General features: G+C 70.9%; 215 protein-coding genes, 5 tRNA genes and 7 pseudogenes. 84 read left to right on the top strand and 143 right to left on the bottom strand.

Annotated elements, in window-relative coordinates:
• Positions 1–135 precede the first annotated feature (135 nt).
• The 23 genes from ACIRR8_RS16510 to rpsJ all read right to left on the bottom strand — a co-directional run bounded on the left by ACIRR8_RS16510 (position 136) and on the right by rpsJ (position 12,186).
• On the bottom strand, positions 136–798 hold the full coding sequence (locus ACIRR8_RS16510) for an adenylate kinase (RefSeq protein WP_404064693.1): 663 nt from the start codon (positions 796–798) through the stop codon (positions 136–138).
• Complete coding sequence (gene secY / locus ACIRR8_RS16515) at positions 798–2,111, bottom strand: preprotein translocase subunit SecY (RefSeq protein WP_404064695.1); 1,314 nt, start codon at positions 2,109–2,111, stop codon at positions 798–800. Before secY ends, ACIRR8_RS16510 begins: the two co-directional genes overlap by 1 nt.
• 371 nt (positions 2,112–2,482) lie before the next feature.
• Complete coding sequence (rplO, locus tag ACIRR8_RS16520; RefSeq protein WP_003966942.1) at positions 2,483–2,938, bottom strand: 50S ribosomal protein L15; 456 nt, start codon at positions 2,936–2,938, stop codon at positions 2,483–2,485.
• Position 2,939: 1 nt separating this feature from the next.
• Positions 2,940–3,122, bottom strand: coding sequence for a 50S ribosomal protein L30 (rpmD, locus tag ACIRR8_RS16525; RefSeq protein ID WP_015610734.1), 183 nt, complete (start codon positions 3,120–3,122; stop codon positions 2,940–2,942).
• Positions 3,122–3,727 (bottom strand): 30S ribosomal protein S5, encoded by a 606-nt coding sequence (gene rpsE / locus ACIRR8_RS16530; protein ID WP_010058791.1) that lies wholly within the window; start codon positions 3,725–3,727, stop codon positions 3,122–3,124. Before rpsE ends, rpmD begins: the two co-directional genes overlap by 1 nt.
• Positions 3,728–3,774: 47 nt before the next feature.
• A complete protein-coding gene (gene rplR, locus ACIRR8_RS16535) occupies positions 3,775–4,158 on the bottom strand; it encodes a 50S ribosomal protein L18 (RefSeq protein WP_018510591.1) in 384 nt (127 codons plus the stop codon).
• Between the two features lie 2 nt (positions 4,159–4,160).
• Positions 4,161–4,700 (bottom strand): 50S ribosomal protein L6, encoded by a 540-nt coding sequence (gene rplF, locus ACIRR8_RS16540; protein WP_003966946.1) that lies wholly within the window; start codon positions 4,698–4,700, stop codon positions 4,161–4,163.
• 21 nt (positions 4,701–4,721) lie between these two features.
• A complete protein-coding gene (rpsH, locus tag ACIRR8_RS16545; RefSeq protein ID WP_007446728.1) occupies positions 4,722–5,120 on the bottom strand; it encodes a 30S ribosomal protein S8 in 399 nt (132 codons plus the stop codon).
• A 224-nt stretch (positions 5,121–5,344) separates the two neighbouring features.
• Entirely contained in the window at positions 5,345–5,530 is a 186-nt protein-coding gene (locus ACIRR8_RS16550; protein WP_003948630.1) for a type Z 30S ribosomal protein S14, read from the bottom strand.
• Positions 5,531–5,532: 2 nt separating this feature from the next.
• A complete protein-coding gene (rplE, locus tag ACIRR8_RS16555; RefSeq protein WP_073718383.1) occupies positions 5,533–6,090 on the bottom strand; it encodes a 50S ribosomal protein L5 in 558 nt (185 codons plus the stop codon).
• A complete protein-coding gene (rplX, locus tag ACIRR8_RS16560) occupies positions 6,090–6,413 on the bottom strand; it encodes a 50S ribosomal protein L24 (protein ID WP_003966949.1) in 324 nt (107 codons plus the stop codon). Before rplX ends, rplE begins: the two co-directional genes overlap by 1 nt.
• Positions 6,414–6,415: 2 nt before the next feature.
• Positions 6,416–6,784 carry a 50S ribosomal protein L14 gene (rplN, locus tag ACIRR8_RS16565; protein ID WP_003966950.1) on the bottom strand — a complete coding sequence of 123 codons (369 nt, stop codon included), beginning with the start codon at positions 6,782–6,784 and terminating at the stop codon, positions 6,416–6,418.
• A gap of 109 nt (positions 6,785–6,893) precedes the next feature.
• The gene (gene rpsQ / locus ACIRR8_RS16570; protein ID WP_093693505.1) at positions 6,894–7,181 is read right to left on the bottom strand and encodes a 30S ribosomal protein S17; all 288 of its coding nucleotides are present in this window, start codon (positions 7,179–7,181) and stop codon (positions 6,894–6,896) included.
• Positions 7,181–7,405, bottom strand: coding sequence for a 50S ribosomal protein L29 (gene rpmC / locus ACIRR8_RS16575; RefSeq protein ID WP_015610729.1), 225 nt, complete (start codon positions 7,403–7,405; stop codon positions 7,181–7,183). The genes rpsQ and rpmC overlap by 1 nt, the downstream gene beginning before the upstream one ends.
• Entirely contained in the window at positions 7,405–7,824 is a 420-nt protein-coding gene (gene rplP / locus ACIRR8_RS16580; protein WP_003966953.1) for a 50S ribosomal protein L16, read from the bottom strand. The genes rpmC and rplP overlap by 1 nt, the downstream gene beginning before the upstream one ends.
• Before the next feature lie 5 nt (positions 7,825–7,829).
• Complete coding sequence (rpsC, locus tag ACIRR8_RS16585; protein WP_018510593.1) at positions 7,830–8,669, bottom strand: 30S ribosomal protein S3; 840 nt, start codon at positions 8,667–8,669, stop codon at positions 7,830–7,832.
• Complete coding sequence (gene rplV / locus ACIRR8_RS16590) at positions 8,669–9,016, bottom strand: 50S ribosomal protein L22 (RefSeq protein WP_004571827.1); 348 nt, start codon at positions 9,014–9,016, stop codon at positions 8,669–8,671. The genes rpsC and rplV overlap by 1 nt, the downstream gene beginning before the upstream one ends.
• 43 nt (positions 9,017–9,059) lie before the next feature.
• Positions 9,060–9,341 carry a 30S ribosomal protein S19 gene (gene rpsS, locus ACIRR8_RS16595; protein ID WP_003966956.1) on the bottom strand — a complete coding sequence of 94 codons (282 nt, stop codon included), beginning with the start codon at positions 9,339–9,341 and terminating at the stop codon, positions 9,060–9,062.
• Between the two features lie 12 nt (positions 9,342–9,353).
• Positions 9,354–10,190: a 50S ribosomal protein L2 gene (gene rplB / locus ACIRR8_RS16600; RefSeq protein ID WP_003966957.1), complete on the bottom strand. Its 837-nt coding sequence runs from the start codon at positions 10,188–10,190 to the stop codon at positions 9,354–9,356.
• 50 nt (positions 10,191–10,240) lie between these two features.
• Positions 10,241–10,564 carry a 50S ribosomal protein L23 gene (gene rplW, locus ACIRR8_RS16605; protein WP_404064699.1) on the bottom strand — a complete coding sequence of 108 codons (324 nt, stop codon included), beginning with the start codon at positions 10,562–10,564 and terminating at the stop codon, positions 10,241–10,243.
• Positions 10,564–11,214, bottom strand: a complete 651-nt coding sequence (gene rplD, locus ACIRR8_RS16610; RefSeq protein ID WP_010058800.1) for a 50S ribosomal protein L4 — start codon at positions 11,212–11,214, stop codon at positions 10,564–10,566. Before rplD ends, rplW begins: the two co-directional genes overlap by 1 nt.
• A gap of 4 nt (positions 11,215–11,218) precedes the next feature.
• A complete protein-coding gene (gene rplC / locus ACIRR8_RS16615) occupies positions 11,219–11,863 on the bottom strand; it encodes a 50S ribosomal protein L3 (RefSeq protein WP_003966960.1) in 645 nt (214 codons plus the stop codon).
• A 14-nt stretch (positions 11,864–11,877) separates the two neighbouring features.
• Positions 11,878–12,186, bottom strand: a complete 309-nt coding sequence (rpsJ, locus tag ACIRR8_RS16620; RefSeq protein ID WP_003948644.1) for a 30S ribosomal protein S10 — start codon at positions 12,184–12,186, stop codon at positions 11,878–11,880.
• Positions 12,187–12,623: 437 nt separating this feature from the next.
• Between rpsJ and ACIRR8_RS16625 the strand changes: the two genes are divergently transcribed.
• From ACIRR8_RS16625 to ACIRR8_RS16635, 3 genes are all read left to right on the top strand, one after another.
• Positions 12,624–13,085, top strand: coding sequence for a GNAT family N-acetyltransferase (locus ACIRR8_RS16625; RefSeq protein WP_404064703.1), 462 nt, complete (start codon positions 12,624–12,626; stop codon positions 13,083–13,085).
• Between the two features lie 181 nt (positions 13,086–13,266).
• Positions 13,267–15,279 carry a PIG-L family deacetylase gene (locus ACIRR8_RS16630; RefSeq protein WP_404065500.1) on the top strand — a complete coding sequence of 671 codons (2,013 nt, stop codon included), beginning with the start codon at positions 13,267–13,269 and terminating at the stop codon, positions 15,277–15,279.
• Positions 15,280–15,438: 159 nt separating this feature from the next.
• The gene (locus tag ACIRR8_RS16635) at positions 15,439–16,164 is read left to right on the top strand and encodes a S1 family peptidase (RefSeq protein ID WP_404064705.1); all 726 of its coding nucleotides are present in this window, start codon (positions 15,439–15,441) and stop codon (positions 16,162–16,164) included.
• A 120-nt stretch (positions 16,165–16,284) separates the two neighbouring features.
• Here the strand turns inward: ACIRR8_RS16635 and ACIRR8_RS16640 are convergent, their stop codons facing one another.
• From ACIRR8_RS16640 to ACIRR8_RS16650, 3 genes are all read right to left on the bottom strand, one after another.
• Complete coding sequence (locus ACIRR8_RS16640; RefSeq protein WP_404064708.1) at positions 16,285–16,887, bottom strand: response regulator; 603 nt, start codon at positions 16,885–16,887, stop codon at positions 16,285–16,287.
• Positions 16,888–16,917: 30 nt separating this feature from the next.
• The gene (locus tag ACIRR8_RS16645) at positions 16,918–17,412 is read right to left on the bottom strand and encodes a hypothetical protein (protein WP_404064711.1); all 495 of its coding nucleotides are present in this window, start codon (positions 17,410–17,412) and stop codon (positions 16,918–16,920) included.
• A gap of 137 nt (positions 17,413–17,549) precedes the next feature.
• The gene (locus ACIRR8_RS16650; RefSeq protein WP_404065503.1) at positions 17,550–23,738 is read right to left on the bottom strand and encodes a DNRLRE domain-containing protein; all 6,189 of its coding nucleotides are present in this window, start codon (positions 23,736–23,738) and stop codon (positions 17,550–17,552) included.
• A 219-nt stretch (positions 23,739–23,957) separates the two neighbouring features.
• On the opposite strand from ACIRR8_RS16650, the gene ACIRR8_RS16655 reads away from it, so the two are divergent.
• On the top strand, positions 23,958–25,112 hold the full coding sequence (locus ACIRR8_RS16655; protein WP_404064714.1) for a histidine kinase: 1,155 nt from the start codon (positions 23,958–23,960) through the stop codon (positions 25,110–25,112).
• Positions 25,113–25,258: 146 nt separating this feature from the next.
• Here ACIRR8_RS16655 and tuf read toward each other — a convergent pair whose 3' ends face one another.
• The 5 genes from tuf to ACIRR8_RS16680 all read right to left on the bottom strand — a co-directional run bounded on the left by tuf (position 25,259) and on the right by ACIRR8_RS16680 (position 30,333).
• Positions 25,259–26,452 carry an elongation factor Tu gene (gene tuf / locus ACIRR8_RS16660; RefSeq protein WP_018490814.1) on the bottom strand — a complete coding sequence of 398 codons (1,194 nt, stop codon included), beginning with the start codon at positions 26,450–26,452 and terminating at the stop codon, positions 25,259–25,261.
• A gap of 157 nt (positions 26,453–26,609) precedes the next feature.
• Complete coding sequence (gene fusA, locus ACIRR8_RS16665; protein WP_404064717.1) at positions 26,610–28,739, bottom strand: elongation factor G; 2,130 nt, start codon at positions 28,737–28,739, stop codon at positions 26,610–26,612.
• 38 nt (positions 28,740–28,777) lie between these two features.
• On the bottom strand, positions 28,778–29,248 hold the full coding sequence (rpsG, locus tag ACIRR8_RS16670; protein WP_003966970.1) for a 30S ribosomal protein S7: 471 nt from the start codon (positions 29,246–29,248) through the stop codon (positions 28,778–28,780).
• Between the two features lie 2 nt (positions 29,249–29,250).
• Positions 29,251–29,622: a 30S ribosomal protein S12 gene (gene rpsL / locus ACIRR8_RS16675; protein ID WP_003948652.1), complete on the bottom strand. Its 372-nt coding sequence runs from the start codon at positions 29,620–29,622 to the stop codon at positions 29,251–29,253.
• A 264-nt stretch (positions 29,623–29,886) separates the two neighbouring features.
• Positions 29,887–30,333, bottom strand: coding sequence for a helix-turn-helix domain-containing protein (locus tag ACIRR8_RS16680; protein ID WP_404064720.1), 447 nt, complete (start codon positions 30,331–30,333; stop codon positions 29,887–29,889).
• A gap of 279 nt (positions 30,334–30,612) precedes the next feature.
• Between ACIRR8_RS16680 and ACIRR8_RS16685 the strand changes: the two genes are divergently transcribed.
• Both ACIRR8_RS16685 and ACIRR8_RS16690 read left to right on the top strand, forming a co-directional pair.
• Positions 30,613–31,398, top strand: a complete 786-nt coding sequence (locus ACIRR8_RS16685) for a hypothetical protein (protein ID WP_404065505.1) — start codon at positions 30,613–30,615, stop codon at positions 31,396–31,398.
• Complete coding sequence (locus ACIRR8_RS16690; protein ID WP_404064722.1) at positions 31,395–31,601, top strand: hypothetical protein; 207 nt, start codon at positions 31,395–31,397, stop codon at positions 31,599–31,601. The genes ACIRR8_RS16685 and ACIRR8_RS16690 overlap by 4 nt, the downstream gene beginning before the upstream one ends.
• A gap of 71 nt (positions 31,602–31,672) precedes the next feature.
• Here the strand turns inward: ACIRR8_RS16690 and ACIRR8_RS16695 are convergent, their stop codons facing one another.
• Positions 31,673–31,984 carry a hypothetical protein gene (locus tag ACIRR8_RS16695; RefSeq protein WP_404064725.1) on the bottom strand — a complete coding sequence of 104 codons (312 nt, stop codon included), beginning with the start codon at positions 31,982–31,984 and terminating at the stop codon, positions 31,673–31,675.
• 343 nt (positions 31,985–32,327) lie between these two features.
• On the opposite strand from ACIRR8_RS16695, the gene ACIRR8_RS16700 reads away from it, so the two are divergent.
• The 4 genes from ACIRR8_RS16700 (at position 32,328) to ACIRR8_RS16715 (ending at position 34,347) form a co-directional block, all read left to right on the top strand.
• Positions 32,328–32,738 (top strand): hypothetical protein, encoded by a 411-nt coding sequence (locus ACIRR8_RS16700; RefSeq protein WP_019765138.1) that lies wholly within the window; start codon positions 32,328–32,330, stop codon positions 32,736–32,738.
• Positions 32,739–32,946: 208 nt separating this feature from the next.
• A complete protein-coding gene (locus tag ACIRR8_RS16705; RefSeq protein WP_404064728.1) occupies positions 32,947–33,555 on the top strand; it encodes a phage tail protein in 609 nt (202 codons plus the stop codon).
• 97 nt (positions 33,556–33,652) lie between these two features.
• Positions 33,653–33,943 (top strand): hypothetical protein, encoded by a 291-nt coding sequence (locus tag ACIRR8_RS16710; RefSeq protein ID WP_019765136.1) that lies wholly within the window; start codon positions 33,653–33,655, stop codon positions 33,941–33,943.
• 65 nt (positions 33,944–34,008) lie between these two features.
• On the top strand, positions 34,009–34,347 hold the full coding sequence (locus ACIRR8_RS16715) for a hypothetical protein (protein WP_404064731.1): 339 nt from the start codon (positions 34,009–34,011) through the stop codon (positions 34,345–34,347).
• 17 nt (positions 34,348–34,364) lie between these two features.
• Here ACIRR8_RS16715 and ACIRR8_RS16720 read toward each other — a convergent pair whose 3' ends face one another.
• Complete coding sequence (locus tag ACIRR8_RS16720) at positions 34,365–34,763, bottom strand: hypothetical protein (RefSeq protein ID WP_404064734.1); 399 nt, start codon at positions 34,761–34,763, stop codon at positions 34,365–34,367.
• 44 nt (positions 34,764–34,807) lie between these two features.
• Between ACIRR8_RS16720 and ACIRR8_RS16725 the strand changes: the two genes are divergently transcribed.
• The 11 genes from ACIRR8_RS16725 to ACIRR8_RS16775 all read left to right on the top strand — a co-directional run bounded on the left by ACIRR8_RS16725 (position 34,808) and on the right by ACIRR8_RS16775 (position 45,846).
• Entirely contained in the window at positions 34,808–35,641 is an 834-nt protein-coding gene (locus tag ACIRR8_RS16725; RefSeq protein ID WP_404064737.1) for a hypothetical protein, read from the top strand.
• Positions 35,642–35,746: 105 nt separating this feature from the next.
• Positions 35,747–36,946, top strand: a complete 1,200-nt coding sequence (locus tag ACIRR8_RS16730; protein ID WP_404064740.1) for a phage tail protein — start codon at positions 35,747–35,749, stop codon at positions 36,944–36,946.
• Entirely contained in the window at positions 36,943–38,229 is a 1,287-nt protein-coding gene (locus ACIRR8_RS16735; protein ID WP_404064743.1) for a tape-measure protein, read from the top strand. Before ACIRR8_RS16730 ends, ACIRR8_RS16735 begins: the two co-directional genes overlap by 4 nt.
• A gap of 42 nt (positions 38,230–38,271) precedes the next feature.
• On the top strand, positions 38,272–39,237 hold the full coding sequence (locus ACIRR8_RS16740; protein ID WP_404064747.1) for a phage distal tail protein: 966 nt from the start codon (positions 38,272–38,274) through the stop codon (positions 39,235–39,237).
• A 55-nt stretch (positions 39,238–39,292) separates the two neighbouring features.
• Positions 39,293–40,495, top strand: a complete 1,203-nt coding sequence (locus ACIRR8_RS16745) for a hypothetical protein (protein WP_404064750.1) — start codon at positions 39,293–39,295, stop codon at positions 40,493–40,495.
• Between the two features lie 8 nt (positions 40,496–40,503).
• Positions 40,504–41,616, top strand: coding sequence for a hypothetical protein (locus ACIRR8_RS16750; protein WP_404064752.1), 1,113 nt, complete (start codon positions 40,504–40,506; stop codon positions 41,614–41,616).
• 3 nt (positions 41,617–41,619) lie between these two features.
• Complete coding sequence (locus ACIRR8_RS16755) at positions 41,620–42,333, top strand: hypothetical protein (RefSeq protein WP_404064754.1); 714 nt, start codon at positions 41,620–41,622, stop codon at positions 42,331–42,333.
• Positions 42,334–42,821: 488 nt separating this feature from the next.
• Entirely contained in the window at positions 42,822–44,282 is a 1,461-nt protein-coding gene (locus tag ACIRR8_RS16760; RefSeq protein ID WP_404064756.1) for a phage tail protein, read from the top strand.
• Positions 44,283–44,412: 130 nt separating this feature from the next.
• Positions 44,413–45,342, top strand: a complete 930-nt coding sequence (locus tag ACIRR8_RS16765) for a peptidoglycan-binding protein (RefSeq protein ID WP_404064759.1) — start codon at positions 44,413–44,415, stop codon at positions 45,340–45,342.
• 19 nt (positions 45,343–45,361) lie between these two features.
• A complete protein-coding gene (locus ACIRR8_RS16770) occupies positions 45,362–45,589 on the top strand; it encodes a hypothetical protein (protein WP_019765124.1) in 228 nt (75 codons plus the stop codon).
• Positions 45,586–45,846, top strand: a complete 261-nt coding sequence (locus tag ACIRR8_RS16775; protein WP_404064762.1) for a hypothetical protein — start codon at positions 45,586–45,588, stop codon at positions 45,844–45,846. The genes ACIRR8_RS16770 and ACIRR8_RS16775 overlap by 4 nt, the downstream gene beginning before the upstream one ends.
• Before the next feature lie 80 nt (positions 45,847–45,926).
• On the opposite strand, the gene ACIRR8_RS16780 is transcribed toward ACIRR8_RS16775, so the two are convergent.
• From ACIRR8_RS16780 to ACIRR8_RS16820, 9 genes are all read right to left on the bottom strand, one after another.
• Positions 45,927–49,826: a DNA-directed RNA polymerase subunit beta' gene (locus ACIRR8_RS16780; RefSeq protein ID WP_326704073.1), complete on the bottom strand. Its 3,900-nt coding sequence runs from the start codon at positions 49,824–49,826 to the stop codon at positions 45,927–45,929.
• A gap of 130 nt (positions 49,827–49,956) precedes the next feature.
• On the bottom strand, positions 49,957–53,442 hold the full coding sequence (gene rpoB, locus ACIRR8_RS16785; RefSeq protein ID WP_317818103.1) for a DNA-directed RNA polymerase subunit beta: 3,486 nt from the start codon (positions 53,440–53,442) through the stop codon (positions 49,957–49,959).
• Between the two features lie 622 nt (positions 53,443–54,064).
• Positions 54,065–54,448, bottom strand: a complete 384-nt coding sequence (gene rplL / locus ACIRR8_RS16790; protein WP_010058811.1) for a 50S ribosomal protein L7/L12 — start codon at positions 54,446–54,448, stop codon at positions 54,065–54,067.
• Between the two features lie 84 nt (positions 54,449–54,532).
• Positions 54,533–55,090 carry a 50S ribosomal protein L10 gene (gene rplJ, locus ACIRR8_RS16795; protein WP_018510603.1) on the bottom strand — a complete coding sequence of 186 codons (558 nt, stop codon included), beginning with the start codon at positions 55,088–55,090 and terminating at the stop codon, positions 54,533–54,535.
• Between the two features lie 401 nt (positions 55,091–55,491).
• Positions 55,492–56,214: a 50S ribosomal protein L1 gene (gene rplA, locus ACIRR8_RS16800; protein ID WP_355880213.1), complete on the bottom strand. Its 723-nt coding sequence runs from the start codon at positions 56,212–56,214 to the stop codon at positions 55,492–55,494.
• Between the two features lie 80 nt (positions 56,215–56,294).
• The gene (rplK, locus tag ACIRR8_RS16805; protein WP_003967000.1) at positions 56,295–56,729 is read right to left on the bottom strand and encodes a 50S ribosomal protein L11; all 435 of its coding nucleotides are present in this window, start codon (positions 56,727–56,729) and stop codon (positions 56,295–56,297) included.
• 175 nt (positions 56,730–56,904) lie between these two features.
• Complete coding sequence (nusG, locus tag ACIRR8_RS16810) at positions 56,905–57,777, bottom strand: transcription termination/antitermination protein NusG (protein ID WP_404064766.1); 873 nt, start codon at positions 57,775–57,777, stop codon at positions 56,905–56,907.
• A gap of 73 nt (positions 57,778–57,850) precedes the next feature.
• Positions 57,851–58,138 carry a preprotein translocase subunit SecE gene (gene secE, locus ACIRR8_RS16815; protein ID WP_030561924.1) on the bottom strand — a complete coding sequence of 96 codons (288 nt, stop codon included), beginning with the start codon at positions 58,136–58,138 and terminating at the stop codon, positions 57,851–57,853.
• 106 nt (positions 58,139–58,244) lie between these two features.
• Positions 58,245–58,317 (bottom strand) — tRNA-Trp (locus ACIRR8_RS16820).
• 212 nt (positions 58,318–58,529) lie between these two features.
• On the opposite strand from ACIRR8_RS16820, the gene ACIRR8_RS16825 reads away from it, so the two are divergent.
• On the top strand, positions 58,530–59,756 hold the full coding sequence (locus ACIRR8_RS16825) for a pyridoxal phosphate-dependent aminotransferase (protein WP_366422863.1): 1,227 nt from the start codon (positions 58,530–58,532) through the stop codon (positions 59,754–59,756).
• Positions 59,757–59,871: 115 nt separating this feature from the next.
• A complete protein-coding gene (locus ACIRR8_RS16830) occupies positions 59,872–60,885 on the top strand; it encodes an adenosine deaminase (protein ID WP_404064769.1) in 1,014 nt (337 codons plus the stop codon).
• Here the strand turns inward: ACIRR8_RS16830 and ACIRR8_RS16835 are convergent.
• A complete protein-coding gene (locus tag ACIRR8_RS16835; protein WP_404064772.1) occupies positions 60,878–61,468 on the bottom strand; it encodes a TetR/AcrR family transcriptional regulator in 591 nt (196 codons plus the stop codon). The two genes, ACIRR8_RS16830 and ACIRR8_RS16835, sit on opposite strands and share 8 nt — an antisense overlap.
• Before the next feature lie 86 nt (positions 61,469–61,554).
• Here ACIRR8_RS16835 and ACIRR8_RS16840 point away from each other — a divergent pair.
• Positions 61,555–62,191, top strand: a pseudogene (locus tag ACIRR8_RS16840) (NAD(P)-dependent oxidoreductase).
• Positions 62,192–62,206: 15 nt separating this feature from the next.
• Here ACIRR8_RS16840 and ACIRR8_RS16845 read toward each other — a convergent pair.
• From ACIRR8_RS16845 to ACIRR8_RS16870, 6 genes are all read right to left on the bottom strand, one after another.
• Entirely contained in the window at positions 62,207–63,262 is a 1,056-nt protein-coding gene (locus ACIRR8_RS16845) for a UDP-N-acetylmuramate dehydrogenase (protein ID WP_404064774.1), read from the bottom strand.
• A 150-nt stretch (positions 63,263–63,412) separates the two neighbouring features.
• Positions 63,413–63,841, bottom strand: coding sequence for a MaoC family dehydratase (locus ACIRR8_RS16850; protein WP_404064777.1), 429 nt, complete (start codon positions 63,839–63,841; stop codon positions 63,413–63,415).
• Positions 63,841–64,293 carry a MaoC family dehydratase N-terminal domain-containing protein gene (locus ACIRR8_RS16855; RefSeq protein WP_404064780.1) on the bottom strand — a complete coding sequence of 151 codons (453 nt, stop codon included), beginning with the start codon at positions 64,291–64,293 and terminating at the stop codon, positions 63,841–63,843. The genes ACIRR8_RS16850 and ACIRR8_RS16855 overlap by 1 nt, the downstream gene beginning before the upstream one ends.
• A gap of 117 nt (positions 64,294–64,410) precedes the next feature.
• Entirely contained in the window at positions 64,411–64,575 is a 165-nt protein-coding gene (rpmG, locus tag ACIRR8_RS16860) for a 50S ribosomal protein L33 (protein ID WP_003956487.1), read from the bottom strand.
• A gap of 88 nt (positions 64,576–64,663) precedes the next feature.
• Positions 64,664–64,736 (bottom strand) — tRNA-Met (locus ACIRR8_RS16865).
• 45 nt (positions 64,737–64,781) lie between these two features.
• A tRNA-Thr gene (locus tag ACIRR8_RS16870) sits at positions 64,782–64,854 on the bottom strand.
• A gap of 288 nt (positions 64,855–65,142) precedes the next feature.
• On the opposite strand from ACIRR8_RS16870, the gene ACIRR8_RS16875 reads away from it, so the two are divergent.
• From ACIRR8_RS16875 to ACIRR8_RS16885, 3 genes are all read left to right on the top strand, one after another.
• Positions 65,143–66,420, top strand: coding sequence for an amidohydrolase family protein (locus ACIRR8_RS16875; RefSeq protein ID WP_404064782.1), 1,278 nt, complete (start codon positions 65,143–65,145; stop codon positions 66,418–66,420).
• A 34-nt stretch (positions 66,421–66,454) separates the two neighbouring features.
• Positions 66,455–67,111 (top strand): SDR family oxidoreductase, encoded by a 657-nt coding sequence (locus tag ACIRR8_RS16880; RefSeq protein ID WP_404064785.1) that lies wholly within the window; start codon positions 66,455–66,457, stop codon positions 67,109–67,111.
• A 401-nt stretch (positions 67,112–67,512) separates the two neighbouring features.
• Positions 67,513–67,824 carry a hypothetical protein gene (locus tag ACIRR8_RS16885; RefSeq protein WP_404064788.1) on the top strand — a complete coding sequence of 104 codons (312 nt, stop codon included), beginning with the start codon at positions 67,513–67,515 and terminating at the stop codon, positions 67,822–67,824.
• A 113-nt stretch (positions 67,825–67,937) separates the two neighbouring features.
• On the opposite strand, the pseudogene ACIRR8_RS16890 reads toward ACIRR8_RS16885, so the two are convergent.
• Positions 67,938–68,483: pseudogene (locus ACIRR8_RS16890) on the bottom strand (GNAT family N-acetyltransferase); the annotation flags it as partial.
• A gap of 272 nt (positions 68,484–68,755) precedes the next feature.
• On the opposite strand from ACIRR8_RS16890, the gene ACIRR8_RS16895 reads away from it, so the two are divergent.
• Both ACIRR8_RS16895 and ACIRR8_RS16900 read left to right on the top strand, forming a co-directional pair.
• On the top strand, positions 68,756–68,941 hold the full coding sequence (locus tag ACIRR8_RS16895) for a helix-turn-helix transcriptional regulator (RefSeq protein ID WP_404064791.1): 186 nt from the start codon (positions 68,756–68,758) through the stop codon (positions 68,939–68,941).
• A gap of 135 nt (positions 68,942–69,076) precedes the next feature.
• Positions 69,077–69,496: pseudogene (locus ACIRR8_RS16900) on the top strand (site-specific integrase); the annotation flags it as partial.
• Positions 69,497–69,659: 163 nt separating this feature from the next.
• Here ACIRR8_RS16900 and ACIRR8_RS16905 read toward each other — a convergent pair.
• Positions 69,660–69,741 (bottom strand) — tRNA-Tyr (locus ACIRR8_RS16905).
• A 167-nt stretch (positions 69,742–69,908) separates the two neighbouring features.
• On the opposite strand from ACIRR8_RS16905, the gene ACIRR8_RS16910 reads away from it, so the two are divergent.
• The 3 genes from ACIRR8_RS16910 to ACIRR8_RS16920 all read left to right on the top strand — a co-directional run bounded on the left by ACIRR8_RS16910 (position 69,909) and on the right by ACIRR8_RS16920 (position 71,805).
• On the top strand, positions 69,909–70,397 hold the full coding sequence (locus ACIRR8_RS16910) for a YajQ family cyclic di-GMP-binding protein (protein ID WP_018510616.1): 489 nt from the start codon (positions 69,909–69,911) through the stop codon (positions 70,395–70,397).
• Positions 70,398–70,576: 179 nt separating this feature from the next.
• Positions 70,577–71,107, top strand: coding sequence for a methylated-DNA--[protein]-cysteine S-methyltransferase (locus ACIRR8_RS16915; protein WP_404064793.1), 531 nt, complete (start codon positions 70,577–70,579; stop codon positions 71,105–71,107).
• Positions 71,108–71,157: 50 nt separating this feature from the next.
• Complete coding sequence (locus ACIRR8_RS16920; protein ID WP_404065507.1) at positions 71,158–71,805, top strand: alpha-ketoglutarate-dependent dioxygenase AlkB family protein; 648 nt, start codon at positions 71,158–71,160, stop codon at positions 71,803–71,805.
• Positions 71,806–71,818: 13 nt separating this feature from the next.
• On the opposite strand, the gene ACIRR8_RS16925 is transcribed toward ACIRR8_RS16920, so the two are convergent.
• From ACIRR8_RS16925 to ACIRR8_RS16995, 15 genes are all read right to left on the bottom strand, one after another.
• Positions 71,819–72,091: a GlsB/YeaQ/YmgE family stress response membrane protein gene (locus tag ACIRR8_RS16925; RefSeq protein WP_404064796.1), complete on the bottom strand. Its 273-nt coding sequence runs from the start codon at positions 72,089–72,091 to the stop codon at positions 71,819–71,821.
• A 125-nt stretch (positions 72,092–72,216) separates the two neighbouring features.
• Positions 72,217–72,402: a hypothetical protein gene (locus ACIRR8_RS16930; protein ID WP_404064798.1), complete on the bottom strand. Its 186-nt coding sequence runs from the start codon at positions 72,400–72,402 to the stop codon at positions 72,217–72,219.
• A 52-nt stretch (positions 72,403–72,454) separates the two neighbouring features.
• Positions 72,455–72,847, bottom strand: coding sequence for a YccF domain-containing protein (locus ACIRR8_RS16935; RefSeq protein WP_404064800.1), 393 nt, complete (start codon positions 72,845–72,847; stop codon positions 72,455–72,457).
• Entirely contained in the window at positions 72,844–73,707 is an 864-nt protein-coding gene (gene htpX, locus ACIRR8_RS16940; RefSeq protein WP_404064803.1) for a zinc metalloprotease HtpX, read from the bottom strand. Before htpX (ACIRR8_RS16940) ends, ACIRR8_RS16935 begins: the two co-directional genes overlap by 4 nt.
• A gap of 241 nt (positions 73,708–73,948) precedes the next feature.
• Positions 73,949–74,404 carry a large conductance mechanosensitive channel protein MscL gene (gene mscL / locus ACIRR8_RS16945; protein ID WP_404064806.1) on the bottom strand — a complete coding sequence of 152 codons (456 nt, stop codon included), beginning with the start codon at positions 74,402–74,404 and terminating at the stop codon, positions 73,949–73,951.
• A 116-nt stretch (positions 74,405–74,520) separates the two neighbouring features.
• A complete protein-coding gene (locus tag ACIRR8_RS16950) occupies positions 74,521–76,089 on the bottom strand; it encodes an NADH-quinone oxidoreductase subunit N (protein WP_404064809.1) in 1,569 nt (522 codons plus the stop codon).
• Positions 76,086–77,771, bottom strand: coding sequence for a NuoM family protein (locus ACIRR8_RS16955; RefSeq protein WP_404064811.1), 1,686 nt, complete (start codon positions 77,769–77,771; stop codon positions 76,086–76,088). Before ACIRR8_RS16955 ends, ACIRR8_RS16950 begins: the two co-directional genes overlap by 4 nt.
• A complete protein-coding gene (locus ACIRR8_RS16960) occupies positions 77,768–79,768 on the bottom strand; it encodes an NADH-quinone oxidoreductase subunit L (protein WP_404064814.1) in 2,001 nt (666 codons plus the stop codon). The genes ACIRR8_RS16955 and ACIRR8_RS16960 overlap by 4 nt, the downstream gene beginning before the upstream one ends.
• On the bottom strand, positions 79,765–80,166 hold the full coding sequence (gene nuoK, locus ACIRR8_RS16965) for an NADH-quinone oxidoreductase subunit NuoK (RefSeq protein WP_404064817.1): 402 nt from the start codon (positions 80,164–80,166) through the stop codon (positions 79,765–79,767). Before nuoK (ACIRR8_RS16965) ends, ACIRR8_RS16960 begins: the two co-directional genes overlap by 4 nt.
• Positions 80,166–80,777 (bottom strand): NADH-quinone oxidoreductase subunit J, encoded by a 612-nt coding sequence (locus ACIRR8_RS16970; protein WP_404064819.1) that lies wholly within the window; start codon positions 80,775–80,777, stop codon positions 80,166–80,168. The genes nuoK (ACIRR8_RS16965) and ACIRR8_RS16970 overlap by 1 nt, the downstream gene beginning before the upstream one ends.
• Positions 80,778–80,809: 32 nt before the next feature.
• The gene (locus ACIRR8_RS16975; RefSeq protein WP_404064821.1) at positions 80,810–81,385 is read right to left on the bottom strand and encodes a NuoI/complex I 23 kDa subunit family protein; all 576 of its coding nucleotides are present in this window, start codon (positions 81,383–81,385) and stop codon (positions 80,810–80,812) included.
• On the bottom strand, positions 81,385–82,353 hold the full coding sequence (locus ACIRR8_RS16980; protein WP_404064824.1) for an NADH-quinone oxidoreductase subunit H: 969 nt from the start codon (positions 82,351–82,353) through the stop codon (positions 81,385–81,387). Before ACIRR8_RS16980 ends, ACIRR8_RS16975 begins: the two co-directional genes overlap by 1 nt.
• Entirely contained in the window at positions 82,350–83,759 is a 1,410-nt protein-coding gene (locus tag ACIRR8_RS16985; RefSeq protein WP_404064827.1) for an NADH-quinone oxidoreductase subunit C, read from the bottom strand. Before ACIRR8_RS16985 ends, ACIRR8_RS16980 begins: the two co-directional genes overlap by 4 nt.
• Positions 83,756–84,430, bottom strand: coding sequence for an NADH-quinone oxidoreductase subunit B (locus ACIRR8_RS16990; RefSeq protein WP_404064830.1), 675 nt, complete (start codon positions 84,428–84,430; stop codon positions 83,756–83,758). The genes ACIRR8_RS16985 and ACIRR8_RS16990 overlap by 4 nt, the downstream gene beginning before the upstream one ends.
• Positions 84,421–84,837 (bottom strand): NADH-quinone oxidoreductase subunit A, encoded by a 417-nt coding sequence (locus ACIRR8_RS16995; protein ID WP_404065509.1) that lies wholly within the window; start codon positions 84,835–84,837, stop codon positions 84,421–84,423. Before ACIRR8_RS16995 ends, ACIRR8_RS16990 begins: the two co-directional genes overlap by 10 nt.
• Before the next feature lie 294 nt (positions 84,838–85,131).
• Between ACIRR8_RS16995 and ACIRR8_RS17000 the strand changes: the two genes are divergently transcribed.
• From ACIRR8_RS17000 to ACIRR8_RS17020, 5 genes are all read left to right on the top strand, one after another.
• Entirely contained in the window at positions 85,132–86,322 is a 1,191-nt protein-coding gene (locus tag ACIRR8_RS17000) for a sensor histidine kinase (RefSeq protein ID WP_404064832.1), read from the top strand.
• Positions 86,323–86,499: 177 nt separating this feature from the next.
• Positions 86,500–87,891, top strand: a complete 1,392-nt coding sequence (locus tag ACIRR8_RS17005) for a sensor histidine kinase (protein WP_404064835.1) — start codon at positions 86,500–86,502, stop codon at positions 87,889–87,891.
• A 301-nt stretch (positions 87,892–88,192) separates the two neighbouring features.
• The gene (locus tag ACIRR8_RS17010) at positions 88,193–88,852 is read left to right on the top strand and encodes a LuxR C-terminal-related transcriptional regulator (protein ID WP_404065511.1); all 660 of its coding nucleotides are present in this window, start codon (positions 88,193–88,195) and stop codon (positions 88,850–88,852) included.
• A 350-nt stretch (positions 88,853–89,202) separates the two neighbouring features.
• The gene (locus tag ACIRR8_RS17015; protein WP_404064838.1) at positions 89,203–91,164 is read left to right on the top strand and encodes a 2-oxoacid:acceptor oxidoreductase subunit alpha; all 1,962 of its coding nucleotides are present in this window, start codon (positions 89,203–89,205) and stop codon (positions 91,162–91,164) included.
• Positions 91,157–92,230: a 2-oxoacid:ferredoxin oxidoreductase subunit beta gene (locus ACIRR8_RS17020; protein ID WP_404064841.1), complete on the top strand. Its 1,074-nt coding sequence runs from the start codon at positions 91,157–91,159 to the stop codon at positions 92,228–92,230. The genes ACIRR8_RS17015 and ACIRR8_RS17020 overlap by 8 nt, the downstream gene beginning before the upstream one ends.
• A 175-nt stretch (positions 92,231–92,405) precedes the next feature.
• Here ACIRR8_RS17020 and ACIRR8_RS17025 read toward each other — a convergent pair whose 3' ends face one another.
• On the bottom strand, positions 92,406–92,741 hold the full coding sequence (locus ACIRR8_RS17025; RefSeq protein ID WP_240678885.1) for a helix-turn-helix domain-containing protein: 336 nt from the start codon (positions 92,739–92,741) through the stop codon (positions 92,406–92,408).
• Between the two features lie 198 nt (positions 92,742–92,939).
• Here ACIRR8_RS17025 and ACIRR8_RS17030 point away from each other — a divergent pair, with 198 nt between their 5' ends.
• From ACIRR8_RS17030 to ACIRR8_RS17040, 3 genes are all read left to right on the top strand, one after another.
• On the top strand, positions 92,940–93,800 hold the full coding sequence (locus tag ACIRR8_RS17030; RefSeq protein ID WP_404064844.1) for an SDR family oxidoreductase: 861 nt from the start codon (positions 92,940–92,942) through the stop codon (positions 93,798–93,800).
• A 139-nt stretch (positions 93,801–93,939) separates the two neighbouring features.
• On the top strand, positions 93,940–94,914 hold the full coding sequence (rarD, locus tag ACIRR8_RS17035) for an EamA family transporter RarD (protein WP_404064847.1): 975 nt from the start codon (positions 93,940–93,942) through the stop codon (positions 94,912–94,914).
• Positions 94,915–94,980: 66 nt separating this feature from the next.
• Complete coding sequence (locus tag ACIRR8_RS17040; RefSeq protein WP_404064850.1) at positions 94,981–95,451, top strand: hypothetical protein; 471 nt, start codon at positions 94,981–94,983, stop codon at positions 95,449–95,451.
• A gap of 13 nt (positions 95,452–95,464) precedes the next feature.
• Here the strand turns inward: ACIRR8_RS17040 and ACIRR8_RS17045 are convergent, their stop codons facing one another.
• A complete protein-coding gene (locus tag ACIRR8_RS17045; protein WP_404064852.1) occupies positions 95,465–95,854 on the bottom strand; it encodes an SRPBCC domain-containing protein in 390 nt (129 codons plus the stop codon).
• A gap of 28 nt (positions 95,855–95,882) precedes the next feature.
• Entirely contained in the window at positions 95,883–96,506 is a 624-nt protein-coding gene (locus tag ACIRR8_RS17050) for a CGNR zinc finger domain-containing protein (protein WP_404065514.1), read from the bottom strand.
• 37 nt (positions 96,507–96,543) lie between these two features.
• On the opposite strand from ACIRR8_RS17050, the gene ACIRR8_RS17055 reads away from it, so the two are divergent.
• The 3 genes and pseudogenes from ACIRR8_RS17055 to ACIRR8_RS17065 form a co-directional block, all read left to right on the top strand.
• Positions 96,544–96,999: a VOC family protein gene (locus ACIRR8_RS17055; RefSeq protein WP_404064854.1), complete on the top strand. Its 456-nt coding sequence runs from the start codon at positions 96,544–96,546 to the stop codon at positions 96,997–96,999.
• A gap of 61 nt (positions 97,000–97,060) precedes the next feature.
• Positions 97,061–97,450: a VOC family protein gene (locus tag ACIRR8_RS17060; RefSeq protein ID WP_404064857.1), complete on the top strand. Its 390-nt coding sequence runs from the start codon at positions 97,061–97,063 to the stop codon at positions 97,448–97,450.
• A 551-nt stretch (positions 97,451–98,001) separates the two neighbouring features.
• Positions 98,002–98,148, top strand: a pseudogene (locus tag ACIRR8_RS17065) (DUF397 domain-containing protein); the annotation flags it as partial.
• A gap of 55 nt (positions 98,149–98,203) precedes the next feature.
• On the opposite strand, the gene ACIRR8_RS17070 reads toward ACIRR8_RS17065, so the two are convergent.
• Positions 98,204–99,166: a DUF4157 domain-containing protein gene (locus ACIRR8_RS17070; protein WP_404064860.1), complete on the bottom strand. Its 963-nt coding sequence runs from the start codon at positions 99,164–99,166 to the stop codon at positions 98,204–98,206.
• 536 nt (positions 99,167–99,702) lie between these two features.
• Between ACIRR8_RS17070 and ACIRR8_RS17075 the strand changes: the two are divergent.
• The 3 genes and pseudogenes from ACIRR8_RS17075 to ACIRR8_RS17085 form a co-directional block, all read left to right on the top strand.
• Positions 99,703–99,831, top strand: a pseudogene (locus ACIRR8_RS17075) (DUF397 domain-containing protein); the annotation flags it as partial.
• Between the two features lie 53 nt (positions 99,832–99,884).
• On the top strand, positions 99,885–100,358 hold the full coding sequence (locus ACIRR8_RS17080) for a hypothetical protein (protein WP_404064862.1): 474 nt from the start codon (positions 99,885–99,887) through the stop codon (positions 100,356–100,358).
• 69 nt (positions 100,359–100,427) lie between these two features.
• Positions 100,428–101,234: an HAD family hydrolase gene (locus ACIRR8_RS17085; protein ID WP_404064865.1), complete on the top strand. Its 807-nt coding sequence runs from the start codon at positions 100,428–100,430 to the stop codon at positions 101,232–101,234.
• A gap of 105 nt (positions 101,235–101,339) precedes the next feature.
• On the opposite strand, the gene ACIRR8_RS17090 is transcribed toward ACIRR8_RS17085, so the two are convergent.
• A complete protein-coding gene (locus ACIRR8_RS17090; protein WP_404064868.1) occupies positions 101,340–103,442 on the bottom strand; it encodes a SpoIIE family protein phosphatase in 2,103 nt (700 codons plus the stop codon).
• A gap of 117 nt (positions 103,443–103,559) precedes the next feature.
• Entirely contained in the window at positions 103,560–104,108 is a 549-nt protein-coding gene (locus tag ACIRR8_RS17095; protein WP_404064870.1) for a hypothetical protein, read from the bottom strand.
• Between the two features lie 281 nt (positions 104,109–104,389).
• Between ACIRR8_RS17095 and ACIRR8_RS17100 the strand changes: the two genes are divergently transcribed.
• Positions 104,390–104,710 carry a cold-shock protein gene (locus ACIRR8_RS17100; RefSeq protein WP_404064872.1) on the top strand — a complete coding sequence of 107 codons (321 nt, stop codon included), beginning with the start codon at positions 104,390–104,392 and terminating at the stop codon, positions 104,708–104,710.
• A 44-nt stretch (positions 104,711–104,754) separates the two neighbouring features.
• Here the strand turns inward: ACIRR8_RS17100 and ACIRR8_RS17105 are convergent, their stop codons facing one another.
• The 5 genes from ACIRR8_RS17105 to ACIRR8_RS17125 all read right to left on the bottom strand — a co-directional run bounded on the left by ACIRR8_RS17105 (position 104,755) and on the right by ACIRR8_RS17125 (position 110,181).
• A complete protein-coding gene (locus ACIRR8_RS17105; protein WP_404064874.1) occupies positions 104,755–105,345 on the bottom strand; it encodes a TetR/AcrR family transcriptional regulator in 591 nt (196 codons plus the stop codon).
• Positions 105,346–105,572: 227 nt separating this feature from the next.
• Positions 105,573–106,532: an ABC transporter permease gene (locus tag ACIRR8_RS17110; RefSeq protein WP_404064876.1), complete on the bottom strand. Its 960-nt coding sequence runs from the start codon at positions 106,530–106,532 to the stop codon at positions 105,573–105,575.
• On the bottom strand, positions 106,519–107,517 hold the full coding sequence (locus tag ACIRR8_RS17115) for an ABC transporter ATP-binding protein (RefSeq protein ID WP_404064878.1): 999 nt from the start codon (positions 107,515–107,517) through the stop codon (positions 106,519–106,521). Before ACIRR8_RS17115 ends, ACIRR8_RS17110 begins: the two co-directional genes overlap by 14 nt.
• An 89-nt stretch (positions 107,518–107,606) precedes the next feature.
• A complete protein-coding gene (locus tag ACIRR8_RS17120) occupies positions 107,607–108,869 on the bottom strand; it encodes an outer membrane lipoprotein carrier protein LolA (protein WP_404064881.1) in 1,263 nt (420 codons plus the stop codon).
• A gap of 301 nt (positions 108,870–109,170) precedes the next feature.
• The gene (locus ACIRR8_RS17125; RefSeq protein ID WP_404064884.1) at positions 109,171–110,181 is read right to left on the bottom strand and encodes a polyprenyl synthetase family protein; all 1,011 of its coding nucleotides are present in this window, start codon (positions 110,179–110,181) and stop codon (positions 109,171–109,173) included.
• A 158-nt stretch (positions 110,182–110,339) separates the two neighbouring features.
• Between ACIRR8_RS17125 and ACIRR8_RS17130 the strand changes: the two genes are divergently transcribed.
• The 4 genes from ACIRR8_RS17130 to ACIRR8_RS17145 all read left to right on the top strand — a co-directional run bounded on the left by ACIRR8_RS17130 (position 110,340) and on the right by ACIRR8_RS17145 (position 116,020).
• Positions 110,340–111,839 carry a peptide MFS transporter gene (locus ACIRR8_RS17130; RefSeq protein ID WP_404065517.1) on the top strand — a complete coding sequence of 500 codons (1,500 nt, stop codon included), beginning with the start codon at positions 110,340–110,342 and terminating at the stop codon, positions 111,837–111,839.
• A 48-nt stretch (positions 111,840–111,887) separates the two neighbouring features.
• The gene (locus ACIRR8_RS17135) at positions 111,888–113,882 is read left to right on the top strand and encodes a CocE/NonD family hydrolase (protein ID WP_404064887.1); all 1,995 of its coding nucleotides are present in this window, start codon (positions 111,888–111,890) and stop codon (positions 113,880–113,882) included.
• 186 nt (positions 113,883–114,068) lie between these two features.
• Positions 114,069–115,298: a fumarylacetoacetase gene (gene fahA, locus ACIRR8_RS17140; protein WP_404064889.1), complete on the top strand. Its 1,230-nt coding sequence runs from the start codon at positions 114,069–114,071 to the stop codon at positions 115,296–115,298.
• Positions 115,295–116,020: a GPP34 family phosphoprotein gene (locus ACIRR8_RS17145; protein ID WP_404064892.1), complete on the top strand. Its 726-nt coding sequence runs from the start codon at positions 115,295–115,297 to the stop codon at positions 116,018–116,020. Before fahA ends, ACIRR8_RS17145 begins: the two co-directional genes overlap by 4 nt.
• A gap of 65 nt (positions 116,021–116,085) precedes the next feature.
• Here ACIRR8_RS17145 and ACIRR8_RS17150 read toward each other — a convergent pair whose 3' ends face one another.
• Both ACIRR8_RS17150 and ACIRR8_RS17155 read right to left on the bottom strand, forming a co-directional pair.
• Positions 116,086–116,778 (bottom strand): response regulator, encoded by a 693-nt coding sequence (locus tag ACIRR8_RS17150; RefSeq protein ID WP_404064895.1) that lies wholly within the window; start codon positions 116,776–116,778, stop codon positions 116,086–116,088.
• Positions 116,779–116,780: 2 nt separating this feature from the next.
• Entirely contained in the window at positions 116,781–118,043 is a 1,263-nt protein-coding gene (locus ACIRR8_RS17155) for a sensor histidine kinase (RefSeq protein WP_404064898.1), read from the bottom strand.
• A gap of 296 nt (positions 118,044–118,339) precedes the next feature.
• On the opposite strand from ACIRR8_RS17155, the gene ACIRR8_RS17160 reads away from it, so the two are divergent.
• Both ACIRR8_RS17160 and ACIRR8_RS17165 read left to right on the top strand, forming a co-directional pair.
• Positions 118,340–119,803 carry an alpha/beta hydrolase gene (locus ACIRR8_RS17160; RefSeq protein ID WP_404064901.1) on the top strand — a complete coding sequence of 488 codons (1,464 nt, stop codon included), beginning with the start codon at positions 118,340–118,342 and terminating at the stop codon, positions 119,801–119,803.
• 107 nt (positions 119,804–119,910) lie between these two features.
• Positions 119,911–120,522 (top strand): Uma2 family endonuclease, encoded by a 612-nt coding sequence (locus ACIRR8_RS17165; RefSeq protein WP_404064904.1) that lies wholly within the window; start codon positions 119,911–119,913, stop codon positions 120,520–120,522.
• A 30-nt stretch (positions 120,523–120,552) separates the two neighbouring features.
• On the opposite strand, the gene recQ is transcribed toward ACIRR8_RS17165, so the two are convergent.
• The 15 genes from recQ to ACIRR8_RS17240 all read right to left on the bottom strand — a co-directional run bounded on the left by recQ (position 120,553) and on the right by ACIRR8_RS17240 (position 138,913).
• Positions 120,553–122,598 carry a DNA helicase RecQ gene (gene recQ / locus ACIRR8_RS17170; protein WP_404065519.1) on the bottom strand — a complete coding sequence of 682 codons (2,046 nt, stop codon included), beginning with the start codon at positions 122,596–122,598 and terminating at the stop codon, positions 120,553–120,555.
• A gap of 134 nt (positions 122,599–122,732) precedes the next feature.
• Positions 122,733–124,397 (bottom strand): NADH-quinone oxidoreductase subunit NuoN, encoded by a 1,665-nt coding sequence (gene nuoN, locus ACIRR8_RS17175; RefSeq protein WP_404064906.1) that lies wholly within the window; start codon positions 124,395–124,397, stop codon positions 122,733–122,735.
• Positions 124,394–125,965, bottom strand: coding sequence for an NADH-quinone oxidoreductase subunit M (locus ACIRR8_RS17180; RefSeq protein ID WP_404064909.1), 1,572 nt, complete (start codon positions 125,963–125,965; stop codon positions 124,394–124,396). Before ACIRR8_RS17180 ends, nuoN begins: the two co-directional genes overlap by 4 nt.
• A gap of 4 nt (positions 125,966–125,969) precedes the next feature.
• A complete protein-coding gene (gene nuoL, locus ACIRR8_RS17185) occupies positions 125,970–127,865 on the bottom strand; it encodes an NADH-quinone oxidoreductase subunit L (protein ID WP_404064912.1) in 1,896 nt (631 codons plus the stop codon).
• Between the two features lie 13 nt (positions 127,866–127,878).
• Complete coding sequence (gene nuoK, locus ACIRR8_RS17190; RefSeq protein WP_031127582.1) at positions 127,879–128,178, bottom strand: NADH-quinone oxidoreductase subunit NuoK; 300 nt, start codon at positions 128,176–128,178, stop codon at positions 127,879–127,881.
• Positions 128,175–129,044 (bottom strand): NADH-quinone oxidoreductase subunit J, encoded by an 870-nt coding sequence (locus ACIRR8_RS17195; RefSeq protein ID WP_404064915.1) that lies wholly within the window; start codon positions 129,042–129,044, stop codon positions 128,175–128,177. Before ACIRR8_RS17195 ends, nuoK (ACIRR8_RS17190) begins: the two co-directional genes overlap by 4 nt.
• Positions 129,041–129,709, bottom strand: coding sequence for an NADH-quinone oxidoreductase subunit NuoI (gene nuoI / locus ACIRR8_RS17200; protein WP_404064917.1), 669 nt, complete (start codon positions 129,707–129,709; stop codon positions 129,041–129,043). The genes ACIRR8_RS17195 and nuoI overlap by 4 nt, the downstream gene beginning before the upstream one ends.
• Positions 129,702–131,102: an NADH-quinone oxidoreductase subunit NuoH gene (gene nuoH, locus ACIRR8_RS17205; protein WP_404064919.1), complete on the bottom strand. Its 1,401-nt coding sequence runs from the start codon at positions 131,100–131,102 to the stop codon at positions 129,702–129,704. The genes nuoI and nuoH overlap by 8 nt, the downstream gene beginning before the upstream one ends.
• Positions 131,102–133,612 (bottom strand): NADH-quinone oxidoreductase subunit G, encoded by a 2,511-nt coding sequence (locus tag ACIRR8_RS17210; RefSeq protein WP_404064921.1) that lies wholly within the window; start codon positions 133,610–133,612, stop codon positions 131,102–131,104. Before ACIRR8_RS17210 ends, nuoH begins: the two co-directional genes overlap by 1 nt.
• A complete protein-coding gene (gene nuoF / locus ACIRR8_RS17215) occupies positions 133,609–134,991 on the bottom strand; it encodes an NADH-quinone oxidoreductase subunit NuoF (RefSeq protein WP_404064924.1) in 1,383 nt (460 codons plus the stop codon). Before nuoF ends, ACIRR8_RS17210 begins: the two co-directional genes overlap by 4 nt.
• The gene (gene nuoE, locus ACIRR8_RS17220) at positions 134,988–135,857 is read right to left on the bottom strand and encodes an NADH-quinone oxidoreductase subunit NuoE (RefSeq protein WP_404065521.1); all 870 of its coding nucleotides are present in this window, start codon (positions 135,855–135,857) and stop codon (positions 134,988–134,990) included. Before nuoE ends, nuoF begins: the two co-directional genes overlap by 4 nt.
• 26 nt (positions 135,858–135,883) lie before the next feature.
• Entirely contained in the window at positions 135,884–137,260 is a 1,377-nt protein-coding gene (locus tag ACIRR8_RS17225; RefSeq protein WP_404064926.1) for an NADH-quinone oxidoreductase subunit D, read from the bottom strand.
• The gene (locus ACIRR8_RS17230) at positions 137,260–137,985 is read right to left on the bottom strand and encodes an NADH-quinone oxidoreductase subunit C (protein ID WP_404064928.1); all 726 of its coding nucleotides are present in this window, start codon (positions 137,983–137,985) and stop codon (positions 137,260–137,262) included. The genes ACIRR8_RS17225 and ACIRR8_RS17230 overlap by 1 nt, the downstream gene beginning before the upstream one ends.
• Positions 137,982–138,536, bottom strand: a complete 555-nt coding sequence (locus ACIRR8_RS17235) for an NADH-quinone oxidoreductase subunit B family protein (RefSeq protein ID WP_018490715.1) — start codon at positions 138,534–138,536, stop codon at positions 137,982–137,984. The genes ACIRR8_RS17230 and ACIRR8_RS17235 overlap by 4 nt, the downstream gene beginning before the upstream one ends.
• 17 nt (positions 138,537–138,553) lie before the next feature.
• On the bottom strand, positions 138,554–138,913 hold the full coding sequence (locus ACIRR8_RS17240; RefSeq protein ID WP_404064931.1) for an NADH-quinone oxidoreductase subunit A: 360 nt from the start codon (positions 138,911–138,913) through the stop codon (positions 138,554–138,556).
• Positions 138,914–139,673: 760 nt separating this feature from the next.
• On the opposite strand from ACIRR8_RS17240, the gene ACIRR8_RS17245 reads away from it, so the two are divergent.
• Positions 139,674–140,534, top strand: a complete 861-nt coding sequence (locus ACIRR8_RS17245) for a C40 family peptidase (RefSeq protein ID WP_404064934.1) — start codon at positions 139,674–139,676, stop codon at positions 140,532–140,534.
• A gap of 100 nt (positions 140,535–140,634) precedes the next feature.
• Here ACIRR8_RS17245 and ACIRR8_RS17250 read toward each other — a convergent pair whose 3' ends face one another.
• The 3 genes from ACIRR8_RS17250 to ACIRR8_RS17260 all read right to left on the bottom strand — a co-directional run bounded on the left by ACIRR8_RS17250 (position 140,635) and on the right by ACIRR8_RS17260 (position 143,370).
• The gene (locus ACIRR8_RS17250; RefSeq protein ID WP_404064937.1) at positions 140,635–141,816 is read right to left on the bottom strand and encodes a Cmx/CmrA family chloramphenicol efflux MFS transporter; all 1,182 of its coding nucleotides are present in this window, start codon (positions 141,814–141,816) and stop codon (positions 140,635–140,637) included.
• A 349-nt stretch (positions 141,817–142,165) separates the two neighbouring features.
• The gene (locus ACIRR8_RS17255; RefSeq protein WP_404064940.1) at positions 142,166–142,393 is read right to left on the bottom strand and encodes a hypothetical protein; all 228 of its coding nucleotides are present in this window, start codon (positions 142,391–142,393) and stop codon (positions 142,166–142,168) included.
• Between the two features lie 239 nt (positions 142,394–142,632).
• On the bottom strand, positions 142,633–143,370 hold the full coding sequence (locus ACIRR8_RS17260; RefSeq protein ID WP_404064943.1) for a metallophosphoesterase: 738 nt from the start codon (positions 143,368–143,370) through the stop codon (positions 142,633–142,635).
• 140 nt (positions 143,371–143,510) lie between these two features.
• Here ACIRR8_RS17260 and ACIRR8_RS17265 point away from each other — a divergent pair, with 140 nt between their 5' ends.
• Entirely contained in the window at positions 143,511–144,110 is a 600-nt protein-coding gene (locus ACIRR8_RS17265) for a CGNR zinc finger domain-containing protein (RefSeq protein WP_404065524.1), read from the top strand.
• 17 nt (positions 144,111–144,127) lie between these two features.
• On the opposite strand, the gene ACIRR8_RS17270 is transcribed toward ACIRR8_RS17265, so the two are convergent.
• Entirely contained in the window at positions 144,128–145,411 is a 1,284-nt protein-coding gene (locus ACIRR8_RS17270; RefSeq protein ID WP_404064946.1) for a geranylgeranyl reductase family protein, read from the bottom strand.
• 97 nt (positions 145,412–145,508) lie between these two features.
• Between ACIRR8_RS17270 and ACIRR8_RS17275 the strand changes: the two genes are divergently transcribed.
• Positions 145,509–146,060, top strand: coding sequence for a GNAT family N-acetyltransferase (locus ACIRR8_RS17275; protein ID WP_404064949.1), 552 nt, complete (start codon positions 145,509–145,511; stop codon positions 146,058–146,060).
• Between the two features lie 15 nt (positions 146,061–146,075).
• On the opposite strand, the gene ACIRR8_RS17280 is transcribed toward ACIRR8_RS17275, so the two are convergent.
• The 9 genes from ACIRR8_RS17280 to ACIRR8_RS17320 form a co-directional block, all read right to left on the bottom strand.
• Complete coding sequence (locus tag ACIRR8_RS17280; RefSeq protein WP_404064951.1) at positions 146,076–146,768, bottom strand: demethylmenaquinone methyltransferase; 693 nt, start codon at positions 146,766–146,768, stop codon at positions 146,076–146,078.
• Between the two features lie 30 nt (positions 146,769–146,798).
• Positions 146,799–147,725, bottom strand: a complete 927-nt coding sequence (locus tag ACIRR8_RS17285; RefSeq protein ID WP_404064954.1) for a TauD/TfdA dioxygenase family protein — start codon at positions 147,723–147,725, stop codon at positions 146,799–146,801.
• A 53-nt stretch (positions 147,726–147,778) separates the two neighbouring features.
• Positions 147,779–148,615 (bottom strand): ABC transporter ATP-binding protein, encoded by an 837-nt coding sequence (locus ACIRR8_RS17290; RefSeq protein WP_404064957.1) that lies wholly within the window; start codon positions 148,613–148,615, stop codon positions 147,779–147,781.
• Positions 148,599–149,651 carry an ABC transporter substrate-binding protein gene (locus tag ACIRR8_RS17295; protein ID WP_404064959.1) on the bottom strand — a complete coding sequence of 351 codons (1,053 nt, stop codon included), beginning with the start codon at positions 149,649–149,651 and terminating at the stop codon, positions 148,599–148,601. The genes ACIRR8_RS17290 and ACIRR8_RS17295 overlap by 17 nt, the downstream gene beginning before the upstream one ends.
• A 52-nt stretch (positions 149,652–149,703) precedes the next feature.
• The gene (locus ACIRR8_RS17300) at positions 149,704–150,576 is read right to left on the bottom strand and encodes an ABC transporter permease (protein ID WP_404064961.1); all 873 of its coding nucleotides are present in this window, start codon (positions 150,574–150,576) and stop codon (positions 149,704–149,706) included.
• A gap of 550 nt (positions 150,577–151,126) precedes the next feature.
• A complete protein-coding gene (locus ACIRR8_RS17305) occupies positions 151,127–151,837 on the bottom strand; it encodes an imidazolonepropionase-like domain-containing protein (RefSeq protein WP_404064964.1) in 711 nt (236 codons plus the stop codon).
• A 7-nt stretch (positions 151,838–151,844) separates the two neighbouring features.
• Complete coding sequence (mqnC, locus tag ACIRR8_RS17310) at positions 151,845–153,044, bottom strand: cyclic dehypoxanthinyl futalosine synthase (RefSeq protein WP_387923231.1); 1,200 nt, start codon at positions 153,042–153,044, stop codon at positions 151,845–151,847.
• A 71-nt stretch (positions 153,045–153,115) separates the two neighbouring features.
• Positions 153,116–154,993 (bottom strand): serine/threonine-protein kinase, encoded by a 1,878-nt coding sequence (locus tag ACIRR8_RS17315; protein ID WP_404064967.1) that lies wholly within the window; start codon positions 154,991–154,993, stop codon positions 153,116–153,118.
• A 226-nt stretch (positions 154,994–155,219) separates the two neighbouring features.
• A complete protein-coding gene (locus tag ACIRR8_RS17320) occupies positions 155,220–156,113 on the bottom strand; it encodes a menaquinone biosynthetic enzyme MqnA/MqnD family protein (RefSeq protein ID WP_404064970.1) in 894 nt (297 codons plus the stop codon).
• Positions 156,114–156,512: 399 nt separating this feature from the next.
• Between ACIRR8_RS17320 and ACIRR8_RS17325 the strand changes: the two genes are divergently transcribed.
• Positions 156,513–156,716, top strand: a complete 204-nt coding sequence (locus tag ACIRR8_RS17325) for a cold-shock protein (RefSeq protein WP_003967102.1) — start codon at positions 156,513–156,515, stop codon at positions 156,714–156,716.
• A gap of 199 nt (positions 156,717–156,915) precedes the next feature.
• On the opposite strand, the gene ACIRR8_RS17330 is transcribed toward ACIRR8_RS17325, so the two are convergent.
• Positions 156,916–158,136 carry an amidohydrolase family protein gene (locus ACIRR8_RS17330; RefSeq protein ID WP_404064972.1) on the bottom strand — a complete coding sequence of 407 codons (1,221 nt, stop codon included), beginning with the start codon at positions 158,134–158,136 and terminating at the stop codon, positions 156,916–156,918.
• 359 nt (positions 158,137–158,495) lie between these two features.
• Here ACIRR8_RS17330 and ACIRR8_RS17335 point away from each other — a divergent pair, with 359 nt between their 5' ends.
• Both ACIRR8_RS17335 and ACIRR8_RS17340 read left to right on the top strand, forming a co-directional pair.
• Complete coding sequence (locus tag ACIRR8_RS17335; RefSeq protein ID WP_404064975.1) at positions 158,496–161,450, top strand: AfsR/SARP family transcriptional regulator; 2,955 nt, start codon at positions 158,496–158,498, stop codon at positions 161,448–161,450.
• A 205-nt stretch (positions 161,451–161,655) separates the two neighbouring features.
• Positions 161,656–161,829 (top strand): hypothetical protein, encoded by a 174-nt coding sequence (locus ACIRR8_RS17340; protein WP_404064978.1) that lies wholly within the window; start codon positions 161,656–161,658, stop codon positions 161,827–161,829.
• A 177-nt stretch (positions 161,830–162,006) separates the two neighbouring features.
• On the opposite strand, the gene ACIRR8_RS17345 is transcribed toward ACIRR8_RS17340, so the two are convergent.
• Positions 162,007–163,578: a FadD3 family acyl-CoA ligase gene (locus tag ACIRR8_RS17345; protein ID WP_404064980.1), complete on the bottom strand. Its 1,572-nt coding sequence runs from the start codon at positions 163,576–163,578 to the stop codon at positions 162,007–162,009.
• Between the two features lie 106 nt (positions 163,579–163,684).
• Between ACIRR8_RS17345 and ACIRR8_RS17350 the strand changes: the two genes are divergently transcribed.
• From ACIRR8_RS17350 to ACIRR8_RS17360, 3 genes are read left to right on the top strand one after another with little or no spacing between them, the layout of a single operon-like run.
• Positions 163,685–164,833 carry a lipid-transfer protein gene (locus ACIRR8_RS17350; protein ID WP_404064983.1) on the top strand — a complete coding sequence of 383 codons (1,149 nt, stop codon included), beginning with the start codon at positions 163,685–163,687 and terminating at the stop codon, positions 164,831–164,833.
• A gap of 4 nt (positions 164,834–164,837) precedes the next feature.
• Entirely contained in the window at positions 164,838–165,293 is a 456-nt protein-coding gene (locus ACIRR8_RS17355; protein WP_404064985.1) for a Zn-ribbon domain-containing OB-fold protein, read from the top strand.
• A gap of 3 nt (positions 165,294–165,296) precedes the next feature.
• A complete protein-coding gene (locus tag ACIRR8_RS17360; RefSeq protein ID WP_404064988.1) occupies positions 165,297–166,079 on the top strand; it encodes an enoyl-CoA hydratase/isomerase family protein in 783 nt (260 codons plus the stop codon).
• Between the two features lie 33 nt (positions 166,080–166,112).
• On the opposite strand, the gene ACIRR8_RS17365 is transcribed toward ACIRR8_RS17360, so the two are convergent.
• On the bottom strand, positions 166,113–166,643 hold the full coding sequence (locus ACIRR8_RS17365) for an FxLYD domain-containing protein (protein ID WP_404064991.1): 531 nt from the start codon (positions 166,641–166,643) through the stop codon (positions 166,113–166,115).
• Positions 166,644–166,886: 243 nt separating this feature from the next.
• Here ACIRR8_RS17365 and ACIRR8_RS17370 point away from each other — a divergent pair, with 243 nt between their 5' ends.
• Positions 166,887–167,534: a hypothetical protein gene (locus ACIRR8_RS17370; RefSeq protein WP_404064994.1), complete on the top strand. Its 648-nt coding sequence runs from the start codon at positions 166,887–166,889 to the stop codon at positions 167,532–167,534.
• Positions 167,535–167,646: 112 nt separating this feature from the next.
• On the opposite strand, the gene ACIRR8_RS17375 is transcribed toward ACIRR8_RS17370, so the two are convergent.
• Both ACIRR8_RS17375 and ACIRR8_RS17380 read right to left on the bottom strand, forming a co-directional pair.
• Positions 167,647–170,058: a serine/threonine-protein kinase gene (locus ACIRR8_RS17375; protein ID WP_404064997.1), complete on the bottom strand. Its 2,412-nt coding sequence runs from the start codon at positions 170,056–170,058 to the stop codon at positions 167,647–167,649.
• A gap of 230 nt (positions 170,059–170,288) precedes the next feature.
• The gene (locus ACIRR8_RS17380) at positions 170,289–171,098 is read right to left on the bottom strand and encodes a VOC family protein (RefSeq protein ID WP_404065000.1); all 810 of its coding nucleotides are present in this window, start codon (positions 171,096–171,098) and stop codon (positions 170,289–170,291) included.
• Between the two features lie 365 nt (positions 171,099–171,463).
• Between ACIRR8_RS17380 and ACIRR8_RS17385 the strand changes: the two genes are divergently transcribed.
• A complete protein-coding gene (locus tag ACIRR8_RS17385; protein WP_356070481.1) occupies positions 171,464–172,111 on the top strand; it encodes a TetR family transcriptional regulator in 648 nt (215 codons plus the stop codon).
• 160 nt (positions 172,112–172,271) lie between these two features.
• Here ACIRR8_RS17385 and ACIRR8_RS17390 read toward each other — a convergent pair whose 3' ends face one another.
• Positions 172,272–172,757: a nitroreductase family deazaflavin-dependent oxidoreductase gene (locus tag ACIRR8_RS17390; RefSeq protein ID WP_404065004.1), complete on the bottom strand. Its 486-nt coding sequence runs from the start codon at positions 172,755–172,757 to the stop codon at positions 172,272–172,274.
• The gene (locus ACIRR8_RS17395; RefSeq protein WP_404065008.1) at positions 172,754–173,983 is read right to left on the bottom strand and encodes an acyl-CoA dehydrogenase family protein; all 1,230 of its coding nucleotides are present in this window, start codon (positions 173,981–173,983) and stop codon (positions 172,754–172,756) included. Before ACIRR8_RS17395 ends, ACIRR8_RS17390 begins: the two co-directional genes overlap by 4 nt.
• 164 nt (positions 173,984–174,147) lie before the next feature.
• On the opposite strand from ACIRR8_RS17395, the gene ACIRR8_RS17400 reads away from it, so the two are divergent.
• Both ACIRR8_RS17400 and ACIRR8_RS17405 read left to right on the top strand, forming a co-directional pair.
• Entirely contained in the window at positions 174,148–175,371 is a 1,224-nt protein-coding gene (locus tag ACIRR8_RS17400; protein ID WP_404065010.1) for a thiolase C-terminal domain-containing protein, read from the top strand.
• 90 nt (positions 175,372–175,461) lie between these two features.
• The gene (locus ACIRR8_RS17405) at positions 175,462–176,148 is read left to right on the top strand and encodes a pyridoxal 5'-phosphate synthase (protein WP_404065013.1); all 687 of its coding nucleotides are present in this window, start codon (positions 175,462–175,464) and stop codon (positions 176,146–176,148) included.
• Positions 176,149–176,220: 72 nt separating this feature from the next.
• On the opposite strand, the gene ACIRR8_RS17410 is transcribed toward ACIRR8_RS17405, so the two are convergent.
• The gene (locus tag ACIRR8_RS17410; protein ID WP_404065544.1) at positions 176,221–176,430 is read right to left on the bottom strand and encodes a hypothetical protein; all 210 of its coding nucleotides are present in this window, start codon (positions 176,428–176,430) and stop codon (positions 176,221–176,223) included.
• Between the two features lie 79 nt (positions 176,431–176,509).
• A pseudogene (locus tag ACIRR8_RS17415) lies at positions 176,510–176,659 on the bottom strand (DNA mismatch repair protein MutT); the annotation flags it as partial.
• A 233-nt stretch (positions 176,660–176,892) separates the two neighbouring features.
• Here ACIRR8_RS17415 and htpX (ACIRR8_RS17420) point away from each other — a divergent pair.
• Both htpX (ACIRR8_RS17420) and ACIRR8_RS17425 read left to right on the top strand, forming a co-directional pair.
• The gene (htpX, locus tag ACIRR8_RS17420; RefSeq protein WP_018510731.1) at positions 176,893–177,801 is read left to right on the top strand and encodes a zinc metalloprotease HtpX; all 909 of its coding nucleotides are present in this window, start codon (positions 176,893–176,895) and stop codon (positions 177,799–177,801) included.
• Between the two features lie 11 nt (positions 177,802–177,812).
• A complete protein-coding gene (locus tag ACIRR8_RS17425; RefSeq protein WP_404065016.1) occupies positions 177,813–178,397 on the top strand; it encodes a hypothetical protein in 585 nt (194 codons plus the stop codon).
• 64 nt (positions 178,398–178,461) lie between these two features.
• Here the strand turns inward: ACIRR8_RS17425 and ACIRR8_RS17430 are convergent, their stop codons facing one another.
• The 5 genes from ACIRR8_RS17430 to fepB form a co-directional block, all read right to left on the bottom strand.
• Positions 178,462–178,884, bottom strand: coding sequence for a Zn-ribbon domain-containing OB-fold protein (locus ACIRR8_RS17430; RefSeq protein ID WP_404065019.1), 423 nt, complete (start codon positions 178,882–178,884; stop codon positions 178,462–178,464).
• Positions 178,881–179,333 carry a DoxX family protein gene (locus ACIRR8_RS17435; protein WP_404065021.1) on the bottom strand — a complete coding sequence of 151 codons (453 nt, stop codon included), beginning with the start codon at positions 179,331–179,333 and terminating at the stop codon, positions 178,881–178,883. Before ACIRR8_RS17435 ends, ACIRR8_RS17430 begins: the two co-directional genes overlap by 4 nt.
• Positions 179,334–179,412: 79 nt before the next feature.
• Complete coding sequence (locus ACIRR8_RS17440; RefSeq protein ID WP_404065023.1) at positions 179,413–180,441, bottom strand: FecCD family ABC transporter permease; 1,029 nt, start codon at positions 180,439–180,441, stop codon at positions 179,413–179,415.
• On the bottom strand, positions 180,438–181,445 hold the full coding sequence (locus ACIRR8_RS17445; RefSeq protein ID WP_404065025.1) for a FecCD family ABC transporter permease: 1,008 nt from the start codon (positions 181,443–181,445) through the stop codon (positions 180,438–180,440). The genes ACIRR8_RS17440 and ACIRR8_RS17445 overlap by 4 nt, the downstream gene beginning before the upstream one ends.
• A 23-nt stretch (positions 181,446–181,468) precedes the next feature.
• Positions 181,469–182,467: a Fe2+-enterobactin ABC transporter substrate-binding protein gene (gene fepB, locus ACIRR8_RS17450; RefSeq protein WP_404065028.1), complete on the bottom strand. Its 999-nt coding sequence runs from the start codon at positions 182,465–182,467 to the stop codon at positions 181,469–181,471.
• 225 nt (positions 182,468–182,692) lie between these two features.
• Between fepB and ACIRR8_RS17455 the strand changes: the two genes are divergently transcribed.
• Both ACIRR8_RS17455 and ACIRR8_RS17460 read left to right on the top strand, forming a co-directional pair.
• Positions 182,693–183,886 (top strand): flavin-containing monooxygenase, encoded by a 1,194-nt coding sequence (locus tag ACIRR8_RS17455; protein WP_404065031.1) that lies wholly within the window; start codon positions 182,693–182,695, stop codon positions 183,884–183,886.
• 246 nt (positions 183,887–184,132) lie between these two features.
• Positions 184,133–185,002, top strand: a complete 870-nt coding sequence (locus ACIRR8_RS17460) for a DUF5707 domain-containing protein (protein ID WP_404065034.1) — start codon at positions 184,133–184,135, stop codon at positions 185,000–185,002.
• 545 nt (positions 185,003–185,547) lie between these two features.
• On the opposite strand, the gene ACIRR8_RS17465 is transcribed toward ACIRR8_RS17460, so the two are convergent.
• Positions 185,548–186,006 (bottom strand): hypothetical protein, encoded by a 459-nt coding sequence (locus tag ACIRR8_RS17465; protein ID WP_404065037.1) that lies wholly within the window; start codon positions 186,004–186,006, stop codon positions 185,548–185,550.
• Positions 186,007–186,082: 76 nt separating this feature from the next.
• The gene (locus tag ACIRR8_RS17470) at positions 186,083–188,320 is read right to left on the bottom strand and encodes a hypothetical protein (protein ID WP_404065040.1); all 2,238 of its coding nucleotides are present in this window, start codon (positions 188,318–188,320) and stop codon (positions 186,083–186,085) included.
• A 907-nt stretch (positions 188,321–189,227) separates the two neighbouring features.
• Between ACIRR8_RS17470 and ACIRR8_RS17475 the strand changes: the two are divergent.
• Positions 189,228–189,867 (top strand): annotated as a pseudogene (locus ACIRR8_RS17475) (transposase family protein); the annotation flags it as partial.
• A gap of 274 nt (positions 189,868–190,141) precedes the next feature.
• Entirely contained in the window at positions 190,142–190,984 is an 843-nt protein-coding gene (locus ACIRR8_RS17480; protein WP_404065042.1) for a DUF5707 domain-containing protein, read from the top strand.
• A gap of 313 nt (positions 190,985–191,297) precedes the next feature.
• Here the strand turns inward: ACIRR8_RS17480 and ACIRR8_RS17485 are convergent, their stop codons facing one another.
• Positions 191,298–192,155, bottom strand: a complete 858-nt coding sequence (locus ACIRR8_RS17485) for an NAD(P)H-binding protein (protein WP_404065045.1) — start codon at positions 192,153–192,155, stop codon at positions 191,298–191,300.
• 123 nt (positions 192,156–192,278) lie between these two features.
• Here ACIRR8_RS17485 and ACIRR8_RS17490 point away from each other — a divergent pair, with 123 nt between their 5' ends.
• Positions 192,279–193,211, top strand: a complete 933-nt coding sequence (locus ACIRR8_RS17490; protein ID WP_404065047.1) for an AraC family transcriptional regulator — start codon at positions 192,279–192,281, stop codon at positions 193,209–193,211.
• Between the two features lie 76 nt (positions 193,212–193,287).
• Here ACIRR8_RS17490 and ACIRR8_RS17495 read toward each other — a convergent pair whose 3' ends face one another.
• On the bottom strand, positions 193,288–193,731 hold the full coding sequence (locus tag ACIRR8_RS17495; protein WP_404065050.1) for an NAD(P)-dependent oxidoreductase: 444 nt from the start codon (positions 193,729–193,731) through the stop codon (positions 193,288–193,290).
• 109 nt (positions 193,732–193,840) lie between these two features.
• Between ACIRR8_RS17495 and ACIRR8_RS17500 the strand changes: the two genes are divergently transcribed.
• Positions 193,841–194,008 carry a hypothetical protein gene (locus ACIRR8_RS17500; RefSeq protein ID WP_404065053.1) on the top strand — a complete coding sequence of 56 codons (168 nt, stop codon included), beginning with the start codon at positions 193,841–193,843 and terminating at the stop codon, positions 194,006–194,008.
• A gap of 12 nt (positions 194,009–194,020) precedes the next feature.
• Here ACIRR8_RS17500 and ACIRR8_RS17505 read toward each other — a convergent pair whose 3' ends face one another.
• Both ACIRR8_RS17505 and ACIRR8_RS17510 read right to left on the bottom strand, forming a co-directional pair.
• Positions 194,021–194,923 carry an NAD(P)H-binding protein gene (locus ACIRR8_RS17505; RefSeq protein WP_404065056.1) on the bottom strand — a complete coding sequence of 301 codons (903 nt, stop codon included), beginning with the start codon at positions 194,921–194,923 and terminating at the stop codon, positions 194,021–194,023.
• 232 nt (positions 194,924–195,155) lie between these two features.
• Positions 195,156–195,229 (bottom strand) — tRNA-Met (locus tag ACIRR8_RS17510).
• Between the two features lie 199 nt (positions 195,230–195,428).
• Here ACIRR8_RS17510 and ACIRR8_RS17515 point away from each other — a divergent pair.
• The 3 genes from ACIRR8_RS17515 (at position 195,429) to ACIRR8_RS17525 (ending at position 199,250) form a co-directional block, all read left to right on the top strand.
• A complete protein-coding gene (locus tag ACIRR8_RS17515) occupies positions 195,429–197,657 on the top strand; it encodes an acetate--CoA ligase family protein (protein WP_404065058.1) in 2,229 nt (742 codons plus the stop codon).
• Complete coding sequence (locus ACIRR8_RS17520; RefSeq protein ID WP_404065061.1) at positions 197,648–198,478, top strand: enoyl-CoA hydratase/isomerase family protein; 831 nt, start codon at positions 197,648–197,650, stop codon at positions 198,476–198,478. Before ACIRR8_RS17515 ends, ACIRR8_RS17520 begins: the two co-directional genes overlap by 10 nt.
• A gap of 175 nt (positions 198,479–198,653) precedes the next feature.
• A complete protein-coding gene (locus ACIRR8_RS17525; protein ID WP_404065527.1) occupies positions 198,654–199,250 on the top strand; it encodes a flavin reductase family protein in 597 nt (198 codons plus the stop codon).
• A 28-nt stretch (positions 199,251–199,278) separates the two neighbouring features.
• On the opposite strand, the gene ACIRR8_RS17530 is transcribed toward ACIRR8_RS17525, so the two are convergent.
• Entirely contained in the window at positions 199,279–200,598 is a 1,320-nt protein-coding gene (locus tag ACIRR8_RS17530) for an MFS transporter (protein ID WP_404065064.1), read from the bottom strand.
• A 292-nt stretch (positions 200,599–200,890) separates the two neighbouring features.
• Complete coding sequence (locus ACIRR8_RS17535; RefSeq protein ID WP_404065067.1) at positions 200,891–202,183, bottom strand: MFS transporter; 1,293 nt, start codon at positions 202,181–202,183, stop codon at positions 200,891–200,893.
• Between the two features lie 87 nt (positions 202,184–202,270).
• Here ACIRR8_RS17535 and ACIRR8_RS17540 point away from each other — a divergent pair, with 87 nt between their 5' ends.
• Positions 202,271–203,263, top strand: coding sequence for a GlxA family transcriptional regulator (locus ACIRR8_RS17540; protein ID WP_404065070.1), 993 nt, complete (start codon positions 202,271–202,273; stop codon positions 203,261–203,263).
• A 9-nt stretch (positions 203,264–203,272) separates the two neighbouring features.
• On the opposite strand, the gene ACIRR8_RS17545 is transcribed toward ACIRR8_RS17540, so the two are convergent.
• The 4 genes from ACIRR8_RS17545 to ACIRR8_RS17560 form a co-directional block, all read right to left on the bottom strand.
• A complete protein-coding gene (locus ACIRR8_RS17545; protein WP_404065073.1) occupies positions 203,273–203,962 on the bottom strand; it encodes a TetR/AcrR family transcriptional regulator in 690 nt (229 codons plus the stop codon).
• A gap of 99 nt (positions 203,963–204,061) precedes the next feature.
• Positions 204,062–205,111 (bottom strand): Zn-dependent alcohol dehydrogenase, encoded by a 1,050-nt coding sequence (locus tag ACIRR8_RS17550; protein WP_404065075.1) that lies wholly within the window; start codon positions 205,109–205,111, stop codon positions 204,062–204,064.
• Complete coding sequence (locus ACIRR8_RS17555; protein WP_404065078.1) at positions 205,108–206,253, bottom strand: acyl-CoA dehydrogenase family protein; 1,146 nt, start codon at positions 206,251–206,253, stop codon at positions 205,108–205,110. The genes ACIRR8_RS17550 and ACIRR8_RS17555 overlap by 4 nt, the downstream gene beginning before the upstream one ends.
• Before the next feature lie 48 nt (positions 206,254–206,301).
• Positions 206,302–207,240: an SDR family oxidoreductase gene (locus tag ACIRR8_RS17560; protein WP_404065081.1), complete on the bottom strand. Its 939-nt coding sequence runs from the start codon at positions 207,238–207,240 to the stop codon at positions 206,302–206,304.
• A gap of 83 nt (positions 207,241–207,323) precedes the next feature.
• On the opposite strand from ACIRR8_RS17560, the gene ACIRR8_RS17565 reads away from it, so the two are divergent.
• On the top strand, positions 207,324–208,250 hold the full coding sequence (locus tag ACIRR8_RS17565) for a cyclase family protein (RefSeq protein ID WP_404065084.1): 927 nt from the start codon (positions 207,324–207,326) through the stop codon (positions 208,248–208,250).
• A gap of 73 nt (positions 208,251–208,323) precedes the next feature.
• Here ACIRR8_RS17565 and ACIRR8_RS17570 read toward each other — a convergent pair whose 3' ends face one another.
• From ACIRR8_RS17570 to ACIRR8_RS17585, 4 genes are all read right to left on the bottom strand, one after another.
• On the bottom strand, positions 208,324–208,830 hold the full coding sequence (locus tag ACIRR8_RS17570; protein WP_404065086.1) for an ATP-binding protein: 507 nt from the start codon (positions 208,828–208,830) through the stop codon (positions 208,324–208,326).
• Between the two features lie 407 nt (positions 208,831–209,237).
• On the bottom strand, positions 209,238–210,242 hold the full coding sequence (locus ACIRR8_RS17575; RefSeq protein ID WP_404065088.1) for an acyl-CoA dehydrogenase family protein: 1,005 nt from the start codon (positions 210,240–210,242) through the stop codon (positions 209,238–209,240).
• A gap of 6 nt (positions 210,243–210,248) precedes the next feature.
• Positions 210,249–211,403: an acyl-CoA dehydrogenase family protein gene (locus ACIRR8_RS17580; RefSeq protein ID WP_404065091.1), complete on the bottom strand. Its 1,155-nt coding sequence runs from the start codon at positions 211,401–211,403 to the stop codon at positions 210,249–210,251.
• A 14-nt stretch (positions 211,404–211,417) separates the two neighbouring features.
• Entirely contained in the window at positions 211,418–212,623 is a 1,206-nt protein-coding gene (locus ACIRR8_RS17585; RefSeq protein WP_404065094.1) for an amidohydrolase family protein, read from the bottom strand.
• 168 nt (positions 212,624–212,791) lie between these two features.
• Here ACIRR8_RS17585 and ACIRR8_RS17590 point away from each other — a divergent pair, with 168 nt between their 5' ends.
• Positions 212,792–214,369 (top strand): class I adenylate-forming enzyme family protein, encoded by a 1,578-nt coding sequence (locus tag ACIRR8_RS17590; RefSeq protein ID WP_404065096.1) that lies wholly within the window; start codon positions 212,792–212,794, stop codon positions 214,367–214,369.
• A gap of 43 nt (positions 214,370–214,412) precedes the next feature.
• Here the strand turns inward: ACIRR8_RS17590 and ACIRR8_RS17595 are convergent, their stop codons facing one another.
• Both ACIRR8_RS17595 and ACIRR8_RS17600 read right to left on the bottom strand, forming a co-directional pair.
• Complete coding sequence (locus ACIRR8_RS17595) at positions 214,413–214,940, bottom strand: EF-hand domain-containing protein (RefSeq protein WP_404065098.1); 528 nt, start codon at positions 214,938–214,940, stop codon at positions 214,413–214,415.
• Positions 214,941–215,066: 126 nt separating this feature from the next.
• Positions 215,067–215,441, bottom strand: a complete 375-nt coding sequence (locus ACIRR8_RS17600; RefSeq protein ID WP_404065101.1) for an STAS domain-containing protein — start codon at positions 215,439–215,441, stop codon at positions 215,067–215,069.
• Between the two features lie 337 nt (positions 215,442–215,778).
• Between ACIRR8_RS17600 and ACIRR8_RS17605 the strand changes: the two genes are divergently transcribed.
• Positions 215,779–216,372 (top strand): RNA polymerase sigma factor, encoded by a 594-nt coding sequence (locus tag ACIRR8_RS17605; protein ID WP_404065104.1) that lies wholly within the window; start codon positions 215,779–215,781, stop codon positions 216,370–216,372.
• Entirely contained in the window at positions 216,369–217,811 is a 1,443-nt protein-coding gene (locus ACIRR8_RS17610) for a zf-HC2 domain-containing protein (protein WP_404065107.1), read from the top strand. Before ACIRR8_RS17605 ends, ACIRR8_RS17610 begins: the two co-directional genes overlap by 4 nt.
• A gap of 9 nt (positions 217,812–217,820) precedes the next feature.
• Here the strand turns inward: ACIRR8_RS17610 and purU are convergent, their stop codons facing one another.
• Together purU and ACIRR8_RS17620 are read right to left on the bottom strand one after the other, a co-directional pair.
• A complete protein-coding gene (gene purU, locus ACIRR8_RS17615) occupies positions 217,821–218,720 on the bottom strand; it encodes a formyltetrahydrofolate deformylase (protein WP_404065110.1) in 900 nt (299 codons plus the stop codon).
• 86 nt (positions 218,721–218,806) lie between these two features.
• Positions 218,807–219,253 carry a hypothetical protein gene (locus ACIRR8_RS17620; protein ID WP_018510773.1) on the bottom strand — a complete coding sequence of 149 codons (447 nt, stop codon included), beginning with the start codon at positions 219,251–219,253 and terminating at the stop codon, positions 218,807–218,809.
• A gap of 174 nt (positions 219,254–219,427) precedes the next feature.
• On the opposite strand from ACIRR8_RS17620, the gene ACIRR8_RS17625 reads away from it, so the two are divergent.
• Positions 219,428–220,708 (top strand): ABC transporter substrate-binding protein, encoded by a 1,281-nt coding sequence (locus ACIRR8_RS17625; RefSeq protein WP_404065113.1) that lies wholly within the window; start codon positions 219,428–219,430, stop codon positions 220,706–220,708.
• A 37-nt stretch (positions 220,709–220,745) separates the two neighbouring features.
• Here the strand turns inward: ACIRR8_RS17625 and ACIRR8_RS17630 are convergent, their stop codons facing one another.
• Both ACIRR8_RS17630 and ACIRR8_RS17635 read right to left on the bottom strand, forming a co-directional pair.
• Entirely contained in the window at positions 220,746–222,368 is a 1,623-nt protein-coding gene (locus ACIRR8_RS17630; protein WP_404065116.1) for a hypothetical protein, read from the bottom strand.
• Positions 222,369–222,576: 208 nt separating this feature from the next.
• The gene (locus ACIRR8_RS17635) at positions 222,577–223,959 is read right to left on the bottom strand and encodes a transcriptional regulator (protein ID WP_404065119.1); all 1,383 of its coding nucleotides are present in this window, start codon (positions 223,957–223,959) and stop codon (positions 222,577–222,579) included.
• Between the two features lie 290 nt (positions 223,960–224,249).
• Between ACIRR8_RS17635 and ACIRR8_RS17640 the strand changes: the two genes are divergently transcribed.
• The gene (locus tag ACIRR8_RS17640) at positions 224,250–224,927 is read left to right on the top strand and encodes a bifunctional DNA primase/polymerase (RefSeq protein WP_404065121.1); all 678 of its coding nucleotides are present in this window, start codon (positions 224,250–224,252) and stop codon (positions 224,925–224,927) included.
• The last annotated feature ends 271 nt before the right edge of the window (positions 224,928–225,198 follow it).

The following is a 225,198-nucleotide window of genomic DNA, read 5'->3' on the forward strand; positions in this document are numbered from 1 at the left end:
CTTTCCTGTTTTGGGTTGGGGGGGGGGGGGCGGGGCGCCCCCCCCCCCCCGCCCCCCCGTCCGGGGCCCCCCCCGCGGGCGCGGCCGCCGGGGGGCCCCCCCCCCCCGACTGCACAGCGGTGGTACGGGTGGGGCTCAGTCCTGGTCGCCGGACTTCTGGAGAGCCGCCATGGCGCGCTCGGTCACCTCGGTGACCTTGCCGAGCGCGGAGATGGTCACCACCAGGCCCTGGGCCCGGTAGTAGTCGATGATCGGCTCGGTCTGCGTGTGGTAGACCTCCAGCCGCGTCCGGACCGTCTCCTCGGTGTCGTCGTCCCGCTGGTACAGCTCGCCGCCGCAGGCGTCGCAGACGCCGTCGGCCTTCGGCGGGTTGTACGTCACGTGGAAGACGTGCGCGCTGTCGTTACGGCAGATGCGGCGGCCCGCGATCCGCTTCACGACCTCTTCCTCGGGGACCTCGAGATCGAGGACCGCGTCCAGCTTCACGCCCTCGTCCTTGAGCATCACGTCAAGGGCTTCGGCCTGGCCGACGTTCCGCGGGAAGCCGTCCAGCAGGAAGCCGTTCACGGCGTCCGGCTGGCCCATGCGGTCCTTGGCCATCCCGATGGTGACTTCGTCCGGCACCAGCCGGCCTGCGTCCATGTAGGCGCGGGCCTGCTTGCCAAGGTCGGTGCCCTGGCTGATGTTGGCGCGGAAGAGGTCGCCCGTGGAGATGTGCGGAATCGACAGGTTTTGGGCAAGGTACGCAGCCTGCGTTCCCTTGCCGGCACCCGGAGGCCCGACGAGGACGATTCGCATCAGCGGAGGAACCCTTCGTAATTGCGCTGCTGGAGCTGACTCTCGATCTGCTTCACGGTTTCCAGACCCACACCCACGATGATGAGGATGCTCGTCCCGCCGAACGGGAAGTTCTGGTTCGCACCGCCGAAGCCTGCCAACGCCATCGTCGGCACCAGAGCGATCAGGCCCAGGTACAGCGAGCCCGGCCAAGTGATCCTGTTGAGCACGTAGCTCAGGTACTCGGCAGTAGGTCGACCTGCCCGGATACCCGGGATGAAGCCACCATACTTCTTCATGTTGTCGGCGACTTCGTCGGGGTTGAACGAAATGGCGACGTAGAAGAAGGCGAAGAACACGATGAGTACGAAGTACACCGAGATGTAGTACGGGTGGTTACCCGTCACGAAGTGGTCCTGGATCCAGGTGGCCCACCCTGCGGTGGATCCGGAGAACTGGACGATCAGCGACGGGATGAAGAGCAGCGAGGAGGCGAAGATGACGGGAATCACACCCGCCTGGTTCACCTTGAGCGGGATGTACGTGGACGTACCGCCGTAGGAACGGCGCCCGATCATGCGCTTCGCGTACTGCACCGGGATGCGGCGCTGGGCCTGCTCGACGAAGACGACGAGGGCGACCATCACGAAGCCGATGAGGATGACCGTGCCGAACTCGATCCAGCCGTCGGCCAGCTTGCCGCTCTCCTTGATGGCCCACAGGGCGCCGGGGAAGGTGGCGGCGATCGAGATGAACATGAGGATCGACATGCCGTTGCCGATGCCCTTGTCGGTGATGAGCTCACCGAGCCACATGACCGCGGCGGTGCCGGCCGTCATGGTGATGACCATCACCAGGGTCGTGAAGATCGACTTGTCTGCGACGATCTGGCTGCCGACGGTGCAGTTCTGGAACAGCGCCCCGCTCCGGGCGGTGGCGACGAGGCCGGTGCCCTGGAGGACGGCCAGCGCGACGGTCAGATAACGCGTGTACTGCGTGATCTTCGCCGTGCCGGACTGGCCCTCCTTCTTGAGGGCTTCCAGCCGGGGGATCACGACGGTCAGCAGCTGGAGAATGATGCTGGCCGTGATGTACGGCATGATGCCGAGCGCGAAGATGGTGATCTGCAACAGGGCGCCACCGCTGAACATCTGCATCAGACCGAGCAGGCCACCCGAATCGGCCTGGTCGATGCACTGCTGCACCTTCGCGTAGTCGACCCCGGGGGCCGGGACGTGGGCCCCGAGCCGGTAGATCACGATGATGCCGAGCGTGAAGAGCAGCTTCTTGCGCAGGTCGGGCGTCTTGAACGCTCGGGCGAACGCGGTGAACACGGTGCCTCCTGCGACCCCCGCGCTATGCGTCAGAGGCGACGGGTCTGGATGGGATCGGATACAAGGCAGCCCTACATCGTAAGGAGGCCACAAAAGATTAACGGCGCCACCCTACCCGGCCCGGGACTGAGCAGGAAACACGCACTGCACACCGGTGCAACGCCTGCTCCCCGCCCCGGGCCGTGAAAGACCGGCCAAGCCACACCAATTGGGACGTGAACGACCTCGGACTCCCCCACCGCCGGTGCGGTGGACACCCGTTCAACCTTTCCTGAGCCTTTACGGTTCCCGTACAGCGGCACAAACGAGAAAAAGCCCGGCCGGCCACCCTCCGAAGAGGGGGCCGGCCGGGCTCAGTTCTGTCCCGCGGCTCAGACGAGCTCGGTGACCGTACCGCCGGCGGCGGTGATCTTCTCCTTGGCGGAGCCGGAGACGGCGTCAACCGAAACCTGCAGCGCCACGGAGATCTCGCCCTGTCCGAGGACCTTGACGAGGTGGTTGTTGCGCACGGCACCCTTGGCGACCAGGTCGGCCACCGTGACCTCTCCACCCTCGGGGTAGAGCGTCGCGAGCTTGTCCAGGTTCACGACCTGGTACTCCGTGCGGAACGGGTTCTTGAAGCCCTTGAGCTTCGGGAGACGCATGTGGAGGGGCATCTGGCCACCCTCGAAGCGCTCCGGAACCTGGTAACGAGCCTTCGTACCCTTGGTACCACGGCCTGCGGTCTTACCCTTGGACGCCTCACCACGACCCACACGGGTCTTGGCGGTCTTGGCGCCCGGGGCAGGCCGGAGGTTGTGGGCCTTCAGCGGGCTGTTCTCCGCCATGTCAGTCAACCTCCTCAACCGTCACGAGGTGGCGGACGGTGTTGGCCATTCCGCGGAACTCGGGGCGGTCCTCCTTGACAACCGAGTCGTTCAGGCGCTTGAGCCCGAGCGAACGCAGGGTGTCGCGGTGGTTCTGCTTGCTGCCGATGTACGACTTCGTCTGCGTGATCTTGAGGCGAGCCATTACGCACCCGCTCCCGCACGCGCACGGAGCAGAGCCGCGGGGGCGACGTCCTCGAGGGGCAGACCACGGCGGGCCGCGATCTCCTCGGGACGCTGCAGGCCCTTCAGGGCCTCCACGGTCGCGTGCACGATGTTGATCGCGTTGGACGAGCCAAGCGACTTCGACAGGATGTCGTGAACGCCGGCGCACTCGAGCACGGCGCGCACCGGGCCACCGGCGATGACACCGGTACCGGGGGAAGCCGGCTTGAGCAGGACGACGCCCGCAGCCTTCTCGCCCGTGATCGGGTGAGGGATGGTGCCCTGGATGCGCGGGACCTTGAAGAAGTTCTTCTTGGCCTCTTCGACACCCTTGGCGATGGCCGCGGGAACTTCCTTGGCCTTGCCGTATCCGACACCGACGGTGCCGTCACCATCGCCCACCACGACCAGCGCGGTGAAGCTGAAGCGACGACCACCCTTCACAACCTTGGCGACGCGGTTGATCGCGACGACACGCTCGACGTACGCGGTCTTCTCGGCGGCGCTGGCGCCACCGTCACGGCCCTTCCGGTCCCGCCGCTCGCCGCCACCGGCACCGCTTCCGCGGCGCTGGGGTCCAGCCATTGGATTTACCTCTCTCTGTTACGTCCGCTGTGCGTAGGAACCGGGGCTTAGAACTTCAGCCCGGCTTCACGGGCGGCGTCAGCCAGAGCGGCAATCCGCCCGGCGTACTGGTTACCACCGCGGTCAAACACGACGGCCTCGACGCCTGCGGCCTTGGCGCGCTCGGCGACCAGGGCGCCGACCTGCTGGGCCTGGGCGCTCTTGTCACCCTCGCCACCACGGATCGACGTGTCCAGGGTCGACGCCGACGCGAGCGTGTGGCCCGCAATGTCGTCGATGACCTGGGCCACGATGTGGCGGTTGGAACGCGTCACGACCAGACGGGGACGCTCCGGCGAACCCGACATGTGCTTGCGGACGCGGATGTGGCGGCGCTTGCGAGCAGCGCGCTTGTAAGCGTCGCCCTTGGCGATCTTCACACCGTATGCCATGGCTACTTACCAGCCTTTCCGACCTTGCGGCGGATGACCTCGCCGGCGTACTTGACGCCCTTGGCCTTGTACGGGTCGGGCTTCCGCAGCTTGCGGATGTTGGCGGCCACTTCGCCGACCTTCTGCTTGTCGATGCCCTCGACGCTGAGCTTCGTGGGCGACTCGACCTTGAAGGTGATGCCTTCCGGAGCCTCGATGAGGATCGGGTGGCTGTAGCCCAGGGCGAACTCCAGGTTGGAGCCCTTCGCCTGGACGCGGTAACCGACACCGCTGATCTCGAGCGCCTTGGAGTAACCCGCGGTCACGCCGGTGATCATGTTCGCCACCAGCGTGCGGGACAGGCCGTGGAGGGCCTTGTTCTGACGCTCGTCGTTCGGGCGGGTGACGTTGAGAACGCCGTCCTCACCCTTGGAGACCTCGATCGGCGCGGCGACGGTGTGCGTGAGCGAGCCCTTGGGGCCCTTCACGGCGACCGTACGGCCATCGATGGTGACGTCCACACCGGCGGGAACCTGGATGGGGAGCTTGCCGATTCGCGACATGAGCTTTCCTTCCTTTCCCGACTACCAGACGTAGGCGAGGACTTCCCCACCTACGCCCTTCTTGCCTGCCTGCTGGCCGGTCAGGAGGCCGTGGGACGTGGAGATGATCGCCACGCCCAGGCCGCCGAGAACCTTCGGCAGGTTGGTGGACTTTGCGTATACACGCAGACCCGGCTTCGAAATCCGCTTGATGCCGGCGATCGAGCGCTCGCGGTTCGGGCCGAACTTCAGCTCGAGGACGAGGTTCTTGCCGACCTCGGCGTCCTCGACCTTCCAGCCGGTGATGAAGCCCTCCTGCTGGAGGATCTCCGCGATGTGCGACTTGATCTTGCTGTGCGGCATCGAGACATCGTCGTGATATGCCGAGTTCGCGTTACGCAGACGCGTGAGCATGTCTGCGATGGGATCAGTCATGGTCATGAGTTGGCCTTCGGCCTCTCTCGCCGGGGTTTCCTGTATGCGCCATCCCTCTCCCCACTCAGTGGTGGGACGGGTGCGGTGCGGGGACCTACGGCGTAGTAAGTCGGTCGTGGGCGGCAGGCGCCCAACCCTTCAAGCCTACGGCATGAAAGGACGGGCTCCTGCCGACCCAGATGCTTACCGAGAGTCTCCAGAACTTCCCTTCGCCCTAGGGCGGAGGAGAGTTACCAGGAGCTCTTGGTCACGCCCGGCAGCTCGCCACGGTGAGCCATCTCACGAAGGCACACGCGGCACAGGCCGAACTTGCGGTAGACGGAGTGGGGCCGGCCGCAGCGCTGGCAGCGGGTGTACCCGCGAACGCCGAACTTCGGCTTACGGGCGGCCTTAGCGATCAGAGCCTTCTTCGCCACGGTCAGTTCTCCTTGAACGGGAAGCCGAGGTGACGAAGGAGGGCACGACCCTCGTCGTCGTTGGTCGCCGTGGTGACCACGGTGATGTCCATGCCCCGGACCCGGTCGATCTTGTCCTGGTCGATCTCGTGGAACATGACCTGCTCCGTGAGACCGAAGGTGTAGTTGCCACGGCCGTCGAACTGCTTCGGCGACAGGCCACGGAAGTCACGGATACGCGGCAGCGCGAGCGACAGCGTACGGTCCAGGAACTCCCACATCCGGTCACCGCGAAGGGTGACGTGGCAGCCGATCGGCTGGCCCTCACGCAGCTTGAACTGCGCGATGGACTTGCGGGCCTTGGTGACGGCCGGCTTCTGACCGGTGATCGTGGTGAGGTCCTTGACGGCACCGTCGATCAGCTTGGAGTCGCGGGCGGCGTCGCCCACACCCATGTTGACCACGATCTTGACCAGACCGGGAACCTGCATGACGTTCTCGTACGAGAACTCCTCACGCAGCTTGCCGGCGATTTCCTCGCGGTAGCGCGTCTTGAGACGCGGCGCAGTGGTGGTCGTCATCAGATGTCCTCACCGGTCCGCTTGGCAACGCGGATCTTGTTGCCCTCGTCGTCGAAGCGGTAGCCGACGCGGGTGACGACCTTGTTGCCGTCCTTCTCCACGACCAGCTGAACGTTGCTGACGTGGATCGGAGCCTCGGTGGTCACGATGCCACCGGTCTGCGAACCGCGAGCCGTCTGACCGGCCTTGGTGTGCTTCTTGACCCGGTTGACACCCTCGACGAGGACGCGGTCCTGAGCGGGGTAGGCCACGATGACCTTGCCCTGCTTGCCCTTGTCCTTACCGGTGATGACCTGAACCAGGTCGCCCTTCTTGATCTTCATGCTTACAGCACCTCCGGCGCGAGCGAGATGATCTTCATGAACTTCTTCTCGCGCAGCTCTCGGCCCACGGGGCCGAAGATGCGGGTGCCGCGGGGGTCGCCGTCGTTCTTCAGAATGACGGCGGCGTTCTCGTCGAAGCGGATGTACGAGCCATCCTGACGACGACGCTCCTTGACGGTGCGAACGATGACGGCCTTGACGACGTCACCCTTCTTCACGTTGCCACCGGGGATCGCGTCCTTGACGGTGGCGACGATGACGTCACCGATACCCGCGTAGCGGCGACCCGAGCCACCGAGAACACGAATGGTGAGAATTTCCTTCGCACCCGTGTTGTCGGCGACGCGCAGTCGCGACTCCTGCTGGATCACGTCTATCTCCTGATCGTCTGCCGGTTCCCGGCGGGTGCCTCTCCGTGTTACCGGAGAGGCACCTCACCGAGCCTGGCGGAACTGACCTGAGGGGAGAATCCCTCAGGAATTACTTGGCCTTCTCGAGGATCTCGACGATGCGCCAGCGCTTCGAGGCCGACAGCGGACGCGTCTCCATGATGATGACGCGGTCGCCGACGCCCGCAGAGTTCTGCTCGTCGTGGGCCTTGAGCTTGTTCGTACGGCGGATGACCTTGCCGTACAGCGCGTGCTTGACGCGGTCCTCGACAGCGACGACGACGGTCTTGTCCATCTTGTCGCTGACGACCAGACCCTCACGGGTCTTGCGGAAGCCGCGGTCGGTCTTGCTGGTCTCAGTCACAGTCTTCTCGCTCATCAGACGCTCTCCACCGTCTCGATGCCCAGCTCGCGCTCGCGCATCAGGGTGTAGATCCGGGCGATGTCCTTACGGACGGACTTGAGCCGGCCGTGGTTCTCGAGCTGGCCCGTCGCCGCCTGGAAGCGGAGGTTGAACAGCTCTTCCTTGGCTTCGCGGAGCTTGTTGAGGAGCTCCTCGTCGCCCAGCTCGCGCAGCTCGGACGCCTTGGTACCGGCCGACATCACGACTCACCTGCCTCGCGCCGAACGATCCGGCACTTCATCGGAAGCTTGTGAGCAGCGCGGGTGAGCGCCTCACGAGCAATCTTCTCGTTCGGGTAGGACAGCTCGAACATCACCCGACCCGGCTTGACGTTCGCGATCCACCACTCGGGAGAACCCTTACCGGAACCCATGCGGGTCTCGGCCGGCTTCTTCGTCAGGGGACGGTCCGGGTAGATGTTGATCCAGACCTTGCCGCCACGCTTGATGTGACGGGTCATCGCGATACGAGCGGACTCGATCTGACGGTTCGTCACGTACGCCGGGGTCAGCGCCTGGATGCCGTACTCGCCGAACGCAACCTGCGTGCCACCCTTGGACATACCGCTGCGCTTCGGGTGGTGCTGCTTGCGGTGCTTGACCCTACGGGGGATCAGCATTTCGGTCAGGCCTCCGTTCCGGTGCTCTCAGCAGCCGGAGCAGCGGCGGCGGGGGCGTCGGCCTTGGGGGCCTCGGCTGCCGGCGACTGCTGCGGCTTACGGCCGCGACCGCCACGCTCGCCACCACGGCCGCCACCACGGCCGGCCGGGCGGTCGGTGCCGCCACGAGCCGGACGGTTGCCGGCGCGGGCCGCGGCGTTCTCGGCGCGAACCTCGGCGATGTTCTTGACGTCGCCCTTGTAGATCCAGACCTTCACGCCGATGCGGCCGAAGGTCGTCTTGGCCTCGAAGAAGCCGTAGTCGACGTTCGCGCGGAGCGTGTGCAGGGGCACGCGGCCCTCGCGGTAGAACTCCGAGCGGGACATCTCGGCGCCGCCGAGGCGACCGCCGCACTGGATCTTGATGCCCTTGGCGCCGGCCTTCATCGAGGACTGCATGCTCTTGCGCATGGCCCGACGGAAGGAGACGCGGGAGGAGAGCTGCTCGGCGACGGCCTGGGCCACCAGCTGAGCGTCCACCTCGGGGTTCTTGACCTCGAGGATGTTCAGCTGGACCTGCTTGCCGGTCAGCTTCTCCAGCTCGCCGCGGATGCGATCGGCCTCGGCGCCACGGCGACCGATGACGATGCCCGGGCGGGCGGTGTGGATGTCAACGCGGACGCGGTCGCGGGTGCGCTCGATCTCGACCTTCGAGATGCCGGCCCGCTCCATGCCCTTCGTCATCATGCGACGAATGGCGACGTCTTCCTTGACGTAGTCCTTGTACAGCTTGTCGGCGTACCAGCGGGACTTGAAGTCCGTGGTGATGCCGAGCCGGAACCCGTGCGGGTTTACCTTCTGGCCCATTACCGGGTTCCTTCCTTGCTGCTGACGACCACGGTGATGTGGCTGGTCCGCTTACGGATCCGGTAGGCACGGCCCTGAGCACGCGGACGGAACCGCTTCAGGGTCGGGCCCTCGTCCACGTACGCCTCGCTGATGACCAGCGAAGAGGCGTCGGTGTGGTCGTAGTTGTGTGCGGCGTTGGCGATGGCGCTGTCCAGCACCTTGCCAACCGGCACGCTCGCGGCCTGCGGGGCGAAACGCAGGACCGCCTGAGCCTCCGTGGCATCCATGCCACGGATGAGGTCCACCACGCGGCGGGCCTTCATGGGCGTGACGCGGATGTACCGCGCCTGGGCCCTGGCTTCCATGGTTGTCCCTTCGGTGTAAGTCATAGTCGTTTCCACCCCGCGCTTAGCGGCGCTTCGACTTCCGGTCGTCCTTGACGTGGCCGCGGAAGGTGCGAGTCGGCGAGAACTCGCCGAGCTTGTGGCCGACCATCGACTCGGTGACGAACACCGGGACGTGGATCTTGCCGTTGTGCACCGCGATGGTGTGACCCAGCATGGCCGGGACGATCATCGAGCGACGGGACCAGGTCTTGATGACGTTCTTGGTGCCTGCCTCGTTCTGTACGTCCACCTTCTTGATGAGGTGTCCGTCGACGAAGGGCCCCTTCTTGAGACTGCGCGGCATCTAAACCCGCTCCTAGCGCTTCTTGTTCGTCTTGCGGCGGCGGACGATGTACTTGTTGCTCGCCTTCTTGGGAGAACGAGTACGACCCTCCTTCTGACCCCACGGCGAGACCGGGTGACGTCCACCGGAGGTCTTGCCTTCACCACCACCGTGCGGGTGGTCAACCGGGTTCATCGCGACACCGCGGACGGTCGGGCGGACGCCCTTCCAGCGCATGCGGCCGGCCTTGCCCCAGTTGATGTTCGACTGCTCGGCGTTGCCGACCTCACCGATCGTCGCGCGGCAGCGCGCGTCGACCAGGCGGATCTCACCCGACGGCATACGAAGGTGGGCCATGGTGCCCTCCTTCGCCAGCAGCTGCACGGAGGCACCCGCGGAACGGGCGAACTTCGCGCCGCCGCCGGGCCGCAGCTCGATGGCGTGGATGGTCGTACCGACCGGGATGTTGCGCAGCGCCAGGTTGTTACCGGGCTTGATGTCGGCGGTCGGACCGTTCTCGACACGGTCACCCTGCGACAGGCCACGGGGAGCGACGATGTAACGCTTCTCGCCGTCCGCGTAGTGCAGCAGCGCGATGCGCGCGGTGCGGTTCGGGTCGTACTCGATGTGCGCGACCTTGGCCGGCACGCCGTCCTTGTCGTGACGACGGAAGTCGATCACGCGGTAGGCGCGCTTGTGGCCACCACCCTGGTGGCGAACGGTCACACGACCGGCGTTGTTACGGCCGCCCTTGCTGTGCAGGGGGCGGACCAGCGACTTCTCCGGCGTGGACCGCGTGATCTCGACAAAGTCGGCGACGCTGGAGCCACGACGGCCCGGGGTCGTCGGCTTGTACTTGCGGATACCCATTATCTCTCAGTCCTCGGAAGAATTCCGGATCCTGGACGTCTCGACCTCCGTCAGGAGGTCGGGCCGCCGAAGATGTCGATACGGTCGCCCTCGGCGAGGGTCACGATGGCGCGCTTCGTGTCGGAGCGCTTGCCGAAACCGGTGCGGGTGCGCTTGCGCTTGCCCTGCCGGTTGATCGTGTTGACCCCGGTGACCTTGACCGAGAAGACCGCTTCCACGGCCTGCTTGATCTGGGTCTTGTTGGAGCCCGGCGCGACGATGAACGTGTACTTGTTCTCGTCGAGCAGCGCGTAGCTCTTCTCGGAGACCACGGGCTTGACGAGAACGTCACGCGGGTCCGAGTACGTCTTGCTGGTAACGGTCGCCTCACTCATCAGGCGGCGCTCCCTTCGGTCTCAGCGGTCTGGGGGCCAGACACGAAGGACTCGAAAGCGGCCTGGGTGAAGACCACGTCGTCAGAGACGATCACGTCGTACGTGTTGAGCTGGCCCGGCTCCAGGATGTGCACCTGGGGCAGGTTGCGCGCGGACAGCCACGCGGCCTCGTCGGCGCGGTCGACGACCAGGAGCAGGTTCTGGCGCTCCGAGATCTTGCCGAGCAGCGTCTTGGCGGCCTTCGTGGAGGCGGCACCCTCGACCACGCCGGTGACGACGTGGATACGGGAGTGACGGGCCCGGTCCGAGAGGGCACCGCGCAGGGCGGCGGCCTTCATCTTCTTCGGGGTCCGCTGCGAGTAGTCACGCGGCTGCGGGCCGTGGACGACGCCACCACCGGCGAACTGCGGGGCGCGGGTCGAACCCTGACGGGCGCGGCCGGTGCCCTTCTGGCGGTAAGGCTTCTTGCCACCACCGCGGACTTCGCCGCGGCGCTTGGTCTTGTGCGTGCCCTGACGGGCAGCCGCCAGCTGGGCGACAACGACCTGGTGGATCAGCGGAACGCTGGTCTTCGCGTCGAAGATCTCCGCGGGGAGCTCGACGGTACCGGCCTTGTCGCCTGCCGGCGAAAGGATGTCAATGGTGCTCATTACCTCAAGCCCCCTTGGCCGCGGTACGGACCAGGACGAGGCCGCCGTTCGGACCGGGGACCGCGCCCTTGATGAGGAGCAGACCCTTCTCCGCGTCAACCGCGTGGATGGTCAGGTTCTGGGTGGTGACGCGCTCGTTACCCATGCGGCCCGCCATGCGCATGCCCTTGAAGACACGCCCAGGGGTGGCGCAGCCACCGATGGAACCGGGGGAACGGTGCTTGCGCTGGGTGCCGTGCCCGGCGCCGAGGCCCTTGAAGTTGTGACGCTTCATGACACCGGCGAAGCCCTTGCCCTTGCTCTTGCCCGTGACGTCGACCTTGACGCCGGACTCGAACACCTCGGCAGTGACCTCCTGGCCCAGCGTGTACTCGCTGGCGTCAGGGGTGCGGAGCTCCACCAGGTGGCGGCGCGGGGTGACGTCGGCCTTGGCGAAGTGACCCTTGAGGGGCTTGTTCACCTTGCGCGGGTCGATCTCGCCGAAGGCGATCTGGACCGCTTCGTAGCCGTCGCTGTCGTTGGTGCGAACCTGCGTCACGACGCACGGCCCGGCCTTGACGACGGTCACCGGGACGACCCGGTTGTTCTCGTCCCAGACCTGGGTCATGCCGAGCTTCTCGCCCAGGACGCCCTTGATGTTCTTGCTCATCTCGGCCCGTCCCCTCAGAGCTTGATCTCGATGTCGACGCCCGCCGGGAGGTCGAGGCGCATCAGCGAGTCAACCGTCTTCGGCGTGGGGTCGAGGATGTCGATGAGGCGCTTGTGCGTGCGCATCTCGAAGTGCTCGCGAGAGTCCTTGTACTTGTGCGGCGACTTGATGACGCAGTACACGTTCTTCTCAGTGGGCAGCGGCACCGGGCCCGCGACCGACGCACCAGTGCGGGTCACCGTCTCGACGATCTTCTTCGCCGAGGAGTCGATGACCTCGTGGTCGTAGGCCTTGAGCCGGATGCGGATCTTCTGTCCCGCCATGGCTACTAGTAGTCCTGTCTCTCGTAACGCTCTGGAACCCGGGGGTTCTCTGGACTCCTCCTCCGACCCACGCGGTCGGGCGTGTCGCATCCCCTCTACGAAAATCTCCCGGAGGAGATCCCAACCAAGGGGGTGCGGGCCCTGGGACCGCGGAACCGGGGGCGGAACACCCACCGGGTGCCTGGCCGGCGCCCTGCGTTGCTTCCCGGAAGATTCCCGTACGTCCGGCCCATACAGGGCCGACGAGTACTGTGGGACTCGCTTCCGGTCCTCCCGGCGGGAGGCGCGCAGCATTGACACTCAACCGAGCAACCTGGTCAGTGTGCCATACGGGGCGCGGGCCTGGCCAATCGAGCCCAGGATCCTACCCCGGCCGAGGGATCGGTCAAACGCAGGCGCGCATCCGGCGGTGTCATGCCTCCTGGAAGAATCCGGCCATGCCGCCGACGAGCACCCTGCCCCCCTGGGTCCTGCGCCCCGCCCTCCCCGAGGACGTCGAGGCCATCGCCGAGCTCCGGGCACTCGTCATGCGCCCCGACCTGGAGCGGTTGGGGCGGTTCGACGAGCACCGGGTACGGCAGCGGCTGCGGGACGCGTACGTGCCCGCGTGCACCTCGGTCCTGGAGATCCCCGACGGCTTCGCGGGGTGCGTCACGCTGCGGCCGGCCGCGGACTGCTGGTGGCTGGAGAACTTCCTCCTCTCCCCCGGGCTCCAGGGCCGCGGCGTCGGCTCCGCCGTGCTGCGCGGCCTGCTGGCCCGTGCGGACGCCGAGCGGACGCCCGTACGGCTGAACGTGCTCCAGGGGAGCGCCGCCCGGCGGCTGTACGAGCGGCACGGGTTCGCGCTGGAGCGGGAGGACCCGGTCGACGTGTTCCTGGTGCGCAAGCCCACACCCTGACCGGGCAACCTCTCCGCCGCGCTCCCCGTCCAACACCACGCAGGTACGGCTCGACCAGCCGCTGACCTGCGCGAAGAGCCAGGAGTACGCAGGACAGGGCGACCGTTCGCCCGCTGCGGGGGACGCGGGAGCGGACGGAGTGCGCGGCGTGGTGGATCGACCTGTCCTGTCCCGCACAGGGGTGCCCCGGCGCACGCTCCTCCTCACGGCCACCGCGACCGCCGCGCTCGCCGGATGTGCCGTTCCGGCTCCGAGGCGCCGGGGCCCCGTGCCGGACCCGGCGCCCGGGCTGGCCATAGCGACCACGCGCCGGGCGCGGATCCTGCAGTTCCTCGCCCACCCGGACGACGACCTCTACTTCATGAACCCGGACACCCGGCAGTCGCTGGACGCCGGGACCCCGCTGGTCTGCGTGTACCTGACCGCGGGCGAGGCGGACGGCGTCAACAGGATCCCCGGTGCGCCCCGCCCGGCCGCCGACCGCGCCGCGTACTCCTCCTCCCGCCACCAGGGCCTGCGCCAGGCGTACGCCGTCCTGCTCGGCCTCGACCGCTTCACGCCCTGGGAGCGGTCGGTGCTCCCGCTGCACGGCGGCCACCGGGCCGAGGTGAACGTCCTGGTGAACGGGGTGCGCCGGGTCGAGCTGGTCTTCCTCAACACCGCGATGCACACCGGCCGGGGGCGGCCCGGGCTGCCGAGCCTCTGGCGGGACCGGCGCCTGGTGCTGCGTACCGTCGTGGCCGACGACTCCCCGGTGGACAGGCCGGGTTCCTATACGTACGACGGTCTCGTCGACGTCCTCGCCGGGCTGCTGGAGCGGTACCGGCCCACCCTCGTGCACACCCTGGACCCCGACCCGGACCTCCAGTTCAGCAGCGAGTCCGAGCGGCGCCGGGACAGTGAGCAGCGCGGGTACTCCGACCACGCCGACCACACCGCGGCCGGCTGCTTCGCCTGGGCGGCGCTGATCCACTGGGTGGCGCGGGCGACGGCGGCCGGGGAGCACGTGCCCGGGTTCACGGTCTCCTCGTTCCGGGGCTACTACAACCGGCACTGGCCGAAGAACCTGCCGCCCGAGGTGCTGGAGCGCAAGGCCGCCCACCTCGTCCCGTACGGCGGCTCGCCCGACTGGGAGTGCGGCAACCCGTCCGGCTGCGGCGACTACAACGTCGGCGGCGACCGCCCGCTGACCAACCGGAAAGGCTGGGTCCGCTCCACCCACCACCGCTACCCGGGTCCGCGTACCGCCGTCGCCTCCGGAGCGGACGGCCGGCTCACCGCGTACGGGGTGCTGGGGCTGCGCGCGGTGCGGTGGCGCGAGAGCGCGCCCGGCAGCGGGGTCTGGGACGTGCCGGACGACCTCGGCGGCGGCCCGCTCGCCCCGGTGCTGGGCTCGGCGGCCACGGCGGACGGGCGCCACCTGCTGTTCGGGCTGCGGTTCGCGGCGCTCGGCGGGCACGGCGCGGACAACGAGCGCGAGATCGTGGTGCTGGAGCAGCGCTCGCCGGGCGGCCCCTTCCGCGCCTGGCAGGGGCTCGGCAACCCGGCGGCGGGCGGCGACCACGGCCGCCGCATCGGCATACCGGTCGCGGTCGCCGCGCCGGACGGCCGCGTCCACCTCTTCGTACGGAACGCGGAGAAGGGGCTGAGCACCCGCATACGCGAGGCGGGCAGCGGTCGTTGGGGTGCGTGGCGCGATCTGGGCGGCGGCGAGGTGCAGGACGGGCTGAGTGCGGTGGTGGACGCGGCGGGGTGCGTGCACGTGTACGCGGCCGGGCACCACTGCGTGCACCACTGGACCCAGGACGCGCCGGGCACGGAGGTCACCGCCCGTACGCAGCTGACCGAGGCCCCTGTCCCCTCCCACGCACCGGCCGCCGTCGCCGCGCCGGACGGGTCGGTGGAGCTGTACTACCGGGCCGCCGAGGCGGCCGGGCTCACCGTCGTGGGCGGCGAGCCGGTCCCGCGCTTCGAGGGATACGGTCCGGTGGCCGCCGCTTCCTCCGCCGGGGGCCTGACGCTGCTCGGCCGTGGCGCGGAGGGCGCGCTCCACCTCCGTACCGCAGGAGCCACCGCCGTACGCTCACGGGGGCCGGTCGCGCTGGACGGGCCGGCGCTCCACCTGGCGGCGGACGGAGCGCGCACGGTCGTGGGGTTCGGGCCGGACGCGGCGCCGTGGATCTGGCGTCCTTAGGACGATCGGGAACGGCCCCGTGGCGCTACCTACCGTTCGCCGGGGCATAACGCGGCGTTATGGGAAAGCGTTAGTACCCGGCCGATGGGTTCTTCGACACTCTGGGGCCGTCAACCCCCACAAACACGCCCCTCAGCGTGCTCCCCGAAATGAGGAACCATGCGAATAGCAAGGCTAGTTCCCGCTGCCCTCGCCGCCGCGGCCACCGTCCTCGCTCTTCTCAGCCCGGCCGCCACCGCCGCCCCGCAGCCCCCGCTCCAGGACGCCCCGCCCCCGACCACGCAGATCATCGGCGGCGGCCAGGCGTCCAACGCCCCGTGGGCCGCGCGGCTCTTCTCCAACGGCAGAGAGACCTGTTCGGCGACGATCATCGCGCCGACCTGGATCCTCACCGCCCGGCACTGTGTCAGCGGCGGCGGCCTGTCGTTCCGCATCGGCAGCCTCGACCAGCACAGCGGCGGAGTGGTGGCCAACGGCGTCCAGACGTACAACCACAGCGCGGACATCTCCCTGGTCCGCCTGGACCGCTCCGTGCAGACGACCTACTCCCGCCTCGGCAACCCCGGTTCGGTGAGCGTCGGGCAGAGCGTCCAGGTCTGGGGCTGGGGCGCCACCTCGCAGTGCGGCTCTGAGGCCAACTGCCAGTCCCGCTACCTGAAGGTCGCCAACGTGACGGTGACCGGCGGCTGCGGTGACGCGTACGGCGGCTCGGCGATCTGCGCCCGCCGCGGCAACGGCATCACCGCCGGCGGCGACTCCGGCGGCCCGATGACGGCCAACGGCATCCAGGTCGGCGTGGCCTCCACCAGCGACCGGCAGACCACGACGGCGTACACGAACGTCACCGCGTACCGCTCCTGGATCCAGTCCATCGCGGGCGTCTGACCGGCCGTCACCCCTCGGGGCGGCCGGCACCTGACCGACCCGCCGCCCCGCAAGACCGTAGGGCCCCCTTACCTCTCCGCCCTGAGGTACCGGGGCCCTACATCCATGAGGGGCCGGGCCCTACAGCCATCCGTGGTGCGTGGCGATCCGGACGGCGTCGACCAGCGTCCGGGCGTGGAGCTTGCCGACCGCCGACGAGAGGCGGTTGCGTACGGTGCCCACGCTGAGGAACAGGTCGGCGGCGATCTCGCGGGAGTGCGCGCCCTCGGCGGCGAGCCGGAGGGCCTCGGCCTCCTTGTCGGTGAGCGGGCTCGGCCCCGAGCGCTCCTCCTCCCGCATCCGGGGGTCGATGGCCCGGCCGCCCGCGGCGATCCGCCGGACGGCGTCGGCGACGCCCGCCGGCGGGGTGCTCTTGAGCAGGTATCCGGCGGCCCCGGCGGCCAGCGCGCGGCGCAGATGGCCCGGGCGGTCGAGCGCGGTGAGCATCAACGTACGGCAGCAGGGCAGCCGTTCCGCGAGCGCGGCGGCGACGGTGATCCCGTCGAGGCCCGGCAGGTCGATGTCGAGCAGCGCCACGTCCGGCCGCAGCCGCTCCGCCTCGGCGAGCGCGGCGGGCCCGTCCGCCGCCTGGCCGGCCACCTCGATGCCGAGTTCGGCGGACAGGAGCACCACCAGGCCGGACCGCACCACGTCATGGTCGTCGACCACCAGCACCTTGATCACGGGTTCGATTATCGCCCACGGCGCGGGCGTTCAGGGCGACTCGTCCGCCTTCCGGTGGCGGCCGGGGGCCCCGAAGAAGCGGCCGGGCAGGAGGAGGCACCCTGACACGAGGGCTGCCAGCAGCACCGCCGTCTCCACGCTGGTCAGTACGTCGCCGAGGGACGCGAACACCGCCGGCCACTCCCGTCCCCTGGCCGCTGCTCCGCCGACGACACCGATGAGTGCGGCGCAGGTCACGTAGGTCGCGACACCGGCGGCGAGATACCGGGCACGCTGCTTCAGAAGCCGGTCCCCGGCCGTCGGACGGAACTCCGGAGGCGCCCCGGCGCCGGCCTGCAGCATGGGCGTGAACGGATGGAGGAGCAGTCCGGCGTAGATGATCGCGATCTCGATCCGGTAGGAGCCCATCAGCCCCAGGAGAGACTCGTCCGCGGCGACGGCCACCCCCGCGGACAGGGAGGCCAGGATCCAGAAGTTGCGGAAGGCGACGCGGAATCTGGTGGGCAGGGGTACGGAGGACTTCATGGTGCGGACTCTCCCTCGGTGCCCGCCCAGCACGGTGGGAGCGGACGAATGGGGGGTGGCGCATACGGAAAGGTCCGTATGCGCCACCCGTTCAGGGCCTCATCGGCCGGAGCGTGGACCGGGTGCGGAGCGCCCGGTCACCGTCTGCGCTTGCCGCCCCCCTTCCTGAACGGCTGGCACGTCCCGATACGGGAGTACAGGCCGAGTGAGACACCGGCGCTGAGGTAGCCCCAGCCGCGCTGGACGTTCGCCCTCTGCGACCCGGCGTGGCCGACCACTCCGGCGCCGATCCCGTATCCCGCGGCCGCGCACCCGACTCCCCGCACCAGGCTGCCACCGCGCTTCCTGTTGCCCACATGACGCGCCCGGCGCATGGACTTGCCCCATTTGTAGCCACGGTAGGCGTACTTGGCGGCCTTGTACGTCTTCTTGCAGTACCGGTAGCAGGCGATCGCCGCCCGGACCCCGAAGACGACCAGCGGCACCCACTTCCCGTCGAGGTCGAACTTGTTGACGGGGTCCGCGTAGCCGTACTCGTAGGCGTTGGCGCTTCCGCCGTACACCGGGTCGCTGGAGAGGAAGCGGCCGGTGGCCGGGTTGTAGAGGCGCACGCCCATGAGCGTGAGACCGGTCAGGGTCTCCGCGGAACGCTGCTTGGCGCCGAGCCAGCCGTAGCGGACCGGCTCCTGGCTCTGGCGGGCGTTGCCGTACTCGTCGGCGTCCAGGACCGTCGGGGCCTCCTGCGGGTTCAGCGGCAGCTGCAGCGCGATGTCGCCGTGGAGGGTGGAGAGCTGGAGGACGGTCCCGCCGGTCTTCTCCGTGGTCGCCCCCAGGTCTCCGGCGGCCGACTCGACGTTGCGGGTCAGTTCGCCGGTGGTGGTGTCCTCCACGATCCAGCGGGGGTCGTCGCCGTCGCTGTCGTAGTGGTTGACCTTGGACTCGGCCGGCGTCCAGGTGGAGCCGGAGCCGGTCTCGACCCTCCAGGAGCGCAGGCGCAGGCTCGCGTCCAGCTCCCAGGTCTGCCGCCGGCCGTCGGCGGTCTGACGGTGGACGAGGTCGTTGGCGTAGTAGCCGACCGTGGTGCCGGTCAGTGCCGTCGTCCGGCCGAAGGCGTCGTAGCCGTAGCCCGCGTCGACCAGGCGGTCGGCGCTGTCGTAGCGGTGGTTGACCGTGGTGCCGCCGCCCGCGGGGCAGGCGGCGCCGGGAGCCGCGACCGCGGTCGCCAGCGCCGTCCGGTTGGAGCGCCGGTCCAGCGTGTACGTACGCCGGGTGCACTCCCCCTCGACGTGGTCCTCGACCCCGGTCAGCCGGGCGGCCCTGTCGTAGTGGTAACGCTGCTCGGACCAGCCGGCGTGGGTGCCGACCTGCCCGTGGGCGTTGCGCGTGATCGAGTCGGTGAAGACGGTGGTGCCGTCACCGTCCCGGGTGTAGGTGCGGTTGACCTCCGTTCCGGTGGTGTCCCCGGTGATCCGGAGCGTGTAACCGCCGGGCAGCTTCTCCGTGGCCGCCGAGCCGTCCGCGTCGTAGGTGGCGCGGAAGGTGCCGGCGACGGAGTCGGCCTTCGCGGTGAGCAGACCGCGCGGCTCGGCCGTGTGGTCGTAGGTGTAGGTCACCGTGGTCGGGACGGAGTCGCTCTCCTTGACCTTCCGGTCGAGCAGGTCGTACTCGGTCCTGGTGACCCCTCCGTCGGCGTCGGTGTAGGAGATCAGCCGGCCCAGCTGGTCGTAGGCGCTGGTGATCGTTCCCCCGGTGGGCGAGGAGACCTTGACGACCGCCCCGGTGGCCGGGTCGTACTCGGTGGTGGCCGCCGGTACGGCCTGGCCGAGGCCGCCCGTCACCGCCTCGTAGATCTTGCGTCCGGCCGCGTCGTACGTGGTCGCGGTCGTCCGGGAGACCCCGCCGACCTCGTCCGTCACGACGGCCCGGTTGCCCCAGCGGTCGTACTCCGTCGTCGTGTTGGGCAGCTTGGCCGGGTGGGAGCCGCCACCGGTGATGTCACCGGCCGGGCCGGTCCAGCACGGCTGGTCCGCCCACTCGGGCCGGCCCTTGCACCAGCCGGTGCCGGTGGCCGACCAGTACTCGGTGATCCGGCTGGCCGCGTCGCCGCCCGTGCCGCCGGGCAGCACCTGGGAGGTGACCCGGCCCTGGGCGTCGTACCCGGTGCTGGTGGTGATGGTGAGGCCGCCCGGGTCCTGGATCGTCAGGGTGGGCAGGCCCTTGACCCAGTCGTACTGGGTCTCGGTGAGGCGCTTCTCTCCCATGACGCCGTAGTAGTCACGGACCCGGACGCCGGTGATGGCCAGCGTGAGCTGGTCCTTCGCCTTGGCGGTCCCGTCGGTGGGACGGCCGGTGTCGTACTCGTTGACCGTCCAGGCGCGCGCCGGCACGGAGGTGCCCGCGCTCACCAGGACCGTGGAGCCGTCCTTGAGGTCCTCGGAGAGGTCCACGCGGTGGGTCGGGCCGAACTCCTCGGTCTTGCGCACGCCCGCCTCGTCGTAGGTCGAGAGCGTGGAGAGCAGCTGCGCGCGCTCGGCCGGCGGCATCGCGCTGAGCCCGAGGTCGGTGAGGACGTCCCGGTGCTCCTCGCGCACGCCGAGCGCCAGTTCGCGGTTGCCCGCGGTCAGCTGACGGACCGTGTTGCCGAACCGGTCGAACTCGGTGGTGGTGATGTGCCCGCCGGGCGCGGCCGAGTTGACGGTGCGGCCCGACGCGTTGAGGTAGGTGACGGTGGCACGGCGGTAGCCCGTGGCCGCGAGGTCCGCGCCCGAGTGGGAGGCGGGGACCGCGTCGGCGGGGAAGACCGCGGTGGCGTCGCTGGGTGCGTCGCTCTGGCCCCAGGTGCGGACGTCGGCCGCGCCCATGGCGTGCGGGGCCTTGGCGCCGGTGAGCGGGACGCCGTACACGATGCTGGTGACCGCGTTCCCCTCGACCGTGTTGACGGTGCCCTGCTTGAGGGCCTGCCGGGAGGAGCTCAGCAGCATGCCGTCGCCGGGGGCCGTGCCGGCTCCGGCGTTGCCGTACGTGAAGGTGTACGGGAGCTGGCTCTGCTGCTGCATCCACGTGACCCTGCCGCCGTAGTAGGCGTACTGGGTCTGGGAGGCCTGGCTGAGGCGCGGGTCCCACTGCTGGCGCAGGCTCCCGTTGGCGTCGTAGCGGTAGGTCGCGACCGCGGTGGCCGTGGCGGCGGAGGCGCCGGGGCTCGTGGCCCAGACGCGGATCTCGCGGACCTGGCCGGTGAAGTCGCCGAACTGGGCGTTGGTCTCCGTGCCGGTGGCCGTGGTGGTGGTCGCGTAGACGAACTCCAGGACCTTGCAGCCCTTGGTCGCGGGCGTCGTCTCGCACGCGGCCGTGGTGGCGGCCGTGGTCGGGGCGATGATCCGCTTCGGACGGGCCAGCTTCTTGCCGGCGACCGTGACGGTCTCGGAGACCACCTTGGTCGTGGAGTTGGCCAGGCCGTCGTCCAGGACGCTGGAGAGCTGCCAGGTGGTCGCCGCGGCGTCCGCCTTGGCGAAGGTGGTGACCGTTCCCTCGGTGTCGGATAGCGTGAACGTGCCGGTCACACCGCCCGTGAGGGTCAGGTCCTCGGAGCCGGGCTCCGGGATCCACCCGTTCTTCGCCGCGTTCGCGGTGAAGTGGATGGCGTCGCCCTCCTCCAGCACCACGTCGACCGCGGTGTCGGAGATGCGCCGGACGTGGCTGTAGTCGGACTCGGTGGCCTCGGCGGCGGTGCCCGAGACCCACTCCTTGCCGAAGATCGCGGCCTGGCCCTCCTGGTCGGCGCCCCGGTTGGGGGTGCGGGAGGCGGCCGTACGCGACACCGACAGGTCGAAGAGCGACACATCGGTCTCGGAGAGCGTGTAGTTGCCGGTCAGCAGGTTGACCGAGCCAGGACCGACCTCGCTGGTGGCCGCGCCGTCCGCGTTGCGGTCCACGACCGCGGTCAGCGGCATGGTGCTGCTGGCCGCGGAGTTCGGGCCGGTGAAGTCGGCCTTGAGCTGGATCGTGCCGTCCGGGTCGACGGTGCTGGTGGCGTTCCACACCAGCGGCGCGTTGCGGCCGTTGGTCAGCGGGACCGGCCAGGCCGTCAGCGCGCTGCCGCCGGAGGTGACGTGACCGACGGGGACGCGCACCCACGGGTCGGCCTCGGAGCGGCGCCAGGAGAAGGCGACGGCGTTGTACTTGCCGGCCTCCGCCTCGGCGACCAGCGGCAGCCGGCGCGCGGTCCGCTCCCCCTCCGAGGGCTGGACGAAGCCGCCCGAGCCGGCGTGGAAGAGGTACTCCAGCGCCTCGGACTTGTTGTCCGCCTTGTCGACGGAGCGCACCTGGAGGGTGTGGCTGCCGTTCTTCGGCGGGGTGACGGAGACCGCCTTGTTCGCGGCGGCGCCACCGGTGACGACCTTGGTCCAGGTCACCCCGTCGAGGGACCACTCCAGCCAGTTGTGGTCGGAGCCGCTCGGCGGGGTCACCGTGAAGGTGCCCGGCTGCCCGGCGCCCTTGACCCACTGCCCGGAGGGATAGTCGGTGGAGGCGATCCTCGTCGGCGCGGACGGCGCCCTGGTGTCGACCGTGAAGGTCTTCCACGCCGACCAGCCGGTGTTGTAGTGCGTGCCGTCGTAGGGGTTCGTACGGAACTTGTACGTCTTGCCCTCGGCCAGCACGCCCGCCGGAACGGTCACCGAAGCGGCCTGCCCGGACGCCACGTACTTCGACACGATCGGCGAGCCGACCTGCGTGTTCGTGGCGTTGTCGAAGATCTGGAAGGTGCCGTTGACCTTGTCACCGTCGGCGTCGACGAAGGTGTCGCGCAGCGTCGGCGTCAGGGTGTTCACCATGTAGGCGCCGGAGTAGGAGAAGAACGGCGGTCCCGCCTCCTGCTTGGTGCCGGTGCGCGGGCGGAAGTTGTACGTCACCGACAGCTTCGGCGGGTTCTTCGCGGCGTTGGCGGAGTTCACCCGCTTCCACTGGGCGACCGTGGTCTCGCTCTTGGCCCGGATGCCGAGGTGACCGCGGGTGGCCTTGGCCGAGGCCCACTCCTGGGCCAGCGTGGTCACGTTCGCGTTGATCCAGCCGTCCGGCTGGCTGGTGCAGGCGGTGTTGCCGCGCGTCTCGGTGGACTCCGCCTTCATCGCGGTCATCGTCGGCCGGTTGGTCCACCGGCTGGCCGTCGTCGCGGCGGGCGAGGACCAGACCTGCCACGGCTGGGCGGCGCAGGTGGTGTTGGCCGAGTGGAAGTTCCACAGGCTCAGCTTGGCGCTGGAGACCAGGGCATCGGCGATCGGCGCGGTGTTCCAGGTGATGAACGACTGGGCGGTACGGGGAGTGCCGTTGGCGTTCGTCGTACCGGGGTTGCCGAAGTCCAGCTCGACATCGGTGGACCAGTCGCGGGTCTCGCCCTGCTGGACGTACGTGTCGAAGACGTTCGACAGCGACGAGGTCGACGGGTCGACCGTCACCGGGTACACCGTCTCCGGGTCGGCGAGGAACTCCGCGTCCGGCGTGACGACCAGGTCGACGGCGCCCTTCCTGGGCACCACCTTCATCGCCACCGGCACCCGGCGCGTGCGCTCGCCGGAGACCTTGTCGACGGTGGAGTCCCACATCACCGGCGCGGGCATCACGGCCCGCTTGCCGTTCCTCCGGTCGGTGAAGAGCACGCTGCCGTCGGGCTGCTCCTTCGCCGTCAGGCCCTTGGCCTTGAGCGGCAGGGTGTACGAGTAGCCCTCGGCCGGACGCTTCTTGATCTCGACGTACTGCTCGAAGCCCGTACGGGTCGACTCGACGACGACGTCCGCGCCCGGCAGGGCCTCGGGGTAGGTGGCGCGCGTCCCGTCCAGTTCGGGTGCGGGCAGTCCGCCCTTCCACTGGAGCGTGATCCGCTCGTCGCCCTCGCCGAGCGTGACCAGGTCACGTGCGGGGGCCCGGTCCGCCTCGCGCACCGAGCGCGGCAGCGCACCGCCCTTGCCCGCCAGGCTCAGGCCGTTCGGGTGGGCCTTGGCCTCGACGCCGCCGGCGGCCGTCTCACGGAGCTCGACGTCGACGTCGGTCCAGGTGCCGTTCTCCTCGAAGCGGACCGGACCGGCCGTCAGCTCGGTCATGAGCGAACCGTCCTTGTTCACCCAGGTCGTGGAGGTCTCGGTGCGCTCGGACAGCGCCTCGACCCGCTTCCCGTACAGTTTGGCGGCCACCTTCGCGGAGAGGATGTCCGCGGCTTCGCGGGGCCCCTCCGGCGCCGGCTTCTCCTCGACCGGTGCCTTCGGCACCTGCTGGGTGACGGCCACGGCCTGGCCGCTCTCCGTGACCAGGGCCATCTCCACCGCGAGCACCATGGCCGCGCCGAGGGCGATCCGCGGCAGGAGCCGTCTTCGCCGTTGCAGGGCCAAGGATGAGCCCTCCCAGCCAGCGGCGGGAGGTATGTGCTCCGACACGTCGGACAACTCTCTGTTGTAGTGGGCATGAAACAGAGGCGATCAAAGCAGGGGGACTCGTGGTGAAGAAGTGAAGCTTTCACGAAGTCAGGCACGGAGAGCGGAACGAAGGAGTCCCTGATGCGGCGTCCGGCAGGCCTGGGAGCAGGTGCGCCGCAGGGTTCCGGGGTCGCCTTCGGAGCGCTGGTCATCCTGGTGGTCGGGTCGCTCGCACTGGTCGCCCTGGAGGTGGCGGCCTCACCGCTCGGCAGACGGACGGTGGTCGCCGGCCTGACCGTGCTGGTGCTGATGCCCGCGCTCATGCTGGGCCAGTACGCGCCACCGCCGTACCGGCTGCCCTACCGCCGGCGCTGGGTGCTGCTGCTCGTCCAGGCGGTGCTCACCTACCTGCCGCTGCTGCTCTTCCACTACCGGTGGCTGAGCCTGCTGGGGTTCCTCGCCGGGGCGGTCCTGCTGACCCTGCCGCCGGGCACCTCCGTACCGCTCGCGCTGGCGGTCGGGGCCAGTGGTCCGCTGCTGGCCACCACCGGGTTCATCGACACCGACCGGAGCGCGCTCAACATCCTGCTCGCCACGGCGATCACCGCGAGCACCGTCTTCGCCGTGGCCCACCTGGCGCTGCTCGCGGCCCGGCTGCACAGCAGCCGGGAGCACGCCGCGCACCTGGCCGAGCAGCGGGAGCGGGCGCGGATGCAGCAGGACCTGCACGACCTGGTCGGGTCGTCGCTGGCGGCGATCACGCTCCAGGGCGAGACGGCGCTGCGCGGCGGTTCCGGGCGGGAGCGGGCCGCGCTGACCGAGATCATCGGGCTGGCCCGGCGGCTCCACGACGACGTGCGCTCCATCAGCCGGCCCGACGTCGGCGGCCTCTCGCTCTCCGAGGAGCTCGGGCACGCGCAGCGGGTCCTCACCGCGTCCGGCGTGGAGGTGCGGACCGTGCTGCCGCCGCGGACAGAGGCCGCTCCGGCGGTCGTGGGCTGCCTGCGCTTCGTCCTCCGCGAGGCCGTCGGCAACGTACTCCAGCACAGCCGGGCCACACACTGCTCGATCACCCTGCGCAAGGACGGCACGACGGTCCGGCTGACGGTCCGCAACGACGGCGCCGCGACCGCTCCGCCGGCGTCGGCCGGGTCCGCGCGGCACGGCACGGGGCTGGCCGGGCTCAGCGGGCGGGTCCTGGCGCTGGGCGGGGAGTTCACCGCCGGGGCCGAGGACGGGACCTTCACGCTGACGGCCGTCGTACCGCGGGCGGGGGCAGTCGTACCGCGCCCGTAGGACCGGGCCGTGGCGTACGGTCCGCGGCCCCCGCCTCCCTTACGCCTGAGGCTTCCGGACATGGCGAAGGGCCCCGCATCTCTCGCGAGATGCGGGGCCCTTCTTGCGACTCGATGAGCCACCAGGTCCAAGGACCAAGCAGAGAACTACTTGATGATCTTGGTGACCTGGCCGGCGCCCACGGTCCGGCCACCCTCACGGATGGCGAACTTCAGGCCCTCTTCCATGGCGACCGGCTGGATCAGCGCGACGTCCATGAGGGTGTTGTCACCCGGCATGACCATCTCGGTGCCCTCGGGAAGGGTCACCACGCCCGTCACGTCCGTGGTACGGAAGTAGAACTGGGGGCGGTAGTTGTTGAAGAACGGGGTGTGACGGCCACCCTCGTCCTTCGACAGGATGTAGGACTGCGCCTGGAACTCGGTGTGCGGCGTGACCGAACCCGGCTTGATGATGACCTGGCCGCGCTCGACGTCCTCGCGCTTGATGCCACGGAGGAGCAGACCGACGTTCTCACCGGCCTGGCCCTCGTCGAGCAGCTTGCGGAACATCTCGATGCCGGTGACCGTGGTGGTGGTCTTCTCGGTCTTGATACCGACGATGTCGACGGTCTCGTTGACCTTGAGGACACCACGCTCGATGCGGCCGGTGACGACCGTACCGCGACCGGTGATCGTGAAGACGTCCTCGATCGGCATGAGGAACGGCTTCTCGACGTCACGCTCGGGCTGCGGGATGGACTCGTCCACGGCGGCCATCAGGTTCAGGACCGACTGGCCCCACTCCTTGTCGCCCTCGAGAGCCTTGAGCGCCGAGACCTTGACGACGGGAACGTCGTCGCCCGGGAACTCGTACTCGGAGAGGAGCTCACGGACCTCGAGCTCGACGAGCTCCAGGATCTCCTCGTCGTCCACCATGTCGGCCTTGTTCAGGGCGACGACGATGTACGGAACGCCGACCTGGCGGGCCAGGAGCACGTGCTCCTTGGTCTGCGGCATCGGGCCGTCGGTGGCGGCGACGACGAGGATGGCGCCGTCCATCTGCGCCGCACCCGTGATCATGTTCTTGATGTAGTCCGCGTGACCGGGGCAGTCGACGTGCGCGTAGTGACGCGACTCCGTCTGGTACTCGACGTGCGCGATGGAGATGGTGATACCGCGCTGGCGCTCTTCGGGAGCCTTGTCGATCTGGTCGAAGGCCGAGGCCTCGTTCAGGTCCGGGTACGCGTCGTGCAGCACCTTGGTAATGGCGGCCGTGAGGGTCGTCTTACCGTGGTCGATGTGACCGATGGTGCCGATGTTGACGTGGGGCTTAGTCCGCTCGAACTTTGCCTTCGCCACTGGGGTCCTCCTGAGTGGTTCTGTACGCCTTGCTTCATCGGCGCCAGGTGATCTTTGCTGGGGTGCCGGCGCCGGGGGCATACGGCACAGTGCTCGCGCGCTGTGCCGTATGCCCGCCCGGCTCCGGTGACAAGCCTAAAGCGTGAGCTCGGGAGAGTTACTCGCCCTTGGCCTTCGCGATGATCTCCTCGGCGACGTTCCGCGGAACCTCGGCGTAGGAGTCGAACTGCATCGAGTAGCTTGCGCGACCCGAGGTCTTGCTGCGGAGGTCTCCGACGTAGCCGAACATCTCCGAGAGGGGCACGAGGCCCTTCACGACGCGAGCGCCGCTGCGCTCCTCCATGGCCTGGATCTGGCCACGGCGGGAGTTGAGGTCGCCGATGACATCGCCCATGTAGTCCTCGGGCGTGGTGACCTCGACGGCCATCATCGGCTCAAGGAGCACGGGAGAGGCCTTGCGGGCACCCTCCTTGAACGCCTGCGAACCGGCGATCTTGAAGGCGAGCTCCGAGGAGTCGACCTCGTGGTAACCACCGTCGAGAAGGGTGACGCGGACGCCGACCATCTCGTAACCGGCCAGGATGCCGAACTGCATGGCTTCCTGAGCACCCGCGTCCACCGAGGGAATGTACTCACGGGGGATGCGGCCACCGGTGACCTTGTTGACGAACTCGTAGGACGCGTCGCCACCCTCGATGGGCTCAAGGGCGATCTGGACCTTCGCGAACTGGCCGGTACCACCGGTCTGCTTCTTGTGCGTGAAGTCGATGCGCTCGACGGCCTTGCGGATCGTCTCGCGGTACGCGACCTGCGGCTTGCCGACGTTCGCCTCGACGCGGAACTCGCGCTTCATGCGGTCGACGAGCACCTCGAGGTGAAGCTCGCCCATACCACCGATGATGGTCTGGCCGGTCTCCTCGTCGGAGTGCACCTGGAAGGAGGGGTCCTCCTCCGAGAGGCGCTGGATGGCGACACCCAGCTTCTCCTGGTCACCCTTGGACTTGGGCTCGATGGCGACCTGGATGACCGGCGCCGGGAAGTCCATGGACTCCAGGATCACCGGGTTCTTGTCGTCGCACAGCGTCTCACCGGTGGTGGTCTGCTTCAGGCCCATGACGGCGATGATGTCGCCGGCGCCCACCGAAGCGATCTCCTCACGCTTGTTCGCGTGCATGCGGTAGATCTTGCCGATGCGCTCCTTCTTGCCCTTGACGGAGTTCAGCACCGCGGTGCCGGCCTCCAGGCGACCGGAGTAGATCCGGACGAAGGTGAGCTTGCCCAGGTGCGGGTCGCTCGCGATCTTGAACGCCAGGCCGGAGAACGGCTCGTCGTCCGAGGGCTTGCGGGCGATGACCTTCTCCGGGTCCTTGACGTCGTGGCCTTCGATGGCCTCGACGTCCAGGGGGGAGGGCAGGTAGCGCACGACCGCGTCGAGCAGGGGCTGGACGCCCTTGTTCTTGAACGCGGTGCCACAGAACACCGGGGTGACGGTGACGGAGTCGGCGCTGCCCTTGGAGGCCAGGGTGATGCGGCGGATCGCCTCGTGCAGCTGCTCCTGGGTGGGCTCGTTGCCCTCCAGGTACAGCTCCATCATGGCGTCGTCGTTCTCGGCGACGGCCTCAAGGAGCTTGCCGCGCCACTCGACGGCCGACTCCTGGAGGTTCTCCGGGATGTCGACGACGTTGTACATCTCGCCCTTGGCGGCCTCTTCGGGGTACACGAAGGCCTTCATCGACACGAGGTCGACAACGCCCGTGAAGTCCGCTTCGGCGCCGATGGGGAGCTGCATGACGATCGGGGTCGCGCCGAGGCGGTCCACGATCATCTCGACGCAGCGGAAGAAGTCCGCACCGGTGCGGTCGAGCTTGTTGACGAAGCAGATACGCGGCACGCCGTAGCGGTCCGCCTGACGCCAGACGGTCTCGGACTGCGGCTCGACGCCCGCGACACCGTCGAACACGGTGACGGCGCCGTCGAGGACGCGGAGCGAACGCTCCACCTCGACGGTGAAGTCGACGTGACCCGGGGTGTCGATGATGTTGATGGTGTGGTCAACATCGTTGAGCGGCCAGTGACAGGTCGTCGCGGCGGACGTGATCGTGATGCCGCGCTCCTGCTCCTGCTCCATCCAGTCCATCGTGGCAGCGCCGTCGTGGACTTCACCGATCTTGTAGCTCACACCGGTGTAGAAGAGGATCCGCTCAGTGGTGGTCGTCTTGCCCGCGTCGATGTGGGCCATGATCCCAATGTTGCGGACCTTGGCCAGGTCAAGCGAAGTGGTGGCCATAAGGCTCAATCTTCTCTCGGTCTCGATGGGGGGAGCGACTACCAGCGGTAGTGCGCGAAGGCCTTGTTGGACTCGGCCATCTTGTGGGTGTCCTCACGCTTCTTGACCGAAGCGCCGAGGCCGTTGGAGGCGTCGAGCAGTTCGTTCATGAGGCGCTCGGTCATGGTCTTCTCGCGGCGGGCGCGGGAGTAACCGACGAGCCAGCGCAGAGCGAGGGTGGAGGCGCGACCGGGCTTGACCTCGATCGGCACCTGGTAGGTGGCGCCACCGACACGGCGGGACTTGACCTCGAGCGAGGGCTTGACGTTCTCAAGCGCGCGCTTCAGCGTGATGACCGGGTCGTTGCCGGTCTTCTCGCGGAGGCCTTCCATGGCGCCGTACACGATCCGCTCGGCGGTGGAACGCTTGCCGTCGAGCAGGATCTTGTTGATCAGCGAGGTGACAAGAGGAGAGCTGTAGACCGGGTCGATGATGACCGGGCGCTTCGGGGCGGGGCCCTTACGAGGCATTCTTACTTCTCCTTCTTGGCGCCGTAGCGGCTGCGGGCCTGCTTGCGGTTCTTGACACCCTGGGTGTCAAGGGAGCCGCGGATGATCTTGTAACGAACACCCGGCAGGTCCTTCACACGGCCACCACGCACGAGCACGATGGAGTGCTCCTGCAGGTTGTGTCCCTCACCCGGGATGTAGGCCGTGACCTCGATGCCGGAGGTCAGACGCACACGCGCGACCTTACGGAGCGCCGAGTTCGGCTTCTTCGGGGTGGTCGTGAACACACGCGTGCAGACACCGCGACGCTGGGGCGAACCCTCGAGCGCGGGCGTCTTGTTCTTCTCGACCTTGTCCTGCCGGCCCTTCCGGACCAGCTGCTGGATCGTAGGCACTACTTCTCCGGTTTCTGTGTGCCGTTCGTGAAACTAACCTGGAACATCACCGACCCACGCGGTCGGGTGTGTCGAATACTGCTGACTACCGCCCAAGGGGCAGAAGGGCGCAGATTGCGGTGGCTACGGACGGGCTCGCGCTGCGGTTGAGGACACGCACCGGAGCCCAGGCACACCCCAGGCACAAGGCTTGAGCGTACCTACCTCACGGACCTGGGTCAAAACAAATGCTGTCCACCCCGACACGCCGGGGCCGCTACGGGCTCAGTCGGAGGTGAGCGGGGCCCGGTGGCCGGTGGCGGTGGCCGCCGGGTCGGGGAGGAACTGGGCCGCGACCCGGACGAACATCTCGCGCCGCTCCGCCGGTACGCCGAGGGCCACGGCGGCCTCTTCGAGGGTGAGCGGACGCCCGCCCGCCACGGGCGCGCCCGCCGGCGCGGACGGCAGCGGCAGGTCCTCCTCGGTGAGCCGGCCTGAGCGGATGAGCATGTCGCGCACCGGGACCTGGAGCACCTGGGCGAGGCGCCTGGTCGTCTCCAGGTCGGGCATGCTCTGGCGCTGGAGGAGGCGGGTGATGGCGGCCCGGTGGACCCCGGCCTCGTCGGCGAGGCGGGACTTGCCGCCGCCGCGTGGACTGTCGATGTCGAAGCCGCGCCGACGGATCAGTTCCTCGATCCAGGTCGCGAAGCTGTCGAGTTCGCCCGTGGTCATGGGGCACTCGCCTCCCTCCGAAGCAAGCATCAGACTATCGCGCTTGCGCGCAAGGAATTACCCCGCCGACCCATACCGTTTGAGCAAAATCTGTGGAGATAAAGGCGGCACAGCCCCCCAATCCCCCTTGCGTGCGAGCGCGCAACATGCCAAGGTGCGGACTCGCAACACCTTGTGCGGGGAGAAGGGATCGCCATGAACACACCGGACACATCCACATCGAACACGCGGACAGCCGAGGCCGTGACCGCGAACACGGACGCCGTGACCACGGACGCCATGCTCTGGATCGAGCTGCTGCTGCGCCAGTTCCCGGAGCTGCTCACCGAGCTGGCCCCCGCCTACCGCTCCTCCTCCGCCTCGCGCCCGACCCCCACCGGCGCCCGCCCGACCCCGGCCGGCCCGACCCGCCCCGAGCGCGAGGAGGCCCTGCGCGCCGAGCAGACGCACGGCCTCACCCCCACCGGAGCCCGCACCTCGCCGCTCCGGCTGCACATCTCCGATGCCGTACGGGACATCACCGATGGCGTGATCGAGCTGGACGAGGCCGTCCACGACCGGCTGCGACTGTCCCGCCCGCGCCGCGAGCGGGTGGCCGGCCGGCTGCTGCGCATCGCGGGGCTGCTCGACCGGGCCGCCGCCGACGACGTGCTCCTCGAACACGTCCGGGACGAGGTCCGCCGGATGTCCCGGCGCTGCACCCGCGCCCTGGGCGGCGCCGAACCGGTGGTACGGGTGAGCGGCCGCTGCCCCTGGTGCGACTCGGTCTCCCTGCGGGCCTTTCCCGCGCGCCGGGCGGTCCTCTGCGTCAACCCGGCCTGCCGCTGCACGGACGGGACCTGCGACTGCCGTACGGATCCGGCACACCGGCACGCGTGGAGCGAGGGTGCGTGGGTGCGGCTGGCGACGGAGTCGGGGGCGGACCTCGCGGAGCTGACGGCCTCGACGGCGGACACGGCACGACGGGAGACGGCCCCCACCGCAGGCACGACGGACACGGCACGACGGGAGACGGCCCCCACCGCAGGCACGGCCGGCACCACGCGGCGGGAGGGCGGCCGATGACGGGCCCGGACCCGGCCCCGGCCCTGGTGACGGGCGCCCTGGCGGCGCACGAGGCGGGTGTGACCCCGGCGACTATCCGCAAGTGGGTCCAGCTGGGCCACCTCAGCCCGGCGGGCCGGCAAGGCCGGGCGCACACGTTCCGGCTGGAGGACGTCTTCGCGGCGGAACGGGCGGCCAGGCGGAAGCCGCCCGGAGCGCGCTGAACAAAAAGAGAGGGGCGGCCCGTTCGGGCCGCCCCTCTCTCGCGTCTCCCCCTCCTCCGCCGCCTGCCCGGCTACTTCTCCGGCACGTTCCCGTTCGCCATACGGAGCACCTGGCCCCCGCCCTCCGCACCTCCGGAGACCAACGCGACCGCCTCGCCCCAGCCGCTGCGGAACCCCCGCGTCTCCGCCTCGACGGCGATCCTCGCGCCGACCTTGCCCACGACGGCGGTGAGGGTGCGGGCGACCTCCGCGGTGTACGTACCCGACTCTCCCGACTCCGCGGCCACCTCGACCGCCGCAGCCATGACATCGGCCAGCCGCTCCTGGGCACTGATCACCGGCTCACTCCCGTCCACCCACTCCCCCGCTCCCGTGCTCAGCACGCCTCGTCCCGGGCGCTTCTCGCTGCAGAACCGCCGCCTCTCGAATGCCAGTTCGATAACCGCAGACTAACGCACCTGGGGGAGGGATGCGGGAGGCGAGAACAGGCCCCGCCACACGTCGACGAGGCGCGGAGGTCCCCGGAACCGCGACCGGCGAAATTGCGCACTCGCGCCACTGGGTTGCGCGCTCGCACGATCTCAGTCACAATAAGTGCAGCGGCGGAGCTGCGCCCACCCTCCGGGCGCGGCTCCGCCGCCCGCGTTCCGGCCCTTCGAGCACGTCTCGAACGCTTCGCCGGACGCCTCCATGACCACCTCCGCGAACAGGAGTGATCGCCCTGCCATGACCTCACCTCCGAGCACCTTCCCCGACGTGGAAGCCATCGTCGTGGAGCTTCTCTCCGAGCGCGCCGATCTGGCCGACGCGGTCGTGGACGAGACTCCGCCGCCGGGCTTCGACGGCACGCAGAAGGCGGTGATCGTCTCCCGGCGCGGTGGCGCCTGGATCGACGACCTCCACCTGGACCAGCCGCTGATCGAGCTGGAGGCCTACGGGCCGGACAAGGCCACGGCACACCGCCTGGCCAACTCCGCCCGTGCCGAACTGCTCGCCGCGGTCGGCCGGCGGTACGGGACGAACATCGTGATCAGCGATGTCGTCGAGTCGGACGGCCCGCGCTGGCTGCCCGAGTACCTGTACCCGGCGGCCAACCGCTACCTCTGCGTCCTGCGCGTCTCGCTGCGCATCGGCTGACGCGGTACGCCGGTCCCGTACGCGCCGGACCGGCCCCGTACGCCTTCGAGGCCGTACGCCGGCCAGTCCCCCGTACGGACACCGGCCCGTACGCCCCACAGACCAGGCCCTGCCTCTCCGGCGGGGCCTTTGCCGTACCCGGTACGGCACGCACCACCCGGCACCACACCCGCCCCTACTCAGGGACCAACCACCCAAGGAGCCATCCATGGCAGGCAACAACGCCTCCGAGATCCGCGTGGCCGGAACCGGCCGCATCCTCGTCGCCGAGATCGACGCGCCGCTGCCGGAGGCCTTCTCCGACAACCCGGCGGCCGACTGGGGTCCGGCATGGACCGACCTGGGCTACACCTCCACCGACGGCGTGACCTTCGCCAAGAAGGACAAGCTGGACCCGGTCGAGACGTGGCAGTCCATCAGCCCGGCCCGGTTCGTCTACGCGGACCGCGACCTGACGCTGAAGTTCGCGATGCTCCAGTTCAACGAGGACACGCTGCCGTTCTTCCTCGGCGGCAAGTCCACGGACATCCGCAAGGACGGCGACGCCGCGAACGTCTTCCAGTTCGACGTGCCGGACGGCCCGACCTTCGACGAGCGGGCCCTCGGCCTGGAGTTCACCGACGGCTCCGAGGTCACGTACCGCTTCGTCATCCCGCGCGGCCAGGTCACCGCGACCGACGACATCAAGCTCGCCCGGAAGGCGGCGGCGCAGCTGGGCGTCACCTTCACCGCGCTGTCGCCGGGCGACGGCCAGGCGCTGGCGACCTTCGTCATGAAGGACGCGGCCTACACGGTGCCGACGGTCCCGGCGCCGTAACACCCGTACGCCCGCAACACCCGCCGGGGCGGGGCCGGTTCACGCCGGCCCCGCCCCGGCACCTCCCTCCCCGCACCCTCTGAAACGGAGACACCGCATGGCTTCCTTCGACGTGAACGCGGCGCGCGCCCAGCGCCTGGAGGCGCTCGGCCGCACCTGGTCCTTCGACCTGGACGGCGACACCTTCGAACTGCCCACCGAACTGACCCGCGCCACCGCCGCCGCGCTGCGTTCGCTGGACGACAACGACGTGGACGGGCTGCTGCGGCTGCTGCTCGGCGAGGAGCAGTTCGGCCGCTTCGAGCGCCACGACATCACCATGCAGGACATCGCCGCGCTCCTGGAGGCGTACGGCAAGGAGACCGGGCTCGGCCTGGGGGAAGGCTGAGCCTCGACGCGTTCGTCACCGAACACGCCGAGGCCCTCGAAGCCGACCTGCTGCGGCACTACGGCGTGGACCTGCTGGACTGGCACCGCGGCCGGCTGACCTCCCGCCGGCTCGCGGTGCTGGTCAAGCACATGCCGCGCGACAGCGCCGTCTCCCGCGAACTGGACGGGGACGGCGCGGAGTGGACCGTGTCCGACTACCTGCTGGCCGCGGCGGTGGACCATCTCGCCGCCGCCAACTGGATGTTCGCCTCGGTCAACACGGACGAGGACAGCGAACCGCCTGAGGCACCGGTGCCGGTGCCGAGGCCGGGAGACCGTACGGAGACCGAGGAGACGCCGGACGAGGAGCCCGGCCCCGCCCAGGCGCCGAGCCGGACGGAACTCCTGCGCTTCTTCGCCTGATCCGGTCCCGGCTCTCTTCAGAAAAAGGCGACGAGCCGCACACTCGCCCACACGACCGCGGTGACGAGGAACACGACGAGGACGCCGCACGCGACGAGCATGGCGGGCCGGAGGCCGTACCGCGCGTCGTTCCGACGGGGCTTCCGGGGGTCGTAGACGATCGGCCCGGCCCCGCCTTCGTTGCCGCGCCAGTCCACGGGGCCGAGGTGCGCGTTACACCGGTACCGCTTCCCGTCCACCGTGAACGTCGCGCCGGACCGTTGCTCCGGATCGTCCCCGACGACGGCCACTCCTCGCAGGGAGAGCACCGCCAGGCGGTAGGCGTTCCAGAGCAGCACCACGGCGACCGGCGAACAGAGCACCACGATCAAGAGATACGGCAAAGGGTGCGACTGGTAATAGGAGTGGCCTATCACGCTTTGCTCCTCCGGAACTCATTGACCATCAGAAAGGGAACGTCATGGCCATTCCGCCGGAACCGTCCGGAGCGTCGGAGGCCCCTCTGTCAGCCGCCCGTATGACGGCCATCATCAACCGTCATACGGAAGAGATCGCGGCGCTCAAGGCTCCGCTCACCTTCTCCAGTCTTCCGCAGTCCATCGATCCCACGGAGAACTGGAAAGACCTCACCTCGTCTCATCAGAAACTCTACTGGAGCCTCCAGGGTGTCAAGGTGGATGTGGAGGCCCTGGCCCTGAGCTTGGCCGGGATCAGCATCGCGGGCACGCAGTTGCTGAGGCTCAGCTGGTTCACCGACACCGTTCTCAGCTCACTGTGGCAACGGTTCCTGATCTCCGCCGAGCGACGACGCCTCCTGGGGCCCGTGATAAGAGCCTTCGCGCCCAACTCCGAGATCCAGCAGCGGGCCATCACCCGGCTGACGGACAAGACCGATCAGCACGAAACCCGCATCACGAGGCACACGGAGACCCTTCAAACACTCGGCCGCACGACCGATTCGCTACGGGACACGGTGGGCCGGGCCCGGCGCTTCGCCGAGAGCGCCGTGACCAAGGTCGAGCGCACGAGCACCGCCATGGGTCGCCAGGTCGGTGCCCTCCGCGGTGACCTCGGCCGGACCCGGCAGGTTGCCGACAGGGCGCTCGCCCGGGCGGACTCCGCTCACCGCCGGATCGACGGCACCGACTCCGCCCGCCGGAACCAGCGGGCGAACGTCGCGGCCGTGGGTACCTCGCGGACGGATGGACCGGACCCCCGCAGGCTCAGAGAGGCCGGGGACCAGATCCGGCAACTGGAGACGCGCGTCAACAGCCTCGTCCGCGCGCTGAGCTGAGAACACGGCCGATGAACGGCGGCCCGGCCGAACCGCTTCGCGCACCCGGGCCCGCGCTCACGTCTTCCACCAGCAGCGAGAAACGCGAGAAAGGAGAAGCCCACCGTGTCTCTTGTGCAGTCCCTGGGGCGGGCCGGCGGCTCCCTCAAGAGCTTCAAACAGAACGTCGACGGTGCCGGTAAGGCCGCAGGCGACCTTCAAGGCAGGATGAGGGCCGGCGACACCGGCCTCAAGCAGATCCGCGCCTCCGCCCAGACCTCCGCCCGCGAGCTGACCACCCTGCAACGCTCCGCCGACAAGGCCGAGCGGTCGCTCGCCAAGGCCGGGACCACCGGCCAGAAGAGCGGTACGCAGATCGGGACGTTCAAGTCCGGCGCCGACAAGGCGTCCAAGGGCATGAACGGCCTCAACAAGTCGATGCGCGGGAACATCGTCGGGCAGCTGCTCTCGCTGCTCGCCCCGCTCATCGAGCGGGTCGTCGACATGGCGGCCCGTTCCAAGACCCTGCAGAAGGTGCTCAAGGTCGCCTTCGACGCGATCAGGAAGGTCATCAGCACGGTCATGAAGGCCGTCGGGCCGATCATGACCAAGGCCGGCGCCCTGATGAAGTCGGTCTGGAACGGCATCAAGAAGGCCGTGACCGTGGTCGTCAAGGCCGTCGCCACCGTCATCACGACCTACTTCAACGCCTGGCGCAAGCTCATCACGACGGTGATGAACGCCATCCGGAGCGTCATCTCCAGCGTCTGGAACGGAATCCGGAAGGTCATCACCCCGGTCGTCAACTGGATCCGCAACACCGTCCCGCAGGCCTTCAGCCGGGTCAGGGAACGGCTCTCCGCCGTCTGGGGCGGGCTCAAGGACATCGCGGGCCGGGCCTTCGGACGGATCACGGGGGCGGTGAGGGGGCCGGTCAACGCGGTGATCCGGCTCATCAACTCCGCGATCGACCGGCTCAACCGCATCAAGGTCTCCATCCCCGGCTGGGTCCCCGGCGTCGGCGGCAAGAGCTTCGGCATCAGCCTGCCGAAGATCCCGCAGCTCGCGGCCGGCGGCATCGTGCAGCCGCGCAACGGAGGCGTGCACGCCATCGTCGCGGAGGCCGGTGAGGCCGAGGCCGTCCTGCCGCTCTCCAAGCTGGACCGGCTGCTGCGCCACACCGCTCGCCGCTCCCGGGCGGACTCCGTCAACGCCACGGCCGGCGCGGTCTCCGGCTTCCAGATCGAGCACTACTACGAGGCGTCCTCAGCCGACCTCCAGGAGACCGCCGCCGCCCTGCTGTTCCTCTCCAAGGCGCGCGGATGAGTACGGCCGCGATCAGGGCGGGTGCCGACCCGCTCGCCGGTGTGGCCGGTCCGCTCTCCGCTTTCCGCACTCAGCTCGGCGCGGCCGGCACGTCCCTCCGTAACGCCCTGCGGGACATCGGCCGGGCCAGGTCCGCCGCCGACGGCATCCGGGGCGGCGCGGCCTCCGCCGACCCGGCGCTGCGGCGGCTGAGGACCGGTGCGGACGCGGCCGGAAGGTCGGTGGCCAAGACCGGCCGCACCGCCGGGGCCACGGCGACCCGGCTCCGTACCGGCGGCGGCGGGGCCCGGTCCGCCTCCGCACCGCTCGGTCCCCTCTCCACCGGCTCCACGGCCTTCGGAGGCGTGGCCGGGATCCTCGGCAAGGGCACCGGCACGGTCTCCGGGCTGATGGGTTTCTTCGGCGGGGCGCTCACGGTCGCCGGCGGTGCGGTGATGGCCGTCAACGTGGCGATGCGGGCCAATCCGTTCGGGTTCGTCCTCGGTCTGATCGTGCCGCTCGCGGGCTTCCTGATCGAGTACGCGCTCAGCTCGCAGACCGGCCAGAAGATCATGAAGCAGGTCTTCGACCAGGTCCTGGCGGTCTTCCGGACGATCGGGAAGTTCCTCGGGCCGGTCGTGCAGGCGTACGCCAAGGTGGTCTCCGCGCAGTTCACCGCCGTACGCACCATCGTCACCGCGGTGCTCAAGGGGATCGGCTTCGCCCTGTCCGCCGGCTTCAACGGCACCCGTACGGCAGTCGGTTCGGCGACCCGGGCGGTGACCGGGCTGGTCAGCGGGGCCTGGAACGGCTTCCGGCGGATGATCCAGCCCACCCTGGACTGGATCACCCGGCGCATCCCGGCCATGTTCACCCGGGTCAGGGACGCCACCTCGCGCACCCTGCACGGCATGGGCGACTTCGTCTCCACCGGCATGCAGGGCGTCATGGCCGCCGTCACCGGGCCGGTCAAGGCGCTGATCTCCTTCGCCAACTGGGTCATCGACGGCCTCAACAAGCTGAGCTTCTCCGTCCTCGGCAAGAAGTTCGGCGTGAACCTGCCCAAGATCCCGCAGCTCGCCGAAGGCGGTGTCGTCCAGCCCGCCGGCCGCTTGGGCGCCGCCTCCGTCCAGCCGCTCTCCGCGCTGAGCCGGCTGCGCCCGGCCGAGGCCGGCCCGCGACCGGACCCTGCGGCCGCCGGATCTCCGGAGCGGGCCCGGCTGCACACGTACCACGCGTCCGGGCGCGGCGGCCCGCTCGCCATCGCCTCCGACCTGCTGTTCCTGCACGGGGCGGCGGCATGAGCCCCCAACCGCCCCACGACTGAAGCGAGGTGACGGCCCCTCATGGCCGAGACCACAACCACATACGCGTACGAGAACGCACCCGGCTCACTGATCACCCGCGACGGGCAGATCCAGTGGGCCGGACTGCTGATGGGCCCCGGTACCCCGTACGAGATCGACCGCACCGGCATCACCGGCTGGGACGACCTGCCGACGCTCGACAGCGGCGATGTCTCCCGTCCCGACCGGCACGGCGCCTGGCCGGGCGCGCAGTGGGCACAGTCCCGGCTCGTCGGGGCGACCGTCTGGCTGCTGCCCCGCACCGCCGGGGAGGCCCGGGCCGTGTCCGCCGCGTTCCGGGACGCGACCGGGGCGGACGGTGCAGAGGACTGGCTGGCGGTACGGCTGCACGGGGAGACCCTGGCCGTACGGGCCCGGATCAGCCGGAAGGTCGTACCGCAGGACCGGTCCTTCATGGTGCACGGCGCCTCGAAGACCAGCCTGCAGTGGACGGCCACCGACCCCCGCCGCTTCGGCGCCGTGCCCTTGGAGTCCCGCGCCCGTCTGCCGGTCCCCGAACCGGGGCTGCTCTGGCCCGAGGCGGCCGGGGAGGACGGGCTCGGCCTGCGGTGGCCGCTGGAGTGGGGGGTCGCGGACCCGACCGGGACCGGGGCCAACGCCTCCGGCTCCTGCACCGCCGTCAACGGGGGCTCGGCGACGGCCCACCCGCTGATCGAGTTCCGGGGGCCGGTCCGGCAGCCGACGCTGACCCGGCTCACCGACGGCCGCCAGCTCCAGTACGACATCGTGCTCGGTCCGCAGGACGTGCTGAGCGTCGACACCGAAGCCGGGACCGTCCTGCTCAACGGGACCGCGTCCCGCCTCTACACCGCCACCTCCGCCTCCGCGCCCGAGCAGCTGTTCGGGCTTGCCCCGGGCGCCACCGAGCTGGCGTTCCGCTCCAACGACACCACTCCCGACCCGGAGGCGTCCGTCACCGTCCGGTGGCGCGACGCCCACTGGTGAGCCGCGCCCCGGCCCACCACGACCACCTCATCCGTCTTGTTCCCAGGAGGACCCCATGCCCGTACGCAGCGCCTGGCTGATCAACCGCACCGAGACCGAATCCGGCCAGTCCCGCGCCGACACCCGCCTCTCCCCGCTCGGGACGATGGCCCCGACCGGCCCTCTGACCAGCGCCGGCGGGGTGATCCCCGGCGCCGAGAACGGCGCCTACCTGATGTCCGGGCTCTATGTGTACGGCGAGACCGCGGGCATGCGGGCCACCGTCGTGCCGGGCCGGGCCGTGATCCAGGGCCAGGGCCGGGCCGGCGCCTACCCGGTCGTGCTCACCGACTACACCGACGTCGGCTTCGACGACGGCGACGCCGCCAACCCGCGGATCGACCTGGTGGTCCTGCGCGTCCGCGACGCCCAGTTCGACAGCGGGAGCAGCAGTACGGAAGCCACTCTGGAGGTCGTCAAGGGCGAGGCGAAGAGCTCCCCCGAGCCGCCGCTCGTCCCGGAGGCCTCCCTCCCGCTCGCCCGGGTCCTGGTCCCGGCCGGCGCCTCCGTCGGCACCGGCGGCATCGACTGGGCCAACGCCGTGTACGACCTGCGCGTGCCCACCGTGGCCGTCGGCGGTGTCCTGCCGGAGTCCTGGAACCGCGATGTGCCCGGCGGTTACGTCGGCCAGTACCGCGACACCAGCCGGGAGCTGCAGCGCTGGGACGGCACCCGCTGGGCCGCCTACCCGCGCCAGACCGGCGGCGTCGCCCCGCAGGGCGCGCTCGCCCGGGGCGAGTACACCGGGCAGTACCGCGACGAGGGCGGGCGGCTCCAGCGCTGGGACGGCACCGTGTGGCGGGCAGCCGTCCCGGCCTCCGTCTGGGCCGAGAACACCGACGGCGGCTACTGCGCCAGCACCACCTGGGTCGAGGTGGTGACCGACACGGTCGGCCCCACCATCACCGCCGCGTTCACCGCACCGATCTCCGGCGCGGTCTTCGTGACCGTGGGCTTCCTGGGGAGCGCCGCGGTGGAGGGCCAGTGGGCCCGGATGAGCACCAACATCCGCAAGGACGGTGTGCTGGTGGTTCCCGCCGACGAGCGGCGTGCGGCCCAGGTCGGCACCAAGTCGTCGGTCTCGGTGTCGTCGACGTTCCGGGTCACCGGGCTTCAGGCCGGTGCCGCCTACACGGCGGTCTCCGCCTACTGCGTGTCCGCGACCACCAGCCGGGGCTGGTTCGACAACCGCTTCATCCGCGTCGACCCGGTCCTGTGAGGCGGCAGATGACTCCTCCCTCCTCCCCCGAACCCGTCTACCGGGCCCTCTTCTGCGATCTGCGCACCGACCGGCTGCTGGACGTCCTGCCCCTGACCGAGACCAAGTTCGACGACTTCATCGGCAAGCCGGGCTCCCTCTCCGCCACCGTCCCCCTTCCGCAGGGGGCGCTCGCGGCGCGGGCCCGGGAGGCGCTGCGGCCCGGCCGCACGGCGGTCTGGCTGGAGCGGGACGGGGACATCTGGTGGGGCGGGGTGCTCTGGACCTGCACCCCGGCCTCGGACGAACAGGGCCGGCTCACCGTGCAGTTCCAGGCCGGTACCTTCGACTCCTACCTGGACCACCGCATCCTGGGCCCTGACCTGGGTCCCGGCATCGGGCTGGACCAGTTCGACATCGCCCGGCTCCTGGTCGCCCACGCCCAGGAGCAGCCGGGCGGAGACATCGGGATCAGCCTCGGCCATGAGCGGTCGGGGATCGTACGCGACTACGCCCCCGCCTACTCGGCGCTCGCCCGTATCCGCGAACTCCTGGACAAGCTCGGCCAGTTGAACGACGGCTTCGAGTGGCGCATCCACTGCTACCGGGATGCCGAGGGCAACCGCGTCAAGCGGCTCCAGCTCGGCCACCCGCAGATCCGCACCGGCCACAACGATCTCGTACTGGACCATCCCGGTCCCGTCCTCACCTACAGCCTGCCCACCGACTCGACCGTGCAGGCGAACGTCTGGGTGGCCCGGGGCGAGTCGGCCAACACCGACCAGTCCCAGGAGTCCGAACCGCTGACGGTCTCGGAGGAGCTGCCCGAGGAGTTCGCGCAGGGCTGGCCCCGGCTGGAGCTGACCTCCGACCACGGCGGGGTGGCCGACGCGGCGACCCTGCGCTCGCTGGCCCGCGCCGAACTGGCCCGGCAGCGGCGGCCCGAGGTCATCCCGGAGCTGACCGTACGGCTGGACGGGCGGGTCACCCCGGCGCTGATCGGCGCCCGCATCCGGCTGCGCATCCACGACCTGTGGCACCACGAAGGGCTGGACGCGCACTACCGGATCGTCGGGATGGCGGTCACCCCGCCGCAGCGCGCCAAGCAGGAGACCGCCGTTCTCTACCTGGAAGGAGTGTGACCCGTGGCGATCATCCCCACCGACCTGCTCGACCGCATCCGCGCGCTGGAGCGCCAGGTCAGGGAGTTGATGGGCAGCGCCAACACCACGCCGGCGCTGAACAGCATCGCGGGCGGCGAGGTGGTCATCGGTGAGCGCGGCCGGCTGCGGGTGCGCACCGCGGGCGACGAGGACCTGCTCTACCTCGGCCGGGTCGCGCCCGACCGCGACGAGAACTCCCCGCAGCAGGGGCTGGTCGTCCGCCGCGACGACGGCTCGCTGGCGCTGACGGTCTGGACCGGGGCGCCGGACCCGCAGGCGGTGCAGCCGGTACGGATCCTGGACCGGCGGGGCAATGTGGTCCTCGCCGACGACACCGTACGGGGCGGCCTGGCCCGCCCGTACATCCCCTTCGCCCTGCCGGCCCCCGTCGGCACCGCCCGGTGGGAGTCCACCGGCGCCACCACCTGGACCACGCTCCACCGGGGCCCCGGCCTCGTCCAGCACCCGCGCCTGCACTGCGAGATCGCGGCGGAGGGCGCGCCGGGCGAGGTGCGGCTGCTGGTGGACGGCGTCCAGCTGGGCCCGGTGGGCGGACCGGGGGCGGGGCTGGTGCTGACGGAGCGGGTGGGGGCGGAGTACGGGACGACGGTGACGTTCGAGATCCAGGCCAGGGTCACCACCGCCGGCACCACACTCCGCTGCCAGCCCCTGACCCTGTACGGCCTGGAGTCGTAAGGGCCCGCCCCTCTCCCACCCTCGCCACGCTCACTCCAGCCCGCCCGGCGAGCCCAGTCCCGGCCCGTCCGGCGAGCCCAATCCCAGCCCGTCCGGCGTTTGAGGACGGAACCCTCGCGGGGGACGAGCCCGCACCTCCCGGACCGGGACACGCATATCCAGCCCGTCCGGCGCTTGAGGACGGAACCCCCGCAGGGGACGAGCCCGCACTCACATCCGCCCACCCGCGGGGACCTCCCTCCCCATCCCCAGGCTTCCGTCCTCAAACGCCGGACGGGCTAGGGGTGGCCGCCCACCCCCAAACGCCGGACGGGCTGGGGGTGGCCGCCCACCCCAAACACCGGACGGACCGGGGGCGCCGGTCCACCGGCAACCGCCGGACAGGCCAAGGCCGCCGGTCCCACCGGCACACGCAGGACAGGCCAAGGCCGCCAGTCCGACGCCACACGCCGGACGGACCGGCCCCACACACCACCCAAGGAGCCACCGTGCTGCCCCAGTCCATCCCCACCGTCACCGTCACCGCCCGCTACTTCACCCCCGACGGCCGCCCCATGAGCGGCACCGTCGAATTCCGGCCGCCCGCCCTGCTCACCCACGCAGAGGAGGACCTCTTCCTGGGCGGCCCCACCCGCGCCACCCTCGACTCCGACGGCCGCCTCCACGTCGTGCTGCCGGCCACCGACGCGCCGGGCTGGAACCCCGCCGTGTGGACGTACACCGTCACCGAACGGCTCTCCGGCCTCGGCCGCACCGCCCGCAACTACCAGATCGTGCTGAGCGCCGGCCACCCCACCGTGGACCTGGCCGACATCGCCCCGGCCGACCCGGCCAACCCGCAGTACGTCGCCGTACCGGGCCCGGCGGGACCGCCCGGCGAACTCGGCCCGCAGGGACCCGCCGGTCCCGCCGGAGCCGTGCACTCCGTCAACGGGAAGACCGACGCGGACATCGTGCTCACCGCCGCCGACGTCTCCGCCCTGGACGCCACCCGGGCCGGCACCCCCGGCGGCGTCGCCACCCTCGGCGCCGACGGCCTGGTCCCGGCCGCCCAGCTCCCGGCCGGCGGCGGTGCCGTGGCCTCGGTCAACGGCAGGACCGGCAACGTCACCCTCGCCGCCGCCGACGTCGGCGCCCTCTCCCAGGCAGCCGGAGACGCCCGCTATCTGGCCGTCGACGGCTCCCCCGTCACCTCGGTCAACGGCCGCACCGGCGCGGTCGTCCTCAACGCCGCCGACGTCTCGGCCGTGGCGAGCGGCGACGCCGTCCTGCTCACCGGCAACCAGACCGTCCAGGGCACGAAGACCTTCGCCGCCCCGCCGCTCACCACGGCCGCCCCGACCACCGCCGACCAGCTCACCCGCCGCGGCTACGTGGACGCGGTCGCCTCGGCCGGGAGCTGGTCCCCGTCCGCCGTGGGGTTCGCCGGCTGGGCCTTCGACCCGGCCTGCGGCTCCGCCACCAGCGCGCAGTACTGCATCAACGGCTGGGTCTACCTGATCGGCGTCCCGCTGCACGCGCAGACGATCGTGAAGAACATCGCCTTCTACGTCCCCGGCTACGTCGGCAACACCCTGGGCGCCGCCTCCTTCGCCGGCCTCTACACGAGCGCCGGAGCCCGCGTCGGCGTGACCGCCGCGCTGAACACCCTGTTCACAGCGACCGAGGGCCGCACCGTCGTCTGCCCGCTCACCGCCCAGTACACCGCCGCCCCGGGCAACTACTGGGTCGCCCTGCTGATCAACGGCCCGAACCCCAGCAACACCGGCCCCGCCTTCCTGCGCGGCGCCAGCGTGGGCCAGGCCCCGGGCGGCAGCGCCCGGATGCCGAACGCCTTCATCCGGCACGGCCGCCTCAGCACCACCGGCCAGACCTCGCTGCCCGGCAGCTTCACCCCGAGCACCGTCGTCGCCGACTCCAACGCGATCTGGGCCGCGCTCGCCGTCTGACCCGACCGCACCCGGGCCCCGCACCCCGAGCCCCGTACCGGACGACCCCCCTCCGGTGCGGGGCTCCGCCGTGCCCACCCTCCGAACCCGACCCCGTACCCACTCCCGTACACCGGAAGGACCGCCACCCGTGGCCACACCACTCACCGCCGACCGGCTGCTCGCCGCGCTGCGCGCCGAAGGCGTCACCGTCGTCGAGCACCCGGGCTGGCGCACCCACCACCGCAACCACAAAGGCGCCTGGGGCCCCGTGAACGGGGTGATGATCCACCACACCGTGAGCAGCGGAAGCGCCGCCTCCGTCGCCCTCTGCCGCGACGGCTACGCCGCACTGCCCGGCCCGCTCTGCCACGGCGTCATCGACAAGGCGGGCAACGTCCACCTGATCTCCGCCGGCCGCGCCAACCACGCGGGCGGCGGCGACCCGGCCGTGCTCCGGCGCGTCGTCGCGGAGGACTACGGCGACCGCCCGCCCGCCCCGCGCGCCCGCGACGGCAGCGCGGGCGCCGTCGACGGCAACGCCCGCTTCTACGGGTTCGAGTGCGTCAACCTCGGCGACGGCAAGGACCCCTGGCCCGCCGCCCAGCTGGAGGCGATCGAACGCGCCTCGGCGGCCCTCTGCCGGGCCCACGGCTGGAGCGCCCGCTCGGTCATCGGCCACGCGGAGTGGTCGGCCGCCAAGATCGACCCGCGCGGCTTCACCATGCCGTCGATGCGCACCCGCGTCACGACCCGCCTGACCACCGCACCGGGAAAGCAGCCGACGCGGCCCTCCACGCCGGACAAGCCCGCCACCCCCCGCCACCAGCCCTTCCCCGGCACCTCCTTCTTCACCGCCCGCACCAGCTCGCCGGTCATCACCGCCATGGGCCGCCGGCTGGCCGCCGAGGGCTGTGGAGCGTACGCCGTCGGGCCCGGCCCCCGCTGGACCGAGGCCGACCGGCGCTCGTACGCCGCCTGGCAGCGCAAGCTCGGCTTCCGCGGCGCGGACGCCGACGGCCGGCCCGGCCGCACGTCCTGGAACGCGCTGAAGGTCCCGTACACCACCAAGGTGCCGTAGAGAGAGTGAGGAACCTGCCATGTCCGACGCCGCCCGGCGTACCGCCCGTACCGTCCTGCAGACGGCCCTCGCCCTTGCCGTGCTCCTGCCCGCACTCGTGGACGCGTCCGGCGTCCCCGCGACCCTGCCCCGGGTCGCCGGGGCCCTGGCCGTCGCGGGAGCGGTGACCCGGGTGATGGCCGTGCCGGGCGTCCAGGCCCTGCTGCCGCGCTGGCTGCGCACCGAACCGCCGGAGGGCCGCCCATGACCGATACCGACCCGAACAACCCCGTGGCCGTCGCCCTGGAACTGGAGCGGATGCGCGGCAGCCTGGAGGCCGGCTTCGCCCGCGCCGACGGGCAGCTCGCCCTGCTGGTCCAGCGCAGCGACCAGACCGACAAACAGCTCGCCGACCACGAGGCCCGCCTCGACCTGCTGGAACGCTCCCGCTGGCCGCTGGCGAGCATCGCCGCGCTCACCGCGACGGCCGGATTCGCCATCGCCGCCTGGGAGACGCTCCGCTGAACCGGCCGGCCCCGCACACGCCGAAGGGCGGCCACCCCGTCACGTACGGGATGACCGCCCTCAGGCGTCAAGCGACTCGCTTACTGGTTGTACGGACCGTAGTCGTAGTCCTCCAGCGGGACGGCCTGGCCGGAGCCGGTGCCGAACGGCGAGTAGTCGATGTCGTCGTAGCCGACGGCCGAGTACATCGCGGCCTTGGCCTCCTCGGTCGGCTCGACCCGGATGTTGCGGTAGCGGGACAGGCCCGTACCGGCCGGGATGAGCTTACCGATGATGACGTTCTCCTTGAGGCCGATCAGGGAGTCCGACTTGGCGTTGATCGCCGCGTCGGTCAGGACCCTGGTCGTCTCCTGGAAGGACGCCGCCGACAGCCACGACTCGGTGGCGAGCGAGGCCTTGGTGATACCCATCAGCTGCGGACGGCCGGAGGCGGGGTGACCGCCCTCGGTGACCACACGACGGTTCTCGGTCTCGAACTTCGACCGCTCGACCAGCTCGCCCGGAAGCAGCTCCGCGTCGCCGGACTCGATGATCGTCACGCGGCGGAGCATCTGCCGGATGATGATCTCGATGTGCTTGTCGTGGATCGACACGCCCTGCGAGTTGTAGACCTTCTGGACTTCGCCGACCAGGTGGACCTGGACCGCACGCTGGCCGAGGATGCGCAGCACGTCGTGCGGGTTGGTCGCACCGACGGTGAGCTTCTGGCCCACCTCGACCGGGTCGCCCTCGCCCACGAGCAGACGGGCACGCTTCGAGATCGGGAACGCCGTCTCGTCGCTGCCGTCGTCCGGGGTGACGACGAGCTTCTTGGTCTTCTCGGTCTCCTCGATCCGCACGCGGCCCTTGGCCTCGGAGATCGGGGCGACACCCTTCGGCGTACGGGCTTCGAAGAGCTCGACGACTCGGGGCAGACCCTGGGTGATGTCGTCACCGGCCACACCACCGGTGTGGAAGGTACGCATCGTCAGCTGGGTGCCGGGCTCACCGATGGACTGGGCGGCGATGATGCCGACCGCCTCACCGATGTCGACCAGCTTGCCGGTGGCGAGCGAGCGTCCGTAGCAGAAGGCACAGGTGCCGACCGCGGACTCACAGGTCAGGACCGAGCGGGTCTTGACCTCCTCGACGCCGGCGCCCACCAGGGCGTCGATCAGGACGTCACCGAGGTCGACGTTGGCAGGCGCGATGACCTTGCCGTCCACCACGACGTCCTCGGCGAGCATGCGGGCGTAGACCGAGGTCTCGACGTCCTCCGTCTTGCGGAGCACGCCGTCGGCGCCCTTGACGGCGATCTTCAGCTTGAGGCCGCGCTCGGTGCCGCAGTCCTCCTCGCGGATGATCACGTCCTGCGAGACGTCCACCAGACGACGGGTCAGGTAACCCGAGTCGGCGGTACGCAGGGCGGTGTCCGCCAGACCCTTACGGGCACCGTGCGTGGAGATGAAGTACTCCAGAACGGTGAGGCCCTCACGGAAGGACGCCTTGATCGGACGCGGGATGGTCTCGTTCTTCGCGTTCGACACCAGACCACGCATACCGGCGATCTGCCGCATCTGCATCATGTTTCCTCGGGCACCCGAGTCAACCATCATGAAGATGGGGTTGGTCTTGGGGAAGTTCGCGTTCATCGCCTCGGCGACCTCGTTGGTCGCCTTGGTCCAGATCGCGATGAGCTCCTGCGTGCGCTCGTCCTTGGTGATCAGACCGCGCTCGTACTGCTTCTGGACCTTCTCGTCCTGCTCCTCGTACCCCTTGACGATGGCCTTCTTGGCCTCGGGTACGACGATGTCCGCCACGGAGACGGTCACGCCGGAACGGGTGGCCCAGTGGAAGCCCGCCGCCTTCAGGTTGTCGAGCGTCGCCGCCACGATGACCTTGGGGTAGCGCTCGGCCAGGTCGTTGACGATCTCGGAGAGCTGCTTCTTGCCCACCGAGTAGTCGACGAACGGGTAGTCCTCGGGCAGCAGCTCGTTGAAGAGCGCACGGCCCAGGCTCGTCCGCAGCCGGAAGGTGTCGCCCGGCTGGTACTCCGGCTCGCCCTCCTCCGCGACCGGCGGCACCCAGCCACGCGGCGGCATGGTGCCGACCGGGAAGCGGATGTCGACGGACGACTGGAGCGCCAGCTCGCCGGCGTCGAACGCCATGATCGCCTCGGCCGTGGAGCCGAACGCGCGGCCCTCGCCCTTGGTGTCACGGAGCTCACCGTCGGTGGTGAGGAAGAACAGCCCCAGCACCATGTCCTGGGTCGGCATGGTGACGGGACGACCGTCGGCCGGCTTCAGGATGTTGTTCGAGGACAGCATCAGGATGCGGGCCTCGGCCTGCGCCTCCGCGGAGAGCGGCAGGTGCACGGCCATCTGGTCACCGTCGAAGTCCGCGTTGAACGCGGTGCAGACGAGCGGGTGGATCTGGATGGCCTTGCCCTCGACCAGCTGCGGCTCGAAGGCCTGGATGCCGAGGCGGTGCAGGGTGGGCGCACGGTTCAGCAGCACCGGGTGCTCGGCGATGACCTCTTCGAGGACGTCGTACACGACGGTGCGACCACGCTCGACCATGCGCTTGGCCGACTTGATGTTCTGCGCGTGGTTCAGGTCCACCAGGCGCTTCATCACGAACGGCTTGAAGAGCTCCAGCGCCATGGCCTTCGGCAGACCGCACTGGTGCAGCTTGAGCTGCGGACCGACGACGATCACGGAACGCGCGGAGTAGTCCACACGCTTGCCGAGCAGGTTCTGACGGAAGCGTCCCTGCTTGCCCTTGAGCATGTCGGACAGCGACTTCAGCGGACGGTTGCCGGGGCCCGTGACCGGGCGGCCGCGACGGCCGTTGTCGAAGAGCGCGTCGACGGCCTCCTGGAGCATGCGCTTCTCGTTGTTCACGATGATCTCGGGCGCACCGAGGTCGAGAAGGCGCTTCAGGCGGTTGTTGCGGTTGATCACGCGGCGGTACAGGTCGTTCAGGTCGGAGGTCGCGAAGCGGCCACCGTCCAGCTGCACCATCGGACGCAGGTCCGGCGGGATGACCGGCACGCAGTCGAGCACCATGCCCTTGGGCTTGTTGCTGGTCTGCAGGAACGCGGAGACGACCTTGAGGCGCTTGAGCGCACGGGTCTTCTTCTGGCCCTTGCCGGTACGGATGATCTCGCGGAGGCGCTCGGCCTCCTCGTCGAGGTCGAAGGACTCCAGGCGCTTCTGCAGCGCGGCGGCGCCCATGCAGCCGTCGAAGTACGTGCCGAAGCGGTCACGCAGCTCGCGGTAGAGCAGCTCGTCGCCCTCCAGGTCCTGGACCTTGAGGTTCTTGAAGCGGCTCCACACCTCGTCGAGACGGTCGATCTCGCGCTGCGCACGATCGCGCAGCTGCTTCATCTCGCGCTCGGCACCTTCGCGCACCTTGCGGCGTACGTCGGCCTTGGCACCCTCGGCCTCCAGCTCGGCCAGGTCGGTCTCGAGCTTCTTGGCGCGGGCCTCCAGGTCGGAGTCGCGGCGGTTCTCGGTCTGCTGGCGCTCGACGGAGACGTGCGCCTCCAGGGAGGGCAGGTCGCGGGTACGACGCTCCTCGTCCACGAACGTGATCATGTACGCGGCGAAGTAGATGACCTTTTCCAGGTCCTTCGGCGCGAGGTCCAGCAGGTAGCCGAGGCGCGACGGGACGCCCTTGAAGTACCAGATGTGGGTGACGGGAGCGGCCAGCTCGATGTGGCCCATCCGCTCACGACGCACCTTGGCGCGAGTGACCTCGACGCCGCAGCGCTCACAGATGATGCCCTTGAAGCGGACACGCTTGTACTTGCCGCAGTAGCACTCCCAGTCCCGGGTCGGACCGAAGATCTTCTCGCAGAAGAGTCCGTCCTTTTCGGGCTTGAGCGTGCGGTAGTTGATGGTCTCCGGCTTCTTCACTTCGCCGTGGGACCAGGTCCGGATGTCGTCCGCGGTGGCAAGGCCGATCCGCAGCTCGTCGAAGAAGTTGACGTCGAGCACTTGTCGTCAATCCCTCTTTCGGGGGTTCGAGCCCCCTCGCTCGGAAGCGAGAAAACGGGGCACTTCAGCAATGGTCTGAACGGGTCCGGGGAGAGCCGGCCGGATCACGGGGATCCGGCCGGCGAACCCGTCAGACCTCTTCGACGCTGCTCGGCTCTCGCCGGGACAGGTCGATACCGAGCTCCTCCGCTGCGCGGAAGACGTCCTCGTCCGTGTCGCGCATCTCGATGGACATGCCGTCCGAGGACAGCACCTCCACGTTGAGGCAGAGCGACTGCATTTCCTTGATGAGCACCTTGAAGGACTCGGGGATGCCCGGCTCGGGGATGTTCTCGCCCTTGACGATGGCCTCGTAGACCTTCACGCGGCCGGTCACGTCGTCGGACTTGATCGTCAGCAGCTCCTGGAGGGCGTACGCGGCGCCGTATGCCTCCAGCGCCCACACCTCCATCTCACCGAAGCGCTGTCCACCGAACTGGGCCTTACCACCCAGCGGCTGCTGGGTGATCATGGAGTACGGACCGGTCGAACGCGCGTGCAGCTTGTCGTCGACCAGGTGGTGGAGCTTGAGGATGTACATGAACCCGACCGAGACCGGGTCCGGGAACGGCTCGCCGGAGCGGCCGTCGAACAGCTTGGCCTTGCCGGAGGGCTGGACCAGGCGGTCGCCGTCGCGGTTGGGGATCGTGGCCTCGAAGAGACCGGAGATCTCGTCCTCGCGCGCACCGTCGAAGACGGGCGTGGCGACGTTGGTGCCGGGGGCGACCTGGTCGGCGCCGATGGACTGCAGGCGCTTGGCCCACTCGTCACCGAGGCCGGAGACGTCCCAGCCGCGGCTGGCGAGCCAGCCGAGGTGGATCTCCAGGACCTGTCCCGGGTTCATTCGGGAGGGGACACCCAGCGGGTTGAGGATGATGTCGACCGGGGTGCCGTCCTCCAGGAACGGCATGTCCTCGATCGGCAGGATCTTCGAGATGACGCCCTTGTTGCCGTGACGGCCGGCGAGCTTGTCACCGTCGGTGATCTTGCGCTTCTGCGCGACGTAGACGCGGACCAGCTGGTTCACGCCCGGCGGCAGCTCGTCGCCCTCTTCGCGGTCGAAGACGCGGACGCCGATGACCTTGCCGATCTCACCGTGCGGCACCTTCAGCGAGGTGTCGCGCACCTCGCGCGCCTTCTCACCGAAGATCGCGCGGAGCAGGCGCTCCTCGGGGGTCAGCTCGGTCTCACCCTTGGGCGTGACCTTGCCGACGAGGATGTCGCCGGCGACGACCTCGGCACCGATACGGATGATGCCGCGCTCGTCGAGGTCGGCGAGGACCTCTTCGGAGACGTTCGGGATGTCCCGGGTGATCTCCTCGGGGCCGAGCTTGGTGTCACGGGCGTCGACCTCGTGCTCCTCGATGTGGATCGAGGAGAGGACGTCGTCCTGCACGAGGCGCTGCGACAGGATGATCGCGTCCTCGTAGTTGTGACCCTCCCACGGCATGAACGCCACGAGCAGGTTCTTGCCGAGGGCCATCTCACCGTTCTCGGTGGCCGGGCCGTCGGCCAGTACCTGGTCGGCGATGATCCGGTCGCCCTCGGAGACGACGACCTTCTGGTTGACCGAGGTGCCCTGGTTGGAGCGCATGAACTTGGCGATGCGGTACGTGGTGTACGTGCCGTCGTCGTTCGTGACGGTGATGTAGTCCGCGGAGACCTCCTGGACCACACCGTCCTTCTCGGCCTTGAGGACGTCACCGGCGTCGGTGGCGCAGCGGTACTCCATGCCGGTGCCCACGAGCGGGGCCTCGGACTTGATGAGCGGCACCGCCTGGCGCATCATGTTCGCGCCCATGAGGGCACGGTTGGCGTCGTCGTGCTCCAGGAACGGGATCATCGCGGTGGCGACGGACACCATCTGACGCGGCGAGACGTCCATGTAGTCGACGTCCCCACCGGGAACGTAGTCGACCTCTCCGCCACGGCGGCGGACCAGGACGCGCGGCTCGGTGAAGCGCAGCTCGTCGTTGAGGATCGCGTTCGCCTGGGCGATGACGAAGCGGTCCTCCTCGTCGGCGGTGATGTAGTCGACGTCGTCGGTGACCTGGCCGTCGACGACCTTGCGGTACGGCGTCTCGATGAAGCCGAACGCGTTGACGCGGCCGTACGAGGCGAGCGAACCGATCAGGCCGATGTTCGGGCCTTCAGGGGTCTCGATCGGACACATGCGCCCGTAGTGGGACGGGTGCACGTCACGGACCTCGAAGCCGGCCCGCTCACGGGAGAGACCACCCGGGCCGAGAGCCGACAGGCGGCGCTTGTGGGTGAGACCCGACAGCGGGTTGTTCTGGTCCATGAACTGCGACAGCTGGCTGGTGCCGAAGAACTCCTTGATGGAGGCGACGACCGGCCGGATGTTGATCAGGGTCTGCGGCGTGATCGCCTCGACGTCCTGGGTCGTCATGCGCTCACGCACGACGCGCTCCATCCGCGCCAGGCCCGTACGGACCTGGTTCTGGATGAGCTCGCCGACGTTGCGGAGGCGACGGTTGCCGAAGTGGTCGATGTCGTCGGTCTCGACGACGATCTCCCGGCCCGACTCACCGATCGTCTCGGTCTCACCGGCGTGCAGCTTGACCAGGTACTTGATGGTCGCGATGACGTCGTCGGTGGTGAGCACCCCGGCGTCCAGCGGCTCATCGGCGCCGAGCTTCTTGTTCACCTTGTAGCGGCCGACCTTCGCGAGGTCGTAGCGCTTCGGGTTGAAGTAGAGGTTCTCGAGCAGCGTCTGAGCGGCCTCGCGGGTGGGCGGCTCGCCCGGACGCAGCTTGCGGTAGATGTCGAGCAGCGCGTCGTCCTGACCCTGGGTGTGGTCCTTCTCCAGGGTGGCGCGCATCGACTCGTACTCGCCGAACTCCTCCAGGATCTGCTCGGTGCTCCAGCCGAGAGCCTTGAGGAGGACGGTGACGGACTGCTTGCGCTTGCGGTCGATGCGGACACCGACCATGTCGCGCTTGTCGATCTCCATCTCCAGCCAGGCACCCCGGGACGGGATGATCTTGGCGGAGAAGATGTCCTTGTCGGACGTCTTGTCGATGGAGGAGTCGAAGTAGACACCCGGCGAGCGGACCAGCTGCGACACGACGACACGCTCGGTGCCGTTGATGACGAAGGTGCCCTTGTTGGTCATGAGCGGGAAGTCGCCCATGAAGACCGTCTGGGACTTGATCTCGCCGGTCTCGTTGTTGGTGAACTCGGCCGTGACGAAGAGCGGCGCGGCGAACGTGAAGTCGCGCTCCTTGCACTCGTCGATCGAGTTCTTCGGGGGCTCGAAGCGGTGGTCGCGGAACGTGAGCGACATCGACCCGGAGAAGTCCTCGATCGGAGAGATCTCCTCGAAGATCTCCTCCAGGCCGGACTTGGTGGGGACGTCTTGTCCACTGTCCAGAGCAGCCTCGACGCGAGCCTTCCAGGCGGCGTTGCCGAGGAGCCAGTCAAAGCTCTCGGTCTGCAGCGCGAGGAGGTTCGGAACCTCGAGGGGCTCCTTGATCTTTGCAAAGGAGATGCGCAGCGGGGCGGTGCTGGCACCGTTGTTCGTATTCGCGGTCGAGGCGTTGCGCGAGGCGGCCAAGAGGGGGTCCTTCCGAGGGCTCGGACTCACTACGCGCGTACCGGTCCCACATTGGACACCCAGACACACCGTCCCGAACGGGCCGAAAAGGCCAGCTCAGCGAGGGTCGGTCATCGATGCTCAAGTGCGGGCATGCCCCTGGTGACGGGCAGGAGGCAGCTAACAGGCAGCGCAAAGGGTCAGTGTAGCCAAGCGGCACACTGATGTCCAGTCGGGGTTCTCAGAGACCCACGTCGCTCTCAACAGCTGTTCTCAACTACCTATGTGTTCAGGCCCTCGCGCGGGGTGCGCGCTTCTTTACTTCCCTCTTCACTCCCGATCCATGCCTCGGATCCGGATCGAAGTGATGACGCGTCCTGAGAATTGCGCGCCTCGTGCCGTTCGTCAAGGCCCACCGGTCCGAACGGGCGCCGGAGGCCCGCTCCGGCCGCCGCCCGGGAAGCCCTCAGGAGGTCCCTGGGCGCCCTGCGGGAGGCGCACGGCGAAGATCACCCTACTCGTCACCGGCGGAAGTTCAAGGCAGCCGCCACGGGTACGCCGAAGGGCGACCACCCGGTTGGGTGATCGCCCTTCGGTGCGGGCGCCTGACGCGCCCGCGGGGAGTCCGTGGACTCCCGAGGTGTTACTTGACCTCGACGGAAGCGCCGGCGGCCTTGAGGGACTCGGCAGCCTTCTCGGCGGCCTCCTTGGCGACCTTCTCGAGGACCGGCTTCGGGGTGCCGTCGACGAGGTCCTTGGCCTCCTTCAGACCCAGCGAGGTCAGCTCACGCACGACCTTGATGACCTGGATCTTCTTCTCGCCGGCGCCGGTGAGGATGACGTCGAACTCGTCCTGCTCCTCAGCGGCCTCGGCAACGGCGCCCGGGCCGGCCGGACCGGCGACGGCGACGGCCGCGGCGGCGGTGACGTCGAACTTCTCCTCGAAGGCCTTCACGAACTCGGAGAGCTCGATGAGGGTCATCTCTTCGAACTGCGCGAGCAGGTCGTCCTGGGACAGCTTCGCCATGACAGGCGTCCTTCCACTATTCGGCAGGTGCCGGATGTATATGTCGGCGGGCGTACGTGGAGCCCGCTGGACCGCTGAGCGAAATTACTCGGCGGCCTCGGCGGGAGCCGGAGTACCGGCACCGCCCTGCTCTTCCTTCTTGGCGCGAAGAGCTTCCGCGGTGCGGACGAACTTGGAGGGCAGGGCCTGGAAGACCTGCGCCGCCTGCGTCTGCTTGCCCTTGAAAGCACCGGCCAGCTTGGAGAGCAGAACCTCGCGGGACTCGAGGTCCGCGAGCTTCTTGATCTCATCGGCGGACAGCGCCTTACCGTCAAGGACACCGCCCTTGATGATGAGGTTGGGGTTGTCCTTGGCGAAGTCACGAAGACCCTTCGCCGACTCCACCGGGTCACCGGTGACGAAGGCAACCGCCGTCGGACCCGAGAACAGGTCGTCCAGCGTGTCGATCCCGGCCTCGTTGGCCGCAATCTTGGTCAGCGTGTTCTTCACCACGGCGTACTGGGCGTTCTCACCGAGCGAACGACGCAGCGTCTTGAGCTGCGCCACGGTGAGACCCCGGTACTCGGTCAGCACGGCGGCGTTCGAGCTGCGGAACTGGTCCGCGAGCTCGGCTACCGCGGCAGCCTTGTCGGGCCTTGCCATGAGCGTCGGCCTCCTTCCGGGTGATGAGGACCGCTCAGAAGGGGCCGGGAAAGACGAAACGCCCCAGCACAAGTGCCAGGGCGCGGCTCGACCGGACAGAGTCCGGGAGCAGTTCCACAGTCACCTGCGCAGGTCGTCCGATCTAGCGGAACCTTCGGTCACCGTCACCCTTACGGGAGCGCAGCGACGACCAGCGGTCTTTGGCTTCGTGATGAGAGTACGCGACCGAGGGCGCGCCGGGCAAATCCGGCGTCGGCCGCCCCGGCTCGGAAGGTTTAGCCGCAGGTCAGCGGAGCTCCCGCGGTGCGCGGATACGGGAACGGGCCCCGCACCTCGAAAGGGTGCGGGACCCGTTCACACCGTGCACGCGTACGACGCGGCTACCGGGTGAGCGCGGTGGCTCAGACGGCGGCCGGGTCCTCCTCGACGAGGAGGTTGCGGGTGCGGTTGGCGTCCAGCGGGATGCCGGGGCCCATCGTGGTGGCCAGCGCGGCCTTCTTGATGTAGCGGCCCTTGGCGGCGGACGGCTTCAGACGGAGGACCTCGTCCAGCGCCGCTGCGTAGTTCTCCACCAGCTTGGTCTCGTCGAACGAGACCTTGCCGATGATGAAGTGCAGGTTGGAGTGCTTGTCGACGCGGAACTCGATCTTTCCGCCCTTGATGTCGGTGACAGCCTTGGCGACATCGGGGGTGACGGTGCCGGTCTTCGGGTTCGGCATCAGACCACGCGGACCGAGCACGCGGCCCAGGCGGCCGACCTTGCCCATGAGGTCCGGGGTGGCGACGACGGCGTCGAAGTCCAGACGGCCCTTCGCCACCTCGTCGATGAGCTCGTCGGCGCCGACGATGTCGGCTCCGGCGGCTTCCGCGGCCGCAGCACGGTCACCGGTCGCGAAGACCAGGACCCGGGCGGTCTTGCCGGTGCCGTGCGGGAGGTTCACGGTGCCGCGGACCATCTGGTCGGCCTTGCGCGGGTCGACACCCAGGCGGAAGGCGACCTCGACGGTGCCGTCGAACTTCGTGGAGGCGGTGTCCTTGGCGATACGGACGGCCTCGAGCGGGGCGTACAGGCGCTCCCGGTCGATCTTGGCGTCCGCAGCGCGGAGGTTCTTGCTGCGCTTCACTTCTACTCCTGTGGTTTCAGAGTGTGGAGTCGTGGTGCGGACCAGCGCTTGGTCCTACCACTGAGGGCTACGGGGCTGAATCAGCCTTCGACCGTGATGCCCATGGAACGGGCGGTGCCGGCAATGATCTTCGACGCGGCGTCGAGGTCATTGGCGTTCAGGTCGGGGAGCTTCGTCGTGGCGATCTCGCGGACCTGGGCGGCCGTCAGCTTGGCGACCTTGGTCTTGTGCGGCTCGCCGGAGCCCTTGTCCACACCCGCGGCCTTGAGGATCAGCTTGGCGGCCGGCGGAGTCTTCGTGACGAAGGTGAAGGAGCGGTCCTCGTAGACCGTGATCTCCACCGGCACGACCATGCCACGCTGCGACTCGGTCGCGGCGTTGTAGGCCTTGCAGAACTCCATGATGTTGACGCCGTGCTGACCGAGCGCGGGGCCGACCGGCGGGGCCGGGTTCGCCGCACCGGCGTTGATCTGGAGCTTGATAAGCCCCGTGACCTTCTTCTTCTTGGGAGGCATTGCTCTCTCCGGGTCCTATGAGAGTGTTTCGCCGCCGATTCCGGTCATCCGGATGGAGGCATACCGCACAACGATAACGGGTATAGCTGTGCGACCAAAAACCAACAGGTCAGAGCGGCCGTGAAGCCCCTCTGACCTGCTGGGTAGGCATGTGTCCAGAAACTGGCGGGAAGCGCTAGTTCTTCTGGATCTGGTCGAAGCTCAGCTCGACCGGGGTCTCACGGCCGAAGATCTCGACGAGGCCCTTGACCTTCTTCGAGTCGGCGTTGATCTCGTTGATCGTGGCCTGCAGCGTGGCGAATGGGCCGTCGGTGACGGTGACCGAGTCGCCGACCTCGAAGTCCAGCACCTGGACCTCGACCTTGCGGGACGGAGCCGGCTTGCCCTCGGCCTCTGCGGCCTCGCGGGCGGCCTTCTCCTCGGCCTCCGGTGCGAGCATCTTGACGATCTCGTCCAGGGTCAGCGGGTACGGGTCGTAGGCGTTGCCGACGAAGCCGGTGACGCCCGGCGTGTTCCGCACGACGCCCCAGGACTCGTTCGTCAGGTCCATGCGCACCAGCACGTAGCCGGGGAGCTTGTTCTGCCGGACGTTCTTGCGCTCGCCGTTCTTGATCTGGACGATTTCCTCTTCAGGCACCTCGGCCTGATAGATGAACTCCTCCACGTTGAGCGAGACGGCGCGCTGCTCCAGGTTGGCCTTCACGCGCTTCTCGTAACCGGCGTACGTGTGGATGACGTACCACTCGCCGGGGAGGGTGCTGAGCTCGTCGCGGAGGGCCGCCACGGGGTCGACGGGGGCGGCCGGCTCGGCCTCTTCCTCGTCGGCGCTCTTGTCGTCGGCCTCGGCCTCGGCGGCTTCCGCGACCTCGGCGTCCACGTCGGCCTCGACCGTCTCGTCCGCGTCCACAGCGATGTCGGTGGCCTCGGCGGCCTCGGCCTGATCGGCCTTCTCGGAATCAGCAGCCTCAACGATGCCGAGCTCGTCCTTGGCGGACTCGAAGGCGCCAGCCTCGGGCTCGACGGCGTCGTTCAGGTTCGGGTCAGACACGATGGCTGCTTCTTCCTGGATACAAAGGGTGGAACGTGCGGTGGGGGCGCCGGTTCGGACGCCTTCCGCCGGCTCAGCCGAAGACGTACTTGATGACCCGCGCGAACCCCATGTCAAGAACGGTAACAAGACCAATCATGACAACGACGAACACAATCACCACACTGGTGTATGTCGTCAGCTGGCTGCGAGTCGGCCAGACAACCTTACGGAGTTCGGCGACGATCTGGCGGTAGAACAGCGCGAGACGGCCCAGAGGACCCTTCTTGCCGCGCTTGCCGCCCTTCCGAGTCTTCTTGCTGGACTCGGGGGATTCATCCTCAGCATCAGGCATGTCGATGGAGCCCACGGCGTCCGTCACGCTTCTCACCTGATTCCGGGTCGTGGCCGTGCCGCGCCCGGTGGAGCCGCACGGCTGTGCAATGAAGTACGTACATGCGCACACATCCTGGCGAAGGAGTGTGTAGCAGGGCCGGAGGGACTTGAACCCCCAACCGCTGGTTTTGGAGACCAGTGCTCTACCAATTGAGCTACGACCCTTTGTGGTTTCCACCAACCTACCGCATCTTCCCCGGTGCCCGGGTGCAGGAACGGTGCGGCTGGTGAAGGCCAACGACAGGTGAGTGTACGTGTTCAGGGCCGCTGCGTCGAACAGACAACTACCGACCGGTCCTGTCCGGTTCCCGTACGCGTCCTGTCCGGTCCCTGAAACCCGTGTGCCGACGGGTTTTCCGGTCTGGGAGCATGGGCCCATGAGCGCTGCAACTTCTCCGTCCGAGCGCCGGGTCTCCGCCCGCGTCGGTGCGATCTCCGAGTCCGCGACCCTCGCCGTCGACGCCAAGGCCAAGGCCCTCAAGGCCGCAGGGCGCCCGGTGATCGGCTTCGGTGCCGGCGAGCCCGACTTCCCGACCCCCGGCTACATCGTCGACGCCGCGGTCGAGGCCTGCCGCAACCCGAAGTACCACCGCTACACCCCGGCCGGCGGGCTCCCCGAGCTCAAGGCCGCCATCGCAGAGAAGACGCTGCGGGACTCCGGATACGAGGTCGACGCCAGCCAGATCCTGGTGACCAACGGCGGCAAGCAGGCCATCTACGAGGCCTTCGCCGCGATCCTCGACCCGGGCGACGAGGTCATCGTCCCCGCCCCCTACTGGACCACCTACCCCGAGTCGATCCGGCTGGCCGGCGGTGTCCCGGTCGAGGTCGTCGCCGACGAGACCACCGGCTACCGGGTCTCCGTGGAGCAGCTGGAGGCCGCGCGGACCGAGCGGACCAAGGTCGTCCTCTTCGTCTCGCCGTCCAACCCGACCGGTGCCGTCTACAGTGAGGCCGACGCCGAGGCGATCGGCCGCTGGGCCGTCGAGCACGGCCTGTGGGTCATGACCGACGAGATCTACGAGCACCTCGTCTACGGCGACGCGACGTTCACCTCGCTCCCGGCGATCGTGCCCGAGCTGCGCGACAAGTGCATCGTCGTCAACGGCGTCGCCAAGACGTACGCGATGACCGGCTGGCGCGTGGGCTGGATCATCGGCCCCAAGGACGTCGTCAAGGCCGCGACCAACCTCCAGTCGCACGCCACCTCCAACGTCTCCAACGTGGCCCAGGTCGCCGCGCTCGCGGCCGTCTCCGGCCCGCTGGACGCCGTCGCGGAGATGCGGACCGCCTTCGACCGCCGCCGCAACCTCATCGTGCGGATGCTCAACGAGATCGACGGCGTGCTCTGCCCGGAGCCCGAGGGCGCGTTCTACGCCTACCCGTCGGTCAAGGGCCTGCTCGGCAAGGAGATCCGCGGCAAGCGCCCGGCCGACTCGGTCGAGCTCGCCGCCCTGATCCTGGACGAGGCCGAGGTCGCGGTCGTCCCGGGCGAGGCCTTCGGTACCCCCGGCTACCTCCGCCTCTCCTACGCGCTCGGCGACGACGACCTCATCGAGGGCGTCTCCCGGCTCCAGAAGCTGCTCGGCGAGGCCAAGGCCTGACAGCCCGCGCGATTGTGCCCCCGGCCACCACGGCCGGGGGCACTTTCTGTTCCGGACCCACTCCAAAGAGGACAGCGACTTCCGCTCCGGCCCGCCCGTGCGGCAGGATCTTCCGATGGAGCGTGATGTACGTCTGTTGCCCAAGGCCCACCTGCACCTGCACTTCACCGGGTCGATGAGGCCCACCACCCTGCTCGAACTCGCCGACAAGTACGGGGTCCGCCTCCCCGAAGCACTGACCGGCGGAGAGCCGCCCAAGCTGCGGGCGACCGACGAGCGCGGCTGGTTCCGCTTCCAGCGGCTCTACGACATCGCCCGGTCCTGCCTCCGGTCGCCCGAGGACATCCACCGGCTGGTCCGCGAGAGCGCCCAGGAGGACGTCGCGGACGGCTCCGGCTGGCTGGAGATCCAGGTCGACCCCACCTCGTACGCTCCGCTGCTCGGCGGGCTGATCCCGGCGATCGAGATCATCCTCGACGCGGTGGACAGCGCCGCCCGGGACACCGGGCTCGGGATGCGCGTGGTGATCGCCGCGAACCGGATGAAGCACCCGCTGGACGCCCGGACGCTGGCGCGGCTGGCCGTGCGGTACGCGGACCGGGGCGTCGTCGGGTTCGGGCTCTCCAACGACGAGCGGCGCGGCATGGCCCGCGACTTCGACCGGGCCTTCGCCATCGCGCGGGAGGGCGGTCTGCTGGCGGCTCCGCACGGCGGGGAGCTGGCGGGCGCCTCCAGCGTGCGCGACTGCCTGGACGACCTGGACGCCTCGCGCATCGGCCACGGGGTCCGGGCGGCCGAGGATCCCCGGCTGCTGGAGCGGCTGGCCGAGCGCCAGGTGACCTGTGAGGTGTGCCCGTCCTCCAATGTGGCGCTCGGCGTCTACGAGAAGGCCGCCGATGTCCCCTTGCGCACTCTGTTCGACGCGGGCGTGCCGATGGCGCTGGGCGCGGACGACCCGCTGCTGTTCGGATCCCGACTGGCCGCGCAGTACGAACTGGTACGCCGCGATCACGGGTTCACCGACGCGGAGCTGGCCGAGCTGGCCCGCCAGTCGGTGCGCGGTTCGGCCGCGCCCGTCGACGTACGGGACAAGCTGCTGTCGGGGATCGACGACTGGCTGGCTAGCTGATTCCGGCGAGCAGCGTGCGGGCCAGGGAGGCGGCGAACTCCTCCAGGGGCTGCGGGGGCGTTCCGCCGGGGAGCGCGTCGTAGGCGAAGGCCCGCTGGGCGCAGGCGCCGAGCAGGAGTGAGGCGGCGGCGTAGGTGTCGGCGTCCGCGCGGACCCGGCCCGCGCGCTGTTCGGCGCGGAGGTAGGCGTCGAGCCCCTGGATCGGCTTGTGGGGGCCGGTGCCGAGTTCGCGCATGGCCTGCTCGTGGCGGCTCTTGAGCTGCGGTTCGGCGTACAGGGAGGCGGCCATGGGGAAGGTCTGCGCGTAGAAGAGTGCGGCCTGCCGGGCGACCTCGGTGAGGTTGGCCTCCACGGCGCCCTCCCCCGCGACCAGCCCGCCGAGCAGGCCGCCGAGCTTGGGAAGCCGCTCCTTGAGGACGGTCACGAAGAGCTCTTCCTTGCTGGGGAAGTACTTGTAGAGCGCCGCCTCCGAGCAGCCCGCGGCCCGCGCGATCTCTTTGGTGGTGGTCCGGGCGAGGCCGATGGAGCCCATCAGCTCGTGAGCGGCGTCGACGATACGGACGCGGGCCGGCTTCGGCTCCACGGTGGCTCCCCTGCGGCTTGACGGCTGGATGATCAACCTCTCACCCTAGAGGTAAGTGAATACTCACCCACCTGAGGAGGGGGCGCATGCGGCTCACGGTGTTCGGAGCGACCGGAGGTGTCGGCCGGGAGGTCGTGGGCCAGGCGCTCGCGGCGGGCCACGAGGTGACGGCCGTGGTCCGCGACCCGGCGATGCTCCCGGAGGCGCTCGACTCCCTGGCCCCGCACGGAGTCGTCGCGCTTGGACGACCCGGTGGCGGTGCGCGCGGCGGTGGCGGGGCGGCACGCGGTGCTCTCGGGGCTCGGCGCGCGGGGCCGGAGGGCGGACGGGGTCGCGGAGCGGCTGACCGGACGGATCATCGAGGCCATGGCGGCCGAGGAGGTGCGGCGGCTGCTGGTGGTGAGCGCGGCGCCGGTGGGGCCCGTACCGCCCGGTGAGCCGTTGGCGGACCGGCTGGCGCGCAAGGCGGTCGGAGCGGTACTGGCGGAGGTGTACGCGGACCTCACGCGGATGGAGGCGGCGCTGGAGCGCAGCGCCACGGACTGGACCTCCCTGCGGCCTCCGAAGCTGACGGACGGGCCGCTCACGGGCGTCTACCGCACGGTGGTGGGCGGAGCGCCGGTCAGCAGCCGGTCGCTCTCGCGGGCCGATGCGGCGCACGCGATGATCAGGCTGATCGACGACCCGGCTGCGGTACGGCAGGGCGTGGGCGTCGCGTACTGAGGATCGCCGCGTTCCCTACAGGACGACGCCGACCGTCACCGGCTCGTTGACCAGGGTGACGCCGAACGCCTCGTGGACGCCGGCGACGACCTCACGGGCCAGCGCGAGCAGGTCCTCGGTGGTGGCCTCGCCGCGGTTGGTGAGCGCGAGGGTGTGCTTGGTGGAGATCCGGGCCGGGCCGCTGCCGTACCCCTTGGTGAAGCCGGCCCGGTCGATCAGCCAGGCGGCGGAGGTCTTGGTGCGGCCGTCCTCGGCGGAGAACGCCGGCGGCGTCACGTCCGGGCCGAGGCGCTCGTGGACCCGGGCCAGGAACTCCTGGAACGCCGCCTCGTCGAGGATCGGGTTGGTGAAGAAGGAGCCGGCGGACCAGGTGTCGTGGTCGTCCGGATCGAGCACCATGCCCTTGCCGGCGCGCAGCTTCAGCACGGTCTCCCGGGCGGCGGAGGCGGCAACACGCTCGCCCTGCTCGACCCCCATGGCCCTGGCCGTCTCCGGATACGCGAGAGGCGCGGAGAGACCGCCCGCCTCCTCCAGTTCGAACCGGACCCGGAGCACCACGAAGCGGTCGGGCTCCGCCTTGAAGCGGCTGTGGCGGTACGAGAAGGAGCACTCCGCGTTCGGCAGGGTCACCGTCTCCCGGGTGTGCCGGTCGTAGGCGACGACCTCCGTGATGGTGGAGGACACCTCCTGTCCGTACGCCCCGACGTTCTGGATGGGCGTCGCACCGGCCGAACCGGGGATTCCGGCCAGGCACTCGATGCCCGCGAGACCCGCCTCCACGGTCCGGGCGACGGCGTCGGTCCAGACCTCACCGGCCGCCAGCTCCAGCGACGTACCGGAGAGCGTGAATCCCCGGGTGGCGATCCGCAGCGCCGTGCCGTCGAAGCCCTTGTCGCCGATGACCAGGTTGGAGCCGCCGCCGATGACCAGCAGCGGGGTGCCGCTCGCGTCGGCCTCGCGTACGGCGTCGACCACCTCGGCGTCGGTGGTGGCCGTCAGGAGCCGGGCGGCGGGGCCGCCGAGCCGGAAGGTGGTCAGGGGGGCGAGAGGGGCATCGTGGAGTTCCTGCACGGGACAAGGGTACGGTCCGTGGCCCCGCCGCTCGGGCGGGGCCACGGACCGTACGGGTTCCGCGTGACCTGTGAGGCGGGCGCGAGGACCGGGCAGCTTCCGCGTGACCTGTAGGGCGGGCGCGAAAGCCGTACAGCTGACGCGTGCCCCTCAGGCGAGCCGTACGACGGCGCGGGACATCCCCAGCACCTTCTTGCCGTCGCTCACCGCCACCAGGTCCACCCGGACCAGATTGTCGTCCAGCTTGGCCGCGACCTTGCCGCTGACCTCGATGAGCGCGCCCTTGTCGTCGTTGGGCACGACGACCGGCTTGGTGAACCGCACCCCGTATTCGACGACCGCGCCCGGATCCCCGGCCCAGTCCGTGACCACGCGGATCGCCTCAGCCATGGTGAACATGCCGTGCGCGATCACGTCCGGCAGGCCCACCTCCAGCGCGAACTTCTCGTTCCAGTGGATCGGGTTGAAGTCGCCCGACGCACCGGCGTACTGCACGAGCGTCGCCCGCGTCACCGGGAACGACTGCGCGGGCAGCTCCGTACCGACCTCGACCGACCCGTAGGAGACCTTCGCCGTCATCACGCCTCCTCGGCGGCGCGCGCCACCAGCTTCGTGAGCGCCGTGACGACCAACTCGCCGGCCTCGTCGTGCACATCGCCGCGGATGTCCACGATGTCGTTGCCCGCCATGGACTTGATGGTCTCGATCGTGGAGGTGACCGTCAGCCGGTCCCCCGCCCGCACCGGACGCACATAGGAGAACTTCTGGTCGCCGTGGACGACCCGGCTGTAGTCCAGGCCCAGCTGCGGGTCCTGCACGACCTCTCCGGCCGCCCGGTAGGTGATGGAGAAGACGAAAGTGGGCGGCGCGATCACATCGGGGTGGCCGAGCGCGCGGGCCGCCTCCACGTCGACGTACGCCGGATGGGCGTCGCCCACCGCCTCGGCGAACTCGCGGATCTTCTCCCGGCCTACCTCGTACGCCGGGGTGGGCGGATACGTCCGGCCCACGAAGGACTGGTCGAGCGCCATGAGCTCGCTACCTCCTGCTGGAAATGACGAATAAGGGCACGCCCCTGCGCGGGGAACCACCCCGTACAACGACACGAGGCCGCCCCCAGAGGGGGCGGCCTCGTGTACGAGCCTGATTCAGCGCGTTTCGCGGTGCGCGGTGTGCGAGTTGCAGCGCGGGCAGTGCTTCTTCATCTCAAGACGGTCCGGGTTGTTACGCCGGTTCTTCTTGGTGATGTAGTTCCGCTCCTTGCACTCCACGCAGGCCAGCGTGATCTTCGGGCGGACGTCGGTGGCAGCCACGTGAGTGCTCCTTGGACGGACGATGGACGGATGAACGCATAAAAGAGTAGCCGATCGAAGGACCGACCCAACAATCGGCTACCGTTAGTAGCGGTGACCGGACTTGAACCGGTGACACAGCGATTATGAGCCGCTTGCTCTACCGACTGAGCTACACCGCTTTGATGATGAGTCCCCCCGCCGAAGCGGGGTTTCCCGATCACCAGAGCCCCAATGCGGAATCGAACCGCAGACCTTCTCCTTACCATGGAGACGCTCTACCGACTGAGCTATTGGGGCGAGCGAGGAAGACATTACACGGTCTCCGGCCGATCGCCCAAATCCGTTTCTGCACCACGCCCCGGCCGTCGACCGGGGCCCGCCCACACCTCCTGATCAGGCCTTGATCCAGCTCGCGCGCCGTTTCGGAAGGACTCCTTCGGGGCGTCGTCACGGGGGCACCGGTACGACTAATGGGCTCCTCCCGGAAGCCGCCGTGCCACACGTCGCGGACCCGGCCATGATCGACGGGACCACCCCTCCAGGCTCGGCCGCTCCGCGCGGCCGTGCACCCCTCCCAGGAGCGCGATGCCCGACAGCCAGCCGCGGCGGCCCGACGACAGCGCGCCCGACGGCGCCGAAGCGGCCACCACCGACCCGGCCCCCGCCCTCGTCCTGAGCGGTGCCCGCCTGACCGACGGCCGCGCGGTCGACGTACGCCTGAGCGGCAGCCGTATCGAGGCCGTCGGCACCGCGGGCAGCCTCGCCACCCGAGGCCCCCGCATCGATCTGCGCGGCTACCTCCTGCTCCCCGCACCGGCCGAACCCCACGCCCACGGCGACACCGCCCTCACCGCCGACGACACCGGGCCGGCGTCCGACCACCCCGAGGACATCCAGCGCCGCGCCACCGAGGCCGCCCTCCTCCAGCTCGGCCACGGCGCCACCGCCCTGCGCGCCCACGTCCGCATCGGCGACGTCCAGGGGCTCGCCGCGCTGGAGGCCGTCCTCCAGGCCCGCCGGGCGCTGCGCGGCCTCGCCGACCTGACCGCGGTCGCCGTCCCCCGCCTGCTCACCGGCGCCGCCGGGGTGGAGGGCCTCGCCCTGCTCCGGGACGCAGTGAAGATGGGCGCGGCGGTCGTCGGCGGCTGCCCCGACCTGGACCCGGACCCCACCGGCTACACCGCGGCCGTCCTGGAGGTGGCCGCCGAGCACGGCTGCCCGGTCGACCTGCACACCGACGGTGACGACCCGGCGCGCCTGGCCCGCCTCGCCGCCATGGCCGGCGGGCTGCGCCCCGGGGTCGCGCTCGGCCCCTGCGCCGGCCTCGCCCGCCTCCCCCTGGAGACCGCGGGCCGGGCCGCCGACCAGCTGGCCGCCGCCGGCATCACCGTCGTCTGCCTCCCCCAGGGCGGCTGCGCGGGCTCGGAGCGCCGTACGAGCGCTCCTGTACGCCTCCTGCGCTCCGCGGGCGTACGCGTGGCGGCGGGCAGCGGCGCACTGCGCGACACGGCCAACCCGGTGGGCCGCGGAGACCCGCTGGAGGCCGCTTACCTCCTCGCCTCGCAGCACGGCCTGCGCGCCGAACACGCCTACGCCATGGTCTCCACCACCGCCCGCGCCGCCCTCGGCCTGCCCGAGGTCCGCGTGGAGGCGGGCTTCCCGGCCGAACTCCTCGCCGTACGCGGTGAACGGCTCTCCGGCGTGCTCTCCCTCGCCTACAGCCGGATCGTCGTCCACCGCGGCCGGATCGTCGCCCGCACCAGCGCCGTACGCGAGTACTGCGACTCCGATCCCGACACCGCCGCCGGCCCCGATCTCCCGCGTCAGGGACGACCCGACTCCGGTGGCGGGCCCGGGAGCTGAGCATCCGGCGGCCGCCGGGCGTACGGTCGGAGGTATGCGCATTGTCATCGCAGGTGGACACGGACAGATCGCACTGCGGCTGGAGCGGCTGCTCGCCGCACGCGGGGATGAAGCCGTAGGGATCATCCGCAACCCTCAACAGAGCCAGGACCTCACCGATATCGGCGCCGAACCCGCCGTACTGGACCTCGAATCGGCCACCGTCGACGAGACCGCGGAGGTGCTGCGCGGCGCCGACGCGGCCGTCTTCGCGGCAGGCGCGGGCCCGAACAGCGGCACCGCCCGCAAGGACACCGTCGACCGGGGCGCCGCCGTCCTGTTCGCCGACGCCGCCCAAGCCGCGGGCGTACGCCGGTACATCGTCGTCTCCTCCATGGGCGCCGACCCCGACCACCCCGGCGACGAGGTGTTCGACGTCTACCTGAGGGCGAAGGGCGCGGCGGACGCGGACGTACGCTCCCGCTCCGCGCTCGACTGGACGATCCTGCGCCCCGGGATGCTCACCAACGACGCGGGCAAGGGCCAGGTCCTGCTCGCCGCGAAGACCGGCCGCGGCCCGATCCCGCGCGACGACGTGGCGGCGACGATCCTGGAGCTCCTGGACACTCCGGCGACGGCGGGCCTGACCCTTGAGGTCATCTCCGGGAACGTGCCGGTCACGGTGGCCGTGAAGGACGTCGCGGGCAACTGAGCCGGGGCCCTGAGGGGCTGACCACTGCCGGAAACGAGGAAGCCCCCGACCAGAAGGACTGGTCGGGGGCTTCGTTGGCGTGGCGGCGCCAGGGTTCGAACCTGGGTAGGCTGAGCCGGCAGATTTACAGACTTCGCGCGGTACACCACCTGAGCTGGGGTTTCAGCCCCCGGGCTACTTGCTGCCCCACGGATCTCCCACAAGTACCCCTACGTAAAGGGGATCAGGGGCTGTATCCTCGGTTTCGCTGTCCATCACCTTGTGAAGCGGAGAGAAGCGGAGGTAGCTCACACAAACACCGCTCATGCACGCGCCGTCATACCGGACCTTGTGCGTGCAAGCCCAGCAAAAGTTATTGCTGGGTGCGTTGTTGGTGTGCGTTCTGCCTCCCGAGGTATTTAATGGACAGCACAATCATCCTGGTCGTACTCGCGGTGTTCGGCGTCCTGGCCATCTTTGTCTGGTCACTGCAGAGCTTCGTCAAACAACTGCAGAGCTTCTTCGATGACCTTCCCGCCTTCTTCGCTTCGTTCCACCGGGCCAAGAACGCAATGCGTGACCAGAGCCGGCGCAAGAGCGAACAGCCGACGGAAGCAGAACCCTCCGCAGTGGACGAGCTGCCGGAACTTCCATCCCAGGCCACAGAGCCCCTGGACTCTGAGGCAGGGGAAGTGGACTCATCCGATTCGCCTCGGCGGGATACGCCTGCCTAAGGGCTAGCTTGCGCAGGTACCGATCTCTCCGAGGCGCAGCCATTGGCTGCGCCTCGGAGAGATCGGGAACGGGCTTCAGGCATCGGCAAGGCGCGGCCAGGGAAGATCACTTCGGGGACTGGTGTCTCGTCTTCAAATCCATGCGCCGCTGGACCTGCCAGCCGCTGAGCCAACCACCCGGAGACTCGCGGACCGCCGTTCACCGCGCCGCCCTCACGAACCGTGCGCACGTGCTCAAAACCATGGTCGAGGTAGTAGTGCTGTAGACCCTCGTTAGTGGTCCACGCATCCAGTCGCAGCCACTTGGCACCAGCGCGAAAGGCACGCTCCCCCGCCCAGTCAAGCAGTCGGCCCCCGACGTTCCGACCCGCATACATACGCGCCACAGTCAGGTTGTTGACGAACAACGACGGCTCTTGCAGCTCTTGTTCCGCCCAGAGCCCCTCTTCCGCATCGGGAGTGAGAGTGATGGTCGCGGCGGTGGCGCCCCCTTCATTGACCACAAAGACAGCACCTGCCTCGATGGCGGCGAGCAAGCGGTCAGCGGGGTACGGGCGTTGCCACTGGTCGCTTCCAAGTCGCATGAGCCAAGCCGCAGCCTCTTCGCGAAAGGCCAGCAGCTTGGTCACGTCGTCGGGTTGCGCAGGAAGAATTCTCACTGAGGCTCGTTCTCATCTCGACCGGACACGTCGCCGATCTCGTAGGTCATCCGGTTCAGCCCCCAGACCGCTGACAGAACTGACACAACCCCCCGAGCAAACCTCTGACCTGTACAAACGGCCCTGATCACGGCTATGACAGAACTCAGTTAGAACCTGACAGAACTCCCGACGGCCCGCCGGGCGTCCTGTGACAGAACCTCCCCCAACGAGGTTCTGTCAGTTCTGTCAGTGGATTCCAGCTCCGCAGGATCTGAGAAGGAGTCCCACCTGTGGCCCGCCCCCAGATGCTCAAGCTCCCGGAAGTCCTTGAAGAGATCAACATGAGTCGCGCCGCCTTCTACCGCATGCGCGCACGGGGCCAGGCTCCCCAACTCGTCAAGCTCCCGAACGGTCACCTTCGCATGCGCCGAACCGACTTGGACGAGTGGCTGAGCGGGAACGCCGCCGCGTACTGACCGCCAGGGGGGTCCGGCAGGAGCCGGGTCCCCTCCTCAGGAAGGACCCCAGGGCAAGACGTACGACGTTCGGATTTGGTCCGTCCGGCAGCGACAGGACCGTGGCCAGACCTCGGCCGAACTGCGCTGGAAAACGACAAGCGTGGACTGAAGCACCGTCCTCGCAGAGCCGTCCGAACGGTCCCGATCCCGCCTGACCTGGTCGCGCTACTGCGGTGGCACGTCACGGCCTACGGTGTCGCGCCCGACGGCCGACTGTTCCGTACTCAGCGAGGTGGGCTCATTCAGGACACCGGATATGGCGAGGTATGGGCAGAGGGACGCACCCGCGCTCTCACCCCTGCTCAGCATGCCTCGAAGCTCGCCAAGCGCCCGTATGACCTTCGCCACGCCGCCGTTTCCACCTGGCTCAGTTCCGGCGTTGAACCGCAAGTGGTGGCAGCACGCGCCGGCCACAGTGTGGCCGTTCTCTTCAGGGTCTACGCCAAGTGTCTCGATGGCGCCGCCGCCAATGCCAACGCCCGTATCGAGGCAGCGCTGAAAGACGGGAGGTAGCAGCCGGGTAGCTGCCCCACGCCTGCCCCACACGGACTGGTCACCACGTGAATCAGAGTGAGACACAGCGAGACAAAAGGGCGATTTCGGTGATGCGGGATGCCGAGACGACAAAAGGGTCTGCGATCAGCATTGCTGCTGGTCACAGACCCTTTCGGTCGTGTGGCGGCGCCAGGGTTCGAACCTGGGTAGGCTGAGCCGGCAGATTTACAGTCTGCTCCCTTTGGCCACTCGGGCACACCGCCTCGAACGACGCGTCGGATCTCAGCGAGTGAGCTCCTTGGCGACGACGTAAACAATACCTGATGGCCAGGGGTGCTCCGCCACCTCGTTGATCAGCAGCCGGAGGGTGCGGCGGTGGCTAGGCTTTGCGCTGTATCCCACGCACATTCGACGCAAGGAGCCACACGTCATGGCCGACTCCAGTTTCGACATCGTCTCGAAGGTCGAGCGGCAGGAGGTCGACAACGCCCTCAACCAGGCCGCCAAGGAGATCTCCCAGCGTTACGACTTCAAGGGCACGGGCGCCTCGATCTCGTGGTCCGGGGAGAAGATCCTGATGGAGGCGAACGGCGAGGAGCGGGTCAAGGCGATCCTCGACATCTTCCAGTCCAAGCTGGTCAAGCGGGGCATCTCGCTGAAGTCGCTGGACGCCGGCGAGCCGCAGCTCTCCGGCAAGGAGTACAAGATCTTCGCCACGATCGAGGAGGGCATCTCCCAGGAGAACGCCAAGAAGGTGGCGAAGATCATCCGCGACGAGGGGCCCAAGGGCGTCAAGGCGCAGGTCCAGGGTGACGAGCTGCGCGTCAGCTCGAAGAGCCGGGACGACCTTCAGGCCGTGCAGGCGCTGCTGAAGGAGAAGGACCTCGACTTCGCCATCCAGTACGTGAACTACCGGTAGGACGATTCGTCAGTATGGAGGGGCACGCGGTCGGGCACACCCCGGCGACGTGCCCCTTCGCGTTTTTGAGGGTGTACCCGGCTGCTCCCTGTCCGAAATCCGCCAGCCGAGGGCGTGGGGCGCGGAGCAGACTGGCTGGTGTGAGTCTGTTTGTCGTCGGTTGAGGGAAGTGAGCGGTCGTGACGACGGTGTACACGCGGGTGGCGAGCCCTCTGGGTGAGCTGCTGCTGGTGGGTGAGTCGGACGGGACGGCCGACGGGCTGCGGCTGGTGTCGCTGTCCGTGCCCGGGCAGAAGGGCGGGGCGGTCGTCCAGGACGGGTGGCGCCGGGCGCCCGAGCCGTTCGCCGGGGTCATCGCGCAGATGGAGGCGTACTTCGCGGGGCGGTCGACGCGGTTCGAGGTGCCGTTCGCCGAGGGCGTGGGTACGGAGTTCCAGCGGCGCGTCTGGAAGGTCGTGGAGTCGATCCCGTACGGGCAGACCCTGTCGTACGGGGAGGTCGCCGCGCAGGTCGGGGCCTCGGGCGCCGGGGTGCGGGCGGTGGGGACGGCGATCGGGCGGAACCCGCTGCTGGTCGTGCGGCCGTGCCACCGCGTGATCGGTGCGGACGGGGCGCTTCGGGGGTACGCGGGTGGCCTGGAGCTCAAGCAGTTGCTGCTGGGGCTGGAGGGGGCGGCGTGCGTGGAACCTGTTGCGCGGGCCGGGCGTTGAGGGTGGTGTGACGGGTGGCCTCGCGTGAGGTTCCTGCGGCTTCGGGCGGGTTGTTCCCTCGGCCCCGCCAGGTGGTCGCGCCGGGTGCCGTGCACGTACCCGAATGGCTCTCCGTGGCGCGGCGGCGGGAGTTGGTGACGGCGTGCCGGGAGTGGGCGCGGGGGCCGGTTCCGCTGCGGCACACGGTGTTGCCGGGCGGCGGCGTGATGTCGGTGCGGACGGTGTGCCTGGGGTGGCACTGGCAGCCGTACCGGTACACGCGAACCGCCGACGATGTGAACGGCGCCCCGGTGGCCGCGCTGCCGCGGTGGCTGGTCGACCTGGGGCGGGCGGCGGTGGCGGAGGCGTACGGGGACGAGAGCGCGGCGGAGGCATTCGCTCCGGACACCGCGCTGATCAACTTCTACGACGACACCGCGCGGATGGGGATGCACCAGGACAAGGAGGAGCGGTCGGGCGCTCCGGTGGTCTCGTTGAGCATCGGGGCGACGTGCGTGTTCCGTTTCGGCAATCCTGAGGGGCGCGGGCAGCCCTATAAGGACGTCGAGTTGGTCTCCGGAGACCTCTTCGTCTTCGGCGGCCCGTCGCGCTTCGCGTTCCACGGGGTGCCGAAGGTGTACGCCGGTTCGGCCGACCCGGATGCGGGGATGCGGGCCGGCCGGCTGAATGTGACGTTGCGCGAGACCGGGCTGAGCTGAACCCCGGTATCAGTCAGCGGCGTTCGCGGGAGTTGCCGAAGAGCAGCCGGTAGAGGATCAGCAGGACCAGGGAGCCGGCGATGGCGGCGATCCAGGTGGCGGTGTCGTAGAAGTCGTTGCTGATGGGACGGTCGAGGAACTGGCTGGAGAGCCAGCCTCCGACGAAGGCACCGGCGATGCCGATGACGGTGGTCCCGACGATGCCGCCCGGGTCGCGGCCCGGGAGCAGGATTTTGGCTATGACTCCGGCGAGCAGCCCAAGAATGATCCAACCGACAATGCTCATGCCGCTGCTCCTACCCTTTGCTTGGTCTTGGAACACAAGACGCGGCGAGCAGGTGTTCGGTTGCTGACCGGAACAGTCGCTTTCACGGGAGAGGCGAGCCGCGCACCTATCGCGGCAGGTCGCCCCTACCGCGGCAGGTTGACCCGCGCCTCCCGGTCCGGCCCGCGTCTCTCACGCAGGGCCGTCTCCGGTACGAGGAAGAAGTCCATGGCCCAGCCGCCGCGGAGCCAGAGGTCCACGCCGAGTGCGTCGGCGATGCGGCTGGTCTCGGCGATCAGCCGGAGCCGGCGGTCCGTGCGTTGCCTGTCCACGAGCCCGGAGCGTACGCGGTCGCTCCGGGGCCGTCAGCTGCTCTCCGGGGTCCTAACGGGCTGTGAACGGCTGGTCCGTCGGGATGATCTCCTTGCCGAACGGCATCAGGGAGACGGGGATCAGCTTGAAGTTGGCGATGCCCAGGGGGATGCCGATGATCGTGATGCAGAGGGCGATGCCGGTGGTGATGTGGCCGAGGGCGAGCCACCAGCCGGCGAGGATCAGCCAGAGGACGTTGCCGACGCAGGAGGGCGATCCGGCGTCCCTGCGGTCGACGACCGTGTAGCCGAAGGGCCAGAGCGCGTACACACCGATCCTGAAGGCGGCGACGCCGAACGGGATTCCGATGATCGTGATGCAGAGCAGGACGCCTGCGAGGAGATAGCCGAGGAACATCCAGAACCCGCACAGGACGAGCCAGATGATGTTCAGAAGGGTTTTCATGGGCGGCGACCTGCCATCTGTTCCAGTCGGGCGATGCGCTCCGCCATCGGCGGATGGGTGGAGAACATCTTGGCCATTCCCTCTCCGGGACGGAAGGGGTTAGCGATCATCATGTGGCTCGCGGTCTCGATCCTGGGCTCCGGGGGCAGCGGGAGCTGTTTCGTTCCTGCTTCCAGTTTGCGCAGGGCGCTGGCGAGGGCGAGCGGGTCTCCGGTGAGCTGGGCTCCGGAGGCATCGGCCTCGTACTCGCGGGAGCGGCTGACGGCGAGCTGAATGACGGAGGCGGCCAGCGGGCCCAGGATCATGATCAGGAGCATGCCCAGGAGGCCCGGGCCTTCGTCGTCGTTGGAGCGGCCGATGGGGATGAGCCAGGCGAAGTTGACCAGGAACATGACGACGGAGGCGAGCGCTCCGGCGACGGAGGAGATGAGGATGTCCCGGTTGTAGACGTGGCTCAGCTCGTGGCCCAGGACCCCGCGCAGCTCCCGCTCGTCGAGGATCTGGAGGATGCCCTCGGTGCAGCAGACGGCCGCGTTGCGCGGATTGCGGCCGGTGGCGAAGGCGTTGGGCGCCTGGGTCGGCGAGATGTAGAGGCGCGGCATCGGCTGGCGGGCCGCGGTGGAGAGCTGGCGGACGATCCGGTAGAGCTGTGGCGCTTCGAATTCGCTGACGGGCCGTGCCCGCATGGCGCGCAGGGCCAGCTTGTCGCTGTTCCAGTAGGCGTAGGCGTTGGTGCCGACGGCCACGACGAGCGCGATGAGGAGGCCCGTACGTCCGAAGAAGCTGCCAATGACGATGATGAGTGCGGACAGGCCCCCGAGGAGTACGGCGGTTTTCAGCCCGTTGTGCCGGCGGTGCACGGTACGCCCTCCAAGTGGTGCAGCAGGGGAACCCTTTGCATGGTGGTGCTCCACTCCCCCAGTGGAGCCTCCCGTACTGGTCAACGCCAGGCGAGGGGAGCTAGTTCCCTTGTGCGTGCGGGCGGAGGGCGGAGCCGCTCCGGCGTGATCCGGCCGGTTCCGGCCCCTGGCCCGTACGACGTGGCACTGGGCCGTACGGGTGTCGGGGCGTGCGTGCGTCAGCGCCGGACGGGCGGCGGGCTCAGCGCTGGACGGGGAGCTTGGCGAGGGCGAGGGCCTCGGGGTCGGGCTCGACCTCGCTGGTGCAGTGGGCGCAGCGGGAGGCGACGGCCGGGATCGGGCTGAAGCAGCGCGGGCAGTCGCGGAGGGCCGCCTTGATGTCGACCTCCTCCTCCTTGGTGAAGCGGTTCTGCACCTTCGTCATGGGGACCACGACGCAGAAGTAGAGGACGGCCGCGGTGATCAGGAAGGCGATCGCGGCGGCGAGGAACTTTCCGTACGGGAAGATCGCGCCCTCGACGGTGAACTGAGCCGCGCTGAAGTCACCGACCGAGCCGGTGGCGAGACCGATCAGCGGCGTGATGAAGGCGGTGCTGAAGCCGGTGACCACGGCGGTGAAGGCTGCTCCTACGGCGAGGCCGATCGCCATCGAGATGACGTTTCCTCGCAGGATGAAGTCCTTGAACCCGTTCAGCACTGCTCTCTCTCCTCTATGGATTTCGTACGTCTTCGTCGTGTACGGGACGTGGGCAGCCACGACCTTGCCCTGTGGCGGGCGCCCCGGGCAAACCGATCTTTCGCCTCCGGAGAGCGTCAGAAGAGGGTGACGGCGGCGAATCTCAGGACGAGCTGCGGGGCTCCGGAGAGGAGGATGCCGGCGGCGGCGGTGAGGAAGATCGCCGTGGCGAGCGGGGCGGGGGCCCGGAATCGGCGCGGCGTCGCGGAGTCCGGCGTCCCGGTGGCGGCTTCCCCGGTTTCCGGACTCCTGAAGAGGATCGCGGTCCACTGAAGGTAGTAGTAGAGCGCGATCACGACGTTGACGGCCATGACGACGGCGAGCCAGCCGAGCCCCGCGTCGACGGCCGCCGAGAAGACGGTGACCTTCGCGAAGAGCCCGATGACGCCCGGCGGCAGTCCGGCCAGGCAGAGCAGGAAGAAGCCGAGCGCGAGGGCGGCGAGGGGCCGGTTGGCGTAAAGGCCCCGGTGGTCGGCGATGCGGTTGCCGGGCTTCGTACGGGCGACGAGGGCGGCGACGGCGAAGGCCCCGAGGTTCACGACGGCGTACATGAGGGCGTACGCGACGGTGGCGCCGATCTGTTCGTCGCTGGAGTACGCGGCGGCGGCGATCGGGACGAGCAGGTAGCCGGCCTGGGCGACGGAGGACCAGGCGAGGAGCCGGACGGTACTGCGGGCGCGGTCGGGCTGCTGGCGGAGGGCGGCGACGTTGCCGACGGTCATGGTGAGGGCGGCCAGGACGGCGACCGCGGGGCCCCAGACGTCGGCATAGGAAGGGAACGCGATGACGGTGACGAGGATGAGGCCCGAGAAGCCGACGGTCTTCCCGACGACGGACAGATAGGCGGCGATCGGCAGGGGCGCGCCTACATAGGTGTCGGGAACCCAGAAGTGGAAGGGTGCCGCGGCGGTCTTGAAGGCGAAGCCGACGAGGGTGAGGACGACGCCGGTCTTGGCGAGGGTGTCGAGTACCGGAGGGACGTCGTCCAGGTGGGCGGCGATCTCGGTGAGGTGCAGGGTGCCCGTGGTCGCGTACACGAAGCTGACGCCGAGGAGCATGACGGCGGTGGCGACGACGGAGGAGAGGAAGAACTTGAGCGCGGCCTCGGAGGAACGCCGGTCGCCGCGCTTGATGCCGACGAGCGCGAAGGCGGGCAGTGAGGCGACCTCCAGGGCGACGACCAGGGTGGCGAGGTCGCGGGAGGCGGGCAGGAGAGCCGCGCCCGCCGTGGAGGCGAGGAGCAGGAACCAGTACTCGCCCGCCGGCAGCTTCCGTGTGTCGTCGAGCGAGAGCAGCGCCGTGAGGAAGGCCCCGCCGAGGACGAGGGCCTGGATGACCAGGGTGAAGTGGTCGGCGGTGTAGCTGCACGGCTGGGTGCCGGTGGTGACGCAGAAGGTGGCGCGGTCGCCGGCCCGGAGGGGGATGAGGAGGGCCAGGGCGGCGGCGAGGGCGGTGAGGGTTCCGTAGCCGAGGAGCTTCTTGCGGCTCTCGGGGAGGAAGAGGTCGGCGACGAGGACGAGCAGGGCGGCCAGCGCGGTGAGGGTGGGGGGCGCGATGGCGAGCCAGTCGACGTTCTGGACGACGCTGGGAGCGCTGTCGGCCGCCGCGGTGAGGGCGCCCGGGGCGCTGGTGAGGTCCGCGGTCACGACTTGCCTCCTGCGAGGAGCTTCTGCACGGCCGGATCGGTGAGGCCGAGGAGGACGGCGGGCCAGAGTCCGGCGAGAACGGTGAGGGCGGCGAGCGGGGTCCAGGCGGCGGCTTCGTAACCCTGGATGTCGGCGAGTCGCGGGGTGTTTCGGGGCAGTTGAGGGCTTCCGGCGGCCGCGGACCGCTCAGGGTCGTCCGCCGGCTGCGGGGCGGTGGCGGCCTGCTGTGCGGTGGCTGGCGAGAGCTGAGAGTGCGGTGTGTGCTCGCCCATGCAGACGCGGCGGACCACGATGAGCATGTACGCGGCGGTGAGCAGCGTGCCGAACGCGCCGATGGCCATGAACGTGCGGAACGCGGGGCGGCTGAGGCCCTCGGCGGGGCTGTAGGCGCCGAAGAGCGTGAGCATCTCGCCCCAGAATCCGGCGAGTCCGGGCAGCCCGAGCGAGGCGACTGCGGCGAAGGCGAGCAGGGCGCCGAGACGGGGGGCGCGGCCGTAGAGGGCGGCTCCGGTGGCGCCGGCGAGGGTGTCCAGGTCGGCGGTGCCGTAGCGGTCCTTGATGGCGCCGACCAGGAAGAACAGCAGGCCGGTGATGAGGCCGTGGGCGATGTTGGCGAAGAGCGCGCCGTTGACCCCGGTGGGGGTCATGGTGGCGATGCCGAGCAGCACGAAGCCCATGTGGCCGACGGAGGAGTACGCGATGAGCCGTTTGAGGTCGCCCTTGGCGCCGTTGCGGGCCAGGGCCAGGCAGGCGAGCGACCCGTAGACGATGCCGACGACGGCGAACGCGGCGAGGTAGGGCGCGAAGGTGCGCATGCCGTCGGGCGCGATGGGGAGCAGGATCCGGACGAATCCGTACGTTCCCATCTTCAGCAGGACGCCCGCCAGGAGCACCGAGCCGACGGTCGGCGCGGCGGTGTGGGCGTCGGGGAGCCAGCTGTGCAGGGGCCACATCGGGGTCTTCACGGCGAGCCCGACGCCGATCGCGAGAACGGCGATGACCTGCACGGATGCGGTGAGGCCACGGCCGTTGTCAGTGGCGAGTGCCACCATGTCGAAGGTGCCGCTCTTCAGTCCGATGAGGAGCAGGCCGAGCAGCATGACGACCGAGCCGAGCAGCGTGTAGAGGATGAACTTCCAGGCGGCCGCCTGCCGCTGGTCACCGCCCCAGCGGGCGATGAGGAAGTACATCGGGATGAGGACCATCTCGAAGGCGAGGAAGAAGAGCAGCAGGTCGAGGACGGCGAAGGTGGCGAGGGTGCCGGATTGCAGGACGAGGACGAGGGCGGTGAACGCCTTCGGTGAGGGGCCCGCGGGCGGCTTGAAGTAGCTGTACAGCGCGCAGAGGAAGGTCAGCAGCGCGGTCAGGAGCAGGAGGGGGAGCGAGATGCCGTCGATGCCGAGGTGGATGCGGACGTCGAGTGCCGGGATCCAGCTGATGTCGGTGGTCGCCTGCATCGTGGCGGGGTGGTCGTGGTCGAAGCCGGCGGCCAGGACGATCGCGGCGATGAGGACGGCGCCGGTCACGGTCACGCCGTGGCGGAGCACGGCCTGGTCGGGGTTCCTGCCCTTGAGTCCGGGCGGGGCGGGGAGCAGGGCCGCGACGGCGCCGAGGAGCGGGGCGCCGACGATGAACGCGAGAAGGAACTGCATCACGGACGGGCTGATATCGATCACGGTCACGACCCCGCGTTGACGTTGGCGAAGACGACGGCGGCGATCGCCAGGACGAGGGAACCGGCGAGCAGGACGCTGAGGTAGGTCTGCACGTTCCCGGTCTGGGCGCGGCGTACGGCGGTACCGAGGAGGCGGGTGACGGCACCCGACCCGTTGACGTAGGTGTCGACGACCGTGCGGTCCAGGAAGCGTACGAGGCGGGCGGCCTGCTGGACCGGCCGGACGAACACCACCGTGTACAGGGCGTCGAGGTGGAAGCCGGTGACCGCGTGGCGGTGGAGCGGGCCCAGCAGGAGGCGGCCGGGGTCGGCCGGGTCGGCGGCGTCCGCGATGGTGCCGTAGGCGGCGGTGTGGGACGTCATGGACTCGGCTTCGACGAGGGCGGGTTCGGCGCCGGGGTGGGCGGCGACGGCACCGATGGGGGTGCGGGCGGCGAGCGCCGTGGTGTGGCGCCAGGCGCCGTAGGTGACCAGGCCTCCGACGAGGCCGACGCCGGTGGAGAGGACGGCGGTGGTGAGGGACGGGGTGAGGGCGTGTCCGTCGAACCAGTCACCGATCGCGCCCGCGGTGAGGCCGAAGGCGATGGTGGGGACGGCCAGGATCCAGAGGACGGAGGTCATGGCGAGGGGCTGGCGGCCGTGGTCGGGGAGTTCGGCGCCGCGGCCCTTGAAGGCGAGGAGCCAGAGGCGGGTGGCGTAGGCGGCGGTGAGGGTGGCGGCGAGCAGCCCGGCGACGAGGATCGTCCAGCCCGCGGCGGCGGGGGCGACGGTCCGGTCTCCCATGGCGGTGTGCTCGGCGGCGACGAGGACGGCTTCCTTGGAGAAGAAGCCGGCGAACGGCGGGATGGCGGCGAGCGCGAGGAGGGCGACGGTCATCGTCCAGTAGGCGTCGGGGATCCGGCGCGCGAGGCCGCCCATGCGGGACATGGCGGCGAGTGAGTTGGTGCCGGCGGCGTGGATGACGACGCCGGCCGCGAGGAAGAGGACGGCTTTGAAAGCACCGTGCGAGATCAGGTGGAAGACGGCGGCGCCTCGGTCGGCGACGGCCAGGGCGCCGGACATGTAGCCGAGCTGGCCGATCGTCGAGTAGGCGAGGACGCGCTTGATGTCGTCCTGGGCGAGGGCGGCGAGTCCGGAGCCGATCATCGTGACGGCCGCCATCACGGCGAGGACGACCAGGGCCGCGCCGGAGGCGGCGAAGACGGGAAGCAGCCGGGCCACGAAGTAGATCCCGGCGGCGACCATCGTCGCGGCGTGGATGAGCGCGGAGACGGGGGTGGGGCCGGCCATCGCGTCGGGCAGCCAGGTGTGCAGGGGGAACTGCGCGGACTTCCCGGCGACGCCCGCGAGGAGCAGCAGGGCGATGAGGGTGGGGTGGTCCAGGCCGCCGTTGGTGACGGCCGCCAGGATCTTGGTGATCCGGAAGCTGCCCGTGTCGGCGGCCAGGGCGAACAGGCCGACGAGGAAGGGGACGTCGCCGAGCTTGGTGACGAGGAAGGCCTTGAGCGAGGCGGCGCGGGCTTCGGGCGTCTCCCAGTAGTGGCCGACCAGGAAGTACGAGCAGATGCCCATGATCTCCCAGCCGACCAGGAGCACCATCAGGTCGCCGGAGTAGACGACGAGCAGCATCGCGGAGGTGAAGAGGGAGACCAGGGCCGCGTAGGAGGGGTAGCGGGCGTCGCCGCGTAGGTAGGCCGTGGAGTAGAGCTGTACGCAGGTGGCGACGACGGTGACGAGGACGGCGACCAGGACCGCGAAGCCGTCCAGGTGCAGCGCCAGGTCGATGGGGACCGACCCGGTGGGGGTGAGCTGGGTCGCGGCGTCGATGGCACGGCCGCCGCCCTGGCGGACGGCGACGACCACGGCGAGGACGGCCGCGGTGAGCGTCGGCAGGATCGCCAGGGGGCGGACGAAGCCGGGGGCGGTGCGGCCGAGGGCGGGTCCGGCGACGGCTCCGAGGAAGGGGAGGAGCGGGACGAGGGCGGCGAGGGTCGTCGTGGTCACGAGGTGGCCTCTGCGTTCTTGGTGTGCCCTGGTGTCGCGGGGTGGCCGTCGGTCTCGGCGTCCCCCGTACGGGAGGTGTCACCGGTGCCGTCGCTCTCGGCGGTGTCGCGGAGCCGGTCGATGGCGGAGGAGCCGCGGTTGCGGTGGACGGCGAGGACGATCGCGAGGCCGATGCCGATCTCGGCCGCTGCGATGGCGATGGTGAAGAGGGTGAGGGCCTGACCGGAGTGGAGGGTGTCGCGGAGCCAGACGTCGAAGGCGACGAGGTTGAGGTTGACGGCGTTGAGCATCAGCTCGACGGACATCAGGACCAGGATCGCGTTGCGGCGGGCGAGGACGCCGTAGAGGCCGGTGCAGAAGAGGAGGGCGGCGAGTACGGCGGGATAGGCGAGGTGCATCAGCGCTGCTCCTCCTGGCCCTTGCCGCTGTCCTGCTGCCGCCGGGTGGTGGCGCCCGGCCGGACGTCCGAGTCCGTGTCGTGCTTGCGGGACAGGACGATGGCGCCGACGAGGGCGGCGAGCAGGAGGACCGAGAGCGCCTCGAACGGGAGGACCCAGTTCCGGAAGAGGAAGGCCCCGGTGACGGCGGTGGAGCCCTGGGCCGGCCCTTCGAGGTCGATCCAGGTCGTACGGAAGGCGTCCACGACGACCCAGACGAGCGCGGCCGCCGAGGCGAGGGCCACACCGAGGGCCACCCACCGGTTGCCCGAGTCGGCGTCCGGGGAGCGGCCGATGGGGGCCCGGGTGAGCATCAGGCCGAAGAGGAGGAGGACGACGATGGAACCGACGTAGATCAGTACCTGCACCCAGGCGATGAACTCCGCGGTGAGCAGGAGGTATTCGACGGCCAGTCCGCCGAGCGCCACGACGAGCCAGAGGGCGGCGTGCACCAGCTGCCTGGTCGTGACGGTGATGACGGCGGCGCCGAGGGTGGCGAGGCCGACCAGGACGAACGCGATCTCGACGCCGGTCGGGGAGAGGAAGCCGGGGTGGTCGGCGGCTGCGGCCAAGGGCGATGCAGATGCAGATGCGATGGAGTACGTCACGGGGTTCCTCCCTCCTCACTCCGCTGAGCCTGCTGGGCTTGCTGGGCTTGCTGGGTGGCGAGTTTGTCGGCCGTCTTGCGGGCGGCGGCGATCTCCTTCGGCTCCTCGGCCCCGGGGTCGAGCGCGGGCGGCTCCGGCACGGTCCACATCCACTCGCGGAGCTTGTCCCGCTCATGGGTGAGCTCGTGGATGTCCGTCTCCGCGTACTCGAACTCGGGCGACCAGAAGAGGGCGTCGAAGGGGCAGACCTCGATGCAGATACCGCAGTACATGCAGAGGGAGAAGTCGATGGCGAAGCGGTCCAGGACGTTGCGGCTGCGCTCGCGTCCGCCGGGCGCGGCGGGCGGCGCCGTCTCCTTGTGGGAGTCGATGTAGATGCACCAGTCGGGACACTCGCGGGCGCAGAGCATGCAGACCGTGCAGTTCTCCTCGAACAGCCCGATGACACCGCGGGAGCGGGGCGGGAGTTCGGGCTGGGTGTCCGGGTACTGCGCGGTGACGGTCTTCTTCGTCATCGTACGGAGGGTGACGGCGAGGCCTTTGGCGAGGCCGGACCCGGGGATCGGGGGCACTAGTTGATCGCCACCTTCACGATGCCGGTGAGCGCGATCTGCGCGAGGGCGAGGGGGACGAGAGTGGTCCAGGCGAGCTTCTGCAACTGGTCCTCCCGCAGACGCGGGTAGCTGACGCGCAGCCAGATGACGACGAACGCGAGGAGGGCGGTCTTGAGGAGGGTCCAGAGCCAGCCGAGTCCGTCGGCGCCGAACGGGCCGTGCCAGCCGCCGAGGAAGAGGACGGTGGTCAGGGCGCAGAGGATGACGATGCCGGCGTACTCGGCGAGCAGGAACAGGGCGAAGCGCAGCCCCGTGTACTCGGTGTACGCGCCGAAGATGATCTCGGAGTCGGCGACCGGCATGTCGAAGGGCGGGCGCTGGAGTTCGGCGAGGCCGGCGACGAAGAAGACGAGGGCTCCGACGATCTGCCAGGGCAGCCACCACCACGCGAAGGCGTCCAGGATGCCGGTGAGCGAGACCGTGCCGGCGGCCATGGCCACGGAGGCGGCGGCGAGGAGCATCGGGAGTTCGTAGGAGAGGAGCTGTGCGGCGGTGCGGAGGCCGCCGAGCAGGGAGAACTTGTTGGCGGAGGCCCAGCCCGCCATGAGCGAGCCGAGGACGCCGATGCCCATGACGGCCAGTACGAAGAAGATGCCCGCGTCGATGACCTGGCCGACCGCGCCGTCGCCGGGACCGATGGGGATGGCCACGAGGACGAGGAGGTACGGGAGAAGGGCGACGGCGGGGGCGAGCTGGAAGACGCGGCGGTCGGCGGCGGCCGGGACCACGTCCTCCTTCTGCGCGAACTTCACGCCGTCCGCGACGAGCTGGGCCCAGCCGTGGAAGCCGCCCGCGTACATGGGGCCGAGGCGGCCCTGCATGTGGGCCATCACCTTGTGCTCGGTCTGGCCCACCAGGAGGGGGGCGACCAGGAACACGACGAAGACGATGGCCAGGCGGAGGGCGACGTCGAGTACGTCGTTCACTCGGGATCGCCTCCGGCGGGGTGGTCGGGGTCGGGGCTCGGTTCCGACTCGGGCTCGGGCTTGGTGGGAGTGGGGCCGCTGCGCGGGGCTTCTCCCCTGCCCGCCCCTTCCCGACCTGGGGGCTCTGCCCCCGGGCCCCCGCTGCTCAAGCGCCGGAGGGGCTGAGACGACGCGTCACCGCTCTCCGAAGGCTTCGGGGGGTGGGAGGGGGCCTCGGCGCCGTCGTCGGAAGACCGCCGGGACCGGGCAGGGTCCTCAGGGCCACCCGATGAGACGTCCGGGTCGTCGAACGCCGGCTGGGCGTCGTGCCAGGGGGCGTCCGTGGCGCGGGCGCGCTGGCTCGCCGAGCCCTGGGATGCCGAACGGGAGCGGCGCGGCGGGCGCGGTGCGTCAGCCTGCGGGGGCTGCTGCTGGCTCGCCGAACCGTCGGACGCGGAGCGGGAGCGGCGCGGACGCGCGGCCGGGGGCGATCCGGGCGGTACGTCGCCGGGCGACGCGCCTCCCGGAGGCGTGGTCGCGGGCGGGGGCCGTACGGCCCCCGGCGAGGCCGCGCCCGAGGGTCCGGACGCGGCGCCCCCAGGCGCGGGAGCACCGGGCGCGGGAGTGCCAGGTGCCGCAGCGCCAGGTGCCGGAGCCCCAGGCACGAGGCCCTCGGATTCCGGAGCACCCGGGCTCGAAGCCTCCGGCGCCCCCGGCTGCGGGCGTTGCGCCGCCGAGCCCTCGCTCGCCGAGCGGGTACGGCGCGGCGGGCGGTCGGCCGCGCCCGCCGGGCGGGCCGCGCGGGCCGGACGGGCCGCGGCAGGCGGGAGCTGGCCCTTGAGCGGGCCCCATTCGTTCGGGTCCGGGACGCCTGGGGGAAGCATGGCGCGGCGCTTGGGGCCGCCGTGTTCGGACTCGCCGGGCTCCTTCGCTCCGGGCCAGGCCTTGGCGACCCGGGCGGCCAGGACGAAGTCCTTGCGGAGCGGATGGCCTTCGAAGCCCTCAGGCAGCAGGAGCGGGTCGAGGCCGGGGTGGTCCGCGAAGGCGACGCCGAACATCTCGTGCGTCTCGCGCTCGTGCCAGGCCGCACCCGCGTAGACGTCGATCGCGCTGGGCAGGGCGGCCGCGTCGTGCGGGACGGTGGTGCGCAGCATCAGCCGGCGGATCCTGGAGCCGCCGAGCGCCGCGACATGGGCGCAGACCCGGAAGCCGGTGCCCGGCTCGTCCACGGCGCTGAGCCAGTCGAAGTAACTGCAGCCGAGCTCGTCGCGGGCGGTACGGAGCGCGGTGATCCACTCCGTGGCGGGGACGTCGACGGTGAGCAGGTCGTAGGCGGATTCCGCCGTCGCCTCCTTGCCGAAGAGCTCCGTGACGGCGTCCGGCAGCCGGTCGTACGGGTGGGCCGCTCCGGGCTGACGCTCGCTCACCGCCGCTCCTCCCCCGGCTCCGTTCCCGGTGCCGTCGGTGCGGCGACCAGGCCGCTGCGCAGCGCCGCCGTGGAGGGGCCGCCGGCCGGGCCGGCCGCGTACCGCTCCGCCAGGGACTCGCGCGCGATCTTCTCCTGGAGCTTGAGAATGCCCTGGAGCAGCGCCTCGGGCCGGGGCGGGCAGCCGGGTACGTACACATCGACGGGGATGATCTGGTCGACGCCCTTGGTGACGGAGTACGAGTCCCAGTAGGGGCCGCCGCAGTTGGAGCAGGCGCCGAAGGAGATGACGTACTTCGGTTCGGGCATCTGCTCGTAGAGGCGCTTGACCGCCGGGGCCATCTTGTCCGTCACCGTGCCGGAGACGATCATCAGGTCCGCCTGGCGGGGGCCCGGCGCGAAGGGGATCACGCCGAGCCGGATGAAGTCGTGGCGCGCCATGGAGGCGGCGATGAACTCGATGGCGCAGCAGGCGAGTCCGAAGTTGAAGACCCAGAGGCTGTAGCGGCGGCCCCAGTTGAGGACGACCTTCATCGGTTCGGGCGCGAGCCGGGAGAGGAGGCCGAGGCGCTGGGGCACCGGGAGCGGCACCGGTTCCGCGGCGGTCGCCGCCGGGTTGGCCGAGGGCTCGGGCTGCTGTTCCTCGGGGGTCGGCCGGCTCGTCAGGCCCATGCGAGGACGCCCTTCTTCCATGCGTAGAGCAGTCCCACGGCGAGGAAGCCGAGGAAGATGAACATTTCCACCAGCGTGGTGGCGCCGTATCCGGGTGCCGCGAAGACCGTGGCCCACGGGAACAGGAAGATGGAGTCGACGGCGAAGATGACGTAGAGGAAGGCGTAGACGTAGTAGCGGACCTGGGTGTGGGCCCAGCCCTCACCGACCGGGTCGACGCCGCACTCGTACGTCAGCAGCTTCTCCGGCGTCGGCACCACGGGCCGCAGGAGCCGTCCCGCGCCGAACGCGACGGCGACGAACAGGACGCCGATCAGCGCGAGCAGGCCGACCACCGAGTAGCTCTGGAAGTACTCCGACGCGAGGGTGGCCGATGGGTTGGCAGGCAGGCCCGGTGCGTCCGGCACGTACGCCACGTGCGGCACTTCCGGCACGTACGCCACGTCCTTCACGTCCGCCCCTCACTCCTCGTCATCCAGTTCTGGCCCCGCCCGCTCCCCGGGACCCCTTCGTACGCACGGGAGTCTAGGCCCTGATAAACGCACAGTAAGCAGCCGCGTCGCACCGAGAGTCTTTCGTCGGTCCTTCCTTCGGATCAGCCCGCCATGATCGGCAGGACACCCCCTGGGTGGGGTTATCCCTACTTCACGCCACCTACGAGCCCCATGGCGTGCGCGAACACGGCCCGGCAGGCTGGTTCCATGACCATGAGCCCTTCCGTGCCCGACCCCGACCGGCCACCGCCCGCCCGCCTCGCCCTCGACCGGTGGACCTGGCGGGAGATCGCGCACCTGCTGGTCAATCTGCCGATGGCCGTCGCCGGATTCGTCTACGCGCTGCTCGTGATCGCCGTCGGTGTGGGCCTCTCCGTCACCGTGGTCGGACTGCCGGTGCTCGTCAGCGGGTTGCGGGGCGCGCGGTGGCTGGGCCGGGTGGAGCGGGGGCGGGCGCGGTCGATGCTCGGGGTGCGGATCGAGGAGCCGAGCCCGCCGGCGCTCGGGCGTCGGGACAAGGGAGTCTTCGCCTGGCTCTGGTCGGGGCTCAAGGATCCGGTGGGGTGGCGTTCGCTGCTCCATGCGTTCATCCGACTGCCGTGGGGCGTCCTGACGTTCGTGGTGACGCTGGTGAGCCTGATCGCCCTGTGGCCGGTGCTCCCGTTCATCACGCGCGGGCTGACGGCTGTCGACCGGGCGATGGTGCGGGGGCTGTTGTCGCCCTCCGACGAGCTGGAGCGGCGGATCGCGGAGCTGGAGTCGGACCGGGGCGTGGTCGTGGACACCGCCGCCGCCGATCTGCGCCGGATCGAGCGTGACCTCCACGACGGCGCGCAGGCCCGGCTGGTGGCCCTCGCGATGGGGCTGGGGTTGGCGAAGGAGAAGCTGACGGACGATCCGGAGGCGGCCGCGCGGATGGTGGAGGAGGCCCACGGCGAAGTGAAGGTCGCTCTGCAGGAGTTGCGTGACCTCGCCCGGGGTATTCATCCCGCCGTCCTCACCGACCGCGGTCTCGACGCGGCCCTCTCCGCCGTCGCCTCCCGCTGCACCGTCCCCGTCACGGTGTCGGTGGATCTGCCGGAGCGTCCGGCGGAGGCGATCGAGGGCATCGCCTACTTCACCGTGTCGGAGCTCCTCCAGAACGTCAGCAAGCACAGCGGTGCCCGGTCCGCCTCCGTCGAGGTGTGGCGGGCGGCGGACCGATTGCTGATCCGGGTCACGGACGACGGTTCCGGCGGCGCGCGGATGGACGGCGGTACGGGCATGGCGGGCCTGGCCGAGCGGCTGGGCGCGGTGGACGGGCGGTTCGCCCTGGACTCGCCGGTGGGCGGGCCGACGGCGGTCACCGCCGAGCTGCCCTGGCGCGACCGGGCCCCGGCGGGCAGCAGGTCCTCCTGAGCCCTCCGAGCGCGTACGGGGGTGGGGAAAACCCCCGTACGGATACGGAGACCGGCCACATGGTGCCGGAGAGGGCGGCCGAGCACCCTTGAGGGAGCAGGCATCACAGCGCTCGACGACTCGGCAGAAGAGCTCGACAGAAGAGTCCGACAGAAGAGACGGAAACGGACGGCACTCATGGCCACGGCATACGGACCCGGCACCCGGGACCACAAGGCACCGGGCGCGCGCGGCCACACAGGCCAGGGCGTCGGACCTCAGGGGCAAGCCCCGGGGCAGGTCCCGGTGAAGGGCTTCCTCCCGGCGGCGCTGCGCGCGCCGCTGGAGGCCCGCAGCTGGCGCGAGCTCCTCTATGTCGTGCTGAGCCTGCCGCTGAGCACGGCGATCTTCGTCTTCGCGATCGCCATGACGTCGGTCGGCGCCGGCCTGCTCGTCACCTTCATCGGCATTCCGCTGCTGGCCGTCGGCCTGGCCGCCTGCCGGGGGTTCGGGGTGCTGGAGCGGGCCCGGGCGCGCGGGCTGCTGAAGCTGGACGTGGCGGAGCCGGTGCGGGTGCGCGGGAAGAGCGGCGGCCCGATGTCATGGGTGGGCGCGGTCCTGAAGAGCGGCGTCTCCTGGCGCCACCTTCTTTACGCGCTGCTGCACTTCCCGTGGGCCGTGTTCACGTTCTGCGTGTCGGTGACGCTCTGGTCGTACGGCCTGGCGGCGCTGACGTATCCGCTGTGGCAGTGGGTCTTCCCGGTCTTCGTGGGCGCCGACGGCATCCAGCTGTACGGGGACCGCACCCACGCGCACTACCTGGACTCGCCCGCTGAGCTGGCGGCGACGAGCGCGGTGGGCCTGGTGCTGGTGCTGGTGTCGCCGTGGATCGTGCGGGGTCTGGTCTCGGTGGACCGGCTGATGGTGTCCGGCCTGCTGGGCCCGTCGGCGCTCTCCGCCCGGGTCACCGAGCTGGAGTCGGACCGGGGCGTGGTCGTGGACACCGCCGCCGCCGACCTGCGCCGGATAGAGCGGGATCTCCACGACGGCGCGCAGGCCCGGCTCGTGGCCCTGGCCATGGACCTGGGCCTGGCGAAGGAGAAGTTCACGGATGACCCGGAGGCGGCCGCGCGGATGGTGGACGAGGCCCATGGCGAGGTGAAGGTGGCGTTGCAGGAGCTGCGTGACCTCGCCCGGGGCATCCATCCCGCCGTCCTCACCGACCGCGGTCTCGACGCGGCCCTCTCCGCCATCGCCTCCCGCTGCACCGTCCCCGTCACGGTGGAGGTGGACCTGGACGCCCGGCCCGCGCAGGCCATCGAGGGCATCGCGTACTTCACCGTGTCGGAGCTGCTGCAGAACGTCAGCAAGCACGCGCGGGCGACCCGGGCCACCGTCGATGTGTGGCGGACGTCCGACCGGCTGATGCTCCAGGTCACGGACGACGGACGGGGCGGCGCGTCGGCCTCGGCCGGCAGCGGCCTGGCCGGGTTGACGGGACGGCTGGACGCGGTGGACGGCGTCCTGGTGGTGAGCTCACCGCCCGGCGGCCCGACGACGATCACCGCGGAGCTCCCCTGGCGCGGCTGACCCCGACGGCCCGCCGCCCCGACCACCCGGCCCGACGCCACGGCCGCCGCGACCGCCCGCCCCGGCCACCCGCCTCGCCGCCCGCCCCAGCCACCCCGGCCCGCCGGCTCGCCGCCCGTCCCGGCCGCCCGCCCGGCCGCCTTGCCCCGCCCCTCGGCGGACGGCCCGCCCTCGCGGTGGCCGGTGGGTTATCCACAGGGGGTCCATCCGTGGGGCGGGCCTGGGATGCTGGAGGTGTCGGGCGCAGGGCGCACAGCAGACCAGCGGGGGACAGAGCAACGTGAGGCACGTGGAGAACAGAGTGCGGGTGGTCATCGCCGAGGATTCGGTCCTGCTGCGGGAAGGGCTCACCCGTCTGCTCACCGATCTCGGGCATGACGTGGTCGCGGGGGTGGGCGACGCCGAGGCGCTGCTGAAGACCGTGGCGGACCTCGGGGCGGAGCAGGCGCTGCCCGATGTGGTGGTGGCCGATGTGCGGATGCCGCCGACCCACACCGATGAGGGCGTACGGGCGGCGGTGCGGCTGCGGAGGGAGTATCCGGGGATAGGGGTGCTGGTCCTCTCGCAGTACGTGGAGGAGCAGTACGCCACCGAGCTGCTGGCGGGCAGCAGCCGGGGCGTGGGGTATCTGCTCAAGGACCGGGTGGCCGAGGTCCGTGAGTTCGTCGACGCGGTCGTACGGGTGGCGGGCGGCGGTACGGCGCTGGACCCGGAGGTGGTGGCGCAGCTGCTGGGCCGCAGCCGCAAGCAGGACGTGCTGACGGGGCTGACGCCGCGCGAGCGGGAGGTCCTGGGACTCATGGCCGAGGGGAGGACGAACTCGGCCATCGCCCGGCAGCTCGTGGTGAGCGACGGGGCGGTGGAGAAGCACGTCAGCAACATCTTCCAGAAGCTCGGGCTCTCGCCCAGCGACGGGGACCACCGGCGCGTCCTCGCCGTACTGACCTACCTGAACTCCTAGCGATCTGACACCCTGTCAGTTGGCGGCCGGAGCCGCCGATGGGCGCCCGATGAGCACCCGGCGTGCACCCTATGGACCTCCGCGGGAAGTGTCCGGCGACCGCCCGCCGGGCAGTCCTGGGCGGAAGGTCCTAGCACCGAAGACCTACGAGCAGAGCACTTCCATCCAACGGCCATCCAGCGATCGGGGGGGTTGAGAAAGATGGCAAAACGGGCTAAAAGGGTGTCTCAAAATGGTGTCCACCATATGATCGGCCCCTGGAGGGCGAACCGCACGGACGTAGGGTTGCCTCTGGGACCGCCGGCCGGCCGGACGGTTCCGAACCGCCGCCCCAAGGGAGGTCCAGTTCAGTGACGAGCCAGGTCAGTAGCGCGGAGAAGGCCGATGAGGCCAACGACGCCGTCCTCGGGGGCCAGCGCGCCCCCCTGTCAGGAACGACGGGAACCACCGGCGGCGACGGGAAAGAGGTCCGCCGCCTGGACCGGGTGATCATCCGCTTCGCGGGCGACTCGGGTGACGGGATGCAGCTCACGGGCGACCGGTTCACCTCGGAGACGGCGTCGTTCGGGAACGATCTCTCCACCCTGCCGAACTTCCCGGCCGAGATCCGGGCCCCCGCAGGCACTCTGCCCGGGGTTTCTTCCTTCCAGCTCCACTTTGCCGATCATGACATCCTCACCCCCGGCGACGCTCCCAACGTCCTGGTCGCGATGAACCCCGCCGCTCTGAAGGCGAACATCGACGACGTGCCGCGCGGCGCCGAGATCATTGTGAACACCGACGAGTTCACCAAGCGCCCGATGGCGAAGGTCGGCTATGCGACCAATCCGCTGGAGGACGGGTCGCTGGAGGCGTACAACGTCCACCCGGTGCCGCTGACGACGCTGACGATCGAGGCGCTGAAGGAGTTCGGGCTCTCCCGCAAGGAGGCCGAGCGGTCGAAGAACATGTTCGCGCTCGGGCTGCTGTCGTGGATGTACCACCGGCCGACCGAGGGGACGGAGACGTTCCTGCGGCAGAAGTTCGCGAAGAAGCCGGAGATCGCCGAGGCGAACGTGGCCGCCTTCCGGGCCGGGTGGAATTTCGGCGAGACCACCGAGGACTTCGCCGTCTCCTACGAGGTCGCTCCGGCCGCGCAGGCCTTCCCGACCGGCACCTACCGCAACATCTCGGGGAACCTGGCCCTCTCCTACGGCCTGATCGCCGCCGGGCAGCTGGCGGACCTGCCGCTCTACCTGGGCTCGTATCCGATCACCCCGGCCTCGGACATCCTGCACGAGCTGTCCAAGCACAAGAACTTCGGCGTGCGCACCTTCCAGGCCGAGGACGAGATCGCCGGGATCGGGGCGGCGCTCGGTGCGGCCTTCGGCGGGGCGCTCGGTGTGACCACGACGTCGGGGCCGGGTGTGGCTCTGAAGTCGGAGACCATCGGGCTCGCGGTCTCGCTGGAGCTCCCGCTGCTGATCATCGACATCCAGCGCGGCGGGCCCTCCACCGGGCTGCCGACCAAGACCGAGCAGGCCGACCTGCTCCAGGCGATGTACGGGAGGAACGGGGAGGCCCCGGTGCCGATCGTGGCCCCGCAGACCCCGGCCGACTGCTTCGACGCCGCGATCGAGGCGGCCCGGATCGCGCTGACGTACCGGACCCCGGTGTTCCTGCTCTCCGACGGCTATCTGGCCAACGGTTCCGAGCCGTGGCGCATCCCGGAGACCGCCGGCCTGCCCGACCTCACCACACCGTTCGCCACCGGCCCCAACCACACCCTGGCCGACGGCACCGAGGTCTTCTGGCCCTACAAGCGCGACCCGCAGACCCTGGCCCGCCCCTGGGCCGTCCCCGGCACACCCGGTCTCGAACACCGCATCGGCGGCATCGAGAAGCAGGACGGCACCGGCAACATCTCCTACGACCCCGCCAACCACGACCTGATGGTCCGCACCCGCCAGGCGAAGGTCGACAACATCGACGTTCCCGACCTCACCGTCGACGACCCCGCCGGAGCGGCGACGCTGGTGCTCGGCTGGGGCTCGACGTACGGGCCGATCACCGCCGCCGTCCGCCGGCTCCGCGCCGCCGGGCAGCCCATCGCCCAGGCCCACCTCAGACACCTCAACCCCTTCCCGAGGAACCTCGGCGAGGTGCTGAAGAGTTACGACAAGGTCGTCGTCCCGGAGATGAACCTCGGACAGCTCGCGATGCTGCTGCGGGCGAAGTATCTGGTGGACGCCCACAGCTACAACCAGGTCAACGGCATGCCGTTCAAGGCCGAGCAGCTCGCCACGGCTCTCAAGGAGGCCATCGATGCCTGACACCCGGGAACTGCTCCACAACGAGCTGTTGCAGCTGGTGCCCAAGGCCGAGGCGAAACAGTCCATGAAGGACTTCAAATCCGACCAGGAAGTGCGCTGGTGCCCGGGGTGCGGCGACTACGCCGTCCTCGCCGCGGTACAGGGCTTCATGCCGGAGCTGGGCCTCGCGAAGGAGAACATCGCCTTCGTCTCCGGCATCGGCTGCTCCTCCCGCTTCCCGTACTACATGAACACGTACGGGATGCACTCCATCCACGGCCGCGCCCCGTCCATCGCGACCGGCCTCGCCACCTCCCGCCGCGACCTCTCCGTCTGGGTCGTCACCGGTGACGGCGACGCGCTCTCCATCGGCGGCAACCACCTCATCCACGCGCTGCGCCGCAACGTCAACCTCAAGATCCTGCTCTTCAACAACCGGATCTACGGGCTGACCAAGGGCCAGTACAGCCCCACCTCCGAGGTCGGCAAGATCACCAAGTCGACGCCGATGGGTTCGCTCGACGCGCCCTTCAACCCGGTGTCCCTCGCCATCGGCGCGGAGGCCTCGTTCGTGGCGCGCACGGTCGACTCCGACCGCAAGCACCTCACCAGCGTGCTGCGCGCGGCGGCCGAGCACCCGGGCACGGCGCTCGTGGAGATCTACCAGAACTGCAACATCTTCAACGACGGTGCGTTCGAGGTCCTCAAGGACAAGGAGCAGGCCGCCGAGGCCGTCATCCGCCTGGAACACGGAGAGCCGATCCTCTTCGGGGCCGACGGCTCCAAGGGCGTCGTCCGCAACCAGGCCACCGGTGATCTGGAGGTCGTCGCCGTCACCGACGAGAACCGCTCGCAGGTCCTCGTCCACGACGCCCACGCCGACTCCCCGACCACGGCGTTCGCGCTCTCCCGCCTCGCCGACGCCGACACCCTGCACCACACGCCCATCGGGGTGCTGCGCAGCGTCGAGCGGCCGGTCTACGACACGCTGATGTCCGACCAGGTGGACGCCGCCGTGGAGCGCGACGGCAAGGGCGATCTCGGCTCACTGCTCGCGGGGACCGACACCTGGACCGTCGTCGGCTGAGAAGCAACAGCGGTACGGCAGCGGCCCGGGCCCGATCCCCAGACCAGTGCACACGACCAGGACACGACCTGGACGACCTGGAGGATCAGGCCCGGGCCTCGTCGTACGCCGCAGATCAGGCCCGGGCCTCGTCGTACGCCGTAGATCAGGCCCGAGCCTTGTCGTACGCCGCAGATCAGGCCCGGGCCTCGTCGTACGCCGCGCGGGCCGCCTGCACCGCGTCCACCTGGCGTTCGGTCCAGCGGGCGAGGGCCCATACCTGTTCGGCGGCCTCGGTGCCGAGCGGGGTGAGCGAGTAGTCCACGCGGGGCGGGATCACCGGCTTCGCGTCCCGGTGGACGAAGCCGTCGCGCTCCAGCGTCTGAAGGGTCTGCGCGAGCATCTTCTCGCTGACCCCGCCGATCGTGCGGCGCAGCTCGCTGAAGCGGTACGAACGCTCCAGCAGGGCCGCCAGGACGAGGACGCCCCAGCGGCTCGTCACATGCTCCAGCACGAGCCGGGACGGGCACATCGGCTGGTTGACGTCCTGCACGGGCTTCGGCAGACCCGCCAGACCGACCGGATCCGCCGGATCGACCGGAGCCACACTCTCCGTGCTTCCCTCACTCACTCCCATGCCAGTACCTTACTTCAAAGTGGGTACTTTCCATTAGTTAGCGCTCCGCCTACGCTCGGTCGGGAACGACATCACCCACCACAGGAGCCCCCCATGAGCATCGTCGTCACCGGAGCCACCGGAGAACTCGGCCGTCTCGTCGTCGATGAACTGCTGGCCACCGTCCCGGCCGGCGAGGTCGTCGCGGTCGTCCGCAGCAAGGAGAAGGCCGCCGCGCTCGCCGCGCGGGGCGTCGAGCTCCGGATCGCCGACTACGACCGCCCCGAGACGCTGGCCGACGCCTTCCGGACCGGCGACCGGGTGCTGCTGATCTCCGGCAGCGAGGTCGGCAAGCGGGTCGCGCAGCACACCGCGCTCGTCGAGGCGGCCAAGGCGGCGGGCGTGGCCCAGCTCGCGTACACCGGCATACTCGGCGGACCGGACGCGGACTTCGTCCTGGCCGACGAGCACAAGGCGACCGAGCGGCTGATCCTGGACTCCGGGCTGCCGTACACGTTCCTGCGCAACGGCTGGTACACGGAGAACTACACCGCCAACCTCGCTCCCGTCCTGGAGCACGGCGCGGTCGTCGCCAACGCGGGCGAGGGCAAGATCGCCTCTGCCTCGCGCGCCGACTTCGCGGCCGCCGCGGCCGCCGTGCTCACCGGCGAGGGCCACCTCGGCCAGGCTTACGAGCTGAGCGGCGACACCGCCTGGTCGCTCGCCGAGTACGCGGCGCTGCTGTCCGAGGTGACCGGCAAGGAGATCGCGTACAAGAACGTTCCGGCGGCCGTGCACCAGGAGATCCTGGTCGGCGCGGGCCTGCCCGAGGGGTTCGCCGCGATCCTCACCGACGTGGACGAGGCCATCGAGCGCGGACGGCTCGCGGGGACGAGCGGCGACCTGGCCCGGCTGACCGGCCGCCCGACCACCCCGCTGGCCACGACCGTACGAGCGGCGCTCGCCACTGCCTGATCCGCACCGCCGCCCCTCCCGAGCCGGCCAGGCGCCTGTCATGAGTGTTTACCTGAAACGGCTATGACACGAGGCCCTTCCGGCGTTACCGTCATCCCGTCGGGCAGACGCGCCGACGCAGGTAGTCCGGGAGGGGCCCGTGAAGGGGAAGAACGAACAGCGGGCCGGCCTGCTGTACGGAGTCGGCGCGTACGGGATGTGGGGCATCGTCCCCCTCTTCTGGCCGCTCCTGAAGCCGTCCGGGGCGGTCGAGATCCTCGCGCACCGGATGGTCTGGTCACTGGCCGTCGTCGGGATCGCGCTGCTCGTGGTCCGGCGCTGGGCCTGGATCGGCGAGCTGGTCCGCGACCGGCGCAAGCTGGGGCTCGTATCGGTGGCGGCGACGACCATCACCGTCAACTGGGGCCTCTACATCTGGGCCGTCAACAACGGCCAGGTCGTCGAGGCCTCACTCGGCTACTTCATCAACCCTCTGGTCACCATCGCCATGGGCGTCCTCCTGCTCGGCGAACGGCTGCGGCCGGCCCAGTGGATCGCGGTCGCCACCGGCCTGGCCGCCGTACTCGTCCTGGCGATCGGGTACGGGCGGCCGCCGTGGATCTCGCTGGTGCTGGCGTTCTCCTTCGCCACGTACGGCCTGATCAAGAAGAAGGTCAACATGGGCGGTCTGGAGTCGCTGGCCGCCGAGACTGCCGTCCTCTTCCTGCCCGCGCTCGGTTTCCTGCTCTGGCTGACGGCCACCGGCGCGTCCACGTTCACGGCCGGGGACGCGGGGCTGGGCCACGGGGCGCTGCTCGCCGCGACGGGCATCGTCACGGCGGTCCCGCTGATCTGCTTCGGGGCGGCGGCGATCCGGGTGCCGCTCTCGACGCTGGGGCTGCTCCAGTACCTGGCACCGGTCTTCCAGTTCGTGCTGGGCATCGTCTACTTCCACGAGGAGATGCCGCCCGAGCGGTGGGCCGGCTTCGCGCTGGTCTGGCTGGCCCTCTCCCTCCTGACCTGGGACGCCCTGCGCAACGCCCGCCGCAACCGGGTCCTGGCCACCCAGCTCCTGGCCACCGCGGCGGCGGCCCCGGCGCCCACCGAACCTCCCGCCCAGCAGAAGGTCACCTAGGACCTCGTGTCCCACCGGGCATCCGGCACGGTGGACGCGGTGCGACAAGGCTGATTGAGTGCCCGGATGGGGACTGTCCTGGGCGGGATGAGGAACGTGCGGTGGCACGAGCTGCAGCACGCGTACGGCTCCGCGTCCCAGGTTCCCGGGATGCTGTCGCGGATCGCCTGGGGTGACGGCCCGACCGCCGGGGATGCGCTGAGCGACCTGGACCGGTGGATCGGCGCACCGGCCGTGTTCGACGCGACCGTGGCCGCGGTGCCGTTCCTGTGGGAGCTGGCGGTGACGGAGGCGGTCAAGGACCGGGCCGGTGTGCTGGACCTGCTCGCCACGATCCTCGCCGCGGACCACGCCCGGCGCCCGGAGTGGACCCGGGCCGCGCACGAGGCGGTGGCGGAGGACCGTTCCACTGCGGCCCGGCTGGCCTCCGCGCCCGGGGCGAAGGAGACGCCGGCCGTACGGGATGCCGCCGCGCGGTTGCTGGCCGCGCTGGACGGGCACACCTGCGCGGCCTGCGGCGGACCGCGTACGGCCTGAAACCGCAGACCGGCTAGGACAGCTCCGCCGCCAGCCGGTCCATCACGCTCTTCCAGTGCATACGGCGTTCCTCCCGCTCCTCCGCGCTCGCCAGCCGTTCCTGGTGGAAGCGGAGCACCGACCGGTCGTCCGAGGTGCCCGGCGACACCGTGACCTGGACCGTGGACGTGCCGTACGTGAGGCGGACACGGTCGCCCGGGTGGTAGCTGCGGATCTCGCCTTCGGTGCCGTCCGCCGTACGGTACGCAGCGCCCTTCTCCGTCGGCAGCGGCCCCTCCACGCCGAGCCAGAGCGCGACGCCCTCCGGGCCGGTGATGAACTCCCACACAGTCTGCGGCGGTTGCCGGATCGTGCGGGAGACACCGATCTCCCAGCCGGCGTCCTGAGTGAGTCCGGTAGGCATGGCGAAGACCCCTTGAATCACGTAGTCGTCAGTCAGCAGTGGTCAGCCGGGCGCGGTGGGCCCGGACCTTGTGGCGGTTCCCGCACCGCTCCATCGAGCACCAGCGCCGTCTGCCCGGCCGCGAGGTGTCGACGAATAGCAGGCGGCAGTCGTCGGCGCCGCACGTGCGGATCCGGTGCGCGTACGGCCCCGTGAACAGCTCGACGGCGTCCCGCGCCACGGTGGAGAGCAGCCCGGTCCCGGACGCGCCCGGCGCCCACTCCCGCGCCCCCTCGGCGGTCAGCCGGGCCGTCAGCGGCTGGTGCGCCGCCGCGTCGTTCACGGTGGCGAGGTCGTCCGGCGCCGACGGGAGCGCGGACACATGGGCCTCCGCCAGCCGCCAGAGCGCGTCGCGCAGTCGGCGCGCGTCCGCCACCTCGACCGGGTCCACGGCGAGGCCGAGCCCACCCGGCAGCCGGCTCTGGTCCGCCCAGCGCACCAGGTCCTCGGGCCCGTGCAGCACCTCGAAGTACGCGAGGCGCCCGGGCCCACCGGTCGGCAGGAGCTCCAGACACAGCGCGCCCGGGTCAAACCGGAACGAGCTGCCGTCCGGATGCACCAGCACCAACCCCGAAGGCGCGGCCCGTCCCGCGCCTGCTTCCGGCGTGTCCATTGCGCTCGTACTCATGTAACCACTATAAACGGTTTCCATGACTCGCACACTGTCCTGGAAGCTCGTCATCGACAGCGCCGACCCGCACGCGCAGGCCGGATTCTGGGCCGAGGTCCTCGGCTATCCGATCGAGGACAACAGCGCTCTGGTCGAGCAGCTGCTCGCCGCCGGAGCCGTCCCCGACTCCATCACCACCCACGCCCACGGCCGCCGCGCCTGGCGCGACCTCGCGGCGATCCGGCACCCGGACGACCCGTACGACGAGAAGAGCGGTACGGGGCTGGGGCGGCGGCTGCTGTTCCAGCGCGTCCCGGAGCCGAAGACGGTGAAGAACCGCCTCCACATCGACGTCCACGCGGGCCCCGGCGAGCGCGACGCGCAGGCGGAGCGGCTGGTGGCACTGGGCGCGCGCATCCTGCACGCGGTCGACGAGCCGGGCGGGAGCTGGCTCGTACTGGCAGATCCTGAGGGCAACGAGTTCTGCGTGAGCTAATAAGGGTCACGCGTGACCCTTAAGGACCCTTCCGACTGCGACCGACCAGGAGAGCACTCTCATGAAGATCCACCTGACCAGCGTCTTCGTCGACGACCAGGAGAAGGCCCTGCGCTTCTACACGGAGGTTCTCGGCTTCGTGAAGAAGCAAGACGTACCGCTCGGCGGCCCGGACCGCTGGCTGACCGTCGTCTCGCCGGAGGACCCCACCGGCACCGAACTCCTCCTGGAACCGGACCGCCACCGCGCGGTCGGCCCCTACAAGACGGCCCTGGTCGAGGACGGCATCCCTGCCGCCGCCTTCGCCGTGGACGACGTACGGGCGGAGTTCGACCGGCTGCGGGACCTCGGCGTGCGGTTCACGCAGGAGCCGCTGGAGATGGGCCCGGTGACGACGGCGGTCCTGGACGACACGTGCGGCAACCTGATCCAGATCGCGCAGAGCGGATAGCAACGGACGGCAACGAATATCAACGGACAGGGCGGACGGAGGAGCGGAGGGACAACGTCAACCGGAGGAAGTCACACCGCCCCCCTCACCCTCACCTTCGTCCCCCTCCCCGTCTTTGTCCCGCTCGCGGCTGATCTCCTCCTTCATCTGCTCCGCCACCAGGTCCCCGAGCGGGTCCGTGACGTCCCAGGAGTGCGGCGCCGGGGGCCGGTCGTAGAGGAGGCACGCCTCCTTCCGCCCAGTCCCGGAGTTCGGCCGGAGCGTCGTACCGGTCGCCGGTGACCGGTTGCAGCGCGCAGGCCGGAACCCACGGCGCGTACGGGTCCGGGTCCGGCGCGTCCGCGAACCGCCGGGCCTGCCGCCGCAGCCACCGGAGCGCGAGCCTCCGGGTCGGTGCGGTGATCCGGCCGAGCCGGACGGACCTCGTCGCATCGCCCGCGTGGCTCTCGGCGGCATCCATTGGGCGTGCGACTGCGGGGAGTTGCTCACAACACCTCGCCGCGACTGCGAGCGTTGAGGCGGGCCGTACGGGCACGGAGCTGCTCCATGAGAACACCAACCTCGCGGACCCACACGGGATCGTCCCCGTCCGCGACTCCAAGAACGACACCACCACGGGCCCGGTCCTCACCGTTCCCGCCACCGCGTTCACGACGTTCGTCGCGGGGCTCCGCGCCGGAGAGTTCGGCGCGGCCTGAGAAGCCGCCCGGCCGCGCGCAGGCGGCCTCCTCCGCTCCCCAAGTGGCTCTACTTCTAAGCCTGGTTGCGTGTCCTGCCCGCCATTCCGGGGATCTCCAGGTGGAGGCACGCCGCGAAGTGGACGTTGCCCATGCCCGGGCGGAGGAGTGCCGACAGCTGGATATCGTGGGTGAACGTGAGAGAACGACCGGCCAGCTGAGGGTCGTTCAGGCTCGCGACCGTCACCGTGGCGGGCTGGCTCGGGTCGAGTTGCACGTCGTAGCCGCTCCCGGTGGCCCTGATCGCTACCGGGGAACCGTGGATGTCCAGACCGCTGGGCGCATGGATCGTGTAGTCGGGCATGGTGCTGCGGCCGTCGCGGATGCGCTGGGGCAGCAAGTCCTTGTCGCCCTTCTCCACACGGGCTCCGTTGGCGTCGAGGACCGTGTTGCCGTGCATGCAGTACGTGTGCACCTTGACGCCCGCGGGAACCCGGAACTCGCCGTTCGCCTGGTCCCAGGAGCCGTGGCCGCTGAGGACGATCCCGTCCCCGCGGCCGGCGGTGTTGTGGGCCTCCCATTCGTCGTTCGTGCCCGCGTTGACCGTCGGGCGGGCGGCGGGCATGCGCTGCACGGTGCCGGAAGAGGGCACCTCGGTGGTGTGCGGGCTGTCGTGGGTATGGGTGAGCGGGGAGTGCGGCCGGCTCATCACCCGACGCGCGTTCGTCTCCGCCTCGCGCTCGAAACGGTCGGACGGATCGCTGACGCGCAGGCCGGAGCCGTTGTCCGTACCGGCCACGGGGCCCTGCCGCTGCTGGATGACGTGGGTCAGTTCGTGGGCAAGCGTGTGCTTGTCGCCGCCGCCGTTGCCCAGGACCACATGGCTTCCCGAGGTGTAGGCGCGGGCGCCGATCTCCGCTGCCGAAGCCCGGGCGTCCGCGCCGTCGTGGATCCGTACGTCGGAGAAGTCGGCGCCGAGCCGAGATTCCATCTCCCTACGGACCGGGTCGTTCATCGCCCGGCCCGGACTGCCCAGCACGCCGTGGACGGAAGAACGCTGTACCGCGGGCTCCTCGTTCCGCTGACCGTGCTCGTGGTCGCATCCGGGGCCGTGCCCGGGGTGCGACGATCCGGTCGCCCCGCGGTGGCCCGCACGCCGGAGCATCTGCACGACCGCGGCGTTGCCGACGCTCGCCTGAAGCCCCGAAAGGCCCACAGGACTGCCGGCCACGGGCTCCGGACGGGCCGGCGGGCGGGTGCTCCGGGCGTCTTCTTCTGCCCTGCTCTGCTGGCGCATCCGCTCGTCCCTCTATTTCGTCGCGTCGACTCCTGCTGCACCCTCAGTTCGACGAACGGAAGGGTACGTTCCTGGATACACGAGTCGGCCGACACCCCACAAGGTGGGGGTCATCACCACGCTCCCGGCCAGCCTCACGGACAAGCCCGTTTAGTCCAGCACTCCTTGGGAGGCGACCAGGCTGGTCCCGCTTGATGACGGTGCGGGGCACACCGACGCGTTCACCCCGTCCGCCGTGGGTAGCAAGACCCGGGAGCCGCAGATCTCCCCGGCCACAACTGACCAGCTACAAAAGGGCGCCTGGTGACGAAGCCGCGTCCGAGACCCCCCGCTGGTTCACGTCCTCGTACAGCGACAACGGCGGAGCGTGCGTCGAGGTCGCCACCAACCTTGCCGCCCCGCACGGCACGGCGTAGTGACCGCAGGCCGCAGGCCGCAATCGACATCGACGGAGGCGCTGATGGAGGAGGCCGACCCGCTGCCGTACCTCGACGAGCACACCACCGTCATCGCCGCCGAGGCCGACGACGTATGGCGTGGTCTGTGCGCGGCGCTGGAGCGGTCCTTCTCTCGGGCTCCGGCCGCCGCCTACGCACGGCTGGTCCGGGCCGCCGACACCCGGCCGTCCGGGCCTCGCCCGCTCGCGGAGGGATCGGTGCTCCCGGGCTTCCGGGTGCGCGCCGCCTCTCCCGGAGAGCGGCTGATCCTCCACGGCCGCCACCGCTTCTCCTCATACGCACTGATCTTCCGGCTCGAACCCGGAGGCCCGGGCCGCACACGGCTGCGCGCCGAGAGCCGGGCCGCGTTTCCCGGGGTGGCGGGACGTGCGTACCGGCGGCTGGTGTTCGGGTCGGGCGGGCACGCGGTCGGGATGCGGCGGCTGCTCGCCGGGATTCGCCGTACGAGCGAGGCTTCGGGCCGACCGCTCCCGTAACGCCCCCGCTTCTACCGGATCCTCCCCTCCCGCGCAAGCGGCCGTCCGGGCCCTTCTAGGCTGTGGCCCATGCCCACGCCACCCGCATATGCCCTCGTCGCCACCGACCTGGACGGCACCCTGCTGCGCCCGGACGACACCGTCAGCGCCCGTTCCCGCGCCGCGCTCGGCCTGGCCGTCTCCGCAGGCGCCCGGCACCTGATCGTCACCGGCAGGCCCGTCCCCGGGATACGGGCGCTGCTCGCGGATCTCGCGTACACCGGGCTCGTCGTGTGCGGCCAGGGCACGCAGCTGTACGACGCCGACACCGCGCGGCTGCTGCGCTCGGTCACCCTGGACCGGGAGGCCGCCGACACCGCGCTCGGAAAGATCGAGGCGGAGGTCGGAGCGGTGTTCGCGGCCGTGGACCAGGACGGGGTGGACGGCGTCACCCTGATCGAGAACGGCTACCGGATGCCGAACCCAACGCTCCCCGCCCTCCGCGTGGACTCCCGGGACGCGCTGTGGCAGCGGCCGGTCATCAAGGTGCTGGTCCGCCACCCGGAGCTGGGCGACGACGCTCTGGCCGCCGCCGCGCGCGGGGCGGTGGGTGACCTGGCGAGCGTGAGCATGGCGGGGCCCGGCACGGTCGAGCTGGCTCCTTACGGGGTGGACAAGGGCACCGGGATCGCGGCGGCGGCCGAGCTGCTGGGGATCGGGGCGGAGGGGACGATCGCGTTCGGGGACATGCCCAACGACCTGCCGATGTTCCGCCGTTCCGGGCACCGCGTGGCCATGGGCAACGCGCATCCGGAGCTGCGGGCGGCGGCGGACGAGGTGACCTCGACGAACGCGGAGGACGGGGTGGCGGCGGTGCTGGAGCGGTTGTTCGGCTGAGCGGGGCCTCCGGGCGGGGGCGGGGGCGCTCGCTCAGGCTGTCTCCTGGGCCGAGGACTCCGGGAGCGTACGGCGCGGTTTGCCGGCGCCGAGGGGCGCTCTCCGTCAGTGCGTACCGCCGCCGCCCCCCGGAAGGTCCTGTTCCGTCCAGAGCACCTTGCCGTCCGGGCCGTGCCGGGCGCCCCAGTGCGCGGCGAGACGGGAGACGATGAACAGGCCCCGGCCGCCCTCGTCGACCGCATGGGCGTGGCGCAGGTGCGGCGAGGCCGTCGAGCCGTCGTGGACCTCGCAGGTGAGGGTGGTGTCCAGCAGGAGGCGCAGGCGGAGCGGCGGGGTGCCGTAGCGGACGGCGTTGGTGACCAGTTCGCTGACGATCAGCTCGGTCGAGTCGACGGTGTCCTCGTCCAGCCCCCAGCCCTGGAGCCGGTCGCGGACGAGCAGCCGGGCCGTGGCGGGGGTCGTGCGCTCCTGGGCCAGGTCCCAGGTGGCGACGCGGTGTTCGGAGACCGTACCGGTACGGGCCAGGAGCAGCGCCGCGCCGGCGGAGCGGGTGTCGTCGGGGAGCTCGTACACGATGTCGTCGCCGAGTTGCTGGAGGCTGCGGCCGGGGTGGGCCAGGGTCCGGGTGATGCGTTCCTCGGCGTGGGCGTCGGCGAGCAGTTCGGCCGTGCAGAGCGCGAGGACGCTGCCCTCCTCCAAGGTGACGGTGACAGGCGCGAAGAGGTCGCTGTCGGCGTCGAAGAGGCCGGGGCCTTCAGGAACGTCGAGGCGGACGACCTGGCCGTCGGGGCCGACGATCAGGGGTGCCGGGTGCCCGGCGCGGGCGACCGTACAGGTGCGGGTGAACGGGTCGTAGACCCCGTACACGCATCCCGCTCGCAGCGGTTCGCCCTGGAGCGAGTCGCTCGGCGGCAGGGCCGCGCGTTCGCCGGCCAGGCGGTCGGCGGTCTCCTTGAGGCGGGCCAGGACCTCCTCCGGCTCCAGGTCGAGACCGGCCAGCGCCTGGATGACCGTACGGAGCTGGCCCATCACGATCGCCGTCTGGAGCCCCTCCCCGGCGACCCCGCCGACGACGAGTGCGGTACGGGCCCCGGAGAGCGCGATCGTGTCGAACCAGCAGCCGCTGTCCCGGCCGGGCAGCAGCACGTGCGCGGTCTCCACGGCGGCCTGGTGGCGTTCGGCCTGCGGGAGGAGGCGGCGCTGCACGGTGGAGGCGATGACGTGCTCGCGCTCGTACCGGCGGGCGTTGTCGATGGCGAGGGCGGCGCGGGTGGTCGCGGAGGCGGCGAGGGAGACGTCCTGCTCGTCGAAGGGTTCGGAGGCCCCGCACCGGTACAGGCTGACCAGCCCGAGGACGGCTCCCCGCAGGGTGAGGGGCACGACGATGAGGGAGTGCGCGCCGGTCTCCACGAGGACGCGGGAGCCGTCGGGGTCGGCGTGCAGCCACGGGGTGTCGGCGGTGAGCGGTTCGCGGCGCGGGCGCAGGTCGGCGACGGCGAGTGCGTACGGGGTACGGGGCGGGAGGCGGCGGATCCCGCCGGGCGGGCGGCCCGCCGCCTCGCCGCCGAGGGTCTCGCAGCGACCGCTCGCCGCGCGGCGCAGCGGAGTGCCGGACGGCAGCGGGCCCACCGGCGGGTCGGCGCCGCGCAGGACCTCGTCCACCACCTCGATGACGGCGAGATCGGCGAACCGGGGCACCAGCGCGTCGATGAACGACCGGCAGGTGGTGGCCACGTCCAGCGAACCGCCTACCGCGTCCCGCACGGCGGCCAGCACGGTCTCCCTGGCCCGGGCCCGCTCCTGCTCGGTGACGTCGACGACGGCGCTCAGGAGACCGAGGGCGGGGCCGTCGGGGCCGTCCGGGCCGTCCAGGCGGTAGGCGGAGACCAGGAGGGTCCGGTCGCCGGGGATCCGGCGGAGCCGACCGCGTACGAGATGGTCGCGTGCGGGCCCCTCACCCGCGAGGACGCGATTCATCAGCTGCTCGGAGCCGTCCGGGTCGTCGAGCCGGTAGGCCTCGGTGAAGCGGAGGCCGATGTACTCCTCCGTGTCGACGCCCTCGACGAGGGAGTTGGCGCGGACGAGTCTGAGCTGCGGATCGAGCACGAGGAGGCCGACCGCGGACTGGGCGAAGAGTGCCTCCAGCAGGGCCTCGTCCAGGCCGTCCGGAGGGGTTCCGGCCCCGGCCGGGGTCTCGGCGTACGACACGGCTCCACCTGCCCCTCAAGCTCCGGCACACCGCTGCCCCGGAGCACCGGCACGTGCCGGACCAGCATCACCCGGCATGGCTGGAGCGGCCACCGGTGAGGGGCGGAGGTGTGACGGTCAGCCGTCGAGGACGACCTTGGTCGTGACGGCCGGAGCGCCGCTCCGCGACGCGCCCTTCTTGCCCTTGCTCGGGTTCATCGCGTACTTGAAGGAGAATCCGACGGTGGCCTTGCCGGGCTTGCCGGCCACTTCCACCTTGAACACACAGGTTCCGGAGAGGGTGTAGACCTTCTTCTTCTTGTGCGGGCGCTTCTTGCTGCCGACCTTGGAGTGCCACTCGTAACCGACCGGGATGGCGGGGTGGTTGTCGTGGTACTTACCGTTGAGACCGGTGGCCGTGCAGTTCATCTTGGAACGCGCGATGGCCTTCAGCTTCTTGTTGGTGACCTTGAAGGACCAGGCCATCGGGTAGTAGGTCGGGTACTTGCCCGTCAATTTGACCTGGGCGTTGAGAATTCCGGCCTTCTGCTTCTTCTTGGGCGTCTTGTAGCTCTGCTTCTTCGGCGTGAAGACGGTCGTCTCCTGGGCCGCCGGTGACGGCGCCGCCTGTGCGACACCCAGCGTTCCGAGCACCAGCGCTCCGGCCACACCGGCCAGGACGGCCATGCGCCCTGCCCGCCTCCCCACGTTCACGCTTCGCGCCGAAGCCGGTGCCGCGTCCAGGGGTTGGATCAGTTCGTTTCGTTCTTTCTGCAAGGCTTCCCCGTTTCGGATGTGAGCAGCAACAGGTGCCGCCCGGTCACCTTGAGCCCATCATCCGAATCGCGTACAACGCCATTGATTTTAAAGAGATTTGATCTTTTCGATCATGGGCGATAAAAAGGTGGGGCCGCATCCTCGGCAATCACCAGGTCCCGCCCGCAGGGGGAAACATCAGCAATCATCCGGTGCGTGGCACCGTCCGTTCCTGGGACGACGAATCCGGCTGGGGCGTCCTGGTCTCGCCCGAGGTCCCGGGCGAGGTCTGGGCCCACTTCTCGGCCGTCCGTACACCGGACCCGGATGCGTTCGCCTCCCTGGACCCCGGCGAGACCGTCCTCTTCACCTGGGAGGAGGCCGAACAGGACGGCTACGCCTATCGCGCACTGCGGGTACAGCGGCCCGGCGACCCGGGGACCGGCTGGGACGACGCCGAGGACGAGGACGACGAGGAGGCGGATATGGACGCGCTGTCCGATGTCCGGATCGAGTTCGACTCGGACTCCTGACTTCCTGGCCTCCTGGCCTCCTGGCCTCCTGGGCGGTCAGCGCGTCAGTACCCCGGCGCCCCCAGCGCGCGCAGCACATGGGTCACGAGGGCCGCGATCGTCTCCTCGTCCTGGACCGGCTTGCGCAGGACGTGGCGGTAGTAGAGGGGGCCGTAGAGCATCTCCACGGCCAGTGGCAGGTTCGCGCCGGGCGGGATCTGGCCCCGGTCCTGGGCGCTGCGCAGCCGGGCCACCGCCTGTTCGACGCGCGGGTCGACCAGCTGGTCCTTGAGCGCCTGGGCGAGTACGTCGTCGTGGTGGAGCTCGGAGAGGATGCCCGCGTAGGCCGGTCCGAAGGGCGGCACGGTGAGCAGCTTCACCGCGCCCGCCACATGCGTACGCAGGTCGGCACCGATGTCACCCGTGTCCACGAACGGTGTGGCGTCCACCAGCGCGTCCGTGAACGCCTCCAGCAGCACCGCCCCTTTTGACGGCCACCAGCGGTAGATCGTCTTCTTGCTGACACCGGCGCGGGCCGCGATGGCCTCTATCGTCGTGCGCCCGTACCCCCTCTCCGTACAGAGGTCGAGGGCGGCCTGCAGCGTCGCGCGGCGGGACTTCTCGCTGCGGCGCAGACTACTGGGCGGTGGGATCATCCGGTGAGCATAGGACGGTTTGAGCCATTCCTTATTGACAGGTAGTCGTCATAGGCCGAAGAATACCCATGCGGAAACGGAACGTACCGTGTCGGCTCGTTCCGACCTCCGCAACGTTCGTGCCGTTCGTGCCGCGACGAGCCGATCGGGGGACGGCTCGCCCGGCCGACGGCGCGGACGACCGCTCACCGATCCGATCCGGCCATCGGACGACCGCCCTGCCCGGCTCAGGCCGTGATGTCCTTCGCCGTGAAGCGGGCCCAGGCCGCCGAGCCGAACACCGCCGCGTACAGGCCCTGGAGTTGGAAGTTCTTGCTGAGCTCCTCCCAGTGGACCGGCTCGCGAAGGACGTCCGCGAACGACATCCAGTAGTGCGGGAACAGGTAGGGGTGGATACCGCTCAGCTGCGGGATGCTGTCCAGGATCTGCACCGTGATCAGCAGGCCGATCGTCGCCGCCATCGCCGCGATCCCGCTGTTGGTCAGCGTCGAGACGAAGAGCCCGAGCGCGGCGAACCCCACCAGGGACGCCGCGACGACCGCCGCCGTCAGCGCGGCCCGCACCAGGCCCTCGCCGAAGCCGATCCGCGTACCGGAGATCGTCGTGACCTCGCCCACCGGGAAGAGCAGCGCGCCGACCGCCAGTGCCGAGGCCGCCACCACGAACGTCGCGACCAGACAGAAGGCCAGGACCGACGCGTATTTGGCCAGAAGCAGCCGGGTCCGGCCCGCCGGGGCGACCAGCAGATAGCGCAGGGTCCCGGCGCTCGCCTCGCCCGCGATCGCGTCACCGGCCACCACACCGACGGCCATCGGGAGGAAGACCGGGAGCGTGGCGGCGAGGGCGGCGAAGACCAGGAAGAGGCCGTTGTTGGTGACCTGCGTCAGGAACGCCGGGCCTCCCCCGCCGTCCGGCCCGCCGCCGGATGCCGATCCGCCCCCGCCCGTCTCGATGCGGATCGCGATCCCGATGAGTACGGGGACGGCGGCGAGCACCGCGAGGAGCGCGTAGGTCCGATGGCGGCGGAAGGTGGCGGTGATGATCTCGGAGCGGAGGATTCCGAGGGTCCACAGGGGGTTACGGGGGCGGGGCCGGGGCCGGGTGGTTTCCGGGGGCGTGGGGGCCTCGGGGGCCGTGGGGGCCTCGAGGTCCTTCGGGTCCTTGGGGGCGGCCTCAGCCTGCGACATCGAATCCCTCTCCCGTCAGTGCCACGAACGCGTCCTCCAGCGACCCGCCCTCGATCCCGAACGCCCGCACCCGCACCCCGCCGCCCACCAGCGCCGCGTTGAGGTCCGCGAGGTCCACGGCGGCGGGCGGGGCGTCGGCGGTCAGGCGGTCGCCGTCGACGGCCAGGCCGGTGAGGCCCTGTGCCTGGAGGACGCGGACGGCGTCGGCCGCGTCCGGCGTGGTGACGGCGAGGCGGCCGCGGGCGCTCGCGGCGAGGTCGGCGACCGAACCCTGCGTCAGCAGCCGGCCCCGGGCCATCACCGCCGCGTGCGTGCAGACCTGTTCGATCTCGTCCAGCAGGTGCGAGGAGAGGAACACCGTGGTCCCCTCGGCCGCCAGCTCCCGGACCAGCGAGCGGATCTCCCGCATGCCCTGCGGGTCCAGGCCGTTGGTCGGCTCGTCCAGGACCAGCAGGCGGCGCGGCCGGAGCAGGGCGGCGGCGAGGCCGAGGCGCTGTTTCATGCCGAGGGAGTACGCCTTCGCCTTCTTGGCCGACGCGGCGGCGAGGCCGACCCGGTCCAGGGCGTGGGCGACGCGGGTCCGGCGGGTGCGCGGGTCGGCGGTGGGGTCGGCGCGGTCGAACCGTAGGAGATTGTCACGGCCGCTCAGATAGCCGTACAGCGCGGGCCCCTCGATCAGCGCGCCGACCTCCGGGAGGACCGTGCGGGCCGCCCGGGGCATGGGGCGGCCGAGGACCGTGGCCGTGCCGGAGGTGGGGTCGATGAGGCCCATGAGCATCCGGATGGTGGTGGTCTTGCCGGAGCCGTTGGGGCCGAGGAAGCCGAAGACGCTGCCACCGGGGACGGTGAGGTCGAGGCCGTCGACGGCGGGCTGACCGCCTCGGTAGCGCTTGGTGAGGCCGCGGGTCTCGATGACGGGGGTCCCGATGACGGGGCCGGGGCGGCCGCCGGCCCCGTACGTCGGGGCTGTCGCTGTCTCCGTCATGCCGGTCGCACCTCTCAGCACACGCGGGTGGGGAGCCGGACCGCCCCGCCGCGCGGGTGCGCGACGGGGCGGGAGGACCGGGTGATCCGTCAGCCCTGCTTGGCGCCGTCGGCCGCCCGTACCAGCGCGTCCTTCGTCACCGCTCCGACATATACCTTGCCGTCGTCCGTCAGCAGGGCGTTGACGAGGCGGGTCTTGAAGACCGTGCCCGAGCCGAACTTGCCGGTGACCTTGTCGCCGAGCGCGTCCAGGAAGCCCTGCGCCTCGGCCGGGACGTCGCCCGAGCCCGCCGTGGGCAGGCCCTTGCCGCCGGGGATCTCGATGGCGGCGACCGACGTCCATCCCTTGCCGATGACGTTGACGCCCTCGGCGCCCTCCAGCCCCTCCAGGCCCGGGATCTGGCCGGAGAACTGCTCCGGGAGCGCCTTCTGCGCCTTGCCGTGCTCGTCCTTGCCGGTCTCCAGCTCGTCGGCCTCCGTCACCTTGGCGCCCTTCGGCGGGGTGAAGTCGAACGAGGAGGCGGCGGGCTTGGCGAAGTCCACCTTGGTGAAGCCGGCGTCGACCACGGCCTTGCCGCCGTCCGCCGCGGCCAGCGTGAACTTCAGCGGAACGCCGTTCTCCGCGTCCACCGCGATCCGTACCGAACCGACCGTCGAGCCTTCCTGCTTCGGCTTGATGACCAGCTGGTACGCATCGCGGCCCGCTACCTGCGCGGTGCCGTCCACGGTGACCGACGTGGTGTCGCCGACCGCCGCGAGCGCCTGCTCGGCGAAGTCCTTCGGCGTGGCCGGCACGCCCTTGGGCGCCTTCGGGGCCTCCTTCTCGGCGCCCGCGCCCTCGGGCGCCTCGGCGTGGTAGACCTCGTCGGACTCCGAGTCGTACGCCCAGACCTCGCCCTGGTTGTGGATGACGCTGTACTCGGAGGCCTTGCCGAGGATGGAGAGCCGCTGCTTCTCCGGGCCGTCGACGGCCACCCGCAGCGTGTGCGTGCCGGACGTCAGCTCCATGAGCTTGTCCTCTGGCGCGGCCGCGCCGCCGTCCTTGCCCTCGCCGTCGGCGCCCGGCAGGAACGATCCCGCGAGGCCGTCGAGGGGCAGGCCGAGGTCCGTGCTGATCTTGAAGGTTCCGGAGAGCTGCTCCTCGTCGGAAGCGGCGATCTTCTCGATGAGTTCCTGTGCGCTGATCTTCGGCAGGTCCGGGTCGCCGGGGTTGGCGAGTGCCGGGACGAGCCCGATGGTCGCGGCCGCCACCCCCGCGACCGCGACGGGGACGATGTAGCGCGCCGCCTTCCGACGGCCCACGACAGTGCCCGTGGCCTCGCCGATGGTCTCTGCGCTGTCGTTCGGTGCCATGTGTGCCCTACCTCCGTGGTCGGCGGCTTCCGTCCGGTTGCCCGCCCACTCCCTGCCGCCATTCTCACCCGATGTGGTCAGGAGTGGTTGTTATCCATCTGACCAAATCGGGCGGTCTGAAGCGTCAGCCCCGGGGATCAACCTGACTACTGCTCCGGTATGACAACCGGACGGGGTACATCAGCCATCCCGTAGGGGTAGGGCCTCGGGCGGTCCACTGGGTGACGCGTCGTCAACCAAGGAAAGCGCCCTGAGGGAACGCACCGCGCGCGCTGTCAGCCCGCGCGGTGCAACCACACCGTCAGCCCGCGCGGTGCACCACCGCGTCGCACAGCTCCTCCAGCGCCGACTTCGCGTACCCCTCCGGCAGCGGCGCGAGCGTGGCGCGCGCCTCCTGGGCGTAGCGGACGGTGTCCTGGCGGGCCTGCTCCAGCGCCGGGTGGGCGCGGAGCCGGCGCAGGGCCTCGGCGAGGGTGTCGTCGTCGCCGAGGTCGCCGTCGAGCAGCTCGACGAGCTCCAGGTCGTCGGGCTTGCCGTCCTCCGCGGCCTGGGCGCGCAGGCGCAGGACCGGGAGGGTCGGGATGCCTTCGCGCAGGTCGGTGCCGGGGGTCTTGCCGGACTCGTGGGTGTCGGATGCGATGTCGAGGACGTCGTCGGCGAGCTGGAACGCGATGCCGAGCCGCTCCCCGTACTGCGTGAGGATGTCCACGGTCCGCTCGTCGGCGCCGGCCATCAGCGCGCCGAACCGGCCGGAGACGGCGACCAGCGAGCCGGTCTTGCCGCTGAGCACGTCGAGGTAGTGGTCGACCGGGTCGCGGCCGTCGCGCGGGCCCGCGGTCTCCAGGATCTGGCCGGTGACCAGCCGTTCGAACGCCTCGGCCTGGATGCGTACGGCGTCGGGGCCGAGGTCGGCCAGGATGTGCGAGGCGCGCGCGAACAGGAAGTCGCCGGTGAGGACGGCCACCGAATTGCCCCAGCGGGTGTTGGCGCTCTCCACTCCGCGGCGTACGTCGGCCTCGTCCATCACGTCGTCGTGGTACAGCGTGGCCAGGTGGGTCAGCTCGACGACGACGGCCGAGGGGACGACACCCGGCGCGTCCGGATCGCCGAACTGTGACGCGAGCATGACCAGCAACGGGCGGAACCGCTTGCCTCCCGCCCGCACCAGGTGCTGGGCGGCCTCCGTGATGAAGGGCACATCGCTCTTGGTGGCCTCGATCAGCCCCGCTTCGACAGCGGCCAGGCCCGTCTGGACGTCGGCCTCAAGAGCCTGGTCCCGCACGTGCAGTCCGAACGGCCCGACGACGGTCACGAGGGCATCTCCTGTCTGCTGACGATCACACTCATTGTCGATGTGTCGCTGTCTGTCGAATCAACTCAGCGTATCCGGTCTCCTATGGATCACCGTGGGCGGCTTCCCACCTCCGCCGGTATGTTCGTGATCAGCTCATACGATCAGGAGTGTCCACTTTGTCCCACGCGACCGCCGACACCGAGCCGGACCGGCCCCCGCCCGAGGACGACCGCGCCTTCTTCGGCCAGCCACGGGGCCTGATGACCCTGTCCGGCCTGGAGGTCTGGGAGCGGTTCTCGTTCCTCGGCATGCAGGCGATCCTGGTGCTGTTCTTCGCCGACACCGTGGCCGACGGCGGCATGGGCATGAACCCCGGAACCGCCGCCTCCGTGTCGGCCGCGTACGGGACCCTCGTCTATCTGGTCTCCGTGGCCGGCGGCTGGCTGGCCGACCGGATCCTCGGCTCGTACCGGGCCGTGCTGTACGGCGGCATCCTCATCGCCTGCGGCCACTACTCCATGGCCGTGCCGACCGACGCGATGACCTGGGTCGGGCTCGGCCTGATCAGCGCCGGAACGGGCCTGCTCAAGCCCAATGTGGCCTCCATGGTCGGCAAGCTCTACCGCACCGACGACGAACGCCGCGACGCGGGCTTCGCGCTCTACTACATGGGCATCAACATCGGCGCCTTCGCCGGGCCGCTGGTCACCGGCTGGCTCGGCGACCACTGGAGCTGGCACTGGGGCTTCTCGGCCGCCGCGATCGGCATGACCTTCGGCCTGGTCCAGTACGTGGCGGGCCGCCGTCACCTGGTCGGACGCAAGGAGGGCGCCGAATTCGCGCTCGCCCCGGCCGCCATGCGCCGCGCGGTCCGGCTGATCATCGGCGGGGCCGTCCTGGTCGCCGTCGTCGCCACCGCGCTGGCCCTGGCGGGCTGGCTCACCATCGACCGGTTCGTGGACGTGCTCACGGTCGTCTCGGTCATCGCGCCGATCGCGTACTTCGTGGTCATGTTCAAGAGCCCGCGCGTCACCGCCGAGGAGCGCGGCAGGCTCCGCCCGTACATCGTGCTCTTCCTGGGATCGGTCGTCTTCAACTTCATCCTGTTCCAGGCGTACTCCACGATGATCCTGCTGGCCTCCACCAACGCCCGCACCGAGGTCTTCGGCTTCACCTTCCCGGCCAGCTGGTACGCCTCCGCGCTCGGCGCCTTCGAGGTGGCGCTCGCGCCCGTGGTGGCCGCCACCTGGGTACGGATGGGCCGCCGCCAGCCGCACGCCTCCAACAAGATCGCCTTCGGCGTGATCCTCGGCGGCCTGTCGTTCCTGCTGATGGTCCTGCCGACCTCGGGCCACGCCGACGACACGTACAAGATGGCGGCCTGGTGGATCGTCGGCTCCTACCTGCTGCTGGGCCTCGGTGACGTCCTGCTGGAGACCTCCGGCCTCTCGGCCAGCAGCAAGCTCGCCCCGAAGGCGTTCGCCAGCCAGACGATGGCCCTGTGGTTCCTGTCGCTGGCCGTCGCCAACGGCATCCAGGCCCAGGTCGTGAAGTTGTACGGCGAGGTCTCCACGCCCGCCTACTTCGGCGTGAACGGTGCGATCGCCGTCGCCGCCGGCCTCGCGATGATCGCCGCCGCGCCCTGGCTGAAGCGCACGATGCACCCCGTCCACTAGCCCCAGCAGCCCCGTAGAGGCGTCCCCCGTCCCCCACCGAGGTGACCCATGAACATCACGACCGAGTTCCCGTACGAGACCACCCGCGAGGACGTGTACATCCCGCTGTCCGGCGGGACCCGGCTCTACGCCCGCGTCTGGCGGCCCCTGACCGACGAACCGGTCCCCGCGCTGCTGGAGTACCTGCCCTACCGGCTCGGCGACTGGACCGCCCCGCGCGACTGGCAGCGCCACCCCTGGTACGCGGGCCACGGCTACGCCTCCGTACGGGTCGACGTCCGGGGCCACGGCAACAGCGAGGGGCTGCCGGGCGACGAGTACGACGCGCAGGAGCTGGCCGACGGGGTCGCCGTCGTCCACTGGCTGGCCCAGCAGGAGTGGTGCTCGGGCCGGGTCGGCATGTTCGGGATCTCCTGGGGCGGTTTCAACTCGCTCCAGATCGCCGCGCTCGCCCCCGAGCCGCTGAAGGCGATCGTCACCGTCTGCTCGGCCGACGACCGGTACGACAACGACGTCCACTACATGGGCGGCTCGGTCCTCGCCGTCGACATGCACGCCTGGGCCGCCACCATGCTCGCCTTCGTCTCCCGCCCGCCGGACCCGGCGCAGGTCGGCGACGGCTGGAAGGAGACGTGGCTGAAGCGGCTGGAGGCCGTCGAGCCCTTCACCCACACCTGGCTGGCCCACCAGAGCCGCGACGACTACTGGAAGCACGGCAGCGTCTGCGAGGACTACGGCGCGATCAAGGCGAACGTGCTGGCGGTCGGCGGCTGGCACGACCCGTACCGGGACACCGTCCTCCGGCTCGTCGAGCACCTGGACCCGGGCCAGGTGCGCGGGATCATCGGCCCGTGGTCGCACCAGTACCCGGACCGGGGACTGCCGCCGGGGCCCGCGATCGGCTTCCTCCAGGAGACTCTGCGCTGGTGGGACCAGCACCTGAAGGGCAAGGAGACGGGCGTGATGCGGGAGCCGCTGCTGCGGTCCTGGATCAGCGGCTCGCACCGGCCCGCCACGGTGTACGAGACGCTGCCGGGCCGCTGGGTCGGGGACGCCTCCTGGCCCTCGGAGAACGTCAACCCGGTGGCGTACGCGCTCCAGGGCGGTGAGCGGATCGTCGCCTCGCCGCAGCAGACCGGGCTGGACGCGGGCCGCTTCTTCCCGTTCGGCAACGAGGCGGACCTCCCGCCGGACCAGCGGGACGAGGACGCGAAGTCGGTGTCGTTCGAGTTCCCGGTGGCGGAGGCGCCAATCGAGATTCTCGGCCGGCCGCGGGTGAAGCTCCGCCTCCGGATGGACGTCCCGCGCGGCCAGGTCATCGCGCGGCTCTGCGACGTGGCGCCCGACGGCTCCTCCACGCTGGTCACCCGGGGCGTCCTCAACCTCGCCGCCCGGCACGGCCGCGACCGCACCGACGACTGGACGCCCGGCGAGACCGAGGACGTGGTCTTCGACCTCAACGGCATCGGCCACACCTTCCCGCCCGGCCACCGCATCCGGATCGCCGTTTCCTCCTCGTACTGGCCCTGGATCTGGCCGCAGGCCGGCTCGGCCGGGTTCACGCTCGACACCGACGGCAGCCTCGTCGAGCTGCCGGTGCGCCGCCACACCGAGGACCCGGCGATCACCTTCGGCGAACCGGAACAGTCCGAACCGCTCGGCGTGGTCTACCCGGTCACCCTGGAGGAGCCGCGCCCCGAACGCCTCGTCGTCCGCGATGTCGCCAAGGGCGAGTGGCGGCTTGAGGTGGACCCGCGTTACGGCGGTACGCGGGTCTACCCCGACGGCCTCGAATTCACCGAGGACGCCTTGGAGACGTACACGATCCAGCAGGACGACCCGCTCTCCGCGCGCACCCGCAGCGACTGGCGGATCCGGCTGCACCGGCCGGAGATGGCCTGGGACGTGGAGATCGAGACGCGCTCCGAGATCACCGCCGACGACGTCGACTTCATCACCTCCGACGAGGTGATCTGCAAGGACGGTGGCGAGATCGTCTTCCACCGCACCTGGGAGAAGCGCATCCCGCGCACGGCTGGGTGATCGGTCCCTGTCACTCAGTCCCTGTCACTCAGTCCCTCCTACGTGGTCGGGTCCCCCGGATTTCCGGGGGACCCTTCGAACTTTCCGGGCAATAGGCACAGTTGGGGAGGGTCAGGGCACTGCCGTGGGGAAGGAGCTCCGACGTAACGTGTCCTCCACACGACCTGGAAAGCGAGGCAGCACCACATGCCCGAGCAGAGCAGCCCGCTCGACCTGCCAGAAGGCGACCCCTTCGGCCCGCACAACCTCCCCTACGGTGTGTTCTCCACCCCCGGCCACCCCGAGGACCGCCGGGTCGGCGTCCGTATCGGCAACCACGTCCTGGACGCCGGGGCCGCCGCCCACGCGCTCGGTTCCCCGTACGCCGGGCTGCTGGCGCAGCCGAGCCTGACACCGCTGCTCGCGGCGGGCCGCACCGCCTGGAGCGATGTGCGCCGCGCGCTCACCGCCTGGCTCACCGTGCCGGGCCACCGCGCGGACATCGAGCCGCTGCTGCACCCGGTCGGCTCGGTGACGCTGCACCTGCCGTACGAGGTCGCGGACTACGTCGACTTCTACGCCAGCGAGCACCACGCCACCAACGTCGGGCGGATGTTCCGTCCGGACGGCGACGCGCTGACCCCGAACTGGAAGCACCTGCCGATCGGTTACCACGGCCGCTCCGGCACCGTCGTGGTCTCCGGTACGGACGTGGTGCGCCCGAGCGGCCAGCGCAAGGCGCCCACCGACCCGGCGCCCGTCTTCGGGCCCTCGGTGAAGCTGGACATCGAGGCCGAGGTCGGCTTCGTCGTCGGCGTCCCCTCCGCCCACGGCACCCCGGTCCCGCTCGCCGACTTCCGCGAGCACGTCTTCGGGCTGTCGCTGCTCAACGACTGGTCGGCGCGCGACCTCCAGGCCTGGGAGTACGTGCCGCTGGGCCCGTTCCTCGGCAAGTCCTTCGCCACCTCCGTATCGGCGTGGGTCACTCCGCTGGAGGCCCTGGACGCGGCCCGCACCGCACCGCCGGCCCGCGACGTACCGCTCCTCCCCTACCTGGACGACTCCGGCGAGGAGGAGCACGGCGGCTTCGACATCCGGATCACCGTCGAGATCAACGGCCAGGCCGTCGCCGAGCCGCCGTTCGCCACGATGTACTGGACGGCCGCCCAGCAGCTCGCGCACATGACGGTCAACGGCGCCTCGCTGCGAACGGGCGATCTGTACGGCTCCGGTACGGTCAGCGGCCCCGAGACCGGCCAGCGCGGCTCGCTCCTGGAGCTGACCTGGAACGGCCGTGACGCGCTGGAACTGCCCGAGGGCAAGCGGACGTTCCTGGAGGACGGCGACACGGTCACGCTGACCGCCTGGGCCCCCGGCCCGCACGGCACCCGCGTGGGCCTCGGCGATGTGACCGGCAGAATCGTCACGGCGCCATGACGACTCCCGCACCTTCGGCACCCGGCGCTCCTACGCTGACGCTGCCCGAGGAACTGATCCTGCTCACCCTGGACCCGGGGCGCGGCAAGCCGATGTGCGAGGCCGCGGCCCTGGCGTACGGGGTGGCCGGGGCTGTCCTCGCGGAGCTGGAGCTCCAGGGACGGATACGGGAGGAGCACGGCCGGGTCCAGGTGGTGAACCCGCTGGACCCGGCCGACCCGCGCCTCGCCGCCCTGCTGCGGACCCTGCCACAGGCGAAGGGCCGCCGCTCCGGGATACGCGCCCGGCGCTGGGTGAACGACTTCGACAAGCACGTACGGGACACCTACCTGGACTCGCTGGTCGAGCGCTCCGTGCTCTCCCGGGAGAACCGCCGCTTCCTCGGCCTGTTCCCCTACCACCGCCACTTCCCGGTCCAGCCGGACCTCGTACCGAGCCTCCGCAGGCGGTTTACCCTGGCCGAGACGGCGGGCTACCCGGACCACCGCGACCGCCTCCTGGCCGCCCTGGTCTCCGCCATCGGCCTCGCCGCCCAGCTGACCCGCAACGGCCGCCCCGGCCGCACGGCGATGAAGGTCCTGCGCCGCTCCGAGTGGACGGCGGCGGCGGTCCACTACAACGTCAAGCAGAACACCTCCGGTGGCGACGGTGGCGGCGACGCCGGCGGCGACAGCGGGGGTGGAGGTGGCTGCGGAAGTGGCTGCGGCGGGGGCGGTGACTGAGGGGGCGTCCTGCGGGGTTGCGTGCGGGGGCGGTGACTGAGGGAGCGTCCGGCGGGGGTCCTGGCTCAGGGCAGCGGCCTTTGGCACTCGGCATCCAGGACCAGCAGGGCGATCCGCACCCGGTTGTCCACCTCCAGCTTGCGGAACAGGCTGGAGGTGTGGGCCTTGACGGTGGCGACGGTGATGCCCAGCCGTTCGGCGATCTCCGGGTTGCCCAGCCCGTCCGCGATGGCCCGCGCGGTTTCCAGCTCCCGGCGGGTCAGGACGGACAGCCGCTTCCGCGCGGCTGCCCGTACGGAATTGTCGGCCGCCGGGCCGCCGGTCGCGGTGGCCGCCGCGATGAGCCGCGCCGTGGCCTGCGGTGAGAGCGCGGGTTCGCCGTTCGCGACCGTCCGTACCGCGTCGATGATGCGGTCGGGCGGGGTGTGTTTGAGGACGAAGCCGAGCGCCCCCGCCCGCAGCGCGTCGAGAACCAGCGCGTCGGAGTCGAAGGCGGTCAGGACGATGACCCGCGGCGGCCGGTCCAACGCCAGCAGCTCCCGGGTCCAGCTCACACCGTCCCGCCCCGGCATCCGTACGTCGATGAGCACGACGTCCGGCGTCTTCTCCCGTACGGCGACGAGGGCCTCCTCACCGTCCGCCGCCTCGGCCACCACGGTGAGGTCGCTCTCGCCGTCGAGGACGAGGCGCACCGCCATCCGGATCAGCTGTTCGTCATCGACCACGACCACGCGCACCGGCGGCTTCCCGGACTCCACGCTCAGGGCCTCCGCTCGGGCTCGTCGTGCGGCCAGGGCAGCCGGGCGGCCTCGTCCGGCCAGGGCGACCGGGCGGCCTCGTCCGGCCAGGGCAGCCGGGCGGAGAGGGAGAACCCGCCGTCGGGCGACGGGTGGTGGCCGATGGTCCCGCCGACCGCCCTGACCCGCTCGGCGAGGCCCGGCAGGCCGTACCCGGAGGCCGGCGGCCGGGCCCGCGTACGGGCGGCCGGACCGTTGCCGACGGCGACACCGAGCACGCCGCCGGGCTCCCCGTCCAGAGTGATCCGGACCGGGGCGCCGGGGGCGTGCTTGGCGGCGTTGGTCAGCGCTTCCCGCACGATGCGGTAGCAGAGGTCGCCCACCGGGTCCGGGGGTTCGCCGGCCGTGGCGACGGTGAGCGTCACGTCCATGCCGGAGGCGCGGGCGTCGTCCACCAGGGCCGGGACCCGGTCGTAGGAGGGGCCGGGCGGCTCCTGGCGGTCGGGCTGCTCGGCCCGGAGCACGCCGAGGACATCGCGCAGATCCTCCAGGGCCCGGTGCGAACCGTCCGCGATACCCCGTACCAGGACGGCGCGCTCCTCCGCCGCCAGATCGGCCCGGTGGTCCAGCGCCCCGGCCTGGAGGGCGACCAGGGAGATCCGGTGGGCGAGGCTGTCGTGCATCTCGCGGGCGATCCGGTTGCGTTCCAGCACCCGGGCCCGGTCCGCCAGGGCGGCCTGTTCACGTTCCGCGCTCCGGGCCCGCTCCCGGAGCGACAGGACTTCCGCGCGGCGGGCTCCGACGGCCCATCCCGTGGCGACGGCGAACCCCGCCGTCAGCAGTTGCAGGACGAGTTGGATCCAGGGGGCACCGGGCGGCCGCTCCACCGGATACAGCCCCGTGGTGAACAGCGGGGCGAGGACGTACGCGGCCACCACGGGCGCGATCTCGGCCGGACGCCGCCGGGCCGCCAGGGAGCCGATCGCCAGCAGCGCCGCTCCGGACGCGAGGGCGGAGGCGGCGGACGCGAGGGCGACGACGAGCGCCACGGGAACGGGGAACCGCCGCCGCCAGGCCGCCGCGACCAGGCAGCCGAGCGCGATGAGCGGGTCACCGGTGACGAACCAGGAGCAGGAGTCGGCCGCGCAGCCGCGCGGCAGCAACGCTCCGGTGAGCAGCCAGAGCAGCACCCCCACGGCGGCGGCCGCCCCGAGCCGCACCGCCTGCTGCCAGGGGCCCTGGGAAGGCGCGGGCTCTCCGGAAGGCGCGGGCTCCTGGTGAGGCACGGGCTCTCGGGGTGGCGCGGTCGTGCGGGGAGGCGCGGGCTCCTGGTGAGGCACGGGCTCTCGGGGTGGCACGGGCCCTTGGGGTGGCACGGCGTCCGTCTCCATCGGTTCATTATCGCGACGCGGTGCGGCCGGGACGTCCGCCCTGGGGAGGGGACCGCCTTCGACTCCGGTCGAAGAACCGTGTCCGTCCACCGGTCTCCGGTCCTGGGCACGACGGCCCCATCGGACGATGTGCCGACAGCCGCGCGGCCGGAAGACTGATGGCTTCTCACGGACGACGAGGAGGACTTCGTATGCGCCGGAAACCCCTGGCCCTGGCTCTTGCCGCCACCGCCGTCGTCGCGACCTGGGTCGCCCCGGCCTCGGGCGCGACACCGGACGCGGCGGCCACCGCACCGGCACCGCTGAAGTGGGGGCCCTGTCCGGGGGCGAACCCTCCGAAAGAGCTCCGGTGCGGCACGCTGAAGGTACCGCTGGACTACCGCGATCCCGGGGGCCGCCAGATCGAGATCGCGGTCTCCCGGCTGCCGAGCCAGAAACCAGCACAGCGCCGTGGTGCGCTGTTCACCAACCCGGGTGGGCCCGGCGGCTCCGGCCTGGGCTACCCGTTGGGCCTCGCGGCGCAACTGCCCCAACAGGTGCTGGACACCTACGACATCATCGGCATGGACCCGCGCGGCGTGGGCCGCAGCACCCCGGTGACCTGCGACCTGACGCCGAGCCAGCTGAAGCGCGGCGCGTACCCCATGTACGCCCACGGCCCGGCCGACATCGTGCGCGAGGCACGGTACGCACGCGGCCTCGCCCAGCAGTGCGCCGCGTCCGGCACCGCGTGGATGCTGCCGCACACCACGACGGCGAACACCGCGCGGGACATGGACCGCATCCGGGCCGCCATCGGCGAGCCCAAGATCTCCTACCTCGGAGCCTCGTACGGCACCCAGCTCGGGGCCACCTACGCACAGCTGTTCCCCGAGCGCGGCGACCGGATCGTGCTCGACAGCGCCCTCGGCCCGCGCGGCTACGACGTCTCCGCGTTCCGGCTGCTGGCACGCGGCATGGAGGACCGGTTCCCCGATTTCGCGACGTACGCGTCCCAGCACCCCGAGTACGGGCTCGGCACCACGCCCGCCCAGGTGGAGGCCACGTACTCCGCCCTCGCCCGCCGCCTGGACGCCGAGCCGCAGGGGAACATCACGGGAACCCTGTTCCGCGGGCTGACCCTGGAACTGCTCTACTCCGACGCACAGCTTCCGGAGCTGGCAAAGATGTGGCAGACCCTGAAGGCGGGAAAGCCCTACCCCTTCGAAGCGACACCGGAACAGGAGAACTCCGCCGCCTCCCGCCTCCACGTCCTGTGCGCGGACTCCCGGTGGCCCCGCCACCAGCTCAGCTACCAACTGAACGTCCTGGTCGACCGCGCGCGCTATCCCAAGCTCGGCGCCTCGACGGCGAACGTCACCCCCTGCGCGTTCTGGCCGTCCGAGCACCGCGAGCCGCCGGTGCGCATCGGCGACCGGGGACCGTCGAACATCCTGCTGGTCCAGAACGAACGCGACCCGGGAACCCCGCTGGTGGGAGCCCTGAAGCTCCGAGAGGCACTGGGCCAGCGGGCCAGGATGGTCACCGTCGACCAGGGCGGCCACGGCGTCTACCCCTTCGGCGCCAACACCTGCGCCAACGAGGCGACGACCACGTTCCTCACCACGGGCAAGCGCCCGGCAGGCGATCTGCGCTGCGCCGCGAACACTTCCTAGACAGCGGTCAGCTTGGCGAGAACCGTTCACACGTTCAGGTCATCCGGATCCCGTTCCCGACGGATACGCTGGTCAGGCCCGCGAGACTCCTCCCCATGGGAGCAATGATGAGCATCGAACCCGAGGCCTCCGAGCCGCGGTGGGCGGTCCCGCCCGAGGGCGGCTGGACCGCCGATGACCTGGACACACTCCCGAATCTGCCTCCGCACACGGAGCTGATCGACGGGAGCCTCGTTTTCGTGAGTCCGCAGACCCTTTTCCACACGCGTGCGGTCAGCTTCTTCGAGTGGCAGCTGCAGTCCCTGGCGCCGCCCGAGCTGGAGGTCGTGCGCGAGTTCACCATCGACATCGACCGCTACAACCGGCCCGAGCCCGATGTGATCGTCGTCGATGGTGACGTCATCCGGGACCCGAACCAGACCCGGTTCCCCGCCGAGTCGGTGCGCCTGGCCATCGAGGTCGTCTCGCCGGAGTCCCGGTCCCGCGACCGGGAGACCAAGCCCGTGAAGTACGCCCGCGCGACGATCCCCCACTACTGGCGGGTGGAGAACCACGACGGGCGGGCTGTCGTGTACGTCTTCGAGCGGGAGCCTGCCACCGGCGCCTACACCTCGACGGGGATCTTCCACGACCGGATGAAGGTGTCGGTGCCGTTCACGGTGGACCTGGATCTGACGGCGATCACGGCCCGCCGCGGCCGGGCGGCGGACCCGGAGTAGGTCCCGCCGCCCCACCGCCCGGCATGTCCCTCACTCGTACTCGGGCGGTTCCTCGTCCCAGCCGAACTCGGGGTCGCTGTGCTGCGGGGCCGCAGCCGGGGCTTGCGTACGAGCCGGAGCGGCCGCACGGGGTGCCGGGGCCTGAGCCGCCGCGCGGGACGCGGGAGCCATCGGCGCGGGAGCCTCCGGATCAGCGGCCGTGGCCCCCGGAGCCGTCTCCGCCAGGACCTCCAGCACGCCCTCCCCGTACGTCGCGAGCTTCTTCTCGCCCAGGCCGCTGATCCCGCCCAGCTCCGCGAGCGACGACGGATGGACTGTCGCGATCTCCCGCAGCGTCGCGTCGTGGAAGATCACGTACGCCGGGACGCCCTGCTCCTTGGCCGTCGCGCCGCGCCAGGCGCGCAGCGCCTCGAAGACCGGGACCGCGGAGGACGGCAGGTCGGCCGCGGCCGCCTTGCCCTTGGCGGACCTGGAGCCGCCGGCCGAGGACGACGAGCGGGACGTGGGCTTCTTCGGCTCCTTGCGGAGCAGGACCTCGCGCTCGCGGCCGAGGACCGTGGCGCTGTCGTCGGTGAGGACCAGCGTGCCGTACTCCCCCTCCACCGCGAGCAGGCCCTGCGCCAGCAGCTGGCGGACCACGCCGCGCCACTCCGCCTCGGCCAGCTCCTCGCCGATGCCGAAGACGGAGAGCTGGTCGTGGTCGAACTGGATGACCTTGGCGGTCTTGCGGCCGAGCAGGATGTCGATGATCTGGCCCGCGCCGAACTTCTGGTTCCGCTCGCGCTTGAGGCGGACCACCGTGGAGAGCAGCTTCTGCGAGACGACCGTGCCGTCCCAGGTCTCCGGCGGGGTCAGGCAGGTGTCGCAGTTGCCGCAGTTCGCCGCCGAGGGCTCCTGGCCGAAGTAGGTCAGCAGCTGGGACCGGCGGCACTGAACGGTCTCGCACAGCGCCAGCATCGAGTCCAGGTGGGCGGCGGCCCGGCGGCGGTGGGCCTCGTCGCCCTCGCCGCCCTGGATGAGCTTTCGCTGCTGGACGACGTCCTGGAGTCCGTACGCCATCCAGGCCGTCGACGGCTCGCCGTCACGGCCCGCGCGACCGGTCTCCTGGTAGTACCCCTCGACGGACTTCGGGAGGTCCAGGTGGGCGACGAAGCGGACGTCCGGCTTGTCGATGCCCATGCCGAAGGCGATGGTCGCGACGACGACGAGGCCCTCCTCACGGAGGAAACGCGCCTGGTGGGTGGCGCGCGTGGAGGCGTCGAGACCCGCGTGGTACGGCACGGCGTCGATGCCGTTGCGGCTCAGATACTCCGCGATCTTCTCCGTGGAAGCGCGCGAGAGGCAGTAGACGATGCCCGCGTCCCCGGCGTGCTCCTCCTGGAGGAAGGTGAGGAGCTGCTTCTTGGGGTCGGACTTCGCCACGATCCGGTACTGGATGTTGGGCCGGTCGAAGCTGGCGACGAAGTGCTTCGCGTCCGGCATGCCGAGGCGGCGCGTGATCTCCTGGTGGGTGGCGTCCGTGGCCGTCGCCGTCAGCGCGATGCGCGGGACGTCGGGCCAGCGCTCGCCGAGCACCGACAGGGCCAGATAGTCCGGGCGGAAGTCGTGGCCCCACTGGGCGACGCAGTGCGCCTCGTCGATCGCGAAGACGGAGATCTCGCCCCGGGCCAGCAGCGAGAGCGTGGAGTCCAGCCGCAGCCGCTCCGGCGCCAGGTAGAGCAGGTCCAGCTCGCCCGCGAGGAACTGCGCCTCCATCGATCGGCGCTCGTCGAAGTCCTGCGTGGAGTTCATGAAGCCGGCCCGCACGCCGAGCGCCCGCAGGGCGTCGACCTGGTCCTGCATGAGCGCGATCAGCGGCGAGACCACGACGCCGGTGCCGCGCCTGACCAGGGACGGGATCTGGTAGCAGAGGGACTTTCCGCCACCGGTCGGCATGAGCACGACGGCGTCGCCGCCGGCCACCACATGCTCGATGACCGCGCCCTGCTCGCCGCGGAACGCGTCGTATCCGAAGACCCGGTGCAGCGTCCGCCGCGCCTCGGTCTCGGAGGGGTCAGCGGTGTCGGTCGCATCCATGGTCACGCTTTCCAATGTTCTGTCCGGCCCTCGTCCGTCTGCTCTCCGTCCCCGACCACGATAGGCGCCTCCTACGACAACGCCGGACGGTCTGTGGATAAAGACCGTCCGGCGCTGTTCGCTGTGCGTTCCGCCTACCGCACGAAGACCCCCGCCTGGCCCGCGAGGTCCAGGAAGTACTGCGGGGCCAGGCCCAGCACCAGCGTGACCGCCACGCCCACCGCGATCGTCGTCATCGTCAGCGGCGACGGCACGGCGACCGTGGGGCCGTCCGCCTTCGGCTCGCTGAAGAACATCAGGACGATCACGCGGATGTAGAAGAAGGCCGCGATCGCCGACGAGATCACACCGACCACGACCAGCGCACCCGCACCGCTCTCCGCCGCCGCCTTGAAGACGGCGAACTTGCCGGAGAAGCCCGAGGTGAGCGGGATCCCGGCGAAGGCCAGCAGGAACACCGCGAAGACCGCCGCGACCAGCGGCGACCGGCGTCCGAGCCCGGCCCACTTCGACAGGTGCGTGGCCTCGCCGCCCGCGTCCCGTACCAGCGTGACGACGGCGAACGCGCCGACCGTCACGAAGGAGTACGCGCCCAGGTAGAAGAGGACAGAGGAGACCCCTTCCGGGCTGGTCGCGATGACACCGGCCAGGATGAACCCCGCGTGCGCGATCGAGGAGTAGGCCAGCAGCCGCTTGATGTCGGTCTGGGTGATCGCGACGACCGCCCCGCCCAGCATCGTGATGATCGCGACCGCCCACAGGACCGGCCGCAGGTCCCAGGTGAGCCCGGGGAGCACCACGTACAGCAGGCGCAGCAGCGCGCCGAACGCGGCGACCTTGGTGGCGGCGGCCATGAAGCCGGTGACCGGGGTCGGCGCGCCCTGGTAGACGTCCGGGGTCCACATGTGGAACGGGACGGCGCCGACCTTGAAGAGCAGGCCGACCAGGATCATCGCGCCGCCGATGAGCAGCAGTGCGTCGTTGCCCATGGTGCCGGCGAGGGCCGGGTCGATCTCCAGGACCGAGCCGTCGACGACATTGGCGATGGTGGCGTACGAGAGGGAGCCCGCGTAGCCGTAGAGGAGGGCGATCCCGAAGAGCAGGAACGCCGAGGAGAACGCGCCGAGCAGGAAGTACTTCACGGCCGCCTCCTGCGACATCAGCCGCTTGCGGCGGGCGATGGCGCAGAGGAGGTAGAGCGGGAGCGAGAAGACTTCCAGCGCGATGAAGAGGGTCAGCAGGTCGTTGGCGGCGGGGAAGACGATCAAGCCGGCCACCGAGAAGAGGGTCAGCGGGAAGACCTCGGTGGTGGTGAAGCCCGCGCGGACGGCGGCCTTCTCGGCGTCGCTGCCGGGGACCGTACCGGCCTGGGCTGCGAAGGAGTCGACCCGGTTGCCGTGGGCGGTGGGGTCGAGCCGGCGTTCGGCGAAGGTGAAGACGGCCACCACGGAGACCAGGAGGATGGTCCCTTGGAGGAACAGGGTGGGTCCGTCGATCGCGATGGCGCCCATGGCCGCGATCTGCGCCTTCGTGGTGGCGTATCCGCCGGCCGCGAGGGACACGACGGCGGCGAACGCGGCGGCCAGCGCCACCACGGTCAGCAGGAGCTGGGTGTGGTAGCGGGCCTTACGCGGGACGAAGGCCTCCACCAGGATGCCCAGGACCGCGCTGATCACGATGATCAGGACGGGCGCGAGCTGGGCGTACTCGATGGTAGGCGCCGTGAAGCGGTCCCCCGGGGCTGCGAAGTTCACCCCGCTCGCCGTCGTCCACAGGCTGTGGACAGCTGTTGCGCTCACTTGGCGGCCTCCACCTCGGGCTGGGGGTCCTTCTTCTGTACGTCGGACATCGTGTGCTTGACCGCCGGGTTGACGACCTCGGTGAGCGGCTTCGGGAAGACGCCCAGGAGGAGCAGGAGCGCGATCAGCGGTACGGCGACCACCAGCTCACGCGCCTTGAGGTCGGGCATGGTGCGGACCGACTCGGCGACCGGGCCGGTCATCGTCCGCTGGTAGAGGACGAGGACGTAGATCGCGGCGAGCACGATGCCGGAGGTGGCGATGATTCCGGCCACCGGGTAGGCGCTGAACGTGCCGACCAGCACCAGGAACTCGCTGACGAACGGGGCGAGTCCCGGCAGCGACAGGGTCGCCAGACCGCCGATGAGGAAGGTGCCCGCCAGGACGGGGGCGACCTTCTGCACCCCGCCGTAGTCCGCGATGAGCCGCGAGCCGCGCCGGGTGATGAGGAATCCGGCGACCAGCAGCAGGGCCGCGGTGGAGATGCCGTGGTTGACCATGTAGAGCGTGGCGCCCGACTGGCCCTGGCTGGTCATCGCGAAGATGCCGAGGATGATGAAGCCGAAGTGCGAGATCGAGGCGTAGGCGATGAGCCGCTTGATGTCGCGCTGGCCGACCGCGAGCAGCGCTCCGTAGACGATGGAGACGAGCGCCAGGGCGATGACGACCGGGGTCGCCCACTTGCTGGCCTCCGGGAAGAGCCCGAGGCAGAAGCGGAGCATCGCGAAGGTGCCGACCTTGTCGACGATCGCGGTGATGAGCACGGCGACCGGTGCGGTCGCCTCGCCCATCGCGTTGGGCAGCCAGGTGTGCAGCGGCCAGAGCGGGGCCTTGATCGCGAAGGCGAGGAAGAACCCGAGGAAGAGCCACCGCTCGGTGTTGGTCGCCATCTCCAGGGAGCCGTCGGCACGGGCCGCCGCGATCTCGGTGAGCGAGAAGCTGCCCGCGACCACGTAGAGCCCGATGACGGCGGCCAGCATGATCAGGCCACCGGCCAGGTTGTAGAGCAGGAACTTGACCGCCGCGTACGAGCGTTGTTTCGCGGCGTTCTCGTCGCTGCCCGCGTGGGCCCGGTCGCCGAAGCCGCCGATGAGGAAGTACATCGGGATGAGCATGGCTTCGAACAGGATGTAGAAGAGGAAGACGTCGGTCGCGAGGAACGACAGGATCACCATGGCCTCGACCATGAGGATCAGCGCGAAGAAGCCCTGGGTGGGCCGCCAGCGCGAGGACTTCGTCTCCAGGGGGTCGGCGTCGTGCCAGCCGGCCACGATGACGAACGGGATCAGCAGCGCGGTGAGCCCGAGGAGGGCCACCCCGATGCCGTCCACGCCGAGTTCGTACCGGACGCCGAAGTCGGCGATCCAGGCCCGGGACTCGGTGAGTTGGTAGCGGTCGCCGCCCGGCTCGAAGCGGGCGAAGACGATGCCCGCCAGCACGAGCGTGGAGAGCGAGAAGAGCAGCGCGACCCACTTGGCCACGGTGCGCTGTGCGGCGGGGACGGCGGCGGTGGCGATGGCTCCGATGGCCGGGAGCGCCGCCGTCGCGGTCAGGAGAGGAAAGGACATGTGATCAGACCGCCCTCATCAGCAGGGTCGCGGCGATGACGATGGCCGCGCCGCCGAACATCGAGACCGCGTAGGAGCGGGCGTAGCCGTTCTGCAGCTTGCGCAGTCGGCCGGAGAGCCCGCCGACCGACGCGGCCGTGCCGTTGACGACGCCGTCGACCAGGGAGTGGTCGACGTAGACGAGCGAGCGGGTGAGGTGCTCGCCACCGCGGACCAGGACCACGTGGTTGAAGTCGTCCTGGAGCAGGTCGCGGCGGGCCGCCCGGGTGAGCAGCGAGCCGCGCGGGGCCACGACGGGCACCGGCTTGCGTCCGTACATCGTCCAGGCGATCGCGACGCCGATGAGCAGGGCCACGACGGTGGCTCCGGTGACGGTGGCCACGCTCAGCGGGGAGTGTCCGTGCTCGTAACCGGTGACCGGCTCCAGCCAGTTGACGAAGCGGTCACCGATGGCGAAGAAGCCACCGGCGAAGACCGATCCGACGGCCAGCACGATCATCGGGATCGTCATGGACTTCGGGGACTCGTGCGGGTGCGGCTCACGGCCCTCCGCGTCGGGCTGCCAGCGCTTCTCACCGAAGAAGGTCATCAGCATCACGCGCGTCATGTAGAACGCGGTGATCGCGGCGCCCAGCAGGGCGACCGAGCCGAGGATCCAGCCCTCGGTGCCGCCCTTGGCGAAGGCCGCCTCGATGATCTTGTCCTTGGAGAAGAAGCCGGAGAGGCCCGGGAAGCCGATGATGGCGAGATAGCCGAGGCCGAAGGTGATGAAGGTGACCGGCATGTACTTCCGCAGGCCGCCGTACTTGCGCATGTCGACCTCGTCGTTCATGCCGTGCATCACCGAACCGGCTCCCAGGAAGAGCCCGGCCTTGAAGAAGCCGTGCGTCACCAGGTGCATGATCGCGAAGGCGTACCCGATCGGACCGAGGCCCGCGGCGAGGATCATGTAGCCGATCTGCGACATCGTGGAGCCGGCGAGCGCCTTCTTGATGTCGTCCTTGGCGCAACCGACGATCGCACCGAAGATCAGCGTCACCGCACCGACGATGGCGACGACCAGCTGGGCGTCCGGGGCGCCGTTGAAGATGGCGCCGGAGCGGACGATGAGATAGACGCCGGCGGTGACCATGGTCGCGGCGTGGATGAGGGCGGAGACCGGGGTCGGGCCCTCCATCGCGTCACCGAGCCAGGACTGCAGGGGCACCTGGGCCGACTTGCCGCAGGCGGCGAGCAGCAGCATCAGGCCGATCGCCGTCAGCTTGCCCTCGCTCGTCTCACCGGTCGCCTCCAGCACCGGCCCGAAGGCGAAGGTGCCGAAGGTGGTGAACATCAGCATGATCGCGATCGAAAGACCGACGTCACCGACGCGGTTGACCAGGAACGCCTTCTTCGCGGCGGTGGCCGCGCTGGGCTTGTGCTGCCAGAAGCCGATGAGCAGGTACGACGCCAGACCGACGCCCTCCCACCCGACGTACAGCAGCAGGTAGTTGTCGGCGATGACCAGGATCAGCATCGCCGCGAGGAACAGGTTGAGATAGCCGAAGAAGCGGCGCCTGCGCTCGTCGTGCTCCATGTAGCCGATGGAGTAGATGTGGATCAGCGTGCCCACACCGGTGATGAGCAGGACGAACGTCATCGACAGCTGGTCCAGCTGGAAGGCGATGTCGGCCTGGAAGCCCTCCACCGGAATCCAGCTGAACAGGTGCTGGTGCAGGGCCCGGTCCTCGGCGCCCTTCCCCAGCATGTCGGCGAAGAGGACGACGCCGACGACGAACGAGGCGGCGGCGAGCGCGGTGCCGAGCCAGTGCCCGGCCTTGTCCAGCCGTCGGCCGCCGCAGAGCAGGACCGCCGCTCCGAGCAGGGGCGCCGCGACGAGCAGCGCGATCAGGTTCTCCACGATTCCGGTCCCCTTACAGCTTCATCAGGCTGGCGTCGTCGACCGAGGCCGAGTGGCGGGAGCGGAACAACGACACGATGATCGCGAGCCCGACGACGACTTCCGCGGCGGCGACGACCATCACGAAGAAGGCGACGATCTGTCCGTCGAGGTTTCCGTGCATCCGGGAGAACGTGACGAGCGCCAGGTTGCACGCGTTGAGCATCAGCTCGATGCACATGAAGAGCACGATCACGTTCCGCCGGATCAGCACCCCGGAGGCGCCGATCGCGAACAGCAGGGCCGCGAGGTAGAGATAGTTGACCGGGTTCACTTGGCGGCCTCCGAATTCTCCGCCGCGGAGGCGGGGTTCGCCCCGCGTGCCACGGCGTCCGCGTCCTCACGTCCGAGCCGCTCGCCGGAGCGCTGCTCCAGGGCCTTGAGATCGGCGAGGGCCTCCTGGGAGACATCGCGGATCTGGCCCCGGTCGCGCAGCGTCTTCATGACGGTGAGGTCGGACGGGGTGCCGTCGGGCAGCAGGCCGGCGATGTCCACCGCGTTGTGCCGGGCGTAGACACCGGGGGCGGGCAGCGGCGGGAGGTGCTTGCCCTCGCGCACCCGCTGCTCGGCCATCTCCCGCTGGGTCTTGGCCCGTTCGGTGCGCTCGCGGTGCGTGAGCACCATCGCTCCGACGGTCGCGGTGATCAGCAGGGCGCCGGTGATCTCGAAGGCGAAGACGTACTTGGTGAAGATGAGGTTGGCGAGGCCCTCCACGTTTCCGCCGTGCAGGGCGTTGGCGGCGCCGAGCCCGTTGAAGGTGGACAGCGACGCGTTGCCGATGCCCGCGATCAGCAGGATGCCGAAGCCGAGCCCGCAGCCGAGAGCCAGCCAGCGCTGGCCCTTGAGGGTCTCCTTGAGGGAGTCCGCCGCGGTGACGCCGACGAGCATGACGACGAAGAGGAACAGCATCATGATCGCGCCGGTGTAGACGATGATCTGGACGATGCCGAGGAAATAGGCGCCGTTGGCGAGGTAGAAGACGGCCAGGACGACCATCGTCCCGGCGAGTGCCAGCGCGCTGTGCACGGACTTCTTCAGCAGGATCGTGGCCAGCGCGCCGATCACGGCGACGGTGCCCAGGATCCAGAACTGGACGGCCTCACCGGTCGAGGTGGTGGAGGCCGCGGCGATCACGTTCATGCTCCGGCCCCCTTGCCCTGCTGAGCGGCGGACTCGTCGGACTTCTGCTCGCCCTTGGAGAGCGCCGGCTGCACCACCGTGCCGGGAGCGGCCTCGGTGACCAGGCCCCGGTAGTAGTCCTGTTCGTCCATGCCCGGGAAGATCGCGTGCGGGCTGTCGACCATGCCTTCCTCCAGCCCCGCGAGCAGCTCGTCCTTGGTGTAGATGAGGCTCTCGCGGGTGGTGTTGGCGAGCTCGAACTCGTTCGTCATCGTCAGCGCCCGGGTGGGGCAGGCCTCGATGCAGAGTCCGCAGAGGATGCAGCGCGCGTAGTTGATCTGGTAGACGCGGCCGTAGCGCTCGCCCGGGGAGTAGCGCTCCTCCTCGGTGTTGTCCGCGCCCTCCACGTAGATGGCGTCCGCCGGACACGCCCAGGCGCACAGCTCGCAGCCGACGCACTTCTCCAGGCCGTCCGGGTGGCGGTTGAGCTGGTGGCGGCCGTGGAAGCGGGGTGCCGTCACCTTCGGCGTCTCGGGATACTGCTCGGTCAGCCGCTTCTTGAACATGGCCTTGAAGGTCACGCCGAAGCCGGCCACGGGGTTCTGGAACTTCTCCCCCGCCGCTCCCGATTCGCCCGAGGACCCAGCGGATCCCGATGAGCCCGTGAGCTCTGGTTTCTCAGACACCGCCGGCCTCCTTTCCGTCACTCGCGTTTCCGTCACTCTGAGTATCGGGCCCACCACTGACAACGAGCTCCCGCTCGCGCCTCGGTACGCGCCTGGGCACCGGCGGCAGGGTCTGGCCGGGCAGCGGTGGCACCGGGAACCCGCCCGCCATCGGGTCGAACGCGGGCTCCGGTCCGGCCTCCGCCTCCTGGGCCCTGACCCTGCGGTCCCGGAACATGTCCACGACCAGGGAGATCAGCAGGATGGCGAGCACCGTCCCGCCGACGTACAGCACGATCCGGGAGAAGTCGTAGCCCTCGTTCCGCAGCGCGCGGACGGTGGCGACGAGCATCAGCCAGCCGACCGAGACCGGGATCAGGACCTTCCAGCCGAGCTTCATCAGCTGGTCGTAGCGGACGCGTGGCAGCGTGCCGCGCAGCCAGATGAAGAAGAAGATCAGCGCCTGGAGCTTCAGGAAGAACCAGAGCATCGGCCACCAGCCGTGGTTCGCCCCCTCCCAGAACGCGGAGATCGGGTACGGGGCCCGCCAGCCGCCGAGGAACAGCGTCACCGCGATCATCGACACGGTCACCATGTGGATGTACTCGGCGAGCATGAACATCGCGAACTTGATGGAGCTGTACTCGGTGTTGAAGCCGCCGACCAGGTCGCCTTCGGACTCCGGCATGTCGAACGGGGCCCGGCTGGCCTCCCCGACCATCGTCACCATGTAGATGAGGAAGGACATCGGCAGCAGGATGATGTACCACCGGTCGCCCTGCGCCTCCACGATCGTCGAGGTCGACATCGACCCGGAGTAGAGGAAGACCGAGGCGAACGCGGCGCCCATGGCGATCTCGTACGAAATCATCTGGGCGCACGAACGGATCCCGCCGAGCAGCGGGTACGTCGAGCCGGAGGACCAGCCGCCGAGGACGAATCCGTACACGCCGACCGCGCCGACCGCGAGGATGTACAGCGCGGCGATCGGCAGGTCGGTGAGCTGCATCGTCGTACGGGTGCCGAAGATCGAGACCTCGTTGCCCGCCGGGCCGAACGGGATGACCGCGACCGCCATGAAGGCGGGGATCGCCGCGAGGATCGGCGCGAGGACGTAGACCGCCTTGTCCGCCCGCTTGACGATGACGTCTTCCTTCAGCATCAGCTTGACGCCGTCGGCGAGCGACTGGAGCAGCCCCCAGGGGCCGTGCCGGTTGGGGCCGATGCGCAGCTGCATCCAGGCGACGACCTTGCGCTCCCACACGATGGAGAAGAGCACGATCAGCATCAGGAACGCGAAGCAGAAGACCGCCTTGACCAGCACCAGCCACCAGGGGTCGGTGCCGAACATCGAGAGGTCCTCGGCGGCGATGACGGCGCGCTCGGGCGCCGTGGTGAGTGCGGTGAGGCCCATCACGCTCGTACCTCCGACGGTTCTACGGGAGCGCCCGGTACGGCGGCGGGGCCGATCCGGACCAGGCCACCGGAGTTGGCGCCGGTGTCGGCGGGGATGCCGCGTCCCACCGAGTTCAGCGGCACCCAGACCACGCGGTCCGGCATGTCGGTGACCTGGAGCGGGAGTTCGACGGTGCCGGTGGGGCCGGTGACGGCGAGCAGGTCGCCGTCCTTGACGCCGGACTCGGCAGCGGTGGTGGCGGAGAGCCGGGCGAGTACCGCGTGCCGGGTTCCGGCGAGCGCGGTGTCGCCCTCCTGGAGCCGGCCGAGGTCGAGCAGCATCCGGTGGCCCGCGAGGACCGCCTCGCCGTCGCCGGGCCGGGGCAGCGGCTGCGCCGGTTCGCGCGGGTCGTCCGCGTGGCCGCCCTCCCAGCCGCCGAGCCGGTCCAGCTCGCGGCGGGCGGCGGTCAGGTCCGGCAGCGCGAAGTGCACGTCCATGGCGTCGGCCAGCATGTGCAGGACACGGGAGTCGACCGGCGAGAGCGTACGGGGCATCTGCTCCGGCTTCAGCGCCGCCTGGAACATCCGGACCCGGCCCTCCCAGTTGAGGAAGGTGCCGGACTTCTCCGCGACGGCGGCGACCGGGAAGACCACGTCGGCCCGGGCGGTCACCTCGCTCGGCCGCAGCTCCAGCGAGACCAGGAACCCGACCTCGTCCAGGGCCTTCAGCGCCCGCGCCGGGTCCGGCAGGTCCTCCACGCCGACACCGGCGACGAGCAGCGCGCCCAGCTCGCCGGTGGCCGCGGCCTCGATGATCTGGCCGGTGTCACGGCCGTGGCGGGTGGGCAGTTCGGCGACGCGCCAGACGGCGGCCACCTCGTCCCGGGCCCGCGGGTCGGTGGCCGGGCGGCCGCCGGGGAGCAGGGTGGGGAGCGCGCCCGCCTCCACCGCGCCCCGGTCGCCCGCCCGGCGCGGAATCCACACCAGGCGTGCGCCGGTCGCGGTGGCGGTACGAATAGCAGCGGAAAGTGCGCCGGGCACACCCGCGAGCCGCTCGCCGACGATGATCAGCGAGTGCTCACCGCGCAACGCCTCGGCGGCGGCAGCCCCTTCGGCCTCCAGGCCGACCCCGCCCGCGAGCGCGTCCAGCCACTCGGTCTCGGTGCCGGGGGCGGCGGGCAGCAGCGTGCCGCCCGCCTTCACCAGGCCGCGCGTGGCGTGCGAGGCGAGGGCGAAGGTCCGCTGGCCGCTCTTGCGGTGGGCCTTGCGGAGCCGGAGGAAGACGCCGGGGGCCTCCTCCTCGGACTCGAACCCGACGAGCAGGACCGCGGGGGCCTTCTCCAGCGCGGTGTACGTGACGCCCTCGCCGTCCAGGTCCCGGCCGCGTCCGGCGACGCGGGCGGCCAGGAAGTCGGCCTCCTCGGCGCTGTGGACCCGGGAGCGGAAGTCGATGTCGTTGGTGTCGAGGGCGACCCGGGCGAACTTGCTGTACGCGTAGGAGTCCTCGACGGTCAGCCGGCCGCCGGTCAGGACGCCGGTACGGCCCCGGGCGGCGAGGAGTCCGGCCGCCGCGACCTCCAGCGCCTCGGGCCAGCTCGCCGGCTCCAGGACGCCGTCGGCGTTGCGGACCAGCGGGGTGGTGAGGCGGTCGCGCTGCTGGGCGTAGCGGAAGCCGAACCTCCCCTTGTCGCAGATCCACTCCTCGTTGACCTCGGGCTCGTTGGCCGCGAGGCGCCGCATGACCTTGCCGCGCCGGTGGTCGGTGCGCATCCCGCAGCCGCCGGAGCACTGCTCGCACACCGAGGGGGTGGAGACCAGGTCGAAGGGGCGGGAGCGGAAGCGGTACGCCGCCGAGGTCAGCGCGCCGACCGGGCAGATCTGGATGGTGTTGCCGGAGAAGTACGACTCGAAGGGGTCGCCCTCGCCGGTGCCGACCTGCTGGAGGGCGCCGCGCTCGATCAGCTCGATCATCGGGTCGCCCGCCACCTGGTTGGAGAACCGGGTGCAGCGCGCGCAGAGCACGCACCGCTCGCGGTCCAGCAGCACCTGGGTGGAGATCGGGACGGGCTTCTCGAAGGTCCGCTTCTTGCCGTCGAAGCGGGAGTCGGCGTCGCCGTGCGACATCGCCTGGTTCTGCAACGGGCACTCGCCGCCCTTGTCGCAGACCGGGCAGTCCAGCGGATGGTTGATCAGCAGCAGCTCCATCACGCCCTTCTGCGCCTTCTCGGCGACAGGGGAGGTGATCTGCGACTTGACGACCATGCCGTCGGTGCAGGTGATGGTGCAGGAGGCCATCGGCTTGCGCTGGCCCTCCACCTCGACGATGCACTGCCGGCAGGCGCCGGCCGGGTCGAGGAGTGGATGGTCGCAGAAGCGCGGGATCTCGATGCCGAGGAGTTCGGCGGCGCGGATGACCAGGGTCCCCTTGGGGACGCTGATCTCGATGCCGTCGATGGTCAGCGTGACCAGGTCCTCGGGCGGGATGGCCGCCTCGCCGCCCCCGGAGGGCGCACTCGTGGTGACTGTCATGCGTTCACCCCCCGGTGAGCGTTCTTGCCGTCGGTGTTCTTGTCGTCGGCCCAGGCCGTGGATTTCGCCGGGTCGAAGGGGCAGCCCTGGCCCGTGATGTGCTGTTCGTACTCCTCGCGGAAGTACTTGAGCGAGGAGAAGATCGGTGAGGCGGCGCCGTCGCCGAGCGCGCAGAACGACTTGCCGTTGATGTTGTCGGCGATGTCGTTCAGCTTGTCCAGGTCGGCCATCTGGCCCTTGCCCGCCTCGATGTCGCGGAGCAACTGGACCAGCCAGTAGGTCCCTTCGCGGCACGGCGTGCACTTTCCGCAGGACTCGTGGGCGTAGAACTCGGTCCAGCGGGTGACGGCCCGCACCACGCAGGTCGTCTCGTCGAAGCACTGGAGCGCCTTGGTGCCGAGCATGGACCCGGCGGCGCCGACGCCCTCGTAGTCGAGGGGGACGTCGAGGTGCTCGTCGGTGAACATCGGGGTGGAGGAGCCGCCGGGGGTCCAGAACTTGAGGCGGTGACCGGCCCGCATCCCGCCGCTCATGTCGAGGAGCTGACGGAGCGTGATGCCGAGCGGGGCCTCGTACTGGCCGGGGCTGGCGGCATGGCCGCTGAGCGAGTAGAGCGTGAAGCCCGGGGACTTCTCGCTGCCCATCGACTTGAACCAGTCCTTGCCCCGGTTCAGGATCGCGGGAACCGAGGCGATGGACTCGACGTTGTTCACCACAGTGGGGCAGGCGTACAGACCGGCGACCGCGGGGAAGGGAGGTCGCAGCCGGGGCTGGCCACGCCGTCCTTCGAGAGAGTCGAGCAGCGCGGTTTCCTCACCACAGATGTACGCGCCGGCACCTGCGTGCACCGTGAGTTCCAGATCGAGCCCTGAGCCCAGGACGTTCGTCCCTAGATAACCCGCCTCGTACGCCTCTCGTACGGCCTCGTGCAGTCGTCGCAGCACGGGGACGACCTCACCGCGCAGGTAGATGAACGCGTGCGACGAACGGATCGCGTAACAGGCGATCACGATGCCCTCGATGAGGCTATGCGGGTTCGCGAAGAGGAGCGGGATGTCCTTACAGGTCCCCGGCTCCGACTCGTCGGCGTTGACAACTAGATAGTGCGGTTTTCCATCGCCCTGCGGGATGAACTGCCACTTCATCCCGGTGGGGAAGCCGGCGCCGCCTCGTCCGCGCAGACCGGAGTCCTTGACGTACGCGATGAGGTCGTCGGGGTCCATGGCCAGGGCCTTGCGCAGCCCCTCGTACCCCTCGTGGCGGCGGTAGGTCTCCAGGGTCCAGGACTCGGGCTGGTCCCAGAAGGAGGAGAGGACGGGTGCGAGCAGCTTCTCGGGGCTCGTCCCGTTGTGGTCGATCTCGGCGGCCAAGGTCATCACTCCCCCTCCTCGGCTGCGGGCCCGGCCGGGTGCTCCGGGTCGGAGGCCGAGGTCTGCTGCGGTGCGTCGTGCGAGCTGAGGCGCTCGGTCGGCGACGGATCATGGACCTGTGCGTCGTGCGGCTGCCCGTCCTGCGACGGTGCGTCCTCGCGCTGCCCGCCCCCAGGCTGTCCGTCGCGCGGGGCGACGACCCGGGCCTTCGGCAGGGCCTCGCCCCTGGCGAGCTTGAGCCCGATCAGGGAGGCCGGGCCGGCGCCGCCGGTGGCCTCGACGGCACCGGGGCGCTCGTCGGGGAAGCCGGCCAGGATGCGGGCGGTCTCCTTGTACGAGCAGAGCGGGGCGCCCCGGGTGGGCTCGACGGTCCGCCCGGCGATCAGGTCGTCGACGAGCTGCGTGGCGCTCTCGGGCGTCTGGTTGTCGAAGAACTCCCAGTTCACCATCACGACGGGTGCGAAGTCGCAGGCCGCGTTGCACTCGATGTGTTCGAGGGTGACCTTGCCGTCCTCGGTCGTCTCGTTGTTGCCGACGCCGAGGTGCTCCTTGAGCGTGTCGAAGATGGCGTCGCCGCCCATGACCGCGCACAGGGTGTTGGTGCAGACCCCTACCTGGTAATCACCGCTGGGCTTGCGGCGGTACATGGAGTAGAAGGTGGCGACGGCCGTGACCTCGGCGGTGGTGAGGCCGAGGGTCTCGGCGCAGAAGGCCATCCCCGTACGGGAGACGTATCCCTCCTCGGACTGGACGAGGTGGAGCAGCGGCAGCAGTGCGGAGCGGCTCCCCGGGTAGCGGGCGATCACCTCCTTCGCGTCCGCGTCGAGCCGGGCGCGCACGTCGGCCGGGTAGGCGGGGGCGGGGAGCTGCGGCATCCCCAGACTGACCTCTTGGTTTGCGGTCACCGGTCGACGCCTCCCATCACGGGGTCGATGGACGCGACGGCGACGATCACGTCGGCGACCTGGCCGCCTTCGCACATCGCCGCCATGGCTTGCAGATTGGTGAAGGACGGGTCGCGGAAGTGGACCCGGTAGGGGCGGGTTCCACCGTCGGAGACGACGTGCACGCCGAGTTCGCCCTTGGGGGACTCGACGGCGGTGTACGCCTGCCCGGCGGGGACCCGGAAGCCTTCGGTCACCAGCTTGAAGTGGTGGATGAGGGCTTCCATGGAGGTGCCCATGATGTTCCTGATGTGGTCGAGCGAGTTGCCGAGTCCGTCCGGACCGAGGGCGAGCTGAGCGGGCCAGGCGATCTTCTTGTCCGCGACCATGACCGGGCCCGGCTCCAGACGCTCCAGGCACTGCTCGATGATCCGGAGCGACTCGCGCATCTCGTCCATGCGGATCAGGAAGCGTCCGTAGGAGTCGCAGGTGTCGGTGGTCGGCACCTCGAAGTCGTAGGTCTCGTAGCCGCAGTAGGGGTCGCTCTTGCGCAGGTCGTGCGGGAGCCCGGCGGAGCGCAGGACCGGGCCGGTGGCGCCGAGCGCCATGCAGCCGGTGAGGTCGAGGTAGCCGACGTCCTTCATGCGGGCCTTGAAGATGGGGTTGCCGGTGGCGAGCTTGTCGTACTCCGGCAGGTTCTTCTTCATGGTCTTGATGAACTCGCGCAGCGCGTCGACCGCGCCCGGGGGCAGGTCCTGGGCGAGGCCGCCGGGTCGGACGAACGCGTGGTTCATCCGGAGGCCGGTGATCAGCTCGAAGAGGTCGAGGACCAGTTCACGGTCGCGGAAGCCGTAGATCATGATCGTGGTCGCGCCCAGCTCCATACCGCCGGTGGCGATGCAGACCAGATGCGAGGAGATCCGGTTGAGCTCCATCAGGAGCACGCGCAGGACCGTGGCCCGGTCGGGGATCTGGTCCTCGATACCGAGGAGCTTCTCGACGCCCAGGCAGTACGCCGTCTCGTTGAAGAACGGCGTCAGGTAGTCCATGCGCGTGACGAACGTGGTGCCCTGGGTCCAGCTGCGGAATTCGAGGTTCTTCTCGATGCCGGTGTGGAGGTAGCCGATGCCGCAGCGGGCTTCGGTGACGGTCTCGCCGTCGATCTCCAGGATCAGCCGCAGCACGCCGTGCGTGGACGGGTGCTGGGGGCCCATGTTGACGATGATGCGCTCGTCGTCGGACTTGGCGGCGGATTCGACGACCTCGTCCCAGTCGCCGCCGGTGACTGTATATACAGTCCCCTCGGTCGTGGCGCGGGCATCCGAGAGGGGCGTCCCGGAGGGACCCGACGAGGGGTGGTGGCCGGGAGACGGGTGGGCGTGGGGAGTGGTCATCAGGAGTACGACCTCCGCTGGTCCGGAGCCGGGATCTGGGCGCCCTTGTACTCGACGGCGATGCCGCCGAGCGGGTAGTCCTTGCGCTGCGGGAAGCCCTGCCAGTCGTCCGGCATCATGATCCGGGTCAGGGCCGGGTGCCCGTCGAAGACGATGCCGAAGAAGTCGTACGCCTCGCGCTCGTGCCAGTCGTTGGTCGGGTAGACCTCGACGAGGGACGGGATGTGCGGGTCGCTGTCCGGGGCGGAGACCTCCAGCCGGATGATCCGGCCGTGGGTGAGGGACCGCAGGTGGTAGACGGCGTGCAGCTCGCGGCCCTTGTCCCCGAGGAAGTGGACGCCGCTGACGCCCGTACAGAGCTCGAAGCGCAGGGCGGCATCGTCGCGCAGGGTGCGGGCGACCTGGACCAGGTGCTCGCGGGCGATGTGGAAGGTCAGCTCGTCGCGGTCGACGACGGTGCGCTCGATGGCGTTCCCGGGGAGCAGGTCCTGCTCCTCCAGGGCCCCTTCGAGCTCGTCGGCCACCTCGTCGAACCACCCGCCGTACGGCCGGGAGGAGGCTCCCGGCAGGGTGATCGTGCGGATGAGGCCGCCGTAACCGGAGGTGTCGCCGCCGTTGTTGGCGCCGAACATCCCCTTGCGTACGCGGATGACCTCGCCGCCGGTGTCGCGCGGGGCGGGTACGGAGCTGCCGTTCCGCTCCTCGCCGTGGGTGTCGTCGCTCACCGCAGGAGCCCCTTCATCTCGATCAGGGGCAGCGCCTTGAGGGCCGCTTCCTCCGCCTCACGGGCGGCTTCCTCCGCGTTGACCCCGAGCTTGCCGTCCTGGATCTTCTGGTGGAGCTTCAGGATGGCGTCCAGCAGCATTTCGGGACGCGGCGGGCATCCCGGCAGATAGATATCGACCGGGACGATGTGGTCAACACCTTGCACAATGGCGTAATTGTTGAACATTCCGCCTGATGATGCGCAAACCCCCATGGAGATGACCCACTTGGGGTTCGGCATCTGGTCGTAGACCTGGCGCAGGACAGGCGCCATCTTCTGGCTCACCCGCCCCGCGACGATCATCAGGTCCGCCTGGCGCGGCGATCCGCGGAAGACCTCCATCCCGAACCGGGCCAGGTCGTAGCGGCCCGCGCCGGTCGTCATCATCTCGATGGCGCAGCAGGCGAGGCCGAACGTGGCCGGGAAGACGGAGGACTTCCGCACCCAGCCGGCGGCCTGCTCGACCGTTGTCAGCACAAAGCCGCTAGGCAGCTTCTCTTCGAGTCCCATATGTGCCCCTCAGCCCCTCAGTCCCATTCCAGGCCGCCGCGACGCCAGACATACGCATAGGCGACGAAGACGGTGAGCACGAAGAGCAGCATCTCCACGAGCCCGAAGATCCCCAGGGCGTCGAAGGAGACCGCCCAGGGATAGAGGAAGATGATCTCGATGTCGAAGACGATGAAAAGCATCGCCGTCAGGTAGTACTTGATGGGGAAGCGGCCGCCTCCGGCCGGTGTCGGCGTGGGTTCGATACCGCACTCGTACGCTTCGAGCTTTGCCCGGTTGTACCGCTTGGGGCCGATAAGCGTGGCCATGACCACGGAGAAGATCGCAAACCCTGCCCCGAGGGCGCCGAGCACGAGGATGGGCGCGTAGGCATTCACGCTCCTCGCTCCTTCCAGTCGTCCTTGACCGTTGGACCGCATCGGGCAACCGGCTCGCCACCTCACCAAGATCGTGCACATGTGAGGCAGTTCACAAGCCCGACTGCCCCGCATCCTATGCCCGTCGCCCTGTGATCTGCGACACGGGGTACGTCACCGTCTTTGTGATCTCCACCACCTGACGAAGGATCATGAAGTCGTATGAGCGGTGATCTTCGTACGCGAAGCGGTGAAGTGATCACGAGACGTGACATTCAGCGGCGTTACCGCTGGTCAAAGACGTGCGGCGGTATCAATGGACAGCCATTACAAGCAAATTGGCGATGGACGGCAACGGAGTGATAAGGGCGCCGCCCGCCCTCCCCCGCGCGAGGGCGGGCATCGACCGAGGAGGGTGCGTGCACGCGTTCACGAAGTTCCCGGGCTCGCGCGTGAGCTTCCCCGGCTCACGCGCGAGCGACCACTCGGTCGCGTGCGCGAGGGTTGCCTGTCGCCGGCTCCCCACGCTGTGACCTGCACCACCCGGTCTGCCAGGCGGGAGAACCGGGCTTGGCCATCGGTGTGAACGGATGGTAAGCGGCGGGCAATTCGGGCGTATTATCGAAAGGCTGAGATCACGACCCTGATCACCCATGCCCGTTTTGCCCGTTACGGCGTCAATAAAGGCGTACGGAAAGCGGATTCGAAGATTCCGAACGTAACTGTGTCGCAACACACGTTTCTTGATGGGACCCCTACAGCCCTGATAGCGCTAGTACCCATGTCCCACACCGCTCACATACCCAGCCACCGGAAGCCCCGCCAGCGCGCCTCGAAGTCGGCGCTGCGAGCCGGAGTTGCCGGTGGCGTCCTCAGCACCATCGCGGTCGCGGGTGCCGCGGGTCCGGCCCAGGCCGAACCGGTGACCCAGACGATCGAGATGCCCACCATCACCTCCGGGCTCTCCACGGCCGTCGCCGCTTCCGCTCAGGCCACGCAGCAGGTCGCCCTCGACCTGGAGGCGCAGGCCCAGGAGGACGCCGCGGCCGAGAGCGCCGCGAAGAAGGCCAAGAAGGCCAAGGCCGAGGCCGTCCGCGAGGCAGAGGCCAAGAAGAAGGCCGAAGCCGCCGCCAAGGCCCGCGCCGAGGCAGAGGCCAAGGAGCGGGCCGAGCGCGCCTCCCGCACCGCCGAGCGCACGACACTCAGCGCCCCCTCCAGCTCCTCCTCGGGCAGCTCGGCCTCCGCGTCGGCCCCCTCGTCCGCCCCGTCCTCCTCGTCGAACGCCACGGGCTCCGCGGCGGCCATCGTCGCGTTCGCCAAGGCCCAGGTCGGCGACGCGTACGTCTCCGGCGGCACCGGCCCCAACGCGTGGGACTGCTCGGGCCTGGTCCAGGCCGCGTACCGCACGGTGGGCATCGACCTCCCGCGTGTCTCGCAGTCCCAGTCGACCGCCGGCACCCAGGTCTCCCTGGACAACCTCCAGCCGGGCGACATCCTGTACTGGGGCGGCGCGGGCAGCGCGTACCACGTCGCGATCTACGTGGGCGACGGCCAGTTCGTCGGCGCGCAGAACTCCAGCACCGGTACGGTGCAGCGCTCCATGGACTACGACCGGCCCTCCGGCGCGGTCCGCGTTCTCTGATTCACAAGCGGTCCGGGTACACCGGATCGCGCACGGCTGAGGGCCGCCACTCCCCCGCTCGGGAGTGGCGGCCCTCAGCCGTGGTCGCGCCGCATGGGTGTCATCCCGTCACCCGTACGCGGGACATCGCGACGGCCGCCCGCCGCGCCCCCGCCACCACCAGGGCCACCCCCACCAGCGCGGCGCTGACCCAGACCGGCGCCCGGTGGCCGAGCCCCGCGTCCAGAGCCAGGCCGCCCGCCCACGGGCCCACCGCCGCCCCCAGGTTGAACACGCTCGTGGCCGAGGCCCCCGCGAGCGTCGGGGCTCCGGCGGCCAGTGCGAGGAGCCGGGTGATCAGGGTCGTGCCCGTACCGAAGGCGAGCAGGCCGAGCAGCGGGATCAGGACGAGGACGGCGGCCGGACGGCCCGCCGTCAGGGCCAGGGTGCTCCAGCCGAGGGCCAGGGCGACCAGGCCGTACGTGAGGAAGGCCGTGGGCCGCCGCTCGGCGTACCGCCCCACCACGGTGACGCCGAGGAACGCCCCCGCCCCGAAGAGCGCGAGCGCGGCGGGGACCCAGGCGGCGCCGAGGCCGGCCGTGCGGGTGAGGAGCGGTTCCAGGTAGGAGAACGCGCAGAAGGTGGCGCCCTGGACCAGGGCCATCGTGAGCAGGGTGGGGCGGAGGCGGGAGCCGGTGAGGACGCGGAGTTCGTCCCGCACGGGTACGGACGCGGGGCCCCGGTCACCCCGTACGCCGCCCGGAATCGACCGCAGGATCGCGACGAACGCCGGCAGCGAGACCAGCGCGACCGCCCAGAACGCCGCCCGCCACCCCCACCGCTCCCCCAGCACCGCTCCGGCCGGTACGCCGACGACGCAGGCGATCGTCACCCCGCCGACCACCACGGCGGTGGCCCGGCCCTTCAGCCGGGCGGGGACCATCGACACCGCCGCGGTGAGGGCGACCGCCCAGAAGCCCGCGTTGGCGAGGGCTCCGACGAACCGGGTGGCGAGGAGGACTCCGTAACTCGGGGTCAGGGCACCCGCGATGTGGGCGGCGACGAACACCGCGAGGAAGAACAGCAGGGCGCGCCGCCGGGGCCAGGCGCGGCTGAACAGGGCCATGACGGGCGCGCCGAGGACCATGCCGACGGCGAAGGCGGAGGTGAGGAGGCCGGCGGCGGCGAGAGAGACACCGAGGTCGGCGGCGATGGACGAGACGAGCCCGGAGAGCATGAACTCGGAGGTGCCCTGGGCGAAGACCGCGAGCCCGAGGACGTAGACAGCGATGGGAAGTGGCATGGGTGGCAGACCCCTTGACGGAAGCGTCGGTGGACAGACGAACCGAGGTGCGGGGGATGCGGGCCGCGCGGGGCCGCCGGAGGACCGGCGGGGCGACGCGGAGGAGTGCCCGGGCCCGGTCTCGGCGGCCCGGGGCACGAACCCGGCGTACGGCGCGGTGCGTCAGCGCGTACGCGGGGTGGGAACGGCCCGTCCCCGCGGTGATCCGGCGGGGGTGGTGCCGTGGCGAGGGCGGCCGGTGACCCGTGAGGTCATCCGGCGACGCTCAGCGGCAGTTCGCCCACCGGCGCACCGGTGGGCGGAGTCTGTCGGACTCGGGGCTGCTCATGGAGGGGAGACTACCTGCCCGTCAGCGGCGGCGCTGGCGGCGGTTTCCCCGCTCCGGCTCGCGCGCGGAGGTGGTGGGCACGGGCAGCGCGTCGTACGCGGCGTCCAGCTCCTCTTCGTCCTCGTCGGAGGAGGTCAGGCTCACGGCGAAGAGGGGCTCCAGGAAGAGGCCGTGGTGCTGGGGCGGGGTGATGGCCTTGGCGCCCGGTTCCGGGCGTGCGGACTTCCGGGGCAGGGAGGCGGTCGTCATGGCTGTCTGTCCTTGGGTCGAGCAGCGCTGTATCGGCTTGTCCCCCTTACCCCGTCCATCTGCGTTCGATGTCACGTGGGGCGGGGAAGAGCGTCGTACGCGCCGCGTGCCGCAGCTCAGGGCGAGGGCGGGACACCAGCCGGTCCGGGGCTGCCGATGACCGGGGGTGGCGCGCAAATCATCGCACACGATCACGTGGAGAGTCGGGGATTAGGCCCCCGCCCGGGCCCGGCCGGGGCTCAGAGCACCACGCGGAAGTGCGTCGTCAGGCGCCGGTCCTCGCCCAGGACGTGGAACGCGAGGCCCGGGGGCTGGTCGCGGTCGGCCGGCCGGTCCCCCTCCCAGGGCATGCGCAGGGTCCACGTCACGGCGGGCCCGACGATGAGCGGACGGTCGGCGAAGGTGGAGGCGGCGGCCGTGTGGGCGTGTCCGGTGAGGACGGCGACGACCCGCGGGTGGGCGTCCAGGAGGGCGGCGAGGCGCTCCGGCTCCTCCAGCCGCCCGGCGTCGGGCAGCGGGTGGTGGAGCTCGACGGGCGGCTGGTGGAAGGCGATCAGCGCGGGGCCGCCGTCCGGGAGCGCGCCGAGGGTGGTGTCGATCCAGCCGAGGGTCTCCGCGTCGAGGCGGCCCTCGTCGCGGCCGGGGATGGTGGAGTCGCACATGAGGATCGCGGTTCCGGCGATGTGGTGGACCCGGTTGACGGGCGTGGCGGCCGGCGCCTCGCCGAGGAACGCCTTGCGGTAGGCGGGGCGCGCGTCGTGGTTGCCGGGGCAGGCCAGGACGGGGAAGGGCGCGGTCAGGATGCGGGCCGCCTCCTCGTACTCCGCCTCCGTCGCGTGGTCGGCGATGTCTCCGGTGACCAGCAGGGCGTCGACCGGGCGGGGCAGGGCCCGCAGGTACTCCATGACGCGGGTCGCCCTGCGGGTCGCGCGTTCACTGCCGTCCAGGTGCAGATCGCTGATCTGAGCGAGCAACATGTCGGACCATCCCGTGCCTAATGTTAGCTATCAACTTTGCCGTTAGGACTCTAGGGTGGGGAGCGGACAGAGTTCAAGAGGCCGTGGACGACCGGCCGAGGGCGGCGAAGGGGGCGAGGGCGGTGACACAGCGGCCCGTCATGGAGCTGGCGAGCACCATCCGCCACGACGGGGACGGTGGCGTCGCCGACGACCTGGAGACGGTCCGGGGGACGACGCGGTGGATCCAGCAGCAGACCGGGCTGCCGGGCGCCGGGGAGCTCGTCGCCGACGAGGAGCTCCGGGAGCGGGTCGTCGACGTACGGCGGGCCGTGCGGGCCCTGTTCGCGCGGGTGGTCAGCCCGGCCGCGCCCAGCCCGGCGGACGCCCACCGCCTGATGCCGGCCGACGAGGCACTGGAGCGCCTCAACGCGGCCGCCGCCCAGGAACTCGTCGCCCCGCAGCTGGAGTGGCCCGCCGAAGAGGCCCCCACGGCCCGGCTGTCGTCGGCCGAGGACGATCCGCGCGTACGGCTGGTCGCGGCGCTCGCGCGCGATGCCGTGGACTTCCTGAGCGGTCCGGAGCGCGAACAGCTACGGGCCTGCCACGCGCCGCGCTGCGTCCGGTACTTCATCAAGAGCCACGGCCGCCAGGAGTGGTGCAAGCCGTCCTGCGGCAACCGGGCCCGGGTGGCCCGCCACTACGAGCGCACGCGGGGCGCGACGACGGGCGGGAGCCCGCCGCCGCACTGTGAGCCGTAAGTGGTGAGCCGTGGGCCTCAGGCCTTCGGGGCCACCTTCGACAGCCCGTTGATGATGCGGTCCATCGCGTCGCCGCCCTGTGGGTCGGTCAGGTTGGCCAGCATCTTCAGCGTGAACTTCATCAGCAGCGGGTGGGTCAGGCCGCGCTGCGTGGCGACCTTCATGACCTTCGGGTTGCCGATGAGCTTCACGAAGGCGCGGCCCATCGTGTAGTAGCCGCCGTAGGTCTCCTTGAGCACCTTCGGGTAGTTGTTCAGGGCCAGTTCGCGCTGGGCCGGGGTGGCGCGGGCGTGCGCCTGGACGATGACGTCGGCCGCGATCTGGCCGGACTCCATGGCGTACGCGATGCCTTCGCCGTTGAACGGGTTGACCATGCCGCCCGCGTCGCCGACGAGGAGGAGGCCCTTGGTGTAGTGCGGCTGGCGGTTGAAGGCCATCGGGAGGGCGGCGCCCCGGATGGGCATCGTCATGTTCTCCGGGGTGTAGCCCCACTCCTCGGGCATCGAGGCGCACCAGGCCTTGAGCACCTCGCGCCAGTCCAGCTCCTTGAAGGCGGAGGAGGAGTTGAGGATGCCGAGGCCCACGTTGGAGGTGCCGTCGCCCATGCCGAAGATCCAGCCGTAGCCGGGGAGCAGCCGGTCCTCGGCGCCGCGGCGGTCCCACAGCTCCAGCCAGGACTCCAGGTAGTCGTCGTCGTGGCGGGGCGAGGTGAAGTACGTACGGACGGCCACGCCCATCGGGCGGTCCTCGCGGCGGTGCAGGCCCATCGCCAGGGAGAGGCGCGTGGAGTTGCCGTCGGCGGCGACCACCAGCGGGGCGTGGAAGGTGAGCGGGGTCTTCTCCTCGCCGACCTTCGCCTCGACGCCGGTGATGCGGCCGGTGCGCTCGTCGCGGATCGGGGCGCCGACGTTGCAGCGCTCGTACAGCCGGGCGCCGGCCTTCTGCGCCTGGCGGGCCAGCTGCTCGTCGAAGTCGTCGCGCTTGCGGACCAGTCCGTAGTCCGGGTAGGAGGCGAGTTCCGGCCAGTCCAGCTGGAGCCGGACGCCGCCGCCGATGATGCGCAGGCCCTTGTTGCGCAGCCAGCCGGCCTCCTCGGAGATGTCGATCCCCATGGAGACGAGCTGTTTCGTGGCGCGCGGCGTGAGGCCGTCGCCGCACACCTTCTCGCGCGGGAACGCCGTCTTTTCCAGCAGCAGGACGTCGAGTCCGGCCTTGGCGAGGTAGTACGCGGTCGTGGAGCCGGCTGGGCCCGCTCCGACGACGATGACGTCCGCGCTGTGCTCGGAGAGGGGCTCGGTCACGGTCGGATCTCCCGAAGACTCGAATTCGCGTGCCGCGCGGCACATGTCCCGTGCAGTCTATGGGGGCCTGCTGAACAACCCTCCGAAGGGCTCCCTCATGTCGATAGCACCTGTTCCGCCGCCCACCGCTCCGACTCCGTCCCCGGCTCCGGCCCCCGCCGTACGCCTGCGCGTCCCGACCGACGAGGACGCGCTGATCTGGCACCGGGTCTTCGACGACCCCGAGGTGATGGAGTTCTTCGGCGGCCGCAGAGCGGACTTCTCCGTGTACGAGGAGCTCACCGCCCGTCAGCGCCGCCATGACGCGGAGCTCGGCTACTGCCTGTGGACCGTCACCGACGAGGACGGCACCGTGCTCGGCTTCACCGGCGCGCAGCCGTGGCCGCACTCCCACTACGGGCCGGTCGGCGCCATCGAGATCGGCTGGCGGCTGGCACGTACGGCCTGGGGCCGCGGTTACGCCACCGTCGCCGCCCGCACCACGCTGGAGCGGCTGCGGGCGGCCGGGGTGCCGGACGTCGTCGCGATGATCGACTCCCGTAACGCCCGGTCCATCGCGGTGGCGGAACGGCTCGGGATGCGGCTCGCGGAGACCTTCACCACCCCGCGCCCCGGACAGGAGGCGCGCTGCTACCGGCTGGAGCTGTGAAGCGGTTTTGACGGCTCAGGCGCGGGTGGCCCGGTGCAGGGCCACCACGCCGCCGGTGAGGTTGCGCCACGCCACCTTCGACCAGCCCGCCTTCTGAAGGAGTGCGGCGAGGCCGGGCTGGTCGGGCCAGGCGCGGATGGACTCGGCGAGATAGACGTACGCGTCCGGGTTGGAGGAGACCGCGCGGGCCGTCGGCGGCAGCGCGCGCATCAGGTACTCGGTGTAGACCGTGCGGAACGGGGCCCAGGTCGGCTGCGAGAACTCGCAGATCACGACCCGGCCGCCCGGCTTCGTCACCCGGTACAGCTCGCGCAGCGCCGTCTCGGTGTCGTGGATGTTGCGCAGCCCGAAGGAGATCGTGACGGTGTCGAAGACCTCGTCCTTGAACGGCAGCTTCATCCCGTCACCGGCCGTGAACGGCATCCACGGGTGGCGGCGCTTGCCGACCTCCAGCATGCCGAGCGAGAAGTCGCAGGGCACGACGTAGGCGCCGGCCTGCGCGAAGGGCTGCGAGGAGGTCGCGGTGCCGGCCGCCAGGTCGAGGATCTTCTGCGCGGGGCGGGCGTCGACCGCCGCCGCGACCGCCTTGCGCCACTGCCGGGCCTGGCCCAGCGAGATCACGTCGTTGGTCAGGTCGTAGTTGGCCGCCACTCCGTCGAACATCGAGGCGACTTCGTGCGGCTGCTTGTCCAGGGAGGCTCGGGTCACCTCTCCATTCAAGCAGCCGCGCCTCCGGGATCAGTGAGGGCGGTCGCCCGCGATCGCCACGCGCTCCGCGACCCGGCGGTGCGGGGCGTAGTCGTTGACGGCGTAGTGCTGGGTGGCCCGGTTGTCCCAGAACGCGACATCGCCCGCCCGCCAGCTGTACCGGACCTGGAACTCCGGCGCGTGCGCCTGCTGGAACAGCAGCCGCAGCAGCCGGTCGCTCTCCTCCTGCGCGAACCCCACGATCCGGGTGGTGAAGGACGCGTTCACGAAGATCGTCCGGCGGCCGGTCACCGGGTGGCGCCGCACCACCGGGTGCTCGACCGGCGGGAACCGGTCCTGGTGCGGAGCCAGCCGCTCCGGCGGGTAGAACCGGGAGAACCCGGGGATGAAGTCGTGCACCGCCCGCGCCCCCTCGATGCGCTCCTTCACCTCCTCGGGCAGGTTGTCGTACGCCGCCGCCATGTCCGCCCACATCGTGTCCCCGCCCACCGGCGGCACCTCGCGGAGCTGGAGGACCGCGCCGAGCGCCGGGCGCTCGCGGAAGGTGACGTCGGCGTGCCAGACGTTCTCGAAGGTGGGGACGGCCGAGCGGTCCAGGCGGGCCACCTCCGGGTCGTCGCCGGTGGCGAGCAGCGGGTTGGTCTCCAGCTCGCCCCAGTGCCCGGCGAAGGCCCGCTGCTGGTGGGAGGTGAGGTGCTGCTCCCGGAAGAACAGCACCTTCCACTCCAGCAGCGCCCGGTCCAGCTCTCCCCTCAGCCCGGGGCCGAGCGGCCGGGACAGGTCGACGCCGTGGATCTCCGCGCCGATGACCGGGCCGCGCGGCACCAGCTCGAAGAGCTCGTACGGCCGGTCCGTCCAGCCCTCCGGGACGCGGCGCAGGGTGCGCGGACCCTCGTAGAGGCCGCCGGCGGGGATGCGGTGGTCGCGGAGGGCGGGGGGTGCGGTGGTGGTGGTCATGGTTCCTCCAGGAGGTGCGGTACGTCGGTACGGAGGTGCGGTACGTCGGTACGTCAGCGGGCCGCGTCGCGTACCGCCGTACCGATCTCGGCGCGCAGCGCGGCGTACTGCGGCAGCCCGCGCAGCTCGTCGGGGCCCGTGCCGGTGCGCGGCAGGCCGATCGGGATGTCCAGCGCGACCCGGCCCGGCCGTGCGCTGAGCACGACCGTGCGGGTGCCGAGGAAGACCGCCTCGTCCACGCTGTGGGTGACGAAGACGGATGTGGTCCCGGTCTCGGCGGAGACCGTGCGCAGGTCCTCCTGGAGCCGCTCCCGGGTCAGCGCGTCGAGCGCGGCGAACGGTTCGTCGAGCAGCAGCAGCCGCTTGCCGCCCGCCAGCGCGCGGGCGATGGCCACCCGCTGCTGCTGGCCGCCGGAGATCTGCCAGATGCGGCGGCCGGCGGTGTCGGCGAGGCCCACGCGCTCCAGCAACTCTGCCGTGCGCTCGGCCCGTTCGGCCCGGGGCACACCCGCGTACTTCAGCGCCAGGCCGACGTTGTCGCCGACCGTGCGCCAGGGGAAGAGGCGGGGCTGCTGGAAGACGATGCCCGTCTGGTTGCCGGGCTCGGGCTGCTCGCCGAACACCTCGACCTCGCCCGAGGAGGCCCGCTCGAAGCCCGCGATGAGGCGGAGGAGGGTGCTCTTGCCGCAGCCGGAGGGGCCGACGAGGACCAGGAACTCCCCGGCCGGGATCTCCAGGGAGACCGGCCCGAGAGCCGTCACGCCGTCCGTGCCCCGGCTGCCGCCGTAGCTGTGCTCGACGCCGCGTACGGAGACGACGGCGGCGGCATCGCGTTCCCGGGGAACCTTCGCGGCGTCCGGAGCCTGGTCCGTGTCAGGGAGAGACGGCATCGGTGAGCCCTTCCACGTGGATGGACTTCCGCAGCTTCTCCAGGTTGGGCGCCGCGTCGATCTGCTTCTGGTCGACCAGGAACTGCGCCGCGCTGTGCAGGTTGTCCGCGAGACCGCCGACCTTGCCGGGCGTGCCGAGCCACTTGGCGTCGGCCTGTTCGGCCGGCTTGAGGAAGATGCCCTGCTGGAGCTGGGCGCCCGCCTCGGCCGGGCTGATGCCGAGCTGTTTGCCGACGGCGGCGGAGGCCGCGTCCGGGTCGTCGTGGATCAGGTCGAGCGCCTGCGCCTGTGCCGTGCGCCAGGCGGGCAGTACGTCGGGGTGGGCCTTGAGGAAGCCGGTGGAGGCGACACCGAGGTCGAGGGTCGGCTTGCCGGCGGCGGCCAGTTCACGGCTGGAGACCAGCACCTTGCCGGTCTTCTTCAGCTCCTCCAGCGTCGGCAGCCAGACGTACGTGGCGTCGATGTCGCCGCGTGTCCAGGCGGCCAGGATGTCCTGCGGCTCCAGGTCGAGCAGCTGCACCTTCGACGCGTCCACCCCGGCCTGGTCGAGCGCGGCGAGCAGGCTGTAGTGCGAGGTGGAGCTGAACGGGGTGGCGACCTTCTTGCCCTCCAGGTCCTTGACGGAGGAGACCTTGGAGCCGTTACGGGCGACGAGCGCCTCGTTCTCCCCGGCCACGTCGAGCACCCAGGTGACCTCGTACGGGATGTTCAGCGGCTCGGAGAGCCCTCGGGCGACCGGGCTGGAGCCGATGGCCGCGAGGTCCACGGAACCGGCCACGAAGGCGGTGTTGATGCTGGCGCCCGAGTCGAACTTCGTCCACTTGATGTCGTAGCCCGGCAGCGCCTTCTCCAGCCAGCCCTTCTCCTTGACGATCAGGTCGCCGCTGGGAAAGGCCTGGTAGGCGATGCGTATCGTCTTGCCGCCGGCCTTGCCCTCGTCGCCGGAACCGCCCTCACCGCAGGCCGTCACCACCAGCAGGGCTCCGAGTGCCGCGGCGATCGAGGAGAGGCGGAGCCAACCGCGTGTTCCGGCCATGTGTGTTTCCTTCGTACGGGAGGGGATGAGAGGGAAGGGAGAGCGTGGGGGCCTACGCATGGCGTCGCCACGGGGCGAGCCGGTCCGACAGCACCCGCAGCCCGGCGTCGATGAGCAGGCCGGAGATGCCGATGGCGAAGAGGCCGAGGACGACCGTGTCCGACTGGTTGTAGCGCTGGGCGTCCCGGATCAGGCCGCCGATGCCCGGCAGCCCGTTGACCGTCTCGGCGGCGACCACCGAGGAGTACGCGATGCCGAAGGCGAGGCGGACGCCGACGAGGATCTCGGGCAGCGCGGAGGGCAGCACGACCGACGTCACGACCTGCCCGCGCCTGGCCCCGATCGCCCGGGCCGCCTCGACCAGCGCGGTCGGGGCGGACGCCACGGCGGAGGCGGTGGCCACGGCGACCGGCGGCATGGCGGCGATGGCGAGGAGCCAGAGCTTGGGCGCCTCGTCGATGCCGAACCAGATGATCAGCAGGCTGAAGTAGGCGAGCGGCGGCAGGGTGCGCAGGAACGCCACGGCGGGCTCCAGCACCACCCGTACCCACGGCAGCGTCCCCATCAGCACACCGACGGCGAGTCCCGCGACCACGCCCGCACCGGCTCCGATGAAGATGCGGCGCAGGCTGATGCCGAGGTGCTCGATCAGGGTGTGGCCCTGGTAGCCGCGCACGCCGTCGTGCGTACCGGAGGTCTCCAGCAGCGCACGCCACACGGCGGCGGGCGAGGGGACCAGCACCGGTGACCAGAGCTGGAGCACGATCACCAGCTGCCAGAGCGCGAGGAGCGCGGCGAGGGCGACGAGGCGGAGCCCGACGCGGCGCAGGCGCGCACCGCGCTCCGGCCGCCGGCTTCCGGCGGGCGCCGGGGCAGGGGCGGGGGCGTCGGCGGCCCGTTTCCGTACGGAAGTGGGCGTGGTCATGGAGGGCTCCGGGGACAAGGGCAGGGCAGACCAACGGGCTTGGCGACAAGCCGGGCGCGGGTGACCGCCGGGAGGCAAGGAGAGTGGGCCCGCCGAAAGGCCGGCCGACGGGTGTGCACACAGGAGGGGAGCGAGCGCGAGAACGTCAGCGCGTCACCATGTCAACGTGTCAGGGCATCACTGAGGATGCCGCGAGCAGGGCTTCAACAACAGGAAGCGCTGGACACACGGCAGAGATCGATGTGGAGGCACTCCACCAGAAAACGATCGACTGTCACGGCAGTTGTTCTAGCACAGGCGCTCCGCGCTCCACCAGGTTCGTACCGCGGAGTGAGACGTTCCGTCCCACCGGCCGGGCTCGCGAAGCGGCCCCGGACACCGGTGTGCTGTAAGGAGCTTGCCCGCGATGATGCAGCAGATCGACGGGCGGAAGGGGTGCGTGGCCAACGCCTGGCCGTACGACGCCAGGGGGCGCTGTCCGGGCGGGCCGAAGGTGCCGTAAGCCCTCATGGCCCCTCGTGACCCCTCGCGGCCCTTGTACGGAAGCGGCTCAGCGGGCGCGGTGCACGAGCCGCCCCGCGAGCACCGTCGCCACGCAGCGCCGAGCCCCGCCCGCGCGCAGCGCCGCCTCGTCGGCCACGTCGAAGACGGCGAGGTCCGCGCGGCCGCCCACGGTCAGCGGGCCGTGGGCGGTGGCGGCCAGGTCACCGCCGGCCGCGAAGGGATCCAGGTCCGGCAGGCCGTCTCCCGGCCGCCCTGGGCCCTGGACCGGCCGTCCTTGGATCTGGACCGGATGCCCCGGGCTCTGGACCGGCTGCCCTGGGGTCTGCACGAGCCCGGACCGGGCGAGCGCCGTCCGCAGCGCCGGATCCTCCGCCCCGAACGGCCCCACCACCTGCGTGGTCCCGTGCCGCAGCATCCGCTGGAGTCCGCGCCGTACGCTGCCCGCCCGCCGGGCCGCGTCCATCGTCGCCGCGAGCCGCTCGAACTCCTCGCCGCACAGCGGCAGTTCGCCCAGCTCGTCGGCCTCGCGCGGGTCCGGGTGGTAGCAACGGGTGAGCAGCTCGCGGGCCCGGTCCTGGCGGAGTCCGGGCGTGAGGAGGCCGGGCCAGCGGCGGATCCGGGCCGCCGGGTGCGCGGCGACGACCTCCTCGTACGGGCCGATGGCGGCGATCCGGTCGCCGTCCACGGCCACCGCGCCCTCCACAACGGCCGCCGCGCCGACCGGAAGGACCAGCGGCGCGGCGTGAATCGTCAGCATGGATAGGTCAGTTGGCGTTGAGGAGCTTCAGCTCCGGGTGGGCCGTGCCGCCCGCGATCGCGGTGGAGGAGATGTGCGAGACCACGCGCTCGTCGACCGGGTCGTTCGCCGGGTCGTCGTGCACGACGAGGTGCTCGTACGTGGTGGCGCGCTGGGCGGGGACCCGGTCCGCCTTGCGGATCAGGTCGATGATCTCCAGCCGGTTGGACCGGTGCTTGGCGCCGGCCGAGGAGACCACGTTCTCCTCCAGCATGATCGAGCCGAGGTCGTCGGCGCCGTAGTGCAGCGACAGCTGGCCGACCTCCTTGCCGGTGGTCAGCCAGGAGCCCTGGATATGGGCCACGTTGTCGAGGAAGAGCCGGGCGATGGAGATCATCCGCAGGTACTCGAAGAGCGTGGCCTGCGTGCGGCCCTTCAGCTTGTTGTTCTCCGGCTGGTAGGTGTACGGGATGAAGGCGCGGAAGCCGCCCGTACGGTCCTGGACGTCCCGGATCATCCGCAGGTGCTCGATCCGCTCGGCGTTGGTCTCGCCGGTGCCCATCAGCATGGTGGAGGTCGACTCGACGCCGAGGCCGTGGGCGATCTCCATGATCTCCAGCCACCGCTCACCGGACTCCTTGAGCGGCGCGATGGCGGTACGCGGCCGGGCGGGCAGCAGCTCGGCGCCCGCGCCGGCGAAGGAGTCGAGGCCGGCGGCGTGGATCCGGCTGATGGCCTCCTCGGCGGAGACCTTGGAGATCCGGGCCATGTGCTCGATCTCGGAGGCACCGAGGGAGTGGATCACCAGCTGCGGGAACGCCTTCTTGATCGCGGAGAAGTGCTCCTCGTAGTACTCGACGCCGAAGTCCGGGTGGTGGCCGCCCTGGAACATGATCTGGGTGCCGCCCAGCTCGACGGTCTCCGCGCAGCGGCGCAGGATGTCCTCGATGTCCCGGGTCCAGCCCTTGGCCTTGTCCTTCGGCGGCGCGTAGAAGGCGCAGAACTTGCAGGCCGTCACACAGACGTTGGTGTAGTTGATGTTGCGCTCGATGATGTACGTCGCGATGTGCTCCGTACCGGCGTAACGGCGACGGCGCACGGCGTCGGCGGCCGCGCCCAGCGCGTGCAGCGGCGCCGAGCGGTAGAGGTCCAGCGCCTCCTCCGGAGTGATCCGACCGCCCTCGGCGGCTCGGTCGAGGACGGGCTGGAGATCGGCCTTCTCGGTCACCGGGCTGTCACCTTTCGGCGGTTTTTTGAGGATCCTCGGACCGATCCAGCGTACGCCAGCCCCTTGCGCCGTCAGCCGCCGGACCGGGTGAGGTCGCCGTACGGCAGGCCCGCGCCGCGCTCCTCCGAGCGGTAGCCGAGCGTTCCGTCGTCGGCGAGGCGGAAGACCAGGTCGGCCTCGGTGGTGGTGCACAGGCCCGGGGTGCTGGGGCGCTCCGGGTCGGTGCGCTCGCGGACCTTGAGCTCGCGTGCGGTGCCGGAGGTGAGGGTGCCGACGCTGTTGCAGGTGACGGTGACGCCGAGCTGGGAGATCGTGGTGGACATCCGGACGACCTGGGTGCCCTTCCTCCCCTCGGTGAAGGCCGCGGTGAGCGTGCCGTGCGGCTGACCGGTCGTCTTCTCGGTGAGCGGGCCCTCCCAGGTGCCGACGAACGCCTCCGGCAGCTCGCTCACGGCGGGCTCCTCCCCGCCGGCGGAGCCGGATGTGGCCGGGGCCGGGTCCTGGGAGGCCTTGGCGGTGGCGGACGGCGACGGGGTGCCGGCCGCGGAGTCGCTTCCCTTGCGCCCGTCCGCGTCCCCGCCCGGGAAGAAGCCGTCGAGCAGGCCCGAGCCGAGAGCGACGACCACGAACGAGCCGGCCACGGCCAGCGCCACGGTGCAGCTCACCCGGCGGCTCCGGCGCGCGCCGGAGCCGGTACCCGCGCCGGTGCCCGCGCCCGTGCTCGTCCGCGCGTCGGCGCTGACGGTGACGGAGAACCGGGGGTCGTGCGGCCGCTGCCCGGGAAGCCCGACGCTGGGCGGCACGCCGGGCGGGGGCGGGGTGTCGGGTGCTTGGACGAGCGGCGGACCGAAGACTCCCAGGAGGCCGGATCCTGTGGAGCTGTCGGGGCCGGTACGAGGGTCGGAGCCCGATCCCGTACGAGGGTCAGCGCCCGGTCCCGTACGGGAATCGCGGCCCGGGCCCTCGTGCGGGTCCGCGCCCGGTCCACCGCCGAACCCCGCCCCCAGCGACGCGCTGCTGAACGGCACCGGGCCCGAGCCCGTCGGCGCGTCCTGCGGTTCCAGGTCCAGCAGCGCCACCGCCGACCGGCTGACCTCGCCCACCAGCCGGCCCGGCAGCCACCCCGCCGCCACCATCGCCGCCGCCCCGTCCGGCGCCAGCGTGCGGGCGAGGTCGGCCGGGGCGGGCCGCGCGTCCGGGTCCTTGGCCAGACACCCGGCGACCACCTCGCGCAGCTCGCCCTCCAGGTCGCCCAGCTCCGGCTCCTCGTGGACCACCTTGTAGAGGAGTACGGCGGAGGAGTCGCCGGAGAAGGGGGCCGCGCCGGTCGCCGCGTACGCCAGGACCGCGCCCAGCGAGAACACGTCCGCCGCACCGGAGACGTCCCGGCCGCGGATCTGCTCGGGCGCCATGTAGCCGGGTGAGCCGACGGAGACACCGGTGGAGGTGAGCGAGACCGTGGCGCCGAGGGCCCGGGCGATGCCGAAGTCGATGAGGCGGGGGCCGTCCAGGGCCAGCAGCACGTTGGAGGGCTTCACATCGCGGTGGACGATGCCCTGGCCGTGGACGACGTGGAGGGCCTCGGCGAGACCGGCGCCCAGGGTGCGTACCGCGTGCTCCGGCAGCGGCCCGTGCTCGGTGATCGCCTGGGAGAGCGGCGGCCCGGCGACGTAACCGGTGGCGACCCAGGGCACCGGAGCGTCCGGGTCCGCGTCCAGGACGGGGGCGGTCCACTGCGCGCCGATGCGCCGCGCGGACTCCACCTCGCGCCGGAACCGGGCGCGGAACTGCTCGTCGAGCGCGAAGTGCGGGTGGACCACCTTGACCGCGACCGTGCGCCCGCCGGCACTGCGCCCGAGGTAGACCCGGCCCATGCCGCCCGCGCCGAGCCTGCCGAGCAGCCGGTAGGCACCGATGGTGTGCGGTTCGCCCGCTTCCAGCGGCTGCATATGCGCTCCCCCTGAGAACCGTGTGGCTGGGAGTCCTGCGGTCGGTCCGGACTCGGACCGAAGCCTAGGGGGCGCCACCGGCGCGGTCACCGGGAAACGGCTGGACCATTCCCCCTGTCTCCGGGCAGGAGGGGATGATTTCGCCCCGGGAAAAGGCGCGAATGCGTTGTTCGGCAGCCCCTCCCCCAATTGCCCTGCCCCGGAACCGGAAAGGGAATTCGCCCTTTCAGCCGCCGAGCAGCTCCACGCGTACATCCGCCGGGTACCCGGTGTCCGCGCCGGTCCGGCGGGCGAACTCGCGGACGCCGGCCAGCTGGTCCGGGCCGAAGCGGAAGTCCAGGGTCGTGAAGTACCGCTCCAGCACCTCCGCGTCGAAGGCCTCCCAGCGCGCCGCCTGCTCCGCGACCTTGGCGACCTCCTCCAGCGAGAGGTCCCGGGAGGCGAGGAACGCCTCGTGCACCTTGGCCGCCGTCTCGGGGTGCGCGGCCAGGAAGTCCTTGCGGGCCGCCCAGACGGCGAAGACGAACGGCAGCCCCGTCCACTCCTTCCACATCTGGCCCAGGTCGTGGACCTGGAGCCCGAGGCGCGGCGCGTCGTGCAGGTTGGCGCGCAGCGCCGCGTCGCCGATCAGGACGGCCGCGTCCGCCTCCTGCATCATCAGCCCGAGGTCGGGCGGGCAGGTGTAGTAGTCGGGCCGGACCCCGTAGCGCTCGGCGAGCAGCAGCTGCGCCAGGCGTACGGAGGTGCGCGAGGTCGAGCCGAGCGCGACCCGGGCCCGGTCGAGCTGCTCCAGCGGGAGCTGCGAGACGATCACGCAGGACATGACCGGCCCGTCGCAGCCGACCGCGATGTCCGGGAAGGCCACCAGGTCGTCGGCGTTGCGCAGGTACTCCACGAGGGTGACCGGCCCGATGTCCAGGTCACCCCGGACCAGCTGCTCGCTGAGCCGCTCCGGGGTGTCCTTCGAGAGCTCCAGGTCGAGCAGGGTTCCCGTACGCGCCAGGCCCCAGTAGAGCGGCAGGCAGTTCAGGAACTGGATGTGGCCGACGCGGGGCCGGCTACGACGGTCGTCGCCCTCACTGGCCGAGGCTTCGCTGGCTGAGACGGTTGAATTGTCCACATCGCGAGGCTAGACCCGCCGCCGACGGCGAGCACCACCGGGGCGTCCCGGGCGGACGGGCAGGGCACCTCCGGGCGGACGGCCGGGACGTCTCCGGGCGTACCGCCGAAGCGCCTCCAGGCGGTTCGCCGAGGCCTCCCCGGGCGTACCGCGGAGGCGCCTTTGAGGGCCGGGGCCGAAGGCCTGCGATGCCGCTCGACGGGCCGATCAAACGTCCGGGTGAAGTGATCTTTCCCTCTACCGCTCTCCGGAGACCGCGTGCTAGGCTCGCCCGCAAGTTGCAGTTTGGTTTCCCTTGCAGTACAGAGCCTGCGGAGCATGTAACCCGCAGGCTTTTGTAGTTTTCAGACTTGTTTGCAGGTTCTGGAGCAGGGCAACCCTTTGGCCCAAGGAGGGCTTATGGCTACCGGAACCGTCAAGTGGTTCAACGCTGAAAAGGGCTTCGGCTTCATCGCCCAGGACGGCGGCGGCCCGGATGTCTTCGTTCACTACTCCGCGATCAACGCGTCCGGGTTCCGCTCCCTCGAGGAGAACCAGGTCGTGAACTTCGACGTCACTCAGGGACCCAAGGGTCCGCAGGCTGAGAACGTCACCCCGGCCTAGTTGCCCGGGTCGGCCGATCGCGGCCGCACATAGCAGCACCCAAGGAGCCCCGCTCCCCCGTCTCGGCGGAGGAACGGGGCTCCTGCCTGTATACGGTCCATGATCCGCGCCCGGCGGCCGCTTGACCTTCACCCCGTGTGAAGGCGTGGGGTGGGACCGCCGGTACGGGGAGGAGCACCCCTCCCCGCACCCACAGCCTCTACGGCCCCGCCCAGAGCCCGTCCTCCGTCAGCCCCAGCAGCTCGATCGCGTTGCCGCGCACGATCCGGTCCACGACGTCCGGCGCCAGGTGGCCCATCTGCGCCTCGCCGACCTCGCGGGACTTGGGCCAGGTGGAGTCGGAGTGCGGGTAGTCCGTCTCGTACAGGACGTTTCCCACCCCGATCGCGTCCAGGTTCTTCAGGCCGAAGGCGTCGTCGAAGAAGCAGCCGTAGACGTGGTCCGCGAAGAGTTCGGACGGCGGGCGGTGGACCTTGTCGGCGACGCCGCCCCAGGCGCGGTTCTCCTCCCAGACGACGTCGGCGCGTTCCAGGATGTACGGGATCCAGCCGATCTGGCCCTCCGCGTACATGATCTTGAGGTTCGGGAAGCGCTCGAACTTGCCGCTCATCAGCCAGTCGACCATCGAGAAGCAGCAGTTGGCGAAGGTGATGGTGGAGCCGACGGCGGGCGGGGCGTCGGCGGAGGTGGACGGCATCTTCGACGAGGAGCCGATGTGCATGGCGATGACGGTCCCGGTCTCGTCGCAGGCGGCGAGAAACGGATCCCACTCGTCCGTATGTATGGACGGAAGTCCGAGATGGGGAGGTATCTCGGAGAAAGCCACCGCGCGCACGCCCCGCGCCGCGTTGCGCCGGACCTCGGCGGCGGCCAGCTCCGCGTCCCAGAGCGGGACGAGGGTGAGCGGGATGAGGCGGCCGTGCGCCTCGGGGCCGCACCACTCCTCCACCATCCAGTCGTTGTACGCGCGCACCCCGAGCAGCCCCAGCTCGCGGTCGTTCGCCTCGGTGAACGTCTGGCCGCAGAAGCGCGGGAAGGTCGGGAAGCAGAGCGCGGACTGGACGTGGTTGACGTCCATGTCGGCGAGGCGGTCCGGGACCGAGAAGGAGCCGGGACGCATCTGCTCGTAGGTGATGATCTCCAGCTTGATCTCGTCCCTGGCATAGCCGACGGCGGTGTCCAGGCGGGTGAGCGGCCGGTGCAGGTCCTCGTAGACCCACCAGTCGCCCACCGGCCCGTCGTCGCCCTTCGCGCCCATCACGGGCGCGAACTTTCCGCCCATGAAGGTCATTTCCTTCAGCGGTGCGCGGACGATGCGCGGGCCGGAGTCCGCGTACCTGGACGGGAGCCGGTCCCGCCAGACATGAGCGGGCTCCACCGTGTGGTCGTCCACCGAGATGATCTTCGGGAAGGTCTCCATGCGTTCCACGGTAGCGCTGATCTGACGAACCGTCAGCTAGCGTGCACGGAGGCGTGCACGGAAGCGGCGGCGGAAGCCGGCACGGATGGGGCACGGCCTCGGTTCCCGAATCGTTGTCGAGGGCTTGTGCAGAGCGTCACCCACTGCTGACGCGCCCGCCCGCGACAAGGCAGACTGTTGAGCGCGATACCAGCGGTACCGAGCAATCCGGAGGCACACCGCACGTCGACGGACTCGCGGGCGGACCGACGCGCAGGCGGACCGACGCGCGGTGACGGGCGGGACATACGGAGACGGGCACCACCGGCAGGACCCGCTGACGAGGCCGGGCCGGCAGGCGAGCAGGACAGGGGGCATCAATGGACCGTGACCGCGGGCCACGCGTGCGCGTACCGGAGCAGCGCGCTCCGGAACAACCGGGGGCCGCCGACTCCCTCAGGTTCACCGTCCTGGGCCCCGTACGGGCGTGGCGCGGCGCCGAGGCGCTCCCTTCCGGCTCACCGCAGCAGCGCGCGCTGCTCGCCGCTCTCCTCCTGCGCGAGGGCCGGACGGCCACGGCGAACGAGCTGATCGACGCGTTCTGGGGCGAGGACCCGCCCTCGCAGGCGAAGGCCACGATCCGCACGTACGCCTCACGGCTCCGCAAGATCCTGGGCCAGGAGACCCTGGTCAGCGAATCCGGCGGGTACGCGCTCCGGACCGGGCGCGGGGCGCTCGACCTCACGCTGGCGCAGGATCTGGCGGTCGAGGCGGAGAAGGCGCGCGCCGGCGGGAACCGGCTCCAGGCGCGCACGCTGATCAACAAGGTGCTGGGCCTGTGGGACGGCGAGGCGCTGGCGTCCGTACCGGGGCCGTACGCGGAGAACCAGCGCACCCGGCTGGAGGAGTGGCGTCTCCAGCTCACCGAGGCGCGGCTCGACCTGGACCTGGAGGTGGGCAGCCATGCGGAGGCCGTCTCCGAGCTGACCGCGCTCACCGCGGCCCACCCGCTGCGCGAACGGCTGCGCGAGCTGCTGATGGTGGCGCTGTACCGCAGCGGCCGGCAGGCGGAGGCGCTGGCGGTGTACGCGGACACCCGGCGGCTCCTCGCCGAGGAGCTGGGTGTCGACCCGCGCCCCGAGCTGGCCCAGCTCCAGCAGCGGATCCTGCGGGCCGACGAGGAGCTGGCCCGTCCTGCGGACGAACCGGCGTCGGTGCCCGCGCCGTTGAAGCCCGCGCAACTTCCGGCGACCGTGCCCGACTTCACCGGCCGGGACTCCTTCGTGCGGGATCTCGGCGCGCAGCTCGCCACCGCAGAGGGGTCGGTGATGGCGGTCTCCGCGCTGGCCGGGATCGGCGGTGTCGGCAAGACGACGCTCGCCGTCCACGTGGCGCACCAGGCCCGCCCGCACTTCCCGGACGGACAGCTCTACGTCGACCTCCAGGGCGCGGGCGCGCGGGCGGCCGAGCCGGAGACGGTGCTCGGCTCGTTCCTGCGGGCGCTCGGCACGGCGGACTCGGCGATCCCGGACACGCTGGACGAGCGGGCCGCGCTCTTCCGCTCGACGCTGGACGGCCGCCGGGTCCTGGTCCTCCTCGACAACGCCCACGACGCGGCCCAGATCCGCCCGCTGCTGCCCGGGACGCCGGGGTGCGCGGCGCTGGTGACGAGCCGGGTGCGGATGGTCGACCTGGCCGGGGCGCATCTGGTGGACCTGGATGTGATGTCGCCGGACGAGGCGCTCCAGCTCTTCACCCGGATCGTCGGCGCGGAACGGGTCGGCGCGGAGCGGGAGGCGGCGTTGGACGTGGTCGCCGCCTGCGGTTTCCTCCCCCTCGCCATCCGCATCGCCGCCTCCCGGCTGGCCGCCCGCCGAACCTGGACGGTCTCCGTCCTCGCCGCCAAGCTGGCGGACGAGCGCCGCCGGCTGGACGAGCTCCAGGCGGGCGACCTCGCGGTCAAGGCCACCTTCGAACTCGGCTACGGCCAGCTGGAACCGGCCCAGGCCCGCGCCTTCCGCCTGCTCGGCCTCGCGGACGGCCCGGACATCTCGCTGGCCGCCGCGGCCGCGTTGCTCAACCTGGAGCCGCACACGGCGGAGGACCTGCTGGAGGCGCTGGTCGACACCTCGCTCCTGGAGTCGGCCGCACCGGGCCGCTACCGCTACCACGACCTCGTACGCCTCTACGCGCGTGCGTGCGCCGAGCGCGACGAACAGCCGCCGGTGGAGCGCGAGACGGCGCTCTCGCGGCTGCTGGACTTCTACCTGGCCACGGCGGCGGGGGTGTACGCGCTGGAGCGGCCGGGCGACCGGCTGGTGGACCACCTGGAGCCGGCGGACCACCCGGGCCTCACCTTCGGCGACCGGCACGCGGCGCTGGACTGGCTGTACTCGGAGGCCACGAACCTGCTCGCCTGCGTACGCCAGGTGGCCCGGCCGGCCACGCTGCGGCGCGCGGTGGACCTGCTGTACGCCGCGCTGGACCTGGGCGAGTCGGGCGCGAATGCCAAGCAGTACGAGGCGGCGGCCGTGCGGGTGCGTGAGGCGGCAAGGGGGTGCGGCGACCCCCGTTCGGAGAGCCGTGCCGTCATGTCGCTGGCCAACGCCCACCAGTTGGCCGGCCGGTTCGACCAGGCGGAGCGGGAGGCCGCGGAGGCGATGCAGCTGGCCGAGACCGCCCAGGACCTCTTGGCGGGCAGCTGGGCGGCCAACGCCCGCGGGATCATCGCGCTCTACCACAACCGCCATGAGGACGGCGAGGCCTTCCTGAACCAGGCGATCGAGGCGTTCCGCAGTGACGGAAACCTCCCGGGAGAGGCGAGCGCACTGTGCAACCTCTCCCGCATCCACCTGGCGACGGCCCGCACCGGCAGCGCCATCGCGCTGGCCCGGTCCGGCATCGACATCTACGACTCGCTCGGCCACGCCCTGCGCGGTGCGAACGGCCGCTACGCCCTCGGCATGGCCCTGACCCAGAGCGGCGAGTTCGCCGCGGCCACCGACAAGCTGACCGAGGCGCTGGAGATATTCCGGGACAGCCGTCAGCGGCTGTGGGAGGGGATGGCCCTGTTCCGGCTGGCCGAGGTCGAGATCGCCTCCGGCCGCCCCGCGAGGGCCGCCCAGTACGCCGAACTGGCCCTGACCGTGCTGCGGGGCATCGGCGGCGACTGGCGGCGGGGGAACGTCCTGACCGTGCTGGGGCGCGCCCTGGCCGGCATAGGGCAGACCCGCCGCGCCCAGGTCTGCTGGAACGAGGCGCTGAGCCTCTACGACGCCCTCGGCTCGACCGAAGCGGCGCAGGTCAGGTCGCTGCTGACGACGACGGCGTCCTGAGGGGCGGGCGCGTTCATCGTTCGTTTATCGCGCCCCGGCATGCTCAGCGCTGTCGATCCGTCGCGTCGGGGGGCAGACGGGGGCGACATCGGCCGCACCACTAGGGTGAGCGGCCCTGAGAGGCTCGTCCGGCAGTCCACGGGGGAACAGCCGGACGAGCCTCGTCAACCCACTGCGCACGTACGAAGAGAAGGAGTTGACCACCATGGCCGACACCACGAAGAAGGACCAGCTCTCCAAGCTCGGCGACCAGCACGCCACGGGTGAGCCGGCGGGTGCGGTCACCAACGGGGACCAGCACGCGACCGGCGAGCCGGCCGGGGCCACCCTGAACGGCGACCAGCACGCCACGAGCGAGCCCCTCAAGCCGAAGAAGTAGACCTTCCCGACGGGGATACGGGGGATACGGGGGGTACGTACGGGGGAGCGGCCACGGTGGCGTGGAGGGGGAGCCGTCGCGGCCGTCGTACGCAGAGGGGCCCGAGCCTGGGGAGGCTCGGGCCCCTCTGGCGGGTGCGGGGTGGGCCGGTCTCCCGCGGAAGCGGAGTCGCAGGCCCTACCTCCGCCCCCGCAGTTCCCCCTTCACCACCTTGCCGCTCGCGTTGCGCGGGAGTTCCGGGACGAACTCCACCGCCCTCGGCACCTTGAAGTTCGCCATCTCGCGGCGGGACCAGGCGATCAGGTCGTCCGCCGTCACCGTGGCGCCCCGGCGGCGGACCGCGTACGCCTTGCCGACCTCGCCGAGGCGCGGGTCGGGGACGCCGACGACCGCCACGTCGGCGATGTCCGGGTGGAGGCCGAGGAGCTGTTCGATCTCGGCCGGGTAGGCGTTGAAGCCACCCACGATGAACATGTCCTTGATCCGGTCCGTGATCCGCAGGTTGCCCGCCTCGTCCAGGACGCCCACGTCGCCGGTGCGGAGCCAGCCGTCCGGGGTGATGGTGGCGGCCGTGGTGTCGGGGTCCTCGAAGTAGCCGGTCATCACGTTGAAGCCCCGGACCTGGATCTCCCCGGGCTCTCCGGGGCCGGCCAGGACACGGACCTCGGTGCCGGGGATCGCCCGGCCGGACGTGGTGGCCACGGTCTCCGCCGGATCGCCCCGGCGGCACATGGTGACGATGCCGCTCGCCTCGGAGAGGCCGTACGCCGTGAGGACCGTGGGGATGTGGAGTTCGCCGCGCAGCCGCTCCACCAGGCGGAGCGGGACCACCGCCGCACCCGTGACCACCAGGCGCAGGGCGGTCAGGTCGTGGGCACCGCGGGCCGGGTGGTCCAGGAGGGACTGGTGGAGCGTGGGCGGGCCCGGCAGGACGGAGATGCGTTCCGCCGCGATGTTCGCCAGCACCGTGTCCACGCTGAACACCGGCTGCGGGACCATCGTGGCCCCGCGCATCAGGCAGGCGATGATCCCCGCCTTGTAGCCGAAGGTGTGGAAGAACGGATTCACGATCAGGTAGCGGTCGCCTTCGCGCAGGCCCGCCAGCTCGCTCCAGATCGCGTACGCGCGCAGCGTCTGCGCATGCGTGATCACCGCACCCTTCGGCGCGCCGGTGGTGCCCGAGGTGTAGATGATGTCGGAGGGGTCCGAGGGGCGGATGGCGTCGGCCCGTTCCCGTACGGACTCGGCCGGTACGCCCTCGCCCGCCGCCAGGAACTCCGGCCAGCTCGTGTAGTCCTCCGGGGCCGTGTCCGCCAGCACCACCACCCGCTCCAGGTCCGGCAGCCTGACCTCGGCCCGGCGCAGGGACGCCACGTACGAGGTGCCCAGGAACGTGCCGGTGACGAAGAGCAGCCTGGCCCGGCTGCGGCGCAGGATGTGCGCCGCCTCCGCGCCCTTGAACCGGGTGTTCAGCGGGACCAGCACCGCACCCGCGCTCACCGCGCCGAGCGCGGAGACGATCCAGTCCAGCGTGTTCGGCGCCCAGATCGCGACCCGGTCGCCCGGCTCCACCCCGGCGGCCATGCACGCGGCGGCGGCGCGCTCCACCCGGGCGCCGAGTCCGGCGTACGTGAGGCGGGTGCGGCCCTCGACGACCGCCTCCACCGGCCCGTACCGCCGCGCCGCCTCCCGTACCAGCCCTGGAAGGGAGTCCCACTCCTCGTCGCCCCACTCCTCGTCGTCTCGCATCACGCGCCCGCCTTCCTGCCGCCGCCGCCGCACTAGCTGACTATCCGTCAGATTAGCGGTAGCCTCTGCCGCTGTCAGCAGGCGCGGGAGTGCGGGAGGTTGGCGGATGGTGACGCTCAAGGACGCGACAGCGATAGCCGGGATCGGGCAGACGGCCTTCGCGAAACGGCTCCCGGAGTCCGAGAAGACGCTCGCCTGCCGGGCGATCCTGGCGGCCCTCGACGACGCGGGCATCGCGCCGTCGGAGGTCGACGGCTTCGCCTCGTACACGATGGAGGAGACCGACGAGGTGGAGGTCGCCAAGGCGATCGGCGCCGGTGATGTCACCTTCTTCTCCAAGGCCGGTTACGGAGGCGGTGGTTCGTGTGCCACGCTCGCCCACCTCGCCACCGCCGTCACCACCGGGCAGGCGAACGTCGGTGTCGCCTGGCGGTCGCGGAAGCGCGGGTCGGGCCCCCGGCCGTGGAAGAACACCGCCGTGCAGCTGCCGACACCCGCCCAGTGGACCCGGCCCTACGGGCTCCTCCGCCCCGCCGACGAGATCGGCATGCTGGCCCGGCGCTACATGCACGAGTACGGGGCCACCCGCGACCACCTCTTCAACGTGGCCCTCGCCTGCCGCAACCGGGCCAACCAGAATCCGGCCGCGATCATGTACGACCGTCCGCTGACCCGCGAGATGTACATGACCTCCCGATGGATCAGCGAGCCGCTCTGCCTCTTCGACAACTGCCTGGAAACGGACGGGGCGTTGGCCTGCGTCATCGTCTCCGCAGAGCGCGCCCGCGACTGCCGGCAGAAGCCGGTGTATCTGCACTCCGTCGCCCAGGGGCTGCCCGCCCAGCACCACGGAATGGTCAACTACTGGAACGGCGCCCCGCTCACCGGACCCGCCTGGACAGCGGCCCGACAGCTCTGGAAACAGGCCGACTTCGGGCCGGACGACGTCGATGTGGCGCAGATCTACGACGCGTTCACCCCGCTCGTCCCGCTCTCCCTGGAGGGCTACGGCTTCTGCGGGCGCGGCGAGGGCGGGGCGTTCACGGAGGGGGGTGCGCTGGAGACCGGGGGCCGGTTGCCGGTCAACACCGGCGGCGGCGGGCTGAGCGAGGCGTACATCCACGGGTTCAACCTCATCACCGAGGGCGTCAAACAGCTGCGCGGAACGTCCACCGCCCAGGTTCCGGACGCCGCGACCTGCCTGGTCACGGCGGGCGAGGGCGTACCGACATCGGCCGTACTGCTGAGGAGTTGAGGACATGGCCGTGAACGATTCACTGTTGCTTCCCGTCGTCGACGAGGACGGTGCGCCCTTCTGGGAGTACGCCGCCCGGGGCGAGCTGCGCGTCCAGGCCTGCGCCTCCCCCGCCTGCGGCGAACTCCGCTTCCCGCCCCGGCCGTGCTGCCCGCACTGCGGCTCCTTCGACAGCGAGTGGCGGCTGATGAGCGGGCACGGCCGGCTCTGGTCGTACGTGATCCCGCACCCGCCGCTGCTCCCCGCCTACGCCGAACAGGCGCCGTACAACGCGGTGGTGGTGGAGCTGGTGGAGGCTCCGCGCATCCGGCTGGCCGGGAACGTCGTCGCGTCCGCCGGGGCGCCGCTGAACTCGGTGGACCCGGCGCGGCTGCGGATCGGCGCGCCGGTACGGGCGGTGTTCTGCCCGGTGGGCCCAAGTGGTGTTCCCACGCTGGTCCGTTGGCTGCTGGAGCGGTGAGCGGTGGCGCTGCGCATCGAGCGGGACCCGGAGCGCGGGGTCGCGCTCGCCTGCCTGGACCGGCCGGAAAAGCTCAACGCGATCGACCTGGAGACGGCCGGGGAACTTGCCGCGCTCTGGCGGGAGTTGCGGTACGACGAATCGGTACGGGCCGTGGTTCTCACCGGGTCCGGCACCCGCGCCTTCTGCACCGGGATCGACCGGGGGGTGGAGGTCCCGCAGCCCCCGTCCCCGTACGCCGTCGATGATCCCCTCCTGCGGATCGGGCCCAAGGCGAACGACCTGTGGAAGCCGGTGGTCGCGGCGGTGGAGGGGATGGCGTGCGGCGGGGCATTCTACCTGCTGGGCGAGGCGGAGTTCATCGTCGCCTCGCGCGAGGCGACCTTCTTCGACCCGCACACGACGTACGGGATGGTCTCGGCGTACGAGGCGATCGCGATGGCCCAGCGGATGCCGTTCGGGGAGGTCGCCCGGATGGCCCTGATGGGTACGGCGGAACGGGTCGGCGCCGCGCGGGCGTACGCGATCGGGCTGGTCAGCGAGGTGACGGAGCCGGGCGGCGCGGTGGCGGCGGCGCTGCGGGCGGCGGCGGTGATCGCCGGGTACCCGACGGAGGCGGTGCAGGGCACGGTGCGGGCGGTGTGGTCGGCGAAGGAGGCCGCCCGTACGCAGGCGATGGCCCAGGCGCCCGCGCTGATCGCGCTGGGGAACCTGGGGCCGGAGCGGCAGGCGGAGCTGTTCGCGGGGCGGCGGGGCGGTGCGGGCGGGGAGCCGAGAGTGCGGTGAGTTCCTCCGGCGCCGGGCCCCGCACACCTTCCCTCAGAGCAGCTGCGCCGTCACCTCGCACCGCTTGACCTCGGAGACCCGGCGCGGGCTCTCCATCCGTACGGTGAGGCTGCGGACGTCGCCGGCGTCCAGGGTCGTGGTGGTCTCGGCGGTGTCGACGATGTTCCCGCGCCCGTCGTAGAACGTCACGTCGACCTCGTACGCGTGACTGCGGCTGTCGCCGGACCGGAGCTCGACGACGGACGCGGTGACCGCCTTGCGCTTGCCCTTGCGGGGCTGGGCGCAGCGGATCACGCGGACGGCGGGGCCGTCGGTGGCGGTGGGTGTCGGGGTTCCGTAGGTGGAACCGGACGATCCGGAGCCGGAGTTGTCGTCGTAGTCGTCGTCGCCGTAGTCGGTGTGGCGGTAACCGCTGTTGCCCTTCTTGGAGTTGGAGCAGCCGCCGCCCGAACTGCTGCCCTTGCTCTTGCTGCCCTTGCCGCCGCTGGTGGACGTGGAGAATCCGGTGAGCGCGAGCACCACCACGACCAGGACCGCCGCGAGCTTGATCTGTCGCCGCATCATGGATGCAGCCCCCCTTGTGTCGTTCCTCGTGTGTTGTCGTGTGCCGTCGTTTCCCGTGCTGTTCGTCCGACAGCATGCCGGACGGGTCCGACACCTAGGTCATGACCCTGTCACGGTCACGTCATGATCCGCGGGGCCGGGCATCCTCGGGGCGGCCGGCGGCGTCCGCGTGGCGGGGGTGATCGTCCCGGCGTAGCGTCGGGCGTGCGGGGGGTGTTCGCCGTACGCCGTTGGAGGCTGACGATGATCCGCACCATCCTCGGCTCACTCGTCGCGCTGGCCGGAGCGGCGTCGGCCGTGCTGAGCCCGTTCCGCGACTGGTACGGGGGCCGGACGGGGCGGGAGTACCGGGTGGAGGACCTGTTCGGAGGCATCACCGCCACGGAGTCGGGGGTGCTGGTGTCGATGCTGCTGCCGCTCCTGGGGGCGGCGGCGCTGGTGGTGCTGGGGGTGATGCTGCGGTCGCGGCTCGTCGTCGGGCTCGCGGGGCTGGTGGTGCTGGGCTTCACGGTCCTGTGGATGGTCCGCCAGGGGCAGGCGGCGGGGTCGCTGACGGTGGGCGGGGACGGGGTGGGGGTGGGGGTGGCGAACGCGGCCGCGGGTGGCGTGCTGATGCTGATCGGGGCGGTGCTGATGAAGGGGCGCCGGCGGCGGGAGCGGGTGCCGGTGGAGCCGTACGCCGCGCCGGCGGCGGATCAGGTGGACATGTGGCCGCCCACGCAGGAGCCGGGGATGTCGACGAACACGTCGCCCTGGCCGGAGCCGGAGGTGGATCCCTACACGGGGCCGGATCCCCATGCCCCCCGTACGGGGTCGTATCCGCAGGCCGCGCCGGAGCCCGGGGACCCCCGGGACCCGGTGCATCCGCCTCGGCGGCCGCCGGAGGGGTGACGGTGCCCCGTGTCGAGGGTTCCGTCCTCACACGCCGGACGGGCTGGATATGTCCGCCCGGCGGTCAAAATCAAGCCCGTCCGGCGATGGAGGACGGACCCGGAGGGACCGCTCAGGTGCGGGCCCTGTTTCCCGTGCCCGTGCCCTTCAGGGCGTCCAGCGCGTACACGCAGCGGTCCTTGCTGCACGCGTACACCACACCCGCCTGGGCCACCGGCGAGCCCGTGATCTCGCCGCCCGTCGCCAGCTTCCAGCGGAGTTGGCCGCCCGCCGCGTCCAGCGTGTACAGCACGTGGTCCGCCGAGCCGAAGTGGACCCGGCCGTCCGCCACGACCGGCGAGCCCACCACGTCGCCGCCCGCGGCGAAGCGCCACTTCGGGGTGCCGGTGACCGCGTCCAGGGTGTAGAGCGCGCTGCCGCTGCCCACGTGGACGTTGCCCACGGCGACGAGGACCGGTTCCAGGGAGGCCCGCGCCTCCGTGGCGATGCGCCAGCGGTCCTTGCCGGTCGTCGCGTCGAGCGCGTACACCGTGCCGAGGTAGTCCGCGAGGTAGACCCCGCCCCCGGTCACCGCCGGGCCCGGCGCGAAGGCGGGCGGCGAGAGGAAGACCGCCGGCGACTCGAAGTGCCACCGCACCCGGCCGGAGGAGACGTCCACGGCCAGCACCCGGGTGCCCGCCGCGATGTAGACGTAGCCGTCGGGCGCCGGCGTCACCCGGACCGGGACGCCGCCGCAGGAGGCCGCGTCGCCGATCGGGTACGACCATCTCTCCAGGCCCGTACGGGCGTCGAGCGCGCGGAGCCGGGCGTCCTGCCAGACGTAGACCGTGCCGTCGTGGATGACCGGCGCCGCCTCCGCCGTCTCGAAGTCGGTCTGGGCTCCGGTGATCTCCCACAGCTTGTCGCCGCTGGACGCCTCCCACCCCTGCACCCCGCCGCCCCGGGTCGCGGTCAGCACCGTGCCCCGGTCGGCCTTGAGCGCGTACACCCAGGCGTCGGTCCGGAGCCGCCACTGCTCGGCGCCGGACGCCGCGTCCAGCGCGTACAGGGACGGGCCGTCCGAGGCGTGGATGCGGCCGCCCTCGACGGCCATCGCCCACGCCACGTCCCGGGTCTTGAACTGGCGGCGCCCGTTGCCGACGTCCAGCGCGTGGATCTCGAAGGACGTCACGTACAGCAGGTCACCGGAGACGACCGGCGTCCCCCACACGTCGTTGGACATGCGGAAGCGCCACGGCCGCCACCGGTCCGGCGCGGCGGGCGAGGCGTCCGGGGCAGGTCCCGGAGCCGGTACGGGTGCGGTGGGCGCCGGGGACGCACCGGCGGCCGAGCCGTTCAGCCCCGCGGGCGGACGGACCCAGCCCGTCGCGGCCGCCGGATGCGCGGCGGCGGCGCCCCGGACCTCACCCAGCTTCGGCCCGGGACCGATCGGCGCCTTGGCCCCGGGCAGGTGGACGGGCCCGCTGTCGGGTGCCGGGGGCGAGGAGGAGAGCGGGGACGGCGAGCGCAGGTCGTTCCCGCCGCGCCACTCGGGTCCACGATCGGGAACGCGGTCCGGCGCACGCTCCGGGGCGCGTGGAGGCTGCGGAGGGCGCGGCGGAGGCGCGGAGGGCGCGGGCGGGGCGGTGCGGCCGCCTCCTCGGCGCCGTTCGATCATGGCCGTCGCCGGGGTCGGCAGCCAGGCCGACGCCGTACCGCTGTCGTCGCTGCCGGAGGCGAAGAGGTGCGGGGCGAGCTGGGCCTGGAGGTCGGCGGGGCTGGGCCGGCGGGTGGCGTCCGTCTGCATGCAGGAGTCGATGAGCGGCCGCAGGTCGTCCGGCAGCCCTTCCAGGTCGGGCCCCTCGCGCAGCAGCATGAACACCGTCTCGACCGGGTTGGCCCCGTGGTACGGGGCGTGGCCGGTGGCGGCGAAGACGAGGGTGGAGCCGAGCGAGAAGATGTCGCTGGCGCCGGTGACGCTGCGCGAGTCGCGGGCCTGCTCGGGCGACATGTACGCGGGCGTGCCGACGGCGACGTTCGTCATGGTCAGGCGGGTGTTGGAGACGCCCGACGCGATGCCGAAGTCGATGACGCGCGGGCCGTCCTCGACGACGAGCACGTTGGAGGGCTTCAGGTCGCGGTGGACCAGCCCGGCGCCGTGGATGGACTGGAGGGCCTCGGCGATCCCGGCGGCCAGCCACCGTACGGCCTGGGTCGGCATGGGGCCGCACTCGTTGACGATCTCTTCGAGCGAGGGCGCGGGCACATAGGCGGTGGCCAGCCACGGCACGGCGGCCCGGGGGTCGGCGTCGACCACGGCGGCGGTGTAGAAGCCGCTGACCGCGCGGGCGGCCTCGACCTCACGCGTGAAGCGGACCCGGAAGAGCTGGTCCTCGGCGAGCTCGGTCCGTACCGTCTTGATCGCCACCCGCCGGCCCGACGCCGACCGGGCGAGATAGACCAGCCCCATGCCGCCGGCCCCGAGCCGTCCCAGCACCTCGAACGGGCCGATCCGTCTCGGGTCGTGCTGCGTCAGCTGCTCCATCACGTGCCTGCCACCTCCCCGTACGGGCCTCAGGAACGAAGCCCGCGAATTACCCGCCCGATACCGCCCGGTGCGATTTCCGGCCTGCGCAGCGTCTCACCGCTGGGCACCACCTGGCGGTGCGCACCCTGATTCTTCCTGGCTCGGGCGTCGGTTGCGAACCCGGGGGCGGATGTGGGTGTCTCATGTCACTTCGGCCGATTCTCGCCCACAAAGGGTGCGCGGCGGGGTCAGGGAAGCAGTTCGCTCGGCTGGAGCACCGCGAAGAGCGCTCCCTGGTCGTCGTGGAGGACCGCCATCCGCCCGTACGGGATGTCGAAGGGCGGCGCGGAGACCCGGCCGCCGAGCTGTACGGCGAGTTCGGCGGCCGCGTCGCAGTCGGCGACGGTGAAGTAGGTGAGGAAGTAGCTGGGCATCTCGGCCGGGAACGCGTCCGTGATGACGCTGCGGCCGCCGACGGCGGTGTCCGGGCCGGGTTCGCTGCCTTCGGGCGACCACATCCGGAAGTCGACCAGCGCCTCGGCGTCGCCGGAGACGTCGTTGCCCGCCTCGTCCAGGTCGGTGCCCCGGAAGCCGAAGACCTTCTCGTAGAAGGCGTCCACCGCCTCCGGCTGCCGGGTGTGGACCTCGGTCCAGCAGAAGGAGCCGGGTTCGTTCTGCTTCTCGAACCCTTCGCGCTCCTCCGGCTGCCAGAGGCCGAAGACCGCGCCGCCGGGGTCGGCCGCCTGGGCCACGATCCCGGCGAGGCCCGCCCGTACCGGGTCGGTGATGATCTGGCCGCCGTGTTCGCGGATGGCGGCGACGGTGGCCCGGATGTCGTCGGTGGCGAAGTAGACACCCCAGGCCGTCGGCATCCGCCCGTCCTTCTTGGCGGCGAGCGCGGCGACGAGCCTGCCGCCGCTCAGGGCGTCCGCGAAGGGCATGCCGTCGCCCGCGCGGAAGGTCCAGCCGAAGAGGCCGCCGTAGAAGCGCTTGCCCGCCTCCAGGTCGGAGAGCTGCACGTCCGCCCAGCACGGCGCCGAGTGCGCGAATGCGGCCATGGGGCCCGGTCCTTCCGTCGCAGTTCCCTTGCGGTGCCGTCGCAGTGACGCCCGTCACAGTCAACGTAACGTCGCGACCGGTCCGGCGCGCCCCGAACGCCGACCGAAGCGGCCCATAGGGAACATTTGATCGGATAGTGAAGACGCGATCGCCAGGTGGACGCAAGTTGTCCACCGAAGTTGTCCACAGGCTGTTGATAACACAATCGTCCGGCGGCGCCCGCGCGCCCCAGGGCCTCCGGCGCAACGGCCGAAAACATGCGCCACATACCTCCGCACACCCCCCGCACCCCGGCGTTCCTGCGGCGTTCCCCATTTGCAGTCGGCCGAATAGCGCTCCCATCGCCCCTCGGTAAGCTGACGGCATGACAGGACAAGTACGCACCGTCGACGGCCGCGTGGCCGGTCGACGCGGTCAGGCGACGCGGCAGAAGCTGCTCGACTGCCTCAGCGAGATGCTCAGCTCCTCGCCGTACCGGGACGTCAAAGTCATCGACGTCGCCCGGAAGGCCGGGACTTCACCCGCGACTTTCTACCAGTACTTCCCCGATGTGGAGGGCGCCGTCCTCGAAATCGCCGAGGAGGTCGCCAAGGAGGGCGCCGGACTGACCGAACTGGTCGCCGGACGCCCGTGGGTCGGCAAGGCCGGCTGGCAGACGGCCGAGGAACTCGTCGAAGGGTTCCTCGACTTCTGGCGCCGCAACGACGCGATCCTCCGCGTGATCGACCTCGGCGCGGCCGAAGGGGACAAGCGGTTCTACAAGATCCGCATGAAGATCCTGAACTCGGTCACCAACTCCCTCACCGATTCGGTGAAGGAGCTCCAGGCCAAGGGCAAGGTCGACAAGGACGTCAGCGCCGCGGCGATGGCGGGCTCGCTGGTCGCGATGCTCGCGGCGGTCGCCTCGCACCAGAAGGGGTTCACCACCTGGGGCGTGAAGCAGGCCGAACTGCGCCCGAACCTGGCCCTGTTGGTGCACCTGGGCATCACCGGCAAGAAGCCCACCAAGTAGCACGCCAAGTAGCCCGTCGGTACGCCTCGCCCGTACGCCCTGTCGGTACGTCCCGTCGGCACGTCCTGTCTCACCGACGGCGGACCACCCCGCACCCTGCCGGTGGTCCGCCGTCGGTGTTCCCGGACACCACGGCAGGACGGGCCCGGTGAACGGCGAACTACCGCCGCTCCAGCCGGAAGAGCCGGATCTCCCGGTCCACCCGCGCCTGGTACGCCGCGTACGGCGGCCAGAACCCCAGCGCCACCCGCCACACCTCCTCCCGCTCCGCCCCTTCCAGCAGCCGCGCCCGCACCGGGATGGACCGGCCGCGCCAGCTGATGACGGCCTCGTCCGGGCGGGCCAGCAGATTCGCGGTCCAGGCCGGATGACCGGTCCGGCCGAAATTGCTGCCGACGAGGATCCAGGTGCTCTCGGACTCCCCCTCCGGCATACAGGCCAGCGGGGTCACCCGGAGCCGCCCGCTCCGCGCCCCCGGCACCGTCAGGACGAGACCCGGCAGCATCCGGGCGCTCGGCAGCACCCTGCCCCGGGTGAGCCGGTGGACGGTGCGGTCCATGACGGGGACGACATGCGGGGCGATCCGGGCGAAGGCGCGGGTCGAGGAGACTTTCTGGATCAGCCGGGCGCCACGGGTGCCGGTCATCGGACGGCCACCCCGTGCGCAAGCCCCTCCGGCGCCCCGTGAGCAAGCCCCTCCGGCGTGACGTCCCCGAACAGCCCGGCCCGCCCCGCCGCATGGTCACGCAGCCGGTGTACGGGCCCGAAGAGCAGTTCGTCACCCGCCGCCCGCTTCACGTACAGATGCGCCTCGTGCTCCCAGGTGAAGCCGATACCGCCGTGCAGCTGTACGGCCTCACCGGCCACGATCCGGGCCGCCTCCAGCGCCTGGGCCAGCGCGAGCGGGCCCGCCGCCGGGTCCCGGGCGGCGTGGTAAGCGGCGGAGCGGGCCGCCTCCACCCGTACGTACAGGTCGGCGAGGCGGTGTTTGACCGCCTGGAACGACCCGATCGCCCGGCCGAACTGCTCGCGCTCCTTCGCGTACGCCACGGTCCGCTCCAGCGCGCCCGCCGCCGCGCCGACCGCCTCGGCGGCGAGCACGGCGGCGGCGGTCCGCCCGGTGGCGGCGAGCGCAGCGCAGACGTCGTCGGCCGCCTCGTCCTCCCCCAGAAGCTCGGCCGGGGTGTCGCGCAGCTCGACCCGGGCGAGGGGCCGAGTCTCGTCCATGGAGGTCAGGCGGGTACGGGTGAGCCCGTCGGACGGGGTCCGCACCAAGAAGAGGAGCGTCCGGCTCCGCGGATAGCCGCCGGTGTGGGCGGCGACGAGGAGGAGCCCGGCGCTGTGCCCGTCGAGGACCCGTTCGGCCTCACCGTAGAGCCGCCAGCCGCCACCACTGAAGCGGGCCTGGACGCCACCGGCCCGTCCGCCGCCCGCCCAGTGGCCGGCACGGTTGTCGGCGGTGAGGCCGAGAGCGGTGGCCATCGACCCACCGGGGACGGCGAGTGCGGCGGTGAGGGTCCCGTCGGCGGTCCGGGGCAGCAGGCCGGCGCGCTGTGCCGGGGTGCCGAGGGCGGTGATCAGGGGTGCGGCGAGTACGGCGGTGGCCAGGAGCGGGGAGGGCAGCAGGGCGCGGCCGGTCTCCTCACAGGCGAGGGCGAGCTCGGTGGCGGTGCAGCCGGTACCGCCGTACTCCTCGGGCAGCGCGAGCCCCGGCAGCCCGAGCTCCTGGGCGAGCCGGCGCCACAGGGCCGGGTCGTGGCCCTCGGCGGTACGGACGGCGGCGCGGACCTCGCCGGGTCCGCCGTGCCGGGCGAGCAGGTCGCGCAGGGTGCGGCGGATCTCGTCCTGTTCCGCGGTTAAGGCGGCGTCCATCGTCGGGCTCCTCCCTTCAGGAACCGGAGCGGCTCCTGACCTGACGGCCCGTCATGTTAGGTGCATAGCAAGCCGATTCCCAGAGTCCCGCACGCACAAGGGTGCACGGAACCCACGCGCACGACCCGCTTGCGGGCACTCCCATCTGATGTACCGTCAGATTTATGCCTGCCTCCTCGTCCGGCCTCCCCCGCAAGGTCGCCGCCGCCCCTCGCAAAGCCGCCGCCGTCCCCCGCAAGGTCGCCGTCGTCGGCATCGCGCTCGCGGAGTGCGGACGCGTCGACGACACCACGCCGTACGCCCTGCACGCCCAGGCGGCCCGGCGCGCGCTGGCCGATTCCGGCCTGGACCGCTCGGTGGTGGACGGCTTCGCCTCCGCCGGGCTCGGGACGCTGGCGCCGGTGGAGGTCGCGGAGTATCTGGGGCTGCGGCCGACCTGGGTCGACTCGACGGCGGTGGGCGGCGCGACCTGGGAGGTGATGGCGGCCCACGCGGCGGACGCGATCGCGGCGGGCCGGGCGCGGGCGGTACTGCTGGTCTACGGGTCGACGGCCCGGGCCGACATCAAGGCGGGCCGGCGCACGTCGAACCTGTCGTTCGGCTCGCGCGGACCGCTCCAGTTCGAGGTGCCGTACGGACACACGCTGATCGCCAAGTACGCGATGGCCGCCCGCCGCCACATGCACGCGTACGGCACGACGCTGGAGCAGCTGGCCGAGGTGGCGGTGACGGCCCGGGCGAACGCGGCGGCGAACCCGGACGCGATGTTCCGGGACCCGATCACGGTGGACGATGTCCTCTCCGGCCCGATGATCGCGGACCCGTTCACCAAGCTGCACTGCTGCCTCCGGAGCGACGGAGGCTGCGCGGTGCTGCTGGCGGCGGAGGAGTACGTACCGGACACGGCGAAGGCGCCGGTGTGGATCCTGGGCACCGGAGAGTCCACCTCCCACTCCACGATGTCGGAGTGGGAGGACTTCACGGTCTCCCCGGCCGCCGTCTCGGGCCGTCTGGCCTTCGAGCGGGCCGGGGTGCGCCCCTCGGACATCGACCTGGCGGAGATCTACGACGCGTTCACGTACATGACGCTGGTGACGCTGGAGGACCTGGGCTTCTGCGCGAAGGGCGAGGGCGGCGCGTTCGTGGAGAAGGGCCGCACGGGCCTGCGCGGCGAGCTGCCGGTGAACACGGACGGCGGCGGCCTCTCCGCCTGCCATCCGGGGATGCGTGGCCTGTTCCTGCTGGTGGAGGCGGTACGTCAACTGCGCGGCGAGGCCGGGACCCGCCAGGTCCACAAGGCCGGGGGCCGCCTGCCGGAGCTGGCGGTGGCATCAGGGACGGGCGGCTGGTTCTGCTCGTCGGGGACGGTGGTGCTGGGGCGGGGGTGAGGGGGGCTTCAGGGGGCGGGGCCCGACGGACCCCCAACGGCCGGGGATCAGGCCGACCCGCAACGGCTGGGGATCAGGTGGAATGGCCCCATGAGCGAAGCCGCCGCACCCGCCCCGCGCCCCTTCACCGACCTCCTCCACGCCCAGCGCGTCTGGGACACCGAGCTGCCGGCCTTCGACCCGGCGACCGCCCCGCCCGCGCCCCTCCCCCTCTTCCACACCTGGTTCGCGGACGCCGTGGCCGCCGGGCAGACCGAGCCGCACGCGATGACCCTCGCCACGGCGGACGCCGACGGCCTCCCCGACGTACGCACCCTGCTCCTCCACGGCGCCGACGAGCGCGGCTTCCACTTCGCGAGCCACGCCACCAGCGCCAAGGGCCACCAGCTCGCCGCCCGCCCGTACGCCGCGCTCGGCTTCTACTGGCCGGTTCCGGGCCGCCAGGTACGGGTCCGGGGCCCCGTCCTCCGCTGCACCCCGGCCGAGAGCCACGCCGACCTGCACGCCCGGTCCACCGGAGCCCTCGCCGCCGCGCTGACCGGCGCGCAGAGCGAGGTCGTGGAGTCGGTGGACACCCTCCACCGAACGGCCGACGCGGCCTGGGAACGGGCCCAGGCGGAACCGGACACCGAGGCTCCGACCTGGACCCGGTACGTGGTCGAGCCGGCCGAGGTGGAGTTCTTCCAGGGCGACGCCCGGCGGCGGCACATCCGGCTCCGCTACCGCCGTACGGAGGCGGGCACCGGGATCTGGACGCGCGAACTGCTCTGGCCCTGAGAAGCGTCCCTGCCGGATCGTGGCGGGCCGACCCGAGCCGCACACCACGCGGCCCGCTCGGCCGCCCCTTTCCTATGCGCTGGTCAGGATCCTCCGTACGCCGTCGGTGACGCCCGGCAGATCACCGGTCGGGGCCGCCCACCGATGCAGGTCGTGTTCGGTCAGGACGACCGGCCCGGTCTCGGCGACGGTGACGGCGAAGTTGAACTGGCGTGTGGTGGTACCGCGACTGTTCACGTAGTCGAAGTGCCCGAGGTAGCGGTCCACGGAGGAGACGGTCAAGCCGGTCTCCTCCCGTGTTCTCCCGCCGGGCCGCGTCCAGGATGCTCTCCCCGGCGTCCACGTGCCCGGAGGGGATTTCCCACAGGCCGCCCATGAAGTCGTCCGGGTTGCGGCGGACCAGGAGGACGCGGTCGGCGTAGGTGACGACGGACGCGGCCACGAAGGTGGTGATGCCCTCGGCTTCTGCCTCCTCTGTCAGGGTTCGGGCGAGGTCGGAGGAGACGGTCACAGAAGCTCCTTGTGGTGTTCGCTGATCTTCCTGGCCGCGCTGACGTACTGGTCGGCCGGTTTCAGATCCTGTTCACGGTGCCAGACGGGCAGCTCGATGGTGTGCATGTGAGCCTTCTCGGCGACGGGGAAGTCACCGGGCCGGTAGCGGCCAAGGCGCCTCCTCCTCCCCCTTAACCCGGTTTCAACAAGAAGGGGGCACTATGGGAGGAAGGCGAGTCGCTGGAGGTACCGATGCCACGAGCCCGTTCCCGCTACGCCCCGGACCGGGGCCTGACCGGTCGCATGGTCACCACCATGTTCCTGATCGGCCTGCTGTACGTCGTCTTCGTGGGCGTGCTCCTCGCGGCCCTGCGCGGTTCCTGGCCGATCATCCTGATCATCACGGGCGGCCTGTTCATCGCGCAGTTCTGGTTCAGCGACCGCATCGCGGCGTACGGCATGGGCGCCCGCGAGGTCACGCCCGAGCAGGCCCCCGAGCTGCACGGCACCATCGACCGCATCTGCGCGCTGGCGGACATGCCGAAGCCCAAGGTGGCCATCGCCGAGAGTGACGTACCGAACGCGTTCGCCACCGGCCGCAGCGAGAAGACCGCCCTGGTCTGCGCCACCACGGGCCTGCTGCGCAGACTGGAACCGGAGGAGCTGGAGGGCGTCCTCGCGCACGAGATGTCGCACGTGGCGCACCGGGACGTCGCCGTCATGACGATCGCCTCGTTCCTCGGCGTGCTGGCCGGCATCATCACCCGCATCGCGCTCTGGGGCGGCTTCGCGCGCAGCCGCCCCGGCAACGACCCGGCGGGCATCCTGCTCCTCCTGATCCCGCTGATCAGCGCCGTCGTGTACGCGATCAGCTTCCTGCTCACCCGGCTGCTCTCCCGCTACCGCGAGCTCTCCGCCGACCGCGCCGCCGCCCTCCTCACCGGCCGGCCCTCCGCCCTCGCCTCGGCCCTGACGAAGGTCAGCGGGCAGATGGCCCGCATCCCGACCGAGGACCTTCGAAAGGCGGAGCCGTACAACGCGTTCTACTTCATGCCCGCGTTCTCCGCGAAGGAGTCCCTGGGCCGGCTGTTCTCCTCGCACCCGACGCTGGAACAGCGCCTGGACCAGCTGTCCCGCATCTCCACCGACCTGTCCCGTTAAGGAGCCTCTCCGTGGGCCTGCTCGACGCCATCCTCGGCCGCAGCAAACCCGTCCGCCCCGACCTCGACCAGCTCTTCGCCGTCCCCTCCGCCGCCCTCACCCTCCAGGCCGCCACCGGCTTCACGCCGACCGGCCTCGGCTCGGTCTGCTTCGCGGGCGTGGAAGGCGGCGGTTTCGCGCGCCTCCAGGAGGACGTACGGGAGCTGCTCGACGCGGACACGGAGCGCGGCGGCATCCCGGTGGAGTTCAGCCGGGACGCGTACGGCTACACCTGGCTCCTCGCCACCCACCCGGCCGACGACACGGCGGGCCTGGTCAACGACCTGCACGCGGTGAACACCCTGCTCCAGGACGGCGGCTTCGGCCCGCACCTGCTCTGCTCGCTGATCGGCTTCCGGGACGCGGCGGGGCGTGCGCTGGCGCTCGTCTACCTCTACAAGCGCGGCACGTTCTACCCGTTCGCCCCGCTCCCCGGCGGGGCCGAGAAGCGGGACAACCAGCTGGAACTCCAGGTGCGGGGCGCTCTCGGCGACGAACTGCGGGTGGAGAAGGACCTGTCGCGGTGGTTCCCGGTGTGGGGTGCGCCGGGGCTGTGATCAGGCGCTGATGACGGTGGCACCAGCCGGGGCGCGGCCCAGGAACGTGGTCCGGGCGGCCGGTTCAGCCGCCGGGGCGGAAGACCGGTACGGCCTCGCCCGCCTCCCGGAACGTGACCGTCAGCCCCATCCCGATACGGAGGTCGGCGTGCGCGCACTCCACGACCTCCGTCATCATCCGCGGCCCTTCGGCGAGGTCGACGACGGCGGCGACGTACGGGACGCGCCCCCCGAACGGCGGCAGGTCGTTGCGGTGGACGACCGACCACGTGTAGAGCGTCGCCCGACCGCTCGCGCGCTCCCACTCCACGTCCTCGCTCCAGCAGTACGGGCAGAACTCGCGCGGGTAGTGATGCGCCCGCCCGCACCCGCCGCACCGCCGGATCAGCAGCCGCCCCTCCCCCGCCGCGTCCCAGTACGGCCGGGTGAAGGCGTCCGGCTCGGGCAGGTCGAAGCGCGGGCCCGCCGCACGCTCCGGGGGCCTCACAGGAACAACCCGAACGCCGCGTCCAGCGACCACGTCTGCCAGGCCATCGCGAACAGGGCCACCAGCGAGATCAGGGCCATCATCGCGTTCTGCCCCTGCTCGGCCCAGTCGTGGATCATCAGGACCAGGTAGAGCAGGTTGAGGAGGAGACCGGCGACCAGGGCGATCGGGGTCAGGAAGCCCGTCACCAGGCCCAGGCCCAGTGCCAGTTCGGCGTAGACGACGACGTACGCGATCAGCTTCGGGCGCGGCTCGACGACCCGCCGGAAGCCGGTAGCCACCGCGCCCCACCGGTGCTTGCCCGCGACGTCCGCCGCCCAGGCGATCCCCGTGCCCCGCTCGAACCAGCCCTTCCGGTCCTTGTGCCGCCAGCTCTCCAGCCACCACAGGCCGAGGCCTATACGGAGGACGGCGAGCCACTCCGCACCGCTGAGCCAGATCGTCTGCATCGGCCCTCCATTCGTCGCTTTCTGACGGTACGTCAGTTCAGCGGATGCGGGCCGCCCGCGCAAGAGGTCCGCATGGTCCTCAGCGCCGCCGCCCGCGCCCCAGCAGCCACGCCAGGTAGACACCGCCCAGCGCGCCCGTCACCACACCCACCGGCAGCGGGCCCGCCGTCGGCAGCGTGACCGCCACCAGATCGGAGGCGGAGAGCAGCAGAGCGCCCATCGCGGCGGCGGGCAGCAGCCCCGTCCCCGTACCGCGGCCGAGGCGGCGGGCCAACTGCGGTGCGCAGAGGGCGACGAACACGATCGGGCCGGCCACCGAGACCGCCACCGCGCCGAGCCCGACCGCGACCAGGAGGACGAGTACGCGGGTGCGGCCCGCGTCGATGCCCAGACCGCCCGCCGCCTCGTCGCCCATCTCCAGCAGGTCCAGGCGGCGGACCAGCGGGAGAGCGAGCAGGAGCAGGGCCGCCGACGCGAGGAGAGCCGGGAGGATCTGGTGGCGTTCGGTGGAGCCGAGGCTGCCGATCAGCCAGAGCTGGGCCGACTGGGCGTGGTCCAGAGCGGCTCGCGTGAGCAGGTACGCGTTGACCGAGGCCAGCAGCGAACCGACCGCGATCCCGGCGAGGATGAGCCGGTTGCCCCGGAACGTGCCGCGTCGGGCCAGGAGTTGGACGATCACCGCCGTGGCCAGCCCGCCTCCGGCCGCGCCCACCGCCACGTACGCCGGGTCGCCGTGCAGCAGGACCAGCAAAGCACCGGTCGCCGCACCGGAGTTGAAGCCGACGATGTCCGGGCTGCCGAGCGGGTTGCGGGAGAGCTGCTGGAACAGCGCGCCGGCCGCGCCGAGTGCCGCGCCGACGACGAGCCCGAGGGCCACGCGGGGCAGCCGCAGCTCCAGGACGACGAACGCGGCCTGCTCCGAGCCCGCGCCGAACAGGGCGGCGAGCACCTCTGCGGGCGGTACGAGACCGTCCCGGGTGAGTGCGAGGGCGCCGCTGCCCGCCGCGAGGAGGGCCAGGAGGAGGGTGGTGGCGAGAGGGCGGGGGCGTACGCGGAGGGAGAGGGCCCGGCCGGCGCGTACGGTCACGGGCTTGCCGAGAACACTCATGCCGCCACCGCCTTCCGCGAGGCGGACCGGTTGCGGCCGATCAGCCAGATCAGCACCGGCGCTCCCACGAACGCCGTCACGATGCCCACCTGGATCTCGGCCGGCCGCGCGATGACCCGGCCCACGATGTCCGCGACGAGCAGCAGGCCCGCGCCGATGAGGACCGCGTACGGCATCAGGCGGCGGTGGTCCGGGCCGGTGAGCAGACGGGCCACGTGCGGGGCGACCAGGCCGATGAAGCCGACCGGGCCGATCGCGGCCGTCGCGGCGCCGCTGAGGAGCACCGTGGCGAGCGTGCCGAGCAGCCGTACGCGTCCTGGCGCGACGCCCAGCGCCCGTCCCGCCTCGTCGCCGAGCGCGAACGCGTCGAGGGCGGGCGCGACGGTGAGCGCCGGCACCGCACCGGCCAGCAGGAACGGCAACACCTGCCACAACACCGGGAGTTCACGGCCGGAGAGGGTGCCGACGGACCACATCCGCAAGGTTCCGTACGCGTCCGCGTCCAGCACGCCGAGCCCGCTGACCACCGCCCCGAGCACGGCGGTGACGGCGACTCCCGCCAGCACGAGCCCTTCCGGATTCCCGCGCCCCGCGCCCCGGCCGCCGAGCAGATACACGACCACCACCGCGACCGCCGCTCCGAGCAGCGCCCACCAGACGACGGCCTGGAGCGAGCGCGTACCGAGCAGGACGGTCGCGGCGACGACGGCGCAGGCGGCGCCGGTGTTGACGCCGAGGATGCCGGGATCGGCCAGCGGGTTACGGGACAGGCCCTGCATCACCGCACCGGCCAGGCCCAGCGCCGCACCGGCCGTGACGGCGAGGAGCGTGCGCGGCATCCGGACCTCGCGGACGAGCGAGGCGTGCGGCGCGTCCGGGTCGAGCAGGGCGGCCGGCACCTCGGCCGGGGGTACGGGCTGCGCGCCCACGGCGAGGCCGCCGGCCACGGCGAGGGCCAGGAGAACCAGCCCCGCCGTGAGCCCGGCGGCGTACCGTACGCGCACGGCGGGCTTCTTGGGGACCACCGTCAGCCGAAGGCCTTCTCGATCTTGTCGATCAGGTTGCCCGCGCTGTAGTAGTCCAGCCGGAAGGTGTCGAGGCCGAGGTCGTACACGCGCTTGTCCTCGACGGCGGGCAGCTCCTTCCAGACCGGGCGCGCGGTGGCGGCGGCGATCTCCTCGGGCGTGTGGCTGACGAAGAGGAGCGAGCTGTCCTTCGCGGTGTCGGCCACCTTCTCCTGGCTGAACTCGGCGAAGTCCGAACGGCCGCCCTGCGTCCGGCCCTTGCCCGCCGGCGGTTCGAGGACGGTGAAGCCGAGCGAGGTGAGCAGCCGGCCCTGGGCGGACTCGGGGGTGAAGACGGTCATCGCGGACTGGTTGTCGCGGACGAGCGCGGCGGACTGCTTCGGCACGGTGATGGCGGCCTTGACCTCGCCGACCCGCTTCTCGTGGGCGGCGACGACCTCGGTCGCCCGCTTCTCGAGGCCGAGGTCCTTGCCGAGGCGGGCGGTGAGGTCCTGCCAGGAGACGTCGTCATGGCGGTAGAGGAGGGTGGGGGCGACGACGGAGAGCTTGTCGTAGAACTTCTCGGCGTTCTCCGCGCCGGAGGAGGCGCCGATGATGAGGTCCGGCTTCAGCGCGAGGACCTTCTCCACGTCGGGCTCGAAGCCCTGGTAGGCGACCTTGACGCTGTTCTCGGCCGCGGCGTCGGACCACTGGGTGAAGAAGCCCTGCTTGTCGGTGATGACCGAGGGCGGGGTGGCCTGGGAGGCGATGACCGGGGCGTCGAGGGCGAGCAGGTGGCCGGTCATGGTGACGCTGACCGAGACGATGCGCTGCGGCCGGGCCGGGACCTTCTCGGCCGTACCGGCGTCGTGCTCGACGGAGCGGGTGGCCGAGGCGGCCTTGTCGCTCTCGCCGGTCCCGGCGCCCTTGGCGGCCGTGTCACCACAGGCGGTGAGCGCGAGGAGTCCGGCGACGGCGAGCGCCGCGCCCTTGAACCGAGTCCGGACCTGTCTGCCGTTCATGTACGTCCCACCCCTTCGACCGCCGGGCGGGCGCGCGGCACCGCACCGCGCGAGGGCCCCCCGATGATCACCCCGCACCAACCTAAGCAAGGTTAGCCTTACCTTAGATGAGGCAGGAGAGCGAAGGGTGCGCAACCGCCACATCACGCCCCTCGTGATCAATTCGCAATCGATTCCCACCTTGACCGAGACCCATCAACAGAGCGGGCGATTACGCTCCGAACCATGCCCAACAGCCCGTCCCCCACCGGCAGTACCGACGCCGTCGCGCTCACCGACCGTACGGACGACCGCCCCGTCTACGTCATCGGCGGCGGCCCCGGCGGCCTCGCCACCGCAGCCGCGCTCCGCGACCGAGGCGTACGGGCGGTGGTCCTGGAGAAGGCGGACCGGGTCGGCGCCTCCTGGCGCGGCCACTACGACCGGCTGCACCTGCACACCACGCGGCGGTGGTCGGCGCTGCCGGGGCTGAAGATGCCGCGTAAGTTCGGCCGGTGGGTCGGCCGGGACGACGTGGTGCGGTACCTGGAGAAGTACACCGAGCACCATGAGCTGGAGGTGGTGACGGGCGTCGAGGTGACCCGGATCGCCCCGGCTCCCGACGGTTCCGGCGACTGGCAGCTGACCGCCACCGGCGGCCGCATCCTGCGGGCCCGCGCGGTCGTCGTGGCGACCGGCTTCAACCACACGCCGCGCATACCTGAGTGGCCGGGCCGCGACACGTTCACCGGCGAGCTGCTGCACGCGGCGGATTACCGGAACCCGGCCCCGTACGCCGACAAGGACGTCCTGGTGGTCGGCATCGGCAACACGGGGGCCGAGATCGCGGCGGACCTGGCGGAAGGCGGCGCCTCGCGGGTGCGGATCGCGGTGCGTACGGCTCCGCACATCGTGCGCCGCTCCACGGCGGGCTGGCCCGCGCAGGCGACCGGCATCCTGGTCCGCCGGCTGCCGGTGTGGCTGGTGGACCGGGCGGGGTCCGTGATGGCGCGGATCGCCGTACCGGACCTGTCGGCGAAGGGGCTGCCCCGGCCGGAGTCGGGCCTTTACTCACGGGTGCGCGAGGGTGCGATCCCGGTGCAGGACGTCGGCCTGATCGACGCGGTGAAAACCGGCACGGTGGTGCCGGTGGCGGCCGTGGCCTCCTTCGAGAAGGACGCGGTGGTCCTCGCCGACGGCACCCGCCTCACCCCGGACACGGTCATCACGGCGACCGGCTACACCCGGGCCCTGGAGCCGCTGCTCGGCCACCTGGACGTGCTGGACGCGCGGGGCCGCCCGCTCGTCCACGGCGCCCGCACGCCGAAGCAGGCGCCGGGCCTCTACTTCACCGGCTTCACCAACCCGATCAGCGGGATGCTCCGCGAAATGGCCCTGGACGCGCGGAAGATCGCGAAGAGGGTGGCGCGGGCGCACTGAGACGCCGTTCTCAAGCTGTACATCGGATGCGGGCACGGCGGCGACGGTCGCGTTCCGGAGGCGTCAGCGCGTGACGTCTTCTGATGGCGCTGCGGGTCACCCTGATGCAGAAACAGGTTCCGACCTGGCCGGACCGTGCGTACAACCATCGCCCCAATTCGCGTGTCCGTTCTAGTGAGTCACTCGGCTCGTGGATCATCCGGGTCCGGCGGGGCCCTGCCCCGGGCCCCCTTTCGTTGGGGACATATGCGAATTCGTGCCACGGTGGCCGGCGTTTCCGGTGCCATCGTTCTTTCCGCTCTCGCCGTACCGGCCGCGCAGGCCGATGACGGGCGTTCCTGGACTCCGAAGTCCGGTTTCAAGGCCGCCCTCCCCGCGGTCGGGGACACGTCGAAGCAGGCGTCCGACGAGACCGCGACGAGCGATGACCCCAAGATCATCTCGTCTGTTGTCAACGCGGGGAAGCCGATCGTGATCGGCACCAAGGTCAAAAAGACGGTCCCCTTCTCCGCTACAGCCACCGCCGGCGCCTTCTTCGGCGGTGTTAGGGATGTTGCTACGTTCATCTGGGTCGGCAGGTCCATCGACGACGAAGACACCTTCGGCTTCCGCCCCGACGCAAAGTCGATCACCTGCAAGGCTGTCGACGCGACCACCACGACCTGCAACGGCACCATCACTCTTGACCCGGCACAGATGATCAACTCTCACGCCACCTCGTGGCACGTCGGCGCTTACGCCATGACCGGGTATACCGACGAGTTCGGGGAGCTCTCGGCCTCCAGGGTCGGTGTCCAGAGCTTCTCGCAGCTGACGGTGAACGCCTCCCCGGAGCCGGTGAAGAAGGGCAAGATCATCACGGTCACCGGGAAGCTGACCCGCGCGAACTGGGACACCGGTACGTACAAGGGCTACGTCAACCAGTCCGTGCAGCTCCAGTTCAAGAAGAAGGGCGCCAAGAGCTACACGACCCTCAGGACGGTCAAGACCGGCTCGAACGGCATCCTCAAGACCACCGTCAAGGCCACGGTCGACGGGACCTGGCGCTACAGCTTCGCCGGCAAGTCGAACACCGCAGCCGTCTCCTCCGCAGGCGACTACGTCGACGTGAAGTAGAACCACCAAGCCGACGCGGCAGGACACCGTCCCCGCCGAAACCGCTGAGGCCGCCGCCGCCTGAAGTCTCGTAGACGCCGGGTCGGCGGCGCTTCCGTTCGCGGAACGGTCACCACGACCGTTCCACGAACGATCAAGCAAAGCCCCCCTTCCGGACCCACCGCGCCCGAAATCAGGCCTCGACTCGTCCGCCCGCCCAGCCATCCGCCGGCCCCAGGGCAGCGGCACCCCCGGGTTCCGACCTGACCAGCCTGTGCGTACAACGATCGGCCGCATTCGTGTGTCTGTTCCAAAGGCTGTCCCGTAACTACTGGCGCCGCTCGGAAGGGTCCGGTATGGGACGATAAGTCGAGGACTCACCGCAGGTGGCAAGCCTGGCTGCAACAGAGTAATCCGGCTCTCCGGCGGGACCTGGCCGACCCGGATCTGAGTTACGGGACAGCCTTTAGCCCCATGATCTCCAGATCCCGTGGGCCAAGGAAGTCCGGTGTCCCGCCCCGATAGACGGCGGGACACCGGATGTACGCACGAGTGGCGTCTCGGCGTTAGTTCGTCTGGAGGTCGAGTTCGCAGTCAAGGGTCTGAGCGTAGAGCTTTTGTGCTTGCTTGTACTCGAACCGACAATACCGGGTTGTCCCCTTAGGGGGTGATTCTATCTGCAGTCTAGCCGCAAAGAATATTTCGCTTTCTTCGTTGGCCTTCACCGTGACCGGCTTAGTCGCGTAATTCTTGAGCTTGTCGAATTTCGGGGCGTCCTCGGAGCCTTCGAGGGCCATCAGGGGGAGGCCTTCTGTGTCCTCCAGCTTGAACGCCCCGTACTCAAGGATCTTGAGGCCATGGGCAGGCTCCACTACAGATACGGCGGTGATCTGTATGTCCTGTTTGGCTATATTCACAGGGATGGGAAGTGCGAACCACCAAACCTGTCCCAGTTTGGCATTCTCATTTCCGACGGTGCCATTTGACTGATTTCCCGATCCATCGAGAGCGTTCCCCGGGATCACGTTCGATCTCTGCGGTGAGGCGTTCTGTGAGGTACACGCCGCCAGAGCCAGAAGGGCGACGAGAAAGAGCGCGCTGCTAGTACGAGTAGAACACGCCCGGCTTACCTGAGACACTGTCCTTCGCCCCCCAGATATAGTGCTTGCTGTTCGTACGGTTCCCCGCCGTGATCCGCTGGCGATGGTCCTTGTCATAGGTAGTGGAACCCCCCAGACTGACACCAAAGGCACTGACGGCCCCGGACCACTTGATGCTGCTGTTCCTGCTGAGCTGGAAGTAGGATCCGGCGGGCACATAGGCCCGATTCTTCTTCGGTGATTTCAAGTACCTCGCCCCGTCGAGGTGCTTGACATCCTTCCCGAACTTACCGGTCGCTCCACCCGCCGGAACTTTGTACTTGCCGGGCTTGATGACGTATCGCGTCATCTTGCCCCCGCAGTTCCACGTCTCCTTGATCTTCGTGTACTGGAGCGGGATCTTCCACTGCTTCGCGTAGTACGGGCCCTTGTTCGCATATCCGGTGGAGCTCCCTATGGAGGATCCCAGAGTTAGCGAACCGGTGATAGACCACTTCGAGCCGACCTTCGCCGCGGTTTCCACCGTGGACGAGACCTTGTTGTCGTAATCGAAGGTGGCTTTCGCATCCCAGAATGCGTGAGCCTCTCCGACGGTGGTGTAGTAGATTTTCTTGTCGATGACCTCTGACTTGGTCCTGTCGCAGCCTCCGTCCATGGGCCGGATTGCCATGGAGGCCGTGTGCACGCCATTGACGAGGTAGGGATCGTCGCTGGGCACATCGCCGGTTGCGCTCTGCCGCTTGGGCAGAGGTGCGTCGCGGATCGTATCGGTTAGGCCTGCCTCTAGCTTCGATCCCCAGCTTTTGGCGTACAGCACGTCACGCGGGTTGTTCGTGCTCTCCGCGAGCGACGCCGGCTCATCGGACCCGCTGCTGCTGAGTACCGGCTCCAGTGCCGCCGGTTCCGCCGTACTGCTGGCCACCTGATTCTGGACCCCGGGAGAGGCAGAGTCCGGAGCGGCAGACAGGTGCGCAACTCCGGCCATCGCGACACCGCTGCTGGTCGTTCCTGAGACGGTGGCCACCGCGTTGACGCTGCCGCCGTTCTCCGCAGCTGCCTGGGCGACGTCGACGGGCAGCGTTGCCGGGAGAGGAACCGACCATGTTCCGTCCATGGCCGTCACCGTCTCACCGAGTGTAGGAAGAGTGACAGCCGATCCATCCTCTGGCACGACATCGGTGGCTTCCAGTCGCACGGGGAGGCCGCCCGCCGGTGAGCCGTCGCCGAGTGTGAACGTACCGGAGAAGACGGCGGGAATGTTCGCCGGAGTGGGCTCAGCTTCCTCGGCGGGGGCGACCGGGGTGTCGGACTCCTCGGGAATGCTGGTGGCGAAAGGCTTGGCATTGAGATCTGACGGAGCCAGGCAGGAGGCCACATCGGCCATCACTTGCCCGGAAAGACCGGTCATCACTTCATCATTGGTGAGGCTGAAATTGGATCCGGTATAGCTTTTGACAATACCTTCGTCCTCTTCGCCGTTGCTCGTTGTGTAGAACGTTCCAGGCCCAGGACTCCACCCCTGGAGGGCCCCACTCAGCCCCGTTGCAACAACCTTCGCATCCGTAAGACCCGCTGCCGTGTGAGTCCACCGATATACCTTGCCGCTGATCAGCACATACACGGAGCTTCCGACCGACCAGACGTCATCGGCCGCAGCCAACTGCCGGGCCGCCGCGTCGGTGGCGGGAGTTGTCAAACCAATTTTGGTGATGGACCCAGTGCCCCCAATCCGATCACTCTGGGCGTAACGGTCAATTCCACCGTCATGAGTCGCGACGTAGATTGTCGGACCATTGGACCAGAGCTGTGCGGGGCGCTTCCACGGGGCCGCGTGTGTCTTTACCAACTTGAGCAGGGACCCACCCGTGGCAGTCTGGTCCTTGTAGACATTCAGCTTTCCATCATTGGTCGACTCGTAAATCAGGCCGTTACCGCCCGTGAATACCTTGCTAAACATTGGCAATGCACCGGGGGCCTCTGTAGATTCACTGAGAGGGGCCTTGGTGCCACCACCCTGCGGATCCCAGTCCACATACTTCGTAAATGCCCGCTTGAGGGATCCACCAGAGCCCGCAGGACCCAGCACATAAGTCGTGACACTCGGCTTGCACTCTGCTGCGGATGCGACCCGGGGTGCAAAAACTGGTGGCGTCGCGGTCACGCAGCCAGCAAGCAGCGCGATGATGCACGCGGACCGAATAAAGTTTTTGCGCAATATTTTTCCATGAGACACAGGCATGATCTCATCCCCCAAAGGTTGTGTGCGATTCGGTTCCCGCTGATCCAACCACGGATGGCACCGGTGTGGCAGGACAGCTAGAAGAAGTCAAAAACAACAATCGGAATAATTTATTCCGTTTGTTTACGTTTAGAATATACTTATGCCCGTTTTGTGGAGATGGCGCCTTACTCCGGTTGAGGTTCCCATGAGGTTACCGATCCTGATGCTGCACAGAGCAAGTCATTGACCTTTAAATGGAATCGTTGACATTTGACGGAATCTTTACCCTCCCGTGCGTGTCCGGGGTCGCGTCAGGACTTGCCGGAAGGGTTGGAGTCGGTCACGTCCGGGTTCTTCTCCAGCGGCGTCGGCTCCCGGTACGACTAAGCGCTGTCCCGTAATCCCACGAGGCCGAGGGTCATGCCGCGTCCGGGTCGGCGCCGATGGCACCGGCCGAGTGAAGCGAACGTCCGAGGTCTCCGGTGCGGATGCGGGGGTGGCGCCGCCACCACCACAGGTCGGGGCCGGGCAGCCTGTGGAAATGATCGAGTGCGTGGCCGTCGTCGATGGTCGCAGCCTTGTACCGCGCGTCCAAGGTTTGATCTGCGGGGTCCAGAGCTGGACGACGTGTTCGTCCAGCAGGAGCCACGCCTCGTGCAGCCAGTTTCGGCAGTAGAGGTCATTGGTGTACTCGTAGATGTCGTCGCCGTAACCGCGCTCGATGACGCCGACCAGGGCAGCCCACGCGCTCAACCTTTCAGTGACCGTGAACGCCGTCCGCCAACCGCGCTGGCGCAACAGCTCTCCCGCCTCGGTTTCAGTAGCCACGGGCGTGAGGCTCCCATGCCGAATCCGTCCGGGCGACCGAGATGAGTCCCGTCAGGCCAGCGGCCCCGCACCATGATCAAGGTGAGACGATCTCGCCGTGGCTGGTGTGATCACGACGTCGGAACCGTCCTGGATAGCCCTGTTCAGCGGGCTGAGCCCGAGGCAGTTCGGGAAGCTGGTAACCGTTCTGAGGCGCCAGGGTGCTGACGCCGTCCGCAAGAGCCGGCCGTGGAGCCTTCCGCTGGAGGACCGGGCCCTGCTGGTCGCGGCCTACTGGCACACGAACCTGACCATGCGCCAACTCGCTCCGCTGTTCGGGGTGTCCAAGTCGGCGGCGGACCGCGTCATCGACCACCTCGGACCGATGCTCGCGCTCCAGCCCGGCAAGCGGTTCACCAAAGGACACCGTGCTCATCGTGGACGGCACTCTGGTTCCGACCCGGGACCACACCATCGCTGAGCGGTCGAAGAACTACCGGTACTCCACCAACCACCAGGTCGTCATCGACGCCGACACCCGCCTGGTCGTCGTGGTCGGCCAGCCGCTCGCCGGAAACCGCAACGAGTGCCAGGCATGGGAAGAGTCCGGCGCCAAGGCTGCCGTGGGCAACACCGTCACGATCGCCGACGGCGGCTACCCGGGCACCGGACTCGTCATCCCGCACCGCCGTAAGAGAGGCCAGACCAAACTCCCGGGCTGGAAAGAGGAACACAGCAAGTCCCACAAGCAGGTCCGCGTCGGCGGCGCTTCCGTTCGTGGAACGGTCAAGCCAAGTCCCCCTTCCGGACCCACCGCGCCCGAAATCAGGCCTCGACTCGTCCGCCCGGCCATCCGCGGAGCCCAGGGCAGCGGCACCCCCGGGTTCCGACCTGACCAGCCTGTACGTACAACCATCGGGCGCATTCGTGTGTCTGTTCTAGTGAGCCAGTCGGCTCGTGGATCATTCGGGTCCCGCGGGGCCCTGCCCCGGGGCCCCCTCTCATTGGGGACACAGGCGAATTCGTGCCACGGTGGCCGCCGTTTCCGGTGCCATCGTCCTTTCCGCTCTCGCCGTACCGGCCGCGCAGGCCGATGACGGGCGTTCCTGGACTCTGGAGCCCGGCTTCACGGCCGTCCAGCCCGAGGCAGGGGAGAAGTCGAAGCGGGCGTTCGGCGCGACCGCGAAGGCCGCCGCCCCGAGGATCACCTCGGCGGTCGTCAACGCGGGGAAGCCGATCGTGATCGGTACCAAGGTCAAGAAGACGGTCTCCTTCTCCGCCACGGCCACCGCCGACGCCGGCGTCGGCGGCGTTGCCGCGTTCATCTGGACCGGCAAGTCCATCGACGACAAGGACAGCTTCGGCTACGGCCCCAACGAGAAGTCCATCTCCTGCAAGGTCGTCAGCGCGACCGCCACGACCTGCAAGGGCACCATCACCCTTGACCCGACGGAGATGATCAACTCCGACGCCACCACCTGGCGCGTCGGCGCTTCGGCCGTGACCGAGGAGGGCGAGGAGTTCCAGGCCTATGCGGTCTCCAGGGTCGGCGTCCAGAGCTTCTCGCAGCTGACGGTGAACGCCTCCCCGGAGCCGGTGAAGAAGGGCAAGATCATCACGGTCACCGGGAAGCTGACCCGCGCGAACTGGGACACCGGTACGTACAAGGGCTACGTCAACCAGTCCGTGCAGCTCCAGTTCAAGAAGAAGGGCGCCAAGAGCTACACGACCCTCAGGACGGTCAAGACCGGCTCGAACGGCATCCTGAAGACCACCGTCAAGGCCACGGTCGACGGGACCTGGCGCTACAGCTTCGCCGGCAAGTCGAACACCGCGGCCGTCGCCTCCGCGGGCGACTACGTCGACGTGAAGTAGAGCCACCAGGCCGACGCGGCAGGACACCATCCCGCCGAGGCCGCCGCCTGGAGTCTCGTAGGCGCCGGTGTCGGCGGCGCTTCCGTTCGTGGCACGGTCACCGTGACCGTGCCACGAACGATCAAGCAAGGCTCCCCTTCCGGGCTACGGAGGGTTGTCCAGCCGCTCCGTGTCGGCCTCCCACCACTCACCGAGCGGAGTGAACCCCGTGATGAGCGACCGCCCTTCACTCCATCTCGCCGTCGCAGGAGCACTGCCGGTCCTCGCCCTGACCGAGGTGCTCAGGAGCCCGCCATGATCCGGACGGAACGCCCTACGCCCACACTCCGCTCGCCGCGACGCTCCGCGCCCACGGTTCCAGGTCGGCCGGAGCGCGGCCCAGGACCTGCTGGACGCCGTCGGTGACCTCGGCCGTGTGGCCTGCGCGGTGCAGGGCGAACATGGCGTTCAGCGCGTCGGCCGCCGCCTCGGGCCAGCCCTCGGCGAGGAGTTCGGTGCGGTACGCGGCCGGGGTCAGCTCCTCGTAACGGATCGGGCGGCCCGCCGCCTCGGCGATCGTGCGGACGGCCTCGGCGAAGGTGAGTGCGCGCGGGCCCGACAGGTCGTACGCCTTGCCCTCGTGGCCGTCCTCGGTGAGGACCGCCGCCGCGACCGCCGCCACGTCCTCGGCGTCAATGAACGGTTCCGGCATGTCACCGATCGGCAGGCCGAGCCGGCCTGCGCGGAGCGGGCCCAGCCACAGGTCCTCGTCGAAGTTCTGGAAGAAGTTGTTGGGCCGCAGGACCGTCCACGCGGCCCCGGTCTCCCGGACCGCCGCCTCGGCGGCCGCCATGCCCTGGCCGAACTCCTCGCCCGCCTTCTCGATGCTGCGGCCGGAGAGCACGACGAAGCGGCGCACGCCGGAAGCCTCGGCCTGCCGCACGAACTCCCTTACGGGAGAAAGGTCGTCGGGTGCCACGAGGTAGAGCGCGTCGGCTCCGGCGAGGGCCGGCTCCCAGGTGTCGGGCAGCGTCCAGTCGAAGCGGACCTCGCCGGAGCGGGAGGCCGGCCGGACCATGGCCGTACCGGAGTCGCGCAGTCGGGCCACGACCCGGCGGCCGGTCTTGCCGGTGGCGCCGAGGACGAGGACGGTGGGCCGGGTGGTGCGGTGGGTGCCGGTCTTCGCTGTCATGGGGCAACTCCATCGCGCGGCGGCCGACCGGACCATGGGCGCCCGTCCGCCGTACATAGGCGAGCGTCCGGCCCAGGGGTATCACCGGTCCGGGCACGCGGTGTTTCTGCCTATCGTGGCGCCATGGACGTGTTCGACGAACTGTTGCGGGGCGTGCGGGGCAAGGGTGCGGTGTTCGGGCGGTCGGTGCTGTGGCCGCCGTGGTCCCTGCGCTTCACGGACGGGGCCTACCTGACGCTGTGCCTGCCGATGCGCGGGGCCGGGTGGATCGTGCCGGAGGGCGGGGAGCCGCTGCGGCTGGCGGTCGGGGAGGCCGCGATCGTACGGGGGCCGGCGCCGTTCACCTTCGCCGACGCCCCGGAGAACTCGGCGAAACCGGGCGTACGGGAGGTGCGGTGGAGCGCCGACATGGCCGCCGCGCCCGAACTGGACGGCCCCACGGTGCTGTTGGCCGCCACCTACGACGTCCAGGAGCAGGTTCCCCAGCGGCTGCTCCGGGCGCTCCCGCCGGCCCTCGTCGTGCCCGACGAGGGCGACTGCGGGCCGCTGCGCGACTACCTGGTCGCGCAGATCGGCGGCGCGCGGCCCGGGCACCAGATCGTGCTGGACCGGCTGCTGGACTGGATGCTCGTCTGCACCCTGCGGGACTGGTTCGACCGCCCGGAGGCCGAGCCGCCGGGCTGGTACGGAGCCCTCGGCGACGAGGTCGCGGGCCCCGCGCTACGGGCGATGCACGAGGACCCGGCCCACCCCTGGACCACGGCGGAGCTGGCGGCCCGGGCCGGGGTCTCGCGGACCACGCTGGCGAAGCGGTTCACGGAGCTGGTCGGCGACGGCCCGGTGGCATACCTGACCGAGTGGCGCATGACCCTCGCCGCCGACCTGCTGACCCGCCCCGAGCTGACGGTGGCGGCGGTGGCCCGGCGGGTCGGCTACGCGGACGCCTTCGGCTTCAGCGCGGCGTTCAAGCGGCTGCGGGGCGAGAGCCCGAGCACGTACCGCCAGGAGGCCACGGCGGCGGGCCGCACGCCGGGGCGGCAGGCTCCGGCGGGGTGAGGGACAGGCCGCACGCCGGGGCGGCAGGCTCCGGCGGGGTAAGGGGCTCCGGCGGGGTGAGGGCGGGTGTCGGCCGTCAGGCCGTGACCACCGGAACGCCTTCCGGCCGTCCCGCCAGGGCCGCGATGTGGTCCGCGCAGCGCAGGGCGGCGGTGGCCATGGCGGTCCTGGTCATTCCGGCGATGTGCGGGGTCAGCGGGGCGTTCGGCAGGCCGAAGAGCGGCGAGGCGAAGGCCGCGTGCTCGTGCGCGAAGGTGTCGAAGGCGACCGCCGCGAGCGGATGCGCCGGGTCGCTCAGGGCCTCGGCCAGCGCCTGCTCGTCGACGATGCCGCCCCGCGCGGTGTTGAGCAGGATGGCTCCCGGCCGCATCAGCGCCAACGCGTCCCGCCCGATGAGCCCCCGGGTCTCCGGGGTGAGCGGCAGGTGGAGCGAGACCACGTCACTGGTGGCGAGCAGGTCGGAGAGGGTGGCGGCGGGGCGGAGGTTCGGGGTCGAAGTCGGTGAACTCCACCCGGCCACCCCTGCCACCCCAGTCGCCCCGGCCACCCCAGTCGCCCCGGCGGCCCCAGTCGGCCCGCACCCCGGCGCGATCGGCCACCCGCCGCAGGTTCAGCGTGACGGCCAGCCCGTGCCCGAGCAGCCGCTCCAGCTCCCGGCCGAGCAGCGCACCGGGCGCCGCGTCCACCAGCAGCACACGGAACCGTTCCACCAGGACGTCGACGACGCCGACTACGTCACCGCACTCAAGGTGCTCCGGCAGATGATCCACAACACCGGCGGCGATCCGGACCGCTGAGGTCCGGACACCTCACCCCCAGACCCCCTCCGCCACCGCGTCCCGGAAGACGTCGGCAACGTCACGCGGCGGGCGGCCCAGGGCTCGGCGTACACCGTCCTTCAGCGGGGCCTCCCGGCTCGTGCGGATCGGGTCCAGGGCGGCCGTCCAGAGCTTGGCCTCCACCTCCGACATGCCCTGCGCGACCAGCCCGTCCCGGAACGCGGCCTCCTCGGCCGCGACGTAGACGGCAGGTGCACCGCCCCGCGCCTTGCCGATCTCGTCCAGGACGTCGGTGATGCCCAGCGCACGCGGGCCCGACAGCTCGTACACCTCGCCGTCGTGGCCGTCCTCGGTGAGGGCCGCCACAGCGACGGCCGCGATGTCGTCCGCGTCGACGTACGCCGCCCGGCCGTCGCCGACCGGGAGGGCCAGCTCACCGTCGCGTACGGCGTCGAGGAAGACGCCCTCGGTGAAGTTCTGGATGAACCAGCCGGGCCGCAGGATCGTCCAGGCCAGGCCGGAGGAGCGTACGGCCCCCTCGCCTCGCACGTGCGGGCCGTCGTCGAAGAGCGGCAGGCCGAAGTAGCCCGGCACGTTCACGCCTCGGGCCGAGAGCAGCACCAGCCGTTGCACTCCGGCGGCCACGGCCTGCTCCACGAAGGCGGGCGTCGGGGACGGCTCGGTGTCCCGCGGGACGATGTAGACGGCTTCGGCCCCTTCCAGGGCCGGCGCCCAGGTCGCCGGGTCGGCCCAGTCGAACCTGGTCTCGCCGGACCGGGAGGCCGCCCGGGCCTCCACCCCGATCTCGCGGAGGCGGGCCACCACGCGGCGGCCGGTCTTGCCGGTGCCGCCGGTCACCAGAACCGGAGACGAGGACGGGGACGAGGGCGAGGACGGGGTCTGTGCGGGCGTTGCGTCCGGCGTGTGTGTCATGGCTCAAGCCTGGCCCGGCCCCCTCCGGCCCGCCATGGCTCAGCGTCCGGGAGGGATGTCCGACCGTCCGGGCCCGGAAGGGACCGTCCGGGCCCGGAAGGGACCGCCCGAGCCCGAAGGGACCGCCCGAGCCCGAAGGGACCGCCCGGGCCCCGGAGGGACCAGGCCCCGGGAGGCGGAAACGTGTGAGGCCCGGATCCAGGGGATCCGGGCCTCAGACGATTTCCATCAGTAGCGGGGACAGGATTTGAACCTGCGACCTCTGGGTTATGAGCCCAGCGAGCTACCGAGCTGCTCCACCCCGCGTCGGTGAACCCCACCCTACGCCACTTCCCGCCCGGCCGTGACCAGCGGCGACCGTCATCCGGCACCGCCGAAAGCCTTTGCCTGCACGACCATTCCTGACGGGCCGTCAGTTCAGTAACCTGACAGAGCGTCAGCCAATCGCGCCTGCCCCCCACGAGGACACCGGGCCGGCGGACCATCGAGCAGGAGTGGCGGAACGATGCTTGGATCGACTCACGGCACCCTCACCACCGACTTCCGCGCCCGGGTGGTGGCCTGCGGCGAGGAGCCGCACGCCTCCGTCGTCAGCCTGCCCACCGCCACCCGGCAGGGCGGGCTCGATGTCAGCGGGCGGCCGCTGCACCTGGCCGTGCCCGATCTGGACCGCTTCTTCCGGCCGCGTTCGGTGGCCGTCGTCGGCGCCTCCGACACCGAGGGCCGCCCGAACACCGGCATCACCCGGCAGCTCATCGCCTGGGCCGAGCGCGTCGGAGCGCGGCTGCATCCGGTGCACCCGGCCCGTGACGCCGTGTTCGGCCTGCCCTGCGTCCCCTCGGTCGCCGCGCTGCCCGAACCCGTCGACCTCGCGGCCCTCCTGGTCGCCGACCCGCTCCCGGTGGTCGAGGAGCTCGGCGAGGCCAAGATCCCCTTCGCCGTGGCCTTCGCCTCCGGGTTCGCCGAGACCGGGGAGGCGGGCGCGGTGGCGCAGGCACGGCTGGCGGCGGCCGTGGAGCGGTCCGGCGTGCGGCTGCTCGGGCCCAACACCAACCTGAACGCCTTCGAGGAGTTCCGGGACGACCTGGAGGGCCCGGCCATCGCCCTCATCACCCAGTCCGGCCACCAGGGCCGGCCGCTCTACACCCTCCAGGAGCTCGGCATCCGGCTCTCGCACTGGGCGCCCACGGGCAACGAGGCCGACCTGGAGACCGCCGACTTCCTCGCGTACTTCGCGCAGCGCCCGGAGGTCGGGGCCATCGCCTGTTACGTGGAGGGGCTCAAGGACGGCCGCGCCTTTCTGCTCGCCGCCGACCGCGCCGCGCGCGCGGGGGTGCCGGTGGTGGCGGTGAAGGTGGGGCGTACGGAGGCCGGGGCCGAGGCCGCCGCCTCGCACACCGGGAAGCTGACCGGGGCGGACCAGGTGGTGGACGCGGCGATGCGGCAGTTCGGGGTGGTCCGGGTGGACGGACTCGACGAACTCCAGGACACCGCGGTCCTGTTGGCCCGCGCCCGGCCGCCGCAGGCCGAGGGCGTCGCCGTGTACTCCATCTCCGGCGGCACCGGCGCCCACTTCGCGGACCTGGCGACGGCGGCCGGCCTCCCGCTGCCCGCGCTCTCCGCCGCCAAGCAGGACGAGCTGCACACCTGGATACCCGGCTACCTCAACGTGGCCAACCCGATCGACAACGGCGGCCATCCGGTCGGCGACGCGCGCGGCCGGAAGATCATCGACGCGATCCTCGCGGACCCGTCCGTGGGCGTCCTGATCTGTCCGATCACCGGCCCGTTCCCGCCCATGAGCGACCGCCTCGCGCAGGACCTGGTGGACGCCGCCGAGGCCACGGACAAGCTGGTCTGCGTGGTCTGGGGCTCCCCCGTGGGCACCGAGGACGCCTACCGCACCACGCTCCTCGGCTCCTCCCGCGTCGCCACCTTCCGTACGTTCTCCAACTGCGTCACCGCGGTGAAGGCCTACCTGGACCACCACCGCTTCGCCGCCGCCTACCGCTCCCCCTTCGACGAGGCCCCCCGCACCCCCTCCCCGTCCTTCCGCAAGGCGCGGGGCCTGATGCGCCCGGGGCAGCAGCTCAGCGAGCACGCGGCGAAGCAGCTCCTGCGCGCCTACGGGATCCGGGTGCCGCGCGAGCAGCTCGTGACCAGCGCGGCGGGCGCGGTCCGGGCGGCCGGCCCGGTCGGCTACCCGGTCGTGATGAAGGCCTCCGGGCCGCACCTCGCCCACAAGACGGAGCTGGGCCTGGTGAAGGTGGGGCTGACCTCTGCCAGTCAAGTACGGGACGCGTACCGCGAGTTGACCGACATCGCCCGATTCGAGTCGGTGGACCTGGACGGCATCCTGGTCTGCCAGATGATCGACCGGGGCGTCGAGATGATGGTCGGCGTCACGCACGACCCGCTTTTCGGGCCGACGGTCACGGTCGGGCTCGGCGGCGTCCTGGTGGAGGTGCTGCACGACACGGCGGTACGGGTGCCTCCGTTCGGCGAGAAGGAGGCCCGGGACATGCTCGGCGAGCTGCGCGGCCGGGCGCTGCTGGCAGGCGTACGCGGCGGAGCGCCGGTCGACGTGGACGCGCTGGTGGAGGTGGTGCTCCGGGTCCAGCGGATGGCCCTGGAGCTGGGCGACGACCTGACGGAGCTGGACATCAACCCGCTGGTGGTGCTGGGTCGCGGCCAGGGCGCGGTGGCGCTGGACGCGCTGGCGGTGTGCCGGTGAGCCCGGAACCGGCACAGGCGGAGGCCCCCCAGGCCACCGTCCTCCACCGCCTCACCACCGACGGCGTCTCCTGGATCACGCTCAACCGGCCCGAGGCCATGAACGCCGTCACCTGGGAGCAGCGCGAGCGGGTCATCGCACTGCTCGCCGACGCCTCGGCCGACCCCGCCGTACGGGCCGTCGTGCTCACCGCCACCGGGCGCGGCTTCTGCGCGGGCGCCGATCTGCGCGGCGCGCCCGCGCAGGCCCGCGAACGGGTGCCCGGCGATGTCGCCCGGACCATCCGGCTCGGCGCGCAACGGCTGATCGCGGCCGCACTGGACTGCGAGAAGCCGGTGATCGCCGCCGTCAACGGGACCGCCGCCGGGATCGGCGCGCATCTGGCGTTCGCCTGCGATCTGGTCCTGGCGGCCGACACCGCGACGTTCATCGAGGTCTTCGTACGCCGAGGGCTCGTCCCGGACGGCGGCGGCGCGTATCTGCTGCCCCGGCTGGTGGGGCCGCAGCGGGCGAAGGAGCTGATGTTCTTCGGGGACGCGCTGTCGGCGGCGGATGCGGAGCGGACGGGCATCGTCAACCGGGTCGTCCCGGCTGACGAGCTGGCCGGCCTCGCCGCCGCGTGGGCCGGGCGGCTGGCCTCCGGACCCACGCGGTCCCTGGCCCTGACCAAGCAGCTGGTGAACGCGTCCCTGGACAGCGACCGGGCCACGGCGTTCGCGGCGGAGGCGGCCGCCCAGGAGATCAACATGACCACGCGGGACGCCGGCGAAGGCGTGGCGTCCTTCGTCGAGCGGCGTACGCCGGAGTACCGGGGGCACTGACCGGAGCAGCCCGCCGCGCGAGGACAGCACCGCCGCGCGAGGACAGCACCGCATTGCGCACACCGCGCGAGCGCGTGAGGCGGAGGAGTGCGTGAGGCGAACGAGCTCGTGGCTCACGCGGGTTCACATCTGACGATCCGTCAGTTCTAATGGCCGGGTGATGGGACACGCAGGCATGGCCGCCACCGCCGTCCGGTACCTCAGGTCCGTCGGCGCCGCCACGACAGCAGTCCGGCCGCCGCTGGAGGCTCTGCCCCGGCCGGACCTCAGGGCCGTCCGGGACGACGAGCGGCTCCCGGTCGACCCGGCCGAATTCCGCCGCGTACTGGGCCACTTCGCCAGCGGCGTCACGGTCGTCACCGCGCGCGACGCGGACGGGCCCACCGGCTTCGCCTGCCAGTCCTTCGCCTCGCTCTCGCTGGACCCGCCGCTGGTGTCCTTCATGGTCGCCCGTACGTCGACGACCTGGCCGCGCATCGCCCGCGCCGGGGCGTTCTGCGTGAACATCCTGGGGGCCGAACAGGGCCCGCTGTGCCGGGCGTTCGCGGTGAGCGGGGCCGACAAGTTCGCGGGCGTGGCGTACGAGGAGGCCCCGGCGACCGCTTCACCGCTGCTCGACGCCGTACCGGCCTGGATCGACTGCCGCGTCCACACCGTCCACACCGGCGGCGACCACCTCATCGTGGTGGGCCGGGTGGAGGCGCTGGGCGCGGCGGAGGACGGGGAGCCGCTGCTGTTCCACCGGGGCGCGTTCGGGCGGTTCAGCCGCTGAGGTCCTCGGTGTCGGTCCGGTTCGCCGGTCAGCCGCCGGCGGCCCCCGAAGCCGCTCTCGCCCGCCGGATCACCAGCGACATCAGCGCGGCCACCGCGCACAGCGCCCCCGACGCGTACCAGACCACGTCGTAGCTGCCGAAGACGTCCCGCGCGACCCCGCCGAGGAACGCCACGACCGCCGCGCCCACCTGGTGCGAGGCCAGGACCCAGCCGAAGACGATGGCGCTGTCCTCGCCGTACTGCTCGCGGCAGAGCGCCAGCGTCGGCGGGACCGTGGCGACCCAGTCGAGGCCGTAGAACACGATGAAGAACACCATCGGCGGCCGCACATCGGGCGCCATCAGCATCGGCAGGAAGAGCAGCGAGATGCCGCGCAGCGCGTAGTAGACGGCGAGCAGGCGGCGGGCGTCGAAGCGGTCGGTGAGCCAGCCGGAGAAGATCGTGCCGACGACGTCGAAGACGCCGATCACCGCGAGCAGCGAGGCGGCCGCCGTGATCGGCATGCCGTGGTCATGGGCGGAGGGGACGAAGTGGGTGCGGATCAGGCCGTTGGTGGAGGCCCCGCAGATCGCGAAGGTGCCCGCCAGCAGCCAGAACGGGCCGGTGCGCGCGGCCTGGAACAGCACCTTCACCGTGCGGCGCGCCGCACCCCGGGCCGGGGCCGGCTTCGCCACGTACACACCGCCGTACGGGGCGAGCCCCACATCGGCCGGGTGGTCGCGCATCAGGAGCCAGACGAACGGGACCACGACCAGGGCCGCCAGAGCGACCGTGACGGAGGCGGGCCGCCAGCCGTGCTCGTCGACGATCCAGGCGCAGAGCGGGAGGAAGACGAGCTGGCCGGAGGCGCCGGCCGCGGTGAGGATGCCGGTGACCAGGCCGCGGCGCGCGACGAACCAGCGGTTGGTGACGGTCGCGGCGAACGCCAGCGCCATGGAGCCGGTGCCGAGGCCGACGAGCAGACCCCAGTAGATCATCAGCTGCCAGGACGCCGTCATCCAGACGCTGGCCAGCGCCCCGGCCGCCACCAGACTCAGCGCGGTCGCCACGACCCGCCGGATGCCGAAGCGGTCCATCAGCGCGGCGGCGAACGGGGCTGTCAGGCCGTACAGCGCCATGTCGATGGAGACCGCGAGCCCGATCTCACCGCGCGACCAGCCGAATTCGGTGTGGAGCGGGTCGATGAGCAGGCCGGGCAGCGAGTTGAAGGCCGCGCCGCCGATGATCGTCACGAAGGTGACGGCGGCGACGATCCACGCCCGGTGGATACGGGGACGGCGGCGGCGCGCCTCGCCGGGCAGCCGCCGGTCGTCGTCCTGGGCGGCGCTTTCGATGGTCTCGGTCACGGGGAACAGCTTCCTGGCCTGCGCGTTCCGCCACGAGTGGCCCGGGGGACACGGTTCGCAGGGATCGGGCCACCGGGCCCCGGGGTGGCGTACGGAGCCGATGGCCCCCGCACGTACCATCGGCCGTCGGTCGGCGCGGCCGTCCGGCCGGGCGCCTGGTACGCAACGGATCGGGGGGATCTCATGCAAGTAGCGCGCCTTCGGACCCTCCGGATCCGTTGCGCGCACGCCGCACGCCGCAGGCCCCCGCCGCGACCGCGCGCGGATGGCGGAGGGCCTCCGCCCCGGTCCCTCACCCCGATCCCACCCTCCTCAGCTGCCGAACGGGCCGGGCCACCAGCAGCACCGCCACCACGCCCATGTTGATCACGGCCGCCACCACCAGCAGCTCCGGTGCGCCCACCACCTCGGCCACCGGGCCGGCCAGCGCGCGGCCCGCCGCGACCATCAGGAGCGAGCCGGCCACGTCGTAGGCGTGCAGCCGGTTCAGGGCCTCCGGCGGGACGTGCGTCTGGACCGTCGTGGACCACATCACCAGCCAGAACGCGGCCGCCGCACCCGCCAGCAACTGCCCCGCCGCCAGCACCGGCAGCGGCATCCCGAGGGCCAGCACCACCAGACTCACCGCGACCAGCGACAACGCGATCGCGCCCGCCGCGAGCGGGTGGGACGGACGCAACCGCAGGGCCATGAGACCGCCGACGACGCTGCCCGCCCCGTTGACCGCCATCAGCATCCCGTACGCTCCCGAGCCGTGCGCCTGCGTGACCAGGACGGCGGTGAGCGGGAGCACCGGGCCGAGGACCGCGAAGCCGTACACGGTCCAGACGGCGATCACGCCCCAGAGCCAGGAGCGAGCCCGGAACTCACGCCAGCCGTCCACGAGTTCGGCGGTGAAGGTGCCACGTATCGCGTCGTCGTGCGGGGCGGGGGCAAGGCGCATCAGGAAGAGGCAGGCGCCGGAGACCGCGAAGGTGGCCGCGTTGGCCGCGTAGACCGCTCCGGCGCTCGCCAGCCCGACGAGCACGCCGGCGAAGGCCGGGCCCGCCATGGTCATCAGCGCTTCGGAGACGCGGAGGACGGCGTTGGCGCGCTGGACGTCGGTGGAGACGCGCGGCACGGTCGAGGCGACGCCGGGCTGGAAGAGCGCGGCGCCGATGCCCGCGATCGAGCTGAGGACGTAGACCGACCAGAGCGGCGGATTGCCGAGCGCGAACGTGACCGCCAGCACCGAGGCGCCGACCAGCCGCAGCGCGTCGGCGACGATCATCATCCGGCGCGGTGTGAACCGGTCCGCGAGCACACCGCCGAACAGTACGAACACCGCCAGCGGTCCCATCCAGGCCGCCAGCGCGAACCCGACCGACGAGGCGGGCCGGCCCGCGCCCAGCAGCCCGGCGGTCAGGGCGACGGGGATCATGCCGTCGCCGAAGAGCGCGACCGTACGGGCCACGAAGAAGTAGCGGAAGTTGCGGTTCCAGAGACCGCCGGAACCGACCGGACCGAGCGGCGGGAGCGGGGGCGAGGGCGGTCGGGTGTCACGCGAGACGTCGGGAATGGACGCGGTCTCTGTCGGCTTCTCCATCACGTCGCTAACCTGTATCAGCCTATGGTCTATACCAGCGAGTGATTTTCAGCCCGTAAGAGTCCCCCGTTCCGAGGAGGCCCCGCCATGCCGCACCGCGTCGCCGTCCTGGCCCTGGACGGGCTGCTCCCGTTCGAGCTCGGCATCCCCGACCGGATCTTCGGCCGCTCGCTGGAGCCCGTACCGGGCAACAAGGGCGGGAAGCTGTACGAGGTCGTGACCTGCTCGGTCCGCCCGCCCGGGCCGGTCCGGACCGACTCCGACTACGCGATCCTCGTGGAGCACGGCCCGGAGGCGCTCGCCACCGCCGACACCGTGGTCGTGCCCGCCTCCTACGAGCTGGGCCCGGTCTTCGAAGAGGGCAGGCTCACCGAGGAGTTGGCCGCCGCGCTCGCGCTCGTCCGGCCCGGCACCCGGATGGTCTCCATCTGCACCGGCAGCTACGTCCTGGCCGCCGCCGGCTACCTGGACGGCCGGCCCGCCACCACGCACTGGTCCTCCGCCGACCACTTCCAGCAGCTCTTCCCGCAGGTCCGGGTGGACCCGGACGTCCTGTTCATCGACGACGGCGACGTCCTCACCTCGGCCGGGGTCGCCGCGGGGATCGATCTCTGCCTGCATCTGGTGCGCCGCGACCACGGGGCCGCCGTCGCCAACGAGATCGCGCGGCGCACGGTGGTACCGCCGCACCGGGACGGCGGCCAGGCCCAGTTCATCCACCGCCCGGTCCCCGAACCGCAGTTCGCGACCACCACCACCGCCCGCGCATGGGCGCTGGGCCGGCTGGAGCAGCCGATCCTGCTGCGGGACATGGCCCGGCAGGAGTCGATGAGCGTACGGACCTTCACCCGCCGCTTCCGGGAGGAGGTCGGCATCAGCCCGGGCCAGTGGCTGAGCCAGCAGCGGGTGGAGCGGGCGCGCCATCTGCTGGAGTCCTCGGACCTGTCGATCGACCAGGTGGCCCGGGACGCGGGCTTCGGCACGGCGACCTCGCTGCGCCAGCACCTCCAGGCCGCGCTGGGCGTGCCGCCGACGGCGTACCGGCGTACGTTCCGCCGGGCCTCGGCGGACACCGCGTAGGCAGGGCCGTCACGCCACCAGGTCGTCCAGCTCCGCCGCGAAGAGCTGCGCCGGGTCGAAGCGCATGCCGGTGAAGTGCCCGGCCAGCTCCAGGGAGAGGACTCCGTGCATCCGGGTCCAGAAGCTCATGGCCAGGTGCAGGGCGGCGGGCGGGGCGGGGTGGTCGCCGGCCCAGCCTCGGTGCCCGGCGAGGTGCGCGGCGAACGGGGACTCGGGGACGTCGTCCGCGGCTTCGGAGGCTTCCTGCGTGAGCGCCGCGCAGGCGGTCAGCAGGGTCGCCATGATCTCGGAGGAGATCGCGGTGGTGTCGTCGGGCGCGTGGTAGCCGGGGACCGGCGTGCCGTAGAGGAGGAAGTAGCGGTGCGGATCCTCCAGCGCCCAGTCACGCATCGCGTGCGCCAGGCCTGACAGGTCGGCACCGTCGGCGGCGGCCGTACGCAAGGTGTCGGCGAGGCTGCGGTACCCGTCCCGGATCAGCTCGGTGATCAGCTCGTCCCGGCCGGCGAAGTAGCGGTAGAGCGCGGGGCCGCTCACACCCATCCGCTTGGCGATCGCGTTGAGGGAGAGCGCGGAGGCGCCGGCCGTGGCGATCTGCTCCCAGGCGTGTTCCTTGATCTCCGTACGGACCTGGGCGCGGTAGCGCTCGCGCGGGGTCGCGGGGCCGGACGTGACACCGGATCCGGCGTCGGACTTCGCCATGGTGGGTCACTTTCCGCAGCCGGGCCGCGAGGCTACTTACTCAAAGTTTCGCTAGAAGGTATCACGAAACCGGAACGCGCCCATGCCTCCACCGCTGGATCAGAAGACCAGGACTCCTCGCGCAACCCGCCCGTGGTGTGCGTCGTCGGCGGCCTTGGCGAAGTCCTCCACCGGGTAGGTCTCCGTGACCAGTTCGTCCAGGAGCAGTCGGCCCTCCCGGTACAGGTCCGCGTACAGGGCGATGTCACGCTGCGGCCGCGAGGAGCCGTAACGGCAGCCGAGGATCGACTTGTCCAGGTACATCGAGGAGACGGTGAACGACGCCTCGGCGCTCGCCGCCGGTACGCCGAGCAGGACCACCTGGCCGTGCCGGTCCAGCAGGTCGATCGCCTGCCGGATCAGCTCGGTGCGGCCGACGCACTCGAAGGCGTGGTCGGCGCCGTCGGGCAGGATGTCCCGTACGCCGTCGGTGCCGGTCAGGAAGTGTGTGGCGCCGAACTGCCGGGCCACCACCTCCTTCGCCGGGTTGCTGTCGACGGCGACGACGGTCAGCGCGCCCGCCAGCCGCGCGCCTTGCAGCACGTTGAGGCCGATGCCGCCGGTGCCGATGACCACGACGCTGTCGCCCCGGTCGACCTTCGCCCGGTTCAGTACCGCCCCGACGCCGGTGAGGACCCCGCAGCCCATCAGCGCGGCGGAGGTGAGCGGCAGGTCGGCGGGGATCTTCACGGCCTGGACGGCGCGGACCAGCGTACGTTCCGCGAAAGCGGAGTTGGAGGCGAACTGGAAGAGTTCCCTGCCGCCTCGCGAGAACGGCCGGCCGGGCCGGCCGATCGCCTTGCGGCACATGGTCGGCCTGCCCCGGTCGCACTGGGCGCAGGCCCCGCAGTTGGCGAGGGTGGAGAGCGCCACGTGATCGCCGGGCCGTACGTGGCCGACGCCGGGGCCGACGGCCTCCACCACGCCGGCGCCCTCGTGGCCGAGCACGACGGGGACGGGGAACGGGATGGTGCCGTCGATGACGGACAGGTCGCTGTGGCAGAGGCCCGCGGCGGCCACCGCCACCAGCACCTCGCCGGGGCCGGGGTCGCGTATCTCCAGGTCGTCGACGACCTCGGTCCGTGTGCCGTCGAAGACGACGCCTCTCATCTCGGCTCCCTCGGTAGGCCGAGCACCCGCTCGGCGATGATGTTCCGCTGGATCTCGTCGGAGCCGCCGTAGATGGTGTCGGCCCGGCTGAAGAGGAACAGGTGCTGTGCGGTGGTGAGTTCGTACGGGGTCGTGGCCGACCAGGGCTGTGCGCCGACGGCTCCCGTCTCGCCGCCCACCTCCACCGCCAGCTCGCCGAGCCGCTGGTGCCAGCCGCCCCAGAGCAGCTTGGCCACGCTGGGGGCGGCCGGGTCGGTGGTGGCGCCGAGGGTGCGGAGGGCGTGCTGGCGCATGGTGGCCAGCTCGGCCCACTGGCGTACGAGGCGGGCCCTGATGACCGGGTCCCCGGCGGTCCCGTTGGCCCGGGCGGCGGCGATCACCTGGTCCAGCTCCTGTGCGAATCCGATCTGTTGGGCGAGGGTGGAGACCCCGCGCTCCAGGGCGAGTAGGCCCATGGCGACCGTCCATCCGTTGCCTTCGCCACCGACCACCTCGGCGGCCCGGGCCCCGTCGAAGAAGACCTCGTTGAACTCGCTGGTGCCGGTCATCTGGCGGATCGGCCGTACGTCGACGCGGCCCGGCTGGTCCATCTCGACGAGGAGGAAGGAGAGGCCGTGGTGGCGGGTGGAGCCGGGGCCGGTGCGGGCGAGGACGAAGCACCAGTCGGCGTCCCGGGCGAGCGAGGTCCAGATCTTCTGCCCGGTGACGGCGTACCCGCCCGTGCCGTCCGGTACGGCGGTGGTGCGTATCCCGGCCAGGTCGGACCCCGCGCCCGGCTCGCTGTAGCCCTGGCACCAGAAGGTCTCGCCGCGGGCGATGGGGGGCAGGTGGCGGCGTTTCTGTTCCTCGGTGCCGTAGGTGATGAGGGTCGGGGCGAGGAGGTTCTCACCGATGTGGCCCATCCGGGCGGGGGCGGCGGAGCGGGCGTACTCCTCGGCCCAGATGACCTGGTGGGTGAGGCCGGCGGGGCGGTTGCCGTAGGCCGCGCCGCCGTCCTCCGGCCAGCCGATCCCGATCCATCCCGCCTGGCCGAGCTCGCGTTCCCACGCGCGGGGGCCGACCGCGTCGGCAAGGTGGGTCTCCAGCCAGGTACGGGCGTGCGCGCGAAAGGCGCGGTCGCCCTCGGTGAACCCGAAGTCCATGGGTAGCCTCCTGTCGCCTTGAGGGCTCCGCCCCCGAATCCCCGGTCCTCAATCGCCGGACGGGCCGGCGGGTGCGTTCGGCCGCGCGCCCCGCCTCGCCGCCTCCGCCATCCCCTCCACCCGCGCCAGCATCGGCATCGGGTCCACCCCCACCGTCCCCGGCAGGAACTCCGCGATCCGTTCCGGGGTCCAGGGCACCCCCTCCGCGTATCCCGCCCGCAGCTCCCTCGGCTGGGCCCAGACCGCGATCTTGGGCCCGGCGATCGTGTACACCTGGCCGGTGATCCCCTCCTCCCGCGCCCGCTCGCTCAGCAGATAGACCACCAGCGCCGCCACGTCCTCCGGCTCACCGATCTCCGCCAGCTCCATCGGCACCCCGGCCGACATCCGGGTCCGGGCCACCGGGGCGACCGCGTTGGCCGTGACGCCGTACCGGTGCAGGCCCAGCGCCGCGCTGCGGACCAGCGAGATGATCCCGCCCTTCGCCGCGCTGTAGTTGGCCTGGGACACGCTCCCCTGGTGGTTGCCGCTGGTGAAGCCGATCAGCGTGCCGCCGCCCTCCTGCTTCCGCATCACCGCCGACGCGGCCCGGAAGACCGTGAACGTGCCTTTCAGGTGGGTCGCGAGGACCGGGTCCCACTCCTCCTCCGACATGTTGAAGAGCATCCGCTCGCGCAGGATCCCGGCCACGCAGACGACCCCGTCGAGCCGCCCGTACTCCGCCAGTGCCGTGTCCACGATCCGCTGCCCGCCCGACATCGTGGAGATGTCGTCCGCCACCGCGACCGCCTGTCCGCCCGCCGCCTCGATCTCCTTGGCGACCGACCGGGCGATCTCGCTGGTGGGCTCGGAGCCCTCCACCGAGACGCCGTAGTCGTTGACGACGACCCGCGCGCCCTCCGCCGCCGCGGCGAGCGCCACCGCCCGTCCGATGCCGCGGCCGGCTCCGGTGACGGCGACCACCTTGCCTGCCAAGAAGTTCCCCATGCCCGGCCCCTCCCACGGTTTCTGACGGTCCGTTAGATTTTACGGGCAGGCGGACAGTCCCGCACAAGACCCAGGAGGCCCCCATGTCCCTGCCGGCCGAGTTCCACGAGATCGCCAAGCGCGTGAACAACTGGGGGCGTTGGGGCGCGGCCGACGAGCGCGGGACGCTCAACCTGATCACCGACGCCGTGGTCCGGGAGGCCGTCGCCACCGTCCGGAGCGGTCACCGCGTACCGCTCGCGCTTCCGCTCCGGCACGGCAGCGTGCAGAGCGGACTCATCCCGGGCCGGATCGACCCGCTGCACACGATGGTCCAGATCAACCAGGAGATGTTCGGGCCGGGAACGGTCGCCACCAGCGACGACACCGTCACCATGGGGCTCCAGGCCTCGACCCACTGGGACGCGCTGACCCATGCCTCGCACGGCGGGCGGATCTACAACGGCCGGCCCGCCGACACCATCACGGCGCACGCCGGCGCGCAGTTCTCGTCGATCGCCGCCGTGGAGCACGTCGTGTCGCGCGGCGTGCTGCTGGATGTCGCACGCGCCCGGGGCGTGGACCGGCTGGAGGGCGCGCACGCCGTCACGCCGGAGGACCTGGAGGCGGCCGAGGAGTTCGGAGGCGTACGCGTACGGGCCGGGGACGTCGTCCTCGTACGGACGGGGCAGGTGCGGGTCGTGCTGGCCGGGGACCGGCAGGCGTACGGCTACCCGTCGCCGGGGCTGTCCGTACGCACGCCCGAGTGGTTCCACGCCCGGGACGTGGCGGCGGTCGCCAACGACACCCTGACCTTCGAGATCTTCCCGCCGGAGATCACGGACCTGTGGATGCCGGTGCACGCGCTCCACCTCGTCGAGATGGGGATGCTCCAGGGCCAGAACTGGGACCTGGAGGCGCTCTCCACCGTCTGCGCGGAGGAGCGGCGGTACGCGTTCCTGCTCACCGCCGCGCCGGAGCCGTTCACCGGGGCCACCGGCTCTCCGGTCGCCCCGGTCGCGGTGCTCTGACCCGGTGGCCGTGGACCGGTAAGGAGCAGGTGATCGTGATCCGGTGAGCGTGGACCGGCCGGAAGAGAGGCGTTCAGGCCAGGTGGTCGGTGAAGACGCAGGCGGGCGGCGTGCAGACCTCGCCGCCCTGGAGCACGACCTTCGGCGGCGTGTCCGGGACCGCCACCACCGGTCCGCCCCGGTCCACCTCGCACCAGATCTGCTTCCCGGCGCCCTCCGGCTGCCAGCCCCAGCGGTCCGCGAGGCCGTCCACCAGCTCCAGGCCCCGCCCGTTGGTGTCCTCGCCCTCCGCATGGCGCTGGAGCGGCGGGCGGTCGCTGGCGTCGGCGACCTCCACCCGCACGGTTCCGGCCCCGCCGGCCCCGCCGCCTCCGCCGAAGAGCATCCGCAGCACGGCGGGACAGCCCGTATGGACGACCGCGTTGGTGACGAGCTCCGAGATCAGCAGGATGAGCGTCTCCGCGAGCGGCTCGTCATCCCCTATCCCGGAACCGACCAGACGCGACCGCGCCCACCTACGGGCCCGTCCCACCTCTGCGGGATCCGGACCGACCTCCAGCTGAACCTGAAGCACCTGCACCGCTCACACCATCCGAACCGGCGGACACATCGCCTCGCGCCTCCTCAGGGTCACGGAACGTGATTCCCTTACGCGACAGCATGGTTGACGTACAGTCACCGCAACAAGCGCTTCGGGCATATTCCAGCGCGAAGGAGTACGCGTGGTGCATACTGTGCGACGCACGCTGCGGAGAGTCGAACAGGAGCGCGCAGGGACCGCGAGAAACGCTCTTCGGGCAGGCCCGGCACATCTCCGGCAAGAGCCCTCGCCCCGGACCGGAGCGGCCGCACGGGCCACCCCCGGATCGCCCGGTTCCAGAACCACTCGCATCCCACGGAGCGTACCCGAGCGCGGCGCCGACTCCGCCCGGTGACGAATCACGCAAAGGACACAACCCGGTATCGACGCCGACCGGCTGCACTGAGTCACGCTCCGCCCCCCGCTTCGTCCGGCCGTGGCCCCGAGGCCGCTGAACTGCCGTGCAGCAGCCGTACGGGCCCCAGATCGGCGGCCAGGATCTCCTGCGCCTCGGCCGCCGTGAGCCACCGGGCCGCCCGGAGCCAGGCCCGTTTCAGGTGGAGGTGAACATCTGCCTCCCAGGTGAACCCCATACCGCCGTGGATCTGGAGGCAGTCGCGCGCGTTGCGTACGGCCGCCTCGTCGGCGAGCAGTTTGGCCGCCGCGACCTCCACCGGGTCGCCGGTCAGCGCGGCCGCGTACACCGCGCTGCGGGCCGGTTCGGTGCGGGCGAGCATGTCGGCGCAGAGGTGTTTGACCGCCTGGAACGAACCGATGAGCGAACCGAACTGTTGGCGCGCACCGGCGTGTTGAACGGCCATTTCGGTGGTGCGCGCGGCGCTCCCGAGTTGTTCGGCGGCAGTGAGAAGCGCCCCTTCCCGGCGGAGTGCGCCGGAGTACGCCCCGATGGTCCCGGCAGCCGCCGCGCGCCCCGCGGTCCGGTGCAGCGGGGTCAGAGGGTCCATCGACCGTACGGGAACGGCCCCGGCCACGAACGCCGCCAGCCTCTCCCCCGTGAGCGTCTCCCCGCCCACCAGCACCGCGTCCGCCGCCGCCAGATGTGCCACCGGCAGTTCCCCCTCCGCCGCCGTCACCACCGCCTCGCCCTCCGCCGCGCCCTTCACCACCCCCGCCGCCAGGTGCGTCGCCACCAGCGGTCCCGGCAGCAGCGCGCGGCCCGCCTCCTCGAAGAGCAGCACCGCCTCCGGCAGCCCGAGCCCCACACCGCCCGCCTCCTCCGGCAGGCGCAGCGCGAAGAATCCGGCAGCCCCCAGCTCCCGCCACAGCGCACGGTCCACGCCACCGCCCCGCTCCACCGCCGCCCGCAGCCGCTCCCGGTCGAACACCGCGCCGAGCAGGTCCCGCATCCCGGACCGCAGGGCCCGCTGGTCGTCCGAGAGCTGGAAGTCCATGGCGGGTCAGCGCCCCTTCGGGAGGCCGAGGATGCGCTCGGCGACGATGTCGCGCTGGATCTGCGAGGTGCCGGCGGCGATGGTGTACGAGAGGGAGGAGAGCCGGTCCAGGGCCCACTCCCGGTCCAGATCGAAGGCGTCGCCGCCCAGCACCTCCGCCGCCGCCTCGTACAGCTCCTGGCGCACCCCGGAGTAGCGCAGCTTGAAGACCGACCCGCCGACGCCCGGCACCCCGCCCGTCCGCTCGGACTCGCTCACGTTCGCCTGCGTCAGCCGCCACAGCGCGCGGAATTCGGCGTTGAGGCGGCCGAGCCTCCGCCGCAGCACCGGATCGTCCCACCGCCCGTTGCGGCGCGCCTCTGCGGCCACGGCCTCCAGCGTGCGGCGGCAGGCGACGACCTCACCGACGAAGGCCGTACCGCGTTCGAAGGAGAGGGTGACCATGGTGACCCGCCAGCCGTCGTTCTCGGCGCCGACCCGGTTCCGTACCGGCACCCGCACCTCGTCCAGGAACACTTCGGCGAACTCCGTGGACCCGGCCAGCGTCCGCAGCGGCCGGACCGTGATGCCGGGCGCGTCCATCGGCATCGCCAGCCAGCTGATCCCCCGGTGCTTCGGCGCCCCCGGGTCCGTCCGCACCAGCAGCTCGCACCAGTCGGCCACCTCCGCGTGGGAGGTCCAGATCTTCTGCCCGCTCACCACGTAGTCGTCCCCGTCGCGCACCGCCCGCGTCCGCAGCGCGGCCAGGTCCGAGCCCGCGTCCGGCTCACTGAACCCCTGGCACCAGATCTCGTCCCCGCGCAGCACCGGCGGCAGCCAGCGGGCCCGCTGCTCGGCCGTGCCCTCGGCGGCGATGGTCGGGCCCGCGTGCAGCAGCCCGACGAAGTTGGCCCCGACGTAGGGCGCTCCGGCCTTCTCCGTCTCCTCCAGGAAGATCAGGTGCTGGATGGGGGTGGCACCCTGACCGCCCGCGTCGGCCGGCCAGTGCAGGCCCGCGTACCCGGCGTCGTACAGCATCCGCTGCCAGGTGGTGTCGTACGCCCGGCGCGCGGGCCAGTCGTCGGGCGAGGGCTTCCGCGGCAGGCCGGGGAGAACACCGGCCAGCCACTCCCTCAGCCGGCCCCGGAACTCCTCCTCGGCCTCCGTGTACGCGAGATCCACCGTCCTGCCCCCGCCTACTTGTCCAGGTCCAGGCCGAGCATCCGGATCGCGTTGCCGCGCATCAGCTTGTACACCGTCTCGTCGTCCAGGCCCTCGACGTGGTCGAGCGCGACCTCCTTGGTGTGCGGGAAGGTCGAGTCCACGTGCGGGTAGTCGGTCTCGAAGGTGGCGTTGTCGCGTCCGACGACGTCGAGCGCGGAGATGCCGTGCTTGTCGCGGAAGAAGCAGCAGAACATCTGGCGGTAGTAGTACGTGGACGGCGGCTCGGGGATCAGATCGCGCACCCCGCCCCACGCCCGGTGCTCCTCCCACACGTCGTCGGCGCGCTCCAGGGCGTACGGGATCCAGCCCATCTGGCCTTCGCTGTACGCCAGTTTGAGCGTCGGGAACTTCACCAGCACCCCGCTGAAGAGGAAGTCCATCATCGAGGCCATCGCGTTGTTGAAGGAGAGCGAGGCCTGCACGGCGGGCGGTGCGTCGGGCGAGGCGGCGGGCATCTGGGAGCTGGAGCCGATGTGCATGTTGACGACCGTGCCGGTCTCCTGGCAGACCGCGAAGAACGGGTCCCAGTAGCCGGTGTGGATGGACGGCAGTCCGAGATAGGTCGGGATTTCGGAGAAGGTGACCGCGCGGACGCCTCGCGCCGCGTTCCGCTTGATCTCCGCGACGGCCAGGTCGATGTCCCAGAGCGGGATGATGCAGAGCGGGATGAGGCGGCCTCCGCTGTCCCCGCACCACTCCTCGACCATCCAGTCGTTGTACGCGCGCACGCAGGCGAGAGCGACTTCCTTGTCGTGCGCCTCGGCGAAGGTCTGGCCGCAGAAACGCGGGAAGGTCGGGAAGCAGAGCGAGGCCTCGACGTGGTTGAGGTCCATGTCCTTGAGCCGCTCGGCCGGGTCCCAGCAGCCGGGCCGCATCTCGGCCCGGGTGATGCCCTCCAGCGTCATGTCGTCGCGGTCGAAGCCGACGGCGGCGATGTTCCGCTTGTACGGGAACCTCAGGTCCTCGTAGATCCACCAGTCGGTCGGCGGCCCGTCCGGGTCCATCGTGATGACGTACTTCCCGCCCGTGTACGCCAGCTCCCCGATGCCCGCCGTCAGCGGCTGCGGTCCGCGTTCGCGGTACTTCGCGGGCAGCCAGGTGGAGAAGAGGTGCGCGGGCTCGATCACATGGTCGTCGACGCTGACGATCCGAGGCAGTTCCCTATCGGTGTCCGTCATGGTGGGTCGTCCCCTCCGGCGCGCACCCCGGCGATCCCTGGGCGCTTTCTGATGGTCCGTCAGATTGCGGTGCGGCACTCAGGCTAGCCCCGCACCCCTGGACCGACAAGGCGCGGAGCCCTACGCTCTCCGCACTATCTGACTGGCCGTCAGTTCGGAGGGATCCCTGTGACCGCCGTGAACGACGTGACCGCGACCGCGCACGCGCTGAGCTCCTCCCGCACCTTCTGGGAGCTGATCGAGGCCCGCGCCGCCCTCACCCCCGACCGCCCGGTCCTGCTCCAGGAGGACCGCTCCCTGACCTTCGGCGAGCTGCGGGACCGGGCCGAACGGGTCGCCGCCGGGCTGTACGGGAGGGGCGTGCGGGCGGGCAGTGTGGTGGCCTGGCAGCTGCCGACCCGGCTGGAGAGCGCCCTGCTCTCCTTCGCCCTGGCCCGGCTCGGGGCCGTGCAGTCGCCGGTCATCCCGTTCTACCGGGACCGCGAAGTTCGGTTCGCGCTGAGGGAGTCGGGGGCCGCGTTCTTCGCCGTGCCGGGTGTGTGGCGCGGCTTCGACCACACGGCGATGGCCGAGCGGATCGCGGCCCAACTCGCCGACCCGCCGAGCGTCTTCGAAGCGTACGAGGACCTTCCCGACGGCGATCCGTCGACCCTGCCGCCTCCGCCGGAACCGTCATCGGGTGACGAGGTGCGCTGGATCTACTGGACCTCCGGCACCACCTCCGACCCGAAGGGCGTCCTGCACACCGACCGTTCGCTGATCGCGGGCGGCTCCTGCCTCGCGCACGCCCTGGAGCTGCACGCGGACGACGTGGGCTCGATGGCGTTCCCGTACGCGCATGTCGCCGGGCCCGACTACACGGTGATGCTCCTGCTGTACGGGTTCCCGGCGGTGATGTTCGAGCAGTTCGCGCTGCCGGACGCGTTGGCGGAGTACCGCAGGCACGGGGTGACCGTGGCGGGCGGGTCGACGGCGTTCTACGCGATGTTCCTGGCCGAGCAGCGCAAGGAGCCGGGCACGCCGCTCATCCCCTCGCTCCGGCTGCTGGCGGGCGGCGGGGCGCCGAAGCCTCCGGAGGTGTACCACGCGGTGGTGCGGGAGATGGGGGTCCAGCTCACCCACGGGTACGGGATGACCGAGGTCCCGATGATCACGATGGGCGCGCCGGACGACACCGCAGAGCACCTGGCGCTGACCGAGGGGCGGCCGCCGGAGGGGATGGAGATCCGGATCACCGACGAGCACGGCAAGCCGCTCCCGTACGGCGTGGAGGGAGAGGTGCGGCTGCGCGGGGAGGCGGTCTGCCGGGGATATCTGGACGCCTCCGCCACCGAGACGGCCTTCGACGGGGACGGGTTCCTGATCACCGGGGATCTCGGCCGGGTCCAGGAGAGCGGGCACCTCACGCTCACCGGGCGGCTGAAGGACATCATCATCCGCAAGGGCGAGAACATCTCCGCCAAGGAGATCGAGGACCTGCTCCACACGCACCCGGCCGTGGCGGACTCGGCGGTGATCGGGCTCCCGGACGCCGAGCGCGGTGAGCGGGTCTGCGCGGTGGTCGAGCGGGTGCCGGGCGCGCCCGCGCCGACCCTCGCCGAGCTGGCCGGCCATCTGCGAGGCGCCGGGCTCTCCGTCCACAAGGTGCCGGAGCAGCTGGAGGTGCTCGACGCCCTCCCGCGCAACGAGACGCTGCGCAAGGTGCTGAAATACCGGCTGCGGGAGCGGTTCGGCGGGGGCGCCTGAGGGTTACGGGGGTGGCGCGCCACCCCCGTACGGCGTCGGGCGGTTACGTGGCGTCGGGCTCGATCACCGTGAAGTACACGGCGAGCGCGGAGACCACATCGCTCTCGGCGATCAGCCCGTCCCGGTCGGTGTCCAGGCTCTGGGCCGCGATGCCGGCGATCTCGGTGCTGGCCCCGAGCACCTTCAGGGCCCGCTCCACGGAGGCCACCGACGCCCGGCCGCCGTTGTTCTCGCTGTCGGCCACCGCGATCGCCGCCCGCAGGAAGGGGCGCGCGATCTCGGCGAACCGCTCGGGATTGTCCCGCAGCCGCTTCACCGCCCCGCCGACGAACTCCTCGCGGGTGACCCGCTGGTCCCCGTCCACATCGGCGATGCCCGCCATGCCCTGCCAGAAGGCCTCGGCCCCGGTGTAGAGCGCCTGACCCTTGTCGCAGCGGGCCGTCGTACCGAACTCGGTGAGCAGACGGGCGGCTGCGGCGTTGAAATCGGCGCGATCGATGGTGCCGTTGCCGTCCTGGTCGAAGGCGGCGAAGCGGTGCGCGATCTTTCGCTCGTACTCTGCGCTGTCCATGCGGGGAGCGTACGTCGCCCGGGGCCTTCACGTGTCACCGAGCGACGCCTCCTGTGTGACAACCTCGCTTCAGCACCGAACGCTTTCGGCCGGTCACGCGCCGCCGCTCACCCGTCCCTGCCGCGCTCAGGCCGTCAGGGGCTCGCACGTATCGTCGATCGCCGAGACCGTGTCCGGGTAGACGTCGAAGAGTCTGCGCACGCCCAGCGCCCCCAGCACCTTGTTGACGTGGGAGCCGTCCTCGGCGCCCCGGGCCGGGAGGATCAGCCGCAGCCGGCCGCCGCAGGACTTCATCAGGCGGCGCGAGGCGATCAGCACCCCCACCCCGCTGGAATCGCAGAAGAACACCTCGGACAGGTCGAGCACCACATCGTGCTGCCCCTCCGCCACCGCCTCGTGGACGGACTGACGCACGACGGGTGAGCTCACGAGATCGAGTTCACCGCGTATCCGCAGCACGGTCCAGTCGCCCTGCTCGGTCTCGTCCACCTTCAGCGTCACGCGACTGGACCTCTCGTTCCGGGGCTCCCGGCAATCCGGAAGTTTCCGTTCCTCCTCGCGGCTGCCCCACCGCACATCCATGAAACACCGCCCTCACCCGGAAGACCCAGGGGGTTTCCGGTGGAAATGATCACTTCGGCCGGTTTCCCCTGCTCAGCGGAGCCAGGTCCGCGAGAACGGCCGAAATCGATTGGTGAAGTCTTGGCATTCCTTACATCGGACAGTTGCGGCAAAGGCAGGTACGGGGCTCGCGCGGGCGACTACATTCGGACAGCGAGGGCAGAGGCCGGATCACGGAGCATCGCAGAACATCACGGCGCCGGGGGCTGGGGGTTTCATGGCGAAGGACGCACCGCCCCGCTGGGACCGCATGATGCAGCAGAGGCTGGTGAGCGGTGAGGCGGCGGCGCTCGGTGAGCTGTACGACCGGTTCGCCGCGCTCGTCCACAGCCAGGCGCACCGGATGCTCGACGACGAGGACGCCGCAGACCTGGTGACCCGCGAGGTCTTCGCCCAGGTCTGGGAGAACCCCGAGGCGTACGACCCGCGGCAGGGCTCGATGCGCTCGTGGGTCGCCAGGCTCACCCACCGCCACTCCGTGCAGCGGCTGCGGCGGGCGGCCGCCGCGGCGTACGCGCAGGAGCACGGCGAGGGTTCCGTGCCGGACCCGGAGGAGCTGGAGCGGCGGGTGCGCAGCGCCACCGCGGCGGCCCGGGCCGACTACATCGTCTCCTCGATGCCCGTCCCGCTGCGGCAGGCGCTGGAGCTGGCGTACACCCGGCGCCGGGACTACCGGCAGACCGCGGCCGACCTCGGCGTCACCGAGGACGAGGCCCGCCGCCGGCTCCGGCTGGGACTCCAGCTGCTGTCCACCGCCAACACCCGGCCGCTCGACGGGGCCTCACCACCCGGTTACGGACGCGGCCGGTGAACGGCGACGGGCGGGAGGACGGCCGCCGCGACGACGAGGTGCGGGGCGCGCGGCGCATACCGGGCCCGCGCGGCGCGGTGGACGACCTCGACCTGGAGGCGGTGAGCCGGCCGGTGCCGCCGCCGCCGGGCTCCGGTGCGAAGGAGGAGGCGGTGCCGGAGCAGGGCGTTCCGGAGCGGGGCGTTCCGGAGGAGTCGATGCCGGGGCGGGGTGTTCCGGAGGGCGCGGTGCCGGAGGAGGAGGTTCCGGAGGGAGAGGTTCCGGAGTACGCGTACGAGGCCGGTGAGGAGGACCCCGTACCCGCCCCCGACGCCCCGGCCCTCTCGCACCAGGTCCTCAAGGCCCTCCTCGGCGCCTGGGCGCTCTCCGCCTGTTCGGCCGAGGAGACTCTCGCCGTCGAGGACCACCTCACCGCGTGCGCGCCCTGTGCCGACGAGGCGCTGCGGCTGCGGGACGCGGTGGGGCTGCTGCACACCGACGGGTCGCTGGATCTCGATCCGGGTCTGCGGGCCCGGGTGATGGACGGCTGCCTCGGGCGCCGCCCGGCCCGCATCCCGATTCCGGACTGGGCCACTCCGTACGACGCCGAGACCGCCCGGCTCGACGCGCTGCTCCGCGACATCGGCGATTCCGACTGGCACGCGCCGGTGCGGCTGCAGTGGTTCGAGGACGAACGCGCGGTCACCCGCCGGACCACGGTCGCTGGAGTCATCGGCCACCTGATGGCCGTCGACGGGCTGGTCTCCGCCGCGCTCGGCCTGGCCGACCCGCTCGACACCGCCGAGGTGACCGGCGGGGCGGCCGAGGTGCCGCTCTCGCCGACGCGGCGTACCGAGAGGTACTGGTCGGCCACGCACCCGCCCGCCACCCGGGCCGTCCGCGAGCCCTGGCGCAGCCTCACCCACGAGCTGATCCGTACGGCGTCGCTGGGCGGCCGGAGCGTGGCCGAGCGCTCCGTCTCGTACGGGGAGTTCGCGCTGCCGCTCCAGGACGCGCTGCTGGACCGGGCCTTCGAGTGCTGGGTGCACGGCACGGACATCGCGGAGGCGGTGGACTACCCGTACAGGCCGCCGTCCGCCGCCCATCTGCACCGGATGATCGACCTGGCCGCCCGGATGCTCCCGGCCGCGCTCGAAGGACGCCGCCGCGCCGGACTCGCCGGACCGGCCCGGGAGCTGGTGGCGCCCGGAGAGCCGGGGCGGTCGGTCCATCTGGAGGTCGAGGGGCACGGCGGCGGTGACTGGTACATCGCGCTCGACTCACCGGCCGCCCTCGGCACGCCCGGCCGCGCGGTGGCGCAGGTGGCCCTGGACGGCGTGGAGTTCTGCCGGCTGGTCGCGGGCCACATCTCGCCGGTCGAAGCGGCGGCGGGCCAGGAGGGCGACCGCGAGGCCATCCGCGACGTCCTGTTCGCGTCGGCCTCGCTCAGCAGGTTGTGATCACCCGGGTCAGTTGAAGATCACCGTACGGCGGCCGTTGAGCAGGATGCGCCGCTCCGCGTGCCACTTCACCGCGCGCGCCAGCGCCTGGCACTCCACGTCCCGGCCGATCGCCACGAGCTGGTCGGGGGTCACGTCGTGGCCGACGCGCTCCACCTCCTGCTCGATGATCGGACCCTCGTCGAGGTCGGCGGTGACGTAGTGCGCGGTGGCGCCGATCAGCTTCACGCCCCGGGCGTGGGCCTGGTGGTACGGCTTGGCGCCCTTGAAGCTCGGCAGGAACGAGTGGTGGATGTTGATGATCCGGCCGCTCAGCTGCTTGCACAGGTCGTCGGAGAGCACCTGCATGTAGCGGGCGAGGACGACCAGCTCCACGTCCTCCTCGCGGACCAGCTCCAGCAGCCGCGCCTCGGCCTCCGGCTTGTTGTCCTTCGTCACCGGAAGGTGCCGGAAGGGGATGCCGTACGAGGCGGTGAGCTCGGCGAACTCCGTGTGGTTGGAGACGACGGCCGCGATCTCGACGGGCAGCGCGCCCGTACGGGAGCGGAACAGCAGGTCGTTGAGGCAGTGGCCGAACTTGCTGACCATCAGCACGATCCGCATCCGCTCCGCCGGCCGGTGGATCTGCCACTCCATCCGGAAGGCCTCCCCGATGGCGGCGAAGCTGGCCCGCAGCTTGTCGACCGTGACCGTGGCGTCCGCCGAGAAGTGGACCCGCATGAAGAACAGACCCGTGTCGTGGTCCCCGAACTGCTGGCTGTCCTCGATGTTGCAGCCGGTCATGAAGAGATAGCTGGAGACGGCGTGCACGATGCCCTGTTTGTCCGGGCAGGAGAGCGTGAGGACGTACTGCTCGGGCAGCGCGGTGTCCGAGGCGGCCTGGGCGGCGGTGGGCTGCGGTGCGGTCATCCTCGTAGGGTGCCACAGCCGCCGAAGGTCAGGCGCTCGTGCTCACCATGCGGCCCCGGCGCCTCCACGGCCCGGACCACGATCGTTCAGGCGGCCCGGGTCATGATGCGGATGACGTCGAGCGAGCGCGGCGGGATGTCCGGGTCCTCGGCGTCGTTGGTGGCGAGCATCACATGCGCCTCGCGCGCCGCGCGGACCGCCTCCGGCCAGCCGTGGTGCTCCAGATAGGCCGAGACGGGTGCGTCCGCGCCGACCTGGTGCATGATCCGCAGGACCCGCAGCGCGGCGGTGTCCACGGCGGCCGCCTCCGCGGAGTCCCGGAATATGGTGCCGACGTACTTCTCGGCGGACCAGTTGTCGAGCCAGGTGTCCTCGACCAGGCGGTACACGGCGTCGGTGACGTCCCCGTACCCCTCCCGGCCGGCGAGCCAGCACTCGTGGTGGAAGACGGGGTCGGAGAGCATGTGCAGCGCCGAGCGCACGTTGGTGCGCCAGCGCCACCACGGCATGTCAGTGAGCGGCATGACGCCCATGGTGGAGGAGCGACGGCCGCGACGGGAAGAGTTCTCCGAACCTTGCTGCACGGTGGTCGATCGTACGTTCCCCTCCGGCGGTCCCGCGCGGGCCCCCGCAATTCACCCGGACGTCACCGAGCGTTGAACACGCCACACCGTGGCGTTACCCCGGGGGCGGGAGCGTTGCTGAACATGACCGGACGGAGACGCACCGCCTTCCCCCGCCCCTTCCAGTTCGTCATCGGCACGGCGGTGGCCGGTGCGCTGCTGCTGTCCGGCTGTGGCGTGCTCCCCGGGGGCTCGGGGGGCTCCGGGGAGCCCGTCACGGTGATGACCTGGGCGCCCGACCGGGTGGACGACGCCGACGCGGTGACCATGCCCGGCGTTCCCGCGATGGCCCGGACGTACGCGCGCTGGATCAACGAGCAGGGCGGCATCGACGGGCGCGAGCTGCGGGTGATCACCTGTGACGAGCGCGACACCGCGGCGGGCGCCGAGCGGTGCGCCCGGCAGGCCGTGGACAAGAAGGTGGCCGCGGTCGTCGGTTCGTACAGCCGGCACGGCCAGAGCGCCATCCCGGTGCTGGAGTCCGGCGGCGTCCCGTACATCGGCGGCTACGGCGCCTCCGACGAGGAGTTCCGCAGCTACCTCTCGTACCCGGTCAACGGCGGCCAGTCGGCGCTCCTGGCGGGCCACGGCCGGCAACTGGCGGGCGGCTGCGAGCGGGTCGCGCTGGTGCGTCCCGACTCGCTCGGCGGCGCCCGGATGCCGCAGCTCCTCAACACCGGGCTGCTCGCCGCCGAGCGGCCCGAGTCCACCGACATCCTGGCCCCGGAGAACGCCACCTCCTACGACGAGCAGGCGGGCAGGGCGCTGGAACGGCGGGCCGGCGGCAGCTGTGTCGCGGCCGTGCTCGGTTCCCGTACGGAGACCTTCTTCGACTCCTTCCGCCGGCTGGAGCCGGAAGGCGAGCGGGTCAGGATCTCCTCGGTGCTCGGCAGCGTCAGCCAGCCGCTCATCGACCGCACCGGCGGCCGCACGAGCCCGTTCGAGGGCGCCTACGTCACCGGCTGGTACCCGGACGCGGGCGACGCGCGCTGGAACGGGATGCGGGAGGTGATCCGGAAGTACGCCTTCGGGGACAACCGCATCGACCCGGACGACACCGGTGTGCAGACGACCTGGATCGCCTACACGGTGCTGCGGGCGGTCGTCGAGGCGATCGACGACGACGGGATCACCGCCAACAAGGTCACCTCGGCGCTCAACCGGGGCACCGAGGTCGACACCGGCGGTCTGACGCCGGTGCTCCGCTGGCGCTTCAAGGACCTGCTCGGCACCTCGCCGTATCCGCGCATCGTCAACGCGGACGTGACGTTCCAGGTGGTCCGCGAGGGTCGGCTGACCGCGCAGAAGAAGGGCTTCGTGGACGTCACGGAGGTCCTGTCGGACGCCCGGCGGACGGTCGGCTGAACCGCGGCCGCACCCGCCGGGCCGGGGCGGTCCACGGTCAGAGCTCGACCGGGGTGTGCTTGGTCAGGCCGTACTTCCCGGCGATGGCGTTCCAGAGCCCGGAGGCCTCCTGCTTGGCCTTGGTCGCCACGCCGCTCTGCTCGTTGGCGCGGGCCGTCTCGCTGGTCGACCGGGCCTGGCCGCCCTTGCAGACGCTCTTGTTCTTCTTCGCCTGCCGGGCCCAGGCGGCGTAGTGATCGTCGGCGGCGGCGGAGGCCTTCCACGCCTTCGTCAGCGAGGAGTTGAGCGCCTGGTGCCGCGGCAGCTGGTCCAGGGTCAGCCCCTCCAGCCGGGTCACCAGGTCACGGCGCTGCTGGGCCGCGTCCTTGAGGTCGGTGTTCGCCTGGTCCAGGTCCTTGCAGGACTTGATCTTCTCCACCGCGCTGATCACCGCGGCCCGGCTGTTGTTGCTGTCGGCGAGCAGCTTGTCCAGCGCCTCGGCCTGCGGCTTGGCCGGATCGACGGCGGCCTTCGTGGTGGGGGCGGTGGTGGGCGGTGAACTCTGCGAGGCGATCGGCTGCTTGTCGTCCTTGGCCGGCTCGTCGCCGCTCATGCTCCACCAGGCGCCCGCGCCGAGCCCGATGACCGCGCAGCCGACGACGACCGCCGCGATGAGCGGGATGTGGGCCGAGCGCCTGCGCGGGGCGTCGCCGCCGTCGTCGTACCGGGGCGGCCCGGCGTGACCGTCGCCGCCGCGCGGGCCCTGGAGCCCGGACCGGTAGCCCCCTTGCGGCGCCTGGGGCGGCAGCTGACCGCCGGGGCCCGGGTAGCCGTAACCCTGCTGGGACGGGGGCTGCTGGTCGTACTGCTGCTGCGGTATCTGCGGTATCTGCTGGGTGGCGCCCGCCGGCTCCTCCGTACGGAACAGGTTGTCGAACTCGGCGGGCGGCTGCCGGTCGTCGGGCGCGCCGGACGCTGCCGGTGCGCCCGGGGTGCCCGGCCTGATGCCGTACGGGGCTCCGCCCGGCACCGGCGGTATGTACTGCGTGGCGTCCGCGTCGCCGCCGGGGACGGGAGCGATGTACTGCGTGGCGTCCGCGTCGCCGCCGGGGACGGGAGCGATGTACTGCGTGGCGTCCGCGTCGCCGCCGCCGGGAAGGCCCTGGCCGCCGCCGGTCCCGGCTTCCGGCGGGAGCGGCTGCGCGTACGGCTGGCGCTGGTGGTGCTGGGGCTGGTGGTGCTGAGGCTGCTGATGCGGGTACTGCTGGTACGGGTCGGAGTGCTCCGCCTGCTGCGGCTGCTGGTACGCGCCCGAGCCGCTCTGCCCGTACGCCTGGCCGTACTGCTCGCCGTACTGCTGTCCCTGCGCGGGCGGCAGCGGCTGGGAGTGGTGCTGGGGCTGCTGATGGGCCTGCTGCGGGTATCCGTACGCGCCCGCTGCCTGGCCGCCCGGCTGTCCCGGCGCGTCGGACTCCGGCCCCCAGGACCGGCCCCACGGCTGGCCGCCGGCGGGCGCGGCCTGCCCGGCCTGCTGCCCGCCCTGGTCGGCCTGGCCGCCGGTGGGCGCCCCCGGGATCCAGGGGGCGCCGCCGTCGGAGGGCAGCACGACACCTTCGTGCGCGGGTCGTCCGGCGGGGGGCTGTTGCTCGCCGCCCTGTCCGCCCTGTCCGCTCTGCGTCACCGGGACTCCTACGTGTGAACCAACGGAATCGTCGGCTCACGCTATCGGGTGGCCGCCCGACTCCGCCAAGCGCGTGGTCCCCCTCACCACCCCTTCACAGGCCCGGTAACACCCAGCGCCCGCAGGACGCTGTTAACGGCCGCCCCACCGCCGAAACCGTGAACGCCGCGTCTCACGCCTCCTCCCACGCCGTCTCTCGCGCCACCTCTCACGCCGCCTGGAGCTCCAGCCGCTCGCCGAACTCCCGGACCGCCGGCTCCTGTCCGTACGGCGCCAACCGCTGCTGGAGGTCGTCGAGATATTCGGCACCCCGGCTGGAGCGCACCGTCCCGAGCAGCTCCATCGCCCGCGTGCCGGTGTGGCAGGCGCGCTCCACCTCGCGCTGCTGGACCTGGGCCGAGGCGAGCAGCACGAGCCCGATGCCCCGGCGCCTGGCCCGGGTCTCCGGCAGCGCGGCCAGCGCCTCCTTCGCCCGCTTGGCGGCCTCCGGCGCCTGGTTCAGGTCCCGGTGGCAGTGGGCCAGCTCGTCCGCGAGGTACCCGTGGTCGAAGTGGGCGATCCAGTCCGGGTCGTCGCCGCTCTCCGGGTCGGCCTGCTCCAGCGCGGCGACCGCCCGGGCCGTCACCACCTGGCAGGTGCGGGCGTCGCCGAGCAGCGCGTGGCCCCGGGCCTCCGCCGCCCAGAACATCGCCTGGGCACGGGGCGTGACCTGGCCGCGGGCGCCTTCCTGGGCGGCGCGGGCGAGTTGGGCGATCTCGCGCGGGTTGCCGAGCTGGGCGGCGAGGTGGCTCATAGAGGCGGCGAGCACATAGCCGCCGTACGCCCGGTCGCCTGCGGCCTGGGCCAGGCGCAGCGCCTGGATGTAGTAGCGCTGGGCGAGGCCGGGCTGGCCGGTGTCGACCGCCATGTAGCCGCCGAGTTCGGTGAGGCGGGCGACGGCGGCGAACAGCTCGCGGCCGACCTGTTCGCGGTACGCCCCGGAAAGCAGGCCGGAGACCACGCTGTTGAGGTAGTGCACGAGGACCGGGCGGACATGGCCGCTGCCGAAGCGGTGGTCGAGGTCGGTGAGGGCGGTGGTCATCGCCTGGACCGCCGCCACGTCAGCCATCCCGACGCGTGCTCCGGCGACCCGTTCGACCTGCGGGTCCTTGCCGGAGATCAGCCAGTCGCGGCTGGGCTCGACGAGGGCGGAGGCGGCGACGGTGGAGCCGGTGAGCAGATCGCGGCGGCCGACGTCGCTGCGCCACAGCTCGCAGACCTGCTCGATCGCTCCGGCGACGGTCGGTGCGTACTGCAGGCCCACGCCGGAGGCCAGGTTCTTGCCGTTGGCCATGCCGATCTCGTCGATCGTGACCGTACGGCCCAGCTTGCGGCCGATCGCCTCGGCGATGATGCCCGGGGCCCGGCCCCGGGGTTGCTGTCCGCGCAGCCAGCGGGCCACGGACGTCTTGTCGTACCGCAGATCGAGACCGCGCTCGGCCCCGACCATGTTGACGCGGCGCGCGAGGCCCGCGTTGGAACAGGCGGCTTCCTGGATGAGCGTCTGGAGCCGTTCGTTGGGCTGGCGGGCTACGAGAGGCCTTGCTGCCATATTTCCCCCTGGAACAGTCTGAAAATACCTGGATCATCAGATACACGGATACGCGGTGGTCGGTGGAAGCATCACTGCCCGTCACACACTCAAGAAATGCGCATATTCCATCGGCATTCGGTACGGGCACGGTGAGTTGTCCGGCCCTGCTGGGCTCTACCCGCCCTCCGCTCCACCGCCTCACGCGCGCCCCCGTCCATGCACCGATGCGCCCCGCGTGCGGAATCGATGCATCGTGACCGGCTCGCGCGCGCCCGTAACCCCGAGTGAGGCTGGGAGTTGAGCTGGACGTGGAAGAGCCCATCGGAGTCACGGAAGCCGCACAGGTCCCTCAGCAGCGGGGCGAGCCCCTGCTCGACGCCGCGGTGCGGTATGCGGAAGAGCGCCATTGGGACGTGTTCCCCGGCACCTGGCTGGAGGCGGTGGAGGGCCGGGAGCGCTGCTCCTGCGGCGAGGCGGCCTGCCCGCTGCCCGGCGCGCACGCGGACCGGCCGGACTGGGCGGGCCAGGCGACCGGCAGCGGTGCCGCGGCCCGGCGCATGTGGTCCCGGCAGCCGCGCGCCTCGGTGCTCCTGCCGACCGGCCGCGCGTTCGACGCGCTGGAGGTCCCCGAGTCGGCCGGGTTCCTGGCGCTGGCCCGGATGGAGCGGATGGACCTGACACTCGGCCCGGTCACCTGCACGCCCGACCGCCGGATGCTCTTCTTCGTGCTGCCGGGCGGCGCGGGCAAGGCCTCCGAACTGGTGCGCACGCTCGGCTGGAACGCGGAGGCGATCGATCTGACCGGCCGCGGCGAGGGCCACTACGTCGCGGCCCCGCCCACCCGGGTCGGTGGCCGCGGAGCCGTGCAGTGGGCCCGCAAGCCCACGCACGTCAACCGCTGGCTGCCCGATGTGGACGAGTTGGTCAGCCCGCTGGCGTACGCCTGCGCACGCGAGGCGGCGGACGCCCGCACCCGCGTCTCGTAGCTCCCGGCAGGCCTTTCGTAGGGTGGTCCCCATCTAGCGGGGATATCGAAAGGCTGTGCCATGCCGGACCGGGCAGATGCACGTGACATGACAGACGCGCACGACGCGCCTTCGGGAGCGACGGAAGCGGACACGGCGGCGGGCGGCGCGCGGACCCCGCCCCCCCCCCGCCCCGGACACGGGGGGGGGGAGCGGGTGGGGGGGGCGGTGGCCCGCGCGGGGGTCGGTATGGAGCGGGCGGGGGGGCACTTGAAAGGGCGGGGGGGGGCGA

It is taken from the genome of Streptomyces sp. NPDC101178 (genome assembly GCF_044767965.1).
Classification (GTDB): domain Bacteria; phylum Actinomycetota; class Actinomycetes; order Streptomycetales; family Streptomycetaceae; genus Streptomyces.

Bases quoted from the DNA above. Each gene is read 5' to 3' on its own strand.
- ACIRR8_RS16510 (WP_404064693.1), bottom strand. From the start codon at position 798: ATGCGAATCGTCCTCGTCGGGCCTCCGGGTGCCGGCAAGGGAACGCAG.
- rplO (WP_003966942.1), bottom strand. From the start codon at position 2,938: ATGGCGGAGAACAGCCCGCTGAAGGCCCACAACCTCCGGCCTGCCCCG.
- rpmD (WP_015610734.1), bottom strand. From the start codon at position 3,122: ATGGCTCGCCTCAAGATCACGCAGACGAAGTCGTACATCGGCAGCAAG.
- rpsE (WP_010058791.1), bottom strand. From the start codon at position 3,727: ATGGCTGGACCCCAGCGCCGCGGAAGCGGTGCCGGTGGCGGCGAGCGG.
- rplR (WP_018510591.1), bottom strand. From the start codon at position 4,158: ATGGCATACGGTGTGAAGATCGCCAAGGGCGACGCTTACAAGCGCGCT.
- rplF (WP_003966946.1), bottom strand. From the start codon at position 4,700: ATGTCGCGAATCGGCAAGCTCCCCATCCAGGTTCCCGCCGGTGTGGAC.
- rpsH (WP_007446728.1), bottom strand. From the start codon at position 5,120: ATGACCATGACTGATCCCATCGCAGACATGCTCACGCGTCTGCGTAAC.
- rplE (WP_073718383.1), bottom strand. From the start codon at position 6,090: ATGACGACCACCACTGCGCCGCGTCTCAAGACGCGCTACCGCGAGGAA.
- rplX (WP_003966949.1), bottom strand. From the start codon at position 6,413: ATGAAGATCAAGAAGGGCGACCTGGTTCAGGTCATCACCGGTAAGGAC.
- rpsQ (WP_093693505.1), bottom strand. From the start codon at position 7,181: ATGAGCGAGAAGACTGTGACTGAGACCAGCAAGACCGACCGCGGCTTC.
- rpmC (WP_015610729.1), bottom strand. From the start codon at position 7,405: ATGTCGGCCGGTACCAAGGCGTCCGAGCTGCGCGAGCTGGGCGACGAG.
- rplP (WP_003966953.1), bottom strand. From the start codon at position 7,824: ATGCTGATCCCCCGTAGGGTCAAGCACCGCAAGCAGCACCACCCGAAG.
- rpsC (WP_018510593.1), bottom strand. From the start codon at position 8,669: ATGGGCCAGAAGGTAAACCCGCACGGGTTCCGGCTCGGCATCACCACG.
- rplV (WP_004571827.1), bottom strand. From the start codon at position 9,016: ATGGAAGCCAGGGCCCAGGCGCGGTACATCCGCGTCACGCCCATGAAG.
- rpsS (WP_003966956.1), bottom strand. From the start codon at position 9,341: ATGCCGCGCAGTCTCAAGAAGGGGCCCTTCGTCGACGGACACCTCATC.
- rplB (WP_003966957.1), bottom strand. From the start codon at position 10,190: ATGGGTATCCGCAAGTACAAGCCGACGACCCCGGGCCGTCGTGGCTCC.
- rplW (WP_404064699.1), bottom strand. From the start codon at position 10,564: ATGAGTGAGGCGACCGTTACCAGCAAGACGTACTCGGACCCGCGTGAC.
- rplD (WP_010058800.1), bottom strand. From the start codon at position 11,214: ATGAGCACCATTGACATCCTTTCGCCGGCAGGCGACAAGGCCGGTACC.
- rplC (WP_003966960.1), bottom strand. From the start codon at position 11,863: ATGAGCAAGAACATCAAGGGCGTCCTGGGCGAGAAGCTCGGCATGACC.
- rpsJ (WP_003948644.1), bottom strand. From the start codon at position 12,186: ATGGCGGGACAGAAGATCCGCATCCGGCTCAAGGCCTACGACCACGAG.
- ACIRR8_RS16625 (WP_404064703.1), top strand. From the start codon at position 12,624: ATGCCGCCGACGAGCACCCTGCCCCCCTGGGTCCTGCGCCCCGCCCTC.
- ACIRR8_RS16635 (WP_404064705.1), top strand. From the start codon at position 15,439: ATGCGAATAGCAAGGCTAGTTCCCGCTGCCCTCGCCGCCGCGGCCACC.
- ACIRR8_RS16645 (WP_404064711.1), bottom strand. From the start codon at position 17,412: ATGAAGTCCTCCGTACCCCTGCCCACCAGATTCCGCGTCGCCTTCCGC.
- ACIRR8_RS16650 (WP_404065503.1), bottom strand. From the start codon at position 23,738: ATGGTGCTCGCGGTGGAGATGGCCCTGGTCACGGAGAGCGGCCAGGCC.
- ACIRR8_RS16655 (WP_404064714.1), top strand. From the start codon at position 23,958: ATGCGGCGTCCGGCAGGCCTGGGAGCAGGTGCGCCGCAGGGTTCCGGG.
- fusA (WP_404064717.1), bottom strand. From the start codon at position 28,739: ATGGCCACCACTTCGCTTGACCTGGCCAAGGTCCGCAACATTGGGATC.
- rpsG (WP_003966970.1), bottom strand. From the start codon at position 29,248: ATGCCTCGTAAGGGCCCCGCCCCGAAGCGCCCGGTCATCATCGACCCG.
- ACIRR8_RS16680 (WP_404064720.1), bottom strand. From the start codon at position 30,333: ATGACCACGGGCGAACTCGACAGCTTCGCGACCTGGATCGAGGAACTG.
- ACIRR8_RS16685 (WP_404065505.1), top strand. From the start codon at position 30,613: ATGCTCTGGATCGAGCTGCTGCTGCGCCAGTTCCCGGAGCTGCTCACC.
- ACIRR8_RS16690 (WP_404064722.1), top strand. From the start codon at position 31,395: ATGACGGGCCCGGACCCGGCCCCGGCCCTGGTGACGGGCGCCCTGGCG.
- ACIRR8_RS16700 (WP_019765138.1), top strand. From the start codon at position 32,328: ATGACCTCACCTCCGAGCACCTTCCCCGACGTGGAAGCCATCGTCGTG.
- ACIRR8_RS16705 (WP_404064728.1), top strand. From the start codon at position 32,947: ATGGCAGGCAACAACGCCTCCGAGATCCGCGTGGCCGGAACCGGCCGC.
- ACIRR8_RS16710 (WP_019765136.1), top strand. From the start codon at position 33,653: ATGGCTTCCTTCGACGTGAACGCGGCGCGCGCCCAGCGCCTGGAGGCG.
- ACIRR8_RS16725 (WP_404064737.1), top strand. From the start codon at position 34,808: ATGGCCATTCCGCCGGAACCGTCCGGAGCGTCGGAGGCCCCTCTGTCA.
- ACIRR8_RS16735 (WP_404064743.1), top strand. From the start codon at position 36,943: ATGAGTACGGCCGCGATCAGGGCGGGTGCCGACCCGCTCGCCGGTGTG.
- ACIRR8_RS16740 (WP_404064747.1), top strand. From the start codon at position 38,272: ATGGCCGAGACCACAACCACATACGCGTACGAGAACGCACCCGGCTCA.
- ACIRR8_RS16745 (WP_404064750.1), top strand. From the start codon at position 39,293: ATGCCCGTACGCAGCGCCTGGCTGATCAACCGCACCGAGACCGAATCC.
- ACIRR8_RS16750 (WP_404064752.1), top strand. From the start codon at position 40,504: ATGACTCCTCCCTCCTCCCCCGAACCCGTCTACCGGGCCCTCTTCTGC.
- ACIRR8_RS16770 (WP_019765124.1), top strand. From the start codon at position 45,362: ATGTCCGACGCCGCCCGGCGTACCGCCCGTACCGTCCTGCAGACGGCC.
- ACIRR8_RS16775 (WP_404064762.1), top strand. From the start codon at position 45,586: ATGACCGATACCGACCCGAACAACCCCGTGGCCGTCGCCCTGGAACTG.
- rplL (WP_010058811.1), bottom strand. From the start codon at position 54,448: ATGGCGAAGCTGTCCCAGGACGACCTGCTCGCGCAGTTCGAAGAGATG.
- rplJ (WP_018510603.1), bottom strand. From the start codon at position 55,090: ATGGCAAGGCCCGACAAGGCTGCCGCGGTAGCCGAGCTCGCGGACCAG.
- rplK (WP_003967000.1), bottom strand. From the start codon at position 56,729: ATGCCTCCCAAGAAGAAGAAGGTCACGGGGCTTATCAAGCTCCAGATC.
- ACIRR8_RS16825 (WP_366422863.1), top strand. From the start codon at position 58,530: ATGAGCGCTGCAACTTCTCCGTCCGAGCGCCGGGTCTCCGCCCGCGTC.
- ACIRR8_RS16830 (WP_404064769.1), top strand. From the start codon at position 59,872: ATGGAGCGTGATGTACGTCTGTTGCCCAAGGCCCACCTGCACCTGCAC.
- ACIRR8_RS16850 (WP_404064777.1), bottom strand. From the start codon at position 63,841: ATGACGGCGAAGGTCTCCTACGGGTCGGTCGAGGTCGGTACGGAGCTG.
- ACIRR8_RS16855 (WP_404064780.1), bottom strand. From the start codon at position 64,293: ATGGCGCTCGACCAGTCCTTCGTGGGCCGGACGTATCCGCCCACCCCG.
- ACIRR8_RS16875 (WP_404064782.1), top strand. From the start codon at position 65,143: ATGCCCGACAGCCAGCCGCGGCGGCCCGACGACAGCGCGCCCGACGGC.
- ACIRR8_RS16880 (WP_404064785.1), top strand. From the start codon at position 66,455: ATGCGCATTGTCATCGCAGGTGGACACGGACAGATCGCACTGCGGCTG.
- ACIRR8_RS16885 (WP_404064788.1), top strand. From the start codon at position 67,513: ATGGACAGCACAATCATCCTGGTCGTACTCGCGGTGTTCGGCGTCCTG.
- ACIRR8_RS16910 (WP_018510616.1), top strand. From the start codon at position 69,909: ATGGCCGACTCCAGTTTCGACATCGTCTCGAAGGTCGAGCGGCAGGAG.
- ACIRR8_RS16925 (WP_404064796.1), bottom strand. From the start codon at position 72,091: ATGAGCATTGTCGGTTGGATCATTCTTGGGCTGCTCGCCGGAGTCATA.
- ACIRR8_RS16935 (WP_404064800.1), bottom strand. From the start codon at position 72,847: ATGAAAACCCTTCTGAACATCATCTGGCTCGTCCTGTGCGGGTTCTGG.
- nuoK (WP_404064817.1), bottom strand. From the start codon at position 80,166: ATGCACCTCGCCTATCCCGCCGTACTCGCCGCCCTCCTCTTCTGCACC.
- ACIRR8_RS16990 (WP_404064830.1), bottom strand. From the start codon at position 84,430: ATGGGCCTGACGAGCCGGCCGACCCCCGAGGAACAGCAGCCCGAGCCC.
- ACIRR8_RS17000 (WP_404064832.1), top strand. From the start codon at position 85,132: ATGACCATGAGCCCTTCCGTGCCCGACCCCGACCGGCCACCGCCCGCC.
- ACIRR8_RS17005 (WP_404064835.1), top strand. From the start codon at position 86,500: ATGGCCACGGCATACGGACCCGGCACCCGGGACCACAAGGCACCGGGC.
- ACIRR8_RS17020 (WP_404064841.1), top strand. From the start codon at position 91,157: ATGCCTGACACCCGGGAACTGCTCCACAACGAGCTGTTGCAGCTGGTG.
- ACIRR8_RS17025 (WP_240678885.1), bottom strand. From the start codon at position 92,741: ATGTGCCCGTCCCGGCTCGTGCTGGAGCATGTGACGAGCCGCTGGGGC.
- ACIRR8_RS17030 (WP_404064844.1), top strand. From the start codon at position 92,940: ATGAGCATCGTCGTCACCGGAGCCACCGGAGAACTCGGCCGTCTCGTC.
- ACIRR8_RS17040 (WP_404064850.1), top strand. From the start codon at position 94,981: ATGGGGACTGTCCTGGGCGGGATGAGGAACGTGCGGTGGCACGAGCTG.
- ACIRR8_RS17045 (WP_404064852.1), bottom strand. From the start codon at position 95,854: ATGCCTACCGGACTCACTCAGGACGCCGGCTGGGAGATCGGTGTCTCC.
- ACIRR8_RS17050 (WP_404065514.1), bottom strand. From the start codon at position 96,506: ATGGACACGCCGGAAGCAGGCGCGGGACGGGCCGCGCCTTCGGGGTTG.
- ACIRR8_RS17055 (WP_404064854.1), top strand. From the start codon at position 96,544: ATGACTCGCACACTGTCCTGGAAGCTCGTCATCGACAGCGCCGACCCG.
- ACIRR8_RS17060 (WP_404064857.1), top strand. From the start codon at position 97,061: ATGAAGATCCACCTGACCAGCGTCTTCGTCGACGACCAGGAGAAGGCC.
- ACIRR8_RS17080 (WP_404064862.1), top strand. From the start codon at position 99,885: ATGGAGGAGGCCGACCCGCTGCCGTACCTCGACGAGCACACCACCGTC.
- ACIRR8_RS17085 (WP_404064865.1), top strand. From the start codon at position 100,428: ATGCCCACGCCACCCGCATATGCCCTCGTCGCCACCGACCTGGACGGC.
- ACIRR8_RS17095 (WP_404064870.1), bottom strand. From the start codon at position 104,108: ATGGCCGTCCTGGCCGGTGTGGCCGGAGCGCTGGTGCTCGGAACGCTG.
- ACIRR8_RS17105 (WP_404064874.1), bottom strand. From the start codon at position 105,345: ATGATCCCACCGCCCAGTAGTCTGCGCCGCAGCGAGAAGTCCCGCCGC.
- ACIRR8_RS17110 (WP_404064876.1), bottom strand. From the start codon at position 106,532: ATGTCGCAGGCTGAGGCCGCCCCCAAGGACCCGAAGGACCTCGAGGCC.
- ACIRR8_RS17115 (WP_404064878.1), bottom strand. From the start codon at position 107,517: ATGACGGAGACAGCGACAGCCCCGACGTACGGGGCCGGCGGCCGCCCC.
- ACIRR8_RS17120 (WP_404064881.1), bottom strand. From the start codon at position 108,869: ATGGCACCGAACGACAGCGCAGAGACCATCGGCGAGGCCACGGGCACT.
- ACIRR8_RS17135 (WP_404064887.1), top strand. From the start codon at position 111,888: ATGAACATCACGACCGAGTTCCCGTACGAGACCACCCGCGAGGACGTG.
- fahA (WP_404064889.1), top strand. From the start codon at position 114,069: ATGCCCGAGCAGAGCAGCCCGCTCGACCTGCCAGAAGGCGACCCCTTC.
- ACIRR8_RS17145 (WP_404064892.1), top strand. From the start codon at position 115,295: ATGACGACTCCCGCACCTTCGGCACCCGGCGCTCCTACGCTGACGCTG.
- ACIRR8_RS17160 (WP_404064901.1), top strand. From the start codon at position 118,340: ATGCGCCGGAAACCCCTGGCCCTGGCTCTTGCCGCCACCGCCGTCGTC.
- ACIRR8_RS17165 (WP_404064904.1), top strand. From the start codon at position 119,911: ATGAGCATCGAACCCGAGGCCTCCGAGCCGCGGTGGGCGGTCCCGCCC.
- recQ (WP_404065519.1), bottom strand. From the start codon at position 122,598: ATGGATGCGACCGACACCGCTGACCCCTCCGAGACCGAGGCGCGGCGG.
- ACIRR8_RS17180 (WP_404064909.1), bottom strand. From the start codon at position 125,965: ATGTCCTTTCCTCTCCTGACCGCGACGGCGGCGCTCCCGGCCATCGGA.
- ACIRR8_RS17195 (WP_404064915.1), bottom strand. From the start codon at position 129,044: ATGAACGTGATCGCCGCGGCCTCCACCACCTCGACCGGTGAGGCCGTC.
- nuoH (WP_404064919.1), bottom strand. From the start codon at position 131,102: ATGGGCCTCACCGCACTCACCACGGCGCCCGAGCGCGCCGTCATCGCC.
- ACIRR8_RS17210 (WP_404064921.1), bottom strand. From the start codon at position 133,612: ATGACAGTCACCACGAGTGCGCCCTCCGGGGGCGGCGAGGCGGCCATC.
- nuoE (WP_404065521.1), bottom strand. From the start codon at position 135,857: ATGCCGCAGCTCCCCGCCCCCGCCTACCCGGCCGACGTGCGCGCCCGG.
- ACIRR8_RS17225 (WP_404064926.1), bottom strand. From the start codon at position 137,260: ATGACCACTCCCCACGCCCACCCGTCTCCCGGCCACCACCCCTCGTCG.
- ACIRR8_RS17235 (WP_018490715.1), bottom strand. From the start codon at position 138,536: ATGGGACTCGAAGAGAAGCTGCCTAGCGGCTTTGTGCTGACAACGGTC.
- ACIRR8_RS17245 (WP_404064934.1), top strand. From the start codon at position 139,674: ATGTCCCACACCGCTCACATACCCAGCCACCGGAAGCCCCGCCAGCGC.
- ACIRR8_RS17250 (WP_404064937.1), bottom strand. From the start codon at position 141,816: ATGCCACTTCCCATCGCTGTCTACGTCCTCGGGCTCGCGGTCTTCGCC.
- ACIRR8_RS17255 (WP_404064940.1), bottom strand. From the start codon at position 142,393: ATGACGACCGCCTCCCTGCCCCGGAAGTCCGCACGCCCGGAACCGGGC.
- ACIRR8_RS17260 (WP_404064943.1), bottom strand. From the start codon at position 143,370: ATGTTGCTCGCTCAGATCAGCGATCTGCACCTGGACGGCAGTGAACGC.
- ACIRR8_RS17265 (WP_404065524.1), top strand. From the start codon at position 143,511: ATGGAGCTGGCGAGCACCATCCGCCACGACGGGGACGGTGGCGTCGCC.
- ACIRR8_RS17275 (WP_404064949.1), top strand. From the start codon at position 145,509: ATGTCGATAGCACCTGTTCCGCCGCCCACCGCTCCGACTCCGTCCCCG.
- ACIRR8_RS17285 (WP_404064954.1), bottom strand. From the start codon at position 147,725: ATGACCACCACCACCGCACCCCCCGCCCTCCGCGACCACCGCATCCCC.
- ACIRR8_RS17290 (WP_404064957.1), bottom strand. From the start codon at position 148,615: ATGCCGTCTCTCCCTGACACGGACCAGGCTCCGGACGCCGCGAAGGTT.
- ACIRR8_RS17295 (WP_404064959.1), bottom strand. From the start codon at position 149,651: ATGGCCGGAACACGCGGTTGGCTCCGCCTCTCCTCGATCGCCGCGGCA.
- ACIRR8_RS17300 (WP_404064961.1), bottom strand. From the start codon at position 150,576: ATGACCACGCCCACTTCCGTACGGAAACGGGCCGCCGACGCCCCCGCC.
- ACIRR8_RS17305 (WP_404064964.1), bottom strand. From the start codon at position 151,837: ATGCTGACGATTCACGCCGCGCCGCTGGTCCTTCCGGTCGGCGCGGCG.
- ACIRR8_RS17315 (WP_404064967.1), bottom strand. From the start codon at position 154,993: ATGCAGCCGCTGGAAGCGGGCGAACCGCACACCATCGGTGCCTACCGG.
- ACIRR8_RS17325 (WP_003967102.1), top strand. From the start codon at position 156,513: ATGGCTACCGGAACCGTCAAGTGGTTCAACGCTGAAAAGGGCTTCGGC.
- ACIRR8_RS17330 (WP_404064972.1), bottom strand. From the start codon at position 158,136: ATGGAGACCTTCCCGAAGATCATCTCGGTGGACGACCACACGGTGGAG.
- ACIRR8_RS17335 (WP_404064975.1), top strand. From the start codon at position 158,496: ATGGACCGTGACCGCGGGCCACGCGTGCGCGTACCGGAGCAGCGCGCT.
- ACIRR8_RS17340 (WP_404064978.1), top strand. From the start codon at position 161,656: ATGGCCGACACCACGAAGAAGGACCAGCTCTCCAAGCTCGGCGACCAG.
- ACIRR8_RS17345 (WP_404064980.1), bottom strand. From the start codon at position 163,578: ATGCGAGACGACGAGGAGTGGGGCGACGAGGAGTGGGACTCCCTTCCA.
- ACIRR8_RS17350 (WP_404064983.1), top strand. From the start codon at position 163,685: ATGGTGACGCTCAAGGACGCGACAGCGATAGCCGGGATCGGGCAGACG.
- ACIRR8_RS17355 (WP_404064985.1), top strand. From the start codon at position 164,838: ATGGCCGTGAACGATTCACTGTTGCTTCCCGTCGTCGACGAGGACGGT.
- ACIRR8_RS17365 (WP_404064991.1), bottom strand. From the start codon at position 166,643: ATGATGCGGCGACAGATCAAGCTCGCGGCGGTCCTGGTCGTGGTGGTG.
- ACIRR8_RS17370 (WP_404064994.1), top strand. From the start codon at position 166,887: ATGATCCGCACCATCCTCGGCTCACTCGTCGCGCTGGCCGGAGCGGCG.
- ACIRR8_RS17375 (WP_404064997.1), bottom strand. From the start codon at position 170,058: ATGGAGCAGCTGACGCAGCACGACCCGAGACGGATCGGCCCGTTCGAG.
- ACIRR8_RS17380 (WP_404065000.1), bottom strand. From the start codon at position 171,098: ATGGCCGCATTCGCGCACTCGGCGCCGTGCTGGGCGGACGTGCAGCTC.
- ACIRR8_RS17385 (WP_356070481.1), top strand. From the start codon at position 171,464: ATGACAGGACAAGTACGCACCGTCGACGGCCGCGTGGCCGGTCGACGC.
- ACIRR8_RS17390 (WP_404065004.1), bottom strand. From the start codon at position 172,757: ATGACCGGCACCCGTGGCGCCCGGCTGATCCAGAAAGTCTCCTCGACC.
- ACIRR8_RS17395 (WP_404065008.1), bottom strand. From the start codon at position 173,983: ATGGACGCCGCCTTAACCGCGGAACAGGACGAGATCCGCCGCACCCTG.
- ACIRR8_RS17400 (WP_404065010.1), top strand. From the start codon at position 174,148: ATGCCTGCCTCCTCGTCCGGCCTCCCCCGCAAGGTCGCCGCCGCCCCT.
- ACIRR8_RS17405 (WP_404065013.1), top strand. From the start codon at position 175,462: ATGAGCGAAGCCGCCGCACCCGCCCCGCGCCCCTTCACCGACCTCCTC.
- htpX (WP_018510731.1), top strand. From the start codon at position 176,893: ATGCCACGAGCCCGTTCCCGCTACGCCCCGGACCGGGGCCTGACCGGT.
- ACIRR8_RS17435 (WP_404065021.1), bottom strand. From the start codon at position 179,333: ATGCAGACGATCTGGCTCAGCGGTGCGGAGTGGCTCGCCGTCCTCCGT.
- ACIRR8_RS17440 (WP_404065023.1), bottom strand. From the start codon at position 180,441: ATGAGTGTTCTCGGCAAGCCCGTGACCGTACGCGCCGGCCGGGCCCTC.
- fepB (WP_404065028.1), bottom strand. From the start codon at position 182,467: ATGAACGGCAGACAGGTCCGGACTCGGTTCAAGGGCGCGGCGCTCGCC.
- ACIRR8_RS17455 (WP_404065031.1), top strand. From the start codon at position 182,693: ATGCCCAACAGCCCGTCCCCCACCGGCAGTACCGACGCCGTCGCGCTC.
- ACIRR8_RS17460 (WP_404065034.1), top strand. From the start codon at position 184,133: ATGCGAATTCGTGCCACGGTGGCCGGCGTTTCCGGTGCCATCGTTCTT.
- ACIRR8_RS17470 (WP_404065040.1), bottom strand. From the start codon at position 188,320: ATGCCTGTGTCTCATGGAAAAATATTGCGCAAAAACTTTATTCGGTCC.
- ACIRR8_RS17485 (WP_404065045.1), bottom strand. From the start codon at position 192,155: ATGACAGCGAAGACCGGCACCCACCGCACCACCCGGCCCACCGTCCTC.
- ACIRR8_RS17490 (WP_404065047.1), top strand. From the start codon at position 192,279: ATGGACGTGTTCGACGAACTGTTGCGGGGCGTGCGGGGCAAGGGTGCG.
- ACIRR8_RS17505 (WP_404065056.1), bottom strand. From the start codon at position 194,923: ATGACACACACGCCGGACGCAACGCCCGCACAGACCCCGTCCTCGCCC.
- ACIRR8_RS17515 (WP_404065058.1), top strand. From the start codon at position 195,429: ATGCTTGGATCGACTCACGGCACCCTCACCACCGACTTCCGCGCCCGG.
- ACIRR8_RS17525 (WP_404065527.1), top strand. From the start codon at position 198,654: ATGGCCGCCACCGCCGTCCGGTACCTCAGGTCCGTCGGCGCCGCCACG.
- ACIRR8_RS17535 (WP_404065067.1), bottom strand. From the start codon at position 202,183: ATGGAGAAGCCGACAGAGACCGCGTCCATTCCCGACGTCTCGCGTGAC.
- ACIRR8_RS17540 (WP_404065070.1), top strand. From the start codon at position 202,271: ATGCCGCACCGCGTCGCCGTCCTGGCCCTGGACGGGCTGCTCCCGTTC.
- ACIRR8_RS17545 (WP_404065073.1), bottom strand. From the start codon at position 203,962: ATGGCGAAGTCCGACGCCGGATCCGGTGTCACGTCCGGCCCCGCGACC.
- ACIRR8_RS17550 (WP_404065075.1), bottom strand. From the start codon at position 205,111: ATGAGAGGCGTCGTCTTCGACGGCACACGGACCGAGGTCGTCGACGAC.
- ACIRR8_RS17555 (WP_404065078.1), bottom strand. From the start codon at position 206,253: ATGGACTTCGGGTTCACCGAGGGCGACCGCGCCTTTCGCGCGCACGCC.
- ACIRR8_RS17560 (WP_404065081.1), bottom strand. From the start codon at position 207,240: ATGGGGAACTTCTTGGCAGGCAAGGTGGTCGCCGTCACCGGAGCCGGC.
- ACIRR8_RS17565 (WP_404065084.1), top strand. From the start codon at position 207,324: ATGTCCCTGCCGGCCGAGTTCCACGAGATCGCCAAGCGCGTGAACAAC.
- ACIRR8_RS17575 (WP_404065088.1), bottom strand. From the start codon at position 210,242: ATGGACTTCCAGCTCTCGGACGACCAGCGGGCCCTGCGGTCCGGGATG.
- ACIRR8_RS17585 (WP_404065094.1), bottom strand. From the start codon at position 212,623: ATGACGGACACCGATAGGGAACTGCCTCGGATCGTCAGCGTCGACGAC.
- ACIRR8_RS17595 (WP_404065098.1), bottom strand. From the start codon at position 214,940: ATGGACAGCGCAGAGTACGAGCGAAAGATCGCGCACCGCTTCGCCGCC.
- ACIRR8_RS17605 (WP_404065104.1), top strand. From the start codon at position 215,779: ATGGCGAAGGACGCACCGCCCCGCTGGGACCGCATGATGCAGCAGAGG.
- purU (WP_404065110.1), bottom strand. From the start codon at position 218,720: ATGACCGCACCGCAGCCCACCGCCGCCCAGGCCGCCTCGGACACCGCG.
- ACIRR8_RS17620 (WP_018510773.1), bottom strand. From the start codon at position 219,253: ATGGGCGTCATGCCGCTCACTGACATGCCGTGGTGGCGCTGGCGCACC.
- ACIRR8_RS17625 (WP_404065113.1), top strand. From the start codon at position 219,428: ATGACCGGACGGAGACGCACCGCCTTCCCCCGCCCCTTCCAGTTCGTC.
- ACIRR8_RS17635 (WP_404065119.1), bottom strand. From the start codon at position 223,959: ATGGCAGCAAGGCCTCTCGTAGCCCGCCAGCCCAACGAACGGCTCCAG.